This window comes from Pseudomonas sp. R19M (assembly GCF_050312585.1).
In the GTDB taxonomy this organism is placed as follows: domain Bacteria; phylum Pseudomonadota; class Gammaproteobacteria; order Pseudomonadales; family Pseudomonadaceae; genus Aquipseudomonas; species Aquipseudomonas palleroniana.
Genome location: NZ_JBNPJV010000062.1, coordinates 1 through 221,196, shown reverse-complemented (window position 1 = coordinate 221,196; position 221,196 = coordinate 1). Strand labels below are relative to the sequence as shown.

The following is a 221,196-nucleotide window of genomic DNA, read 5'->3' as shown; positions in this document are numbered from 1 at the left end:
TAAGTCGACTGAACCACCGCTATCGGGAGCAAGCCCCCTCCCACATGGATCTGCATCGCCCTTCAGCCTAGCTGTTCGGCGACGGATTCCGGGATGTCCGCGTTGGAATACACGTTCTGTACATCATCCAGGTCATCAAGCATATCCAGCATCTTCAGCACTTTCTGCGCGCCGTCCAGGTCCAGCTCGGCGCTGGTGGTCGGCAGCATCACGATTTCCGCGTCGGTGCCTTTGAAACCAGCGGCGTCCAAGGCGTTACGCACAGCGTAGAAACTGACGAACGAGGTGAACACGTCGATGGAGCCATCTTCGTTGGTCACCACATCGTCGGCGTCCGCCTCCATCGCGGCCTCCATCAGCGCATCTTCATCCGTTCCCGGTGCGAAGCTGATCTGCCCCTTGCGCTCGAACAGGTAAGCCACCGAACCGTCGGTACCGAGGTTGCCGCCGCACTTGCTGAATGCGTGGCGCACGGCCGCAGCGGTGCGGTTGCGGTTGTCGGTCATGCACTCGACCATTACCGCCACACCGCCTGGACCGTAGCCTTCGTAGCTCAGTTCGACCATGTCGTCGGTGTCGGCGGCGCCGGCGCCGCGGGCCACGGCACGGTCAATGATGTCACGGCTCATGTTCGCGCCAAGGGCCTTGTCGAGCGCCAGGCGCAAGCGCGGGTTGGAACCCGGATCACCACCGCCCTGACGGGCCGCGACGGTCAGCTCACGAATCCACTTGGTAAAGATCTTGCCCTTCTTGGCATCCTGACGCTCTTTGCGGTGCTTGATGTTCGCCCACTTGGAATGGCCAGCCATAACACAACTCCGAAATTCTGTAGAAACCTTATCAACCCCGCCCCAGGGCGGACTTTTCTTTTTAAAGTGCAGCCCTTGTAACGCAAAGGCGCATCCGAAGATGCGCCTTTTTAGACTGCGTAAACCTCAGTGCGCTTTCACGCAGCGGCCTTACTCAGCCTTCGGCGTCTCACGCAGGCGAATGTGCAGCTCGCGCAGTGCCTTGGCATCCACCACACCCGGCGCCTGGGTCATGACGTCCGCAGCACTCTGGGTTTTCGGGAAGGCAATCACTTCACGGATCGACTGGGCGCCGGTCATCAGCATCACCAGACGGTCCAGGCCGAACGCCAGGCCACCATGGGGCGGCGCGCCGTACTTCAGGGCGTCGAGCAGGAAGCCGAACTTCTCTTCCTGTTCCGCTTCGTTGATGCCCAACAGGCGGAACACCGCTTGCTGCATCTCTTTACGGTGGATACGGATCGAACCGCCGCCCAACTCCGTGCCGTTGAGCACCATGTCGTAGGCACGGGACAGAGCGCCCGCCGGGTTGGCTTCCAGCTCGGCCGGCGAGCACTTCGGCGCGGTGAACGGGTGGTGCAAGGCGCTGAAGCTGCCGTCGTCGTTCTCTTCGAACATCGGGAAGTCAACGACCCACATCGGGGCCCACTCACAGGTCAGCAGGTTCAGGTCATGACCGAGCTTGATACGCAGTGCGCCCAAGGCTTCGCTGACGATCTTGGCCTTGTCGGCCCCGAAGAACACGATGTCGCCGTCGACTGCACCGACGCGATCGAGGATCGCGTTCAGGTTCTCCAGCGGAATGTTTTTCACGATCGGCGATTGCAGGCCGTCAACACCGTTGGCGCGCTCGTTGACCTTGATGTAAGCAAGGCCCTTGGCACCGTAGATGCCGACGAACTTGGTGTAGTCGTCGATCTGCTTGCGCGGCATGCTCGCGCCGCCAGGCACGCGCAGGGCGGCAATACGGCATTTCGGATCGTTGGCCGGGCCACTGAACACCTTGAAATCAACTTCTTTGAGCTGATCGGCCACGTCCACCAGTTCCAGCGGGTTACGCAGGTCTGGCTTGTCGGAACCGTAGCGGCGCATGGCTTCTTCGAAGGTCATGTGCGGGAACTCGCCGAACTCCAGGCCCAGCACTTCCTTGAACAGGTTGCGGATCATTTGTTCGGTCAGGCCCATGATCTCTTTTTCATCGAGGAAGCTGGTCTCGATGTCGATCTGGGTGAATTCCGGCTGGCGGTCGGCGCGCAGGTCTTCGTCGCGGAAGCACTTGGCGATCTGGTAGTAACGGTCGAAGCCGGCCACCATCAGCAGTTGCTTGAACAACTGCGGCGATTGCGGCAGGGCGAAGAACGACCCCGCGTGGGTACGGCTAGGCACCAGGTAGTCACGTGCGCCTTCCGGCGTGGCACGGGTCAGGATCGGTGTTTCAACGTCGAGGAAGCCGTTCTCGTCGAGGAAGCGACGGATGCTGGTGGTCATGCGCGAACGCAGGCGCAGCTTCTCGGCCATTTCCGGGCGACGCAGGTCCAGGAAGCGGTAGCGCAGGCGGGTTTCTTCGCCCACGTCGGAGTATTCGTTGAGTGGGAACGGCGGAGTTTCGGCCTCGTTCAACACTTCCAGCTCATAGCCCAGCACTTCAATACCGCCGGACGCCATGTTCTTGTTCACGGCACCAGCCGGACGCAGGCGCACCTTGCCGGTGATCTTCACGACGTATTCGCTGCGCACACGGTCGGCGGCGGCGAAGCTCTCGGCGCGGTCCGGGTCGAACACCACCTGGGCCAGACCATCACGATCACGGATATCGAGGAAGATCACCCCGCCGTGGTCGCGACGACGGTGAACCCATCCGCAAAGGGTGATTTCCTGACCTTCCAGGGTCTCGTTCAGTTGGCCGCAATAGTGGCTGCGCATCATGGTAGTGGTTTCACTTCTCGTAATTCGAAATTCGGTGGAGGCCCGCCTCGTCACCGTACATTAAAGCAGGGGACGGATAATGCAGGAGCCTGCGCGTAGAGTTCAACTCAGTCTGCTTTGTCGCCGCCCGCCAGGTTCTTCTTCGAACCGGTCTTGAAGTCGGTTTCGTACCAGCCGCTGCCACTCAGGCGAAAGCCCGGCATCGACAACATCTTCTTCAGCTCAGGCGCCTGGCAGGCAGGGCAATCGACCAGCGGTGCTGCGCTGATCTTTTGAATGGCTTCCAACTGATGACCACAGGAAGCACATTGATAGTCGTACATGGGCATGGAGATGTCTCGGCGATCAGATCGTTACGGCGCCACGCCTGCTCATTGCTCCATGGAGCACGAAGAAAGCCGGCATGCGCGGCAAAGCGCGGGATTATATCTGGTAAATCGGCACAGCGCAGCCGCCTTTCTGCCCGAAGCCCGGCCCGCCTTGACAGTGGGCCGGCTTCGCTACCGCCAGGCTAATCGGGGGGCATGAGGGCAACGCGGCCTTTTAACAGGTGAACCACGCATACCACCCTGACCAGCCCGCTGAAGTTTTTCACCCCCCCATACCGCAAGTGCACTTCCCGATCGACATAGGACAACAATGCACTGACCGAGCAGGCATTGATCCTGGCTATTTCCGTGAGGATATTCCAATAGATCTGTTCAAGCCGCAGGCAGGTGGAAAACCCATTGAGCCTCACCGACCGCGACAGCGGTTTGGCCAGCCCCATGTCGAACCCCTTGGCGAAGGGGTCGACCTTTATCTTGTGAAAACCGCAGGTCTCCATCACTCCCTTACCCATTCCGCGTGACATACACCTGACACTCCATTGCCAAACAGCAGCCCATGGGCTTGTCCCATTGGGCAGTGGGCCTATAAAACAGCAGGACGCGAGGAGCAGCCAGAAGACACGGCGTTGATAATCGTAGGACAACGCCAGGAAGTGCACGGAAACAAGCGGGCAGCGCCAGGAAGGCGCCACCCGGGTTTAACCTTTACTGGTTTTCAAGCAGGGAGCGCAACATCCATGCGGTTTTTTCGTGGACCTGCATGCGCTGGGTCAACAAGTCCGCCGTCGGCTCGTCGCTGACCTTGTCGAGCAATGGGAAGATGCCCCGCGCGGTGCGCGTTACCGCTTCCTGGCCGGCGACCAGTTGCTTGATCATCTCTTCGGCGCTCGGCACACCCTCCTCCTCCTTGATGGAAGAAAGACGGGCGTAGATCGAATAAGCACCCGGTGCCGGGAACCCCAGGGCACGGATGCGCTCGGCAATGGAGTCCACCGCCAGCGCCAGTTCGTTGTACTGCTCTTCAAACATCAAGTGCAGCGTACGGAACATGGGGCCGGTGACGTTCCAATGGAAATTGTGGGTTTTCAGATACAACACATAGGTATCGGACAGCAGCCGTGAAAGTCCGTCGACGATGGATTTACGATCGTCTTCACTGATACCAATATCGATTGCCATGTTTTTCCCCTTCAATTGACGAGCATTCATTGATCAGGTGCAGGACCACTCTAGCAAGAGTGCCGGCGGCGTGCAGCCCGCCCTCCCGAGGTGGAGTGCGGCAAATCGTCCCTGTGCGGCTTGTCGGCCCGCGACCGGCAAGCCTTCAGGGAGTAGGAAAATGCCGAAAATGCCGCTCAAAAAACCCGCACCTGTCTAGGACAAGCGTTTGACGCAGAAATGCCCAAGCAGCCGCAACACCCCGAAATGCTTGATTTGAGTAGGCACAGCCTTTGCTGTTAAATAGGTGACGTGGGGCGGCCGTTCATTTCTGCGGCACATCCCATAGGCTGATACCCGCGCACGTGCTCAACGCCTCCCATTGTTCAGAAGCGAACCGTGCCGGTCAGCTCTTCCTTAGTGTTCCGTCTTAACGTGAGTTAATCAAAATGTTGAAAATCGTCCACCTGCTAACGGGCGTTGCAGCTTTGCTGCTGTCGTTTATCCCGAGCCTGCAGCCTGAAAGCCTGCCCTATCTGGAACAACACGATGCCCTGTACCTGGCCTTGTTCGGCCTTCTCAACCTGGCGCTCGCACCGGTAATTCCTTACTGGAACAAAGGCACGCGTCATCAACTGCAAAACCTGGTCAGCGCGCTGCTGGTACTGACCGTTGTCGTTCAAACCCTCACCCTCCTGGCACCGATGCCTGAAGTGGGCGGCCATCCGGCCATCCTGCTCAGCCTGGTGATTGCTGTGGTCGCCATCGTTCTTCACCTGGCCATCAGCTTCTACCGCTCGTCCCCTGCGGCCGCGTCGCAAAACTACGACATGACCAACCGGGATACCGGTACCGTCAAGTGGTTCAACACGTCCAAAGGCTTCGGCTTTATTTCCCGCGACTCGGGCGACGATATTTTCGTCCACTTCCGGGCTATCCGTGGCGAAGGCCATCGCGTCCTGGTCGAAGGCCAGCGCGTGGAGTTCTCTGTCATGAACCGTGACAAAGGCCTGCAAGCCGAAGATGTCATCGCTGCACTGCCGCGTCGCTGACCCCAGCCTGCGCAGCAAAAAAAACCGCGACCCAGCCTGCTGGATCGCGGTTTTTTTATTCGCGCCGATTGATCAATAGTGCGGCGGCGGCGCTTCTTCTTCAGACGTCTCGAACTGGCCACCCATTTCTTCCTGGCGCTTGAGCAGCGCGGTCATCTGCAGTTGCAGGCGCTCGACGGCCCGCTGCTGGGTAACCAGAATGTCATTGAGGGTTTCGATGGTGTCGTCCTGGAAGGCCAGGCGGCTTTCCAGGTCAGTGACGCGGTCTTGCAGGTCCATGGTTCAATCCTGGGTAAAAATGAAGCTGGCAGGCAATAGCTCGCGCAATCGACTACGGATAGCCGCCACTTGCTCTTCAGTGTAAGGCTGCGCCGGATGCTTGCCCCAGACCGGTGCAGGCCAGGCGGCGTCATCGTGTTTACGCACGATCACATGCACGTGCAACTGGCTGACCACATTGCCCAATGCACCAATGTTCATCTTATCGGCCGCCAGCCCTTCATTGAGCAGCTGCGCCAGGGCGGTGGTTTCCTGCCACAGGGTCTGCTGATCGGCAACATCCAGTTGAAACACTTCACTGATACCTTCAATACGCGGAACCAGGATGAACCAGGGGTAATGGGCATCGTTGGACAGCAGCAGGCGGCAAAGCGGGAAATCCCCTATGACCTTCGTGTCTTGTTGCAGGCGTTGATCCAAGGCGAACACGTGAGTACTCCGTTGCGCGGGTCGATTTCAGGCGCCCAGCATACCTTCGATTGCATGCAGCTTCACGGCGAATGCGCAGGGCCTTGAGTCAACCGACGAAAATTCATGCCCTGTTTCGATGCAGGCCAATAGTTGAGCTACGCTGATCCTGGTCGCTAGCAGTTGCACCAAAATGACCCACTTGTGCCTCAAAGAGATCCGCCGATTACCCACCAAGGAGTGTGAACCGGTAACGTTTTGCTCTGGCACAGGATTCATGGACCACCGAAGGGGTAAACGGCACGTGCGTCAAGCCCAAACCAAACGGCGTAAAAAGCCCGTGCTTATGCGGTTTTTACAGGGCCGTAATGTTTTTCACGAAAAAATGACATTCGGTTACCCCTTTGTGCACGCTTGTTGCATTCACACCCACATCGTCGGCAACGACACTCGCCTGGAAGCCGGTGTTTCGCGATAAAAAACAGCAGCGTTTCAATGCACGCCAAGGATGAGTTCAAACTTCGAAGGGTGGTTTGAAAGAGTATTGAAGTTGTCAGCCCAGTTACAGTCGGGCTGTGAATTTGCGACATGGAGCTAGCGATTTACGACAGCCTCGTAAAGAAGCTGAAAGGATAGATGGGTAAGTATCGTCAATAACGTCTGCGTGATATAACTTTGCGCCGACACAAAAAAGAAAGAGCCGCCCAGATAAAAATACAGGTGGGACGGCAGTACTCTTCCTAAAACCAAAGGAGCAAATCACGATGCGCGTGATGAAGTGGAGCATGATCGCCCTGGCTGTTTCAGCAGGCACCTCGCAGTTCGCAATGGCGTCCGCCCAGGACGACTCCAAGGGCTTTATCGAGGACAGTACAGCCAGCATTCTGACTCGTACTCTGTACTTCAGCCGTGACTTCCGTAACAACGCGCCAGGCACCCAGAGCCGCCGCGAAGAAACGGGTCTTGGCTTCCACGGTCTGTTCAGCTCGGGCTACACCCAAGGCACCATCGGGGTCGGTGTCGATGCCATCGGCTTGCTGGGCCTCAAACTCGACAGCGGCAAGGGCCGCGCCGGTACCGGCCTGTTCCCTAACGGCTCCGACGGCCGTGCGCAGGACGACTATTCCAAGGGTGGCGCAGCCATCAAGTTCCGTATTTCCGATACGGTCCTGAAAGTGGGCGACCAATACACCACCGCTCCGGTATTCGCATCCGACGACAGCCGCCTGCTGCCAGAGCTGCCGCAAGGTATCTCGATCACCAGCAACGAGATCAAGGGCCTGAAACTGGAAGCCGGTCACTTCACCTCGATCGTTGCCCAGGACCACACCTACAAGGACAGTATCGCCAGCGCCGAGCCAGGCACCGGTACCGGCCTGCGCGATGCCAACTTCGTCGGCGGCGTGTACTCCTGGACGCCTGAGTTCACCACCAGCCTCTACTACTCGAAAGTAGAAGACTACTGGAAGAAGCTCTACGCCAACGTGAACTGGACTCACGCGCTCGACAAAGATCAGTCGGTAGCCGTTGACTTCAACATCTACAGCACCAAAAGCGACGGTGCCGGCCTGCAACGCGCAGAAAAAGACGGCACCACCAAACTGGATAACCGTGCCTACAGCTTGCAAGGCGCGTATACCTACCAGGCTCACACATTTACCTTGGCCTACCAGAAGGTCAGCGGTGACGGTGACTACGGCTATGGCGTAGACGGTGGCGGCACGATTTTCCTGGCCAACTCCGTCGCCCGTTCCGACTTCAACGCTGAAGACGAGAAATCCTGGCAAGCTCGCTATGACCTGAATATGGCCACCTTCGGCGTGCCAGGCCTGAGCTTCATGACTCGTTACGTCAGCGGTAGCGGCGCCAACACCGGCACCACGTCGAACGGTAAAGAGTGGGAACGCGACATCGAAGCCAAATACGTGATCCAGAGCGGCCCGGCCAAAGACCTGAGCCTGCGCGTACGTCAAGCGACCTATCGTTCGTCTGACGGCGTGTACTACGGTTCGGCGTCCATCGACGAACTGCGTCTGATCGCGCAATACCCGCTGAACATCTTGTAATTAGCCGTTTGATTGCAATGATGATTTAAGGCATCCGCCTTAACTAAAAAGCCGCTCCCCTGTTCACAAGGGAGCGGCTTTTTTATTGCAGTTATATTTCACTGGAAAAATAGCAAGCTAACTAACCAGACAAAAACCCGCACACCTGACCTGACCGCTCAGCCAAGTTTTGCAGCATCACACTTAGTTACTTCGTAGCACTTTCCTGCATTACACGAATAACCCGCTGCGGAAACGGAATATCAATACCTGCCGCTTTCAAACGATCACGCGCCAGTTCATTGAGCATGAACATCACATCCCAATAATCCGCCGTCTTGGTCCAGCAGCGCAGCGAAACGGTGATCGAACTGTCGCCCAAGGTCGACACCACGGCTACCGCCGCCGGGTCGGCCAGTACGCGAGGGTCCTTGGCCAGTTCCAGCAGCACTTCACGGGCTTTCTGCAGATCAGCGTCATAGTCCACACCCACATCAAACACCACCTTGCGGGTCGGCTGACGGTTGGTGTTGGTGATGATGCCGTTGGACAGGCTGCCATTCGGGATGATCACCGTCTTGTTGTCGCCGGTGCGCAACACGGTGTGGAAGATCTGGATACTGTCGACGGTACCCGAGGTGCCCTGGGCTTCGATCCAGTCACCAATGCGGAACGGGCGGAACAACAGAATCAGCACGCCACCGGCAAAGTTCGCCAGGCTGCCTTGCAATGCCAAGCCAATGGCCAAGGTCGCGGCACCAATCGCAGCCACGAACGAGGTGGTTGCCACGCCGATCATCGAGGCCACGTTGACCACCAGCATCACCTTGAGCGCGATGTTCGCAAGGCTGGTGATGAAGTGCTGCAGCGCCAGGTCCGCATTGCGCAGCGCCAGCAAACGCCCGACCCGATGGGTCAAGACGTTGATCAGCCACCAGCCGATGGCCAGGGTGACCACCGCCAGTAAAAACCGGCTGCCGTATTCCATGATCATCGGGACCCACGACTGCGAGGTCTTGATCAACTGATCCACTTCTGCGTTTAAATCCATGTAGCTTCTCCTGTTGGGCGGTGTGCGGCTTTATCAACTGCCTGAAAACGCAAATGAGCCCCTTGGGGCTCAATGGCAGGCGCAGGTTCCGGGGCGTGGGACGTCAAAAACGCCGACGGGTTCCCCGCAGAGCCATCAGTCGCGGAAGTTATTGAACTGCAGCGGCATGTCGAAGGACTTGGCGCGCAGCGCTGCGATCGCTTCTTGCAGGTCATCACGTTTCTTGCCCGTGACCCGCACCTGCTCACCCTGGATGGCAGCCTGCACTTTGAGCTTGGCATCCTTGATGTGGGCGACGATTTTCTTGGCCAGCTCTTTGTCGATGCCTTCCTTGAGGACGGCTTCCTGCTTCATCAGCTTGCCCGAAGCGTAGGCATCCTTGATTTCAAGGCATTGCGCGTCGATCTTGCGTTTAACCAGGGACAGCTTGAGGATCTCGATCATCGCTTCCAGCTGGAAATCGGCTTCAGCGGTCAGGTTGACGGTCAGTTCCTTTTCCTTGAATTCGAAGCTGCCCTTGCCTTTCAAGTCATAGCGACGGTCCAGCTCCTTGACGGCGTTCTCGACGGCGTTGGTGACTTCGTGTTTGTCCAGTTCGGATACCACGTCGAACGAAGGCATGTCATTTCTCCAATATAAGGGGCGGGCTCAGTAGAGATGGAGCGCGCCCGAGCTAAAATGCCGGGGCATTATAGCGGTTCTTTCGCCGCGTTCACTGCGAGCAGCCCTACGGAGTAAAAACTGATGTCGACCACCTGGCACATTCTCGGCGCCGGCAGCCTGGGCACCCTCTGGGCTGCGCGCCTGGCACGCGCTGGCCTGCCCGTACGGCTGATCCTGCGTGATGATGCACGCCTGGCCAGCTATCGGGCGGGCCCGGGGTTGACGCTGGTCGAACAAGGCATAGCGCACACCTATCCGGTAATCGGCGAAACGCCTGACAGCCCGGAACCGATTCATCGCCTGCTGGTGGCGTGCAAAGCCTACGACGCGCAAAGCGCAGTAGCCCAGTTGCAACATCGATTGGTACCGGACGCCGAACTGGTCCTGCTGCAAAACGGCCTCGGCAGCCAGGACGCCGTCGCAGCCCAACTGCCCCAGGCCCGCTGCATCTTTGCCTCCAGCACCGAAGGCGCATTCCGCGACGGCGACTGGCGCGTGGTATTTGCCGGCCATGGCTATACGTGGCTGGGCGATGCCGCCCACCCCACGCCACCGCTATGGCTGGATGACCTGCACGCCGCGGGCATCCCCCACGAGTGGAGCACCGCGATTCTCACGCGCCTCTGGCGCAAGCTGGCCCTCAACTGTGCGATCAACCCTTTGACCGTGCTGTACCAGTGCCGCAACGGCGGCCTGCAAAGCCATCAATGTGAAGTGGCGACCCTGTGCGCCGAGCTGACCGAGTTACTCGAATGCAGCGGCCAGCCGGCCGCTGCCGAGCATTTGCACAGTGAAGTGGAACGGGTGATCCAGGCCACCGCCGCCAACTACTCGTCCATGTACCAGGATGTGGCCAACCGCCGCCGTACCGAAATCAGCTACCTGCTGGGCTACGCCTGCGAAGCCGCTGCCCGCCATCAATTGGCCCTGCCGCACCTGCAACAGGTACAGGCGCGCCTGGTCGAGCACTTGCGTGCACACGGATTGGCCAGCGACTGAGGCACGCGCTACCCTGCCTACCTGTCTATCACCTGGGAAAACCCTGATGCCACTGCGCCAGCGTCTTGAAAATCTACCGGTAGGGCAGAAACTGCTGGCCGCCTTGCTGGTGTTGTTGACCACCGTATTGTTGGTGGCCAACCTGACGTTCATCAGCGCGGCTTACTGGATCTCCCAGGAAAGCATGGCGCCCCAGGCGCTGCAGGCCATCGGGCGGTTGGTGTCCAACCCGTCACTGGCCGCTGAAGCCCTCGAATCGCCTACCAAGGCCGAAGCCCTGCTCAATGAACTGACCAGCTATTCACCGCTGCGCGCCGCTGCGTTGTATGACGGCGAAGGCACTCGCCTGGCGCAGATGCAGCACGCCAATCGCCTACACCTGCCAGATAATTACCGGCATATCGAGGCTTGGCGCCTCACTGAGTTTCGCAGCAACCAGGTCATCACCCTGCCCCGTCCCGGCCAGCCTCCCGGGCATCTGCTACTGGTGGCCAGCAGCGAACTGCCGATGGCCTTTTATACCGGCACGCTGACGGCTAGCCTGGGCATCCTGATTTTCAGCGTGCTGCTGTGGCTGGTCATTGCCCGACAGATCAAGCGCCTGATCACTCGCCCCATCCACGAACTGGAAGAGCTGTCGCGTCAGGTGACTCGCGAAGAGAACTATTCCTTGCGCGCCGGGCGCGGCAACCATGACGAGATCGGCAGCCTGGCGGAAGCCTTCAACACGATGCTGTCGCGCATCGAAGCCCGCGAGCAGCAGCTCAAACGCGCCCGTGATGACTCCCAAGCCGCTTACGACCAAGCCCAGGGCCTGGCCGAGGAAACCCGTCATACCAACCGCAAACTCGAGCTGGAAGTACAGGTTCGCAGCAAGATCGAGAAAAAACTCACCGGTTTCCAGAATTATCTGAACAGCATTATCGACTCGATGCCGTCGGCGCTGATCGCCTTGGACGAACAGCTCTACGTCACCCAGTGGAACCAGGAAGCCAGCGCTCTTTCCGGGACACGCCTGGATGAGGCGCTGAATCAACCGATCTTTCTCGCCTTCCAGCCGCTCAAACCCTACCTGAGGCAACTCAAGGCCGCGGTCGAGCAGCACAGCGTGGAACGCATCGAGCGCGTCACCTGGATCAAGGATGACGAGCCCAAGCATTACGCCCTGACGTTTTACCCGTTGATGGGCGGTGCCGGGCGCGGCGTGGTAATCCGGATCGACGACATCACCCAGCGCCTGTCGCTGGAGGAAATGATGGTGCAGTCGGAAAAAATGCTCTCCGTCGGCGGGCTTGCCGCAGGCATGGCCCATGAGATCAACAACCCGCTGGGAGCCATCCTGCACAACGTCCAGAACATTCGCCGCCGCCTGTCTCCCGACCTGCCCAAGAACCTGGAACACGCCGAACAGGCGGGCATCGAGCTGGACACCGTCAACCGCTACCTGCAAAGCCGCGAAGTGCCGCAGTTGCTCGACGGCATCCAACAAGCCGGCGCTCGGGCTGCGAAGATCGTCACCCACATGCTCAGTTTCAGCCGCCGCAGCAATCGGCAGATGGCGCCCTGCGATCTGCCGGCGCTGATCGACCAGGCAGTGGAAATTGCCGGTAACGACTTTGACCTGACCATCGGCTTCGACTTCAAGGGCCAGGCGATCATCCGCCAATTCGATCCACTGCTAGGCCCGGTACCGGGCACCGCCAACGAGCTGGAACAGGTGTTGCTCAACTTGCTGAAAAACGCCGCCCAGGCCATTCACCTGCGTGAAGACGACAGCGAGCCGGGGCGCATTATCTTGCGCACCCGCCTCAACCCGCCGTGGGCCGAAATCCAGGTGGAAGACAATGGCATCGGCATGAGCGAAAGCGTGCGCAAGCGCACCTTCGAACCGTTCTTCACCACCAAGGAAATCGGCCAGGGCACCGGGCTCGGGCTGTCGGTCTCGTACTTCATCATCACCAACAACCACAAGGGCCAGATGGAAGTACAGTCGACCCTCGGCCAAGGTACCTGCTTCACGCTGCGCCTGCCCTTGGCGGGCAGCCAATTGCCACCCTACGAACTCACCCAACTGGAGCAATGACCATGGGCTTTCGCCTGTCGAAGATCTACACCCGTACCGGCGACCAAGGCGAAACCGGCCTCGGCGATGGCCGGCGCGTACCCAAGGACCATCCGCGGGTGGAGGCTATTGGCGAGGTCGACACTTTGAACAGTCAATTGGGCCTGCTGCTGGCCAATCTTGAGGAACAGAGCGGCAAGCACCCTGAACTCAAGGATGTGATCGAGGTGCTGACGCCTTGTCAGCATCGGTTGTTCGACCTGGGCGGTGAACTGGCAATGCCGGTGTACAAAGCCTTGAATGCAGCGGAAGTGGATCGGCTGGAAGCGGCGATTGACCGCTGGAATGAAGAAGTCGGGCCGCTGGAGAACTTCATCCTGCCGGGTGGTTCGGCGCTGATCGCGCAAGCTCATGTATGTCGCAGCCTGGCGCGCAGTGCAGAACGGCGCTGTCAGCAGTTGAATGCGCTTGAGCCGCTGGAAGGCGTGGGGCTTGCGTATATCAATCGGTTATCGGATCTGTTGTTTGTGGCGGCGCGAGTGATTGCCAGGCGCCAGGGTATTTCGGAGGTTTTGTGGCAGGCGGCGGCTAAACCACACTGAGGGTTGTGTAGTGACTGATCGGGCCCTATCGGGAGCAAGCCCCCTCCCACAAAGGCAACTTGCTCAACTGTGGGAGGGGGCTTGCTCCCGATGAGGCCATCAACGGCTGATCAGACTTCCGGCCAGAACGCCCGGATCCCTGCCACACCCTGAGCCCCGGCTTCCCAGGCCTGCTCTCGCTCGGCGGGCCCAAGCCCACCCAACAGAAACACCGGCTTGCTGAACCCACTGATCAACTGCGCCGCCTGCTCCCAGCCCAACGGCTGTGCATCTGGATGGGTCAGGGTCGGCTGCACCGGCGACAGCGTGACGAAATCCACATCCATCATTTGCGCCAGAGCCAGTTCTTCGGCGTTGTGGCACGAGGCCGCCAGCCAGCGGTCCTTCGGCAACGGTCGCCCCTTACTCGCGTATTTACGCAGTTGCGCCGAAGTCATGTGCCAACCGGCCGAAGGAAAGTCCCCCAGCCACTCGAACGGCCCCTTGAGCATCAACTGGGCCTTGCCGGCACACAGGCCAACCGCATCCACCGCCAGGTCACGATACTTGGGGTCGTAACCGTTGGGCGCACGCAGTTGAACCAGCTTGATACCACCGGCAATGGCTTTCTGAAGGCCGCGCAGCAGCGTGGGAGTTTCCAGCTCACCCGGGGTGATCAGGTACTCGGCAGGCAAGCGCGCAGCGGCAACGATCGGTGCATTGGCCGCCGGGAACTCATAGTTGATCAAGTCCCGAGGCGCTACCCATTCCAGCGGTTGCCCTTCGGCACCATGAGGCTCGCCGGTAAACGCCGAGACCTCCCAGACATCCAGTAACACCTGCTTGTCCGGGTAGTCATGTTGCACCTTGATCAGCGGCCGCGCCGTGGTGACCCGGATGCCCAGCTCTTCGTGCAGCTCGCGCGACAAGGCGGTTGCCACCGACTCATCGGCCTCCACCTTGCCCCCAGGAAACTCCCAGAGGCCGCCCTGATGCTGGGTATCGGCACGGCGCGCCAGCAGAATCCTGCCGTCGGCACCGCGGATCACCGCTGCTGCTACATGCACTCGTTTCACCGCGTTTATCCTCTTGGCTATCAGGTACGGTATTCCGCGTTGATCTTCACGTACTCGTGGGACAGGTCGGTGGTCCAGATGGTTTCGCTGCACTCGCCACGACCCAGCTCGATACGGATGGTGATTTCTTCCTGCTGCATCACCGCCGAGCCCTGGGCTTCGGTGTAGGTTTCAGCACGGGCACCGCGGCTGGCAATGCACACATCGCCCAGGAACACGTCGATCTTGCTCACGTCCAGGTCCGGCACACCGGCACGGCCAACGGCCGCCAGGATGCGCCCCCAGTTCGGGTCAGAGGCGAACAGTGCGGTCTTGATCAGCGGCGAGTGGGCCACGGTATAGCCCACATCCAGGCATTCCTGGTGGTTGCCGCCGCCGTTGACTTCAACGGTGACGAACTTGGTAGCGCCCTCGCCGTCGCGCACGATGGCCTGGGCCACGTCCATGCACACTTCAAACACCGCCTTTTTCAGCGCGTCGAACAGGGGGCCTTCGGTGGTGGTGATTTCCGGCAGGTTGGCCTTGCCGGTTGCGATCAACATGCAGCAATCGTTGGTGGAGGTGTCACCGTCGATGGTGATGCGGTTGAACGACTTGTTGGCGCCATCCAGCATCAGCTTGTGCAGCACCTCGCGGGAAACCTTGGCATCGGTGGCGATGTAGCCGAGCATGGTGGCCATGTTCGGACGGATCATGCCGGCGCCCTTGCTGATGCCGGTCACCGTGACGGTCACGCCTTCGTGCACGAACTGACGGCTCGCGCCCTTGGGCAGAGTGTCGGTGGTCATGATGCCGGTGGCGGCGGCAGCCCAGTTATCCACAGACAGGTCGTCCAGGGCAGCTTGCAAGGCGCCTTCGATTTTTTCCACCGGCAGTGGCTCACCGATCACGCCGGTGGAGTACGGCAGCACTTGGCTGGCGTCTACGCCCGCCAATTGGGCCAGCTTGGCGCACGTGCGCGCAGCGGCAACCAGGCCTGGCTCGCCGGTACCGGCGTTGGCATTGCCGGTGTTGGTCAGCAGATAACGAATCGAACCGGCAACGCGCTGCTTGGCCAGGATCACCGGTGCCGCGCAGAACGCGTTGAGGGTGAACACGCCCGCGACGGTCGAGCCTTCGGCACAGCGCATCACCACCACATCCTTGCGCCCCGGACGCTTGATACCGGCCGAAGCGATACCGAGTTCGAAACCGGCAACCGGGTGCAATGTGGGCAAAGGACCAAGACCAACAGCCATGAATGCGCTCCTCAAAAATAGGGGGTGTCTGTGCCGTCGTAAGCGACGGTGAAATTAATGGCAAAACGCCGCGACGGCAAAAGCCGGTCGCGGCGCGGAGTATTGCAGCGTCGGGCGAAAATCTTATTCGATCTGGCCGTGGCAGTGTTTGAATTTCTTGCCCGAACCGCAGTAGCACAGTTCGTTGCGGCCCAGCTTCTGATCGTTGCGAACCGGCGTTTGAGCCAGCGCCACATCCACCTCTTCGCCCAAGACTTCAGGCGCTTCCAGGCCCGGTGCCTCGTCATGCTGGAACTGCATGCGGGCGGCCAGCGCTTCGGCTTCCTGACGCAGGCGAGCTTCTTCCTCGGCCGGATCTTCGCGACGCACCTGAACGTGGGACAGCACGCGAATCGAATCGCGCTTGATCGAGTCCAGCAGTTCGGAGAACAGCGTGAACGACTCGCGCTTGTACTCCTGCTTCGGGTTCTTCTGGGCGTAGCCACGCAAGTGGATGCCGTGACGCAGGTGATCCATGGTCGACAGGTGGTCTTTCCACAGGTCGTCCAGCACGCGCAGTACGATTTGTTTTTCGAAGGTGCGCAGTGCTTCGGCACTCGCCTGCTCTTCTTTTTCGTTGTACGCGGCCAGCAGCTCGGTCATCAGCTTCTCGCGCAGCGTCTCTTCGTACAGGTGATCGTCTTCGTCCAGCCACTGCTGAACCGGCAGGTCAACACCGAAGTCGCTCTTCAAGGCCGCTTCCAGGCCGGCGACATCCCACTGCTCAGGCAGGGACTGTGGCGGGATATGGGCGCTGACGGTGGCGTTGAGCACGTCCTGACGGAAATCGGCGATGGTCTCGCCAATGTTGTCGGCGGCCAGCAACGTGTTACGCATGTGATAGATCACTTTACGCTGTTCGTTGTTGACGTCGTCGAACTCGAGCAGTTGCTTACGAATGTCGAAGTTGCGGCCTTCGACCTTGCGCTGCGCCTTCTCGATGGCGTTGGTCACCATGCGGTGCTCGATCGCCTCGCCGGACTGCATCCCCAGGGCTTTCATGAAGTTCTTCACCCGGTCCGAGGCGAAGATACGCATCAGGCTATCTTCCAGGGACAGGTAGAAACGGCTGGAACCGGCGTCACCCTGGCGACCGGCACGGCCACGCAGCTGGTTGTCGATACGACGCGATTCATGACGCTCGGACGCAATCACCTGCAGGCCACCGGATTCCAGCACGGCCTGATGGCGTTTCTGCCAGTCGGCCTTGATCTGGGCGATCTGCTCGGGGCTCGGGTTTTCCAGTGCCGCGACTTCCACTTCCCAGTTACCGCCCAACAGGATGTCGGTACCACGACCGGCCATGTTGGTGGCAATGGTCAGCGCGCCTGGGCGACCGGCCTGGGCGATGATCTCGGCTTCTTTTTCGTGGAACTTGGCGTTGAGGACCTTGTGCTCGATACCTTCCTTGTTGAGCAGGTTGGACACGTGCTCGGAAGTCTCGATGGTAGCGGTACCCACCAGGATCGGGCGGCCTTTGGCCATGCCGTCCTTGATATCGTTGATGATTGCCGCGTATTTCTCTTCGGCAGTCAGGAATACCAGGTCGTTGAAATCCTTACGCGCCAGCGGCTTGTTCGGTGGAATCACCATCACGGCCAGGTTGTAGATCTGGTGGAATTCGAACGCTTCGGTATCGGCCGTACCGGTCATGCCGGACAGCTTGTTGTACAGACGGAAGTAGTTCTGGAAGGTCGTCGACGCCAACGTCTGGCTTTCAGCCTGGATGTTGAGGTTTTCCTTGGCTTCGATGGCCTGGTGCAGGCCTTCGGACAGACGGCGACCGGGCATGGTACGCCCGGTGTGTTCGTCGACCAGCACGACCTGGCCGTCCTGCACGATGTATTCAACGTTGCGATGGAACAGCTTGTGGGCACGCAGGCCGGCGTAGACGTGGGTCAACAGGCCCAGGTTGTGTGCCGAGTACAGGCTTTCGCCCTCGGCCAGCTCCCCGATCTGGGTCAGCATTTCTTCGACGAACTGGTGACCGGCTTCGTTGAGTTCGACCTGACGGGTCTTCTCGTCGATCGTGAAGTGACCTTCTTTGGTCACGACGCCTTCCACTTCTTCGATGTGCTGGGTCAGACGCGGAATCAGTTTGTTGATTTCGGTGTACAGGCGCGAGCTGTCTTCGGCCTGGCCGGAGATGATCAGCGGAGTACGGGCTTCGTCGATCAGGATGGAGTCGACTTCGTCGATCACGGCAAAGTTGAGTTCACGCTGGAATTTTTCCTCCATGCTGAACGCCATGTTGTCGCGCAGATAGTCGAAACCGAATTCGTTGTTGGTACCGTAGGTGATGTCGGCAGCGTAGGCGGCACGCTTCTCTTCCGGCGGCTGGAACGGCGTTACCACGCCGACGGTCAGGCCGAGGAATTCATAGAGCGGGCGCATCCAGTTGGCGTCCCGGCGAGCCAGGTAGTCGTTCACCGTCACCACGTGCACGCCCTTGCCGGACAGTGCGTTGAGGTAAACGCCCAGGGTTGCCACCAGGGTCTTGCCTTCACCGGTACGCATTTCGGCAATCATGCCTTCATGCAAGGTCATGCCGCCGATCAACTGAACGTCGAAGTGGCGCATGCCCATGACACGCTTACCGGCTTCACGGGCGACCGCAAAGGCTTCGGGAAGCAGTTTGTCGAGGGTTTCACCTTTGGCTATGCGGGCCTTGAACTCTTGGGTCTTGGCGCGCAATTGGTCGTCCGAAAGGGCAACCATCTGCTCTTCGAGGGCATTGACCAGTTGCACCGTCTTGAGCATGCGTTTGACTTCGCGCTCATTCTTGCTTCCAAAAAGTTTCTTTAACAAAGGCGCAAACATATCGGCAGGTTCTTCCACACATAGGGATGGAGGGCGCACCGTGAGTGGCCCGAGCAGCCCTCACGGCCGCATGCGAACGCGCATTCTACCCGGAATCGTGGGTGAGGAAAGTGGCGTTATTGCACGAGGCAGGCATGGCACTGTGAGAGGCCCTTTTTAAAATAAGGGCTTTTACTGGAACTTCAACCCATGGAAGGCAGAAGTTACCGATTGATTTTACGGGAAAACTACGCGGACGCATGGCCAGGGGGCTTATGGGCGCTTTCTGTTAAGATGACCACTCTGTTACTTCAGGTGTCTATATATGGCGTTACGCCATCAACCAGCCCGCGCGCCCGGCGCGTTGCTTCGCGAAGCCAAGCCGTTGAAAGCCATCTTTGGCCATGCACAACGCCTGGGCCTGCTGCAACGCCTGCTCGAAAGCCAGTTGCAACCGGCCGCGCGTGAACATTGTCATGTAGCGTCGTGGCGGGAAGGCCATTTGCTGCTGATTGTCACCGATGGCCATTGGGCCACCCGGTTGCGCTATCAACAAAAACGCCTGCAACGACAACTGATGGCCTTTGACGAGTTTGCCGGCCTGACGCGCATCCAGTTCAAAGTGCAGCCCCCAGCCGTGCAGCCACGCGCAGCGGGGCATACGGTGGACCTCTCGGAAAATGCGGCCGAAACCATTCAGGCTACGGCCGATGAGATCAGTGATCCGGGCCTGCGCGCGGCGCTGGAGCGGCTGGCCGCCCACGCCAGGCGCAAACCCTGACCGCTATTTGCGCTTGCCGCCGCCCAACAGCGACCCCAACAACCCACGCACCAACTGGCGGCCCATCTGATTGGCGGCCTGCTGCATCGCTGATTTCAGCGCCTTGCCTGCCGTCGTGCCCAGAAATGCGCCGGCCTTGTCGGTAAAGCTCGGCTCTTCGGCCGCCGGCTTGCTTGGTTCCTCGGGCCCCAGGTCCTTGCGAGCCATCAGCACTTCATAGGCCGACTCACGATCTATCGGTTTGTCGTAGCGCCCGAGCAAAGATGAACGGGCGATCAACGCAGCCCGTTCGGTCTCAGTGAGCGGCCCGATCCGCGATTGTGGTGGCGCGACCAGTACCCGCTGGACAACTTCCGGTGTGCCTTTTTCCTGCAAGGTGCCCACCAGCGCCTCGCCGGTGCCCAGTTCGGTCAGCACCGCCAAGGTATCGAACGCCGGGTTGGGGCGAAAACCCTCGGCCACCGCCCGCAGGGATTTCTGTTCCTTGGTGGTGAAGGCTCGCAAACCGTGTTGTATGCGCAGCCCCAGTTGCGCGAGCACCGTGTCAGGCAAGTCACCCGGGGATTGCGTGACAAAGTACACGCCCACCCCTTTGGAGCGAATCAGGCGCACCACTTGCTCCAAACGGTCCTGCAGGGCCTTGGGCGTGTCCGCGAACAACAAATGCGCTTCGTCGAAAAACAACGCCAAGAGCGGCTTGTCGGCATCGCCACGCTCAGGCAGTTGCTCGAACAACTCAGCCAGAAGCCACAACAGGAAGGTCGCGTAGACCTTCGGCGCCTCATGCACCAAGCGGCTGGCGTCCAGCAGGTGGATCCGCCCACGCCCGTCGCCGTCGGGCTGCAAAATATCTTCGAGCTGCAGGGCCGGCTCGCCAAACAAGGCTTCGGCACCCTGCTGCTCCAGCACCGCCAGGCGCCGCAACAGCGCCTGGCTGGAGCCGGTGGTCATCAACGCCGCATCGTCGCCCAGCAGTTCCGGGTGATAGCGCAGGTGGTTGAGCAGGGCCTTGAGGTCCTTGAGATCCAACAGCAGCAAGCCCTCACGATCCGCTACCTTGAAAGTGGCATAGAGCGCCGACTGTTGGCTGTCAGTGAGTTCCAGCAGGCTGCCGAGCAACAACGGTCCCATTTCGCTGATCGTCGTACGCAATGGATGGCCGGATTGTCCGTGGATATCCCACAGCGTGACCGGGTAAGCCTGCGCGGTGTAATTGAGGAAAGGCATGCCTGCAATGCGCTCGGCGACTTTACCCTGGGGGAAGGCTGCGGCACCCAGGCCGCAGAGATCCCCCTTGATGTCGGCGGCGAATACCGCCACGCCCGCATCGCTGAAGGCTTCCGCGAGGCGTTGCAGGGTGACGGTCTTGCCCGTACCTGTGGCACCGGCAATCAGGCCATGGCGGTTGGCCAGGCGCATGGCCTGAGCAATGGGCTGGCCGTCAGGGCCGGCACCGATAAGAAGTTGCGTGGAGTCAGGCATTTCGTCACCTATGGTTAATCTTTAGTGCAGCCAAGCCGATACAGGCCAATGTGAGACCCACAAAGTCTAAAAATAGGTCGGAGGGTTCCTACAAAAACCCACAGAGCTATCACCAGAAGTACCACACCTTTTTTGACGCTGCCATTTTGCGCCTCCCAAAAGGACGCGCTTTGGATATTTAAGACCTTAGCGGACCCTACAAGCCATGAATAAAAACCTGCGCTTCAGCCACAAAATCCTGCTTGCAGCCGCCCTTATCGTCATCGCCGCCTTCGCGTTGTTTACCCTCTATAACGACTATCTGCAACGCAACGCGATACGCGACGACCTGAATAACTACCTGCATGAAATGGGCGGTGTCACCGCCAGCAACATTCAAACCTGGCTTGCCGGGCGTATCGTGCTGGTGGAAAACGCCGCACAAAACATCGCCATCAATCCCGAACCGTCCGCCGTCGCCAACTTACTGGAACAGAAAGCGCTGACCTCTTCCTTTATGGCGACCTACGTCGGCGACAGTAAAGGGGCCTTTACCATCCGCCCCGATGCCAAGATGCCGGACGGTTTCGATCCGCGCGTCCGTCCCTGGTACAAAGGCGCCCAGAGCAGCAACGGTTCGACCCTGACCGAACCCTATATCGATGCGGCCACCGGGCAGTTGATCATTTCCATCGCCACCCCCAGCGCCAAGGGCGGCCAGAGTATTGGTGTGGTGGGCGGCGACCTGAGCCTGCAAACCCTGGTAGATAACATCAGCGCGCTGAACTTCGGCGGCATGGGCTACGCGTTCCTGGTCAGTGCCGACGGCAAAGTGCTGGTGCACCCGGACAAAAACCTGGTCATGAAGACTCTGGCAGAGGTGTACCCGAAGAACACCCCCAAGATCAGCGCCGACTTCAGCGAAGTCGAGGCCAACGGCAAAACCAATATCGTGACCTTTACACCGATCAAGGGTTTGCCATCGGTGAACTGGTACCTGGGCGTTTCGGTAGATAAAGACAAATCCTTCGCGATGCTCAGCCAGTTCCGCACGTCGGCGGTGATCGCCACGATCATCGCCGTGGTGATCATCATCGCCCTTCTGGGCATGCTGATCCGCGTCTTGCTGCAACCATTGAATTTGATGACCCGGGCCATGCAGGACATCGCGGATGGCGAGGGCGACCTGACCCGACGCCTGACCATCCAGAATCATGACGAATTCGGCACCCTGGGCGAGGCGTTCAACCGGTTCGTGGAGCGTATCCATACTTCGATTCGCGAAGTGTCCTCGGCCACCGAACAGGTCAACGAAGTGGCCTTGCGGGTGGTCAGCGCCTCCAACTCGTCGATGGTCAACTCGGACGAACAGGCTAATCGCACCAACAGCGTCGCCGCCGCCATCAACCAACTGGGCGCCGCCGCCCAGGAAATCGCGCGCAACGCGGCACAGGCTTCGCAGCAAGCCAGTGACGCGCGGAGTTTGGCCGAAGACGGTCAGCAAGTGGTGGAAAGCAACATCAAGGCGATGAACCAACTGTCCGAGATGATCAGCGCTTCCGGCAACAATATCGAAGCGCTCAACAGCAAGACGGTCAATATCGGCCAGATCCTCGAGGTGATCACCAGCATCTCCCAGCAGACCAACCTGTTGGCGCTCAACGCCGCCATCGAAGCTGCGCGGGCCGGGGAGGCCGGCCGAGGGTTTGCGGTCGTGGCCGACGAAGTGCGCAACCTGGCTCATCGCACCCAGGAATCGGCGCAACAAGTGCAGAAAATGATTGAGGAGCTTCAGGTCGGCGCTCGGGATTCCGTCAGCACCATGAGTGAAAGCCAGCGCCACAGCCAGGACAGCGTGGAGATCGCCAACCTGGCCGGCGAACGGTTGAGCAGCGTGACCCAGCGCATTGGCGAGATAGACGGTATGAACCAGTCAGTCGCTACCGCCACCGAAGAGCAGACCTCCGTGGTGGAGTCGATCAACATGGACATCACCGAAATCAACACCCTCAACCAGGAAGGTGTGGAAAACCTGCAATCAACCCTGCGCGCCTGTACCGACCTGGAGCAACAGGCATCGCGCTTGAAGCAACTGGTGGGCAGTTTCCGGATCTGACGCCCAGGCCCGTCGCTGATACAGCGGCGGGCCGCTATTTTGCCGGGGGCTCGTCTTTACGCCGCTCCTGCTCCCACAACTCGGCGGCGCCAGGAAACTCGGTGCCGTCTTCTGCGTCCAGCGCGTCCGGGTCATACCGGCTCAAACACCCCTCCCCCAATGTTGCCGGGGCTTTTGACGTGGCTTTATCCAGCGGGTCGCTCATCACTCAGTCCTGCGCAGATGTAAAAAGGGCCTGGGTCGATTTAACGCCCAAGCCCTTCTGACTTCAATCACAACGCTGGATCAGAACACGACGGTCTTGTTGCCGTGTACCAGTACGCGATCTTCCAGGTGATAACGCAGGCCACGCGCCAGCACCATCTTCTCGACGTCACGGCCGAAACGCACCATGTCTTCAATACTGTCACTGTGGCTGACACGCACCACGTCCTGCTCGATGATCGGACCTGCGTCTAGCTCTTCGGTAACGTAGTGGCAAGTTGCGCCAATCAACTTCACGCCGCGCAGGGATGCCTGGTGATACGGCTTGGCCCCGACGAACGACGGCAGGAAACTGTGGTGAATGTTGATCACCTTGCCGGCGTATTCGCGGCACAGTTCCGGCGGCAGGATCTGCATGTAGCGCGCCAGCACCACCACGTCGGCCTCGTGCTGCTTGACCAGACGCGAGACCTCGGCGAACGCGGGCTCCTTGTCCTGCGGATTGACCGGTACGTGGTAGTACGGGATGCCATGCCATTCGACCATGCTGCGCAGGTCGTCATGGTTGGAGATCACACAGGCGATCTCGCAATCGAGCTCATCGCTGTGCCAGCGGTGCAGCAGGTCGGCGAGGCAGTGGGACTCACGACTGGCCATCAGCACGACACGCTTTTTCTGTTCGGTGTCGGTGATGTGCCAGGTCATCGAGAACTCTTCGGCGATCGGCGCAAACGCCTCGCGGAAGGCCTCAAGACCAAAGGGCAGCGTGTCGGCACGGATTTCGTGCCGCATGAAAAACCAACCGCTGAGATCGTCCGAGTGATGGCTCGCTTCGGTGATCCAGCCATTATGGGAGGCCAGAAAGTTACTGACTTTGGCAACGATGCCAACCCGGTCCGGGCAAGCAATCACCAGCCGAAAAGTGCGCATTAGGGGGAAACTCCAGAACTTCGCAAAGGCCGCCATTCTAGCGATTGCGCAGAAAAACTGCAGTATTCCTTGCACCTTATTCTGAATCCAGACCGAGAGGACACCCCTTAATAGCGTAAGGTTTTACCTCGTCTATATGACCGTACAACGGCCAGCTCAAGGAATTATCAAAAAATAAACGGGATTATCTTTAGGCCGGCGACCGACTAATTAACTCGACTGCGCAGCTTTACCACAAACATTCAAAGTAATTCACATAAATGCCTGCTTAAATGTTTACTTGATGAAATTGCCTGACTATTATTAGCTCACTGTCCCTGTCAATCAGCGCTCTACATAAGGTAGTCCCCATGTCACTGATCAACGAATACCGCGCCACCGAAGAAGCTATCAAAGAGCTGCAAGCGCGTTTGAAAAACCTGTCCCAAGACGACAAGCTGAAAACCGAGCTGGAATTCGAAGGCAAACTGCGCACTCTGATGGGCGAATACTCCAAGTCCCTGCGCGACATCATCGCGCTGCTGGATCCAGAGTCGAAAGTTAAAGCACCGCGTGGCGCCGTGAAAACCACCGGCACCAAGCGTGCGCGCAAGGTCAAGCAATACAAGAACCCGCACAACGGCGAAGTGATTGAAACCAAAGGCGGCAACCACAAGACGCTGAAAGAGTGGAAAGCCAAGTGGGGCGGCGACGTGGTTGAAGGCTGGGCTACCCTGCTGGGCTAAGCCGAGTCGGGCTCTCGCCTGATACGCGATACATAAAAAACGCCAGCTTGCTGGCGTTTTTTTATGTCTGAATATTCTGCAATTTCTGACTACGAGTTCAAACGCGCTGCCAGCGAATCGGCATACTCCTGCCATTGGCCCAGTACCTGGCACTGAAACGGTGTAGCACTAACAGCCAACTCCTCGCACGCCTGTTTAAATGCCAGCAGAGTATTGGGTGCCCCCCATTGCGGATTTGACAAACGCTGCTGACAGAAAAGTTTCCAACGTTGTTGCTCGTCCCTGTCCAGGGTTTCAGGAAAGTTACGGGCACGGTAGCGAAATAATAATTCCGGCAAACGATGATCATCGAAAGGCCACTGCTGGCGTGCTAGTTGTGCAGGCTCTGCCGCGCGGACTTGTTCACATAAGCGGCGATCGCGGTCGCCAATAAAACCATCGTAGAGCTGCTGCTCCGGGTCGGCACTCGGTGCAAAATCCTCCTCGCTGTAAATGGCGGCCAACTTGTCACGCCAAACTTCCTGTGCGTCAGTTAGTCGCAGCGCCCGCGCCTGACAGGTGTCCATATCCAACTGAAGCCGCTCACGATCCTGCGCCCGCAATACATTCAGTGGAGCAACGACCGGGCAACGGTTGATATGCAACAACTTGAGAGGAACCGGTAGCTCACCTTCCTTCAAGTCATCACGGCGCGTATAGAGGCGCTGACGCAACACATCGGCATCCAGGTCCAGCAAGGCCTGGGGGTCGAGCCCAAGGTCACAGACGATCAATGCATTGCGATTGCGCGGGTGCCAGGCCAGCGGCAGCACCACCCCCACGTAGTGGCGCTCGGCGGAAAAGCGCCCGGAGATATGCACCATCGGTTGCAACAGACGCACCTGGTCCATCACCCGCTGCTTACTGCGCAGTTGAAACAGCCATTCGTACAGCTTGGGCTGTTTTTCTCGCACCAACCGCGCCAAGGCGATGGTCGCACGCACATCGGACAGCGCATCGTGGGCCTGCCCGTGATCGATACCGTTGGCCTGGGTCAGCCGCTCAAGCTTGAGGGTGACCCGCCCATCCTGCTCCGGCCAGACAATCCCATCGGGACGCAGGGCGTAGGCGGTGCGAACCACATCAATCAGATCCCAGCGACTGTTACCCCCCTGCCACTCGCGTGCGTAAGGGTCGAAAAAATTTCGATACAAGCTGTAGCGCGTCATTTCATCGTCGAACCGCAGGGTGTTATAGCCGGCACCGCACGTACCGGGCGCAGCCAGCTCGGTATGCACCCGTGTCATGAAATCGGCTTCGGCCAAGCCCTTCTCCGCCAGTACGCCCGGAGTAATACCCGTGATCGCGCATGCCGCCGGATGGGGCAGGATATCGTCGCTGGGCTGACAATAAAGATTGAGCGGCGGGCCGATCTCGTTGAGTTCGAGGTCGGTACGAATGCCGGCCACCTGGAGCGGACGATCGCTGCGCGGGTTGATGCCGGTGGTTTCATAGTCGTACCAGAAAATGGAGGTCACGGGCTATTCCTGTACTGAAGATCGACAAAGTCTAGGCGCAGCGAGGCGTCCGGGGCCAGCGCTACATGCACTGTACAAATATCCAGCAAAACCTTGAATGGTTGCTTCCGGCGTCGACACTGCTAGCATCCGTGTCTCTGAACCGCTCAGCACTGCCAAGGATCGCAATGTCATCAGCCCCGCTGGACACCCGCTACCAGATCGAGACCCCGGAGGGTATCGACCTGCCCCTGCGCCCCGCCGGCTTGCTGGTACGTGTATTAGCCTTTGCTTTTGACCTCGGTTTGCGTGGGCTGCTCATGGGCATCCTGCTCGTGCCCCTGGCGCTGCTCGGCAACATCGGCATCGGCCTGGGCTCGTTGCTCCTGTTCCTGGTCAGTTGGTGGTACATGGTGCTGTTTGAAGTCCTCAACCAAGGCAGCTCCCCAGGCAAGCAGGTCATGGGCCTGCGTGTCGTACAGGACGACGGTACTCCCATCGGCTGGTCGTCCTCCCTGATCCGCAACCTGTTGCGCTTTGTCGACATGCTGCCTTTCGGCTACTTCCTCGGCGCCATCAGTTGCCTGCAACATCCCCATTTCAAACGGCTCGGCGACCTGGCCGCCGGGACGCTGGTGGTCTATCGCGAGCAGCCGCTGGTTCGGCCCCGCATACCTCAAGCCGCCCCCCTGCGCCTGCCCTTTGCACTGGACCTGAACGAACAACGTGCAATCCTCGCTTTCGCCGAACGCCAGGGCGAACTGTCGGCCGAGCGCGTGCATGAACTGGCCGCAATCCTTGCCGTGCCCCTGCACGTGTCCCCGGCTCGTGCCGCCGAACAACTCAATGGCGTGGCCCGCGGCCTGTTGGGGCCGACATGAAGCAGAGCCAATTTGAAAGCCGCCACCAGCAGCAATGGCAAGCCTTCGCCAAACAACTGGAGCAGTTGGAACAAGGTAAAGCCAAGGCCGCTGATGTCACCGACTTCCCCTATCAGTACCGGCGGTTGTGCCAACACCTGGCCCTGGCCCAGGAGCGCGGCTATAGCAGTTACCTGGTGGACCCGCTGCAGCAACTTGCGCTGCGTGGCCACCAACAACTCTATCGTCATCGCAGCCAATTGGCGGCGAACGTACTGGCCTTCATCCTGGCCGACTTCCCCCGCCTGGTACGCGAACAGTGGCGTTTTGTGCTGATCGCCGGCCTGTTGTTCTTCGGCAGCCTGGTGGCTATAGCCCTGCTGGTCTATCTGTTCCCTGACCTGATCTACAGCATCGTCAGCCCCCAACAGGTCGCTGAAATGCAAGGCATGTACGACCCTGCTGCCAGCCACCTGGGCCGTGCGGCCGAACGGGCCTCCAGCGAAGACTGGATGATGTTCGGCTACTACGTGATGCACAACATCGGCATTGCCTTCCAGACGTTTGCCGCCGGCTTGCTGTTCGGCGTGGGCAGCGTGTTCTTCCTGATTTTCAACGGGCTGATCATCGGGGCGATATCCGGACACCTGACCGAAATCGGTTACGGCCAGACGTTCTGGTCATTTGTGATCGGTCACGGTGCATTCGAACTCAGTGGCATCGCCCTGGCCGGTGCGGCAGGCTTGCAACTGGGCTGGTCGTTGATAGCCCCCGGGCATTTGACGCGCAGCGAATCCCTGCGCCTGGCAGCGCGCAAAAGCGTGCAGATGCTCTGTGGCGTGATGATATTCCTGTTGATCGCGGCGTTCATCGAAGCGTACTGGTCATCCATCGCCACGATCGCCCCCTGGATCAAATACCTCGTGGGCGCCACATTCTGGTGTTTGGTGCTCGCTTATCTGAGCCTGGCTGGACGGACCCGTCATGCGCCTGACTGACGCCAGCGTGGCCATTCGCCCGCGTACCTCCTGGGAAGCCATGGACCTTGGTGGATTGATGGCCAGAGAACATCGTCGTCTGCTGATGAGCAGTTGGGCGATGGTCACTTTGCCGATATTTACCTTGCTCACGGTGTTGCTCTGGGAGTATCCGTCTTTCTCCCTGCTGCTGTTCTGGTGGCTCAAGCCGGCCTTCGACCGCCTCCCGCTGTACATCCTTTCCAAGGCGCTGTTTGGTGAAATACCAGGCATCAGGCAGGCCGTACGCCATTGGCCGCGCCTGCTCAAGGGCCAACTGCTGGCCAGCCTGACCTGGCGCCGACTGAGCCTGAGCCGCAGCTTTGTATTGCCGGTCAGCCAGCTTGAGGGCCTGGACGGCCCGGCACGTCAGAAGCGCCTGGGGGTATTGCTGCAACATAACGCTGGAGCCGCACGCTGGCTGACCCTCATAGGGATGCACCTGGAAATCGGCCTATGGCTGGGTTGCATGGCCCTGTTCTACCTGTTCATTCCAAAACAGATAGAAATGGATTGGGACTGGCAACGAATGGCATTGGCAGCAGACGCCAACGAACTGTGGCTGGACCATCTGGGCAACGCCTTCTACGCCCTGATCCTGGTGTTCTGGGAACCTATCTACGTCGCCTGCGGCTTCAGCCTGTACCTCAATCGCCGTACCGTCCTGGAAGCCTGGGACCTGGAGCTGATATTCCGCAACCTGCGCCAACGCCTGAGTAGCATCGTACCGCTACTGCTGCTGGTGGTCGGGTTGATGCTCACACCCTTCACTCCACCCGCCATGGCGAACGAACCGGTTGTTTCCAAACCGCTCAGCACTCACTCGGCCAGCCAATCCATTCAGTCGGTGCTGGAAAACCCTCCCTTCAAGAACCCTGAAACCGTCACCCGTTATCGCTTTGGTGAAGAAAAAACAGCCGTCAAAAGCAAAGCAAAAGGCGATGGTAAATTGCCAGCCTGGTTGCAGGCACTCTTGGATAACCTCAACAGCAATGCCTTCAAACACATTGCCCAAGGCTTGGAGATACTGCTGTGGAGCCTGGTGCTCGGCGCAGTCGCCCTGCTGCTGTGGCGCTACCGTGAATGGCTGCGCACATTCGTCAGCCGTGGCCGGCAGCCTTTACCCAAAACGCTCAAACCGGTTCCCGCTCAGTTGTTCGGGTTGGAACTGGGAGTTGAAACCTTGCCGGAAGACATCGCCGGCGCTGCCGAGCAGCTATGGGCCAGCCAACCACGGGAAGCACTGGGCTTGTTGTATCGCGGCCTGCTCAGCCGATTACTGCATGAATTCAATTTGCCGCTGAAAAGCGCCGATACCGAAGGCCAGGTACTGGAACACATTCATCATTTGAGGCAACCGCAATTGCTGGCCTTCAGTGATGAGCTGACGCGCCACTGGCAAAACCTTGCATACGGTCACCGCCTTCCTCCCGCCGCCACCCAACAACAGCTTTGCAACGATTGGCGCGCACTCTTCAGTTCGGGAGTGCGCCCATGAACAGGCCGTTACTGTGGGTCGCGCTGCTGCTGGCTGGGCTGCTGGGAGCCGGCGCTTTATACGCCTGGCACAAGGCGATCCCTTATGAAGAAGTGGTGGACCACGGTCCGTCTGCGCAAGCGCTGGCCAATCCCTACCTGGCAGCCGAGTACTTTCTACGCAGCCAAGGCCTGGCAGTGGAACATGCCTATGGCATCGAACGGCTAACCGATCGCCCAGCTAAAGGCCAAAGCCTGTTACTGCTGGGTGAGCGCAGCAACATGACCCCGCGCCAGGTTGAACAACTGCTGGATTGGGCAAAAGCCGGTGGCCACCTGCTGGTGGTGGCCGAGGCGTTATGGGATGAGGAAACGGGCAAAAGCGGCGACCTGCTGCTCGATCGCCTGAATATCCATCAGGCCCTGAGTGACACGTTCGACGAGCCGGCATCACCGCGTAAAAAGAAAGCACCGGACTTGACCAAGCTTTACGTCGACAACGAAACCGCCCCGGCTTATTTCAGTTTCGATACCGACTTCAACCTCACCGACCCGAGGCACCTTGCCCAGTTTTCAGCCAATAGCGCCAAGTCCAGCCACCTGATGCAACTTGACCTTGGGCAAGGCCATGTGACGGTGGTCACCGACAGCGACCTGTGGAAAACCCCGAATATCGGAAAGCACGATAACGCCTGGCTGCTGTGGTACCTCAACCAGAACACCGACGTCACCTTGCTGTTCAACAGCGACGTGGAAAACTTGCTGACCCTGTTGATGCGTTATTTCCCACAGGCATTGGTAGCGCTCGTCGCACTGATAAGCCTGGCGCTCTGGCACGTCGGCATGCGCCAAGGCCCGATACAGGCGCCCGTCCCCCGAGCGCGCCGGCAGTTGCAGGAACACTTGAAGGCCAGCGCCGATTTCCTGCTGCGTCGCGGTGGGCAGGCCGCACTGTTGCAAGCGCTCCAACGCGACATCCTGCGCACCGCCCGCAAGCGCCATCCAGGCTTTGAACACCTGGACACGGCAGCACAATGGCAGGTACTGGAAAACCTGACTCGACAACCCTCCGATGCCATCCGCCAGGCACTCGGCCCACTCCCGTTGAAACGGCTCTCCAGCGCCGATTTCAGCCGCCAGGTGACCAGCCTGCAAACTCTCAGGAATGCCTTATGAGCGAATACCCACCGTCCACCGTCCTGAACACCACAAGCCTGCAGCAGGCCAGCCAGCAAGCCCAGGCTTTGCGCATTGAATTGCGCAAAGCCGTGATCGGCCAGGATCAGGTCATTGATGACGTGCTCACGGCACTGATCGCGGGAGGCCATGTATTGCTCGAAGGGGTGCCTGGCCTGGGCAAGACCCTGCTGGTACGGGCCCTGGCCCGCTGCTTTGGTGGCGATTTCGCACGCATCCAGTTCACCCCCGACCTGATGCCCAGCGACGTCACCGGGCATGCCGTGTACGACCTGCAAAGCCAACAGTTCAAGTTGCGCAAGGGGCCGTTGTTTACGCACCTGCTACTGGCCGATGAAATCAACCGTGCTCCCGCCAAGACGCAAGCAGCGCTGCTTGAGGCCATGCAGGAGCGCCAAGTCACGCTTGAAGGGGAAGCCTTGCCCATCGGCCAACCGTTCATGGTGCTGGCGACCCAGAACCCCATCGAACAGGAAGGTACTTACCCGCTGCCGGAAGCCGAGCTGGATCGTTTCATGCTCAAGGTGCGCATGGATTATCCCGATGCTCGACAAGAGCTGGATATGGTGCGCGAAGTGACCCGGTCATCCAGGGCCGACATGCTGGACGTGCAACCATTACGCACTGTGCTGCAGGCTGACGATGTGGTGCAGCTGCAACAGATCGCCAGTGAGATGCCCCTGGATGAACAAGTCCTCGATTATGCGGTACGGATAGCGCGCGCCACTCGCAGCTGGCCAGGGCTGACCATCGGCGCCGGCCCACGGGCCTCGATCGCTCTGGTACGTGGAGCTCGTGCCCGGGCCCTGTTGCGCGGCGGGGAATTCGTCACGCCAGACGACATCAAGGGCTGCGCCCTGGCGGTACTGCGTCACCGGGTACGTATTGCGCCTGAGCTGGACATAGAAGGATTGGAAGTGGACCAGGTACTCAAGCAGTTGCTTGATCAGATTGCAGCACCAAGGCAATGACCCGGCAATGAAACCAACCCGTCTGCTTCTGACCTGGCTTGGCGTGCTGCTGGGCTTGAATATTGTGCTGGGTGCTGCGGCTGCCTTGCAGCTCAAGGTGCCCGACACGTTGCATTCGGTGGCCTGGGGCTTGTTGCTGGCGTTGCTGCTGCTCTCGCTGCTGGACGCTTTACGCCTGCGCCGCCGCCCTTCGCCGCGAATAGAACGGCAATTACCCGGCAGCCTGGCGTTGGGACGCTGGGGGGAAGTCAGGCTGGCAGTGCAGCACAGTTATCCACAACCCATCACCTTGACGGTGTTCGATCACGTACCGGATGGCTTGAGCCTGGAGAACCTGCCGCAGTCCATCGAGTTGCGACCTGGCGAGCGCTGCGAGCTGGGCTATCGCGTTCGCCCCTTGCGACGAGGGCATTTCAGCTTCAGTCGTTGCGAAATCCACCTGCCCAGCCACTTAGGGCTATGGTCGGCTCGACGCTTGATCGACGCTCGGGACGCTACCCGCGTTTACCCGGATTTCGCCCGATTGTACGGCGCACAGTTGCAGGGTGTGGATAACTGGCTGAGCCAACTCGGTGTACGTCAACGCCCGCGACGAGGGTTGGGGCTTGAGTTTCATCAGCTGCGCGAGTTTCGCGAGGGTGACAGCCTGCGCCAGATCGATTGGAAAGCGACGGCACGGCAACGCACGCCAATCGCCCGCGAATACCAGGATGAGCGCGACCAGCAAATCGTGTTCATGCTCGACTGCGGTCGACGCATGCGCAGCCAGGACGATGAGCTCTCCCATTTCGATCACGCCCTCAACGCCTGCCTGTTGCTCAGCTACGTCGCGTTGCGACAGGGCGATGCCGTGGGTCTGTGCACCTTTGCCAGTGACCAGCCGCGTTACCTGGCACCGGTCAAGGGTAGTGGCCAACTGAACGTATTGCTCAATACGGTTTACGACCTGGATACCACCCGTAAAACAGCCGACTATGAGGCCGCCGCAAGCCATCTGCTGGCTCGACAAAAGCGTCGAGCGCTGGTGATCGTGGTGACCAACCTAAGGGATGAAGACGATGAGGCACTCATGACTGCCGTCAACCGTATCAGTCGGCAGCACCGGGTGATGGTCGCCAGCCTGCGAGAACATGTCCTCGATGAACTGCGCCAAGTCCCCGTGCAGACCCTGTCGGAAGCATTGGCCTACAGTGGCGCGATTGATTACCTCAACACGCGCAATGAACTGCATGATCGTTTGAACGCCCATGGGCTATCGGTGCTCGATGCCCTGCCGTCCGAGTTGGGAGCCAAATTGGTCACGCGTTATCAGAGCTGGAAAAAAGCCGGGGCTTTCTAAAAAAAACGTACGGCCCGATCGAGGACAAGCGCCGACCGAGCCGACAACACGTCGTGTTCAAGCGGAGGCCTGCAGCGGATCGAAGCTGAAATAATGCAACAACGCAGTGATCAACTGCCGATACTCTTCGGATGCCTGACGTATGCAGAAGCCGGAATCATAATGCTGTGGGTTGATGTCCTCATAACTCCACAAACAGGTGGCCGTCAGGTCAACGTACTGAAACTCGCCGTCAGATCCGGGGATCTTCAAGCGCAACTCAAAATCCGCATCGACCATCATGGGTAATTGGCTGATCAACATCAGCCCTTCTTCAGAGAGATTGCCCAGAAAGCCGACAGGCTTGTCGGTCAGACGATTGAACACCTGCAAAAAACAAGATAACTGATGCCGTTCGATCCTTCGTTCGGTAATCATGATGAAATCGCCATCCAGTGGCCATGAATCTGGCCGTGCCAGTGATTCGGAACGAGCCCATTGCCCGCTCTGCCTGGATATCGGTGTGGCAACAGCTACTGCATTGCCACTAAACAACGGCCGAATCCGGGCGCCTCATCCGTTTGAATGGAAACTTGTACAAACGGACATTCAAAGGATAGCCCACGCCTGGCAACAGGCCAGCAATCAAATCACAAATATCATTACAAAGATGCGGGACGTGGCTGTGCCACGCTGGCACCCGAGTAGTGCCCCAACTGCTGCAAGGTATCGAGCCGGGCGCGGGCACGATAGGCGTACTCACTCGATGGGTATTGGCTGATGATGAACTGGTAGGTTTGCGCCGCATCGACGAACAGTTTCTGCCGCTCCAGGCATTGCCCGCGCAACATCGAGACCTCCGGTTGCACATAACGGCGGGTACGGCTTTCACGGTCGACCTGGGACAGCTCAAGGGTGACACGCTCGCAATCACCCACCCCGTAGGCACGGTAGGCATTGTTCAAATGATGGTCCATCGACCAGCGGGTACAGCCGACTACACTGACGGCCAAGGCGGCAACGAGCAAAATTCGCATGGGGGTTCTCCTGTCTTGTGCAGTGTATCGACCCCTTGTCGAAAATCTTCAAGGGCGTTCGCCTATTCAGCCGCAACGAAAACAAGTCAATCGCCGATAAGTAGTGCAAACGAACAATGACTACAACGAAAGAGCATAGTAGCCTTCCCCAGCGCTTGAACTCAGGAGTCTGTGCATGTCCGTCCGTCGTACCAAAATCGTCGCCACCCTTGGCCCGGCCAGCAACTCGCCGGAAGTCCTCGAACAGCTGATTCTGGCTGGTTTGGACGTCGCCCGTCTGAACTTCTCCCACGGCACCCCGGACGAGCACAAGGCTCGCGCCAAACTGGTGCGTGACCTGGCCGCCAAGCACGGTCGCTTCGTTGCATTGCTGGGTGACCTGCAAGGTCCGAAAATTCGTATCGCCAAATTCACCAATAAGCGTATCGAGCTGAAGATCGGTGACACCTTCACCTTTTCCACCAGCCATCCGCTGACCGAAGGCAACCAGCAAGTCGTGGGTATCGACTACCCGGACCTGGTCAAGGACTGCGGCGTCGGTGACGAGCTGCTGCTGGACGACGGTCGCGTAGTGATGCGCGTCGAAACCGCGACCCCGACTGAACTGCACTGCACCGTGATCATCGGCGGCCCGCTGTCGGACCACAAAGGCATCAACCGTCGCGGTGGTGGCCTGACGGCGCCGGCGCTGACTGACAAAGACAAGGCCGACATCAAGCTCGCCGCCGAAATGGAAGTGGACTACCTCGCCGTGTCCTTCCCGCGCGACGCCGCTGATATGGAATACGCGCGTAAACTGCGTGACGAAGCCGGCGGCACCGCCTGGCTGGTGGCGAAGATCGAACGCGCCGAAGCCGTGGCCGATGACGAAACCCTCGACGGCCTGATCAATGCCTCCGACGCCGTGATGGTTGCCCGTGGCGACCTGGGCGTGGAAATCGGCGACGCCGAGCTGATCGGTATCCAGAAGAAAATCATCCTGCACGCCCGTCGCCACAACAAAGCGGTGATCGTGGCGACCCAGATGATGGAGTCGATGATCCAGAACCCGATGCCGACCCGTGCCGAAGTGTCCGACGTGGCCAACGCCGTGCTCGACTACACCGACGCCGTGATGCTCTCGGCTGAAAGCGCCGCCGGCCCGTACCCGCTGGAAGCCGTTCAAGCCATGGCGCGTATCTGCGTCGGTGCCGAAAAGCACCCGACCAGCAAGACCTCCAGCCACCGTATCGGCAAAGTGTTCGAAAGCTGCGACCAGAGCATCGCCCTGGCCGCCATGTACACCGCCAACCACTTCCCGGGCGTGAAAGCGATCATCGCCTTGACCGAAAGTGGCTACACGCCGTTGATCATGTCGCGCATCCGCTCCTCGGTGCCGATCTACGCGTTCACCCCCCACCGCGAAGCCCAGGCCCGCGCGGCGATGTTCCGTGGCGTATACACCATTCCATTCGATCCGGCTTCGCTGGCACCTAACGAAGTCAGCCAGAAGGCGATCGACGAACTGGTCAAGCGCGGCGTCGTCGAGAAAGGCGACTGGGTCATCCTGACCAAGGGCGACAGCTACCACACCACCGGTGGCACGAATGGCATGAAGATCCTGCACGTGGGCGACCCACAGGTCTGAGTGACACGCTGAAAAACAAAAGCCCCGCCATGTGAATGGCGGGGCTTTTTGCTTTGCAGATCGGATTTTGTATTGGCTTCATAGCCCCATCGGGAGCAAGCCCCCTCCCACACTTGAATGTGTTCACAAATCACAATGTGGGAGGGGGCTTGCTCCCGATGAGGCCCACCCAGACAACACACCTTCACCGCAGCAGCGCAATTCAGCCCTCAACCACGGGGCACAAACACATCGGCCAGCAGTTGATTACGCGGCAAACCGGCCAGGAACAGGCGCTTGGAAAACGCCTCGACACTGGCAGGATGCCCGCAGAGTAGAGCCAGGGTTTGCCGCGAACCAAGCCGCAGTTGCGCCAATGCCTGGGCCAGCTCAGCCGCCGTCCATAGTTCCACAGTCAAGTGGGGATGCTGCGCGGCCAGCTCCGCCAGGGGACCGGCCAAGTAATGAGCCTGCGCATCATGGGCCAGGTGAATCACGCGGATGGCGCCTTGATGATCCTGGCGCAACGCCTCACGCAGCACACCCCACAAAGGCCCCAAGCCGGTGCCGGAAGCCAGCAGCCACAACGGCCGGGTGTGCCAGTCGGGATCGTATTGCAGTGCTCCCCCGCGCAACTCGCCCAATCGCAGCGCATCGCCCACCTGCAACTGCCGGGCAATATCGCTGAACTCACCCGGCTGGCGGCAATCGAGGTGAAACTCCAGGAACGGATCTTCCTGGGGCAAGCTGGCCAGGGAATAGGGGCGCGCTACCGGCCCCGCCCACAACACCAGATGTTGCCCGGCCCGATAACGCAGGCCATGTTCCGGTTGCAGGCGCAGGCGCAGCACGTTTGTGTTCAACCAGTCGGCACCGACCACCCGGGCCGCCAAACCGTCACGCAGCGGATCAAAGGTCTCAACCTCAAGATCGCCGATAACCTGGCACTGACACGCCAAACGCCAGCCGTCCTGGCGTTGCGCCGGGCTCAAGGCGTCTGGCTGCTGGTCGTCGACCTGTCCCAGGCATCGCACCAGGCACGCATGGCAACTGCCCGCCCGACAACTGTAGGGCACGCCCACACCCGCCTGGTTCAGGGCATCCAGCAGGTTGCTGCCGGTGGTGACCGACCAGTGGCGCTCACCGACGTACAGTTCAGGCATGGGAGGACTCAATCATAAGGGGCACACAGGGAATCACGCCTGCGACAGTTTGACCATAGTCGGGTGTATCGGCCACCGTGCCGGGTTATACTGCCGCGCCTTTTTAGCGTCGCGCCTGCACCACTTTGGCGTGCCTTGGAAAGGTGGTTTCAGCCGACCGATGCAACACTGAAGCCACCTTTATTGAATGTTCCCTTATAGAGGAGCGCGACTCATGACCGTGATCAAGCAAGACGACCTGATTCAGAGCGTTGCCGACGCCCTGCAATTCATTTCCTACTACCACCCCGTTGACTTCATCCAGGCCATGCACGAAGCCTACCTGCGCGAAGAATCGCCAGCGGCCCGTGACTCCATCGCCCAGATCCTGATCAACTCGCGCATGTGCGCCACCGGCCACCGCCCGATCTGCCAGGACACCGGTATCGTCACCGTGTTCGTGCGCGTGGGCATGGATGTACGTTGGGATGGCGCCACCATGGGCCTGGACGACATGATCAACGAAGGCGTGCGTCGCGCCTACAACCTGCCGGAAAACGTCCTGCGTGCATCAATCCTTGCCGACCCGGCAGGCGCGCGCAAGAACACCAAGGACAACACCCCGGCCGTGATCCACTACTCCATCGTCCCGGGTAACACCGTGGAAGTGGATGTGGCAGCCAAGGGCGGCGGTTCCGAGAACAAGTCGAAAATGGCGATGCTCAACCCGTCCGACTCGATCGTCGACTGGGTGCTGAAGACCGTTCCGACCATGGGCGCCGGCTGGTGCCCACCGGGCATGCTGGGCATTGGCATCGGCGGCACCGCCGAAAAAGCCGCCGTCATGGCCAAGGAAGTGTTGATGGAATCCATCGACATCCACGAGCTGAAAAAGCGCGGCCCGCAGAACCGTATCGAAGAGATGCGCCTGGAGCTGTTCGAGAAGGTCAACCAACTGGGCATCGGCGCCCAGGGCCTCGGCGGCCTGACCACCGTGCTCGACGTGAAGATCATGGACTACCCGACCCACGCCGCGTCCTTGCCGGTGTGCATGATCCCCAACTGCGCCGCCACCCGTCACGCCCACTTCGTGCTCGACGGTTCCGGCCCGGCATCGCTGGAAGCGCCACCGTTGGACGCCTACCCGGAGATCGTCTGGGAAGCCGGCCCGTCGGCCCGCCGCGTCAACCTCGACACCCTGACCCCGGAAGAAGTGCAGAGCTGGAAGCCGGGCGAAACCGTATTGCTCAACGGCAAGATGCTCACCGGTCGCGACGCGGCGCACAAGCGCATGGTCGAGATGCTGAATAAGGGCGAAACCCTGCCGGTGGACCTCAAGGGCCGCTTCATCTACTACGTCGGCCCGGTTGATCCGGTGCGCGAAGAAGTGGTTGGCCCGGCAGGCCCGACCACCGCGACGCGGATGGACAAGTTCACCCGTCAGATCCTCGAACAAACCGGCCTGCTGGGCATGATCGGCAAATCCGAGCGCGGCCCAACCGCCATCGAAGCGATCAAGGACCACAAAGCCGTGTACCTGATGGCCGTCGGCGGCGCCGCTTACCTGGTGGCCCAGGCCATCAAGAAGTCGCGCGTCGTGGCTTTCGCCGAACTGGGCATGGAAGCGATCTACGAGTTCGAGGTCAAAGACATGCCGGTCACCGTCGCGGTGGACAGCAAGGGCGAGTCCGTCCACATCACCGGTCCTGCCATCTGGCAGAAAAAGATCAGTGACAGCCTGGCGGTAGAAGTCCAGTAAGCCCGTAGTGAGCGGGCTTGCCCCGCGCTGGGTGGCGCAGCCGCCCTAAACCCAGGCGCCTCGGTCTTTCTGATACACCGTGGTGTCCTGATTGGGGCGGCTTTGCCACCCAGCGCGGGGCAAGCCCGCTCACTACACTCGATGGCGCATGGTATGGTGCTCACCCCTTACCGTGCCTGCCCATCACCGTATGATCGCGATCCCTCGCCCCCTTCGCCTGACTTTCTACTGCCTGTTGATCATCGCCGGTGCGCTGCTCGCCGCGACCTTCGCCACCCGCCATGCCGAACGCCAGGCCCTGGTGGACGACGCTTCACGCGCCAAACAACAGCTCACGCTGTATGGCAATTCCCTGCACACGCTGATCGAACGTTACCGTGCCCTGCCTGCCGTGCTGGCGCTGGACTCGGAAATGATCAACGCGTTGAAGGGCCCGCTGGATGCCACCACCCAGGCTGTGCTCAACCGCAAGCTGGAACGCATCAACAGTGCGGCGCAGTCCTCTACCCTGGAACTGATGGACCGCACCGGCCTTGCTGTCGCTGCCAGTAACTGGAACCTGCCCAGCAGCTATGTCGGGCATAACTACGCATTTCGTCCCTATTTCAGCCAGACCCTGAGCCAGGGCGCCGGGCGCTTTTATGCGGTGGGCGTGACCACCGGTATTCCCGGCTATTTTCTCTCCAGCGCGGTAGTGGACGAACACGAGCAGTTTCTCGGTGCCATGGTGGTGAAGCTGGAGTTCCCCGAGCTTGAGCGCGAATGGGCCCAGGGCAATGACCTGCTGCTGGTCAGCGACGCGCGCGGCATCGTATTTATCGCCAACCAGCCTGGCTGGCGTTATCGCAACCTGCGCCCGTTGTCGGACGGCGACCTCGCCGAGCTCCAGGCCACACGCCAATACGACAAAAAGCGCTTGCAGCCGCTGGAGACCCAAACCCTGCAGCGTTTCGATGACAACAGCCATCTGATGCGCGTCAATGGCCCCGACGGCAGCGCCGATTACATCTGGGAATCGCTGCCGCTCAAGGCCGAAGGCTGGACGCTGCACCTGCTGCGCAAGCCCCAGCCCGCCCTTGAAGACCAGCGTAATGCCGGCCTCGCCGCTGCCGGCTCCTGGCTGGCATTGGTGTTCCTGACGCTGTTTCTGACCCAGCGCTGGCGCCTGGCCCGTTTGCGCCAGCGCAGCCGTGAAGAACTCGAACAGCTTGTGGCGCAACGCACCCAAGCCTTGCGCATGGCCCAGGACGGCTTGGTGCAGTCGGCCAAGCTGGCGGCATTGGGCCAGATGTCCGCCGCCCTCGCCCATGAAATCAACCAGCCTCTAACCGCCCAGCGCATGCAATTGGCAACCCTGCGCCTGCTGCTGGATCATGGCCGCGTGGACGATGCCTACCAAGCGCTCACCCCACTGGACGACATGCTCACACGCATGGCTGCGCTGACCGGCCACCTCAAGACGTTCGCCCGTAAAAGCCCCAGTGGCCTGCGTGAACGCCTGGACCTGGCCACGGTGGTTGACCAGTCCCTGCACCTGCTCGATGCGCGCCTGCGTAATGAGGCCATCGGCGTGGTGCTGGACCTGACCCGCCCCGCCTGGGTACGCGGCGATGCGATCCGCCTGGAACAGGTCCTGATCAACCTGTTGCGCAACGCCCTTGACGCCATGGCCGATAAACCGCGCAAACGCCTGGAAATCCGCCTGCAGGCCGATCAGCAACTGTGGCAACTGACCGTCAGCGACAGTGGCGGCGGGATTGACGATGAGCATTTGAGCTGCGTGTTCGACCCCTTCTTCACCACCAAGCCGGTAGGTGACGGGCTGGGCCTGGGGCTGGCGGTGTCTTACGCTATCGTGCACGAACTGGGCGGGCGCCTGATCGCCGGCAACCGTGGCGACGGCGCGGTGTTCACCCTGACCTTGCCTATCGCACTGGAGACACCCGACCTATGTTGAACGCGGTGATTGTGGTCGATGACGAAGCCAGCATCCGCACGGCCGTCGAGCAATGGCTGAGCCTGTCGGGGTTTGACGTGCAGTTGTTCAGCCGCGCCGAGGCCTGCCTGGCGCAACTGCCCAGGGACTTTCCCGGTGTCATCTTGAGCGACGTGCGCATGCCCGGGCTCAGCGGCCTGGAGCTGCTGGCCGAAGTGCAGCGCCGCGATGCCGACCTGCCGGTGATCCTGCTGACGGGCCACGGCGACGTGCCGATGGCGGTAGAAGCCATGCGTGACGGTGCCTACGATTTCCTCGAGAAACCCTTCAGCCCCGATACCCTGCTCAATAGCCTGCGTCGCGCCCTGGACAAACGCGGGCTGATCCTGGAGAACCGCCGCCTGCACCAGCAGGCCGATCACCGGGCACAGCTTGAATCCAGCCTGCTCGGCGTATCCCGGGGCTTGCAGACGTTGCGCCGGCAGGTGCTGGACCTGGCGAGCTTGCCGGTCAATGTGCTGATTCGTGGCGAGACCGGCAGCGGCAAGGAGCTGGTTGCCCGTTGCCTGCATGATTTCGGCCCGCGGGCGAAGAAGCCATTTGTGGCGCTCAACTGTGCAGCGATCCCCGAGCAGCTGTTTGAAGCCGAGCTGTTCGGCCACGAAAGCGGCGCCTTCACCGGCGCCCAGGGCAAGCGTATCGGCAAGTTGGAATACGCTCACGGCGGCACACTGTTCCTGGATGAAATCGAAAGCATGCCCCTGGCCCAGCAGGTGAAACTGCTGCGTGTGTTGCAGGAGCAGAAACTGGAGCGGCTGGGCTCCAACCAGAGCATCCACGTCGACCTGCGCATCATTGCCGCCACCAAACCCGACCTGCTGGAAGAGGCCCGCGCCGGGCGCTTTCGCGAAGACTTGGCTTATCGCCTGAACATCGCACAGTTGCGCCTGCCGCCCTTGCGTGAGCGCCGTGAAGATATTCCATTGTTGTTCGATCACTTTGCCCAAAATGCCGCCGAGCGCCTTGGCCGCAGCGCCGAACCGCTCGGCGGCGCGCAATTGGGACGCCTGCTCAGCCATGACTGGCCGGGCAACGTGCGCGAACTGGCCAACGTTGCCGAACGCCAGGTGCTGGGGCTTGGCGAACCTGAGCCTGAGGGTATCGAGGCCGGGCAATCGCTGGCCGCGCAGCAAGAAGCCTTCGAGGCTCATTGCCTGAAGGCCGCATTGACCCGGCACAAGGGCGATATCAAGGCGGTCCTGGCGGAACTGCAACTGCCGCGCCGGACTTTCAATGAAAAGATGCAGCGTCATGGGTTGGTGCGGGAGATGTTTCTCTAAGCCAGGCTTTGCGGTGCCTTTCAGGCCGTCATCGGGGGCAAGCCCCCTCCCACACTTGAATGTGTTCACAAATCACAATGTGGGAGGAGCTTGCTCCCGATGAGGCCTGCCGCCTTAAGCGGATTTCCGCTCAACCATCAAGAATCATCGGCGACTTTCCGCTCAAAATAATCCTGCAACCCTTCTAGACCGGGCCTTCATCCCCTTGGCACAGCTCCTGCTATAGCCGAACCAGGCTGCGCACGCGCTGCTCCATAAAAACAACTAGATGAAGGATCCTTCAATGGATAACTCCAACACCCTGCCTCTGGGGTCGGCGGCCGTGCCGGCAAAAGAGCGCACCACCTCCAGCCGGATCAAATCGATTTTCAGCGGCTCCGTCGGCAACATGGTCGAGTGGTACGACTGGTACGTCTACGCCGCCTTCTCGCTGTACTTCGCCAAGACCTTCTTCCCGGCAGGCTCCTCTACCGCGCAATTGATGAACACCGCTGCGATCTTCGCCGTGGGCTTCCTGATGCGTCCTATCGGCGGCTGGCTGATGGGCATGTACGCCGACTACAAGGGCCGCAAGGCTGCACTGATGGCCTCGGTATTGCTGATGTGCTTCGGCTCGCTGCTGATCGCCCTGAGCCCTGGCTACGACACCATCGGCATCGGCGCGCCGATCCTGCTGGTCTTCGCCCGCCTGCTGCAAGGTTTGTCGGTCGGTGGCGAATACGGCACTTCGGCCACTTACCTGAGTGAAATGGCGACCAAGGAGCGTCGCGGTTTCTTCTCCAGCTTCCAGTACGTGACCCTGATCTCCGGCCAGCTCATCGCGCTGGCGGTATTGATCGTGCTGCAACAAGTACTGACCACCGAGCAACTGTATGCCTGGGGCTGGCGCATCCCGTTCGCCATCGGCGCCCTGTGCGCGGTTGTCGCGCTGTACCTGCGTCGTGGCATGGAAGAAACCGAGTCGTTCACCAAGAAGGAGAAAGCCAAGGAAAGCGCGATGCGCACGTTGCTGCGCCATCCCAAGGAACTGATGACCGTCGTCGGCCTGACCATGGGCGGCACCCTGGCGTTCTACACCTACACCACCTACATGCAGAAATACCTGGTGAACACCGTCGGCATGAGCATCTCCGACTCCACCACCATCTCGGCGGCGACGCTGTTCCTGTTCATGTGCCTGCAACCCCTGGTCGGCGGGCTGTCGGACAAGGTTGGCCGTCGGCCGATCCTGATTGCCTTCGGCATCCTCGGCACGCTCTGCACCGTACCGATCCTCACCACCTTGCACACCATCCAGACCTGGTGGGGTGCGTTCTTCCTGATCATGGCGGCGTTGATCATCGTCAGCGGCTACACCTCGATCAATGCCGTGGTGAAAGCCGAGCTGTTCCCCACCGAGATTCGTGCCTTGGGCGTGGGCCTGCCGTATGCGTTGACCGTGTCGATCTTCGGCGGTACCGCTGAATACATCGCGCTGTGGTTCAAGAGTATCGGTATGGAAACCGGCTACTACTGGTACGTGACTGCGTGTATCGCGGTGTCGTTGTTGGTCTATGTGACCATGAAAGACACCCGCAAGCACTCGCGCATCACCACCGACTAAAACGGTGCGAGGGGGCTTGCTGCCGAAGGCGGTGTGTCAGCCATAAATCGGTTGACTGAACCACTGCTATCGGGAGCAAGCCCCCTCCCACATTGAGTTCTATCTTGCCAGGATAGTCGGATCAGGACAGCTCTGCTGCCGGCTGACGCCCATATCGCCGCTGCGCATACGACGCCCCGGCAATCATCACCACCAGTACACCCGCCAATACCGCCGACGAACCGATGGTGCCGAAATCCAGCCCACCCTTTTCATAGGGTTTGGTAAGGAAGTCACCCAGCGTCGCACCAAACGGCCGGGTCAAGACAAACGCCACCCAGAACAACAGCACCGACGAGATCCGGGTGAAGTACTTGAGCGCCACTACCCCGGCAATCGCCGAGCCGATCAACAAGGCGCCACCGGCAAAGCCGAGCCCCGAGTCATCGGCCAGGAAGTCGCCCAGCGCGGTACCCAAGGTGTTGGAGAACAGGATGGCCATCCAGTAGAACAACTCGCCCCGGAAGGTTTGCACTTTGTTCACGTTCAGCGAGTCGCCGCTGACATGCCACAACGCGAAGATGATCATCAGGATCGCGATCAGGATCATGGAGCCCGTGGCGTAGCCCAGCCCCAGGGTGCGGTCCATGAAGTCAGACATGGTGGTGCCCGCGGTGCTGGTGGACAAAATCACGATCCAGTACAGAACAGGGTTGTAGGTTTTCGACCAGAGTTGCGTCAGCAAGGTGACCAGGAACACGCTGATCAAGATCATCGAGCTGATGGCGTAACCAACGTTGAGGGTCATCGACAACAAATCCCCGGCGGTTTCGCCCAGGGTGGTTGCGCAGATTTTCATGACCCAGAACGCCAGGGTGATCTGAGGAAGTTTGTTCATGGTACAGAAGGCTCCGAAGCTCAGTCTTTCAACGCGCCGACTTAGAGGGGTGTCGGCCTGGCGCGCAGACTGAATGCAGAGCTGTGAAAATTCGGTGGGCAATCAATGAAAATTCCATACGGCTGATGGAAATTCAGCGCCATGCCTTGCAGTATGGCCTCCATCCCGAAGCCAATAGCAGGAACCCCCGGTCATGTCTGACGATATTCATTTCTACGAGCCTGCCAACGGTCACGGCCTGCCCCATGACCCGTTCAATGCCATCGTCGGGCCAAGGCCGATCGGCTGGATTTCTTCCCACGATCGCGAAGGTCGCCTGAACCTGGCGCCCTACAGCTTCTTCAATGCGTTCAACTACATTCCGCCGATCATTGGGTTTTCCAGCGTCGGGCGTAAAGACAGCCTTAACAACATCGAACAGACCGGCGAGTTTGTCTGGAACCTGGCCACCCGCCCGTTGGCCGAGCAGATGAACCAGAGTTGCGCCGCCGTATCGCCGGAGGTGAACGAATTCGAGTTATCCGGCCTGACGCCGGTGGCCTCGAAAATCGTTGGCGTACCCCGGGTGGGCGAGAGCCCGGTCTCGTTTGAATGCAAGGTGACCCAGATCATTCAACTGCAGCGCGCCGACAAGCAGCTGGTGCCGAGCTGGCTGGTACTGGGCGAAGTGGTCGCGGTGCACATCGCCAAGTGGTTGCTCAAGGATGGCATCTACGACACCGCCGCCGCCGAACCGATCCTGCGCGGTGGCGGCCCGGCGGATTACTTCCAGTTGGGGCCAGAGGCGCTGTTCAAGATGTATCGCCCTGGTGCCAATAGCCGCTGATGGCATGCAATAAAACCTGTGGGAGGGGGCTTGCTCCCGATAGCGTTGGTGAAGTCAACACAGCATCGACTGACTCTCTGCTATCAGGAGCCCCCTCCCTGATCGACGGCGCTTTCTAGTTTGCGGCAGTGGCCCAAGCCAGTTGGCCGTCTTCGTCTACGTCGACCAGGTATTCAAGTTGCAGCGCGGCTGCATCGTCGGCGTCGGAGGCGGTCTTGAACTTCTGGCCATCAAGGATCTTGTGAAACCTGGGTGCGCCCATGCCATCGAGTGCCTTGACGGCGACGGCTGCGCTGTAGCCCCCTTCCCCCGGTACTACGGCGGAAACGGCTTCGTGGTGGGCAAATTGTTTACGTGCCATGTTGCAGGTCCTGGCCAATGGAAAGTCGGCCATTCTAACCCTCAACCGGCGAGTTGCAGGTACTCGCCGTAGGCATGCACGGCAGATGCGTCGGTGAAGGTCTGGAAGTCCATGCTGCGCACTACCATGTCGTTCAACAACTCGGTAAAGATCATCAGGGCCGGCGAGTTGAAGTAGGCGCTCATCGCCTGTTCGCTACTCCAGAAACCCGAGATCAGCCACACATCGGGGTCGACCTGGGAATGCTGCAACGAAAACTGCAGGCAACCCTGAGCCTGACGGCCCGGTTCGATCAAACTGCTCAAGCGTGCACCGAGTTCGGTGCTGCACCCGGTACGGGCACGGATAAAGGCCATATGGCTCGCGGGAATGGGGGTGGACATGTTCGACTCTCCCGTTGAGAAGTGATACTCGGCAAACACGCTGAGGGCGGGTTGCCACAGGATCAAAGATAACGGCGCGGGTGCAAACGCGGTTAGTCAATTCCTGCAGGCTTATTGCACAATCCTGCGAGAAGCGTAGATAAGCCACTCGGCCCGCAGGTGGTGTTCCAGGCACACACTCAGTGTTTCAGGGAGATGACGGGCCTTGCGCTTGCCTGATTCACGCCATATCGCAGGATCAGGCAAGGATTGTGCAGAATCGACGTAACACTTTTTGAAAAGCGCCCACTAAGCTGAGCCCATCGAAGAAGCGTGTAGAGGTCACTCCATGTCGTCGCCTGAACATCCGCTGATTCCCCTCGATGCCGAGATGGAAAAGCAGCGCGCCGAACTGGCCAGCATCGTGCAACGCCATACCTGGGAAGACGGTTCCTATGGCACAGCTATCACCTCGCTGTACCTGAACCGCCACAACACACCGCGCGATTTCATGCCGGTGCTGGTGGAGCCGGCCTTGTGCATCCTCGCCAGTGGCAGCAAGGAAGTTCGCCTGGCCGACGAAATCTTTGCCTACGACCCACTCAACTACTTGGTGTTCTCGGTTGCTATGCCCGTGGCGGGACGGATCATCGACGCCACGCCGCACGATCCCAACCTGTCAGTACGCATCAATATCGACCCGGCGCAGCTCACCGCCCTGATCGCCGAGGCCGGGCCGATGGGCGTGCCCTCGCGTCCCACCTCCCGTGGCATGTACGTCGACCGCATCGACAGCCAACTGCTCGACGCGGTGCTGCGCTTGACGCGCCTGCTGGACTCGCCCAAAGACATCGCCATGCTCGCGCCATTGATCAACCGCGAGATCCTCTATCGGCTATTGCGTGGCCCGCAGGGCTATCGGCTGTATGAGATCGCCGTCGCCAACAGCCAAAGCCATCGGGTCAGCCAGGCGATCACCTGGTTGAACGGCAACTACGAACAGCCGCTGCGTATCGATGACCTGGCCAAGGAAGTGAACCTGAGCGTTTCGACCTTGCACCATCGCTTCAAGGCGATCACCGCAATGAGCCCGCTGCAATATCAGAAGCAGTTGCGTTTGCAGGAAGCGCGGCGGCTGATGATCGCCGAGGGGCTGGAAGCGTCGGCGGCAGGGTATCGAGTCGGATATGAAAGCCCGTCGCAGTTCAGCCGCGAGTACAGCCGGTTGTTTGGGGCACCGCCGTTAAGAGACCTGGCCCGATTGCGCCAGAGCATCTGAGCCCATGCAGATCAAAAATGTGGGAGGGGGCTTACTCCCTCCCACATTTTGACCTCATGTATTCAGTCTAATCCACGAGGCAGTTGCAAGGTCACCCGCAGGCCCCCCTCACGCAGGTTCTGCAGGCTCACTTCCCCGCCATGGCTGTGCGCGATGTTGCGCGCAATCCCCAGGCCCAGGCCGTAGCCCTGTTGCTGCCCGGCCAGGCGGAAATGCGGTTCGAAGACTTGTTCCAGGCGCTGCTCCGGTACGCCGGGGCCTTCGTCGTCGACGTGCAGGATAAAGTCCACGCCATCGTCCTCGATATGCAAGTGAGCTTTCTGCCCGTACTTCAAGGCGTTGTCGATCAGGTTGCCGATGCAGCGCTTGAGCGCCAGCGGCTTACCCGGATAAGGCGCCAGGGCACGGCCGTCCTGGGTGATGCGGCCATTGCCATTGGGCGCCAGGTACGGCTCCACCAGGCAATCGAGCACGTGATTCAAATCCACCGGTTCGATGTTTTCGTGGATGTCAGTGTCTTTCACACATTGCAGCGCGCCCTTTACCAGCAGCTCCAACTCATCCAGGTCGCGGCCGAATTTGGTTTGCAGGTTCTCGTCTTCCAGCAGCTCCACGCGCAGGCGCAAGCGGGTAATCGGCGTGCGCAGGTCATGGGAGATCGCGCTGAACAATTGGCTGCGTTCGGTCAAGTAACGGCTGATGCGCTCACGCATGGCGTTGAAGGCGCGTCCGACTTCCACCACTTCGCTGCCGCCGCCTTCGGCTACCGGCTCGACATCGGCGCCCAGGGACATGTCCCGCGCCGCCCGCGCCAGGCGCTTGAGCGGCCGGCTCTGCCAGTGCACCAGCAGGCCGATGAACAGCAACAGCAAGCCGCTGGTCAGCACGATAAACCACACCTGCTGGGCCGGCAGGCCCTGCTCCTCCAGGCTGGTGTAAGGCTCGGGCAGCAACGAGGCGATGTACAGCCACTCACCGGGCGCAAGCTGGATCTGGGTCACCAGCACTGGCGGGTTCACCGGTTCCAGGGTCAGTGCGTAATGCGCCCAGGAGCGCGGCAGTTCATCGAGCTTCAAACCGGCGTTGAAAATCCGCAGGTCTTCGGCACTGACGAACTCCACCGAGATATGCACATCGGCGCCCAGGGTCTGGCGCAGCACTTCATCCACCGCCTCAAGCACGGCCTGCTTGCGCGGCGTCTGCGGCAATATCGCCATGTCCAGCGGCCGGTCATTGAGGGTCACCACGAAACGGGTGCCGCCCATGCTGCGCAGTTGGTCGAGCACCAAAGGGCGATAGGCCACGGGCAACGAGCGGAAGTAACTGACGCTGGCGGTCATCGAATGCGCCAGGCTACGGGCACTGGTGACCAGGCCTTCAAGCTGGGTAGCGCGCAATTGCGAGACCCAGATCACGCTGGACAGTGCCTGGGCAAACAGCACCACGAGCAGCGTCAGCAGCAACATGCGCCCCAGCAGCGAACGGGGTACGGGAAAGCGGACGCGGCGCTCGGTCAGACGCTCAGTGGGCATTGCCGGCAACCACGCTGGCTGCCAGTTGATAACCGCTGCCACGCACGGTGCGGATCAGCCGCGGGGGTTTTTCGGTATCGCGCAGGCGCTGGCGCAAGCGGCTGACCGCCATGTCGACGATACGGTCCAGCGGCATCAGGTCGCGGCCACGGGTGGCGTTGCCGATGGTGTCGCGGTCGAGAATCTGTTGGGGGTGGTCAAGGAACAGCTTGAGCAGGGCAAAGTCGGCGCCGGAGAGGATCACCTCCTCGCCATCCACATGAAACAGGCGGTGGCTGATCATGTCCAGCCGCCACTCGTCAAACGCCAGCACGTCACCCGCGCCGCTGCGCTCCTGGCCAAACTGGGCACGACGCAACAGGGCCTTGATCCGCGCTTGCAACTCGCGGGGGCTGAAGGGCTTGCCGATGTAATCGTCGGCGCCCAGCTCCAGGCCGATCACCCGGTCGGCTTCGTCGGAACTGGCGGTCAGCATGATGATCGGCACCTGGGCCTGACGTGGGTGCTGACGAACCCAACGACACAGGCTGAAACCGTCTTCGTCGGGCAGCATCACATCAAGAATCACCAGGTCGCATGGTGCCTCGCTCATGGCCTGGCGGAACCCCGCACCATCCGACACGCCACGGACTTGGAACCCGGCGCGGCTGAGGTAGGTTTGCAGCAATTCGCGGATTTCCTGGTCGTCGTCGACGAGGAGAATCGATTTACTGATTACGCTCACGGGGTCCTCCTTGTAGTTATGGCCAAGCTTGAGTCATGTGTTGCTTAGGGCCACCATCGGGAGCAAGCCCCCTCCCACATTTTGAATGTATTCACACATCGAAGTGTGGGAGGGGCTTGCCCCCGATGAGGCCATCAAGGTCTATGCAAAAGCCTGCTCAAGCGCCACACCCGCCCCGGTCAACCCGGAATACGGCGCGGTCACCAACCACACCGGAATACCTTTGAAGTAGTCGCTCATGCAGCCTTTGTCACTGAAGCTCTTGGTAAAACCACTGTTGATGAAGAAGTCGGCAAACCTCGGGATCACCCCGCCCACGATATACACACCGCCGCGCGCGCCGGTGGTCAGCACGTTGTTGCCCGCTACGCGGCCCAACCAGATGCTGAACTGGTTCAAGACTTCCACGGCCACCGGGTCACCGGCCAACCCCGCCGCCGTAATGGCTTCGGGCGTGTCCAGCACCGGCGTATGGCCATCCACCGCACAGATTGCGCGATAGACACGCGGCAGGCCAGCACCGCTCAGGGCGGTCTCGGCGCTGACGTGGCCGATCTCATTGTGGATGTGCTGCCACAGCTGGGTTTCACGCGGGCTGCTCAGGGGCAGGTCGACATGGCCGCCCTCCCCCGGCAACGCCGCCCAACGGCCGCCACCCAGATCCAGCAACGTACCGACGCCAAGGCCAGTGCCCGGGCCGATCACTACCGCAGGGCGAAACGCTTCCGGCGTGCCTTCGCAGACCACGCGAAATTCGTCGGGCTTGAGCCGTGTCATGCCCAGGGCCATGGCCGTGAAATCATTGACCAGCAGCAGGTTATCCACCTGCAGGGTTTTACAGAATGCAGTCTTGCTCAGGCGCCAGTGATTGTTGGTGAATTTAAATTCATCACCGCTCACCGGCCCGGCGACCGACAGGCACACCGCGCCGATGTCGCCGATTTGCAGGCCCTCTTCCTTGAGGTAGACCATGATGGCCGCCTCAGGGCTTGAGTGATCCGCCGTGGCGTGCACCCGGATCGAATGCAGCTCCTGATCCTGCCACAACGCAAAACGGGCGTTGGTTCCCCCGATGTCACCGACCAGCGCAAGCTTCACTTAAGCGTCTCCAAGGCAGAGGTAAAGGCGCTGGCGCCCTGCTCTGCGGAGCTTGCGGCCAAGCGCATAAATGCAAACAGTTCGCGACCAGCCCCCACGTTGTTGCCCAACAGGCCCGTGGCAGGCGTGCGCGCTGCGAATTCTTCGGCGTCCACCTTAAGCTCCAAGGTGCCCTTCACGCCATCCACGCGAATGATATCGCCATTCTGCACCCGCGCCAGCGGCCCGCCGCTCTGTGCTTCGGGGTTGACGTGGATCGCGGCGGGGATCTTACCCGAGGCGCCGGACATACGCCCGTCCGTAACCAATGCCACTTTGAAGCCTCGGTCCTGCAGCACGCCGAGGAACGGGGTCATTTTATGCAATTCCGGCATGCCGTTGGAGCGCGGGCCCTGGAATCGCATCACCGCGACAAAGTCCTTTTCCAACTCGCCGGCCTTGAATGCGTCGGCCAGGTCCTGTTGGTCCTGGAACACCACGGCCGGCGCTTCGACGATTTGATGCTCCACGGCCACGGCCGAGACTTTCATCACCCCACGACCGAGGTTGCCTTCCATCACGCGCAAACCGCCCTCGGCCGAGAACGCACGGGCCACGGGGCGCAGGATGGTTTCATCGAGGCTCTCGATCGGGCCGTCGCGCCAGATCAACTCGCCGTCGACCAGGAACGGCTCCTGGGTGTAGCGGCTCAAGCCCTTGCCGGCCACGGTGTTGACGTCTTCGTGGAGCAGGCCGGCCTCAAGCAGTTCGCGAATCAGGAACGACATGCCACCCGCCGCCTGGAAGTGGTTGATATCGGCCTTGCCGTTTGGATACACGTGGGACAGGGTCGGCACCACCTCGGAGAGATCGGCCATGTCCTGCCAGGTGAGGATGATGCCCGCCGACATGGCGATGGCCGGCATGTGCAAGGTGTGGTTGGTAGAACCGCCGGTCGCGTTGAGGGCAACGATGGAGTTGACGATCGACTTCTCATCGACGATCTCGCCGATCGGCATGAAATTGCCGTTGGCCTTGGTCAGGCGCGTGACTTGATGCGCCGCTTCACGGGTCAGTGCGTCACGCAGCGGCGTGTACGGGTTGACGAACGAAGCGCCCGGCAAGTGCAGGCCCATCACTTCCATCAGCAACTGGTTGGTATTGGCGGTGCCGTAGAAAGTGCAGGTGCCGGGGCTGTGGTAGGACTTCATCTCCGATTCCAGCAGCTCTTCGCGGGTGGCCTTGCCTTCGGCATAGCGCTGGCGCACATCGGCCTTCTGTTTGTTGGAAATGCCCGACGGCATCGGCCCGCCCGGGACGAAGATCATCGGCAGGTGACCATAGCGCAGCGCGCCCATCATCAGGCCTGGGACGATCTTGTCGCAGATGCCCAGCATCAAGGCGGCGTCGAACATGTTGTGGGACAGCGCTACCGCCGTGGACATGGCAATCACTTCGCGGCTGAGCAGGCTCAGCTCCATGCCCGGCTCACCCTGGGTCACACCGTCGCACATGGCGGGGGTGCCGCCGGCGAACTGGCCGACCGAGCCGACTTCACGCAGGGCTTGCTTGATCTGTTCAGGGAAATGTTCGTACGGCTGGTGTGCCGAGAGCATGTCGTTATATGAGGAAACAATTGCCACGTTGGCGGCATTCATCATACGCAGACTATTTTTATCTTCAGCACCGCAGCCGGCCACGCCATGGGCAAAGTTGGCGCATTGCAGCTTACCGCGCATCGGACCGTCGCTGGCGGCGCCGCGAATGAGCGCAAGGTAGGCCTCGCGGGTGGCGCGGCTGCGGGCGATAAGCCGTTCGGTGACCTCAAGAACGCGGGGATGCATGTGTAGAACTCCAGGCTAACGGATGTGGCGACCCTCGTTCCTATGTTGACCAAACGCCCGCAGCTCATGGGATGGCAGGGTGTCGTTCGGATCATCGGACCAGTTGATTCAGGTCACTCGTTGTAGATTGAACAAAATATTGCCACTAAAAAGGCTTGTTTTCTATTTTTATGCGAATAATCTTGTAATTCTTACAACAAATCGACGACAGGCACTTTCCAATGACTCTTCGCATCGCAATCAATGGTTTTGGCCGCATCGGCCGTAATGTCCTGCGCGCACTGTATACCCAAGGCTATCGCCAGGATTTGCAGATCGTCGCCATCAATGATCTGGGCGACAGCTCGATCAATGCCCACCTGCTCAAATACGACACCGTGCATGGCACTTTTGAAGCAGAGGTCGCCCACGATCAGGAAAGCCTGACCGTCAACGGCGACCGGATTGCCGTCAGTGCCATTCGCAACCCGGCCGAACTGCCATGGGCCGCGCTGAAAATCGATGTGGTGTTCGAATGCACCGGCCTGTTCACCGACCGTGCCAAGGCTGCCGCCCATGTTACCGCCGGTGCACGCAAGGTGATCATCTCCGCACCGGCCAAAGGCGCGGACGCCACCGTGGTCTACGGTGTGAACCACGACATTTTGCGTCAATCCCACCAGATCATCTCCAACGCCTCGTGCACTACCAACTGCCTGGCACCAGTCGCCCAGGTGCTGCATCGCGAGCTGGGGATCGAAAGCGGCTTGATGACCACCATTCATGCCTACACCAACGACCAGAACCTGACCGATGTCTACCATACCGACCCGTATCGCGCGCGTTCGGCCACCCAGAACATGATTCCGAGCAAGACCGGTGCGGCCGAAGCCGTCGGCCTGGTACTGCCGGAACTGGCAGGCAAGCTGACCGGCATGGCGGTCCGTGTACCGGTGATCAATGTGTCGCTGGTCGACCTCACCGTGCAGTTGAAGAAAGAAGCCACCGCCGAGGAAGTCAACGCACTGCTCAAAGAAGCCAGCCAACACTCGAAAATCCTCGGCTACAACACCTTGCCGCTGGTTTCCAGCGACTTCAACCACAACCCGTTGTCGTCGATTTTCGATGCCAATCACACCAAGGTCAGCGGCAAGTTGCTGAAGGTGCTGGCGTGGTATGACAACGAATGGGGTTTCTCCAACCGTATGCTGGATAACTGCCTGGCGCTGTGTAACGCCGAATAAGGCGACCTGCAGGTTCCCACGCTTTGCGTCCCGGTCCCAAGGTCGTGACGCGGAGCGTCACAGGATGAATTCCCACGCAGAGCGTGGGAACGATCAAATACCGCACTTGCCATTTCAGTTGATGATAAGCATTATCATTAACTGCAAATCGGTCTGGTATCACTGTGAGCCAATCTCGCTTCAACCAAGTCTTTCTCACCCAACGGGTGATTCTGCTACGCACTTTGCAGCGGATGGTGAATAACCACAGCACCGCCGAAGACCTGTTGCAGGAAACCTACCTGCGCGTCACCCGTGCCCTCAGCGAGCGGCCGATCGACCACCTCGAACCCTTCGTCTATCAGACGGCGCGCAATCTGGCGCTGGATCATCTGCGTGCGCGCAGGATTCAAGCCCGTACGCTGCAGGAAGATGTCCCACTGGATATCCTGCAAAGCGTTGCCGCCCCCATCAGCACCCCGGAAGATGCAACCCAGGCCGAGCAACTGCTTGAACACCTGAGCGTCAGCCTCGGCCAGTTGAGCGCCCGCCAGCAGCAGATCTTTATCCTCAGTCGCCTGCACGGTTGCAGCTATCAAGAGATTGCCGACCAACTCCACGTGTCCTTGAGCACCGTGCAAAAGGAACTGAAATTGATCATGGCCATCTGTGTAGGTGTGGCCGACCGGCTGGATCAGCCTTAAGCTGCATCCGACAGAAATGTTGATCCAGGCTGTAGGAAAGACCAATAAAACGTGGCGAAGCCCCGAGGAACACCGTGACGGACCCGAATAAACTGCGCCCTCATGAGCTGGCTCATGAGGTGCTGCAAGATGCGGCCATGAACCAGGCGCTCGATTGGCTGGTCGCCTTGCAGTGCCCACATCCCGGGCAACAGGCCGAGTTCGACGCCTGGTTGGCCAGCGACCCGGCGCACCCGCACGCCTTCGCCAAAGCCGAGGCGGCGTGGGGTAGCGCGCCGGTGCACAGCGCCGCCGTAGCCCTGGCCGCACCTCGCAAGCCGAGTGCGTGGCGCCGCCTCAAGCCGCATTGGAAACCCTTGGCCACCGCCGCCGTGCTGCTGCTCGGACTGTTCAGCTTCAGCAATTTGCCCATGCGCCTGCAAGCCGACCACCTGACCGTCGTGGGCGAACGCCAGCGCCTGCAATTGGACGATGGCTCGAAGGTATTGCTGAATACCAATTCGGCGCTTTCCAGCAGCATCAAGGATCACCAGCGCGTCGCACGCCTGTATCAAGGCGAGGCGTTTTTCGAAGTCGTACCCAGCCGCGGCCTGCCCCTGGAGATTGATGCCGGCCCGGTGCGCGCCAGCGTGCGCGACACCGACTTCGCCGTGCGTTACCTCAATGGCGAAGCGCAGGTGCAGGTGCAACGCGGCGATGTCGACCTGAGCACCACCGCAAACGATGCCCGGGTGCGCCTGAGCGCCGGTGAAAGCATCCGCATCGGCCCCCAGGGCTTTGGCCAACCGGCCAAACTAGATGCCAGCAAGGACCTGGCCTGGGTCCAGGGCCGACTGGTGTTTGAAAACTGCCCGATGGGCGAAGTACTGGCTGAACTGCGCCGCTATTACCCAGGCTGGATCGTCAACAACAACGACAAGCTCGCCAGCGTCGCCGTCACCGGCAATTACCGGCTTGACCAGCCCTTGGACGTGGTGCGCTCCCTGGCGCACATCACCTCGGCCAAGCTTTCGGAGTACCCGGCACTGGTCATTCTGAACTAAATGAGAATTAATTTTACTCGATAGCCCGCAGTGGTACGTCTCGTCTTAGCCAATGCAACTGATTCCTATTTGGTTCAGTGCGCAACTATAAGATTCGTACCTCCGGAGCGCTCTCGATGTCCTCTCGTTTCAACCGCCGGTCTTCCTCGCCCGTCCTGTCCTTGCTGACCGCCGCCATCCTGCTGGCGGGCGCGCCCATGACGGTCGCCATGGCTGCCGAGCCCATCGCCCGCAGCCATGGCAATTACACTTTCAGTATCGAGCAGCAACCCCTGGTCTCGGCGCTGAATGCCTTTAGCGCGGTGACCGGCTGGCAGGTCGGCCTGCCGGCGGAACTGGGCCAGGGCGTATCGTCCCCCGGTGTACGCGGCCCGCTGTCAGCGGAAAAAGCCCTGGACCGGCTGTTGGTGGGGACCAACCTGAGCTACCGCAAACTGGGCAATAACACCATCGTCCTGGAAAAACGCGCAGCTGGCAGCACGCTAAATTTGCAACAGGTGACCATCAGCGCCACCCGTAATGAACAGGACGTCAACAGTGTGCCGAGCACCGTCACGGTGCATGACCGCGAGGAACTGGACCGCCAGAACGTCAGCACCATTCGCGAACTGGTGCGTTACGAACCTGGCGTCTCCGTCGGCGGCGCCGGCACCCGCTCCGGCAATGCCGGCTACAACATTCGTGGTATCGACGGTGACCGCATCCTCACCCAGGTGGACGGTGTCGAAGTCCCTGACAACTTCTTCAACGGCCCCTACGCCAAGACGCGACGCAATTATGTCGACCCGGAAATCGTCAAGCGTGTGGAAATCCTCCGCGGCCCGGCCTCGGCCCTGTACGGCAGCAGTGCGATTGGCGGCGCGGTGAGCTATTTCACCCTCGACCCGGACGACATCATCAAGCCCGGCCAGGATGTCGGTGCCCGCCTGAAAACCGGCTACAGCTCCGCCGACGATAGCTGGCTGACCTCAGGCACCGTCGCCGGCCGCATGCAGGACTTCGACGGCTTGCTGCACCTGAGCCAGCGCAATGGGCATGAAATGGAGTCCTACGACGGCAACAACGCCACCGGCCTGGCCCGCACCGGCGCCAACCCGGAAGAGGCGCGCACCACCAATGTCCTCGCCAAGCTGGGCTGGAACTATGGCGATGACAACCGCCTGGGCCTGACCTACGAGAAGTTCAAGGATGACCGCGACGTCAACCTGAAAAATGCCGTAGGCGGCCCCTTCATCGGCGGACGAGGGTTCAATCTGTACCGTGACCGGCGGGGCAACGATACCATCACCCGTGAACGCTTCGGCCTGGAAAACAGCTTGGCCCTGCAATCGCCGATTGCCGACCGCATCAAGACCAGCCTCAATTACCAGATCGCCAAGACCGACCAGACCACGGCTGAGATCTATCAGTCCGGCCGTCGCGTCCTGCGTACCCGCGATACCCTTTACGAAGAACGCCAGTGGGTGTTCGACGCCCAGTTGGACAAGGCTTTCAGCCTCGGCGAGACCGATCACCAGGTGACCTACGGCACCACGCTCAAGCAGCAGAAAGTCACCGGCTCGCGCGAAGGCTCGGCGACCTGCCTGGCCGTCGGCTCCGGCTGCACCGCCATCGGTGCGCCCAGCCCTTCCGCCGGCGACAGCGTGAAAAAGTCCAGTGACTTCCCGGACCCGACCATCAACACCTATTCGCTGTTCGCCCAGGACCAGATCTCCTGGGACAAATGGACCTTCCTGCCGGCCTTGCGCTACGACTACACCCAGCTCAAGCCCAAGCTGACCCAGGAATTCCTCAACACCGTCAACCCGACCGGCCAGGATACGGTCAACGACAAGGACAAAACCTGGCACCGCGTGACGCCCAAGTTCGGCCTGACTTACGCCCTCACCGATCAATACACCTTGTTCGGCCAGTACGCCGAGGGCTTCCGCACGCCATCGGCCAAGGCGCTGTACGGCCGCTTTGAAAACCTCAACCTGGGTTACACCGTGGAGCCCAACCCAGACCTCAAGCCGGAAACCAGCAAAGGCATTGAAACCGGGATTCGTGGCAAGTTCGACGCAGGTTCCTTCGACATCGCGGTGTTCTACAACAAGTACCGCAACTTCATCGACGAAGACAACGCCGTGGTCGGCGGCACCGTCGAACAGTTCCAGGCCGTCAATATCAAGCGTGCCACCATCAAGGGCGCGGAAGCCAAGGGTCGCCTGAACCTGGATGCTTTCGGCGCGCCTCACGGTCTGTACACCCAAGGTTCGGTGTCCTATGCCTACGGTCGTAACGACGAAACCGGCGAGCCGCTCAACAGTGTCAACCCGCTCAAGGGCGTGTTCGGCCTGGGCTACGACCAGGACAATTACGGTGGCCTGCTGAGCTGGACCCTGGTCAAACGCCAGAACCGCGTCGACAGCAGCACCTTCCACGCACCGGATGGCAACGGCCCGTTCAAGACTCCAGGCTTCGGTGTGCTCGACCTGACCGGCTACTACAAAGTCACCCGCGATGTGACCCTCAACGCCGGCCTCTACAACCTGACCGACAAGAAGTACTGGAACTGGGATGACGTACGCAGCTACGACAGCGTCGGCGAAGCCGCGGTGACCGGCCCGGCCAACCTGGACCGCCTGACGCAGCCTGGCCGCAACTTTGCGATCAACGTGATCTGGGACATCTGAGCGAAGCACCTCACCTCGCCGGCCTCAGTCGCCGGCAGGTGAGGATTTTTTACTGTGCCGCGTCTTCCTGTTCGTCTAGTTGATAACCGCTCTCTTTAGAGCCACAAGGCGCTCCCCCTCTCAAGGACTTTTTCGATGACCGCTTCCCCTACCGCAGAACGCCCAAGCCTGCGCTCCCAGCGCCTGAACCAGATCACCCACGCCCCACACGCCCAGCTCGACGCGCTGGTCAAAGCCCACGCGCCATTCGAAACCCAGGCCAACTTCGCCCGTTTCGTAGTGGCGCAATACCTGTTCCAGTCGGAATTGGTGGCCCTGTACAACGACCCGCAACTGATCGAGATCTTCCCGGACCTGGCCGAGCGCTGCCGTGCCGAAGCCGCCAGGCTGGACTTGGGCGACCTGGACACCGACGTGCCGGCACCGGTCGCAGGCGCAGTGAAGAACCCCAGCAAAGCCCAAGCCCTGGGCTGGCTGTTCGTGTCGGAAGGCTCCAAGCTGGGAGCCGCGTTCCTGATCAAGCGCGCCGTGGGCCTGGGCCTGAGTGAAACCTTCGGTGCCCGTCACCTGGGTGAACCGGCCGGTGGCCGCGCCGAAGGCTGGAAGCGCTTTACCCGCACCCTCGACGGCCTGGAATTGAACGCCGAAGAAGAGGCTGCGGCAGAAAAAGGTGCAATCGATGCATTCGTGCGCTTCACCGTGCTGCTGGAACAGGCGTACGCTAGCGCCCCCGAACTGGCCTGACGCCTGAATTGAAATGCCATCAACCTGTGGGAGGGGCTTGCTCCCTCCCACAGCTAGATCTCATTGCTCCCTGATTTTCTGTGACCCTCCCATCTATGACCGGCAAAACCCAATCCCCCTCGAAAATCGCCCGGATCCTGTTCGGCCTGCTGGCCTACGTCAGCCTGGGCATCGGGTTGGTGGCGATTGTCATACCGGGTTTGCCCACCACCGAATTCATCCTGCTCGCCGCCTGGGCCGCCACCAAAAGCTCGCCACGCCTCAGCGCCTGGCTGGAAAACCACCGGCTGTTCGGGCCGATCCTGTTCAACTGGCGCAATGGCAAGATCATCGCGCGTCGCGCCAAAGTCAGCGCCACGGTGAGCATGCTGTTGTGTGCGGGCCTGATGCTGGTGATGCTCGATCACGGCTGGCCGATCTACCTGGCGATTGCCGGAATGAGCCTGGGCAACTTGTGGATCTGGTCGCGTCCGGAACGCCTCGCAACCCCCGTCTAACGCTGCGTGTAGGGTTTTTCCTACCACTCATCGCCTCCTCCTCATGAATCACCCGACTGCGCCGATGCTCCGGATATAGCGCCGAATGGATTTGGCTTGCCTTGCTTGCATTCCAACACATTCATTCACGAGTGAACCTATGTTCGACACCCTCTCCATTCGCTTGAAAATCGTGCTGCTGTCCGGCCTGTGTCTGTTGGGGGTGATCGCGCTGGTCGTGAGCCTCAACCTCTATAACACCCATCAAAACGACCAATTAGTCAGCGACTCAAGCTCGCGCATGCTCACCTCCAGCGTGGAGCAGTTGCTGCAAGCCAAGGCCGGCGAACAAGCCGCACAATTGCAGAAAACCTTCAGCGACAGCCTGGTGGCCATTACCGCACTGGCTGACCAGATCAAGGACCTGCGCAACACCGGCGCCAAGCGCGGGCTGGAGGCTGGGGCATTGCGTGAAGAACTCAATCAGAGCCTGAAGACGGCCTTTGAACGCAACCGTGGCGTGTTGGGTGTCTGGCTCTCGTTCGAACCCAATGCCCTGGATGGCAAAGACAGCGAGTTCATCGATGACAAGGCGCGGGTGTCCAACGAAAAAGGGCGTTTCTCCAGCTATTGGAGCCGCGCCGGCGGTGAAGGCTTGAACACCATCATGGTCGAAGAGGATCTGACCAAGACCACCCTCAACCTCAGTGGCATCCCCTACAACAGCTGGTACACCTGCCCACGAGACAGCCGCAACACCTGCCTGCTTGACCCCTACGAGGACACCGTGGCCGGTAAGCCGGTGCTGATGACCACCATTTCCCTGCCGCTGATCGTGGACGGCAAAGTCATCGGCGTGATCGGCGTCGACATCGCCCTCAACGCCTTGCAAGCCAACACCGACGCCGCGCAGAAAAGCCTGTTCAACGGCGCGGCGCACCTGGAATACCTCTCCAGCACCGGTTTGATCGCAGCCTACAGCGGTGAACCCGCCAAGGTCGGCAAGAACCTGATCGATACCCTGGGTGCAGAAGGCAAAGAGATCGTGCAACTGCTGGCCACCGGCAGCCCGATGATCCGCGAACAGGACGACACGATTCGCGCCGTCTATCCGTTCAAACCGATTGCCGACGCCAAGAACTGGGGCGTACTCATCAAACTGCCCAAGAGCGTGATGCTCGCCGATAACATCAAACTGCAAGCGGTACTCGACGAAGCCCAGGCCAGCAGCCTGATCAAGACCTTGCTGATCGCCGCCGCCGCCGCGCTGCTGGGCTTGCTGCTGATCTGGCTGACCGCCACCGGCGTCACCCGCCCGATCAACAACGTGGCGGCCATGCTCAAGGATATCGCCAGCGGCGAGGGTGACCTGACCCAGCGCCTGGCGTACGCCAAGAAAGATGAACTGGGCGAACTGGCGAACTGGTTCAACCGCTTCCTCGACAAGCTGCAACCGACCATCGCGCAGATCAAGCAAAGCATCGCCGAAGCCCGTGGTACGGCAGATCAGTCATCCGAGATTGCCCGCCAGACCAGCGAAGGCATGCAAGTGCAGTTCCGCGAAATCGACCAGGTGGCCACGGCGTCCAACGAAATGAGCGCCACCGCCCACGATGTAGCCAACAGTGCCTCCAGTGCCGCCAATGCCGCACGCGGGGCTGACCAGTCGGCGCGTGAAGGCATGTCGATCATCGAGCAGAGCACCCGCGACATCACCACACTCGCCGAAGAGGTCAGCAAGGCGGTGTCTGAAGTGGAAGCCCTGGCGGTGAACAGCGAGCAGATCGGTTCGGTGCTCGAAGTGATCCGCAGCATCGCCGAACAGACCAATCTGCTGGCGCTCAACGCCGCCATCGAAGCGGCGCGGGCCGGGGAAAGCGGCCGTGGTTTTGCGGTGGTGGCCGACGAAGTGCGCAACCTGGCTAAACGCACCCAAGACTCGGTAGAGGAAATCCGCCAGGTGATCGAGCGCATCCAGAGTGGCACCCGTGGCGTGGTGGCGACCATGCATTCCAGCCAGCACCAGGCCCAGAGCAACGCCGGGCAGATCCATCAAGCCGTGCAGGCACTGGGCAAGATCAGCGATGCGGTGACGGTGATCAGCGACATGAACCTGCAGATCGCCAGCGCCGCCGAAGAGCAGAGCGCGGTGGCCGAAGAGGTCAATCGCAACGTCTCGGCGATCCGCACCGTGACTGAAGCCCTCACCGGCCAGGCGACCGAATCGGCGGCCATCAGCAGCCAGCTCAATGCGCTGGCCGGTCAACAGATGAAGTTGATGGATCAGTTCAAGGTCTGACCCCATGTGAGAGGGAGCAAGCCCCCTCCCACACTGGGATCACTTCAGACTTGGGGTCCCAGCCACGCCTGGACAAACGGCGCCACATCTTCTTTCGGCGCCGTACGCGGCGGGTTCTGCGGGGTGCCCAGGTAGAGGAAGCCAATCACTTGCTCATCCGCCGTCAGCCCCAGGCCTTTGGCGACGTGGGCCGAGTAGGACAATTCGCCGGTGCGCCACACGGCGCCAATCCCTTGGGCGTAGGCCGCCAACAGAATGCCATGGGCCGCACAGGCGGCTGCCAGCAACTGTTCTGACTTCGGCACCTTGAAGTGTTCCTGCAAGCGGGCAATCACCACCACGACCAACGGGGCACGCAACGGGCCGTTCTGGGCTTTGTCGATGACGGCTTGCGGAGCATCGGCATCTTGCAGGCGGGCGGCTTCGGCCAACAACGTGCCCATTTGCTCACGGGCGGCGCCTTCCACGGTGAGGAAACGCCATGGGCGCAACTGGCCATGGTCCGGCGCGCGCATGGCGGCGGCGAACAGCACATCGCGCTGCTCCTGGGTCGGTGCCGGCTCAAGCAAACGCGGCACGGAAACACGGTTGAGCAAAGCGTCGAGAGCCTGCATTGGCCACCTCCAGAAATAAATGTGCGGCCATTCTAGCGGGAATGAATCGGGTTCCACCAAACGATAATTGCTCTTATTCAATCTGCCCTGCCCTGTTAGACTTTGCGGCCTCATTTTCCGCCTTGTTCCAGGAAACTCGATGTTCCGTTCGTTTTTTCGCCTGTCGGCAGCGTTGATGGCCTTGAGCCTGAGCGCCTGCGATGCCCCTCCCAGGTTTACCCAGGCAGAGCCGGGGGAATCGCGGGCCGGCGGCGCGACGACGGTGAACAAGCGCGACCAGAATGCGTTTTCCCTGCCCTCAGCCAACCTGGCGCCGAGCCGTCGTCTGGATTTCAGCGTCGGTAACAGTTTTTTCCGCAGCCCATGGGTGATCGCACCGTCCACCACCACCGCGCGTGATGGCCTGGGGCCTTTGTTCAACACCAACGCCTGCCAGAACTGCCATATCAAGGACGGGCGCGGGCACCCACCGCTGCCCGACGCGCCGAATGCGGTGTCGATGCTGGTGCGCCTGTCGATTGCGCCTACGCCGATCGATGCCAAGCTTATCGAGCAACTCGGCGTGGTGCCCGAGCCTGTCTACGGCGGGCAGTTGCAAGACATGGCCGTGCCGGGCGTGGCCCCCGAAGGCAAGGTGCGAGTGGACTACACGCCGGTCAACGTCAGCTTCAAGGACGGCACGGTGGTTGAGTTGCGTAAGCCCACCTTGCAAATCACCCAGCTCGGCTACGGACCGATGCATCCAGATACACTTTTTTCAGCGCGAATCGCACCGCCGATGATCGGCCTGGGCCTGCTCGAAGCCATCAGTGACGCCGACATCCTGCGCAACACCGACGCGAAAACCGCCGACCAGGAAGCCCTCGTCGGCCGCGCCAACTGGGTGTGGGACGACGCCCAGCGCAAGACCGTCCTCGGGCGTTTCGGCTGGAAAGCCGGGCAACCCAACCTTAATCAACAAAATGTTCACGCGTTCTCTGGTGACATGGGCCTCACCACTTCCCTGAGACCCTTTGATGATTGCACGGATGCCCAGATTGCCTGCAAACAGGCCCCCAACGGCAATGGCCCCGATGGCGAGCCGGAAGTCAGCGATAACATCCTGCGCCTGGTGCTGTTTTACACGCGCAACCTTGCGGTCCCCGCACGCCGTGACGTCAATACGCCACAGGTGCTGGCCGGCAAAAACCTGTTCTACCAGGCCGGTTGCCAGGGGTGCCATAAACCGACGTTCACCACGTCCGCCTCTGCGTCCGAACCCGAACTGGCCAACCAGACGATCCGCCCCTACAGCGACCTGCTGCTGCACGACATGGGCGAAGGTCTGGCTGACCAGCGTAGCGAATTCAAGGCCGGGGGCCGCGACTGGCGCACACCCCCGTTGTGGGGCATTGGCCTGACGCAAACCGTGAGTGGCCACACCCAGTTTTTACATGACGGCCGCGCCCGCAACCTGCTCGAAGCCGTGCTGTGGCATGGCGGTGAAGCACAGGCGGCGCAACAACAGGTGTTGTCTTTCAACGCCGAGCAGCGCGCCGCGTTGCTGGCGTTCCTGAATTCTCTATAAGCTTCGCCCCAATTACAGAAGGGAGCTCTACATGTTCCGTCCCAAGTTGTTGTTCACCAGCCTGGCCGCACTCGCTCTCGGCGCCTGCTCGCCCCAGGACCCGCAAGCAGTGACCTCGGCGGCCATCGCCAAGCAAGTCATCCTGCCGACCTACAGCCGCTGGGTTGAAGCCGACCGCCAACTGGCCGTCAGCGCCCTCGCCTATTGCCAGGGCAAGGAAAGCCTGGACACCGCCCGCGCCGACTTCCTCCACGCACAAAAAGCCTGGGCCGAGTTGCAACCGCTGCTGGTCGGCCCGCTGGCCGAGGGCAACCGTTCGTGGCAGGTGCAGTTCTGGCCGGACAAGAAAAACCTGGTGGGCCGCCAGGTCGAACAACTGGTCAGCGCCCAGCCGCAGATCGACGCCGCTGCCCTGGCCAAGTCCAGCGTCGTGGTACAGGGCCTATCGGCCTACGAATACATCCTCTACGACGCCAAGACCGACGTCGCCGATCCAGCGCAAAAGGCGCGCTACTGCCCACTGCTGGTGGCGATCGGCGAGCGCCAGAAAAGCCTCGCCGAAGAGATTCTCGCCAGCTGGAACAGCACCGACGGCATGCTCGCGCAGATGACCAAGTTTCCCAACCAGCGCTACGCCGATTCCCACGAAGCCATCGCTGACCTGCTGCGTGCCCAGGTGACCGCGCTGGACACCCTGAAAAAGAAACTCGGCACGCCGATGGGCCGCCAGGCCAAGGGTATCCCGCAACCGTTCCAGGCTGACGCATGGCGCAGCCAGTCGTCCCTGCAAAGCCTGGAAACCAGCCTTGCCGCCGCGCAAACCGTCTGGGTGGGGGTCGACAACAAGGGCCTGCGCAACCTGCTGCCGTCGGAGCAAAAGCCGCTGGCCGACAAGATCGACGCCGCCTATGCCGCCGCCCTGAAACTGTTCGCCAGCAACCAGCGCACCCTCAGCGAGTTGTTGAACGATGACGCCGGGCGCCAGCAGCTCAATGACCTCTACGACAGCCTCAACGTGGTCCATCGCCTGCACGAAGGTGAGCTGGCCAAGGCGCTGGGCATCCAGCTGGGCTTCAACGCCAACGACGGTGACTGATGATGCTCAGGCGACAGGCTTTGGCGATTGGCAGCGTGCTGCTCAGCGCGCTCACGTTGGGTGGCTGGACGCTATTCAAGCAAAAGGACAAAAGCCCACTGCTGCTCTCGGCACGCGATGATGCCGAGGGCAAGCACTACGCGGTGGGTTTCCGCCTGGATGGCAAGCAGGTGTTTGCCACCCAGGTCGGCCAACGCTGCCACGACATCATCAACCACCCGGCGCTGCCGATTGCGCTGTTTGTGGCCCGCCGCCCGGGCACCGAGAGTTATCTGATCGACCTGCGTGATGGCGCGTTGCTGCAAACCATCACCTCGAACGCCAGCCGCCACTTCTATGGCCACGCGGTGATTCACCGGAGCGGCGAATGGCTGTATGCCACCGAGAACGACACCTCCGATCCCGGCCGCGGCCTGCTCGGCGTCTACCGGTTCGAAGGTGAGCGCCTGGTGCACAGCGGCGAGATCTCCACCCACGGCATTGGCCCGCACCAGGTGTCGTGGATGCCCGACGGCGAAACCCTGGTGGTGGCCAACGGCGGTATTCGCACCGAAGCCGAAAGCCGGGTGGAGATGAACCTCAACGCCATGGAGCCGAGCCTGGTGCTGATGCACCGCGATGGCACGCTGATCAGCAAGGAAACCCTCGGCCAGCAGATGAACAGCGTGCGCCATATGGGCATCGCCAACGATGGCACTGTCCTCACCGGGCAACAATTCATGGGGCCTTCCCACGAACGCTCGGAACTGCTGGCGATCAAGCGGCCGGGGCAACCGTTCGTGGCGTTCCCGGTGGCCGATGAGCAATTGCAGGCCATGGGGCACTACACCGCCAGCGTCGCGGTGCACAGCCAATTGCGCCTGGTGGCGCTGACTGCGCCACGGGGCAATCGGTTTTTTATCTGGGATATCGACAGCGGTGAGCTGCGCCTGGACGGCCCTTTGCCCGACTGTGCCGGCGTGGGGGCAGTGGCGGATGGCTTTGTCGTCACCTCAGGCCAGGGACGCTGCCGGTTCTACGATTGCCGTCAGAAACCATTGGTCGCCACACCCTTGGAGTTACCGGCGGGGCTTTGGGATAACCACCTGCATCTGATTTGAAGGCAAAAAAAAGGGCCTCGCATCGCAAGGCCCTGTTTCGGGGGGGTGAATTTTTTAAGGTTCATCTCAACTCTGTGGCCTCATCCCTTGAGACATCCCGAACATGAACAACAGCAGATCATGATCGGGCCTTGCCTTTACGTTCGCCTTGGCGACACGCGGTAACAGGCATTGCCCGTTACCGTCCACCGCACTGAGCACTTGTGTACGAGGTTGCTCCCACGCAGCCAGGGCCAGGGCTGCAACACCCAACGCACCGACCAGAAACAAACCTCGTGCTATTTCTAGCTTCATCTGGTTAAACCCTTGATAGCGCTGCCAAACGCCGTCTCGTAAAAGTAGCTGAGTTTTTTCCAGTCGGCATCGCTCCACGACGAATGGCGACGCAGTTGCAGCATGTCGTGGGAAGCGGCCCGATAGGCGGTCAAACGCTGGCGACACTTCTCGAAGTCCAGCAGCGCAACTTCCACATTGGCCGAATCACCTTCACCCGTTACCCGCACAAAGATGTGCTTGATATACAGGCAACCGTGCTGCCAACGGCCCTTGTGCATGCGCGCCAGGGTGCCGGCCAGTTCCTTGAGCAGGCGCTCATGGACAAGCTCGCCGTACTGTTCGCGGCCACCGGCGGCATACCAGTTTTCAATCTCGTCGAAACCGTCCAGCGACGCCGTGACCAGCAGTGCTTTCCATCGGTGTTCCGGGTCGCGACGGGCTTCGCAAAACACCAGCTCCGGTACGCGTACATCGAGTAAACGCAAACCCTTGAGGGCGTCACGCTCACGTAGCACGGTCGGGCGTCCGAACGGGTGGAACCAACTGCGGTAGATGTGCCCGGTCTGGCGTTTGCTGTAGAGCAAGCGCCCATTGGGGCTGATGACCCGCTGCACACCACTTTCACCGCCACGCCGACGATTGGGTTCCTCGACCCATTCCCCTTTAAGGCGCCAGAAATAATCAAACCGCTCCTCGGGAGCTACATGACTACCTGCTACGCACTCAACTGCCATCCTGTCACCTCTTACGCAATACATAGACTCGCCACATGGCGTAGAGCGGCATGAAGTCCAGGGATTCCTGAACACGGAAACCGGCCTGCTCAAATTCTGCCTCGACAGTAGCCGCCGGTAACACAAACCGATTTTGGTAACCTTCCTGCTCACCTCTTTCGCGACGCCGGGACTCGGCGCGCTTGCGTCTCCAGGCCTTGAAATTGCCATCGACCCACAGCGAGAGGATCACGCTGTCGCGCGTCACACGCTGAAACTCCTGCAATATCGCCAGCCTATGCTCCGGATCACCAATGTGGTGCATCAAGCGCATGCAGAAAATGCTGTCGACCGAGTTGTCCGGCAAATCGATATCAAAGGCCGATGTCTGCAAAGTGCGTACCCGTTTCACCACATCCGCCGGTTGGGCGACTGTGGCGACCTTCAACATCGATGCCGAATTATCAGCGCCGATAATCACACGGTTGGGTTTTTCGGCCAGTAATGGCCAGAAGCGCCCGGCACCGCAGGGCAGGTCCAGGACCAGCCCAGGCTCACCGGCCATGGCCAGCGCACCACGCGCCAATTGCTCGTCGCGTTTGTGGGACAACCGGCGAGCCAGATTGTCCTGATGCTTGAGCAAATAATTCTGCGCGTGTTGGTCGTCGTACTTTTCGGAAAATTCGAGCTTGATCGGGGAAGGCATCTAAACATCTCCAGTTGCTGATGCCTACAACCTTAAGCAGCAAACTGTGATCGACAGGTCAACTGGTTGTGAAAAACTTGTCCTGTCCAACCCCATACATTTCAAGACTTTACAGACACAAACGGTGGCATGGGGCCATCTTCGCCGAAAAGCACGTTAACTGCCGCAGCATAGCGGCAGGCTGGCGAATCAGGGTTTGACCTGGCTCAACTCGACATGAAAGCGGCAGCCGTTGGGCTCCATGGTGCTCAGGCTGACGCTCCAGCCCTGGCTCTCGCAGATGCGTTGCACCAGCGACAAACCCAATCCAAGGCCCTCACCGCGCTTCTCGCTGCCACGCACAAAAGGCTCGAACATCGCTTCACGTTTTTCTTCCGGTATACCGACGCCGGAGTCTTCAACGATAAAACCGCTCGGCTCCAGGGTGAGGCGGATAAACCCTTGCTCGGTGTAATGCAGCGCGTTGCGCAGCAAGTTACCCATCACCGCATGCAAGAACGTGGTGTTGTAGCGGGTCGCCAAGGGGTTGCCAGGAATGTAGATCAACTCAAGCCCTTTTTGCTCGATGGGCTCGCGCCAGATACCGAGCAAGTCATCGGCCACCTGTTTGAGATTGACCTGCGGCGACATGGCAGCATCATCATGTTTGGCACGGGCGAGCATCAGGAAGGTTTGCACCAGCTCGCGCATTTCCTCACTGGCGCGGGCGATGCGCTCGACCTGGGCACGGCCGCGCTGATCAATCGCCGGGTTCTCCAGCAACAGTTCGCAGGAAGTCGCCAACACCATCAAGGGTGTGCGCAATTCATGGCTCACGTCGCTGGTAAACAACTGCTCACGGGACAACGCCTGACGCAAGCGGCCGAGCGTGGCATCGAAAGCCACCGCCAGTTCACCCACTTCATCGGCCGCATAATCCGGGGCCAACGGCGGCGCCAGGCCAAGCAACTGGTCACGATGGCGTACCTGGCGGGCCAGGCGTACCACCGGTGCCATCACCTTGCGGGCCAACACCCAACCCAGGAACACCGCCAGCGCCAGGCTGAGCACGAACCCCACCAGCACCACCGCAAACAACACGCGCTCACGCTCTTCAAAGTCGCTCTGGTCTTGCAGCAGGACATAACGCCGACCGTCGACCACTTCGACCATGGCGTGGTACGACAGCGCTTCGCGAAACACCTCATGAAAGCCTGGGTCCAGGTGTCGCAAATCCTTGGGCAGTTCGAAATCGCCGCGCCCACCGCTGAAATAGAACAACTGGTCCGGCTCCGGCCGGTGGCTCCAGTCTTCGACGCTGTCCATCAATAGCAACCGTTGCAGGTCGCCACCCAGGCCCGCCGAGATCAATTTTTCTTCCACCAGGTGCACCGTCGCAACAATGCCCATGGCGAAAGCACCCGCCACCAGCGCGCTCATCAAGGCAAAGGCGATGATGATCCGCTGGGCAAGGCTTTGCTTAAACTCCATCACGCCCCTCGGCCAGGCGGTAACCGACGCCGTGCACCGTCTGCAGCAATGGCTTGGCGAAAGGTTTATCGATCACCTGGCGCAACTGGTGAACGTGGCTGCGCAGGCTGTCGCTGTCCGGGCAGTCATCGCCCCACAGGGCTTCTTCGAGCACTTCGCGGCGCAACACATGCGGACTCTTCTGCATCAGCACCGCCAGCAACTTCAGGCCCACCGGGTTGAGCTTGAGCAGGCGCCCTTCGCGGGTGACTTCCAGGGTATCAAGATCGTAGAACAACTCGCCCACCTGCAAGGCGCGACGACCACCGCCCTGGGCACGGCGCAGCACAGCTTCAATGCGCGCAGCCAATTCGGACAAGGCGAACGGCTTGAGCAGGTAATCATCGGCACCCGACTTGAAGCCCTGCAACCGGTCATCCAACTGATCTCGGGCAGTGAGCATGATCACCGGTGTGTCACGGCGCGCGTCTTCGCGCAGGCGTTTGCACAAGGTGTAGCCATCAATGCCTGGCAGCATGATGTCGAGCACGATCAGATCGTAATGCTCGGTGGCCGCCAGGTGCAGGCCCGATAAACCGTCCTGCGCGCAGTCAACGGTATAGCCCTTGAGCCCCAGGTAGTCCGCCAGGTTGGCCAGAATATCGCGGTTGTCTTCAACCAATAGAATTCGCATGAGCAGTGTCTCCGTACTGTCGTGCCAGCCGTGCTGGCTCGCGCAGCTTAAGGCCTGGCGTGGCTCAGGGATAGACCTGTCGGACTTATCGATTAATCTTCTCAACCAACTTTATGATCTAATGAGTTTTTCACTATAGATTCACAGGTCGCCAACAAGGCCTGGCCGAAGATCATCGCCCATTAATAGAAGGATTATGCTGGACATGGGGTTTCTCAAAACCGCGCCTATGCGCTACCTGCTGCTCGTCACCGGCGCATGGTTGGTTATTTTCCTGCTCACCCGCAGCGTCCTGCTACTGACTCACCTGAGTGAAGTCGGAGGCAACGTACTGCCGGTGTTTGGCGTGGGCTTGCTGTACGACTTGGGCTTCCTGACCTATGCAGCCTTGCCGCTGGGCCTGTATTTGCTGCTTTGCCCACCGGGGCTGTGGCGCCGTCGCGGCCATCGCTGGTTCCTGCAAGCGGTGTTGACGGTCAGCCTGTTCGCCATGCTGTTTACCTCGGTGGCCGAATGGCTGTTCTGGGACGAGTTCGGCGTGCGCTTCAACTTTATCGCCGTGGATTACCTGGTGTATTCCGACGAGGTGCTGAACAACCTGCTGGAGTCTTATCCGATCGGCAAGTTGCTCAGCCTGTTGGCGATGCTGGCGGTGGTGCTGAGCGTGGCACTGCGCAAACCCTTCAACGCCGCCTTGAATGCACCGCTGCCGCCGATGCGCGGCCGCTTGCTGAGCGCCTTGAGCCTGTTGATCGCCGCCGGCCTCAGCCTGCAACTGATCAGCCAGGACAGCCCGCGTACCCAAGGCGGCAACGCCTACAAGAACGAACTGGCGAGCAATGGCCCGTATCAGTTTTTCGCGGCATTTCGCAATAACGAGCTGGACTACACGCAGTTCTACAAGAGCCTGCCAACCGAGGTGGTCGCCCAGCAGCTACGCACCGAACTCAGCGAGCCCAACGCGCGCTTTATCGGCAAAGACCCGCTGGATATCCGCCGTGCCATCGAGAACCCCGGCACCTTGCGCAAGCCCAATATCGTGCTGGTGACCATCGAAAGCTTCAGCGCCAAATACATGGGCAGCAACGGTGATGGGCGCAACCTTACGCCCAACCTCGATGCGCTGCGCAAGCAAAGCCTGTACTTCAATAACTTCTATGCCACCGGTACGCGTACCGACCGTGGCCTGGAAGCCATCACCCTGGCCATTCCGCCAACGCCAGGGCGCTCGATCGTCAAGCGCATAGGGCGCGAAAGCGGCTTTGCCAGCCTGGGTCAACAACTCAGCGCCATCGGCTACGACAGTGTGTTTGTCTATGGCGGGCGTGGTTACTTCGACAACATGAACGCGTTCTTCAGCGGCAATGGCTATCGGGTCGTGGACCAGAGCAGCGTGGCCGAATCGGATATCTCGTTTAAAAATGCCTGGGGCATGGCCGACGAAGACCTCTACCGGCAGACCCTGAAACTGGCCGATGCCGACTACGCCAAGCAGCAGCCGTTTCTGCTGCAATTGATGACCACGTCCAACCATCGCCCCTACACCTACCCGGACGGGCGTATTGATATCAAGTCCGGCAAGGGCCGAGACGGTGCGGTCAAATACACCGACTACGCCATCGGCCAGTTCCTTGAGGCCGCACGCCAGAAGCCCTGGTTCGATAACACGATCTTCGTGTTCGTCGCAGACCATACGGCCGGCAGCGCGGGCAAGGAAGACTTGCCGATCACCAACTACCAGATCCCCCTGTTCATCTACGCCCCGAAATTGATCGAGGCCCGGGAAACCGCGCAACTGGCCAGCCAGATCGACTTGGCGCCCACTTTGCTGGCCCTGCTCAACCTGAGCTACGAGTCCACCTTCTTTGGTCGCAACCTATTGCAAGACAGCCCATTGCCACCGCGTGTGGTGGTCGGCAACTACCAGCACCTGGGGTTGTTCGACGGCAAGGACCTGGCGATCCTCAGCCCGCGCCAAGGGTTGCGTCGCCATGATCAGGCGCTGGGTGAAAGCCAGGAGTTACGCGTGGGCAGCGATGATCCGTTGATCCAGCGGGCGATCACCTACTATCAAGCTGCCAGCTACGGTTACACACAACAACTGCTCGGCTGGAAAGCCCCCAAGAACGCGGCACCGGCGCTCACCGCCGACTGATAAACCCACGAAGTGCGCGTCCCGCCCTTGCCTCCTCCCAGGCAAGGGCGTAACACTTGCGGCCTTGCTCCGGCGACGGCCCCCTTTTTCATGTCCGACACCCTCCTGCTGATTGAAGACGACCGCCCACTGGCCGCGCTGACGGCCGAGTTCCTGCGCGCCGAAGGTTTTACCGTTGCGGTGGAGCACCGTGGCGATCATGCAGCCCAGCGCATTCTCGATGAACAGCCGGCGCTGTTGATCCTGGACGTGATGTTGCCGGGTATCGACGGCTTCACTCTGTGTCGACAGATTCGTGATCACTACCCCGGGCTGATCCTGATGATGACGGCATTGGATGAAAACGCCGAACAATTGACCGGCTTCGATGTGGGGGCGGACGACTATGTGGTCAAGCCCGTCGACCCGCTGCTGTTGCTGGCGCGTATCCGCTCACTGCTGCGCCGCCGTGCGCAAACGCCCCGCGCCACTTACCAATGGGGTAGTTTCCGATTGGACTTGAACAGCCATTTCGCTTGGCTCAAAGAAACCCCTTTGCAGTTTTCGGTGGCCGAGTTCGAATTGCTGGCGATTTTCGCCCGCCATTGCGGCGTGTTGCTGACCCGCGAAAAACTCCTCCAGAGCCTGCGGGGCCTGGAGTACGACGGGGTCAACCGCTCCATCGATATGCGCGTGTCGCGCCTGCGTAAAAAGCTGATGAACCTGGCTTGCCCGGTGACCATCCAGACGATCACGGCCCAAGGCTATCTCTTTGTCGAAATCCCACAGGACGGCCAAGATGCTGTCTAAAGTGCGCCCTTGGATGGCGGTCGTGGCGGGCACCGCTTGGGCGGCCTTGACGTGTTATCTGTTGTGGCTGTGCGCCAACGCTTCGGTGTTTGTCGGTGAAGACAGTTTTCTACGCTTGATGGCCGGGCCGGGCTACCTGGTGGCCGAGCAGCTCAAAGCCTTGCCGGCCGACCAACGCGAATCGCACATGGACACTTTGCGCGCACATTTCCAGTACCCGGTGGCACTGGTCGCGCTGGATGACGTCGAGCTGCCGCCGGAAGCCTTGGTGATGCTGGAACATCAACAGCCGGCGCTCAATAGCGACGAAGACATCACCTACTTCCCGCTGGACGATGACACCGTGATCCAGTTCGGCCCCATGTGGGGCACGGCTGAGGTCGATGACCTGCTGAAATTTCCGATTTACTGGATAACAGCAGGCGTCGCCGGCCTGCCGGTGTTACTGCTGCTCTGGCTCGGCTTACGCGCACACAGCCGGCGCACCAGCGAACTGGGCAAGCTCAATGCCTGTCTCGGTACACTGGCGCACACGCCGAATGTGATGTTGCCCGCGATGGGCAAGGAATGGGCGCCGTTGCTGCAGACGCTGCAACAACATGCCCAGGCCATCAGCGCCATGGGCGAACGCCACCGCGAAGTCTCCCAAGCGGTATCGCATGAACTGCGCACGCCCCTGGCACGCATGCGCTTTGCCCTGACCCTGCTGGGCAAAAGTGACGACCCGCCGACACGCACCCGACTTCAGGAGCGCTTGCTCACCGACGTCGAAGAACTGGAAGCCTTGGTGCGGGCCAGCCTGGCTTTCGCACGAATGGCCGGTTCTGCATCAGACCTGCACTACGAGCCCATCCGCATTCGCGAGTGGCTGCATCAGGAATTTGCCTTGCTGGACGGACATCAGCGCCACCTGAGCCTGGAGACCGACCCACCGGAGCTGGAGCTGATCGGCGACCGTGCGCTGTTGCACCTGATCGTGCGCAACCTGCTGAGCAACGCCATCACCTATGCCCGCGACCAGGTGTGTGTCAGCGCGGCCTACCATGGCCAACACCACCTGATACTGCACGTCGACGATGACGGCCCTGGCGTCGTGGCGGAAAACCGTGAAAAAATCTTCGAGCCTTTCGTACGGCTGGCCATGGGCGGTGACGCTCCAGGCGGCTTCGGCCTTGGCCTGGCGCTGGCCAAACGGGCGACGCAGTGGCACCGCGGTGAACTCTCGGTGGCCCGCAGCCCGCGGGGTGGCGCACGCCTGAGCCTGGTCCTGCCGCTGCGCCCACCTCAGTAGCGCAGCGCGTGTTACAGCCTGTGACAGCGAACAGTTCGTATCGCCCGTAACCTCGCCACCTGAATTCCAGGTTGGAGAGCCCGCCCATGCGTCCCCCGAAAAAGCACCTGCACCGGCTGATGGGGTCATTGTGCATTGCCGCCAGCTCATTGTTCGTCAGCGATGCCTGGGCTTTTGCCCAAGCGGCGCCTTACCACGCCGGCTCGATCAAGCCAAACCACCTGCCCCAGGCGGTCATGGATCAGCAACTGACCCGGTTCTACACAGAATGGAAGGCGCTTTATCTATCCGCCGAATGCGGCAACGGGCGCTATTTCATCAAGGTCAATGCCGACGGCAAGCCGGTGGGCGGCGGCACCGCCCCGCACACCATTACCGTATCCGAAGCCCACGGCTATGGCATGCTGCTCAGCGTGATGATGGCCGAGCAGGACCCGGACGCGCAGCAGATCTTTGACGGCATGGTGCGCTATTTCAAAGACCACCCAGCCAAATCCGATCCCGGGTTGATGGCCTGGAACCAGGTCGAAGGCTGCGGCAACTCCACTGGCCGGTTCCGCGGCAACGCCAGCGCCACCGACGGTGACCTGGATATCGCCTACGCCCTGCTGCTGGCTGACCAGGCGTGGGGCAGCCAAGGTGCGATTGACTACCGCAGCCAAGCCAACCAAGTGCTGGCGGCGATCATGCACCATGAGGTACACCTGCGAACCCATCATCTGCTGCTCGGCGACTGGGCCGGCACCGATGGCGATTCCGAGCTTGAATACGCCACCCGCAGCTCGGATTTCATGCAGTCGCACCTCAACAGTTTTTTTGCGATGACCGGTGACAGGCGTTGGCTGGCTGTTCGTGACAAAACCTACTCGATCATCCACACCTTCACCGAGCGCTACAGCGCGAGCAGCGCCCTGCTGCCGGACTTCATCAGCCACCTCGACACCTCGATCACACCCGCCCGCGCCGACCTGCTGGAAGGCAAGCACGACGGCGATTACGCGTGGAATGCGGCCCGCTACCCGTGGCGGGTCGGCCTGGACTACCTGATGTACGGCGACGTGCGTGCGCTGGAGGCCCTGACTCCGTTCAACCACTGGGCGCGCACAATCACCGGCGATCAGCCCGCGGCGTTCAACAACGGTTACCGGGTCGATGGCAGCGTATTCGACGAAGACCAGGATGACCCGGTGTTTATTTCCGCCTTGGGGGTCAGCGCCATGATCAGCCCCGGCAACCAGCCATGGCTCAATAACATCTGGGACAACCTGCAACACCGTCCACTCAAGGCCCATGACTACTACGCCAATACCCTCAAGTTGCTGGGGATGGTGGTCATGTCCGGCCACTGGGAACGGCCCAGGCCTGCGCCCCCTGAAAGAACCGCGCACCTGCCTGTTCATCAGCCGCTCGACCAAGCTCTATCGCAACCCATGGCCCTCATGTCGAGTACCCGACTGACCTTGGCACGGGGGTTCACGTTCAAGAAACTGCTGAGGCGCCGCTCAATAGGCTGAGCGCTGGCGCTGCATAAAAAAACCCCGCCTGCATCACTGCAGACGGGGTTTTTCAGGTGCCGGGTAAGGCTGGCTTACATCATGCCGCCCATGCCACCCATGCCGCCCATGTCTGGCATACCGCCGCCAGCTGCGCCTTCTTTCTTCGGTGCATCAGCGATAGCCGCTTCGGTAGTCAGGATCAGACCGCCGATGGAGGATGCCGCTTGCAGCGCGGAACGGGTTACCTTGGTTGGGTCCAGGATGCCCATTTCGATCATGTCGCCGTATTCGCCAGTAGCAGCGTTGTAACCGTAGTTACCTTTGCCGTTCTTGACTTCGTTGACCACAACGCTCGGCTCGTCGCCGGAGTTGGCAGCGATCTGACGCATCGGAGCTTCAACAGCGCGACGCAGAACAGCGATACCGACGTTCTGGTCAGCATTGTCGCCGGTCAGGCCAGTCAGGGCTTCCAGAGCACGGATCAGCGCAACGCCACCGCCAGGTACCACGCCTTCTTCGACGGCTGCGCGGGTTGCGTGCAGGGCGTCTTCAACGCGGGCTTTCTTCTCTTTCATTTCAACTTCGGAACCAGCGCCAACCTTGATCACTGCAACGCCGCCGGACAGCTTGGCCAGACGCTCTTGCAGTTTTTCACGGTCGTAGTCCGAGGAAGTTTCAGCAACCTGGGCACGGATCTGAGCGATACGGGACTCGATGTCGCCGTCAACGCCAGCACCGTCAACGATGATGGTGTTTTCCTTGGAGATGGTCACGCGCTTGGCGCTACCCAGGTTTTCCAGGGTGGCGCTTTCCAGGCTCAGGCCGATCTCTTCGGAGATAACGGTACCGCCGGTCAGGACGGCGATGTCCTGCAGCATGGCCTTGCGACGGTCGCCGAAGCCCGGTGCCTTGACGGCTGCGACTTTGACGATGCCACGCATGTTGTTCACAACCAGCGTCGCCAGGGCTTCGCCTTCAACGTCTTCGGAAATGATCAGCAGTGGGCGGCCGGCTTTGGCAACGGCTTCCAGCACTGGCAGCATTTCGCGGATGTTGGAGATCTTCTTGTCGACCAGCAGGATCAGCGGGCTGTCCAGCTCGGCAACCATGGTGTCCGGCTTGTTGACGAAGTACGGGGACAGGTAGCCACGGTCGAACTGCATGCCTTCTACAACCGACAGTTCGTTTTCCAGGCCGGTGCCTTCTTCAACGGTGATCACGCCTTCTTTACCGACTTTTTCCATGGCTTCGGCAATGATGTCGCCGATGGAGCTGTCGGAGTTGGCGGAGATGGTACCTACCTGAGCGATAGCCTTGGAGTCAGCGCAAGGCTTGGACAGGTTCTTCAGCTCTTTGACGATGGCGATGGTCGCCTTGTCGATACCGCGCTTCAGGTCCATCGGGTTCATGCCGGCAGCGACGGCTTTCAGGCCTTCGTTGACGATCGACTGAGCCAGAACGGTGGCGGTGGTGGTGCCGTCGCCTGCGTCATCGTTGGCACGGGAGGCAACGTCTTTGACCAGCTGCGCGCCCATGTTTTCGAAACGGTCTTCCAGTTCGATTTCTTTGGCGACGGAAACGCCGTCCTTGGTGATGGTCGGAGCGCCGAAGCTCTTCTCGATGATCACGTTACGGCCTTTCGGGCCCAGGGTCGCTTTTACCGCGTCAGCCAGGACGTTGACACCGGTGAGCATTTTCTTGCGGGCGGAATCGCCGAATTTAACTTCTTTAGCAGCCATGATCGATATTCCTTAAATTCTTTGGAGTAACGGAAAAATGAGCGGGGAAATCAGGCTTCCAGTACGGCGAGAATCTCGTTCTCAGCCATTACCAGGAGGTCTTCGCCGTCAACTTTCACAGTGTTGCTACCGGAGTAAGGGCCGAAAACAACCTTGTCACCGACTTTAACGGCCAGCGCACGTACCTCACCGTTTTCCAGAGTCTTGCCTGGGCCCGCAGCGACGATCACACCGTGGTTGGCTTTTTCAGCAGCCGAACCTGGCAGAACGATACCGCCAGCGGTTTTCTTTTCTTCTTCGCTGCGACGGATTACGACGCGGTCGTGCAGAGGACGAAGCTTCATTGTCGATCTCTCCTAATTGTGTTTTTCATCGGCCGGTATCAATTCCGGCGGGTTAAATTCCGGCGGGGCCGGTCGCGGTTCGCAAAGCAAACCGCTGAAGTCTGTCTGGTGTCGCCACCAGAAACCTTGCGGTGACCGTTACATAAGGGCGCCTGGGCTTATTACAAGGGGCCATGAATGAAATTTTTTGTGTCTACGGTCGGGTAAAAGCAACACGGCACCCGAAGGTGCCGTGCCGATAAAGCGCTTATTTGGAGTCGCGGTGTTCGAACTCGCCTTCGATCACGTCACCTTCACGCCCCAGGGGCTGGCGCGGAGCCGGACCGCCACGGGGTTGCAGGTCATCGGCGAAGGCACGCTGGCGAATCGCAGCCTCTTCGGCGCGCTGGCGCATCTTGCCGGCCAGCAGCTTGCGGGTGAACGGCAGCAGCATGACCAGGCCGACCACGTCACTGACAAAGCCCGGCAGGATCAACAGGCCACCGGCCAGGGCCATCATCAAGCCTTCGAGCATGGTCTGGGCCGGCAACTCGCCGCGATTCAGGCTTTCACGGGCACGCAGGGCCGTAGCCAGGCCTGCGACGCGCAGTACCAGGACGCCGAGCATCGAGCCGGCAATAATCAGCAACAACGCCGGGAAAAACCCGATTGCGCTGCTGACTTGAACGAATACGAACAGCTCCAGCACCGGGAACAGCAGAAAGAGCAATAAAAAAGGGCGCATCAAATGGTTCCTCAACGCAAGAATGCCTTGCTAGTCCACCTTAGATGACGTCGCCATTTCGTGAATTCAAGCGCCGGCCGCTGCTTTTTTCGGCCAGACCTCGGCGTGAGCCAATGAAACCAAGGCCTCGCGCACTTGTGTCGGAGTATTACAAGACTCGGCAAACGGCAACCAATGCAACGCTTGGCCGATGCGCAAGTGCATGCCTTGACTGTCGATACCGACCAATTGCGCAGGCTCGGACGTCGGCAAACCGGCCAGGTCGACGTAATGGGCAATCGCCTTGGTGTGATCGCTGTTCATGTGCTCGATCATGCTGCGCTCAGCCTTGCCCGCGAAGGGGTTGGCCAGGGTCAACTGGTCGACCCAGTGAATCGCGCCAAAACCACCGATATAACGGTGGCGTACCGGCTTGAGTACCCAGAAATCAAAATCATGGGCCTTGTGGTAGTTGGCCGATTCGGGGAAGTAGCGGTAATAACGTTCGGCCGCCGCGTCGATCGCCGCCTGATCGTCCAGTTGCTCGGCAACTGCCAGGTAGGTCAGGCGCCCGACGGCCTGCACATCATCGGCCTCGCGCTCCCCCACCAGCAGCGAGCATTTCGGGTCCTTTTGCAGGTTATGGGTGTGCTGGGCGATGCGGCTGATCAGGATCAGCGGGCGGCCCTGCTCGTCCAGGCAATAAGGCACGACCGAACCGAAAGGGAAGCCAGGCATGGCTTTGGACAGTGTGGAGAGAGCCCCACGGTATTCCTTGAGCAACAGCTCTCGGGCGTTCTTGGCAACGTGCGCGCTCAACGTATGACTCCTCGGGTATTCGGTCGCCCATGGCACATGGGAATGGATCTCAACACAAGGTAATCAATATCCGCGCAGGTTGCCAGCGCCGCCCCGGCAGCTTTTGCCGTGTGGGTTACCAGGCCACGCCAAAGCCCGCGGTGTAGCGCGTCTTGCTCAAGCTGCTTTCCGAATCGCCACTGATAATGTCGCGCTCGGCCTTGAGATTGAGCGAAGCCCACTCAGTGACTTTGTAACGCAGGCCCATTTGCGCATCCACGGAGTATTCGGACGGCCCGGCCAGCGGTTTGCCCAGCTCACCACTGGTGAAGAACTCAACGGTCTTGCCCACCAGGTAGCGGTTGTAGTTCCACTTCATGGCCAGGGAGTAGAAGTTGTCCTTGCCACCGTCGGCATATTCGTAATCGGTGCGGTTGACCAGGGAGCCGAGGGAGAATGCGCCCAGCTCATCATCCCAGAACTGGTAGCCGGGGCCGGTACCCACGGTGCGTTGCCGCGCCAGGTCTTCCACTTTGTCGCGCTTGTAGGTCAGGCGACCCTGCCAGAACCAATGTTCGGTGATGAAGCGGTCCAGGTCATATTCCAGGGCCCAGTTGTCGGTGGTGGTGACGTCGTCCTGGAACTCGCGGTTGTACTCACCCTTCCCGGTATGGCGCCACTGGCCGTGACGGGCGGTGGTCTTGAAGTCGATGTCGTAATCGTTGGTGTCTTTGTCGGCACGCTTGTAGTCCAGCGCCAGGTCGACATTGCCCTTCCACACCAGGTCCTCGATCACCGGCTTGGGCTTGATGATCTGCTGGATGCTCGCCAGGTCCACGGTCTTGGGCGCTTCACCGTTGGCCAGGACCACCTTTCCATCGTCTGCGGCCTTCAGCGACTTGGCTTTCTCACCGGTATAGGCGTCCTGCTTGACCAGCAACTCCTGGTCGCTCTCCAGGGTTTTCACCTGCTTCCAGTCCACCGGGATCGAGCCGGCGTAGTCTGTCTGGATCAGCAGTTTGCCGCCGTCAAAGACTTTGATCTTGCCGGTCAGCCGGTCGCCGTTCTTCAACCACACGGTGTCGGCGAGCAAAGGGGTGGAGGCGCTTAAAACAGCAAGGCACAGCAGGGTTCTGGACAACATAAGCAGATTCGGGGCTCGAGGTTGGCGAAAAAAGGGCGCTATCGTGTTAGATAGCTACGACTGACTCAAGGATTTATATTGAGTTCAATTCTCATCGCCATGTTTACAGACGTTTCTTACAAATACGCGAAGATCTCAACGGATATATCCACAGTGAATCCACCTGCCGATACGCCGCAAAACCCCGCCGAGATGCGCCGTACCGCGCTGTACCTGACGCTGGCGCAAGTCCCGCAAGGTTGTGTCGTGAGTTACGGCGAATTGGCGCGCCTGGCCGGCCTGGGTCGGGCGGCACGCTGGGTGGGGCGCACCCTCAGCCAACTGCCCGAAGACACTCGACTGCCCTGGCATCGCGTGCTGGGCGCCGGTGGTCGGATAAGTCTGCCGGTGGGCAGTGCTTCAGGTGACGAACAACGTGCGCGTTTACGCAGCGAAGGTGTCAGCATCCTGAACAATCGCGTTGATATTCAGCGTCATGGCTGGCGCCCGGTAGAGCACAGCGGTTAGAGTGCGCGCTTTGTTTCCGCAAATCTGAGGCAGATTCCAGCCCATGCCCCGTAAAACCTGGCGCGCCGCGCTCGCCGCCTATGCCAGCCCTTCGACGTTGGTGCTGTTGTTGCTCGGCTTCGCCGCCGGCTTGCCTTACATGTTGGTGTTCTCGACGCTTTCCGTATGGCTGCGCGAGGCCGGTGTGGCCCGCGAGACCATCGGTTATGCGAGCCTGATCGGCCTGGCCTATGCCTTTAAATGGGTCTGGTCACCGCTGCTCGACCAATGGCGCCTGCCGCTCCTCGGAAAACTGGGGCGCCGCCGTTCGTGGCTGGTGCTTGCCCAGTCGCTGGTGATCCTCGGATTGATCGGCATGGGGTTCTGCGACCCGCAAAAACACCTGTCCTGGTTGATCGCCATTGCGGTGATCGTGGCCTTCGCCTCGGCCACCCAGGACATCGCCGTAGATGCCTATCGCCTGGAAATCGCCGACGACAGCCGCCAGGCCGCACTGGCCGCCAGCTACATGTCCGGTTATCGCATTGCGGCGTTGCTGGCCACAGCCGGCGCGCTGTTCTTTGCCGAAGGTTTCGGCTCTACCGGCTTCAACTATAAGCATTCGGCCTGGACCGGCACCTATGTCATGTTCGGCGTGCTGATGATCCCGGCACTCCTGACCACCTTGTTCATGCGCGAACCCGATGTGCCACTGCGTACCCAACTGCAGGCCGGCCGCTACAGCTTCTCGCACCAACTGGTCTCGGTATTCGTCTTGATCGTGCTGCTGGTGTCGGTCCCGGCGATGTTCACCCAGCTGTACAACACCGATTTCGCCAGCGTGCTGTTCCACGGCGTCACCCTGTGGGAGCTGTTGATGGAAGATCGCGCCTTCCTGCGTGCCATCCTCTATATCCTGCTCACCACCCTGTGCCTGTCGACCATGGGCCGCCGCGGCCTGGCGCCGGTGCTGACACCGGTCAACGACTTTATCCTGCGCTACCGTTGGCAGGCGTTGCTGCTGCTCGGGCTGATCGCGACCTATCGCATGTCCGACACCGTAATGGGCGTGATGGCCAACGTGTTCTATATCGACCAGGGCTTTACCAAGGACCAGATTGCCGGGGTCAGCAAGATCTTCGGCCTGATCATGACCCTGCTCGGCGCCGGCATGGGCGGCCTGCTGATCGTGCGCTTCGGTATCTTGCCGATCCTGTTTATCGGCGGCGCGGCCTCGGCCGCGACCAACCTGCTGTTCGTGATGCTGGCCGATATGGGCCCGGACCTGCAGATGCTGATCTTCACCATTTCCCTGGATAACTTCAGCTCGGGCCTGGCCACTTCGGCGTTTGTCGCCTATCTGTCGAGCCTGACCAACCTCAAGTTCTCCGCCACCCAATATGCGCTGCTCAGTTCGATCATGCTGTTGCTGCCGCGCCTGATTGGCGGGTACTCCGGCGTGATGGTGGAGAAGTTCGGTTATCACAACTTCTTTATCATCACCTGCCTGCTGGGCGTACCGACGTTGTTCCTGATTGCGTTGCACTGGTTTCAGGAAAGTCGACGGGCGCGGTTGAGTCCTCCAGTAGAAGACTGACAAGCACTCCGTGGCGAGGGCGCTTGCCCCCGGTGGGGTGCGCAGCGCCCTCAAAAAAAAGCGGGCGACTGCTGCGCAGTCGAACGGGAGCAAGCTCCCTCACTACAGACAGCCCTTTATTCTGATACCTGTACGGCGGCGGCTCACGCCCGTACAATCCCAAGTCATTTCAAGTCCAAGCAACCGACAACGGCCTACCATGCGTACCAGTCAATATTTGCTCGCCACACAGAAAGAAACGCCTTCCGACGCGGTTGTGATCAGCCATCAGTTGATGCTGCGCGCCGGCATGATCCGCAAACTGGCCTCCGGCCTGTACACCTGGCTGCCCATGGGCTTGAAGGTGATGCGCAAGGTCGAAGCCATCGTTCGTGAAGAAATGAACGCCGCCGGGTCTCTGGAAGTGTTGATGCCGAGCACCCAACCGGCTGAGCTGTGGCAGGAATCCGGGCGCTGGGAAGAGTATGGCCCTGAGTTGCTGCGCTTCAAGGATCGCCATGGTCGCGACTTCTGCGCCGGCCCGACCCACGAAGAAGTGATCACCGACCTGATGCGCAACGAGCTGAGCAGCTACAAGCAGCTGCCGCTGAACCTGTATCAGATCCAGACCAAATTCCGTGACGAAATCCGCCCACGCTTCGGTTTGATGCGCGGCCGCGAATTCATCATGAAGGACGCCTATTCGTTCCACGCCGACCAGGCGTCCCTGCAGGTCACTTACGACCGCATGCACACCGCTTACTGCAACGTGTTCACGCGTCTGGGCCTGAAATTCCGCCCGGTTGAAGCCGACAACGGCTCCATCGGCGGTGCCGGCTCCCATGAGTTCCATGTGCTGGCCGAGTCCGGCGAAGACGATATCGTATTCAGCAACGGTTCGGACTACGCGGCAAACATCGAGAAAGCCGAAGCCGTGCCACGCGAAACCTCGCGCCCGGCACCGACTGAAGAACTGCGCCTGGTGGACACCCCGGACACCAAGACCATCGCGGCCCTGGTGGAAAAATTCAATCTGCCGATTGAAAAGACCATCAAGACCCTGATCGTGCGCGCCGAAGAAGAAGGCAAGCTGATTGCGCTGGTGATCCGTGGCGACCACGAACTCAACGAAATCAAGGCGGCCCAGCAACCTGGCGTCGCCAGCCCACTGGTCATGGCCACCGATGCCGAACTGCGCGACGCGATTGGCGCCGGCGCCGGCTCGCTCGGCCCACTGAACCTGCCGCTGCCGATCATCATCGACCGCTCGGTCGAGCTGATGAGCGACTTCGGTATTGGCGCGAACATCGACGACAAGCACTACTTTGGCGTGAACTGGGAACGTGACCTGCCGGTTCCGACCGTGGCTGACCTGCGCAACGTTGTTGCCGGCGACCCAAGCCCGGACGGCAAGGGCACCCTGGAAATCAAGCGCGGCATCGAAGTCGGGCACATCTTCCAGCTGGGCAACAAGTACAGCAAGGCGATGAAGTGCGAAGTGCTGGGCGAGAACGGTAAGCCGATCACCCTGGAAATGGGCTGCTACGGCATTGGCGTGTCGCGCGTGGTGGCCGCTGCCATCGAGCAGAACAACGACGACAAAGGCATCATCTGGAGTGACGCCCTTGCGCCGTTCCAGATCGCCCTGGTGCCGCTGCGTTATGAAACCGAGCAAGTACGCGAAGCCACCGACAAGCTGTACGCCGAACTGACGGCGGCCGGCTTCGAAGTGCTGCTGGATGACCGGGACAAGAAGACCAGCCCGGGCATCAAGTTCGCCGACATGGAGCTGATTGGCATCCCGCACCGGATCGTGGTCAGTGACCGCGGCCTGGCTGATGGCAATCTGGAATACAAGAGCCGGACCGAAGCCGAAGCCCAACCGTTGCCGGTGGCTGACGTGCTGTCTTTCCTTCAGGCGCGTATTCGTCGCTGAAAACCAGATCAAGAGAAGTCATGTTCAAGCGAAACACCAGAGCCCTGGGGGGCGCCGCCTTGTGCGGCGCCCTGCTGGTCAGCGGCTGTGCCAACCATATGTCACAGCGCAGTGAGCACGAGGAGCGGATCGAGCGCAAGTTGCTCGACCACAGCCTGCAGATCGATGTAGGCGAGCCCAAAGTGCTGGAACTGCCGCAACGCCGGGTTCGGATTCACGAGCAAAAGACCTTTGAGGTCACCGAATTCGAAGTGACCCGCCGTTACGATCGCTATACCCCCTATCAACCCTGGCGCAAGGTCTACGAGATGCCTTTGGGCGCGGTAGCCCTGGTGGCGGGCGCGGGAGCCAACGTGGCGAACATCTTCGCCCTCGGCAACCTGCCCACCAGCATGACCCGTGACTGGCTGAGCTACGGCGTGGACGGCATCAACCCGTTCATGAACGTGCAATCCCATGGCCGTGCGCAACAGAACCTGGCGGGTATCGATGAAGTCCAGCGCGACAAGCGCCTGGAGTATTCGAGCCTGCCTTGGAGCGAACGCCCGGTACAAGTCACCGCCGGCAAGCAAACCCATGAACTGACCACCGACCGCAACGGCGTCTTGCGCCTGAACCTGTTGGACAGTCCGTTTGCCGAGCAAGACCTGAACCGGATCAGCACCCTGAAAATCAGCGTCGAAGATGGCCAGGACGACGTGCACTCAGACTCCACCTTGGCGATCAGCAGCACTCTGCGCAGCAAGTTGCTCGAAGCCCATGGCCTGATCTACGACGACCTTGAAGACGACGAAGTCAACCAGTGGGTGCATCGCGTCAAGCGTCTGTCAGAACTGGGCCTGGAAGAAGAAGCCAGTGAGCTGGAGCAAAGCCTGATCGAGCTGACCCGCAATGATCCTGAATTGCAGCAGGAATTCCTGCAGGCACTGACCAAGGATGCGGGGCGACTTGTCGCAGATCCTGGGACTCGCTGATATTCCTGGGCCAATGTAGATCCAAATGTGGGAGGGGGCTTGCTCCCGATAGCAGTGTGTCAGCTATGCATAAGCTAACTGATAGACCGCAATCGGGAGCAAGCCCCCTTCCACATGTTGCTCCCGGTGTTTACCAGGAGAACTCTAATTGCTCGTTGCCACCACTCAAGTCCAGTAAGCGCACACCTATACCGAGCAAGCGCACCGGTTTCCCACCCCGATTGAACGCCTGCGTCAGCAGCTGTTGATAACTCTCCAAATCCCGCCCTGCCCCCGCCTGCTCCAAGGTCGTCTGGGTAAAGTCATGAAATTTCACCTTAACGAACGGCTTGCCCGCACGGTAGCTGCTGTCGATGCGCGCCATGCGCCCGGCCAGGGTTTCCATCAGCTCAGGGAGTTTTGCCAGACAACTTGAGAGATCCGGCAGGTCCACATCGTAGGTATTTTCCACACTGATGGATTGCCGACGGCTGTCGTTGTGTACCACGCGGTCATCGATCCCACGCGCAAGGCTCCAAAGCCGCTCACCAAAACTGCCGAATTCGCGCACCAGCGCCAGCTTGTTCCACTCACGTAGTTGCAGGCAGTCCTCAATGCCCAGGCGCGCCAATTTGTCGGCCGTCACCTTGCCCACACCATGCAACTTGTTCACCCGCAACTGGGAAACAAAGTCTTCGACCTGGTCTGGGGTGATCACAAACAGACCGTTGGGCTTCTTCCAATCGCTGGCGATCTTCGCCAGAAACTTGTTCGGCGCTACGCCGGCCGACACCGTGATGTGCAATTGGTTGGAGACGCGGCGACGAATGTCCTGGGCTATACGTGTGGCGCTGCCGCCAAAATGCTGGCTATCGGAGACGTCCAGGTAGGCTTCGTCCAGCGACAGCGGTTCGATCAGGTCGGTGTAGTCACGAAAGATCGCCTGGATTTCCTTCGACGCTTCCTTATAGGCATCCATACGCGGCTTGACGATGGTCAGGTCGGGGCACAATTTCAGGGCGTGGCGTGACGACATCGCGGAACGCACCCCGTACGCCCGAGCTTCATAGTTACAGGTAGCGATCACGCCCCGGCGATCGGCGGAGCCACCCACGGCCAGGGGCTTTTGCGCCAGGCTCGGGTCGTCACGCATCTCAATGGCGGCGTAGAAGCAATCACAGTCGATGTGGATGATTTTGCGCTGCGTCATATAAACGGGGGTGTGGCCCAACGGGTGGTCAGTATCGCATTCGTTACTGTATATAGCACCAGTAGTTTGAAACTTCCGTTTGAGCGGTAGGAAATCTCACAAAGGAATTTATTTTCTCAATCGAATCCAGCGCCCCAATAGAGCTGAAAGCCTCGGCCAGACTGGCCCCGCGCCCATCCATAGCTGACTTTTCAGAGCTAACCGATTGAACCACAAGCGCTTTTTTTAGAATCACGGGTTGACACGGTGACATTCCTCTGTAGAATGCCGACCCACAGACGCGGGATGGAGCAGTCTGGTAGCTCGTCGGGCTCATAACCCGAAGGTCGTCGGTTCAAATCCGGCTCCCGCAACCAAACATCAAAAAAGGCTACTCGAAAGAGTGGCCTTTTTTGTATCCTGTGAAAAAGTTCTTCTGAAACAATGGCATGGCATCTTTCATGAAACCGTACACGGTTTGCAGAGTCCATGTCATTGCAAGCTATGCTCAGTACTCAAGCAAGACCCTCTACGACCAATGGCCGCAGTCGCCGCTCCCGGCGATACGCGTTAATATTTGTAATTATTTTGTCCATAGGGATTGGTAACTTGGCTCGATACCTCCATCCTGTCGCGCACGATCCACGAGGTGATTGATGCGCGCCAACTCGTCTGAACCACAAGACACCGTCACAGCAGAACAACCGATCCCACCCACCCGCTTGCGCTGGATAGATCTGTTGAGCAAGTACCGCCAACCCATCGGGCTGGCCGTCACCCTGTTGCTGTTCGCAATCGCCCTGATCGCCTGCCGACACCTGTTGCTGGAACTGGACCTGTACGCCCTCCACGACTCGATCCTGGAAGTGCCCAAGCCGGCGCTGCTGGGTGCGTTTGCCGCAGCGGTCGCCGGCTTTATTATTCTATTGGGCTATGAATTTTCCGGCGCACGCTATGCCGGCGTGACACTGCCCGCCAAAACCCTGGCCATGGGCGGTTTCACTGCCTTTGCGATCGGCAATGCCATTGGCCTGTCGATGCTCTCGGGCGGTTCGGTGCGCTATCGTTTATATGCCCGCCACGGTATCGGGGCCTCTGAAGTCGCCCACATGACCGTGTTCGCCAGCCTGGCCCTGGGCACCGCCTTGCCGCCGCTGGCCGCATTGGCCACGCTGAGCAACCTGCCGGCGGCGTCCACCTACCTGCATTTGCCGCAAAGCTTGCTGGGCGGTATTGCCGGCGCGGTGCTGGTGCTGTCGGCGGTGCTGTGCATCGGCATTTATCGCCGCCGCCTGCCCGAACAGCCTTACCCGGACAATCTGCTGGTCAAGGCCGGGCGTCGTACTTTGCGCCTGCCAGGCCGTCGCCTGACCTTCCTGCAATTGATTATTACCGCATTGGACGTCGCCGCTGCCGCGACCGTCCTTTATATGCTGTTGCCGGAAGCCCCGCCGTTTGGCCCGTTCCTGCTGGTGTACCTGCTGGCCCTGGCCGCAGGCGTGCTCAGCCATGTACCAGGCGGTGTCGGCGTGTTCGAAGCCATCCTGCTCGCCGCGTTCGCCGACAAACTCGGCGCGGCACCGCTGGCGGCAGCCTTGCTCTTGTACCGCATGATCTACGTGGTACTGCCGCTGTTGATCGCCTGTATCTTCCTGCTGGTCAACGAAGCCCAACGCCTGTTCCAGACCCAGCAGAGCCTGCGGGTGGCATCCGGTCTCGCGGCGCCCGTACTGGCCGTACTGGTTTTTTTGTCCGGCGTGGTCCTGCTGTTTTCCGGCGCAACCCCGGAAATCGACTCACGCCTGGAAAACATCGGTTTCCTGATTCCCCACCGCCTGATTGACGCCTCGCACTTTGGTGCCAGCCTGATCGGCGTACTGTGCCTGCTGCTCGCCCAGGGCTTGCGTCGACGCTTGTCCGCCGCCTGGATGCTGACCATGGTGCTGCTGTTGACCGGCGCCCTGCTCTCCCTGCTCAAAGGCTTCGACTGGGAAGAAGCCAGCCTGATGATCATGACCGCCGTGCTGCTGGCGATCTTCCGTCGTTCGTTCTACCGCGCCAGCCGCTTGACCGAACTGCCGTTCTCGCCGTTGTACCTGGTGGCCAGCGTGTGCGTGCTGGGGGCCTCGATCTGGCTGCTGCTGTTTGCCTATCAAGACGTGCCTTACAGCCACCAGCTGTGGTGGCAATTCACCCTGGACGCCAACGCCCCACGCGGCCTGCGCTCGCTGCTGGGCGCGGCGGTGCTGCTGGTGATCGTCTCACTGACCTGGTTGCTGCGTACCGCACGCCCGGTCATTCATTTGCCGACACCGGATGAACTGGAACGCGCCACCAGGATCCTGATGGCCTCCTCCCAGCCCGACGGCGGCCTGGCGCTGACCGGCGACAAGGCGTTGCTGTTCCACCCCAACGACGAAGCCTTCCTGATGTACGCCCGTCGTGGGCGCAGCCTGGTGGCCTTGTATGACCCGATCGGGCCGACCCAGCCGCGCGCCGAAATGATCTGGCAGTTCCGCGACCTGTGCGACATCCATCATGCCCGCCCGGTGTTCTATCAGGTACGTGCCGAGAACCTGCCGTACTACATGGATATCGGCCTCACCGCCATCAAGCTGGGCGAAGAGGCCCGCGTCGACCTGAAACGCTTTGACCTGGAAGCCAAGGGCAAAGAGATGAAGGACCTGCGCTACACCTGGAACCGTGGCACCCGGGACGGTCTGTCCCTGGAGATCTTCGATCAGGGCCAGGCCCCGATGGATGAACTCAAAGTCATCTCCGATGCCTGGCTGACCGGCAAGAACGTACGGGAAAAAGGCTTCTCCCTGGGACGCTTCAGCGACGACTACCTCAAGCACTTCAGAATTGCGATCGTTCGCTTCGAAGGGCGCCCGGTGGCCTTCGCCAACCTGCTCGAGACTTACAACCACGACCTGGCCAGCCTCGACCTGATGCGCGCCCACCCCGACGCGCCCAAGCTGACCATGGAATTCATGATGGTTGGCCTGATTCAACACTATAAGAACCATGACTACGCCCGCTTCAGCCTCGGCATGGTGCCCTTGTCAGGCTTGCAGCCACGCCGCGGTGCCCCGCTGACCCAGCGTCTGGGTTCGATGGTGTTCCGTCGTGGCGAGCAACTGTATAACTTCCAAGGTTTGCGCCGCTTCAAAGACAAGTTCCAGCCCGACTGGGAACCCCGTTACATGGCCGTGCCCGCAGGACTTGATCCGCTGGTGGCACTGGCCGATACCGCCGCCCTGATTGCAGGCGGCTTGACTGGATTGGTGAAACGCTGATGATTCGACGCTCCTGGCGGTATGTATTGGCCATCGTAGTGCTGCTCGTCCTGATTGCAGGCGGTGGCTATTGGTACTGGAACCGCCCTGCCCCGCAACCGATCCTGGAACAATTGCCTCAGGCCGATGGTTCGGTGATGACCCGCGTAACCCCCAACGGCACACCGAAAGCCCGCGTGGCGGTAGCCGTGCTGGCCGATGAAGTCCTGAGCGACAGCCAGCTGATTGCCCTGAGCCAGGGCGGCAAGGCACAAATCGTTCAGGTCATCCTGCCAAAGGGTGACTGCACGTTGCAGGAACAAGCGCTGCAAAGCGCTCTGGGCCAGCTTAAAGGCCCGGCGACCCTGGTCAGCGGTATCGGCCCGGGTGCGGCACTGGCATGGCGCTGGCTCGCCACACAGAACGATGACAAGGCCAACGCTATCTCCGTCGGTTTCGCTTTAGTGCAGGAAGGTTGCAAGGACCCGCTGCCGAAAACCGCCGCCCATGGCAACTGGCTGGTGGCCTGGAACGACAACCCCGACGACGAGAGCGCCAGTTTCGTACGTGATACCCCGCGCGCGACCACCAGCATCAGCGACTACGACATTCACTACCCACAAGTGCTGAACAACGAACTGCGCAAGCAACTGGTGGGTTCGGACAACGGCGGCCTGGCGATTCCCGTGGTTGAAGTGCCGGCCGGCCAAGCCAAGGACACCGTCACCCTGTTCCTCTCCGGTGATGGCGGCTGGCGCGACCTGGACCGCGACGTAGCCGGTGAAATGGCCAAGATCGGCTACCCGGTCGTCGGTATCGACACCCTGCGCTACTACTGGCAGCACAAGACCCCTGAGCAAAGCGCCAAGGACCTCACCGAACTGATGCAACACTACCGGCAGAAGTGGGGCACCAAGCGCTTCGTACTGACCGGCTACTCGTTCGGCGCCGATGTGCTGCCTGCCATCTACAACCGCATGCCGGAAAACGAACAGCAACGGGTTGACGCGATCATCCTGCTGGCCTTCGCACGTACCGGCAGCTTTGAAATCGAAGTGGAAGGCTGGCTGGGCAACGCGGGCAAAGAAGCCGCTACCGGCCCGGAAATGGCCAAGCTGCCGGCTGACAAAGTGGTGTGCATCTACGGCGCCGAAGAAGTCGACGAGAGCGGCTGCACCGACAAGACTGCCGTGGGCGAAGCCGTGAAGCTGCCAGGCGGGCATCACTTCGATGAGAACTACCCGGCACTGGCCAAGCGCCTGGTGGATATCATCGTGAAGCACCAGGCCAAGGACAAAACCGAGTAATTCCTTTACACCCAACAAACTGTGGGAGGGGGCTTGCTCCCGATAGCGGCAAGTCAGTCACATCATCGTTGACTGACACACCGTAATCGGGAGCAAGCCCCCTCCCACTGTTGTTTTGGGGGTGTTGCTCAGATCTAGCGCGGTTCTATGTGCGCAATCATCAACTGCACTGTTTCATTGCCTCGAAACTCGTTCACATCCAGCTTGTAGGCCAACTCAACCCAACGCACGCTCGGGTTCGGCCAGACCTCTCGGTCCACACCAAACGCAATGCCATCAAGCTTCACCGACCCGCATTCGCTCTTGAGCACTACTTTCAGGTGCCGCTCACCGACCACGCGCTGCTCCACCAACTGGAACACCCCGTGAAACAACGGCTCCGGGAAGTGTTGCCCCCAAGGCCCGGCATGTCGCAGTGCGCGTGCCAGCTCCAGATGAAATTCTTCCACCGCCAGCGTGCCGTCAGACAGCAGGCGCCCCGTAAGGTCTTCCTCACGCAGTTGGCGACGTACTTCAGCATCAAACGCTTGGGCAAACAGTGGGAAATTCGCCTCGGGCAACGTCAGGCCAGCCGCCATCGCGTGGCCGCCGTATTTGGTGATCAGGTTGGGATGCTGGCTCGCCACGACGGCCAGGGCATCACGGATATGAAAACCCTGTACGGAGCGCCCAGAGCCCTTGAGCAGCCCATCACCGGCATCGGCAAAAGCGATGGTCGGGCGGAAATAGCGTTCTTTCATGCGTGACGCCAGAATGCCGATGACCCCCTGGTGCCACTCCGGGTCGAACAGACACAAGCCATAAGGCATCGACTCCACCGGCAAGTCCTTGAGCTGAGCCAGCGCCTCGCGCTGCATGCCTTGCTCAATGGATTTGCGGTCCTGGTTCATGCCATCGAGTTGCGCAGCCATTTCCCTTGCCGCGGCAAAGTCGCTCGTGAGCAGGCACTCAATGCCCAGGCTCATGTCATCCAGGCGCCCGGCAGCGTTGAGCCGTGGCCCCAGGATAAAACCGAGGTCGGTGGACGTAATGCGCGCGTGATCACGCTTGGCGACTTCGAGGATCGCCTTGATCCCCGGCCGGGCGCGACCGGCACGGATACGCTCCAGCCCCTGATGCACCAGGATGCGATTATTGGCATCCAACGGCACCACGTCGGCGACACTGCCCAAGGCCACCAGGTCGAGCAATTCACCGATATTCGGTTGCGGCTGGCTGTCGTACCAGCCCAGGCTGCGCAAACGGGCGCGCAGGGCCATCAATACGTAAAAGATCACCCCTACGCCGGCCAGCGCCTTGCTGGGAAACTCGCAGCCCGGCTGGTTCGGGTTGACGATGGCATCCGCCGCCGGCAACTCATCCCCGGGCAAGTGGTGGTCAGTGACCAGCACCTTCAAACCCGCCGCCTTCGCCGCCGCCACGCCTTCGACGCTGGAAATGCCGTTGTCCACGGTAATCAGCAACTGCGGCTGACGCTGCAGCGCCACTTGGACAATTTCCGGGGTCAAACCGTACCCGTACTCGAATCGGTTCGGCACCAGGTAATCCACATGGGCCGCCCCCAGCAGACGCAGGCCCAGGGTGCCCACGGTGCTGGCCGTGGCGCCGTCGGCATCGAAGTCACCGACGATCAGGATGCGCTGGCGCTGCTCCAGGGCCGTCACCAACAGGTCTACCGCCGCGTCGATGCCCTTGAGCTGCTGGTAGGGAATCAACCGCGCCAGGCTCTTGTCCAGCTCGGCTTGCGACTGCACCCCGCGTGCGGCGTACAGACGGGTCAACAACGGTGGCAAGTCACCGAGAAACGGCAGGACAGCAGGCAACGGGCGAGGATCGATACGCATGGGACGCTTGGGAAATCTCTTTGGGTAAATGAGGAACTGGCTGGCTTGTTTTCAACCGCGCTCGCCGGCCAGCCATTGCAATTGCACTTCGTGCTGCCCACGGTCGTCGGTGACGAACATCGTGCCTTCGCTGATCATCACATCCCACTTGATAACGCGGGGCATGTCCTTGGCCAGGGTCTCGAGGACGTCCTGCGGCACGGCCGCGATATTTACGTTCTTCAGGTTGTTCGCCACCGGGACCACCTTGCCTTCCCACACACGCAGGCTGCCATAGGCCAAAAGGCTGGTGCGCTCGGTACGGCGTGAACACCAGGTCAGGCGGTCGGCGTCAGGTTGGCCGACTTCTATCCAGTGCAGAACACGGTCATCCAGACTTTTTTCCCACAGGGCCGGCTCGTCTACATCTGACAGACCGCGGCCAAACGTCAACTGCTCGTTGTACCAGAGGGCATAGGCCAGCAGGCGTACAGTCATGCGTTCTTCGGTTTCCGAAGGGTGGCGGGCAATGGTCTGCTTGACGTTTTCGTACACCGAACGGTCAAGGTCGGTGAGGTTGAGTTCGAATTTGTAGGTCGTGGACGGCTGGGCCATGAACGGGCTTCTAGTAGACTGGGAAAGGTTGCCAGTCTACCCGATGCGAGGGCCATTCAACGAATACTGCGCTGCATCATCCTTATCCGTGCGCCGCTCGCCTATGTTAAAAGGCATCACACCACCGTCCTGAGCAGACAAGGAACCTCATGTCGTTTAATGCCAAACCACTCGCCGGCCTGAAAGTCATCGAATTGGGCACCCTGATCGCCGGCCCGTTTGCGTCGCGTATCTGCGCCGAATTTGGCGCAGAGGTCATCAAGGTCGAATCTCCGGACGGCGGCGACCCGCTGCGCAAATGGCGCAAGCTGTATGAAGGCACCTCGTTGTGGTGGTTTGTGCAGGCGCGCAACAAGCAGTCACTGACGCTGAACCTCAAGCATCCGGACGGCCTGGCGATCCTCAAGCAGCTGTTGGCGGACGCCGACATCCTGATCGAAAACTTCCGCCCCGGCGTCCTGGAGAAACTCGGCCTCAATTGGGAAACCCTGCACGCACTGAACCCAAAACTGGTGATGGTGCGTCTGTCCGGCTTCGGCCAGACGGGGCCGATGAAGGACCAGCCGGGGTTCGGCGCGGTGGGTGAGTCCATGGGCGGCTTGCGCTACATCACCGGCTTCGAAGATCGTCCGCCGGTGCGTACCGGGATTTCCATCGGTGATTCGATTGCCGCGTTGTGGGCGGTCATCGGCGCGTTGATGGCGTTGCGTCATCGGGAGGTCAACGGTGGCCTGGGGCAGGTGGTGGACGTGGCGTTGTATGAAGCCATTTTCGCGATGATGGAAAGCATGATTCCGGAGTTCGACGTGTTCGGGTTCATCCGCGAGCGCACCGGCAACATCATGCCGGGCATCACACCCTCCTCGATCCATACCAGTGCCGATGGCAAGCACGTGCAGATCGGCGCCAATGGCGATGCGATCTTTAAACGCTTCATGGCCGCCATTGGCCGTGAGGACTTGGCCAACGATCCGCAACTGGCCGGCAACGATGGGCGCGACAGCCGTCGTGATGAGCTCTACGGCGTGATTGATCGCTGGGTCAATTCGCTGCCGCTGGCTCAAGTGATAGAAGTCCTGAACCAAGCCGAGGTGCCCGCCAGTCGCATCTACAGCGCTGAAGACATGCTGGGCGACCCACAATTTCTGGCCCGCGAGATGTTCCTCAAGGCACAGCTGCCGGATGGCAAGGACTTCAAGATGCCGGGGATCGTGCCCAAGCTCTCGGACACACCGGGCAGTTGTGAATGGGTCGGGCCGCAGTTGGGCGAACACAACAACAAGGTTCTCAATGAGCTGGGCTACGACGCCGCCGCCATTACCCGTCTGCGTGAGGATGGCGCGATCTGATGACTCGCCGCGCCCTGCGCAGGTTCATGCACGCGTGCCTGGCCAGCGTGATAACCCTCGGCTGGCCCCCGTCGGCCAGCGCCGAAGACACACTGACTTGGCTGCTGCGCGACCTGCCACCACTGACTATCTTCGAAGGACCGCAAAAAGATCATGGGGCACTGGACCACCTGATACCGATGCTTGAAGCGCAGCTGCCGGAATATCACCATCAGGTGCTGCACGTGAATCGTGCCCGCGGCATGCAGATGCTGCGCAACCCATCATTGACCTGCGACCCCTCAGTGCTGTGGACCCAGGAGCGAGCAGCGTACGTGGCCTTTTCCGAACAGGCATTCGTGGTACTCAGCAATGGGGTGATGATCCGTCGCAGCCAGCGGGAAGCGATGGCACCGTTTATCGTCGATGGGAAGTTTGACCTGCAGGCATTCCTGCAAACCCCCGACGCCCGCCTTGGGGCCATCGCTGAGCGCAGCTACGGACCGGCGATCGATGAGCGTCTCAAGCAGACCGATTCGCACAAGCTCGCCCTGCATTACGGTAATGACGCCCTGGGCAGCCTGCTGCAAATGCAACGCCTGGGTCGGTTGGAAGCCGTGCTTGGTTACTGGACGGAAATCCGCTACCAGGCCACACGACAGGGCATAGCCCCTGATGACCTGATGTTCCTTGCGATAAAAGGCGCTGCGCCTTACCAACGCATCTACATCGGGTGTTCGGACACCGTCGAGGGGCGCCGGGCCATCGCGCGGATCAATCAGGCACTGGAAGGCCTGCCACAGGCCGATGTGCAGAACGCTTATGCGCTATGGCTCGACCCGCACATGCGCGAGCGGTATTTGAAGGACAACCCGCACTTTTTCCAGGTTTCGCCGCTGCCCTGACAAATTTCAGGCAAAAAGAAACCCCGAGCAGTGGGGAGACAACTCGGGGTTAAACGTGGCCTACAAAGACCAGTACAGCAAGCCACAAACACCGGAGCACAATGTTTGCTCTTGCTGTTAAAAAATCTGACCGAGCTTGCTGTGGGAAGTTTCCACAGATGAACAATTCTTCATGCGCAGGCGGTGCTGCGGGTCTGGGCGGCGTTGCGCAAAGCCGCGATCACCGACGGCTCCAGGCGCCCCTCAGCAATCTTCAGGTCACGCAGCAGGCAATCCACCACGTCCACCAGGACGCGCTTATCGGTCAATTGTGCGCGATCGACTTCACGCTCCACCACGATGGCGCCGGCAGGGTTCTTCACAGTGACCAGGCACTCGTCCTGCACACCCGCGGTGGTCAACGTAACCTGATAAGGGCTCAGTGCTTCTTCGAGCAATAGGCTGATACTTTCCATCTCGATCACCACTCAATAGTTCGGGAACAATCGTTTCAACGGGAGCTGCATCTATCCTAAGTGACTGGTTGTGACGTAGGAAAGTTCGCTTTTTCGTCTTTATGGGGCCGTTAGGGTGTGACTTGGACCAGCATGCGCTTGCAACATGACAACGAAAAAACGGCCGCACCTAAGTGCTTACGCACGGGGGACTGTTTTTCGGGGTGTCCGAGGACGCCAGAAACAAAAAACGCCGCTGACCCAGGGAAGGGAAAGCGGCGTTTTTGCCTACGTGGTTTGCCTTACAGCGGCTTACCGCGGTTGCCATGCTGGCTGACAAACGCCTGCACAGCCTTCAGGTCATTGGCCAACACCGTGCAACGCTCTTCACGCTCGAACAGGTCAGTCAGGTGCGCCGGCAGTTCCAGCGCCTTGCCCACCCCGGCCTTCTCCACCGCTTCCGGGAATTTTACCGGGTGAGCAGTGCCGAGGATCACCATCGGGATATCCAGACTGCGACGGCATTCACGGGCGGCCTTCACGCCGATGGCAGTATGCGGGTCAAGCAGTTCGCCAGTCTGGGCATAGACTTCAGCGATGGTTTCGCAGGTCTGCGCATCGTCCACGGCCAGGGAGTCAAACAGTTTGCGGGTCTCGGTCCAGCGCTCTTGCTCAACGCTGAAACCACCACCGCTTTTGAAGTTGTCCATCAAGCCCGCAATGGCTGCGCCGTTGCGCCCGTGCATGTCGAACAGCAGGCGTTCGAAGTTCGACGACACCATGATGTCCATGGAAGGCGACAAGGTGGCGTGCAGGGTTTCCTTGACGTACTGGTTGCCGCTCATGAAGCGGTGCAGGATGTCGTTGCGATTGGTGGCGACGATCAACTGGTTGATCGGCAAGCCCATATTGCGCGCCAGGTAACCGGCGAAGATGTCGCCGAAGTTGCCGGTTGGCACTGAGAACGACACCGAACGCGCCGGCCCGCCCAACTGCAGCGAGGCGTGGAAGTAGTAGACGATCTGGGCCATGATGCGCGCCCAGTTGATCGAGTTCACTGCCACCAGGCGGGTGCCTTTCAGGAAGCTCTGGTCGGCGAAGCTGTTCTTGACCATTTCCTGGCAGTCATCGAAATTGCCTTCGATGGCGATGTTATGGATGTTGTCACCCAAAATACTGGTCATCTGGCGACGCTGCACCTCTGACACACGCTTGTGCGGGTGCAGGATGAAGATGTCGACGTTTTCGCAGTGCTTGCAGCCCTCGATAGCCGCCGAGCCGGTATCACCGGAGGTCGCGCCGATAATCACCACGCGCTCGCCGCGCTTCTCCAGCACGTAGTCGAGCAAGCGGCCCAGCAGTTGCAGGGCGAAGTCCTTGAACGCCAGGGTCGGGCCGTGGAACAGCTCGAGTACCCACTCGTTGCCGTTCAGTTGACGCAATGGCGCGATGGCGTTGTGGGAAAACACACCGTACGTCTCTTCCAGGATCTTCTTGAAATCCGCGTCCGGAATGCTGCCGGTAACGAACGGGCGCATCACCCGGAACGCGAGTTCGTGGTACGGCAGGCCGGCCCACGAAGCGATTTCTTCCTGGGTGAAACGTGGCAGGTTTTCCGGCACGTACAGGCCGCCGTCAGTGGCAAGGCCCGCCAGCAAAACGTCTTCGAAATTCAGGGCCGGTGCCTGGCCGCGGGTACTGATATAACGCATGACTGGCTCCTCTAAAACATTCTCGAACAGAGGCCGCCGCACACACGGGGCCTCTGGATCAAATCGGTTAGCTCAAGTGTTCGACACGAATGCGTACCACCGGGCCGACCACGCCCTGCAGGGCTTCCAGCGCGGTGATGGCGTCGTTGATATGCTGCTCGAGCACGCGATGGGTCAGCAGGATCATCGGCACCTGGCCGTTCTGTTCCTCGACTTCCTTCTGCATGATCGACTCGATGTTGATACCGCGCTCCGACAGGATGCTTGCCACCTGGGCCAATACGCCCGGGTGATCCTTGGCCTGGATGCGCAGGTAGTAGGCACTTTCGCAAGCCTCGATCGGCAGGATCGGATGGGCCGACAGCGAATCCGGCTGGAAGGCCAGGTGCGGTACACGGTTTTCCGGGTCGCTGGTCATGGCGCGAACCACGTCCACCAGGTCGGCGATCACCGACGAAGCGGTCGGCTCCATGCCGGCGCCAGCGCCGTAGAACAGGGTCGAGCCCGCCGCGTCACCGTTGACCATCACCGCGTTCATCACGCCATTGACGTTGGCGATCAGGCGATCAGCCGGGATCAGGGTCGGGTGTACACGCAACTCGATACCGGCCGCAGTGCTGCGCGCCACGCCCAGATGCTTGATGCGGTAGCCCAGGGCTTCGGCGTAGTTCACGTCGGCGGTGGTCAGCTTGGTGATCCCCTCGGTGTAGGCTTTGTCGAACTGCAGCGGGATACCAAAGGCGATGGACGCCAGGATGGTCAGCTTGTGGGCGGCGTCGATGCCTTCGACGTCGAACGTCGGGTCGGCTTCGGCATAACCCAGGGCCTGGGCTTCGGCCAGCACGTCTTCGAAGGTACGGCCCTTCTCGCGCATTTCGGTGAGGATGAAGTTGCCGGTGCCGTTGATGATGCCGGCCACCCAGTTGATACGGTTGGCGGAAAGGCCCTCACGGATCGCCTTGATCACCGGTATGCCGCCCGCCACGGCGGCTTCGAACGCAACGATCACGCCCTTCTCGCGGGCCTTGGCGAAGATTTCGTTGCCGTGTACGGCGATCAGCGCCTTGTTGGCGGTGACCACGTGCTTGCCATTCTCGATGGCCTTGAGCACCAGCTCACGCGCCACGGTGTAGCCGCCGACCAGTTCGATGACGATATCGATTTCAGGGTTGGTGGCCACTTCGAAGACATCGTTGGTAATCGCGATACCGGTCGTTTGGAACTGAGGCTTTGGCGAACGCGTGGCAATTTGCGCCACTTCAATCCCACGCCCTGCGCGGCGGGAAATTTCTTCGGCGTTACGCTGAAGTACGTTGAAGGTACCGCCACCGACGGTCCCTAACCCACAGATGCCTACTTTGACCGGTTTCACTGAAGAACTCCCCATGAAACGGCCGACGCTAGGTCGGCCGTGGAAAACAGCCGCACGACTGCGGCTTTCAATTTGATGGCCCGTCGATCTGTCGGCGGGCCATGGTCGTCAAAGGTTCGACGACGCTGATTTACTTGGCGCTCAGAGCCAGTTTGGCAACTTGTGGTGCCGGCTGGTAGCCCGGAATTACCTGACCGTCAGCCAAAACGATGGCCGGTGTACCGTTCACGCCGATTGACTGGCCCAGTGCGAACTGCTTGGAAACCGGATTGGCACATTTGGCCGCCTTGATTTCCTTGCCATCGACCATCTTGTCCATGGCCGCCTTCTTGTCGGTCGAGCACCACACCGCCTGCAATTGCTCGTCACCCGGCGAGCCCAGGCCCTGGCGCGGGAACGCGACGTAGCGGACTTCCACGCCGAGCTTGTTCAGCGCAGGCACTTCGGCATGCAGCTTGTGGCAGTACGGGCAGGTGGTGTCGGTGAATACGGTGATGTGGGTCTTGGTCTCGCCAATGGCCGGGTAGACCACGGTTTCAGCCACCGGGATACCGTTGATCAGCTTGGACACACCCAGGCGCTCGGCTTTTTCGGTCAGGTTGACCGGCTTGCCGTCCTTGAGCTGGAACAGGTAGCCCTGGACGATGTACTGGCCATCGGCACTGGCATACAGCACACGGCTGCCCTTGAGCTTGACTTCATACAGGCCGGCCATGGGGCTGGCGCTGATGCTTTCGATCGGGGTGTCGAGTTGCAGGTTGGCCAGGCTTTTGCGGATGGTCTGCTCGGCGGCGTCATCGGCGAATGCGAAGGTGGAAACCAACGCAATGGCTGCGGCGGCAATAATCTGGGTCAAGCGCATGGGAACTCCTGAAGGCAGATGCAGGGACGGGTGCGGAGCACCGCTTGAAGACACCGGGCTATAAACACAGGCGCCGTCCCCCTTACTAACCGGCAAAGCCTACCACAGTTGGGCCGCAGGGCAGCCCGTAGCCGGATAAATTGGCGGTTTTCAGCCACGCGGGTGATGTTTGGCATGCATGTCCTGCAAACGCGCACGCGCGACGTGGGTGTAGATCTGGGTTGTGGATAAGTCGCTGTGGCCCAGCAACATTTGCACGACCCGCAAATCCGCCCCATGGTTGAGCAAATGGGTGGCAAAGGCGTGACGCAATGTATGGGGTGACAACGCTTTGCCAATCCCGGCCACTTTGGCCTGGTACTTGATGCGGTGCCAGAAGGTCTGGCGGGTCATCTGCTCGCCGCGCAGGCTGGGAAACAGTACATCACTGGGCCGCCCACCGAGCAGTTCGCTGCGGGCATCGCGCATATAGCGCTCGACCCACACAATCGCTTCCTCGCCCATCGGCACCAAGCGCTCCTTGCTCCCCTTGCCCATCACCCGCAATACCCCCTGGCGCAGATTGACCTGCTCCAGGGTCAGGCTGATCAGTTCAGTCACCCGCAGGCCGCAGGCATACAGCACTTCGAGCATGGCACGATCACGCTGGCCGATGGCCTCGCTGAGATCGGGCGCGGCGAGCAAGGCATCCACATCGGCTTCCGACAAGGATTTGGGAAGAGGCCTACCGAGTTGCGGCATGTCAACCTGCAGGGTCGGGTCGACAGCGATCAGCTTTTCCCGCAGCAAGTAGCGATAAAAACCACGCACGCCAGAGAGAAATCGTGCAGTGGAACGCGGCTTGTAGTTTTGCTCCAGGCGCCAGGCCAGATGATCCAGGATCAACTCGCGACCGGCATTGATCAGTTCGAGATTTTTCTCCTGCAACCAGCCATTGAACAGGGCCAAATCGCTGCGGTAGGCCTGGCGGGTGTTGTCCGACAAGCCTTTCTCCAGCCATAAAGCGTCAAGGAAGCGGTCGATCAGCGGGTGGTCAATGGCAGGCATGGGCACTCAAGCGGCGCAGCACAGGGCTTTGCGCGAATTATTTAGTGAACTGTGACAAGGCCCACTAGTCTTTCATAGCCCGCTATTTCAAGGAACAGGGAGCTTCAATGAACGAACAACAGATCCTGCTGGCACTGGGCGGCATTGGTGTAGCCGCACTGGCCTGCCAATGGCTGGCATGGCGCCTGAAACTTCCAGCCATCCTGTTTCTGTTGTTGAGCGGCATCCTGGCGGGCCCGGTGCTGGGCTGGCTCAATCCCCAGGAAATGTTCGGCCCGCTGCTGATGCCCCTGGTATCCCTGGCCGTGGCACTGATTCTGTTTGAAGGCAGCCTCACCCTGCACCTCTCGGAATGGAAGGAAATCGGCAGCGTCGTCCATCGCCTGGTCACGCTCGGCGCCCTGTCGACATGGGCGGTGATTACCGTTGCCACCCATTGGCTGCTGGGGTTCGACTGGCTGCTCGCCCTCTTGTTCGGCACCCTGACCCTGGTCACCGGGCCCACCGTGATTGTGCCCATGCTGCGGGTGGTGCGCCCCAAGGCGTCCATCGCCAATATCCTGCGCTGGGAGGGCATTGTCATTGACCCGATCGGCGCGCTGCTGGCCGTGGTGGTCTACAGCTTCATCATCGCCCGCGCATCGGGCGACGGCCTCAGCCACAGCCTGCTGACCTTCGGTGGGGTCATCCTGTGCGGCAGCCTGTTCGGTATTGCCGGCGGCTGGATGCTGGGGCAGATCATGCGTCGGCAATGGCTGCCCGAATACCTGCACAACCTGGCCACACTGGCGGGGGTGTTGGGGATATTCATCGCCTCCAACCTGGTGATGCATGAGTCCGGCCTGCTGGCGGTGACCCTCATGGGCATGTGGATGGCCAATATGAAAGGCGTGGATGTACGGCACATCCTGCACTTCAAGGAGAACCTCAGTGTGCTGCTGATCTCCGGGCTATTCATTCTGCTGGCAGCGCGCCTGGACCTGAATGCCTTGATCGCCTTGGGGCCGCTGGTGCTGATTCTGTTGCTGGTCATTCAATTTATCGCACGCCCCTTGAACGTCGTGCTTTCAACCTGGGGTTCCGGGCTGAATTGGCGCGAGCGTGCGCTGCTGTCATGGATCGCCCCACGCGGGATCGTGGCCGCGGCAGTGTCAGCGATCTTCGCCATTCGCCTGGATGAGGCGGGCCATGAAGGCGCACTACTCCTGGTTCCACTGACGTTCGCCGTGATCATCGGCACCGTGGTCCTGCAAAGCGCCACGGCACGCCCACTGGCCCGCCTGCTGAAAGTCGCCGAGCCTGCGCCCAGCGGTTTTCTGATCGTCGGTGCGAATGGCCCGGCGCGCATCCTGGGCAAGGCCCTGCAGCAACTGGGCAGCCGCGTGTTGCTGACCGACTCAAGCTGGGAAAACATCCGCGCCAGCCGCATGGAAGGACTGCCCACTTACTTCGGCAATCCTGCTTCACAACACGCCGAATCGCATCTGGATCTGGTTGGGCTGGGCCACCTGTTGGCACTCTCCCCCTCCGGCGAGCTGAATACCCTGGCCGCCATGCGTTTTCGCCACGACTTCGGCCATCGCCTGTTCGCCCTGGCCAGCAGCCAGGAAAGCCGCCGCACCGATAAACACAAGGCCAGCCACGAGCACCGCGGGCACCTACTGGGCAGCCAACCCTTGAGCTATACCAAACTCGCCAGCCTGTTGGGCCAGGGCGCCGAGCTATACAGCACGCATCTCACGGAGGGGTTTGGGCTGGAGCAGTACCAGGCACTGCATGGTGATCGCGCGACACTGCTGTTTGCCCGCGATACCAGCGGCTGGGTGCACGTCATCACCCCGGACAGCAGCTTGAAGCCCACCGCCGGCTGGACCTTGCTGGCAGTGATCCAACCGCAAACCTGCGCAGCCGGATAAATCAGTCAACAAACCCAGGCAACACCGGCACCGGGCGTTTGTCGGCATCGATCGCTACAAAGCTGAATACGCCCTGGATCGCCTTCTCGCGGCCATCGGCGCTCATGCTCTCGACGAAGACTTCCACTTCGACCTTGAGACTGGTATTGCCCACTTTGATCACGCGGCCGATCAACTCGACGATGGAGCCGGCCGGTATCGCATGGTTGAAGTCAATCCGATCAGTGGAAACCGTCACCAACGGCAGGCGGCAAAAACGCGTGGCGGTGATGAACGACACTTCGTCCATCCAGGCCAAGGCAGTGCCGCCGAACAAGGTGTTGTGGTGATTGGTGGTCGGCGGGAACACCGCCTTGGTGACGTGAGTGACGGACAGGTCGGTGCGGCGTTGGATTTCTTCGAGGCGGGTGGTCATGGACAATACCGGCAAATAGACAAATTTCAGGCACAAAAAAGCAGCCCGTAGGCTGCTTTTTTCTGCATCGGGAAGCTGGACTTAAGCCAGTTTTTCCTTGATGCGAGCTGCTTTACCGGACAGGTCACGCAGGTAGTACAGCTTGGCTTTACGTACGTCACCGCGACGCTTGACGGCCATGCTGTCGATTTGCGGGCTGTAGGTCTGGAAAGTACGCTCTACGCCAACACCGTTGGAGATTTTACGAACAGTGAAAGCACTGTTCACACCACGGTTACGCTTGGCGATTACCACGCCTTCGAACGCTTGCAGACGCGAACGGTCGCCTTCCTTCACTTTCACCTGAACGACAATGGTGTCGCCCGGGGCAAAGGTAGGGATCTCTTTGGTCATCTGCTCTGCTTCGAGTGCAAGGATGATTTTGTTAGTCATGCTGTGCTCCTAAGGTAAGTCAATGGACCTACCATCGATACGTTGTTAACTATCGTCCCGCGCGAGGATGTATTCCTCGAGCAGCTTCTTCTCTTCTCCAGAAAGCGAGCGGCTTTCCAGAAGATCGGCGCGTCGTTCATAGGTCCGACCAAGGGACTGCTGTAAACGCCAACGCCGGATGTGTGCGTGATTGCCACTTAGCAATACGTCGGGAACACGCTGATCCGCATACACCTCCGGTCGGGTGTAGTGCGGGCAATCCAGCAAACCATCCGTGAAGGAATCTTCCTCCGCAGAGTCCACATGCCCTAAAGCTCCAGGCAGCAGTCGTGTAACCGCATCTATCAGGACCATCGCCGGCAGCTCGCCACCAGACAGGACATAGTCCCCAATCGACCACTCTTCATCGACATGAGCTTCAATAAAACGCTCGTCAATGCCTTCATAGCGACCGGCAATCAGGATCAATGCTTCCTCATTCGCCAGTTCGCGTACCGCAGCCTGTTTCAGCTGACGGCCTTGAGGGGACAGGTAAATTACCTTCGCCTTCTCCCCGGCTGCTGCCTTGGCCTGAACCAACGCGTCTTCCAGGGGCTTGATCTTCATCACCATGCCCGGGCCACCGCCAAATGGGCGATCGTCCACAGTGTGATGTCGATCCGTCGTGTAGTCTCGCGGGTTCCAACAGGTAAGCTGCAACAGCCCCTGTTTCACCGCCCGACTGGTGATGCCGTACTCGCTGATGGCGGAAAACATCTCGGGAAACAAACTGATCACTTCAATGCGCAAATTAGCCACGCTTAGAAGTCCGCGTCCCATTCCACCTTCATCTCGCCTGCGACCAGGTCGACGGCCAACACGCATTGCTCCGTATAGGGCAACAGACGTTCGCGATCATCCAGGCTGCCAGCGCAAGGCTTGACCACCATTACATCATTGGCGCCGGTTTCCAGAAGATGATCGATTTTCCCGAGCAGTTGCCCAAGTTGATCAATAACCTTCAGACCTTCCAGCTGGTACCAGTAGTACTCGCCGTCGGTCAATTCAGGGAACAGGTTGCGCGGCACGCAGATCTCATAACCGGCCAGAAGACGAGCTTCTTCACGATCATCAAGACCCTTGAGCTTTGCGACCAGGAACTTATCGCTCCCGCGTCCACTGACCAGCTCGACCTGTTTCACACTCCCTTCGCGCTTGAGCGTCCAGGTTTTGTACTGCAACAGGTTTTCAGTCGGATCAGTAAAGGAATACACCTTCACTTCGCCGCGAACGCCATGAACAGAATAAATCTTGCCGATAACGATCAAATCATCAGCAACAGCTGGCGTCGCGCTCATATTGCTCAGGCCGCGGCCTTAGCCGAGTCCTTCAACAGCTGAGCAACACGCTCAGATGGTTGTGCACCAACGCTCAGCCAGTAGGCTACGCGCTCTTGGTTCACGGACAGACGAACTTCTTGACCACGAGCGATCGGGTTGAAGAAGCCAACTTGTTCCTTGTGAGAGCCGTCACGTGGGTTGCGGCTGTCAGTTACGGTCAAGTGGTAAAACGGGCGCTTTTTGGAGCCGCCAAGGGCAAGACGGATTGTTAGCATGTGAACATCGTTCCTGTAGTCGGTGCTGCAAATCTAAATGCACAGCGGGCATAGGTGCCCGAAAGGCCGCATATTCTAAGGAATATCCGGACTTTTGCAAATGTCTTTTTCTGGCGCCTATCGGCGTGCCATTCAGATCTGCTATAGAGCCGTCGGTTAAAACGGCGAGTCAGCCCCCGCCGATGGCGGGTTTGCTGGAGATCCCACGTCCCTGTGGGTCGGAGCAGGAGCACGCTCCCGCTCGAAACTTTTACATTTTTGGCATGCCGCCGCCGGGCAACATACCGCCCATGCCGCGCATCATCTTGGCCATGCCGCCTTTGGCGGAGAACTTCTTCATCATCTTCTGCATCTGCTTGTGCTGCTTGATCAAGCGACCGATGTCCTGCACCTGGGTGCCGGAACCCATGGCGATCCGGCGCTTGCGCGAACCGCTGATCAGCTCAGGGTCGCGGCGCTCGGCCGGGGTCATGGAGTTGATGATGGCTTCCATCTGCTTGAACTGCTTCTCTGCCGCACCCTGGGCATTGCCCATCTGCGCCAGGTTCACACCGCCGATGTTCGGCAGCTTGTCCATCAGGCCGCCAAGGCCGCCCATGTTCTTCATCTGTTGCAGCTGGTCGCGGAAGTCTTCGAGATCGAAGCCCTTGCCCTTCTTCAGCTTCTTGGCCAGCTTGTCGGCCTTGTCTTTGTCGAGGGTCGCTTCGGCCTGTTCGATCAGGCTGAGTACGTCGCCCATGCCGAGGATGCGCGAAGCAATACGCTCAGGGTGGAACGGTTCGAGCGCTTCGCTCTTTTCGCCCATACCGATGAACTTGATCGGCTTGCCGGTAATGGCACGCACCGACAGCGCGGCACCGCCACGGGCATCACCATCGACCTTGGTCAGGATCACACCGGTCAGCGGCAGCGCGTCACCGAAGGCCTTGGCCGTATTGGCCGCATCCTGGCCGGTCATGGCGTCGACCACGAACAGGGTCTCGACCGGGTTGATCGCGGCATGCAGCGCCTTGATCTCGCCCATCATCTCTTCGTCGACGTGCAGGCGACCGGCGGTATCGACGATGACCACGTCGATGAATTTGAGTTTTGCTTCTTTAATAGCAGCGTTAGCAATGTCGACCGGCTTCTGGCTCAGGTCGGACGGGAAGAAGGTCACGCCCACTTCGCCCGCCAGCATTTCCAACTGCTTGATTGCCGCCGGACGGTATACGTCGGCCGACACCACCATGACCGACTTCTTCTTGCGCTCTTTAAGGAAGCGCGCCAGCTTGCCGGCGGTGGTGGTCTTGCCCGCACCTTGCAGACCGGCCATCAGCACAACGGCCGGAGGCACGGCGCTGAGGTTCAGATCTTCGTTGGCCGCGCCCATCAGGCTTTCGAGTTCAGCCTGGACGATCTTCACAAAAGCCTGGCCCGGCGTCAGGCTGCGCGACACTTCGGTGCCGACCGCGCGCTCCTTGACCGAGTTGACGAAGTCCTTGACCACAGGCAAGGCCACGTCGGCTTCCAGCAACGCCATGCGTACTTCACGCAAGGTGTCTTTAATATTGTCCTCGGTCAGCTTGGCCTTGCCGGTAACGTGGCGCAGCGTCTGCGAGAGACGGTCAGTCAAGTTTTCAAACATGCGCGATCCTTTCAGGCCCTATTCATCGAAGTGCAATGGTAGACCGAGGTAATGGCAGCCCAGGCTGTGATAAATCGCTATTAAAAACAGCGCTCGGCGAGCCTGCGGCGTGGGCAGATCGCGGATTATAGCGAAGACTGCGCCCATGCACACCCGCTGTCTGGCCCGGGAGTCTTTCGTGGAACGCGGGGGTATGCCAAACTCAACGCCTTTCGGGCTTGTCTATCAGGATTTATGCTCCCTTTGTCACCCAGCTTGCTACCCAGCCTCGCCGCCGCCATCTTGTACGCCGCTGCGACCCTCTATCAGGGCACTCGTCTGGCCCAAGGCACTAAAGCGGACAAACGTCTGCTCGTCGGCCTTGGCGTCCTGGCCCTGCTGGCCCATGCCACGAGCCTGTTCATCCACCTGATGACACCGGTCGGCCTGGGCCTGGACTTTTTCAGCGCCGCCAGCCTGATCGCCGCCGCCGTCATCGCGCTGACCCTGCTGGCGTGCTACCGCATTCCCGTCGAGAACCTGCTGGTCCTGCTATTCCCGCTGGGAACATTGACGGTACTGCTGGCGCACTTCACGCCGACCGGCACCGTGCAGGTCATTGATGAAGGGCCCGGCATCCTGACTCACATCCTGTTGTCGGTCCTGGCCTACGGCATGTTCACCATTGCAGTGTTCCAGGCTCTGCTCCTGCTGTTGCAGGACCACCAGCTGAAAAACAAACATCCGTCCGGGCTGATCAAGAACTTCCCACCGCTGCAAACCATGGAAAGCCTGTTGTTCGGCTTCCTGTGGGCCGGCTGGACGCTGCTGTCGCTGTCACTGATCTCCGGCTGGCTGTTCGTCGAAAACCTGTTCGCCCAGCACCTGGTGCACAAAACCCTGCTGGCGTGCCTGGCCTGGGTGGTGTTCAGCGTGCTGCTGTGGGGGCGCAACCGCCTTGGCTGGCGCGGGCACAAGGCGATCCGCTGGACCCTGGCCGGGTTCTGCCTGCTGATGCTGGCCTATTTCGGCAGCAAGCTGGTTCGCGAATACATCCTGCATATCTGACGGGCAGCAAAAATGGACAACTTGCCCCTGGGGCCGATGCTCGCGGTAATCGCCCTGCTGATTTTATGGGCGGCGCTGTTTACCGCCATCGAAGCCGCACAACAGCACCTGCTGGCCCTGCGCCCCGGTACACGCCAGGGCGACAAGGCCGCCGCCCGCCTGAGCTTCCCGCGTAACAGCCTGATCCTGTGCAACAGCCTGTGCCGCGCTGGCGTGGTGATTCTCTGCACCTTGCTGGCCATCTACGCCTGGGCGCAGAACGGCCCCTGGCTCGGCTGGCTGATTGCCTGCGCGCTGTTGCTGATACTCGCCGACTACCTGCCCCGCGCCCTGGCCACCCGCCAGCCACAGGCCGTATTGGGGTTTGGCAATGCGCTGCTGGGCATCCCCCTGAAAATCCTCTACCCCCTGGCCTGGCTGCTCAATGGCATCAGCCTGTTGCTGCTGCGCCCGTTCGCGCGTAAATCCGGCGTGGTAAAAAACAGCGACCAGCCGTTGCCCGAGCATGACGATGAGCCGCAACCAGACTCGGACGAAGGCCGAACGCCTGGCTTGCCGGGTATCCACGCGCTGGACAACATCACGGTCAACGACATCCTGGTGCCTCGCAGCGAGGTGGACGGGATCAACCTGGACGACTCGACCGAAGAGATCATTGAACAACTGCGCACCTCCCAGCACACCCGCCTGCCGGTGTTCCACAGCGACATCAACCAGGTCGAAGCCGTGCTCAACACGCGGCAGATCCAGCACTTGTTGCCCGATGCCAGCCTGACCAAGGAAGCGTTGCTCGCCGCCTGCCATGAGCCTTACTTCGTACCGGAAAGCACGCCCCTGCAGCTGCAACTGCTGAACTTCCACAAACAGCAACGCCGCCTGGGCATGGTGGTGGACGAATACGGCGAAGTGCTGGGCATCGTCACCCTGGAAGATATCCTCGAAGAAATCGTCGGCGAATTCGAAAGCGAGCAAAGTTCGGACAACCCGCATATCGAAGCCCAGACAGACGGCCGCTACATCATCGACGGCGCCGCCTCGATCCGCGAGCTGAACAAGAGCCTGGGCTGGCACCTGCCCAGCGACGGCCCCAAGACCCTCAACGGCCTGGTGACCGAAGCGCTGGAGACCATTCCCGACTGCGCGGTGTGCCTGAAAATCGGCCGTTATCGCCTGGAAATCCTCGAGACCGAGGACAACCGCGTCAGCAAAGTGCTGATCTGGCACACCAGCCGGGTGCCGGTCGCCGCCTGACCCTCTTGTTGGAACTGCAACCCCCTTCCTATAATCGGGCGGCTTATCCAAGCACCGCCCGACCGCGTGCTACCCGCACTGAGCGCGTCCAGGCACCGCACCATCCTGTCTGACCGGTGTTTGCTCCCATCCCGAGCCACTCCGCGCACTGCCCTGAACCCTGGGTGTTCGACCAATAAAAATCCGCGTCCAAACGCGCAATGACTGTCAGGGATACTGCCATGAGCACCACCTACAACGAGGCCGCGAGCGCCGCCCCGAGCAACTCGACCGCACGGGTCGCCACGGCGAGCATCGTCGGCACTGCCATCGAATTCTACGATTTCTACATCTATGCCACCGCTGCGGCGCTGGTGATCGGCCCGGTGTTCTTCCCACAGACCTCCGGCACCGCACAGATGCTGGCGTCGTTCCTGACCTTCGGTATCGCTTTTATCGCCCGCCCGCTGGGTTCGGCGCTGTTTGGCCACTTTGGCGACCGCATCGGCCGCAAATCCACGCTGGTCGCGTCCTTGTTGCTGATGGGGGTGTGTACCACGCTGATTGGCTTGCTGCCCGGCTATGACAGCATCGGAGCGTGGGCGCCGATCCTGTTGTGCGTGCTGCGTTTCGGCCAGGGCCTTGGCCTTGGCGGGGAATGGGGTGGCGCAGCGTTGCTGGCCACCGAGAACGCGCCGAAAGGCAAACGCGCCTGGTTCGGCATGTTTCCGCAACTGGGGCCTTCGATTGGGTTCCTGGCCGCCAACGGCTTATTCCTGATTTTGGCCATGAGCCTGAGCGACGAGCAATTTCGCAGTTGGGGCTGGCGCATCCCGTTCATCCTCAGCGCCGCGCTGGTGATGGTCGGCCTGTATGCACGCCTGAAGCTGCACGAAACCCCGGTGTTCGCCAACGCCGTGGCCAAAGAGGCCCCGGTGAAAGTGCCGCTGGTGGAATTGTTCAGCCAGCATTGGGCGCCAGTACTGCTGGGGGCCGCGTCGATGGTGGTGTGTTATGCCCTGTTCTATATCACCACCGCATTTTCCCTGAGCTATGGCGTGTCGACACTGGGCTACAGCCGCGAGACATTTCTCGCCCTGTTGTGCTTTGCCGTGCTGTTCATGGGGTTGGCGACGCCACTGGCGGCCCTGGCCAGTGACCGCTATGGGCGCAAGCCGGTACTGATTGCCGGGGCGATCCTGGCGATTTTGTCGGGTTTCACCATGGAGCCGCTGCTGACCCACGGCTCAACCTGGGCCGTGGCGCTGTTCCTGGCGCTGGAGCTGTTCCTGATGGGCGTGACCTTCGCCCCCATGGGCGCACTGTTGCCGGAATTGTTTCCGACCCGCGTGCGTTATACCGGCGCTTCGGCGGCGTATAACCTGGGTGGGATTGTCGGCGCATCGGCCGCCCCCTTCTTCGCGACCAAGCTGGTGGCGATGGGCGGGCTGAGTTATGTCGGCGGGTATGTCTCGGCGGCGGCGCTGCTCAGCTTGATTGCGGTGCTGTGCCTGAAAGAGACGCGGGATAACGACTTGAACAAGGTCGCCTGATGATCGTTCCCACGCTCCGCGTGGGAATGCAGACCGGGACGCTCTGCGTCCCAAAGCGTGACGCAGAGCGTCACAAGAGGCATTCCCACGCAGAGCGTGGGAACGATCTGTACCCGATTACAGCTCTACAACGACAGCCTGGGAAGCACGGGTCGCCTTGGCCCGAGCGGCTTCGATCGACTCATCCCGCGCCAACGCCACACCCATGCGGCGCTGCCCATTCACTTCTGGCTTGCCGAACAGTCGCAACGCCGTGTCTGGCTCGCTCAGCGCGGCGCCCAGGTTGGCGAATGCGGTCGATGATCGTTCCCACGCTCCGCGTGGGAATGCAGACCGGGACGCTCCGCGTCCCAAAGCGTGACGCAGAGCGTCACAAAAGGCATTCCCACGCAGAGCGTGGGAACGATCTGTACGTGATTACAGCTCTACAACGACAGCCTGGGAAGCACGGGTCGCCTTGGCCCGTGCCGCCTCAATCGACTCATCCCGCGCCAACGCCACACCCATGCGGCGCTGACCATTCACTTCTGGCTTGCCGAACAGTCGCAACGCCGTGTCCGGCTCGCTCAGTGCGGCGCCCAGGTTGGCGAATGCGGTCTGGGTCGACTGCCCTTCCACCAGGATGACCGCCGAAGCCGAAGGCCCGAACTGACGGATCAACGGGATCGGCAGGCCCAGAATGGCGCGCGCGTGCAGGGCGAACTGCGACAGGTCCTGGGAGATCAGGGTCACCAGGCCAGTGTCATGGGGGCGTGGCGACACTTCGCTGAACCACACCTGATCACCCTTGATGAACAACTCCACGCCAAACAGGCCACGCCCACCCAGCGCCTCGGTGACCGCCTTGGCGACACGCTCGGACTCCGCCAGGGCAATCGGGCTCATCGCTTGCGGCTGCCAGGATTCCTGGTAATCGCCCTTCTCCTGGCGATGGCCAACCGGCGCGCAGAAGGTCGTGCCGCCGATGTGGCGCACGGTCAGCAAGGTGATTTCGTAGTCGAAGTCGATAAAACCCTCGATGATCACGCGGCCTTTGCCGGCGCGCCCGCCCTCTTGCGCGTAATCCCAGGCTTTCTGCACGTCGTCAGCGCTGCGCAGCAGGCTCTGGCCCTTGCCCGACGAACTCATTACCGGCTTGACCACGCAGGGGAAACCCAGGTCCTGAACGGCCTTGCTGTAGTCTTCGAAGGTATCGGCGAAGTGGTACGGCGAGGTCGGCAGGTCCAGCTCTTCGGCGGCCAGGCGACGGATGCCTTCGCGGTTCATGGTCAGCGAGGTGGCACGCGCGGTAGGGATCACGGTGAAGCCTTCGGCCTCCAGTTCCACCAGGGTGGCGGTGGCGATGGCTTCGATTTCCGGCACGATGAAGTGCGGTTTCTCCGCCTCGATCACTGCGCGCAGGGCCGCGCCGTCGAGCATGTTGATCACATGGCTGCGATGGGCGACCTGCATGGCCGGCGCGTTGGCGTAGCGATCCACGGCAATCACTTCAACGCCCAGGCGTTGCAGCTCGATCACCACTTCCTTGCCCAGCTCACCGCAGCCACACAGCAAAACGCGGGTCGCGGTTGGCGACAATGGAGTTCCGATTCGGGTCATCTCAGGTCCTCAGGGGAGCGGATCATGGGGAGAAAGGCCGGCATTTTACATGAACTGTAAAAATTGGCCTCAGTTGGCGACGGCACGCTTGCGCAGGCGCCACGCCATGACCAGCCACACCACCGTGACCCCGGCAAATTTCGACACCAATGCCGTCCCCACCACTGCCGGTGTGAGCGCACCAATCAGGCCGAAGAAAATAAAGGTATCGAGCGGAATGCTCAGCGCCGAACTTATCCACAGGCGATCGTGGAGTGGGCGCTTGGTGATGGTGAACACTAGCCAGTCAATACACTCGGACACCGCGAACGCCGTGGCACTGGCCAGGGCAATCGCCGGGTCGGACGTCACATATGACAGCACCAGCGCCGCCAGCATGGCGACGATCGCGCCATGGCCAAAGCGCGTCTGCACCATGTCGCGCAGGATAAACACCAGGCCACCCCAGGCGGACCAGATGACATCCAGGTGCGGGGCGGTGGAAAAGGCGAAGTTGATCAGCACGACACTGCTGATGTAGGCGATCAGGAAAAGCATGGGAAGTCAGCCTATGAACAAGGCGCACAGGGTACTTCACAGTACCCCTCGTGGCGAGCGGGCTACAAATGCTACTTGCCGGGCATCATCCACACCAACCCACTCGCTTTCGCCCGCTCATGGCACAGCCCGAGCACCACCCGCCGCTCGGCATTGTCCATGCGGCTCCAGCGGGTGATTTCATCCACGGTGCGCTGGCAGCCGGTGCAAATGTCATCATCATCCAACGCACAAATGCTCACGCACGGTGAGGCGACGGGGCGTTCAACGGGGTTCATTCTTCTTGCTCGACCAGGTCACGCGCATAGCGTTGCGCGTTATGCACATAGTGCGCGGCACTGGCTTCGAGCATGCGTTTCTGCGCTTCGGTCAGCTCACGCACCACTTTGCCCGGCGAGCCCATCACCAGCGAGCCGTCAGGAATTTCCTTGCCTTCGCCGATCAGCGAGTTGGCCCCGATGATGCAATGCTTGCCGATTTTGGCGCCATTGAGGATCACCGCGTTGATGCCGATCAGGCTGTAGTCGTCGACGGTGCAGCCATGCAGCATAGCGTTGTGGCCGATGGTCACGCCGGTGCCCAGGGTCAGCGGGTAGCCCATGTCGGTGTGCATCACACTGCCGTCCTGCACATTGCTGTTCTTGCCGATCAGGATCAGTTCGTTGTCGCCACGCAATACCGCGTTGAACCACACGTTCGCGCCCTCCTCCAGCTTGACCTTGCCCACCAGCGTGGCATTGGGCGCCACCCAGCTGTGGGGATGTGTCTCGACGCGGGCTTCGCCCAGGCGGTATTTCATGGTGTGTCCTCACGGCGTTGCCACTCAAGCGGTGGCTCAGGTGTTGATGAAACTCTTGGGGGGTTGGTGCAGGCTGATCTGGGCGTCGTCGTACAGCAGGTTGATCAGTTCGACAATCATGATCGCCGTCAGGCCCCAGATCTTGTATTCGCCAAACCGGTAACTGGGCACGTACCAACTGCGTCCCTGGTAATCGATTCGGTGGGTGTGTTCGCGCGGGTCCTGGCGGAAAAACTCCAGGGGCACGCTGAAGACTGCGGCGATCTCGGCATCGTTGGCCAGGTATTCGACGTAATCCGGGATCACCCCGACGTAGGGCGTGACCCGAATGCCATGCAGGGAAATCAATGGACTCAACGGCCCGATCACCTCCACCAGACCAGGTGGCAGGCCGATTTCTTCTTCGGCTTCGCGCAACGCGGTAAAGATCAGGTCGGGGTCTTCCGGATCGCGGCGCCCACCGGGAAAAGCCACTTCACCGCCGTGGGTCGACAGGCCGCTGGCGCGCAAGGTCAGGATCAGCTCCGGTTCGTCACTGCGGGTAATCGGCACCAGCACGGCGGCCTCGGGGAAACGCCCGTCAGTCTCAAGCGTGTGGGGAGTGTGATTGCTTACCCGGCGAAGTAGCTCGTCCAGCATGAGTCATCTCGGTCTGTTGGCTACCTTGCATCATGCACCAAAGCGGGCAGGCACCCAACCCCAAAACCCGGTGCATGTCGCGAAACGACAACTTGCAGGGCTCTGCCCGCCAAGCCAAGATAGGCCCACTCTCCAGGAACCCCAGCATGAACTTCTGCAGCCAGTGCGGTAAACCGGTCACCCAGCGCATTCCCGAAGGCGACAGCCGCCTGCGCTATGTATGCGACCACTGCTCGACCATTCACTACCAGAACCCTAATATCGTCGCCGGCACGGTGCCGGTGTGGGGCGACAAAGTGCTGCTGTGCCGCCGCGCCATCGAGCCGCGCCTGGGCTACTGGACGCTGCCCGCAGGCTTCATGGAGAACGGCGAGACCGTGGAGCAGGCGGCCATGCGTGAAACCCTCGAGGAGGCCTGCGCTCGCGTACGCAACCTGTGCATCTATACCCTGATCGATGTGCCGCACATCAGCCAGGTGCATATCTTCTACCGCGCCGAACTGCTCGACCTGGATTTTGCCGCAGGCCCCGAAAGCCTTGAAGTGAAGCTGTTCGATGAAGCCGAGATCCCTTGGTCAGAGCTGGCTTTCCGCACGGTCGGGCGTACCTTAGAATGCTTCTTCGCTGACCGCCGCCAACACGTATTCCCGGTGCGCAGCGAGTCGGTGCCGCCCATGAAGCCACCGGCCAAATAACACTCAAGGCGGCATCGTCCACAATGGAAACCGTTTCAATGCGTTGGTTGCTCGCTGTTATCTGCCTGTCATTCGCTACGTTGTCTTCGGCCTCCACGGTGGAAATCATCGGCGGCAAGCCGGTCGAAAAAATCCTGGTGCTCAAGTCTGCCCGTCAGTTGCAGTTGATCAACGACGGCAAGCCTCTCAAGACCTACCGCATTTCCCTGGGCCGCAACCCCAAGGGCGCCAAGCTGATCGAGGGCGACCGCCGCACGCCGGAGGGCCTCTACTGGATCGACTGGCGCAAGACCAGCGACAAGTTCAACCTGTCGATGCACATTTCCTACCCCAACATCAGCGACGCCGCCCGCGCCCGCCGTGAAGGGGTGAAACCGGGCAGCATGATCATGATCCATGGCACTCCCGACAGCGAGGACTACCCGGAGCAGTTGTTCCACACGCTGGACTGGACCGACGGTTGTATCGGCATGCGCAACGTAGACATGCGCGAAGTCTGGAACCTGGTCAAAGATGGCACCCTGATCGAGATTCGTCCGTAATCTCGCACCGTTCGTAAAATAATTCGAAAAAAATCCTGCCCCCCTACAGCGCCTGCCGGTGAATACCAGTTCACCGCGCCGCGCTGCGCCGTTCTGCACGTGGCAAAGACCTCTCTAATACCACTTCATACAAAGCCCCATTACATGGCCTTAAAACCGTGGTTTGCACTGTTTTTGACGCATTGACATGGTATTTAAGTGGTATTAATTTCCGGCCGATACCGGGCGACAACACTCCAATAACCGCATCGGACACCTGACAGATGAATGCCATCCAGACCCTGCGCCCCGACGACAAACAATCCACGCCGCTGTACCTGCAACTGGCGCGTAACCTGGAAGCGGCGATCCATGCCGGCCAGTGGAAATCCGAGCAGGCGTTGCCATCGGAACGCGTCCTCAGCGAGCAATTGGGCCTCTCACGGGTCACCGCCCGCAAAGCGCTGGAGGTGCTGCTGGCCCAGGGCCTGATCCGCCGTAGCCAGGGCTCCGGCACCTTTATTACCCCGCGCCTGGAGCAGCCGCTGTCACGCCTGTCGGGCTTCAGCGAAATGTTAAGGCTCAAGGGCTTTGTGCCCAGCTCCCAATGGCTGGAACGCGAAATCACCCCGCCGACCCACGAAGAGCTGATCCGCCTGGGCCTGTCGCCCACCGACAAAGTGGCGCGCCTCAAGCGTTTGCGCAAAGCCGATGACACCGTAATGGCAATTGAAATGACCGCGATGCCCGCCTCGGTGCTGCCGCAACCGCAGGCCATCGGCAATTCGCTGTACGAATACCTCGAAGGCATCGGCAAACCCATCGTGCGTGCTCTGCAACATATCCAGGCGATCAACGCATCGGACGAGTTCGCCAGGCTGGTGGGCATTGCCCCCGGCACCGCCATGCTGCTGATGACTCGGGTCGGCTACACCGCCGATAACACGCCGATTGAAATCACCGACACCTACTGCCGCAACGACTACTACGACTTCGTAGCCGAGCTGCGCAGGTATGACTTTGCCGCCGAGTTGCGGCCTTAGAGAACTGCCCATGTCCGAAGACAATATCCTCACGCCCGGCGGCTGGATTCGCGGCCGCCTGGTGCACGCACACGGCAAGGTGATCGCCGTCGAAGGCACGCCGTGCGACCCGGCGCAAAACGATTTGCCGTACCTGCTACCAGGCTTTATCGACCTGCACGTACACGGCGGTGGCGGCGCGGACATCATGGAAGGCAGCTATGCCTTCGAGACCATCACCCGCACCCACGTGCGATTTGGGACGACATCCCTGCTGGCCACCACCATGACTGCGCCGGTAGACGAAATCTCCCGCGTGCTTGGCCAGCTCGGCACGTTCTGTGAGCAGCGCCCGACAGGCGCCGCCCGAGTGCTGGGCGTACATCTGGAAGGCCCCTACATCAATCCAGGAAAACTCGGCGCCCAACCCAATTTCGCCCACACCGCGCTGATGGCCGAAGTGGAAGGCTACCTGCGCCTGGCGCCGATCCGCGTGATCACCATCGCCCCGGAAATCGCCGGGCATGACGCGCTGATCCGCGCACTCAGCGAGCGCGGCGTACGCATGCAGATCGGCCACACCCTGGGCAGCTACGAAGAAGGCGTCGCCGCCCTCGCCGCCGGGGCCACCAGCTTCACCCATTTGTACAACGCCATGAGCCCGCTGCATCACCGCGAGCCGGGCATCGTCGGCGCGGCGCTGGCCCACGCCAAGTACGCCGAATTGATCCCGGACCTGCTGCATGTCCACCCCGGCGCCATGCACGTGGCCCTGCGCGCGATCCCCTGCCTGTACTGCGTCACCGACTCCACCGCCGCCGCCGGCATGCCCGATGGCGAATACAAGCTGGGCAGCCACACCGTGACCAAATGCCTGGGCGGTGTGCGCCTGCCCGACGGAACCCTCGCCGGCAGCACCCTGACCATGGATCAGGCACTGCGCAACCTGGTGAAAATCGGCCTGCCGATCAGCGAAGCCTCACAACGCCTGTCGCAGTTTCCCGCGGACTACCTGGGCCTGGAAGAACGCGGTCGCCTGCAACCCGGCAGTTTTGCCGACTGCGTGCGCCTGGACCGCTCCCTGCATCTGACCGACGTAATGGTCGAAGGAGAAACCATTGACTTCAAAAATGCTTGAAGAGGCCCTGGCCTCATGTGACGCCGTCGCGGCGCAACTGCAGCGCCTGGATCCGCTGCTGGAAGAAATCGCCGGCCGCCTGCGCCGCCAGCCGCCGCAAGTGGCGATGACTATCGCCCGCGGCAGCTCGGACCACGCCGCCAGTTACTTTGCCTACCTGGCCATGCAGCACGTGGGTATCCCGGTGGCGTCGTTGCCGATGTCGGTGGTGACCTTGTTGCAGGCGCCATTGAAGGTCAGCGGCCAGGTGGCGTTCGGTTTTTCCCAGTCGGGGCAAAGCCCGGACCTGGTCAACAGCCTGCGCCTGTTGCGCAAACGCGGCGCCCTGAGCATCTCGCTGGTCAACGCCGAGGGCTCGCCACTGGAGGCCGCCTGCGAATTCCACGTGCCGCTGTGCGCGGGGCCGGAACAAAGCGTTGCCGCGACTAAAAGCTTTATCGCCACCTTGAGCGCCAGCGCGCTGCTGATCGGCCACTGGAACCAGGAAGAGGCTTTGCTGCAAGCCTGCCGCGCCTTGCCGGACGAGCTGCGTACCGCCGCCCAGCAGGATTGGAGCCTGGCGATAGACGCCCTGCGCGACTGCCGGCAACTGATGGTGATCGGCCGTGGTGCCGGGTTTGCCATCGCCCAGGAAGCCGCGCTCAAGCTCAAGGAAACCTCGGCGATCCAGGCCGAAGCCTTCAGCAGCGCCGAAGTGCGCCACGGGCCGATGGCGTTGATCGACAAGAACTACCCCTTGCTGGTGTTTGCCCCCCGCGGCGCCGAACAGGCCGGCCTGCTGAGCCTGGCCGCCGATATGCGCCAGCGCGGCGCCCGCGTGTTGCTGGCCGCGCCGGATGATATCGGCGAACGCGACCTGACCCTGAGTCGCGCCGAACACCCGAGCCTGGACCCGATCCTGGCGATCCAGAGCTTTTACGTGATGGCCGCCGGCCTGGCGGTGGCGCGGGGCATGGACCCGGACCAACCGCGTCACCTGAGCAAAGTTACCCGCACCCACTGAGTGGTGTGCACCGTTTTCCTGATGAGTACCGTGTCCATGTCCAACAACAATAATGCATTGACCCTCAGCGCCCCCTTAAGCGGACCGGTGCTGAGCCTGGGCAACGTTCCCGACGAAGTGTTCGCCAGCCACGCCATGGGCGATGGGATTGCCATCGACCCGCTGAATGATCGCCTGCACGCGCCGTGTGACGGGGTGATCATCCACGTGGCCCGCACCGGGCATGCACTGACGATCCGTGCCGAGAACGGCGCCGAAATCTTGATGCATGTGGGCATCGACACGGTAGAACTCAATGGCGAAGGCTTTGCGCTGTTGGTTGAAAACGGCGCACGGGTGAAACTGGGCCAGGCGCTGGTGCAGTTTGATCTGGACCGCATCGCGCGCCAGTGCAAAAGCCTGGTCAGCCTGATCATTCTGACCAATGGCGAGCGTTTTGAACTACGCGCGCTCGCAGGGCAAACCGTTGCGGTCGGCCAGCCGTTGCTGCAGATCACCGCGCGCTCGACGTCAGCGCTTGAAACGGCTGTGGATAACTGCGCCTTGGAGGCCAGCGCCAGCGTACGCATTACCCACCGTGGCGGTTTGCATGCCCGCCCTGCTGCGTTGATCCGCAAGACCGCGCAGGGCTTCAGCAGCACCGCCCATCTGCGCTTCGGCGAGAAATACGCCGCGTGTGACAGCCTGATCGGCTTGTTGGGGCTGGGCATCGGCGAAGGCGATGAGGTGCAGGTGACCTGTCGTGGCAAGGACGCCGAGGCGGCTGTGCAAGCGTTGGTCGCCGCCCTGTCCGTCAGCATTAAAGAGGAGCACCACGCGCCAGCCGTCGCCGCGCCGCGTCGGGCCAACACCGAAGCCGGCGTACTGCAAGGCGTGTGCGCCGCGCCGGGGCTGGTCTGCGGGCCGTTGTTCCGCCTGGCCGGCATCGAACTGCCGCACGATAGCGGCAATCACATCGTCGATGAACAACTGCGCCGGCTGGACACTGCGCTGGAGCAGGTACGCGGTGAAATCCGCAGTACGCTGGACCACGCCCGCCAGCGCAAGAGCATCGAAGAAGAAGACATCTTCGCCGCCCACCTCGCCCTGCTCGAAGACCCGGCCCTGCTGGAAGCCGCCACTGCCGCCATCGAACAGGGCAGCGCCGCCACCCACGCCTGGCGCGACGCAATCCAGGCGCAATGTGCCGTACTGCTGGCCCTGGGCAAGCCGCTGTTTGCCGAGCGCGCCAACGACCTGCGCGATTTGCAGCAACGTGTGCTGCGTGCGCTGCTGGGCGAAGCCTGGCATTTCGAACTGCCCGCCGGCGCGATTGTCAGCGCCCATGAGCTGACGCCATCCGACCTGCTGCAACTGACTGCGCAGAACGCCGCCGGCATTTGCATGGCTGAAGGCGGCGCCACCTCCCACGTCGCCATTCTGGCCCGTGGCAAGGGGCTGCCGTGTGTGGTCGCGCTGGGCAGTGAAGTCCTCGACGTGCCGCAAGGCCAACGCGTCGTGCTCGACGCCGCCAACGGCCGCCTGGAACTGGCGCCCAGCGAAGCGCGCCACGCCGAAGTGCACCAGATTCGCGACGCACAAAAACGCCGCCGCCAGCAACAACAGGCACAGGCCCGGGAACCGGCATGCACCACCGATGGCGTACGCATTGAAATTGCCGCCAATGTCGCCTCCAGCGCCGATGCCCAGGTGGCGTTTGACAACGGCGCCGACGGCGTCGGCCTGCTGCGCACCGAATTCCTCTTCGTCGACCGCCGTACCGCGCCGGATGAGCAGGAACAACGCCAAGCCTATCAAGCCGTACTGGACGCGATGGGCGATAAGTCCGTGATTATCCGCACCATCGATGTGGGCGGCGACAAGCAGCTCGACTATTTACCGCTGCCTGTGGAAGCCAACCCGGTGTTGGGCCTGCGCGGCATCCGCATGGCGCAGGCGCGCCCCGAATTGCTCGACCAGCAATTGCGCGCCCTGCTGCAAGTCAACCCGTTGGGGCGCTGCCGCATCCTGTTGCCGATGGTCAGCGAAGTCGACGAACTGCTGCAAATTCGCCAGCGCCTCGATGAGTTATGCACAACGTTGGAACTGACCACGCGCCCGGAACTGGGGGTGATGATCGAAGTGCCGGCCGCTGCGCTGATGGCCGAACAACTGGCCGAGCACGCGGACTTCCTGTCCATCGGCACCAACGACCTGTCCCAATACACCCTGGCCATGGACCGCGACCACGCCGGCCTCGCCGCCCGGGTCGATGCCTTGCACCCGGCCCTGCTGCGATTGATCGCCCAGACCTGTGCCGGCGCGGCCCGGCATGGGCGTTGGGTGGGCGTATGTGGCGCCCTCGCTTCCGACCCGCTGGCCACGCCAGTATTGGTCGGCCTGGGGGTCAGCGAGCTGTCGGTGAGCCCGCTGCAGATCGGCGAAATCAAGGACCGCGTCCGGCACCTGGACGCAGCGCAATGCCGGCAACTGAGCCAGGGCCTGCTTGACCTGAGCAGCGCCAGGGCGGTTCGCCAAGCCTGTCAACACCACTGGCCGCTGAGCTGACAACAACAAGAAAAAAGGAGACACGCCATGTACCAACACTTTATCGAAGGTCTGCAACGCCTGGGCCGTGCCCTGATGCTGCCGATTGCGATCTTGCCGATCGCCGGCCTCTTGCTGCGCCTGGGCGACACCGATCTTTTGAATATCGCGGTGATGCACGACGCCGGTCAGGCGATCTTCGCCAACCTGGCGCTGATCTTCGCCATCGGCATCGCGGTAGGCTTTGCCCGTGACAACAACGGCACCGCGGGCCTGGCCGGCGCGATTGGTTACCTGGTGATGATCTCCACCCTCAAGGTGATGGACACCAGCATCAACATGGGCATGCTCGCCGGGATCGCCAGCGGCTTGATGGCCGGCGGGCTGTACAACCGCTTCAAGGACATCAAGCTGCCGGAGTACCTCGCGTTCTTCGGTGGACGACGGTTCGTACCGATTGTGACCGGGTTCAGTGCGGTCGGCCTGGGCGTGATCTTTGGCTTGATCTGGCCGCCCATCCAGCATGGCATCAACAGTTTTGGCGTGCTGCTGATGGAAAGCGGTAGCCTCGGCGCGTTTGTGTTCGGCGTGTTCAACCGCCTGCTGATCGTCACCGGCCTGCACCACATCCTCAACAATATGGCGTGGTTTGTGTTCGGCAGCTTTACCGACCCGGCCACCGGTGCGGTCGTGACCGGCGACCTTACCCGCTATTTCGCCGGCGACCCCAAAGGTGGCCAGTTCATGACCGGCATGTTCCCGGTGATGCTGTTCGGCCTGCCTGCCGCCTGCCTGGCGATGTACCGCAATGCACTGCCGGAGCGCCGTAAAGTCATGGGCGGGATTTTCCTGTCGATGGCACTGACCTCGTTCTTGACCGGGGTGACCGAGCCGATTGAATTCGCGTTCATGTTCCTGGCGCCGTTCCTGTACCTGATCCATGCGGTGCTGACCGGCCTGTCGATGGCGGTCACCAATCTGCTGAATATCCACCTCGGGTTTACCTTCTCCGGTGGGTTTATCGACATGGTACTGGGCTGGGGCAAGTCCACCAACGGCTGGTTGGTGTTCCCGGTGGGCCTGGCCTACGCGCTGATCTATTACAGCGTGTTCAATTACTGCATTCGTCGGTTCAACCTGAAGACGCCAGGGCGTGAAGATATCCAGGTGGCGCAGGCAGAGGTCATGAGCGACAACCAACGTGCTACGGCTTACATCCAGGCCTTGGGCGGTGCAGAGAACCTGCTGAGCGTCGGCGCCTGCACCACGCGCCTGCGGTTGGACATGGTGGATCGCAACAAGGCGGTGGATGCGCAACTCAAAGCGCTGGGCGCAATGGCTGTCGTGCGGCCGGGCAACGGTGGGAGTTTGCAGGTGGTGGTCGGGCCGATGGCCGACAGCATCGCCGATGAGATTCGCCTGGCCATGCCGTCGTTTGTGCCCAATACGCCGGTGAGCGTTGTGCCTGTGGATAAGCCGATGACGGTGAATGTGCAGGAAGCCGAGAAATGGTTGAATGCGCTGGGTGGTCGGGCCAATGTGCGGCAGTTGGAAACGGTGGCGATGACGCGGTTGCGGGTGGAGTTGGGGGATGATTCAGTGTTATCGGAAACGGACCTGACTGCGCTGGGTTGCCAAGGCGTGAGCCAACTCGATAGCGGTATCTGGCACTTGCTGATTGGTGACAAAGCTTCAGGATTGGGTGAGGCACTGGAACGCTTGGTCAGTGGCCGTGTAGTCAACGCAAGAGCTTAGCTTCTCAGGCGACAGCTGATCATTCCCACCCACACGGGTAGGAATGATCAGTGGTCGTGGCTACGTTACTGTCACCACCCATGGCGCCGAATGATGTGTATCACCTCGCGTCGAAGCCACGAAATTGTAAGTCATTGCCTTCAGGTTAGAGACTTCGAGAGAAAAATCACCATTCACAGGTTCCTTGGAAATCACTAGAACGGGCCCGCCAACGCCATCAGTGATCTTGATGTATTGATTGGCCACCGTTGACTCTCCGACAATTCTGAGCGTTCTAGCAGGCGTCGTGCCGGGGTTCGGGATGGCTGTTCCCCCATCGGCGACTCTGATGATAGAAACTGACATGTCACTTCTCCTTTCCATTAGATGAAAAGCTAGTAAACATGACTGGAACTCCTACCGTAACTGTCAAAGTTAACAGGTGCGCGAGGTATTCCGACAAGTGGAAAAAGGTGTGAACCGTCGATGTCAAAAGCCAGATTAAGCACCGGCGATGGGATTTCACCGTCAACAAAAAACCCGCTGACCAAACTGGCCCAGCGGGTTTCTTGTTTATGCAGCGTGCGAATCAAAAATCCGCTAACTGCCACACCTCATACGCCGGCGTTTCGTACGGATGGCTGAGTTTGAGCGCAGCCACGACAGCCACGATCAACTCATCCGCCACCACCAGCTCAACCTTCCACTCTTCAACCACTTCAACCTGGCCCACCTGCCCGATAAACGGCTGACTGCCGTCCAACGCGCGGAATTGGCCCTGGCCCGGCACTTGCCAGGCGCAGCTGTCGTAGTTGCCGATGCGGCCGCCACCTGCGGCGAAGACGGCGCTTTTTACCGTCTCCACGTGGCTGGCGGGCACAAAGAAGGCGAGCTTGTACACAGCCTTAGTTCACCCACACGCGAGCGTTGCGGAACATGCGCATCCAGGCGCCGTCTTCGTTCCACTCTTCCGGACGCCACGAGTTCTGCACGGCGCGGAACACACGCTCCGGGTGCGGCATCATGATGGTGACGCGACCGTCGCGGCTGGTGAGGCCGGTGATCCCGCGCGGCGAGCCGTTCGGGTTGGCCGGGTAGGCCTCGGTGACCTTACCGTGGTTGTCGACGAAACGCATGGCCACGCAACCGGACAGGTCGGCTTCAAGCAAGGCTTCTTCGCTGACGAACTCGGCATGGCCTTCACCGTGAGCGATGGCGATCGGCATACGCGAACCGGCCATGCCTTGCAGGAAGATCGAGTTGGATTCCTGCACCTGCACCATGGCGACACGGGCTTCGAACTGCTCGGAACGGTTGCGCACGAAGTGCGGCCAGAACTCGCTGCCCGGGATCAGCTCGTGAAGGTTGGACATCATCTGGCAACCGTTGCACACACCCAGGGTGAAGCTGTCGTTGCGTTCGAAGAAGCCCTGGAACGCATCGCGGGCACGGCTGTTGAACAAGGCCGACTTGGCCCAGCCTTCACCGGCACCCAACACGTCGCCGTAGGAGAAACCGCCGCAGGCGACCAGGCCCTTGAACTCATTGAGGTCAACGCGACCGGCGAGGATGTCGCTCATGTGCACGTCGATCGCATTGAAGCCGGCACGGTCGAACGCAGCCGCCATTTCCACCTGGCCGTTGACGCCTTGCTCACGCAGTACGGCAACTTGTGGGCGGATGCCTTTCTTGATGTAAGGCGCGGCGATGTCCTGGTTGACGTCGAAGCTGAGCTTGGTGCTCAGGCCCGGGTTGTCTTCTTCCAGGATCACGTCGAATTCCTGCTGGGCGCAGTCGGCGTTATCACGCAGGCGCTGGATCTGGTAGCTGGTCTCGGCCCACTGGCGCTGCAGCAAGCGGCGCTGACCCGAGAACACCGTATCGCCATCGAAGGAGATATTGATTTCGCCGTTGTTGACCGGCTGGCCAATCACCGCCACGCAGTCGTCCAGGCCGGCGGCGCTGAACTGTGCGAGGACATCCGGGGTAGCGTCCTGGCGAACCTGGATCACCGCGCCCAATTCTTCGTTGAACAGGATGCCGTTGATTTCAGCCGCCGCCTCGGCAACGCTGTCGAGCACGATGTTCAGGCCGCAGTGGCCGGCGAAGGCCATCTCGACAACGCTGGTCAGCAGGCCACCGTCGGAACGGTCGTGGTAAGCCAGCAAGTGGCCGTCGGCGTTGAGGCCCTGGATCACGGCGAAGAAGGCTTTCAGGTCTTCAGCGTCATCGACGTCCGGGGCCTGCTTGCCGAGTTTGCCATGGGTTTGTGCCAGGATGGAGGCACCCATGCGGTTCTGGCCACGGCCCAGGTCGATCAGGATCAGATCGGTGGTGCCCTTGTCCATGCGCAGTTGCGGGGTCAGGGTCTGGCGGATGTCGGTCACGGGTGCGAAACCGGTGACAATCAGCGACAACGGCGAGGTGACGCTCTTGTCCGTACCGTTCTCGTTCCAGCGGGTGGCCATGGACATGGAGTCCTTGCCCACCGGGATGGTGATGCCCAGCTCAGGGCACAGTTCCATGCCGACCGCTTTAACCGTGTCGTACAGACGTGCATCTTCACCCGGGTGACCGGCAGCGGACATCCAGTTGGCCGACAATTTGATGTCGGACAGCTTGCCGATGCGCGACGCGGCAAGGTTGGTCAGGGTTTCGCCAATGGCCATGCGCCCCGACGCCGGAGCGTCCAGCAGGGCCAGCGGGGTACGCTCGCCCATGGCCATGGCTTCACCGGTGTAGACGTCGAAGCTGGTGGCAGTGACGGCAACGTCGGCCACCGGAACTTGCCAAGGGCCGACCATCTGGTCACGCGCAACCAGGCCGGTGATGGTGCGGTCGCCGATGGTGATCAGGAAGCTTTTGCTTGCCACGGACGGATGGTGCAGCACGCGTTCGATGCTGTCGGCCAGGTCCAGGGGGCTTGGGTCGAAATCGTCGCCCAGCTCGGTTTCACGCACGGCCGAACGGTGCATGCGCGGGGCCTTGCCCAGCAGCACTTCCAGCGGCATGTCCACCGGGCTGTTGCCGAAGTGGCTATCAGTCACGGTCAACTGCGGTTCGGCAGTGGCTTCACCGACCACGGCAAACGGGCAACGCTCGCGTTCGCAGATGGCCTGGAAGCGCGCGAAGTCTTCGGCGCCAACGGCCAGCACGTAACGTTCCTGGGATTCGTTGCTCCAGATTTCGTGCGGGGCCATGCCCGGCTCGTCGTTTGGAATATTGCGCAATTCGAAACGGCCACCCCGGTCGCCGTCGTTGACCAGTTCCGGGAAGGCGTTGGACAGACCACCCGCGCCGACGTCGTGGATGAAGCTGATCGGGTTCTTGTCGCCCAACTGCCAGCAACGGTCGATGACTTCCTGGCAACGGCGCTCCATCTCCGGGTTTTCGCGCTGTACGGAAGCGAAGTCCAGGTCCGCCGAGCTGGTGCCGGTGGCCATGGAGGAAGCGGCGCCGCCGCCCAGGCCGATCAGCATCGCCGGGCCACCGAGCACGATCAGCTTGGAGCCGACCAGGATCTCGCCTTTCTTGACGTGTTCTTCACGGATGTTGCCCATGCCGCCGGCCAACATGATCGGCTTGTGGTAACCGCGCACTTCATCGCCACGCGGGGTGGTGATGGATTGTTCGAAGGTACGGAAATAGCCGGTCAGCGCCGGACGCCCGAACTCGTTGTTGAACGCCGCGCCGCCCAGCGGGCCTTCGATCATGATGTCCAGTGCGTTGACGATGCGCTCAGGCTTGCCGTACGGCACTTCCCACGGCTGTTCGAAGCCCGGGATCTGCAGGTTCGACACGGTGAAACCGGTGAGGCCCGCCTTTGGCTTGGCGCCACGGCCGGTGGCGCCTTCGTCGCGGATCTCGCCGCCGGAACCGGTGGCTGCGCCCGGGAACGGGGCAATCGCGGTCGGGTGGTTGTGGGTTTCAACCTTCATCAGGATGTGCACCGGCTCCTGCACCGCGCCGTACTGGCGGGTTTCAGGGTCCGGGAAGAACCGGCCGGCGACGGAGCCGACGATCACCGAGGCGTTGTCCTTGTAAGCCGACAGAACGCCTTCGCTGTGCATCACGTAGGTGTTCTTGATCATGCCGAACAGGCTTTTTTCCTGGCTTTCGCCGTCGATGTCCCAACTGGCGTTGAAGATCTTGTGACGGCAGTGCTCGGAGTTGGCCTGGGCAAACATCATCAGTTCGATGTCGTGCGGGTTGCGCTTCAAGCCGTTGAAGGCGTTGACCAGGTAGTCGATCTCGTCTTCGGCCAGGGCCAGGCCCAGTTCGGTGTTGGCCTTCTCGAGGGCGGCACGGCCACCGCCGAGCACGTCGATCGCGGTCAGCGGCTTGGGTTCGGCATGGCTGAACAGGCCGGCAGCCTGTTCCAGCTGGCTGACGATGATCTGGGTCATGCGGTCGTGCAGGCTGCTGGCGATCAGCTCGGCTTCGGCCTCGCTGAACTGGCCGGCGACGTAGAAAGCGATACCGCGTTCCAGGCGCTGGATGTTCGAAAGGCCGCAGTTGCGGGCGATATCGCTGGCCTTGCTCGACCAGGGCGAGATGGTGCCGAACCGTGGCAGAACCAGGAACAAGCGGCCGGTCGGCTCTTGAACGGGAACGCTGGGGCCGTACTTCAGAAGGCGTGCGAGCACTTGCTGTTCGTCGGCGGTCAAGACGCCGGTAACGTCGGCGAAGTGAGCAAATTCAGCATACAGGCCTGTAACAGCTGGAACCTTCTGGCTCAGTTGCTCAAGGAGTTTGCTGTGGCGAAAGGCAGAAAGGGCAGGAGCGCCGCGCAGGATCAACATCTTCGGGACAGCCTCGGGAAGGGGGTGTGCTTTGAGGCCGTGCATTCTAGCGTAAACCGCCGCCAACGGCACCCGAAACGCTACGGCCGGCCGCTGCCGAACGTCAGTTGGCAGGTAATGCACGCTCCCGGGGCGTTTTGCCGGGCCGCGCATGCAGTTATTTTAACCGTCATAAATCTTTGCCAACCCGCGTTTCTGCGGGCTGCAGCCCGGTTTTACGGGCGCTAGCAGACAAGTCCCCTGCTGTCGAGATATGGCGCCGAGGGCCGTTTGCGTATACTGCGCCAATGTTCTCCCCAACTGCTTTGCGCCAGCGATGCGCCAAATGGCTCTTCGTCACCGGACTCTTCCTGCTGCTCAGCGCCTGTGTTGATAAACCCAGCACGCTCGAGCGAATCAAGGAGGATGGTGTGTTGCGGGTGGTTACCCGAAACAGTCCGGCGACTTATTTCCAGGATCGCAACGGTGAAACCGGTTTCGAGTACGAACTGGTCAAGCGCTTTGCCGACGAACTGGGGGTGAAGCTGGAAATCGAGACCGCCGACAATCTCGACGACCTGTTCGGCCAGCTGGGCAAACCCAAAGGCCCGGTGCTCGCCGCCGCCGGCCTGGTCAGCAGTGAACAGCGCCAGCGACAGGTGCGGTTCTCCCATCCTTATCTCGAAGTGACCCCGCAGATCATCTACCGCAACGGCCAGTCGCGCCCGACCAACGCGGCGGACCTGGTCGGCAAGAAGATCATGGTGCTCAAGGGCAGCACCCACGCCGAACAACTGGCGGCGCTTAAAAAGCAAAATCCTGCAATCGAATACGAAGAATCCGACGCCGTTGAAGTGGTCGACCTGCTGCGCATGGTGGACGAGGGTCAGATCGACCTGACCCTCGTGGACTCCAACGAAGTGGCGATGAACCAGGTGTATTTCCCCAATGTGCGCGTGGCGTTTGACCTGGGCAACGCCAGCAACCAGAGCTGGGCCGTGGCGGCGGGTGATGACAACAGCCTGCTCAACGAGATCAACAGCTACCTGGACAAGGTCGAGAAGAACGGCACCCTGCAGCGCCTGAAAGACCGCTACTACGGGCATGTCGATGTGCTCGGCTATGTCGGCGCCTACACCTTCGCGCAGCATCTGCAGCAGCGCCTGCCCAAGTACGAAAAACACTTTCGCACCTACGCCAAGGAAGAAAAAGTCGATTGGCGCCTGTTGGCGGCCATCGGCTATCAGGAATCCCTGTGGCAACCGGCCGTCACCTCCAAGACCGGCGTGCGCGGCCTGATGATGCTGACCCAGAACACCGCCCAGGCCATGGGCGTGTCCAACCGGCTGGACGCCAAGCAAAGCATCATGGGCGGTGCCAAGTACCTGGCGAGAATCAAGGATGAATTGGACGACAGCATCGCCGAGCCCGATCGCACCTGGTTCGCCCTCGCCGCCTACAACGTCGGCACCGGCCACCTGGAAGATGCGCGCACCCTGGCCAAGCGCGACGGCCTGAACCCGAACAAGTGGCTGGATGTGAAAAAGATGCTGCCGCGCCTCTCGCAGAAGCAGTGGTACAGCAAGACCCGCTACGGCTATGCCCGCGGCGGTGAGCCCGTGCATTTTGTGGCGAACATCCGCCGTTACTACGACATCCTGACCTGGGTAACCCAGCCGCAGCTGGAGGGCAACCAGGTGGTCGAGGGCAACCTGCACGTGCCGGGTATCGACAAGACCAAGCCGCCGGAAGACACCCCGCAGTTATAAGAATGTTGCAACTGCCATGTGGGAGGGGGCTTGCTCCCGATGGCGGTGAATCAGCTTTGAATAGGCTGGCTGACACACCGCTATCGGGAGCAAGCCCCCTCCCACACTTGGATCTTCACTTGGCTATAAGCCGGTGAGCAGATGCACCACCCCACCCGCCAACACCATCACGGCGGGCACACCCGCCGCCTTCAACCTCATCTCATCCAGACGTCCCACATCCTGCAACTGTACCCGCACCCGCGTCAGCGCCACACGCTGCTGCGACTTGAGGTTATCGGCCCCACCCAATGCGCTCAGCACTTCGGCCGACAACAGACTCTGCGTCGGCGCAGTGGCCGTCTCGGCAATCAGATCCGGGGTCAGGGCTTTCCAGAACGCCCGCTGTATTTTCTCGAACATGCTCAGTGCTCCACAACAGGTGAGGTTTCAACGGTAGCCGTGTGGTACAGGCGCAGGGCTTCACGCACTTGGGCGGCTTCTTCCAGGCCCAGTACCTGGCGGGCGATAAGCTGGCAGTCAGCCAGGTCCAGATCGCGCACAGTGGCCTTGATGGTCGGGATCAACGGCACGCTGACCGACAGCTCATCCACCCCCAGGCCAATCAACACCGGCACCGCCAGCGCCTCGGACGCCAACGCGCCGCACACCCCTACCCACTTGCCGTGGGCGTGGGCGGCCTTGACGGTGGTGGCGATCAAACGCAATACCGCTGGGTGAAAGCTGTCGGCCTGGCTGGCCAGGCGCGGGTGGTCACGGTCCATGGCCAGGGTGTATTGGGTCAAGTCGTTGGTGCCGATGGAGAAGAAATCCACATGCGGCGCAAACACATCAGCCATCAAGGCGGCAGACGGCACTTCGATCATGATGCCCAGCTTCGGCAGCTCGGTGAGCCCGAGCGCCAGCGCTTCTTCCTGAAGCATCGTGCGGGCCAGGTGCAACTCCGACAGCAGGCTGACCATCGGCAACATGATGTGCAGGCGTGCGAAACCGGCACTGGCAAGGATCGCGCGCAACTGTTCACGCAACAACTGCGGGCGCTCCAGGCATAGGCGAATACCGCGCAAGCCGAGAAAGGGGTTGGCCTCGCTGTCCATCGGTACATAGGCCAATGGTTTGTCGCCGCCCACATCCAGAGTGCGGACCACCAGATTGCGCTCGGTGCCCAAGGCACAGGCAATGGCGGCGTAGGTGCCGGCTTGTTCGTGCGGGCTAGGTGCACGGTTGCGGTCCAGGTACAGAAACTCCGAACGCAGCAGCCCGACGCCCTCACCACCGAGGGCCAGGGATTGTTCTACCTCCTGCAACGAGGCGACGTTAGCCGTGACTTCGACGTGATGGCCGTCGCGGGTAGTGGCCGGCAAAGCCGCCTGCGCCACGTCACGCTGACGCCTGAGCACTTGCTGCTGGCGCGCCGCTTCCAACTGTTCGATTTCAGCCAGGTTCGGCTCCAGGTGCAGTTCGCCTTGGTCGGCGTCGAGCAGCACCTGCTTGCCGTTGGCCAGCGCCAGTGCCTGCACCGGCACGCCGCAGATCGCCGGCAACCCCAACGCCCGCGCAAGAATTGCGACGTGGCTGGTCGCGCCACCGCCGACGGTGACAAAGCCGAGCACCTTGTGCGTGTCCAGGCTGGCGGTTTGCGAGGGGGTCAGTTGTTCGGCGATCAGGATCGTGCGCTCGGGTAAATCCCAGGCGCGGTCCTGAATGCCGAGGATCAACTTCAAGACGCGCTGGCCGACATCGGCCAGGTCAGCCGCACGTTCGGCGAGCAATGTACTGCCCAGGCCCTGGAATAATTTGCCGGTGGTCACCGTGGCACTGTGCCAGGCAAACGCAGCGCTCTTGCCTTGCGCCAGCAGGTCGTGGGCTTGTTCCAGCAAGCTCGGGTCTTCGAGCAACTCCTGGTGGGCGCGAAAAATCTCGGCCTGGGCACTGCCTGTCGCGTTGTCTTGCAACCTTTGCAGGGCGACGGTCGCCGCCAGCAGGCCACGGTCCAGGGCCGCGCGCTCGAGCGCTTCGCCAGCGCCGGCTTCGGTGATCGTCAGTTCAGGCTCGGCCACCTGCACCACTTGGCCAAACGCCGACCCTGGCGAGGCACAAACGCCGCGCAGCACTGTCGATGACGCCGCAGGCGCCGACGGTTCAGCCACCTCGACCGTCGCCACGCCCGCCTCACCACAGCCCTCATTCAACAACGTCACCAGCGCCTTGATCGCTGCCTCGGCATCTTCGCCAGCAGCGCTCACCTGCAAGGTATCGCCCTGTACGGTTTGCAGCGCCATGATCGCCACCAATGACTTGGCATTGGCGCTCTGGGTTTGCTTGTGCAAGTAAATGCTCGCCTTAAACCCTTTCGCCGCCTGGGCCAACACCGCCGCAGGGCGGGCGTGCAGGCCGTTGGCATTGGGCAAGGTCAACGGCTTGGAGAACAGCGCCTCGCCCTCCTCTTCAACCTCCTCATCAGCGGGTTGAGAGGCTGAAACCCGCAGCAGCGGCTGGCCCACCTCCACTCGCCCATTGGCCAGGAGCGTGAAGGGTTCGCCGCTGACCACCAACATCAAGGTCAGCAAACTACGCGCGTTGAGCGCCAGGTAGTCAGCATCGAATTCGATCAGCGGCTGCCCCGGCAGCACCCGCTGGCCTTCCTGCACCAGTCGGTTGAAGCCCTGCCCCGCCAGGTTTACGGTGTCCAGGCCGATATGCAGCAGCACCTGGACGCCATTGTCGTCGGTCACGCTGACGGCATGCCCACTGTCCTGGATATTGCTGATCACCCCGGCCAACGGCGCGCAGAGGGTCTGCGAGGTCGGGTCGATGCACAGGCCGTCGCCGATCAGGCGACTGGCAAACACCGGATCGGGCACCTGATCCAGCGCCAGCAGGACACCGGACAAGGGCGCCAGCAGTTCCAGGGGTTGAGTTGTGGTCATGACTTCACCTGCTGTCTGGTTCTTTAAAAATCATTGGGTGGGAGCTAATCCCATCAGTGGCAGGAATCAAATGTGGGAGGGGGCTTGCCCCCGATGGCAGTGGTTCAGCCTGCACATTTGCCACTCGATATACCGCTATCGGGAGCAAGCCCCCTCTCACATGGGGCCACGCTATTTCCACCAGTATTCGACTTGCACACCCACATTCGAGCCATGCCGTGCCGTGCCGTAGGCGCCGGTGTCGGACAACGCCGAACCCGCCGCCAGTTCATTCGCCGCACGCTTGGCCGCCTCGTTCCAGCTTGCATAGGTGTAGTACAAGCGCACCTCCGGTCGCGCCCAGAAGTCCGGGCCTTTAGGCGACCAGGTCGGGGCAAACGTGAATTTGCTCAGTTTGCGCGTGCCACCACTGGCCTCGACCTGATCATGGCCAAGCTCGGTGACCAGTTTGAATTGTTCGCTGAGCGCATACGCCGGGCGCACGCCGATGGACATCCAGGTCTGGTCCTGGCTGCCGGGACGGATGTCTTTCTGGTACACCGCTTCGACCTGCCCGCCGAAGCGCGGGGTCACCTGCCAATCGAAAAACTCCACGGCACGGTAGCTCTTGCTGCTTTTGTCCAGCGCCGTATCGCCGGTATAACCGAGGCCGGTGCCGGGGCCTTCACCGTATTGCAGGGCGAATTTGTTCTTGCCACCCAGGAAAGGTTTTTGCACATGCTGCGCCGTGATCGCCCATCCGCTGTGAGCGTCGCGGCCGCCCGCTTTGTCGATGTAGCTCAAGCCGAACTCCAGCTCACCGCCCGGGTTGGTCTTGAAGCCCGCCACGTTGAAGTCGTGACGGGTGGCGTATTCCTTCTGGTACAGATTGTCCTTGCGGGAAATCGCGTAGCTGTATTTGAGGTCGCCGATCAATACGTCCTCGACGCCACCGCCCGTGGCGCTCTGGTTCCAGTAGTAGAAATCGGAGATATGGATATCGTTACGCTTGTAGTAACGCCGCCCCGCCCACAGCGAACCACCATTGAGGCTGGGCAGGTTGGACCACTGCGCATACATCTGCGGCATACGTGCCGAGCCGTTATCCTCGCCCTGGAACTTCAGGGCACGGTCGTACCGGTTGTAGAGGGACGCCATGGCATCGATGCTCAACACCGAACCGTCATCCAGGGTGAGCAGGTCCTGGCGCAATTCCAACTCGGCGTACTGCTCACATTCATTCCCCAAACGATATTTCGTTTGCGCCCCCGGTAATTGAAAGCACTGCTGTTTGCCACTGCCGGTCGAAGTGCCCGCGCCGCTGCGCAGGTAACCGGCGAACTCCAGGGCCTGAGCGGCAAAGGGGGCAGTGAGACACGACGCAATGAGGCCCAGCTTGATTGTTGTTTTCATGAAGCACTCCACTTTTTTTATTATGTTTTTTGAAGCGCCCCTGCACTCCCATACAGGGGTTCCAGCTGGTCTCAATCCTTGAGGTGCAGCACGAACGATTCATAGGGGCGTAACACCACCTCGTTCGAACGACGCGGGCAGTCGGGGTAGTTGCTGATCAGCAGGCGTTGCTCAGTCGCCGCGGTGATGAGCGTTTCCGGCAACTGGATTTCGCAGTGCTCGCCGTAGAAGTTGTTAAGCACCAGCAAGCGCTCGCCATGGCCTTCGCGCACATAGGCCCAGACTTGCGGATGGTCTTGCAGCAGTTGGCGGTAAACGCCTTGCTGAATCAGCGGCTCGTGGCGCCGCAGAGCGATCAGCGCGCGGTAGTGATGCAGCACCGAATCCGGATCATCCAGTTGGTTGGCAACGTTGATGTGCGCCGCGTTGGCCGGAATGCCGATCCACGGCTCACCCGTGCTGAAACCGGCATTCGCTTCGTTGCTCCACTGCATCGGTGTGCGGCTGTTATCGCGGGACTTCTGCATGATCGCCGCCATGCTCGAGGTCTCGGACTCTCCGGCATCGCGCTTGAGACGGAAGATGTTCAGGGTCTCCACATCGCGGTACTGCAAGATGCTGTCGAAGCCCGGATTGGTCATGCCCAGCTCTTCACCCTGGTACACAAACGGCGTGCCCTGCAGGAAGTGCAACGCAGTGCCGAGCATCTTGGCCGAGACCACGCGGTGCTCGCCGTCATCGCCAAAGCGCGAGACCACACGCGGCTGGTCGTGGTTACACCAGAACAATGCGTTCCAGCCACCACCGGCCTGCATGCCCAGTTGCCAGTCGGAAAAGATCTGCTTGAGTTGCAGGAAATCGAAGTCGGCCTTCACCCACTTCTGCAAGTTCGGATAATCGACTTTCAGGTGATGAAAGTTGAAGGTCATCGACAGCTCTTTCGACTCCGGCCGTGAGTAGCGCACGCAGTGCTCCAGGCTGGTGGAGGACATCTCGCCGACATTGATCAGGTCGTGCCCTTCGAAGACTTCGCGGTGCATTTCCTGCAGGTATTCGTGCACGTTCGGGCCGTCGGTGTAGAAGCGCCGGCCATCGCTGTTGTCTTCGGGAAAATCGGCAGGCTTGGAGATCAGGTTGATCACGTCCAGGCGGAAACCGCCCACGCCCTTGTCGCGCCAGAAGCGCATCAACTTGAACACCTCGGCGCGCACCTGCGGGTTATCCCAATTGAGATCGGCCTGGGTGTGGTCGAACAGGTGCAGGAAGTACTGCCCGGTTTGCGCTTCGTATTCCCAGGCCGAGCCGCCGAACTTGGACTCCCAGTTGTTCGGCTGGTCGCGCCAGATGTAGAAGTCGCGGTACGGATTGTCGAGGCTGCTGCGCGCTTGCTGGAACCACTCATGTTCGATGGAAGTGTGGTTGACCACAATATCCAGCATCAGCTTGATGCCGCGCTTGGCCGCTTCGCTGATCAGCAGGTCGCAGTCGGCCATGGTGCCGTAGCTGGGGTCGATGGCGTAGTAGTCGCTGATGTCGTAGCCGTTGTCGCGTTGCGGCGAACGCAGGAACGGAGTGATCCACAGGCAATCCACGCCCAGCCATTGGAGGTAGTCGAGTTTGTCCACGATGCCCAGCAGGTCACCGGTGGCGTTACCCGCGTGGCTGTGGAAGCTTTTGGGGTAGACCTGGTAGATCACCGAGTGTTGCCAGTCTTGCATGGTGGGTTCCTTCAGTTGAATTGGGGGCTGGCCTCTCGGGCCTCATCGGGGGCAAGCCCCCTCCCACACTTGAATGCATTCACACATCAAAAAGTGAGAGGGGCTTGCCCCGATAGCGGTTGATCAGGCGACGCGATACCCGGGCCGAACAATCTTCATGCTCAACGCACAGGTCAAAACAAACGGCACCACGATCGCGACGACCATCCCGATCACAAACATCGGAATGGCGCTCGGCACGATCGAGATAAAACCAGGCAATCCCCCTACCCCAATGGCCGACGCCTGCACCTTGTTCAGCGATAGGAAAATGCTGCCCAGCGCCGAGCCCACAAGGGCGGCATAGAACGGAAACTTGAAGCGCAGGTTGACCCCGAACATCGCCGGCTCGGTGATGCCGAAGTACGCGGAGATCGCCGAGGTCGACGCCATGCTTTTGTCCCGCGCATTGCGGGTGGTGTAGAACACCGCGAGTGCGGCGCTGCCCTGGGCCAGGTTGGACATGACGATCATCGGCCAGATAAAGGTGCCGCCCTGGGTGGCGATCAGTTGCAAGTCCACGGCGAGAAACATGTGATGCATGCCGGTGATGACCAACGGCGCATACAACAGGCCGAAAATCGCCCCGCCGATCATCGGTGCCAGATCAAACAGCGTCACCACGCCTTCAGTGATCAGGATGCCCAGGTGACGGGTCACCGGGCCGATGATCGCCATCGCCAGCACACCGGTCACGACGATGGTGGTGATCGGCACCACGAGCAGTTGAATCGCATTCGGCACCCGCGCCCGCAGCCATTTCTCGATGACGCTCATCACATACGCCGCCATCAGGATCGGCAGGATCTGCCCCTGGTAGCCCACCTTCTCAATCTTGAACCAGCCGAAAATATCGAAGTACGGCAGGCTCTGGCCGTCGAGCCCGGCCACTGCCTTGCCGTAGTTCCAGGCATTGAGCAGGTCCGGGTGTACCAGCATCAGGCCGAGCACGATGCCGAGGATTTCACTGCCGCCAAAGCGCTTGGCCGCTGACCAGCCCACCAGCGCCGGCAGGAACACGAACGAGGTGTTGGCCATCAGGTTGATCAGGCTCCACAAGCCATCCAGGTTCGGATAGGCCTCCAGCAGCGTCTTGCCCTCGATGAACATGCCCTTGGCGCCCATCAGGTTGTTCACGCCCATCAACAGGCCGGCGATGATCAACGCGGGCAGGATCGGCATGAACACGTCGGAGAACACCCGCACCAGGCGCTGCATGGCGTTGGTCTTGTCGGCGCCCTTCTTCTTCACGTCGGCGATGGTGGCGGCCGCAAGACCGGTTTGCTCGCGCAAGGCGGCGTAGACCTTTTCCACTTCACCGGGGCCGATCACCACCTGGAACAGACCGCCGGTGAAGAACGAGCCCTTGACCAGATCGACCTGGTTCAACGCGCTGCTCTTGACCAGGCTTGGGTCCTTGAGCGCCAGGCGCAGGCGGGTCACGCAGTGGGCAGCTTGCTCAAGGTTTTCGCTGCCCCCGAGGTTTTCGAGAATCTCGCGGGCAATCGTCGAATAGTCGTGGCTCATGCTTGGTTTCCACTTTGATTTTTTTATTGGAGGGCAGTCATTGGCAGCACGCCGAGGGCAAAAGTACTCGTCTGTACGAGTTAAAGCAACAACTCGTACAGACGAGTTACAAATTGTTTACTTTTCCGAACCTTGAGTCAGACATTTCAGCTCTTACGCCGGCCTGCAATGGACAAACCCCACCTCTGCCACTAAGGTTCCTGCCTGAACGCGCAGTCACCTTCATCAGTCGGGCACAGAGCCATCTCCATGAGCAAATACAACCAGATCTATACGGATCTGCTTGCCAGCATCACCACTGAACGCCTGCAACGCGGCACGCGCCTTCCCTCCGAAACCGAATTGATGGACAGCTACCAGGCCAGCCGAGGCACCGTGCGCCGGGCCATCGAACAGTTGCAGGAACGTGGTTTTGCACAAAAGATCCACGGCAAGGGCACCTTCGTGCTGTCGCCCAACCCGATCGAGTTCCAACTGGGCGGTATCGTCAGCTTCCACGAAACCCACGCCGACCTGGGCGATGACGTACGCACCGAAGTCGTCGAGTTCACCCAGTTCCCATTGGAAGGCACACTGCTGCAACACATCGAAGCAGAGCCCGGCACCCTGATCACCCGCATCAAACGGGTACGGCGCATCGGCGGCAAACGCGTGATCCTGGACATCAACCACTTCGTCGCGGACGTGATCCCGGGGCTGGATCGCGACATTGCCGAACAATCAATCTACGCGTTTATCGAACAGACCCTGCAGTTGCAGATTGCCTACGCCCAACGCACCATCGAAGCCCTGCCGCGCGGCAAAGACGACCAGACTCACCTCGACCTCGAAGGCCAGAGCCATGTGATCGTGGTGAGTAACCAGACGTTTTTGCAGGACGGGCGGCAGTTCGAGTACACCGAGTCGCGGCATACGTTGGATAAGTTTTATTTTTCGGATATTGCACGTCGATAAGCCGGAAACAAACATGAAAATCCCAAGCAAATGGCATAGACAATACCCCCATGCACTCATCGAGCAGCAAGCCATCGGCGAGTCGCGGGCAGACGTCTTTCGCCTGCGCCAGGATGGCCGCACGGATCTGTTCCTGAAATCAGAGCGGCTCGATGAACACAGCGAGCTGGCAGACGAAATCGAACGGCTTCGCTGGCTGCGGCAAATGGATCTGCCTGCACCTGTGGTCCTGGATGAAGTGCAAGACGACCATCGCCATTGGCTGCTGATGACCGCCGTGCCGGGACAGGACCTGGCCAGTGCCAGCGGGCTTTCTGCCGCGCAGGTCATCAACATACTGGCGACGGCGCTGCGGACTTTGCATCAAGTCCCCGTCGCGCTTTGCCCCTTCGACCATTCAGTTGAGCAACGTATCGCACGCGCCCAGAAGCATGTCAGCGCCGGGCTCGTGGACGAAGCGGACTTCGACGATGAGCGACTGGGACGAAGTGCTGAGGACGTGTTTGCCGAACTGCTGTCGACTCGGCCAAAGATCCAAGATCAGGTTGTCACCCATGGCGATGCCTGCCTGCCGAACTTCATGACGGCAGACGCTCGCTTCAGCGGCTTCATCGACTGCGGCCGCCTGGGAATCAGTGACCGTTATCAAGACCTGGCCCTGGCAGCGCGAAGTATTGAACGCAACCTGGGGCAGGCATGGGTGAAAGCCTTTTTTGAGCTTTATGGTGTTGAGCCCGATGAACAGCGCATGAAGTTCTATTGTTTGCTGGACGAGTTTTTCTGACCTCGCCTGCCACCTGAAACACAAAACCCCGGCATATGGCCGGGGTTTTGTTATTCAGCACTCACCTGCTATTGCAGGATCATTCCCACTCAATCGTCGCCGGCGGCTTGCTCGACACGTCATACGTCACGCGCGAGATGCCTTCGATCTCATTGATGATACGGCCGCTGACAGTTTCCAACAGTTCGTATGGCAGGTGTGCCCAACGGGCGGTCATGAAGTCGATGGTTTCTACGGCACGCAGGGCCACGACCCACGCGTAACGGCGGCCATCGCCTACAACACCCACCGATTTCACCGGCTGGAATACTACGAACGCCTGGCTGACTTTGTGGTACCAGTCGGCCTTGCGCAGTTCTTCGATGAAGATGTGGTCGGCGCGACGCAGCAGGTCGGCGTATTCCTTCTTCACTTCACCCAGGATGCGCACGCCCAGGCCCGGGCCCGGGAATGGATGGCGGTAGACCATGTCGTACGGCAGGCCCAGCTCCAGGCCCAGACGGCGGACTTCGTCCTTGAACAGTTCGCGCAGCGGTTCTACCAGCTTGAGGTTCATTTCCTCAGGCAGGCCACCCACGTTGTGGTGGGACTTGATCACGTGGGCCTTGCCGCTCTTGGCGCCGGCCGACTCGATCACGTCGGGGTAGATGGTGCCCTGGGCGAGGTACTTGATGTTGTCCAGTTTGTTGGACTCGGCATCAAACACGTCGATGAAGGTGCGACCGATGATCTTGCGCTTCTTCTCCGGGTCGGACTCGCCGGCCAGGTTGTTCAGGAACTGCTCTTCGGCGTTGGCGCGGATCACCTTGACGCCCATGTTCTCGGCGAACATGGCCATCACTTGCTCGCCTTCATGCAAGCGCAGCAGGCCGTTGTCGACGAACACGCAGGTCAGTTGGTCGCCGATGGCCTTGTGCAGCAGCGCTGCAACCACGGAGGAGTCTACGCCGCCGGACAGGCCGAGCAGCACGTTGTCGGTGCCGACCTGGGCGCGAACCTGGGCGATGGCGTCTTCAGCGATCTTCGACGGCGTCCACAGGGCTTCACACCCGCAGATGTCGAGAATGAAGCGCGAAAGGATGCGACCGCCCTGCTTGGTGTGGGTCACTTCCGGGTGGAACTGCACGCCGTAGTAACGACGCTCGTCGTTGAACATGCCGGCGATCGGGCAGCTCGGGGTGCTGGCCAGGATGTGGAAGTCTTCCGGCATCTTGGTGACCTTGTCACCGTGGCTCATCCACACATCGAGGCCGAACAGGCCGTCGGCGTCGATGTGATCTTCGATGCCGTCCAGCAGGCGGCTCTTGCCGACCACGTCCACACGGGCATAACCGAATTCACGCAGCTCGGAACCTTCAACCTTGCCGCCCAGTTGCTCGGCCATGGTCTGCATGCCGTAGCAGATACCGAAGACCGGCACGCCCAGGTCGAATACCGCTTGCGGGCAGCGCGGGCTGTTGGCTTCGTGCACGGACTCGGGGCCGCCGGCGAGGATGACACCCTTGGGGGCGAATTCGCGGATCGCTGCGTCGTCCATGTCGAACGGATGCAGTTCGCAGTACACGCCGATTTCACGCACGCGGCGGGCGATCAGCTGAGTGTACTGGGAACCGAAGTCGAGGATCAGGATGCGGTGGGCGTGAATGTCGAGGGCCATGAAGTCAGTCTCGTCTAATGAATCAGAAACAACTCGGGGCTGAAGAACAGCCCCGGTTACTTAACGTTTTGCTGGAAGCCTCAACCTACGCGGTAGTTTGGCGCTTCCTTGGTGATCTGCACGTCGTGGACATGGGATTCAGCCATGCCGGCGCCGGTGATCCTTACGAACTCTGGCTTGGTGCGCATCTCTTCGATGTTGGCGCTACCGGTGTAGCCCATCGAGGAACGCAGGCCGCCCATCAGTTGATGGATGATGGCGCTCAGCGGGCCTTTGTACGGTACACGGCCTTCGATCCCTTCCGGTACGAGCTTCTCGGCGCCTGCCGAGGAGTCCTGGAAGTAACGGTCGGAAGAACCTTGTGCCTGGGACATGGCGCCCAGCGAACCCATGCCACGGTAAGCCTTGTACGAACGGCCCTGGAACAGTTCGACTTCACCCGGGGCTTCTTCGGTACCGGCGAACATCGAGCCCATCATCACGCAGGAGGCACCGGCAACGATGGCCTTGGACAGGTCACCGGAGAAGCGGATGCCGCCGTCGGCGATCAACGGCACGCCAGTGCCTTCAAGGGCGGCGGCGACGTTGGCGATGGCGCTGATTTGCGGCACGCCGACACCGGCGACGATACGGGTGGTGCAGATCGAGCCAGGGCCGATACCGACCTTGACGGCGTCGGCGCCCGCTTCGGCCAGGGCCTTGGCGGCTGCGCCGGTAGCGATGTTGCCACCGATCACCTGCACTTCCGGGAAGTTCTCTTTGACCCAGCGGACGCGGTCGATCACACCTTTGGAGTGACCGTGGGCAGTGTCGACCACCACCACGTCAACACCGGCGGCGACCAGGGCCGAAACGCGGTCGCCGGTATCTTTACCGGTACCGACGGCGGCGCCCACGCGCAGACGACCTTGGTCATCCTTGCTGGCCAGCGGGTAAGCCTTGGCTTTTTCGATGTCGTTGACGGTCATCATGCCTTTGAGGGCGAACTTGTCGTCGACGATCAGCACGCGCTCGATGCGGTGCTTGTGCAGCAGTTCGCGCACATCGTTCTTGTCGGCGCCTTCCTTGACGGTGACCAGACGCTCTTTAGGCGTCATCACTTCGCGGACGGTGACTTCAAGACGGTTCTCGAAACGCACGTCACGGGAAGTGACGATGCCGACCAGGTCGCCATCGTGCAGCACCGGAACACCGGAGATGTTGTGCGTGCGAGTGAGGTCGAACAAGTCACGCACGGTGGCGTCGGCTTCGATGGTGATGGGATCTTTCACCACACCGGCTTCGTAACGCTTGACCTTGCGCACTTCGGCAGCTTGCTGCTCGATGGTCATGTTCTTGTGGATGATGCCAATGCCGCCTTCCTGAGCCATGGCGATGGCCAGACGGGCTTCAGTGACGGTGTCCATGGCAGCGGAAATCAGAGGAATATTCAGCTCGATGCCACGGGTTAGGCGGGTCTTGAGACTGACTTCGTTAGGAAGCACCTCGGAATAACCAGGCACTAGGAGAATGTCGTCGAATGTCAGAGCTTCTTGGCTGATACGCAGCATCGCGGGGGCTCCCGAGCGGGAAAATGGAAGCGCGCCATTATATACACGCACCCTGCTGGGCTCAATGTAAAACTCTGACAAACTTGGTAATACTGATAGATGGAGAAAACCTGTAGCTTTTCAGGTGGGTTACAGCTCGACTTTGACCCAACTGATCTCCTGGTCCAGCCAGTCGGCAAATTCGTCGATAAAGCTTTGCTTGAACCCGGCCTCCGCCCAATTGTTGAAAATGAATCCCAGGTTGGAAAACCCGCATTCCTGCAGGAACAGAAAACCGTTGATGTCATCCTCATGCCCACACAGCGGGCAAGTGAAGTTGTCAGTGTGGCCAGGCATCCAGTCTTCCAGGCTTTCGAACAATGCCTCGCCGACCTCCTTAAGGCATTCCGGGCAGCCGGCTTCTTCGAGAAAACCTTTGGCTGGCGTATAGATGCAACGCTTGTAGATGATCTCCAGGCCGTTGACCGGCTCGTTGAACGGCAGCGCTTCGGGGTGCAGCACCACGGCGCGGGCGCCATCAGCCAGCGCGTAAGCCATGCGGTTGCCGGTACGCCCGCAGGTGCTCAGCTCTTCCTTGATGATGTTCTTACGCACCAGCCAGCGCACGATCGCGCGGGCGCGGGGTTCGTGGACGGGCAAGGTGGAGATTTTCGGGACAAGGATGCTTTGGGAGTTCATGGGAGTCCTGCGGTATGGCCACTGGCCTCAACGGGGGCGAGCCCCCTCCCACCTTTGAAGGTATTCACAATTCAAAATGTGCGAGGGGGCTTGCCCCCGATGAGGCTCTAAAGGCAGGCAGCTTAATCCCTGCCTCACACAGGTCAAGTACTCAAATACCGCCCGATCAAGGCAATACCACTGGCCAGCACCAGCCAAGTCACCAAACGCACAAAAGCCTCACGGGACATGCGCATCGTCAGCCTGCGCCCACACCACAGCCCGAGGGCCATCGCCGGCAACAAGCACAGCGCCAGCATCAGCAACGGCCCGTCGGCGTACACCCCGGCGATCAGGAACAGGCTCAGGCGCACCACCGTGCTGCAACTGATCAACGCGCTTTGTGTGGCGCGCGCCGCGTCCTTGGGCAAACGACTGTTCAAGTAGATCGCGTATAAAAAGCCGCCACTGCCGAACAGCGCGCCAAACAGACCGCCGACAGTGCCCATGGGCACCGACCAACCCGCCGCCAACTGAGTGGGCCGGGCCTTCACGGCCAGGCTGTAGATCGCATAGGCGCTGATGAACAGCCCCATCAACAGCAGCAACAGATCCGAATGCAGATTGAGCAGAAACACCACCCCGAGTGTGCAGCCCACGGCCATGCACGGCAGCAAGCGCAACAGCTCCGGCGGGTTCACATCACGCCGCGACTGCAGCAGATTGCCAAACGCCGCGACGAAATCCAGCAGCACCAGCAGCGGGATGATCTTCGACAGCGGCATAAACACAATCAGGATCGGCCCCGCCACCAGCGCCGTACCGAAACCGGCAATACCGAACACGACATAGGCCACGACCACGCCCAGGCCGATCACCGCCCAATCGATCCCACCAAACGACCACTGGCTCATCAACTCGACAGGGCTCATGGGTTATTCCTTTAAAGAGAAGGTCATCACTTTAGCCATCGGTGAGAGATGCGACTAATATCTTCAAAGCCCTTCACCTATCTCTAAAAGGCATGACGTGTGATCTCCACCCGCCAACTGCGCTACTTCGTCGAAATCGCCGACAGCGGCAGCTTCAGCGCCGCTGCCGAACGCCTGTTTGTAGCGCAATCGGCCCTGAGCCGACAGATCAAGGAGCTGGAAACCCAGCTGCAAACCCCACTGTTCGAACGCACTGCACGCCAACCTCGACTCACCGCCGCCGGCGAAGCGTTCTATCCACGGGCGCGCAACCTGCTGAGTGAGCTACTCAAGGCCAGCGAAATGGCGACACAAGTGGGTCACGGTCAACTTGGCACGTTGCGCCTGAGCCACTCAAGTACCGTGCCGATGAGCGGCCCATTGTTACAGGGCATCAGCACCTGGCTGGAGCGCTGCCCCGGCGTGTCGGTGGATATCGCCAAACTCTCCTCCGAAGCGCAACTGGAGGAAATCGCCAACGGCCGCCTGGACGTTGGCCTGTTACGCCTGCCGGTGCTGCGCCAACGTGAAGGCGTGCAGGTGGAGCCTTTATATAGTGAGCAACTGCTGCTGGCGGTGCCGCCGAACCATCCACTCGCCCGCACAGACGGGCCGATCGAATGGGCGCAGCTCAAAGATGAAGCGTTTATCTCGATCCCCCATCCCCAGCGTGGCGGCCTGAGTTACCTGTCGGCGGAACTGTGCATGCGTGCTGGTTTTTTCCCCAGGGCGGCGCGGGTGATGTCGCGCAAGACCACCCAACTGCAACTGATCCAGGCCGGTTTCGGTATTGCCTTGTTACCAAAATCCATGCAGGACATTGCGCCTCCCAACCTGCACTTTTTGCCCCTCGCCGAACCGGATTGCCTGAGCACCGTGGCCCTGGCCCGCGCACAGACGCCCAGCGCGCTGGTGGAGCAATTCTGCCAAACCCTGCACGAATGCCTATAAACTGCCGCCATGATTAAAGATCCCTTTGCCCGTCTGGGCCTGGACCGCGAAGTCCTGACTGTCAGCCAGCTCAACGGCCGCGCGCGGGTGTTGCTGGAAGACGTGTTCACCAATATCTGGGTGGAAGGCGAGATCTCCAACCTCGCCCGCCCAGCCTCCGGCCACGTGTACTTCACCCTCAAGGACAGTGGCGCCCAGGTGCGTTGCGCACTGTTTCGCAACAATGCCGCACGGGTGCGCCAGGCGTTGAAGGATGGCTTGGCGGTCAAGGTGCGTGGCAAGGTCTCACTGTTCGAGGGCCGCGGTGACTATCAGTTGATCCTCGACACGGTGGAGCCGGCCGGTGATGGTGCGCTGCGCCTGGCTTTCGATGCCCTGAAGGAAAAACTCAGCGCCGAAGGCCTGTTCAGTGCCGAACGCAAAGTACCGCTGCCGGCGCACCCTCGGCGTATTGGCATTATCAGCTCACCAACCGGTGCGGTGATCCGCGACATCATCAGCGTGTTCCGCCGCCGTGCACCACAGGTGCAATTGACGTTGATCCCCACTGCCGTACAAGGCCGCGAAGCGATCCCGCAGATCGTGCGGGCGCTGAAACTGGCCGACGCCCGCGGCTTTGATGCGTTGATCCTGGCCCGTGGCGGCGGCTCACTGGAAGACCTCTGGTGCTTCAACGAAGAAGCGGTGGCCCGGGCGGTGGATGCCTGCGTCACACCGATCGTCAGTGCCGTCGGCCATGAAACCGATGTATCGATCAGCGATTTTGTCGCGGACGTTCGCGCCCCAACGCCCTCGGCCGCTGCTGAATTGCTGGCCCCGGATGCCAGCCACCTGGTGCGCCAGGTCGAAAGCCTGCACCGAAGGCTGGTGATGCTGATGCGCAACCGCCTCACCCACGACCGCCTGCGCCTGGAAGGCATGGCCCGCCGCCTGCGCCACCCCGGCGAACGCCTGCGCCAGCAAGCCCAGCGCCTGGATGACCTGGACATGCGCCTGCGCCGTGCGTTCGAACGCAGCCTCAATACCCGCCGCGAACGCCTGATTCGCCTGGAAACCCGCCTTGCCGGCCAACACCCGGGGCGCCAACTGGCCTTGTTGCGCCAGCGCCTGGACAGCCTCGCCGAACGCCTGCCCCGCGCCATGCGCGAAGGTCTCAAGGCCCGCCGCCTGCAACTGCAAAGCCAGGTGCAGACGCTGCAGGTCGTCAGCCCGCTGGCGACCCTGGGCCGGGGTTACAGCATTCTGCTGGACGAACGCGGCCAGGCCATCCGCAACGCCGCACAGACCCACACCGGCCAGCGGCTGACCGCGCGTCTTGGTGAAGGCCAATTGCAGGTGCGGGTGGAAGACAACCACCTGACACCCGTCACCCTTTCGTTATTGGATTGATCGATGCCACGTTTACTCAGCCTGTTAATGCTGCTGTGCCTTGCCTTTAATGCCCATGCCGACAGCTACATCACCCGCACCCTGAACAAACCGGTGCCCGGCGGCGTTGCGGTGGTCGATCTCGGCCCTTCGGCGACGGCGCCCAAAGCCACTTACCAAGGCAAACCGGTGCTGGTGGTCAAGGAGCAGGACAACTGGCTGGCGATTGTGGGTATCCCGCTGACCGTCAAGCCGGGCAACGAGCGCATCATCAGCGGCGGGCGCAACCTGCCATTTATCGTCGGTTACAAGAAATACCCGGAACAACGCATCACCTTGAAAAACAAAAGCCAGGTCAACCCCGACCCGGCCCAGCTCAAGCGCATCGAGGGCGAACTGGCGGTGCAGATCAAGGCCTACCGCACCTTCAGCCCCAACCTGCCGAGCAACCTCGTACTGGATAAACCGGTGAATGGGCCGCTGTCGAGCAAGTTCGGCGTGCGCCGCTTCTTCAATGGCGAGGAACGCAACCCGCATTCCGGCCTGGACTTCGCCGTCGGTGCCGGCACCCCGATCAAAACCCCGGCAGCGGGTAAAGTGATCCTGACCGGCAACTACTTCTTCAACGGCAACACTGTGTTCGTTGACCATGGCCAGGGCTTTATCAGCATGTTCTGCCATATGTCGAAGATCGACGTGAAAACCGGCGATCAACTGGCACGCGGCGCCGTGGTCGGCAAGGTCGGCTCGACAGGCCGCGCGACCGGGCCGCATATGCATTGGAACGTCAGCCTCAATGATGCGCGAGTGGACCCGGCGATCTTTATCGGCGCCTTCCAACCTTGATCGGCTCGATTGCGCGCTCGCCAAAGGGCGCGCAATAAATACCAGTGCGTAGATAATTACCCACTATAAAATCTCGTTTTCTGCAGCAATAGCAGAACTTCTCTCAATTTTTCTCGACTGCTTGCCATCTTTCACCTCGGCGGTTAGGGTTGAGCTTATGAAAACCTCTCACACCCTCATTCAGCTCCGCCAGCACCGCAGCCTGTGCCTCGTCAGCGCACGACTGCCAGGCTGAATCGATCTGTCTCGTCCCCGGTTTTATCCCTAATAAACGCTTTCCGGCAGGCCGCCTCTTCTCGGCCCTACAACAAGGATTTTTCTGATGAGCATGCTCAAAGACCCGTCTTCCAAGTACCGTGCGTTCCCGACTATCGATATCCCGGACCGCACCTGGCCTTCGAAAACCATCACCAGCGCGCCGATCTGGTGCAGTTCCGACCTGCGTGATGGCAACCAGTCGCTGATCGAGCCAATGGACGCGGTTAAAAAGCTGCGTTTCTGGAAGACCCTGGTGGCGGTCGGCGTGAAGGAAATCGAGGCTTCGTTCCCGGCGGCCTCGCAAACCGACTTCGACTTTGTACGCACCCTGATCGAAGACAACCACATCCCCGAGGACACCACCATCCAGGTGCTGACCCAGGGTCGTGAAGACCTGATTGCGCGTACCTTCGAATCCCTGCGCGGTGCCAAGAAGGCCATCGTGCACCTGTATAACGCCACGTCGCCGTCGTTCCGTCGCATCGTGTTCAACCAGGATAAGGAAGGCATCAAGGCCATCGCGGTCAACGCCGCCAAGCTGTTCGTCAAATACGCCGCCCAGCAGCCTGAAACCCATTGGACCTTCGAATACTCGCCGGAGACCTTCAGCGCCACCGAGCTGGAGTTCGCCAAGGAAGTGTGTGATGCAGTGATCGAGGTGTGGAACCCGACACCTGAGCACAAGATGATCCTCAACCTGCCGGCCACCGTTGAATGCGCGACGCCGAACATCTATGCCGACCAGATCGAGTGGTTCGGTCGCCATATCAACCGTCGTGACAGCGTGATCATCAGCCTGCACACCCACAACGACCGTGGCACGGGCGTTGCCGCCACCGAGCTGGGCCTGATGGCCGGCGCCGACCGTGTCGAAGGCTGCCTGTTCGGCAACGGCGAGCGTACCGGTAACGTCGACCTGGTCACCGTGGCACTGAACATGTACACCCAGGGCCTCGACCCACAGCTGGACTTCTCCGACATCGACGGCGTGCGTAAAGTCGTCGAGGAGTGCAACCAGATCCAGGTGCACCCACGTCACCCCTACGTCGGCGACCTGGTGCACACCGCCTTCTCCGGCTCCCACCAGGACGCAATCCGCAAGGGTTTCGCCCAGCAGAAGGACGATGCGCTGTGGGAAGTGCCGTACTTGCCGATCGACCCGGCCGACATCGGCCGCAGCTACGAGGCCGTGATTCGGGTGAACAGCCAGTCGGGCAAAGGTGGTATCGCCTACCTGCTGGAGCAGGAATACGACATCAGCTTGCCGCGCCGCATGCAGATCGAATTCAGCCAGGTGGTGCAGGCCGAAACCGACCGCATCGGCCTGGAGATGACCGCACAGCAGATCTACGCCTTGCTGCAACGTGAGTACCTGCAAGCCAACACCCCGTACGCGCTGGTCAGCCACCGCCTGCAGGAAGAGAACGGCAACAGTTCGGTAGAAGTCGAAGTCTCGGGCAAGGGCCAGGGTGAAACCAACCTGCGCTGGCACGGCAAGGGCTACGGTACCCTGGAAGCCCTGGTCGCCGCCCTGCCGATCAAGGTGGAGATCATGGACTACAACGAACACGCCATCGGTGCAGGTACCAATGCCAAGGCGGCGGCCTACATTGAACTGCGTGTGAATGGCGAGCGCCCGGTGCACGGCGTGGGCATTGACGAAAACATCACTACGGCGAGCTTCAAGGCGGTGTTCAGTGCGCTGAACCGCTCGTTGAGCCAGCTGGAAGCGAAAGCGGCGTAAGCCCTACCGCTGAAATGCAAAAGGCCCCTGGGTGAGAATCCAGGGGCCTTTTTTGTTTGAGATATCAGGGCGTTCGGTCTGGCCTCATCGGGAGCAAGCCCCCTCCCACACTTGGAATGCATTCCAAATGGTGGGAGGGGGCTTGCTCCCGATGGCGAAATGACAAACAGCGAGAACCGATCAGACAAACTGAAAACTATCGGCATCCAGGTTCGCTGGAAACCGGGTGCGATAATCCGCCAGCTCCGCCGCGACCAGGCACACCTGGAACACCCCATCCGCCTCGCCGGCACTCAGCAAGGTCTCGCCCTGGAAATCCAGCACCTGGCTGTCACCGGTATAGGCAAAGCCTTTGCCATCGGTTCCCACCCGGTTCACTGCAGCCACGTAACACAGGTTTTCGATGGCTCGCGCCGGCAGCAGGCGGTTCCAATGCAGACGGCGGGCACCCGGCCAGTTGGCGGTGTACAGCAGCAGATCGGTGTCCTGGGCGTCGCGGCTCCACACCGGGAAGCGCAGGTCGTAGCAAATCAGCGGGCGAATACGCCAGCCTTTCAATTCAAACTGTACCTGGCGCTCGCCCGGCGTGTAATGGTCATGCTCGCCCGCCATACGGAACAGGTGGCGTTTATCGTAATGCAGCACCTCGCCATCCGGGCGCGCCCACAGCAGGCGGTTGCGGTGGCTGCCGTCCGCCGCCTGGATGATGACGCTGCCGGTGATTACCGCGTTGTGCTTCGCTGCCTGGGCCTGGAGCCATTGATGGGTAGGCCCCTGTTCCGGCTCGGCGAGCGTGGCCGACTCCATCGAAAAACCGGTGGTGAACATTTCCGGCAACACGATCAGATCAGCCCCTGTCGCCTGCTCCAGCAACAGCTCGAAGTGTTCAAGGTTGGCCTGGCGGTCATGCCAGGCCAAGTGGGTCTGGACCAGGGCAATATTCAGATTCGGCAATGTACTCAGATCACGCATAGTTTTTCGGCCGCTTGTCGCAGCGTCTCCTCGCGTTTGGCAAAGCACAGGCGCACCAGGCGCTGGCCTTGGGGTGGGTGCTGATAGAACACCGAGACCGGGATGGTCGCCACACCGTGTTCGCGGGTCATCCACAGTGACATGGCGACGTCATCCAGGTCCGGGCGAATCTGCGAGTAATCCACCAGTTGAAAGTAAGTACCGCTTACCCGGGTAAAGCTCAAGCGCGACGGGGCCAGCAGGTCGCAGAACAGATCACGCTTGGCTTGATAGAACGCCGGCAGTTCGTCGACGTGCTCCGGATGTTCGGCCATGAAGTCGGCCAAAGCATACTGCAGCGGGGTCACTCCGCAGAAGTTGACATATTGATGCACCTTGCGCAGTTCGGCCGTCAGGGCCGGTGGCGCGACGACGTAGCCGGTTTTCCAGCCGGTGACGTGGTAGGTCTTGCCAAAAGAACTGACCACGAACGCACGCGAGTACAGCTCTGCATAGGCCAATACGCTGACGTGGGGCACGCCATCGAATACCAGGTGTTCGTAAACCTCATCACTGACCAGATAAATATCACGGTCGCGGATCAGTTCGGCCAACTGGTCCAGTTCGGCACGGCTGATCAGTGCGCCAGTAGGGTTGTGCGGGGTGTTGAGGATAATCATGCGCGTGCGCGGCGAAAGTGCAGCCTTGATCTTTTCAAAGTCCAAGGCAAAACCTTGCAGGCTCAACTGCACATGGATGCACCGACCGCCGGCCAGTTCGACGGAGGGCTCGTAGCTGTCGTAGCAAGGGTCGAACACGATGACTTCATCACCTTGGCGAATCACCGCCTGAATCGCGCAGAAGATCGCCTCGGTGGCGCCGGGCGTGATGGTCACCTCAGTGTCAGCATTGACCGTGGCGCCATAACTGCGGGCGATCTTGGCGGCCACCTGCTGACGCAGCACCGGCAGGCCGGTCATTGGCGCATATTGGTTGTGACCCAGGGCGATGTGCTTGCCCACCGCGTCGAGCAAACCCTGGGGGCCGTTGAAGTCCGGAAACCCTTGGGACAGGTTGAGCGCGCCGGTTTCGGCAGCGAGTTGCGACATGGTGGTGAAAATGGTCGTGCCGACATTCGGCAGCTTGCTGGTGATCATCGAAAGGCCCCTGCAGGTAAGCCTCAAGTTTTAAGCTGCTGGTTGCATCGGGTCAAGGCACAAACCACCGCGCACAAAAAAGGGCTCATCAAGAGCCCTTTCTGTGTGGTCGAAATCAGCGCTTATCGCGGCGCTTCTTGTCGGCCTTCTTATGGTGGCTCATCAAACGACGCTTCTTGTTCACCTGACGGTCAGTCAAGGTGTTCTTGTTGCCTTCGTATGGGTTCTCGCCACCTTTGAACTCGATACGGATCGGCGTACCGACCAGCTTCAAGACACGACGGTAGGTGTTTTCCAGGTAACGCACATAGGATTTCGGCACCTTCTCGATCTGGTTACCGTGGATCACGATAATCGGCGGGTTGGCACCGCCCAAGTGGGCGTAACGCAGTTTGATCCGGCGGTTGTTGACCATCGGCGGCGCGTGCTCGCCAACGGCGTCTTCCAGGATCTGGGTCAGGCGGCTTGTGGGCCAGCGGGTGACCGCAGACCTGAACGAGTTCTGTACGGACGCATAGAGGTTGCCCACGCCAGTGCCGTGCAGTGCCGAGATAAAGTGGATATCGGCGAACTCGACGAAGAACAGGCGACGCTGCAGCTCGGTTTTGACGAAATCGCGCTCGCTCGGCGTCATGCCGTCCCACTTGTTGATCGCGATGACCAGTGCGCGACCGGCCTCCAGGGCAAAGCCCAGCAGGTTGAGGTCGTGGTCTACCACGCCTTCACGGGCGTCCATCACAAAGATCACCACGTTGGCGTCCTTGATGGCCTGCAGGGTTTTCACCACGGAGAACTTTTCAACTTCCTCGTGGATCTTGCCGCGCTTGCGCACACCGGCGGTGTCGATCAGCGTGTACTTTTCCTCGTTACGTTCGAACGGGATGTAGATGCTGTCGCGGGTGGTGCCGGGTTGGTCGTACACGATAACCCGGTCTTCACCGAGCATGCGGTTGACCAGCGTCGACTTGCCGACGTTCGGGCGGCCGATGATGGCGATCTTGATACCGTCTTTCTCGCTCGGGCCTGGAATGCGCTTGGCTTCCTCACCTTCGGCGACGATCTCTTCCTCACCCTCTTCTTCCTCGACATCATCCTTGGGGAAACTGCTCAGGGCAATTTCCAGCATCTGGCTGATGCCGCGACCGTGGGCACCGGCGATCGGGATCGCATCACCCAGGCCCATCGGGCTGAATTCGGCACGGGCCAACTCAGGATCGATGTTGTCGATCTTGTTGGCAACCACATAGGAACGCTTGTTGCGCTTGCGCAGGTGCTCGCCAATCATCTGGTCGGCAGCGGTATAGCCCGCACGGGCATCCACCAGGAACAACACGACATCGGCTTCTTCGATGGCCAGCAGCGACTGCTCGGCCATTTTTTCGTCCATGCCATGCTCGTCACCGGAAATACCACCGGTGTCGACAATAATGTAGGAGCGCCCTTGCCACTTTGCCTCACCGTATTGGCGATCACGGGTCAGACCGGACAAGTCGCCGACGATGGCGTCGCGAGTCCTGGTCAGGCGGTTGAACAAGGTGGACTTGCCGACGTTAGGTCGGCCCACCAGGGCGATTACGGGAACCATGCGGCTCTCCACTTCGTTATTTCAGAAAATACAAAAGCCGCTGCAAGGCAGCGGCTGGTGCTCGACTGTAGGGGCGAGCTTGCTAGCTCCTACAGGTGAAGCTGCTTGAGGGGCTAGCCCCAAGCATAGTTCTTACTTGATGGTCAGGGCTTCCAGCTTGCCGCTGTTGCCGAACACATAAAGCATGTTACCCACGACCAGCGGACGAACACGCAGGCCGTCGCTGTCGATACGCTCGCGACCGACAAAACGACCATCCACCTGGCTCAGCAGATGCAGGTAACCTTCGAAGTCACCTACCGCCACGTAGCTGGAGAACACTTCCGGCGCCGACAGTTGACGGCGAGCCAGCGAGTCATTGCTCCAAAGTGCAGTAGTGGAACGCTCGTCGACACTTTCAACGGTGCCGGACGCCAGGCTTACATAGACGCTGCCAAAACCTTGGGCGACACCGGCGTAGCTGGAAGCATCACGCTGCCAGTTGATCCGGCCGCTTTGCAGGTCCAGCGCAGCAACGCGCCCCTGATAAGTGGCCACGTAGATCGTCTCGCCCGACAGCAGCAAGCCGCCGTCGATGTCGACCACGCGATCCAGCTCGGAGCGACCTTGCGGGATGGCAACACGGGTTTCCCAGGCCGGCACGCCGTTCTGGGTATCCAGGGCGACCACTTTACCGGTGGACAGCCCCGCAACGGCCAGGTTATTGGTCACAATCGGACCACTGGTACCGCGCAAGGTCAACACCGCCGGGGTGCTGTCATACAACCAGCGCTGGTTGCCGGTCGCGGCATCCAGGCCGATCAGACGGTCATCCTGGGTCTGCACCACGACGATATCGCCGTTGGTGGCAGGCGCGGCGAGGACTTCACTGGTCACGCGAGCGCGCCATTTCTCTTCACCGTTGCTCGAGTCCAGGGCGACCACTTCGCCTTTGAGCGTACCGATCAACACCATGCCGTAGCCGACGCCCACACCACCGGAAATCGGCAGGTCGAGGTCTTTCTTCCATTTGACGTCGCCGTTCATGCGGTCCATGGACATAACGACGCCAGTGGAGTCAGTGGCCACAATGTTGTCGCCGTCGATTGCCGGCTGCAACAGGTTGTAGAGATCACCCTGGCCGTCACCGACGGAGCGGCTCCACTGCTTTTGCAGGACCACTTCTTCCTTGAAGCTGGTCAGCTCGGCCGGAGGCAGTTCTTTTTTGCTGTTGCTGCTGCAACCCGCGGCCAGAACGGCCAGAGCCAGCAATGCTGCATGTTTCCAACGGATCACGTCACGCATCCCCTTTGGCCAAGTCGTCCAGCTTGATTTGTAAGCCACCGACCGCCGCTTCATCAGACAGCGCCGCCTTGGCTTTTTGGTACGCAGCATGGGCTTCGTCGGTACGACCCAATTGGACCAACAGGTCGCCCTTGAGCTCTTCACGAGTGGCCACAAATGCCTTGTCAGCATCGCCGTCGAGCAGTTTGAGTGCTTCGTCAGCCTTGTTCTGTGCCGCCAATACCTGTGCCAGGCGCTGACGTGCGATCTCACCCAGGGTCGGGTTGGTCGGCTTGTCGGCGATAGCCTTCAGCTCAACGGCTGCATCATCCAGCTTGCCGGTGTCGACCGCGACTTTCGCGACGAACAGGCTACCGTACTGGGCGTAGGTGCTACCGCCAAATTCGCTTTTCAGCTTGCCGGCCAGGTCGGCAACCTGCGCCGGGTCAGGCTTGCCATTCGGGGTCAGCGTGGTTTCCAGCAATTGCTGATAGAGGATCGAGGCGCCTTGGGACTGGTTAGCCTGATACTTGTGCCAGGCTTGCCAGCCGAACACCACCACTAACGCCAGCAGACCGCCAGTAACCAGGGGCTTGCCGTTACGCTGCCACCAGTCCTTGAACTCGGCCAGTTGCTCATCATCAGTACTCGACACCCCAATACTCCTTAATCGCTAAATTCGGCTGTTCGACAGCTCAACCCTGCACGACGCAGGTGGCCAAGTGCGCGGCGAGCGCATCAAAGGCAATGTTTTGTTGTTCGCCCTGGCCACGCAGAGGTTTGAAACCTATCACTTGCTGGGCCAGCTCGTCATCGCCGAGGATCAGCGCATACAGTGCACCGCTCTTGTCAGCCTTCTTGAACTGGCTCTTGAAGCTGCCGGCACCCGCATTGATCTGCAGGCGCAGGTTCGGCAGTTGGTCGCGTACTTTTTCGCTCAAGGCCAGGGCCGCCAGTTCGGCGGCCTCGCCAAAGGCGCACAGGTACACGTCCACCTGACGGGAAATCTCTTCAGGGATCTGCTCCAGGGTTTCCAGCAGCAGGATCAGTCGCTCGATACCCATGGCGAAACCCACGCCCGTAGTCGGCTTGCCGCCCATCTGCTCAACCAGGCCGTCGTAGCGACCACCGGCACAAACGGTACCTTGGGCGCCAAGCTTGTCGGTGACCCACTCGAACACGGTCTTGCTGTAGTAATCGAGGCCGCGAACCAGTTTCGGGTTGATCACGTAGGGAATACCGGCGGCATCCAGGCGAGCCTTGAGGCCCTCGAAGTGCGCACGGGACTCGTCGTCCAGGTAGTCGGCCATTTTCGGCGCGTCGACCAGTACGGCCTGGGTGTCGGCGTTCTTGGTATCCAGTACGCGCAACGGGTTGGTTTTCAGACGGCGCTGGCTGTCTTCATCCAACTTGTCCAGGTGGGCGGACAGGTACTCGACCAGGGCTTCGCGATAGCGGCCCCGGGATTCGCTGGTGCCCAGGCTGTTGAGTTCGAGCTTGACCGCATCGCGGATGCCCAACTGCCCCCACAGGCGCCAGGTCAGCACGATCAGCTCGGCGTCGATGTCCGGGCCGTCCAGGTTGAAGACTTCGCAACCGATCTGGTGGAACTGGCGATAACGCCCTTTCTGTGGACGCTCGTGGCGGAACATCGGGCCGATGTACCAGAGCTTCTGGGTCTGGCCACCACCGGTGATGCCATGTTCGAGCACGGCGCGCACGCACGCGGCGGTACCTTCCGGACGCAGGGTCAGGGAGTCGCCATTGCGGTCTTCAAAGGTGTACATCTCTTTTTCAACGATGTCGGTTACTTCACCGATGGAGCGCTTGAACAGCTCGGTGAACTCGACGATCGGCATGCGGATCTGCTTGTAACCGTAGTTATCCAACAGACGCGCGACCGTGCTCTCGAAGTAACGCCACAGTGGCGTCTGCTCCGGCAGGATGTCGTTCATGCCACGGATGGCTTGCAGAGACTTGCTCACATCTAATCCTTAAATTCGTTCTTAGCCGCGCGCGATCAGCGCTGCGTCAGCCGCGACCTTCTCGGCCGCTTTCTCGCGGATCAGCCTTTCAAGCTCATCCACCAGATTGTCATTCGTCAACTTCTGCGCCGGCTTTCCGTCGATGTAGATCAGGTTCGGTGTGCCACCGGTCAAACCGATGTGCGCCTCTTTGGCTTCACCGGGGCCGTTGACCACACAACCGATCACCGCAACATCCAGCGGCACCAGCAGGTCTTCGAGGCGTCCTTCAAGATCGTTCATGGTTTTCACCACGTCGAAGTTCTGCCGCGAGCAGCTCGGGCAGGCAATGAAGTTGATGCCACGGGAACGCAAATGCAGGGATTTGAGAATGTCGTAACCGACCTTCACTTCCTCTACCGGGTCTGCCGCCAGGGAGATGCGGATAGTATCGCCAATCCCTTCGGCGAGCAGCATACCGAGACCTACCGCAGATTTCACTGTGCCTGAACGCAAACCGCCCGCTTCAGTGATACCCAGGTGCAGCGGCTGCACGATTTCCTTGGCCAGCAAACGGTAGGCTTCGACCGCCATGAACACGTCGGAGGCCTTTACGCTGACCTTGAAGTCCTGGAAATTCAGGCGCTCAAGGTGTTCAACGTGGCGCAACGCCGATTCAACCAGCGCCGCCGGGGTAGGCTCGCCGTATTTCTTTTGCAGGTCTTTTTCCAGCGAACCGGCGTTGACGCCGATACGGATCGGGATGCCACGGTCACGGGCCGCATCCACTACCGCACGCACCCGGTCTTCGCGACCGATGTTGCCCGGGTTGATGCGCAGGCAATCCACGCCCAGCTCGGCGACACGCAAGGCGATCCTGTAGTCGAAGTGAATGTCGGCGACCAAGGGCACCTTGACCAACTGCTTGATGCGGCCGAATGCTTCGGCAGCGTCCATATCCGGCACGGAAACCCGCACGATGTCGACGCCGGCGGCTTCCAGACGGTTGATCTGGGCAACGGTGGCAGCCACATCGTTGGTGTCGCTGTTGGTCATGCTTTGTACCGCGATGGGGGCATCACCACCCACCGGCACCGAGCCGACCCAGATCTTGCGCGATACGCGACGTTTGATTGGAGATTCGCCGTGCATGACTATTGTCCCAACTTGAGGCGAGCAGTCTCGCCACTGGTGAACGGCGCCACGTCCACAGGCTGGCCGTTGTAGGCCACTTGCGCGCCACGGGCATAGCCCAGACGCAGCGTCAAAGGAGGCTTGCCGCCTTGGTCGAGCGTATCTCCCTTACGCTTCAGACCGCTAAACAGCACTTTGCCATTGCCATCGGTGACTTGTGTCCAGCAGTCAGCGATGAACGTGATCTGAATGTGGCCATCACCGGCGATCAATGCAGGCGTGGTCGGCGCGGAAACCGCCGGAGCAGACGGGGTAGCCGGCACGGCCGCGGCTTGCGCCGGCACCGGTGCGACCGGCACATGAGCCTGGGCAGCTGGAGCGGCAGGCGCAGCAGGTACGGCTGGCGTCGGTACGGCCGCCGTCGCAGCAGGCGGGGTTTGCTCTTGCTGGGCCGGCTGATCGGCGACGGCCGGCGCTTGTGGCGCAGCCTGGGCTTCGGTAACAGCCTGGTCTTCCGGCTCATCCAACGGATGAATCTGGGTGGTGCCGTCGGCACTTTCGACTTCGACGTGCTCCAGGGCGTTACTGGTCAAATCCTTGTTGCGCTGGGAGGTCTGGTCCTGCCACCAGACGAAACCACCGCCGATCACGGCGACCAGCAGCAACAGGCTGACAATACGCAAAATGGTGTGGGATACACGCACGGGCTCTTCGATACGCCCCAGGCCATGGACATTGCTGCCCTGGGAGTCGGTACCGGTGAACTGGTCGAATTCCTGAACCAGCACGGCCTGGTCGATGCCCAGCAACTTGGCGTAGGCGCGGATATAGCCGCGGGCGAAGGTATGCCCCGGCAACTTGTCGAACGCGCCGGCCTCCAGATTGGCCAGGGACGTGCTGGTCAAATTGAGCTTGAGGGCCACTTCTGCCAGCGACCAGCCATTGCTTTCGCGGGCCTGACGCAAGGTCTCGCCTGGGTTTACGCGATTAGCTGCTACAACTTCCGGGGGCGCCGCTTTCATCATTACTCCGACAGGTATTGCTGATATTCCGGCGTACCGGGATAGAGTCGTTCGAGTTGCTGGCCAAAACGTGCGGCGGTATCAGGTTCGTCATGAACCGTCGCCAAGCGCACACCGAGCAATAGACTACGTGCATTTTGCCCGCTGAGCAGGCTAAAGCGCTCGTAATAGTCACGTGCCGGCACATAATGCCTGTCTTCGTAAGACAACTCAGCCATTTCGAGCAAGGCCCGTGGCTGGCGACTATTCAAATGCAGGGCTTTTTCCAGTTGCTGGCGGGCATTGTCGCGCTGACCGAGACGCACCGAAGTGACGCCCAGGTTCTCGAATACCCGCGACCGCTCCGGGTAAAGGGTATCGGCGGATGCCTGCTGGAAATAACTTGCGGCCTGGTCATAGCGTTTCTGCTCGAACAGGAAGCTGCCGTAATTGTTCAGCAACCGTGGGTCAGCAGGTCGGGAGGCCAGGGCCTTGAGAAAATACTGCTCGGCCAATTCAGGCTCGGCCTGGGCCTGGAACACCAAGGCGAGGGCGGCATTCGCGTCGGCATCGCCACCGTCCAGTTCAAGGGCCTTTTTCAAGGGCACCTTGGCCTGCTCGCTCATGCCTTGGCGCAGGTAACCCAAGCCCAGTTGCACATAGGCAACACGCGCCTCATCACGGCCTTTACCGGTCTGCAACAGGCGCTCATGGCCCGATGAAACACAACCGGCCGCAAGGCCGGCAACAAGCAAGAGCAGCGCAAGGCGCAAGGGCATAGAGATCCTCTCTCAGATTCGATTCACAGCAATTTGCGGCAAATCGTCGGCGGCGTTCAATTCACGCACCGCGATGTAGCGCTCGCTGCGGCGGGTGCGGTCCATCACCTGCCCTACCAATTGGCCACAGGCGGCGTCGATGTCTTCGCCACGCGTGGTGCGTACGGTGACGTTGTAACCGGCCTGGTGCAGTTGATCCTGGAAACGACGGATGGCGTTGTTGCTCGGCCGTTCGTAGCCAGAATGAGGAAACGGGTTAAACGGAATCAGGTTGATCTTGCACGGGATGTTCTTGAGCAACTCGATCATCTCGACCGCGTGTTCAACCTTGTCGTTGATGTCTTTGAGCAAGGTGTACTCGATGGTCAGCACGCGCTTTTCGCCCAGGGACGACATGTAGCGCTGGCAAGATTCGAGCAGCATCTTAAGCGGATACTTCTTGTTGATCGGCACCAATTGGTTACGCAATGCGTCATTGGGTGCGTGCAGCGACAACGCCAGGGAGACGTCGATGTGCTTGGACAGCTCATCGATCATCGGTACCACGCCGGAGGTCGACAGGGTCACACGGCGCTTGGAGATGCCGTAGCCCAGGTCGTCCATCATCAGGTGCATGGCCGAAACAACGTTGTCGAAGTTCAGCAGCGGCTCACCCATGCCCATCATCACCACGTTGGTGATGGCACGGTCGACGGTCGCCGGGACGCTGCCAAAGGATTTGTTGGCAATCCACACCTGGCCGATGACTTCGGCGGCGGTGAGGTTGCTATTGAAGCCTTGCTTGCCGGTGGAGCAGAAACTGCAGTCCAGGGCACAGCCTGCCTGGGACGAAACGCACAAGGTGCCGCGTTTGCCCTGGGGAATGTATACGGTCTCGACGCAGCTGCCGGACGCCACGCGCACCACCCACTTACGGGTGCCGTCGCTGGAGATGTCCTCGCTGACCACTTCAGGACCACGGACTTCGGCAATGGCCTTGAGCTTGTCGCGCAGGGCCTTGCTGACGTTCGTCATGGCATCGAAATCGTCGACGCCAAAGTGGTGAATCCACTTCATTACCTGACCGGCACGGAAACGCTTCTCCCCGATTGAGTCGAAGAATTTTTCCATTTCCTGTTGAGTCAGCCCCAGCAGGTTGGTTTTAACAGTCGATGTAGTCATGGATTCACCCTCACTCTTTAAGCCGATGCTTAGCGAGCGGTTACTTCAGTAGCAGCGAAAAAGTAAGCGATTTCGCGAGCAGCAGCGGCTTCGGAGTCCGAACCGTGAACGGCGTTGGCGTCGATGGACTCGGCGAAGTCAGCACGGATGGTGCCGGCAGCGGCTTCTTTAGGGTTGGTAGCGCCCATCAGCTCACGGTTCAGAGCGATAGCGTTTTCACCTTCCAGAACCTGAACAACAACAGGACCGGAGATCATGAAGGCAACCAGGTCGCCGAAGAAACCACGAGCGCTGTGCTCAGCGTAGAAGCCTTCAGCTTCAGCCTTGGACAGTTGCTTGAGTTTCGAAGCTACAACCTTCAGGCCGGCTTTTTCGAAACGAGTGGTGATCTCGCCGATGACGTTTTTTGCAACAGCGTCAGGCTTGATGATGGAGAAAGTACGTTGAACAGCCATGGTGTAACTCCAGAAACGGTAATTTACGAAAAATTAAACCCGCGAATTATACGCGGGTTATTGGGTATTGCCTAACTGCGTGAGGAAGGCGTCAGTCCTGTTCTTCTTTCCAGGCGGTCTGGATAGCTTCCAGGACCTTTTCGCCGCCACGGTCCCGCTCATCCTCAAACCCCGGCAAAGCCATGACCATGTCACGCAACGCGACAAAGTTCAGCGAATAAGGGTCCAGATCCGGATGACCATCAGCCAGCAGAATGGCGATTTCTTGTACATCAACCCATTTCAGGCTCATGACATTTCCTTGAATCAATGCGGCGCTTCGGCCGCATGGTTGAGCGAATACTTCGGAATTTCGACAGTGATGTCTTCAGTCCCGACCTTTGCCTGACAGCTTAGGCGCGATTGCGCCTCAAGGCCCCACGCACGATCAAGAAAGTCCTCTTCCAGCTCATCGGCTTCTTCAAGGGAGTTGAAACCCTCGCGGATGATGCAGTGGCAGGTGGTGCAGGCGCAGACACCGCCACAGGCACTCTCGATCTCGATGTGGTTGTCATGGGCAACTTCGAGGATGGACTTGCCGGTCTCAGCCTCCACGACCATACCGTCCGGGCAATGCTCGGCGTGTGGCAGAAAAATGACCTGCGGCATTAATTATTCCTCGATTTCATTCAGGTTGCGCCCGGCCAGTGCGGCTTTCACCGTCTGATCCATGCGGCGGGCGGCAAAAGCATCGGTCACTTGCGACAGGCGCTTGGTCTGTTGCTCGATGGCGTACCCATCGGTGCCTTTCATCAGTTCGGCCAATTCCTGCATCTGCAGGTCGATGACCATGCGCTCTTCGGCATCCAGCAGGCGTTCGCCATCCGCATCGAGGGCACCCTGCACCGCTTCGAGCAGACGTTGGGCATCCACCTGCTGCTCACGCAAGACACGGGCGACCTTGTCATCACCGGCGTACTGGAACGAATCCTTGAGCATCTTGGCGATTTCGCCGTCAGTCAGGCCGTAGGACGGCTTGACCTGGATACTGGCTTCAACCCCCGACCCCAGCTCACGCGCAGCCACATTCAGCAAGCCGTCGGCGTCGACCTGGAAGGTCACGCGAATCTTCGCCGCACCCGCCACCATCGCCGGAATACCGCGCAATTCAAAGCGCGCCAGGGAGCGGCAGTCGCTGATCAGCTCGCGCTCGCCTTGCAGCACATGAATCATCATGGCCGTCTGGCCATCCTTGTAAGTGGTGAAGTCTTGAGCGCGGGCGACCGGGATGGTGGTGTTGCGTGGAATCACCTTCTCCATCAGGCCACCCATGGTTTCCAGCCCCAGGGACAGCGGAATCACGTCAAGCAGCAGCAGTTCGCCGCCGTCACGCTTGTTACCCGCCAACGTGTCGGCCTGGATCGCTGCGCCGATAGCGACGACCTGGTCCGGGTCGATTTCAGTCAACGGCTGACGACCAAAAGCTTCGGCCACCGCCTCGCGGACACGCGGCACGCGGGTGGAACCGCCGACCATCACCACCGCACCGACGTCTTCCAGCTCGACACCGGAGTCACGCACCGCACGACGGCAGGCTTTCAAGCTACGGGCCACCATCGGCTCGATCAACGCATCGAAGGCTTCGCGAGTCAGCTCGGCCGACCAGTCGCCGTAGGACACTTGCACAGAGGCCACATCCGTCAGCGCTTCCTTGGCCGCGCAGGCAGCTTGCAGCAGGTTGCGCTGGGCGCCCGGGTCCAGATCGGCGGACAAACCGGCATTGGTGATGATCCAGCCAGCGATAGCGTGATCGAAGTCATCGCCGCCCAGGGCGCTGTCGCCACCGGTGGCCAACACTTCGAAGACACCGCCGGTCAGGCGCAGGATCGAGATATCAAAGGTGCCGCCGCCCAGGTCATAGATTGCAACCAGGCCCTCGGCGTGCTGGTCCAGGCCATAGGCCACAGCCGCAGCGGTCGGTTCGTTGAGCAGGCGCAGCACGTTCAGGCCGGCGAGCTTGGCCGCATCCTTGGTGGCCTGGCGCTGGGCGTCATCGAAATAAGCGGGAACCGTGATCACCGCACCGACCAGTTCGCCGCCCAAGGTGTGTTCCGCACGCTGGCGCAGCACCTTGAGGATATCGGCCGACACTTCCACAGGACTTTTCGGGCCCTGCACGGTGTCGATGAACGGCATGTGCGACTCGCCGCCGACGAAGCGGTAAGGCAGCTGGTCGCCCAATTGCTTGACGTCGGACAGACCACGACCCATCAAGCGCTTGACCGACAGCACGGTATTCAAAGGATCGGTAGACGCCGCCCGCTTGGCCGACTCACCGACTTCGGTGCGATCGGCGTGGTAGCGCACGGCGGACGGCAGGATAACCTGGCCGTCAGCGTCGGGCAGCGGCTCGGACAGGCCGCTGCGCAAGGCAGCAACCAGGGAATTGGTGGTGCCCAGGTCAATCCCGACCGCCAGGCGACGCTGGTGCGGTTGAGGGCTTTGGCCGGGTTCGGCGATCTGCAGTAGAGCCATGGTAATCAGGTCTTATCTGTCTATCAGGCGTGCGACACGGGCAGCACTGGGTTAATCGTCGAGGCGCTCTTCTAGCTGGCGCACTTCGTAGGTGAGCTTGTCGAGGAACTGCATGCGCCGCATCAGGCGTTCGGCCTGCTCACGTTGCGCTGCATCATCCCAACAGGCTGCGAAGCTTTCGTTGAGCTCATCCTGGGCCGCTTTCAGACGACGCTTGAAGACCGCAACACCGGCCAGATCGGCTTCGTCCTGCAAGTCTTCAAGCTCTTCGCGCCACTGCATCTGCTGCATCAGGAAGTCCGGATCGTGCACCGTCACTTCCAGCGGCAACTCGCCACCCTTCATCGCGAGCAGGTAACGCGCGCGCTTGGGCGGGCTCTTGAGCGTCTGATAGGCTTCATTGAGGCTGGCAGACTGCTCCAGCGCCAGGCGTTGCTCACGCTCGGAAGCGTCAGCGAAGCGGTCCGGATGTACGCCGCGCGCCAATTCTCGGTAGCGCGTGGCAAGCTGCTCAAGGTCCAGCCGAAAGCTCGGCTGCAGCTCGAATAAAGCGAAATGACAAGGAGTACCCACGAATAGCCTCAGATGTTGAAGCTTTCGCCGCAGCCACACTCACCGCGCACGTTGGGGTTGTTGAACTTGAAGCCTTCGTTCAACCCTTCCTTGACGAAGTCGAGTTCGGTGCCGTCCAGGTAGGTCAGGCTTTTAGGGTCGATGATCACTTTCTCGCCGTGACTTTCGAACACCTGGTCTTCCGCAACCACCTCGTCGACAAACTCCAGCACATAGGCAAGGCCGGAACAGCCCGTGGTGCGCACACCCAGACGAATCCCCTCACCTTTACCGCGCCCATCCAGGGAGCGTCGCACGTGCCGTGCAGCCGCTTCTGTCATGCTGATAGCCATCGTTGACTCCTTACTCGTCGCCAAATGCTTAGATCAAGCCTTTCTTCTGCTTGTAGTCGCGAACGGCCGCCTTGATGGCGTCTTCCGCGAGTACCGAGCAGTGGATTTTCACGGGCGGCAGGGCCAGTTCTTCGGCCAGCTGAGTGTTCTTGATGGTCTCTGCTTCATCCAGAGTCTTGCCTTTCATCCACTCGGTCGCCAGGGAGCTGGAAGCGATGGCCGAACCGCAGCCATAAGTCTTGAACTTGGCATCTTCGATGATGCCCTGCTCGTTGACCTTGATCTGCAGGCGCATCACGTCGCCGCACGCCGGAGCGCCGACCATGCCGGTGCCGACATCAGGGTCTTCCGCGTTCATCTTGCCGACGTTGCGCGGGTTTTCGTAGTGGTCGATGACCTTTTCGCTGTAAGCCATGGTACTGAATCCTCACTCATCAGGGCCGCTCTGGAACCCTGTAGAAACGCCTGCGTTTTCCGCCACGTTCCTACAGAGCTTGGGTGGCGGCTTCTATATTTAGTGTGCCGCCCACTCGATCTTGGAGATATCGACACCGTCTTTGAACATGTCCCACAGCGGCGACAGGGTGCGCAGCTTGTTGACGGCTTCGCAGACTTTCTGCGCGGCGTAGTCGACTTGTTCTTCAGTGGTGAAGCGGCCGAAGGTAAAGCGGATCGAGCTATGTGCCAGTTCGTCGTTGCGGCCCAGGGCGCGCAGCACGTAGGACGGCTCAAGGGAGGCCGAGGTGCAGGCCGAACCGGACGAAACCGCCAAGTCCTTGAGCGCCATGATCAGCGACTCGCCTTCGACGTAGTTGAAGCTCAAATTCAGGTTGTGCGGTACACGAGCGGTCATGCTGCCGTTGATGTACAGCTCTTCAAGGTTTTCGACCTGCTTGTAGAAGCGATCGCTCAAAGCCTTGATGCGCACGTTTTCGGCAGCCATGTCTTCCTTGGCCACACGGAACGCTTCGCCCATGCCGACGATCTGATGGGTCGCCAGGGTACCGGAACGCATGCCGCGCTCGTGACCGCCACCGTGCATGGTGGCTTCGATGCGCACGCGAGGCTTGCGGCTCACGTACAGCGCGCCGATGCCTTTAGGGCCGTAGGTCTTGTGGGCAGAGAACGACATCAGGTCGACTTTCAGTTTCGACAGGTCGATATCGACCTTGCCGGTGGACTGGGCAGCGTCGACGTGCAGCAGGATACCTTTGGAGCGGGTCAGCTCGCCGATGGCCGCGATGTCGTTGATGGTGCCGATTTCGTTGTTCACGTGGATCACGGAAACCAGGATGGTGTCTTCACGCAGCGCGGCTTCGATCATGGCCGGGGTGACGATACCGTCGGTGGTTGGCTCAAGGTAGGTAACCTCGAAACCTTCACGCTCCAGTTGGCGCATGGTGTCCAGGACAGCCTTGTGCTCAATCTTGGTGGTGATCAGGTGCTTGCCTTTGGTCGCGTAGAAATGCGCGGCGCCCTTGATTGCCAGGTTGTCGGACTCGGTAGCACCGGAAGTCCAGACGATTTCACGAGGGTCGGCGCCAACCAGGTCCGCGACCTGACGACGAGCGTTCTCGACCGCTTCCTCGGCTTTCCAGCCGAAAACGTGGGAACGGGAGGCTGGGTTGCCGAAGTTTCCGTCAACCAGCAGGCATTCGCTCATCTTTTGCGCGACACGCGGATCAACCGGGGTGGTCGCTGAGTAATCAAGGTAAATCGGCAATTTCATGGACTTTCTCCTAAATCAGGCTGGCTGGCGCACCGTTAGCTCTTCGGCTGTCACTCGACGGCGGACGCTTCAATCTTGTCCAGACGCGGCGCCTTGGTGTTGCAACGGCGCTGGTCCTGACGCTGGGCTACTTCTTGCACCTCACGGCGAGTCACAAGATCAGCCAAGCTGATACCACTCAAAAACTCATGGATCTGCAGGCTCAAGTCGCACCACAGGTGGTGCGTCAGGCAGGTGTCGCCGGCATGGCAATCACCCAGGCCCTGGCATTTGGTTGCGTCGACGGATTCGTTGACCGCATCGATAACCTGGGCTACCTGGATGCCCTGCATATCGCGGGACAGTTGGTAGCCGCCACCCGGCCCACGCACGCTGGAAACCAAGTTACTCCGACGCAATTTGGCGAACAGTTGCTCGAGGTAGGACAGGGAAATGCCTTGGCGCTCGGAGATATCGGCCAGGGACACCGGCCCAGTTTGCGCGTGCAAGGCCAAGTCGAGCATGGCGGTCACCGCGTATCGGCCTTTTGTAGTCAGTCTCATGGACAAGTACCAAGGTGTTTCAGAATGGGAGCAAGTATGCGATTCCCGAGTATTTAAGTCAACTATAAGACCTAGTACTTTAGTCAGGATTACCCGTAAAAAGGGCGCGCGAATCATAGCAGGATGGGCTGGGGACGAACAGCGCGAACAAGGCCGCGTAGAAACCCAGGGACCAATGGAGATCAATATGTGGGAGGGGGCTTGCTCCCGATAGCAATGCATCAGTCATAAATGTAGTGACTGACACTCCGCTATCGGGAGCAAGCCCCCTCCCACACTGGATTTTTGGGGCTCATCGAGCCTCAGCTGGCCTTGGTAGCAGCTTCGCTCTTGATCTCGGCGAAGTCTTCTTCGCGCAACTCAGGAAGATCTTTCGCACAGTAGCTGCTACCCAGCTCCTTCAGCGCGCCACACATGCCATCCAACTTGCCATCGACCGCCTGCAGGTGGTCGAGCAACTGACCAATGGCACGCGCCACCGGGTCAGGCATGTCTTCGCTGACGCCGTAGGCATCGAAGCCGATCTTCTCGGCCATGGCCTTGCGCTTGGCTTCCTGCTCGTCGTCGGCCTGCGGCTTGACGATGATTCGGCCCGGGATGCCGACAACGGTAGCCCCCGGTGGGACAGCCTTGGTCACCACCGCGTTGGAGCCAACCTTGGCGCCGGCACCGACGGTAAACGGCCCGAGCACCTTGGCCCCCGCCCCTACCACCACGCCATCACCCAGCGTCGGGTGGCGCTTGCCTTTATTCCAACTGGTACCGCCGAGCGTCACGCCCTGATAGAGGGTGACGTCGTCACCAATCTCGGCCGTCTCGCCAATCACGATACCCATGCCATGGTCGATGAAGAAGCGGCGCCCTACCTTGGCCCCCGGGTGAATCTCGATACCGGTCAACCAGCGCCCGAAGTTCGAGACCAGCCGCGCCAGCCACTTCCAGCCCGCGCCCCACAAGGCGCCGGACAGGCGGTGAAGCCAGATCGCGTGCATGCCCGGATAGCAGGTCAGCACTTCAAAGGCGTTGCGCGCCGCCGGGTCACGGTGGAAAACACTCTGGATATCTTCTCGCAAACGCTCGAACATTTTTAATCCTTCCGCTTGATAAGCTCACCACGGGCCGCTTTCTGGGTTTCCGTGAGGATGCCACGCAATATATTCATTTCTGCCCGGCTCACCGAGCTACGCCCGTACAGGCGGCGCAGGCGCGCCATCAAGTGCCGTGGTTTTTCAGGATCGAGGAACTCGATGGCTACCAGGGTTTGCTCCAGGTGCTCATAGAATCGTTCCAGCTCGTCCATGGTGGCCAGTTCACCACTTTTGGTCGAGGCAACCTCTTCCTTTTCCACTTTGCTCGGCTGGCCGGCAGCCGCCAGCCAGGCCATGCGCACTTCATAGGTCAACACCTGCACGGCCGCCCCAAGGTTCAGCGAACTGAACCCGGGGTCTGATGGAATGTGCACGTGGTAATGACATCGCTGCAGCTCTTCATTGGTCAGGCCGGAGTCTTCACGGCCGAACACCAAGGCGATTTCAGCGCCGCCAGCCGCCTCCTCCACCACTTTGGTGCCGCATTCACGCGGGTCCAGCAGTGGCCAAGGGATACGACGGTCACGCGCACTGGTGCCGAGCACCAGGTTGCAGCCGACCAAGGCGTCTTCCAAGGTGGCAACAACCTGGGCCTTCTCAAGAATGTCATTGGCGCCCGAAGCGCGAGCATCGGCCTCGTGGTGCGGGAACACACGCGGTTCGACCAGCACCAGGCGCGTCAGCCCCATGTTTTTCATGGCTCGCGCCACCCCGCCGATGTTGCCGGGATGACTGGTATTGACCAAGACGACACGAATGTTTTGCAGCAAGGGAGGCGCTCTCGGACACAGGAAAGGGGAGCAAATCTTACAGAACAGCCTAAGGTTATGCCACGAAAGCGAACGTCGTCCTTCACCTGAAGAAAGTTTCTGCTAGAATGCGCGGCTTTCTTTAACAACCTTAGGTGACACATCCATGCAGCCCATGCTGAATATCGCGCTGCGCGCCGCCCGCAGCGCCAGTGAATTGATCTTCCGCTCCATCGAGCGCCTGGATACCATCAAGGTCGACGAAAAAGACGCCAAGGATTATGTATCCGAGGTGGATCGCGCCGCCGAACAGAAAATCATCGACGCGCTGCGCAAGGCCTACCCTACCCACGGCATCCTCGGCGAAGAAACCGGCCTGCACAAAGGTAGCGGCGAAGGTGAAGACTACCTGTGGATCATCGACCCACTGGACGGCACCACCAACTTCCTGCGCGGCATCCCGCACTTTGCCGTGAGCATTGCCTGCAAATACCGTGGCCGCCTGGAACACGCCGTTGTGCTGGACCCAGTGCGCCAGGAAGAATTCACCGCCAGCCGTGGCCGTGGCGCCCAACTGAACGGTCGTCGCCTGCGCGTCAGCGGCCGCACCAGCCTGGAAGGCGCTCTGCTGGGCACCGGCTTCCCGTTCCGCGATGACCAGATGGACAACCTGGAAAACTACCTGGGCATGTTCCGCGCCCTGGTTGGCCAGACCGCCGGCATCCGCCGCGCCGGCGCCGCCAGCCTGGACCTGGCTTACGTCGCAGCCGGTCGTTTTGATGCATTCTGGGAGTCGGGCCTGTCCGAGTGGGACATGGCCGCAGGCGCCCTGCTGATCCAAGAGGCCGGCGGCCTGGTGAGCGACTTCACCGGCGGTCACGACTTCCTGGAAAAAGGCCACGTCGTTGCCGGCAACACCAAATGCTTCAAGGCAGTACTGACGGCGATCCAGCCGCACCTGCCGGCTTCGCTGAAGCGCTAAGCGAGCGAGCACAAAAAAAGCACCCCTCGGGGTGCTTTTTTTGTGCACTGCGTTTGACCCACACCTGATGACCGGCAACAGCAAATACCCAATGCGAGAGGGGGCTTGCTCCCGATGGCGATGGTCAGTCACTTATGTATTAACTGACCTACCGCTATCGGGAGCAAGCCCCCTCCCACACTGGAACTGAACCAGGCTTGGAATTACTGCTGGTTCTGACCCAGGATCAGGCGACCTTCTTTGTCGACCGGAATCTGGCCACCTGGATCGCGATCCATACGCACGGTGCCTTCCTTGCCATCCAGGTTGTAACGCACGTCATACCCGACAACCTTGTCGCTGATGTCGTTGACGGTGTTACAGCGAGTCTGCGTAGTCGTGTAGGTATCACGGTTCTGCATGCCTTCCTGAACCTTGTTACCGGCATAACCGCCACCGACCGCACCGGCCACGGTGGCCAGCTTCTTACCATTACCGCCACCGACCTGGTTACCCAACAGGCCACCGGCCAAGGCACCGACCACGGTACCGACGATCTGGTGCTGATCCTGTACCGGCCGCTGCCGAGTAACTGCAACGTCCTTGCACACTTCGCGAGGCGTTTTGATCTGGGTTTTGACCGGCTGCACCGCCAACACTTGCGCATACTCAGGGCCGCTTTTAACCAGGCTGTAGGTGGCAACAGCGCCCCCGGCAGTCACACCGACAGCACCCAGTACCGCACCAACCAGCAACGACTTGTTCACGTTGAACCTCCTGACCATCACAAGCGGACCGAAACGTCCGCGCTATACCCAGCCTTGGAGCAAAAAAAAAGGCGCGAGTTCAATACTCACGCCTTCTTTGTAACAGCAGATCAACGAATACCCATCAAGGGCGGTCGTCGACCTCCTTGCCGGTAGCGGCCGGAGGGATCAAGTCTTCGCTGTTGAGGTTCAGCCAGATCAACACCACGTTGGCGATGTAGATCGACGAGTAGGTACCCGCCAGGACGCCGATGAACAGCGCCAGGGAGAAGCCCCACAGGTTGTCGCCACCGAAGATCATCAGCGCAGCGATCGCCAGCAAGGTGGAGATCGATGTCGCCATGGTCCGCAGCAGCGTCTGGGTGGTGGAGACGTTGATGTTCTCGATCAACGACGCCTTGCGCAGTACGCGGAAGTTCTCACGAACCCGGTCGAATACCACGATGGTGTCGTTGAGCGAGTAGCCGATGATCGCCAGTACGGCGGCCAGTACGGTCAGGTCGAAGGTCACCTGGAAGTACGCCAGGATACCCACGGTCACGATCACGTCGTGGATCAGCGACACAATGGCGCCGACACCGAACTTCCACTGAAAGCGGAAGGCCAGGTAGATCATGATGCCGACCAGCGCCATCAGCATGCCGAGGCCGCCCTGGTCGCGCAGCTCTTCACCCACCTGCGGGCCTACGAACTCGACGCGCTTGACCGAAGCCGGGTTGTCGCCACCGACTTTCTGCAAGGCATCGGCAACCTGGTGACCCAGTTGCGGGTCTTCGCCCGGCATACGCACCAGCAGGTCGGTCGTAGCACCGAAGCTCTGCACGATGGCTTCGTGATAGCCGGCCTTGACCAGCTCGTTGCGCACCAGGGTGACGTCAGCCGGCTTCTCGTAGGTCAGCTCGATGAGCGTACCGCCGGTGAAGTCCAGACCGTAGTTCAGGCCCTTATGGAACCAGCTGAACAACGCCAGAACGGTAAGGAGCATGGTGAAGCCGAACGCAACGTTGCGAACGCCCATGAAGTTGATTGTACGTAACATGGCAGCCCCTTAAATCCACAACTTCTTGAAGTCACGCCCGCCAAAGATCAGGTTGACCATTGCGCGGGTCACCATGATGGCCGTGAACATCGAGGTAAAGATACCGAGGGACATGGTGACCGCAAAACCCTTGACCGGGCCGGTGCCCATGGCAAAGAGAATCCCGCCGACCAGCAAGGTGGTCAGGTTGGAGTCGAGAATCGCGGTAAATGCCCGGCCGAAGCCTTCGTTGATTGCACGCTGTACGCTCATGCCCGCCGCGATCTCTTCACGAATCCGCGAGAAGATCAGCACGTTGGCGTCTACCGCCATACCCATGGTGAGCACGATACCGGCGATACCCGGCAGGGTCAGCGTAGCGCCCAGCAACGACATCAGCGCCAGCAGCATCACCATGTTGCCCGCCAGGGCCACGGTGGCGATGATGCCGAAGAAGCGGTAGATGGCGATGATGAACAGCGACACGAACAGCATGCCCCACAAGGCGGCGTCGATACCCTTGGTGATGTTGTCGGCACCCAGGCTCGGGCCGATGGTGCGTTCTTCAGCGAAGTACATCGGTGCAGCCAGGCCACCGGCACGCAGCAGCAGTGCCAGTTCGGACGACTCGCCCTGGCCGTTCAGGCCGGTGATGCGGAATTGAGCACCCAGTGGCGACTGGATGGTCGCCAGGCTGATGATCTTCTTCTCTTCCTTGAAGCTCTGCACCGGTACGTCTTTCTCGACACCGTTGACCACTTGCTTGGTGTAGGTGGTCACCGGGCGCTGCTCGATGAAGATCACCGCCATGCTGCGACCGACGTTGCTGCGCGTGGCGCGGCTCATCAGTTCGCCGCCGTGGCCATCCAGGCGGATGTTCACTTCAGGGGTACCGTGCTCGCCGAAACCGGCCTTGGCGTCAGTCACCTGGTCACCGGTGATGATCAGGCTACGCTCGATCAGGGCTGGAGGACGGTTGCCTTCACGGAACTCGAATTCCTCGGCAGTGGCGCGGGAAGCTCCCGGCTCAGCGGCCAGACGGAATTCCAGGTTGGCGGTTTTACCCAGGATACGCTTGGCTTCAGCGGTGTCCTGTACGCCCGGCAGCTCAACCACGATGCGGTTGGCGCCCTGGCGCTGAACGATCGGCTCGGCCACACCCAGCTCGTTGACGCGGTTACGCACCGTGGTCAAGTTCTGCTTGATGGAGTATTCGCGGATTTCCGCCAGCTTGGCCGGGGTCATCGCCAGACGCAGTACAGGTTGACCGTTCAGGTCGGCCGGTACGATGTCGAAATCGTTGAAGTTCTTGCGGATCAGCGCACGGGCCTGTTCGCGGGAAGCTTCGTCAGAGAAGCCCAGCTGGATGGCACCGTTGAGCTGCGGCAGGCTGCGATAACGCAACTTCTCTTTGCGCAGCAGGCTCTTCACGTCGCCTTCGTAGACTTTCAGGCGAGCGTCGAGGGCTTTGTCCATGTCGACTTCCAGCAGGAAGTGCACACCACCGGACAAGTCCAGGCCCAGCTTCATCGGGTGCGCGCCGATCTTGCGCAGCCAGGTAGGTGTGGTCTGTGCCAGGTTGAGCGCGACAACGTAGTCGTCACCCATGGCCTTGCGCACCACGTCTTTGGCCGGCAATTGGTCTTCGGCCTTGGTCAGGCGCAGCAAGCCGCCCTTCGCATCAGCCGACAGTGTTGCCGCCTTGACCTGGATACCAGCGTCGGTGAGCGCTTTGCTCGCGCGTTCCAGGTCAGCCTGATTGACTTGCAGCGAAGTGCTGGCACCGGTGATCTGGATCGCCGGGTCATCAGGATAGAGATTGGGAGCGGAATAAATAAAACCGATCGCCAGCACCGCCAGGATCAGTACGTATTTCCACAGAGGGTATTTGTTCAGCATCACGCCGCCCGCTTATAACGCGGGGCGCCTTGCGCGCCCCGTCGATTGGTAAAGGTTGTTACTTAGATCGCTTTGAGCGTGCCTTTTGGCAGCGTGGCGGCGATAGCGCCCTTCTGGAACTTCATTTCTACGGTGTCGGAGACTTCCAGTACCACGAAAGCATCGGAAACCTTGGTGATCTTGCCGGCGATACCGCCAGTGGTCACCACTTCGTCACCTTTCTGCAGGCTGCCCAGCAGGTTCTTCTGCTCTTTGGCACGCTTGGCCTGTGGACGCCAGATCATCAGGTAGAAGATGACCAGGAAGCCGACCAGGAAAATCCACTCGAAACCACCGCCCATAGGGCCGGCAGCGGCAGGCGCAGCGGCGTCAGCCATGGCGTTAGAGATAAAAAAGCTCATTTAGCACTCCAGTTGCAAATAGTGAATCTTAGGGTCGGAAAACTCAGTCCAAGGGCGGCACAGGCAGCCCGCGCTTGGCATAGAAGGCATCGACGAAGGCGGCCAATGTACCCTGTTGAATAGCCTCGCGCAAACCAGCCATCAGGACTTGGTAATGACGCAAATTGTGGATGGTATTCAACATGCTACCCAGCATTTCTCCGCACTTGTCCAGATGGTGCAGATAAGCACGGGAGAAGTTCTGGCAGGTGTAGCAATCACAGGTGGGATCCAGCGGCGAATCATCATGGCGATGGAACGCGTTACGGATCTTCAGCACGCCGGTGTCGATGAACAGATGCCCATTGCGGGCATTACGGGTTGGCATCACGCAATCGAACATGTCCACCCCGCGGCGCACACCCTCTACGAGATCCTCCGGTTTGCCAACGCCCATAAGGTAACGAGGTTTGTCAGCCGGCATCAGGCCCGGCAGGTAATCCAGCACCTTGATCATCTCGTGCTTGGGCTCGCCCACCGACAGACCGCCGATGGCCAGGCCGTCAAAACCGATCTTGTCCAGGCCTTCCAGCGAGCGTTTGCGCAGGTTTTCATGCATGCCGCCCTGCACGATACCGAACAGTGCCGCAGTGTTGTCGCCATGGGCATTCTTCGAACGCTGGGCCCAACGCAACGACAGCTCCATGGACACCCGCGCCACGTCTTCGTCGGCCGGGTACGGCGTGCATTCGTCGAAAATCATCACGATGTCGGAGCCCAGGTCACGCTGCACCTGCATCGACTCTTCCGGCCCCATGAACACCTTGGAGCCATCCACCGGCGAGGCGAAGGTCACGCCCTCCTCCTTGATCTTGCGCATGGCACCCAGACTGAACACCTGGAAACCACCGGAGTCGGTGAGGATCGGGCCTTGCCACTTCATGAAATCGTGCAGGTCGCCATGCTTCTTGATCACTTCCGTGCCCGGGCGCAGCCACAGGTGGAAAGTGTTGCCCAGGATAATCTCGGCGCCGGTGGCGACGATATCGCGCGGCAGCATGCCCTTGACGGTGCCGTAGGTGCCGACCGGCATGAAAGCCGGGGTCTCCACCGTGCCACGCGGGAAGGTCAGGCGCCCGCGACGGGCCTTGCCGTCGGTGGCGAGCAATTCAAACGACATACGACTCATGGCTGTTCCTCAGGGCCGGCTTCTCCAGGAGCAGTCGGCGCCGGGTTGCGGGTGATGAACATCGCATCACCGTAGCTGAAAAAACGGTACTCGTTGGCGATGGCGGCTTGATAAGCGGCCATGGTTTCCGGGTAACCGGCAAATGCCGACACCAGCATCAACAGCGTGGATTCCGGCAAATGAAAGTTGGTGACCAGGCAATCGACCACATGGAACGGCCGGCCTGGGTAGATAAAGATATCGGTGTCGCCGCTGAACGGCTTGAGCACGCCATCACGTGCCGCGCTCTCCAGCGACCGCACACTGGTGGTGCCCACCGCCACGACGCGCCCGCCACGGGCCTTGCAGGCGTTGACCGCATCCACCACATCCTGGCCGACTTCCAGCCACTCGCTGTGCATATGATGGTCTTCGATGTTATCCACACGCACCGGCTGAAACGTGCCGGCCCCCACGTGCAGGGTCACATAGGCGGTCTCGACGCCCTTGGCGGCAATCGCCTCCAGCAGCGGCTGGTCGAAATGCAGCCCGGCCGTGGGCGCGGCAACCGCACCCGGGCGCTGGGAGTAAACCGTCTGATAGCGCTCGCGGTCCGCGTCTTCGTCGGGGCGGTCTATATAAGGAGGCAGCGGCATGTGGCCCACGCGTTCCAGCAACGGCAACACTTCCTCGGCGAACTTGAGTTCGAACAGCGCATCATGACGCGCCACCATCTCGGCTTCGCCACCGCCATCAATCAAGATGGCCGAGCCCGGTTTCGGCGACTTGCTGGAGCGCACATGGGCCAGCACGCGATGGCTGTCCAGCACCCGCTCCACCAGAATTTCCAGCTTGCCGCCGGAAGCTTTCTGGCCAAACAGCCGCGCCGGAATCACCCGGGTATTGTTGAACACCATCAGATCGCCTGGGCGCAAATGCTCAAGCAAATCAGTGAATTGACGGTGTGCGAGGGCACCACTGACCCCGTCCAGGGTCAGCAGTCGACTGGCGCGACGCTCGGCCAAAGGGTGGCGAGCAATCAGCGAATCCGGGAGTTCAAAAGTAAAGTCAGCAACGCGCATGATGGGGTTCGTCTAGCAGGGCCGGGAAGTCTAGCGGAAATAGTGAAAATAGACCATGAAACGTGATTGACCAACGGTAATCTCATCTCTATACTTCGCCGCCATTGAGCCCTGATGGCGGAATTGGTAGACGCGGCGGATTCAAAATCCGTTTTCGAAAGGAGTGGGAGTTCGAGTCTCCCTCGGGGCACCATCTTAAAAAAAGACCTTGAAATTCAAGGTCTTTTTTTTCGTCTGCAGAAAAGTGCGCGGCCAACAAAATTGCCTTCGCCCCCCTAATCCCTCCCCACTCGCCCAGTCACCCACCACCGCTGTCACCACCTCCCTGAAATTTCGCATCCTTCGGCAAATGCCCCCCTCGATGACCACGCTCACCCCCATCCTTATTCTGCTGATGCCAGCGCGCCAACGCCTCGGCACCGCCTTCGGCCTGCGCGATCAGCGGAGCTGACACCATCAATACAAGCCCCATGCATAAAGTCAGTTTTCTCATCTCATGTCACCTACGTGGGTTGAAACGCAAATGCGGGCACCACGAACCCCATGCTTGCGCCCCTGAAGCCAGCTGCGATTGCGGGGCGCTCCGCTGGGATTGGTAGTGTTCGCGTATCGCTCTAACAACCAGGCCAGGTCCTGGTAGCACGCCGCCAAGTGATGGGCGCCGAGTCTCGTCATCGACTTCGACGCTCGTCGTGCCTGGGCCGCACCGATCGACGGGGCATGGGCGTAGCGAGAGATCCGTCGTATTCCTGCTTGTGCGCACTTGGCGATGGGGGATGCGGGGTCCACGCGGCTTGCCTTGCGCTGTAGCCGCCCCAGTTCACGGCTCAGTTGAAGCGACAGGTAACCCACCTGGTAGTCGTGCTGATTGTCCGGGCCGAGCAGATTCTTCAGGGACACCATGCGGTGCTGCTGCTTCGCCTGCCATTTACCCTGATCGATACGCTGCCCATAGCGAAGCAACAGACGCGTTTCTTTATGCAACGCGCCTTTGAGCGCCAGGATCTGTTTGTTGGCATCCTTGGGCAGGATTTGAAAGGCTAATAAGGAAATGAGCATCGCGGCGAACCAGGCGAGCGCCTGATTGGCAAATTCGGCGAAGTCGTAGTTGGCGGTCCCACCGGTGCTGACCAGCGTATTGAACGCAATCAGGTAGGCGATACCTTGAAGCGTTTGGCGAGGTTGAGTCGTGGCATGAATGCCGAACGACCAGAACATGGCAAGCGTCATGAACAGAAGCGGAAAGCCGTTGATATGCGGCAACAACAGAAACTTGCACACCGCGGCCGCCAGCACGGCATAGAGCGTGCCCCGGATGAAACCGGAGATGCCCTCGATGGGGGCTGCGGCGACGGCCAGCAAGGTGCAACACGGCCCCAGCACAGCCAGAAGCGTCGGGCCCTGGTCCCAGGCGGTCAGGTACCAGAGCCCGCCGACGGCCAGCGTGGCAAACAGCGCACGCAGGCCGTTGCGTGCCGCGTCCGGATAGTTGCGATGAAAGCCTACGTTGCGCACAGCTACATAAGCCTTGCGGTCGAGGCTTGAAAAACTTTCCAAGGCGCATGCGAAGTCCGCCAGCTGTTCCTGCGAGCGTTCCCTGTGCAACATCGAGTTGGGGTTTAGGTTACTGCCCAAGTCACCATCGCGGCCTATACGTATGCGACCTGCCTGATCCGCCGCCGTCGCGAACCCATAGGATGTGTTTGCGATGCCTTCGCCTAAATGCTGCAACGCCCTACCTGCATCGGCGAGGGCCGGCTGGATTTCCAGTTCGGGTTTGCTCAGAGGCGCATTCAGAATCGCGGCTTGAAGTTGCGCGAGGCCGACCTGAATCGCCAGCATCCTGCTGCGAATGAGCGACGACTCTCCCCAGGCTATTCCGAGCAGGTCATCGACCTTGCCGATGTCAATGGCAAGCTGACGTTGCTCCCCAGCCAATTGCGGCGATGGTTCGCCCGAGAACTGCGCCGCGAGCAGCCGGGCAGTGCGGGCGCACACGTCGGACAAGGCACGGCGGACTGTCTGCTCCGAGGTCTTGCGACTGAACAACGTGGCGATCAGGCTCAGGCTGAACACGCCCAGCACCACCGCCGTGCCGCGGGTGATGACGTGGTCAAACCCTTGCTCAGGCGCGACGAGCGCGGGCCCCAACGCCAGGCAGACGGTGTAACCAGCCACCACCGCGGCCGTGGCCCGGTAGTGTCTCAGCAGGGTCATGGCACCGACGCACAGGCCCAACCATAGGCCGATGCCGAGGATGTACAGCAACATCTGCTGGGCGAATAAACCTGTCAGCACTAGGGCGGCGATCATGCCCACCAGCGTACCAATGGCCCGGTTCAAGCCCTTGCCTACTACCGCACCCTGAGTGGGGTGCACCAACAGCAAGACAGTCGATGCGCCAGAGAACGGCGAATCCAGGTGCAAATAGAAGCCGAGCCATAGGGCCAGCCCCGCCGCCGTGATGCTGCGCAGCACGTAGCCGAAGCTAGCGGACGTATAAGGGCGGGGGATCGCGCCCATCAGTCGTATCAGGTGACGGGTCATCACATGAACGCCTGCAACCAGCGAGTGAGCCGCCAGCGAGGTTCGGTCTCCATCACCTCGACACTGGCCGTCATGCCTGCGGCCAGTTCGACGCCGTCGGGCACTTTGTCCAACTCAATACGCACCGGCACGCGTTGCGCCAGCCGTATCCAACTGAAGGTTGGACTCACCTGCGGCAGGCCGCTGTCGCTGCGCAGCTCATTGCCATCGGCGATGCCTCGGCCCATGCTCGCCACGTGCCCGTCGAGCAGCGGGGCGAACCCCATCAACTTGATCGAAACCGGCGCCCCCAGGTGGATGCCCGGCAGTTTGGTCTCTTCAAAATAGCCGGTGACCCAGAAACTACGGCTGTCGACCACAAAAACGTTGGTGTTGCCGGCCACCGCATAATCACCGGGTTGCAGGCGAAGCTGGGTCACGTAGCCATTCACCGGGGAGCGGATGACAGTGCGCTCAAGGTCGAGCCGGGCCTGGGCTAACTGGCTGTGTGCTACATCCAAGCGCGCCTTGGCTACCGCCATAGCCCGCGCCGCGTTGTCGATCTCTTCACGGGCAATCGCATCAGCCAGACGTGTCCGCCGCTTGAACTGGTCGCTGCGTTGTTCGAAGACGCTGCGGGCCTCCGCCAGCTCAGCCGTGCGTTGCTGCTCCGCCAAACGGTAGGCACGCGAGTCTATGCGGTACAACAGGTCACCTGCGCTGACCCATTGGTTGTCGCCCACCAGCAACTGCTCGACCTGGCCGGACACCTCCGGCGCGATGCGGATCACTTGGGCGCTGACCCGTCCATCCCGGGTCCAGGGTGCCAGGACGTAAGCTCGCCAAAGCTGCATGCAAAACAGCAGCGCCAGTACGCCGAGCGACAGGGTTAACACGGTCTTTAAAATCTTGACGATAGACATACATGGCCTCCCTCAGCAGTTCACGATCAAGGCCGAAACGACGATGAGTGAGACGAAAAAACGCGCCAGCGTCGGATGCCAGGCCCAATCCAGCCAGCGCCGGAAAACCCGCTCGAGAAGTCGGTAAGCAAGGGTCGATACGCCCAGGTAGATCAAGAAGGGAGGGACATAGAGATTGGCGATGGAAACTTCGCTAAGCATGCGTGCACCGGCAGTCGGAGGGTCGTCGCGTTTAGGGGCCGTCTCGCTCTGGCCTTGTTGAAAGCATAAGCAACGAGCATTTGTGCCGATATTGATTACACTGCCAAAATATAATCAAATCCAGCCAAACCTCGGACACCTCTCATGGCCGACATCCATCGCTATCACGTTGACCATTTTGAACTTGACGCGCTCTCACAACCTGCCGTGGCGTTGATGCTGGAAACCCAACGTAACGACAGCGAATCCGTCGAGCATAAACACCGCAAAGGCCAACTGGTGGTGGCGTACCATGGCGGTATCGTGTGCACCGTGGAGGACGGTGTGTGGATGGTGCCCTCCGGGTTCGGCGTATGGATTCCCGGCGGTGTCGCCCACAGCAACCGGGTGACCGCGAATGGGCAGGTATGCTTTCTATTTGTGGAGCCGGGCGCCGCCTCTATGCCGGAACACTGTTGCACGCTCGCGCTATCGTCGCTGATCCTGGAACTGATTCGCCACCTGAGTGGCCTGGTGCAGAACTACCAAGGCCACTGCGCCACCGCCCGTCTGGCCGGTGTGCTGCTCGAACAACTGGAGCAGGCCCCTTCGGAACAGCTCTACTTACCCCTACCTGCTTCCCACCAATTACGTGCGATCGCTCGTGGCCTGGCGCAAGATCCTTCAAACCGCGCCACCGTGGCCGAGTGGGCACGACATGTGGCAATGAGCGAACGCTCGCTGGCACGCTTGATCAAGGGTGAAACTGGTCTGACCTTCGGTCAATGGCGCAAGCAATGGCAGATCATCGTCGCACTGCAGAGCCTGGCAGAAGGACAATCGGTGCAACAAACCGCCGAAACGCTGGGTTATGAATCGGTGAGCTCGTTCATCGCGATGTTCCGCAAGACACTAGGTAACCCGCCGGCGCGGTACGTGCGCGGTACGGCGGCGCGCAAATATTGATTTGAGTGCTCTTTAGCGTGATCTCCCCCCGCCCTCCCCAACTTGCAGGATCGTTCAAGCCCTCCTGCCCCCTCCCTCGCTAACCTGACAGTCCTCACCCACCCGAGCACCCGTCATGGCCCACCCACACCATCCCACACACCCCATAAACCTCACCCAAAAAGCCTCCCTCATCGACCAACAATGGAGCCCCCGCGTCGTCGCCGAGATGAACGACTACCAATTCAAAGTCGTACGCATCGAAGGCGAATTCATCTGGCACTCCCACCCCGAAACCGACGAGGCTTTCCTGGTGCTGGAAGGTACGCTGCGTATCGACCTGCCAGACGGCCCGGTGTATGTGGCGCCGGGCGAGTTGTATGTGGTGCCGCGTGGCGTCGAGCATCGGACGGCTGCCGAAGGGGAAGCCAAGCTGATGATGATCGAGCCACGGGGGATCTTGAATACCGGGCATGAGGGGGGTGACCGTACCGCGGTGAATGATCTGTGGATCTGAGGGTCGGCATTTGTCTTGAGGTCGCAGGCCGTCTCAAACCGTTGATCTTGCGTCTGCCCGAAGCGAACAGATGCAGGTCTTCAATGGTTTACGGGTGCGCGAGCCAGGCGGTTCGCGGCATTGGGGTCTTTTTTTTCCGGTGCGGAACAGTGATCATCGCCCTCCCCCAAAGCCCTAGGAACCAAGACCATGGAGTTGACGCTGGAAGCGGTTGCGCTGTTTGCACTGAAGCTGGTGCACGAGACGGACGGCGGCAGCCCGCTTCTGCGGGATGACCCAGCGATGGGCGGGTATGAGCGGGAGGTGTTTGGGTTGCTGGTGCGGCAGGGGAACCTGGCGGCTATTCAATCCAAAATAGCGGAGTGTATCGATCAGGCACTTGAGGCATTGGGCGGTGCCGACACGGTTATGGGCCGCGAATTGCAGCGGTTAGCGGCGGATGTGCAAAACGTAGATCGGCTGGATGAACTGCGCGAGCCGCTAACGACCCTCAAGCATTACTTGAAAGATATCCAGTGAATCGCTTACCAGCATTGCGGCGAGATACACCATCAACACCGCCACCCCTGCATCCAGCCAGCGCCATACCACCGGCGCCCGAAATAGTTTGGTTAACCGCTGACATCCCAACGCCAAGAGTACAAACCACAACAACGAAGCGGTCATGGCGCCCATTGCAAAGAATGCTTGTTGGTTCGTGGGCTTGGCTGCGCCGATGGAGCCGATCAACACGACTGTATCGAGCCACGCGTAGGGGTTGGCGAAACCCAGAACGACTGCTGTGCCCAATAGACCGCCTTGCGAGTAGTCGCCCTGGGTGTTTGGCATGGATTGATCACGCAGGCACGCCAACAGGCGCTGGCCGCCGAACCAAAGTAGGTAAGCGGCGCCGCAGAGCAGCAACAGCACTACCAGTGCTGGCCGACTTTGCAAAAGCGAACCTAACCCAGTGATGCCCAGAGCGATCAGCAGAATATCGGCCAATACGCAAATTGCGACCACGCCCCAGACAGGACCACGGCTGACACCTTGGCGGATGACCAAGGTGTCTTTGGGGCCGGGGGCAGCGAACAAACCGATCCCCAAGAGTAGGCCTTCAAGGTAGAGAGCATTGAAATAGGGAACCATGAAGTGTCCGTGCCCTTGAGGAGTTTAAAGGAGCTGAATAGGCTGATTACCGAAACCCATGTGCCGAGCGTTTAAGGCACGACTCAAGTCGATTGGCTGCCTGCGGAAAAAACTGGTTAACACCTGCTCCGGGGTCGGGTTGGCAAAGTAAATCAAAGAGCTTCTGGCCACCGGCCTCTCAGGTGCCAGGACCGCGTGATAGGCCGCAGGAATTGCGTGATCAGAAAGCTCAGTCAATAAAGACCCCGCCAGCACAGCAATCTCATTTTCCAAAAGACGCACGGGTTCAAGCGAGCCCCCTTTCACCAAGACCAGCCCTTCACGGCTGGGCTTGATAAACGACAGCATATGACCATCTTCATGGGGGTCCTGGGCAAATCGACGTTCAATGTTTGCAGACTGAGCGGTGTAAACACATAACTGCACATAAGACGCCGCACGAAATGGGGCGAGTGGTGGCACTCCAAACTCACTGCAGATGCCGTCCATCAACTCTTGAGCCAGCTCACTGATCTGGCGTTCAAAAACATCCACAGCCGCAAAAAATCCGCTCCGGGTGAATTCAAAACCTAAGCGTTTCGACGCATGTGCAGGCCAATAACAGAATCGCTCACAGAGGTCAGGATGGTCCTCGACACTTGAATACTCAGCACCGAATGGAAAAAAGCCATCCGTATCCTGACCGAAGGAAAATGATGCTTTGGTGGCTTGGGATATTGCTGAATATCCATCAACGATTTGTTTGTAGTCCTGCAGCATGGCTTCAGGTATTTGCAAGGTGCCGAAGCCTGATCGAGCAATGGAAGCGCAGCACGTTTTTATTTGAGTCATCGCTATATCCAAAGGTAGATGTAAAGGAATGCAACAAACACTAGGTTCGCAAGCATGCGAGAAACCACGACACTGGATATAACGAACCAAAAAGGGACCCATCCATGTCCTTCCCAACGCCAGCAGGCCGTAAGTGTGCATTGCGCACTACCTGCCATGGCGATCAGGTTGTCTTTTTTGGCGAACAACGTGACGGCCTTTCCAAGGGCTAGGGACTAGCAATCGAATATGAGCATACGAACGCGCGATACCCTTCGATCTCTCGTTGTACGGCGCAGCCGAGAGTTGGGTAAATCAATGACGATATTGGCCAAGGAAGCGGGCATTTCCCGAACCTATCTGTATGGCTTGGCCGGCGGCGCCTCTCAGGATCCTTCGGTACGCACCCTGATCAAACTCGCCAAAGCGCTCAGGGTGTCACCGCTGCTGCTGTTCCGTTACTTCGCCGACCTGGCAGGCGCGCCCGTCGATACTTATTCAATGGCGAGCACCAACCGCGCCATCGGCCTGCACGACCCCAGCGATATAGCCGTCTTCAATGCAGACGTCAGCACACCCGACCAAGCCGTGGTGCTGCCCGGCGAGATCTTTCAGAAAACCTGGGAAATCCAGAACCTCGGCACCCGCCCCTGGCGCGACCGGCGATTGGTACGAGTGGACGGCGAATACGTCATCGCTCGGCGCACCGCCACGGGTACGCCATTGGAAGTGGTGATGGACACACACCTGCGCAGCCTGAACAACGAAATCCCCATCGCCGAGACACTCCCCGGGCAGCCGGTGCACCTCACCGTGGAGTTCGCCGCGCCCAAGGAGACCTGCACGGTCACGTCCATCTGGCGGATCGAAGATGAACAGGGGAAGCCCTGCTATGGTCCGGCGTTCATCCTGCATGTGATCGTCAACGTCATGGCGCGCTGACCTGCGACCTACCGCCGCCCTTCCACCGCCATCCGCACTGCCAGCCCCATCAACACTGAGCCCATCATCCAGCGCTGCACCACCTGCCATCCCGGCCGGGTGACGAAAAACACCGCGATGGAACCCGCCATGGTGGCAATCACGGCGTTGACGCTCACGCTGATCATGATTTGCGTAAAGCCCAGCACCAGTGATTGCATCAGCACACTGCCGTGGCCGTTCGGGTCGATGAACTGCGGCAGCAGCGACAGATACATCACCGCCACCTTGGGATTCAACAGGTTGGTCACCAGGCCCATGGTGAACAGCTTGCGCGGGCTGTCCTGGGGCAAGTCGCGCACCTGGAACGGCGAGCGCCCACCGGGCCTGACCGCTTGCCAGGCCATATAAGCCAGATACAACGCACCGCCGAAACGCAGCGCGTCATAAGCAAACGGCACCGCCATGACCAACGCCGTGATCCCCAACGCCGCGCACACCATATAAACCAGAAAACCCAACGCCACGCCGCCCAGGGAAATCAACCCGGCGGTGCGGCCCTGGCAGATCGAGCGGGAAATGAGGTAAATCATATTCGGACCGGGCGTGAGCACCATACCGAGTGAGATCAGCGCATAGGCCAGCCAGTTGGACATTTCAGGCATTGTTGGGCTCCTGGATTGTTATTCGGCCGGCGTAAAATTCTTGGCCTACGGTGCGGTGTTGGCCACCATGGTAGGGCGTCCAAAAGCAGGCTGTTAGATACAGATCTGCGAGCAAAACGTCATACAGGCGCGGGTGTTTGTTGCAGTACCCGCTCAAGCATCAGTCCACTTTTCCCACATCAACCACCGGATTAAGCCGACATCAGCCTCTGAGCTCCCCCTCTTAGGCTCACTCCCTCGCACAAGGAAGTGAGCCGGTCATGTCAGAGCGCTTTTACCCACCCACCGAAGAACAGCTACTCAAACATCGGATTTTGATCCCGCAGCCATCGCGTGTGCCGTACTCGCCGGCTGTTGATTTTTTCGCGCCGCCCCCTGCCCCGGCTCCCACGCTAGCCAAGCTTCCTGGCTGCGTTTTCATCAAGCCTTGCCAACTGCCTGCGGCGTCACCCATTACTTCAACCCCACGGGTTACATCCCGTTGGAGCTGATTAAGGATGTAGATGCGTTCAGCCACGTAACCGGCGAGCAGCTAAAAGGGCCGAAGAAAAAACGAAACATCAAAAAATACCTATGAGGGCTACATGGGACTGAAAGTGAGATTGGAATGGTTCGACAGAACCACAGAGTTGCTGCGCGGAACGCAGAATTCGGCGGATTTGGGAGATGACTACTCCGTGATTTCCAAGCAGGGGCTGTCGGCAGTCGAAGACGTTAATAACGGAATGTTTGAACTACGCAGCGAGTGGCAATCAGTGATACAGGCTCACTTCGCTCATGAAATTGCCCTGTCAGAAAGCGATTACTTCATCGCTTTTGATTACGAAGATGCGAACGAATAACACACATCTGGAGAATTCAGCTTCATGCGCAGGCTGTCACTGACAAACAAAAAACTTCGCAACATCCCCCGGCACCTCAGAGCCCTGACGCGCTGGGCAGACGGCTACGAAGGCTGCTTTTACGACCCCTTACCGTCGCCCCCCGACTACGTGGACCTGAAAATTCCCGTTATCGAAAACCTTGTTGAAGGTCATCAAACCACGCCGGAGATTCTGACGCATTGCGCTCAACAGTTGATCAAGGTTGCAGGCCACTTGATCGAAGCACGGTCAGACGATGACCCTGAGTGCTGGATCGTCGCCTGCATCATGGTCCCGGACATGTTCTCAAGCCGAGTCTGTGTCTACACCGATAAAGCCCGCTATCTCGGCCACACCCAACCTTTCGATTACGAGTACTTCCGTCAAACCCGCATCACGGACCGAAGCCTTGCCCGCGAATGGGGATTGGTCGTTCCGCCAGGGCTCCACGAAGTTGGCTTTCACTTTACCCACGAGAACGAAAACGCAGAGGTTTTCGAGTCAGAGCATTGGTACTTCGGCGAAGTCAGCACGACCGATGAAGACCCTGGCGCAGAGCGCTGGAAGTATCAAACCTTCAGATCCTTCCAAGCGCAGCATCCGCATTTGTTCGCTCCGTTCAAACTGGCGTAATTAGCGGCAGAGAGCTTTCCAAATGACGATGAAAATCAGATTGCGTTGGTACGAAAAGCACAGCAATGACTTGAAGGTGGATGAGTACTCAGCGGAAATTGCAGATCCAGACAGTGTCTTTGAAGCGTTGGATCTAGCCGAAAAAACCGCGATATATGCCGACGTATTCAACGTTCTGCCTAGCTGGATAATGATTATTCAGCCGCATTTCCAGCACATGATTGAACCCGACCGACTCGACTACCAAATCTCCTTCCGCTACCAAGGCGCCTGGCCACCGCCGCCAAAGCAACCCAAGAAGGTGTCTTGATGCAATGAAACCCACACCGCAAAAGCCCGCCTTCTAGCGCTCACCGGACTCTTAATATCAAACGCCAGTTGCACACTCCATGAAGGACAGCGATACGAGCATCGGGGCCTGCCAGGCATACCGAGGTGATCCCATCGCAGCCTCGCTGGGGCTCGGCAGCTCCCACAGGGGATCGGAGGTGCGGCCGCTTCAGGTGTTCTCAAATACCAACCGCGCGCACAACCCGCCCCGCTCGCGGTTATGCAGCGCCAGCCGGCAGCCGATCTTGCCGACGATCATCTGCACAATCGCCAACCCCAACCCCGCGCCATTGGCATTGCCTCGGCTGTAAAACCGCTCGAAAAGGCGCTCCATCTGCGCCTCGTCAATCCCCGGGCCCTGGTCTTTCACGCTCAGGCAATGGCTGCCGATCACGACTTTCACTTCGCTGCCCGCCGGGGAGAAGTTGAGGGCGTTGGTGACCAGGTTCTGGAACGCAATGGCCAGCGCCACCGGCTCGGTGGCGACCCAGCAAGCCTCATTGCCTTCGAGCACCAGGTCCACGCCTTTTTCCAGGGCCAGCGGGGTCAACTCGGCGAGTTCTTCGCGTACCAGTTCGGTCAGTTGCACCCGTTCACATACGGGGTTGTTCAGTTGCGGTTCGATGCGTGCCATGGTCAGCAGCTGGCTACCGATGCGGGTGGCGCGGTCGACGCCGTTGACCAGAAACTCCAATGCCTCGCGCCGTTGTTCTTCAGTGACGGCGCTCTGCGCGTTCTGGGCGTGAATGCGCAGGATCGCCAGCGGCGTGCGCAGTTCGTGGGCGGCGTCGGCGATGAAACGGCGTTCACGGTCCAGCAGTTCATCCACTTGGACCAACAGGCGGTTGAGCGCGGTTTGCATGGGTTCCAGGTCGCCAGGCAAGGGCTTGAGGTGCAAGGGTTGCAAGGTCTCGGCGGTTCGCCCACGGATGGACAGGGCCATGCGGCGCAATGGTTTGAAGCCCCAGCCAATCACCAGCCAGATCAACAGCGCCAGCAGCGGTACGCCGATCAGCGTGGGCCAGAGGGTGTGGCGCACAATGCGCTGGATCAGGTCCTGGCGGACGTCATCGCGCTCGCCCACCCAGATCAACAGGCCCTGCTGCGGGTCGGCCAGGAGGAAGGCGCACCAGTCGTTGCCGCTGTCCATCAGGTCGTGGGAACCGAGGGTCGCGGGCGGCGCCGCCAGCACGGGGGCTTCGGCGGAGCGCACGAGCAATTCACCCGCGCTGTTCCAGACCTGGAACGTCAGACGGGTTTCATAGGGGTGGGCCACGCCATCCTCGCCTACTCGGCTCATGGCCTGGTCAAACGCCTGGTACAGCCGGTCCCAATCCGCTTCGCCGGGGTCACGCTGGCGCAACACGCCTTGCAGCAGGCGCGCACTCTGGGCGAGTTGAGCGTCGTAGACTTCTTCGATTTCGTGGTGGCTGTCACGCAGCACCAACCAGCTGATCAGGGCGTCACCCGCCAGGATCAGTAGCAACACAGGGACGAGGATGCGCGCGCGCAGCGAGGTCATGGTTTGAGCGCCAGTACATAGCCAACACCGCGCACGGTGCGGATCAGCTCGGTGGATAACTTTTTGCGCAGGTTGTGGATCAACACTTCCAAGGTATTGCTCTCGACCCGATCCTGCCAGCCATACAGCGCACGGGACAGGCGTTCGCGAGTCACCACCTTGCCGGGGCGCACCATCAGTTGGTGCAGCAGTTGGTATTCCATCGGGGTGACGATGATGTCGGCGTCCTGGTAGCGCACCTGCTGGGTCGCCGGGTCGAGGCTGATGCCCGCGTGCTCGAGCATCGGTTGCGCACGCCCCTGGCTGCGGCGCAACAGAGCGCGCACGCGGGCTTTGAGTTCTTCGACATCGAAGGGTTTGATCAGGTAGTCATCCGCGCCGGCATCCAGCCCGGCGATGCGCTCGGCGGTGCCGTCGCGGGCGGTGAGGATCAGCACCGGGATATCGTGCTGCGCGGCACGCAATTGCTGCAACAGGTCGAGACCATCGAGGCGCGGCAAGCCGAGGTCGAGCAGCAACAGGTCGAAGCTCTCCGTGCGCAGGGCATGCAGGGCCGCGAGGCCATCGTGCAGCCAATCGAGGGTGTAGCCTTCGGCGCCCAACGCCACGCGAATGCCCTGGCCGAGGGCACGATCATCTTCGACGAGAAGTAGGCGCATAGCGAAATCTCTGTAGGAAACGGCCGCATCATGCCGGGTTCTGGCCCTGGCTATTTCGGCAAAGATGTTACGGCGCATTGCCAACTAAGGTTGCGCTAAGGTTGGTTTTGCACTGTGAGACCTCCCACATTTGCTGAGAGCTTTTCCATGCGCAAAATTCTCCTGCTGTCCCTGATTCTTGCCAGCCCGCTGGCCGTCGCCGGCCCGCAGTGCACCACCGCCGAGCGTTCACAGTGGCAAGACGAAAAAGCCTTCCAGGACAAGCTCAAGGCCGACGGCTACACGATCAGCAAATTCAAAGTCACCGACGGCAATTGCTACGAGATCTACGGCTTCGACAAGGACAAGCGCAAGGTCGAGATCTACCACGACCCGGTCACCGGCAAAGCCGTGAAGACTGAGATCAAGGGCTGATATGCCGGGCGACTCCCTGCGTCTGTGGGACCCGCTGGTCAGGCTGTTTCATCTGTCGATCGCCGGGGTCTTCATCGCCAACTACGCCTTGAATGAGGCGGGCGATACCTGGCATGTCTGGCTGGGCTACTACGCCATGGCCTGGCTGCTGGTGCGCACCGTGTGGGGGTTCGTCGGGCCGCGCAGCGCACGCTGGGCAGACTTCTGGCCCACGCCAAAACGGCTGAAGGCCCACGTGCGCTCCCTGCTTGACCGCAACCCGCAACATCGCTTGGGCCATTCGCCGCTGGGTGCGCTGGTGATGGTGTTGATGCTGACGGCCCTGCTGACACTGGGTGTCAGCGGTTTCCTGATGCAGGAAGTGGACGCGCTATGGGGCGCCGACTGGCCGCTGCAAGTCCACGCGAGCGCCGCCAATGTGCTGCTGGCGCTGGTGTGCGTGCATGTGCTGGCCGCCGTATTTGAAAGTATCCAGGTGAAGGACAACCTGCCGTTATCCATGCTCACCGGCCGCAGGAAGCGCTTGCCGGATGAACGTGCGCAGTAATCTTTTCCGACAGGTTCTCTATGCGCTCCGCCTTAATCATCTGCAGCCTGCTCGCGGTATTTTTCGCCGCTTGGCAAAGCCATCCGCCGCATACCCTGGCGCCATTTGCCCAAGCCGGCCCGAGCGATACGCCAGCCGCCACGACGCCGCACTACACCAGCCGTTTTGTGTCCTCGCAGCTCACCGACTTTGTGCACTCCTCTTCCGTGACGGCCCTGCCCGGCGGTGATCTGATGGCGGTGTGGTTTGCCGGCTCTCGCGAAGGCGCCGCCGATGTGCAGGTGCGCACTGCGCGGTTTGATGCGCGTAGCGGCGAATGGGGCGCCGAGCAGGTATTGGCCACGCGTGAAAGCACCCGCGATGGCACCCAGCGCTACATTCGCAAGTTGGGCAACCCGGTGATCGCGCTGGGTCCGGATCAACGCCTGTGGATGTTTTATGTGTCGGTGTCGGTCGGTGGTTGGGCCACCAGCGCGATCAACGTGATGGTCTCGCAGGATCTGGGCGCGAACTGGTCGGCGCCTCGCCAACTGGTAACCTCGCCCTTCTTCAACATCAGCACGCTGGTGCGTGCCGCACCGGTGTTTCACGCCGACGGCTCCATCGGCCTGCCGGTTTACCACGAGTTCATGGGCAAGTTTGCCGAGTACTTGTACTTGAGCGCCGACGGTGCAGTGATCGATAAATTCCGCATCAGTCGCGGCAAGCACTCCCTGCAACCGACCATCGTGCCGCAGGATGGCCAACGCGCCGTGGCGATGCTGCGTTATGCCGGTGACACCCATCACCGGGTCCTGGCCAGCCGCACCGAAGATGCCGGGCAAACCTGGAGCGAACCCTACCCACTGACCCCCGCCAACCCCAATTCGTCGCTGGCAGCCGTCGCCACCCAGGACGAGGGCCTGCTGGTGGCCCTCAACGACCTGCAAGACGGTCGCTTCAAACTCAGCCTCTACGGCACCGACGCCCGCCTCAGCCAGTGGCGCAGCGTGATCGAGTTGGACCAGTCGCCTGACCCGCAGGGCCAACCGTTCGCCCCCGAGGTGTACAAAGAAATCATCGGCGAAGGCTTTCGCGCCTCCAGCGGGGCCCGGCGCCTGCCGCTGGCACAACGTTTCCTGAGCAACCTGGACTACCGCGTGTGCAAGCCGCGTGGCTGTGAATTCGAATATGAATACCCCTACTTCAGCCGCAGCCCGGACGGCATGTACCACTTGGTGTACTCCTGGAATAACACCTTTATCAAACACGTCAGCTTCAACGAAGCCTGGCTCGCGGAGCGTCTGTGATGATGTCGTTGTGGCAAGCCCATTTGAGTTTTGTGCTGCTGGGCTTTGTGCTCTCCAGCACGCTGGGATTCACCCGGCGATGGAGGCCATGGTTGTTGCCGATGTGGGCAGGGCTCAGCTTCATTCCCGTGCATGAACTGCCGCTGGCTGCCTACGTGCGCAGCTTCACCGATGACTTGGCCATCAGCACCCTGGTGTTGCTGGCGTGGGTCGCGCTCTGCCGTTTGGGGCTGCTGCAAGCGCTTGAGCCCAGGCATCAACTGCAACTGCTGATGCTGTTCGGTGGGCTGAGCCTGCTGCTGTATCCGGCCACGCTGGGGCTGACGTATGTCGACCCTTACCGTTGGGGTTTCAACCCGCGCCCGATGATCGTGATGGTGGCAGCTGCCGCGTTGTTACTGGTGTGGCTACGCAATGCCCTTTGCGTCTGGATGCTGGCGCTGGGCACCCTGGCATTCGCCTTGCGGCTCAAGGCTTCGGAGAACTACTGGGATTATCTGGTCGATCCGCTGTTGGCGGGTTACTGCCTGGTCGCGGGTCTATCGCAACTCAAACTGTGGGAGCGGGCTTGCTCGCGATGGCGTCGGCACGGCCAGAGCCGCTTTGGCTGATACACGCTGCATCGATTCAAAAAATGAGGACGAAACATGGGTGCGTTGCAATCACGCCGCCTGCGCTACGGCGTGGGTGCGATCGGGTTGGTGTTTGTGTTGCTGGCGGCACTGCGACTGGTGTTTGTGGTGGGCTTTTCGGGCCTGGATGTCAACACGCCAGGGCTGCTGGAAACCCTGGGCATCGGCCTGCGGTTCGACCTGCGCCTGGCGGTGTTGATCCTGTTGCCACTGGCCGTGCTGGCCTGGCTGCCACGCTGGAACCTCACCACGCTGCCGGCCCTGCGCTGGCTGGCACGCGGCTATCTGGTGCTGGTATTGGCGGTGGTCGGCCTGGTGTACATCATCGATTTCGGCCACTACGCCTACTTGGGGACACGCATCAACGCGACCGTGCTTCGTTACCTGCAAGACGCGCAGATTTCTCAACAGATGGTGTGGGAAACCTACCCGGTGCTGTGGATAACGGCCTGTTGGCTGAGCGCCGTGGGGCTGTGGGTGTGGGCGCTGGTCTGCCTGGAACGACTGACCCTGGACCGCAAAGCCCAGCCCATCGGCAAACTGGCGCTGGCCCCTGTCTCAGTGACCGGCGTCATCGCGGTACTGCTGGCCCTGCTCGGCCGCGTGGCTAACCTCAACCTGGAAAACCCGGTGCCCCTGCGCTGGAGCGACGCCTTCTTTTCCGGCAACAGCCAGGTGGCTGCGGTGGGCCTGAACCCGGTGCTGTTTTTGTACGACACGCTCAAGGTCGGCCAGGCGCAATTCGACGAGGCCAAGGTGCGCGAGCTGTACCCGCAAGTCGCCCACTACCTGGGCGTAGACCAACCCAATGCCGAGCGCTTGAACTTTACCCGCGAACAGGCCGTACAGCCCTATCGCCTGGCCGGCGAGCGGGCGCCCAACGTGATCTTTGTGATGCTCGAATCCCTCGGCACCAGCGCCGTGGGTGCCTACGGTAACCCGCTGAACCCCACGCCGAACCTGGACAAACTGGCGACGCAAAGCTGGTTGTTCAAACACTTCTATGTGCCCGTCACCGGCACGGCGAAAACCGTTTGGGCGAGCATCACAGGCGTGCCCGACGTAACCCGCCGGGAGACCGCCACCCGCAACCCGTTGATCACTCGCCAACACACGTTGATCAACGCGTTCGAGGGTTACCAGAAGTTCTACATGATCGGCGGCAACGCCGGTTGGGCGAATATCAACGCCCTGATCCGCCAGAGCATCGACGGCGTGCAACTGTTTGAGGAAAGCCACTGGCGCTCGCCACGCGTGGACGTGTGGGGTATTTCCGACCTGGATTTGTTCAAGGAAAGCGATCGGCTGCTAAGCGCTGTTCCCAAGAACCAGGCGTTCTTCGCCTACCTGCAAACCTCCGGCAACCACCGTCCCTTCACCATTCCTGAGCAAAACGATGGTTTCCAGGTAAACGATGTCACGCTGGAGCAAGCCCAGGCGGCCGGTTCACGCAGCGTCGAGCAATACCAGGCGGTGCGGCTGCTGGACTACAACATCGGCCGCCTGATGGAAATCGCCAAGGCCGGCGGCTGGTACGACAACAGTATTTTTGTGTTCTTCGGCGACCACAACACGCGCATCAGCCAGATCCCGCATATGGCCCCGGCTTTCGAGCAATTGGGCCTGGAAAGCAACAACGTGCCGTTGCTGATCCACGCGCCCGGCCTTGCGCCTCGCGTGATCGAAGAAGCGGTGGGCCTGGCCGACCTGCTGCCCAGCGTGGCCGGCCTGGCGGGCGTGCCGTTTACCAATGGCGCAATGGGCCGAGATATCCAGCAACCGGCGCCGGAAGGCGAACGCATGGTGCCGTTGGTACTGCAGGAAGGTACATTCCCGATTATTGGCGGGGTCACCCAGCGCTTCCTCCTGCAAATGCAGCACGACGGTAGTTCACCCACCTTGCATGACTTGGCCTCGCCGACGCCTCGCGAAGACGTCGCCCAGCAACATCCCGAAGCGTTCCAGCGTTTACAGGCGCTGACACGGGGGCTGCATGAAAGTGCGCGGCTGATGCTGTTCAGGAATGTGCGCGAGTAATCACTTGGGCTGGAAGGTTTCCAGGTACGCCAGGATGTCCTGGATTTTTTGCGGGTCACTGATACCCCAGAAAATCATGCGCGTACCACTGACCACTTTCTTCGGCGCCTCGATATAGGCGGCGAGTTTGTCGCGGGTCCAGACCACGCCGGAGTTTTTCATCGCATCGGAGTACTGATAGTCCGTAGTGGTGCCGGCGGGCCTGTCGATGATGCCGTTGAGCTGCGGGCCGAAACCACCCCGCGCGCCCTCGCCGATGCTGTGGCAGCCGCCGCAGGTCTTGGTGAAGAGCTTGCCGCCCGCCTCGGCATCCCCGGCAGCGAAGGCCGGGCCGGTGGTGAGCATCAGGGCACAGGTCAATAAGGCGTACTTCATGGGCGACTCCACATCAGGTGTAGCGGGCGATTATGCCTGTTTGTCAGTGGGCCATGCCTTGAGGCGTGCGCGCCGATGACCACTCATCGTTTTGGATAGCCTGGATCGAACCTATTCGAGCCGGTCCCACTCCATCTAGTTGTTATCAGCGGGTGAAGTAAAAATCATGGCTCAGCCAGCAATTTTAGTGTTGGAAGACGACGAAATCATTCGGGCGTTGATGGTGGATGTACTGGAAGATTTCGGTGCACAGGTGACGTCGTTTCCGTCGGCTGATGAAGGCATGATTTATCTGGAACGCGGCGATGCCCCGGTCGACCTGATTGTCAGCGATATCCAGATGCCGGGTTTACTCAACGGGTACGACTTGAGCAAAGTCGTGGCCCATCGCTGGCCCTATGTGCCGGTGGTGCTGACCTCCGGCAATACTCGGTTGGCGGCTGAGTTGGGCAAGTCGGTGAGGTTCCTGCCTAAACCGTGGAGCGTCGAGCATTTGCTTGATTGCGTGCAAACGGAGCTGACGCGGCAAGGTTTTTCGATGCATTAATAGCACCACGCTATCATTTTCAGTGAACTTCACGGTACGTGCCAAGGTCGTTAGTGAAGCTAGGAGCGATTTTTCTGATCCGCCGGTCAGTGTTTTCGCCTTTCGCGCAGAACCCGGCCATGAGTTGTGTAGAATCGTCGCCCATTTCCACGCGTCATTCATGGCCGACAGGCCCACAGTTCGAGCTTATTGAATGCATTCACAGGCCCATGACGTCAGTGCGCCCTCGTTGCTGGAAGCGTTGCGCACAGGCACCGGCTTGTTGCATGTCGCGTTGGAAAAGCGCTTGCCGTTTTTTTCCGAACACTTGGACGCGCAGTGGTATCAGCGCTTGCTCCAGGCGTATTACGGATTTTATGCACCTATGGAAGTCAGCCTGTACGCAAGCGGCCTGATCCCCGCAGGCTTTGACCCGGCACAGCGTGTGAAAACCCCGACACTGGTGAACGACCTGAAAGCCCTCGGCCTGGATGACGAAGCCATAGCGGCCTTGCCCTACTGCCGCCAACTGCCGACCTTCGACACACCCGCCGCGTGCCTGGGCGCCCTCTACGTGCTGGAAGGCGCGACGCTCGGAGGCCAGGTATTGCGCCGGGAAATGGCCCAGCGCCTGGCGGTGAATGCCGACAACGGTGGCGCATTTCTTAACGTCTACGGCGCCGAAACCGGTCGACGCTGGAAAGACTTTCTCGATTACCTGGGTTGCCTGCCACTGGACGCTGACGCCAAAGCGCGCGCGGTCATTGCTGCCCGCTCGACATTCAGCGGCTTTGAGCAATGGCTCGAACGCCAGGAGGTACTGCTATGAAACCCGATGATTTTGAAGAACTGCTGGCCAACTGCGCAGACGAACCGATCCGCTTCCCCGGCGCCATCCAGCCCCACGGCGTACTGCTGACCCTGTCGGAGCCGGGCCTGGATATCATCCAGGTCAGTGCCAACGTCAGCAGCCTGTTTGGTCACGCGCCGGAGTCACTGCTGGGCCAGCCGTTGCACACATTGATCGGGATGGACCACGCCCAGGCCGTGCAATCGATAGCCGAGCACAATACGTTTTTCGACGCGCCGACGCTGCACGTCACCTTCAATGGCGAGCCCTTCGAAGGGTTGCTGCATCGCCACCAGAATGTACTGGTGCTGGAATTCGAACCGCGGCTGGAGCACTTCAAGCCGCGCGCGCTGAATGGCCGCACCAGTGACCTGGGCAAGATGCTCAAACGCCTGCAATCGGCGAAAACCCTGCAGGCGCTGTACGAAATCAGCGTGGCCGAAATCCAGGCCATGACCGGTTACGACCGCGTACTGATCTATCGTTTCGAAGAAGAAGGCCATGGCCAGGTGATCGCCGAAGCCTCGGCACCGTCGATGGAGCTGTTCAACGGGCTGTTCTTCCCGGCGTCCGACATTCCGGAACAGGCCCGCGAACTGTACCGCACCAACTGGCTGCGTATTATCCCGAATGCGGCCTACGAGCCAGTGCCCTTGGTGCCCAAGTTGCGCCCGGACACCGGCCAGCCGCTGGATTTGAGTTTCGCCACCCTGCGCAGCGTGTCGCCGATTCATTGCCAGTACATGCAAAACATGGGCGTGCTGTCGTCCATGAGCATTTCGCTGATGAAGGGCGACAAGCTTTGGGGGCTGATCAGTTGCGGCAATCGCGAGCCGTTGCTGGTGCCCAACGAACTGCGTAGCGCCTGCCAGACCATCGGCCAGGTGTTGTCACTGCAGATCAGCGCGATGGAAGCGTTGGAACTGAACCGGCAGCGCGAAGAAAAAATCGACGCCTTGGCCACCCTCGACAAAGCCATGAAAGCCTGCGACGGCAACGTGTTCGACGGCCTGGCCCAGCAAGGCCAAGTGCTGATGGACCTGACGCTGTCCGGTGGTGTGGCGATCATCGAAGACAGGCAACTGCACCGTTTCGGCAATTGCCCGGAACCGGCGCAGATCCGAGCGCTGCATAAATGGCTGCAAGACAGCGGCGAAGCGGTTTTCTCCAGCCATAACCTGGTGTCGGTCTACCCTCCAGCCGCAGCGTTTCAACAGGTCGCCAGTGGGGTATTGGCCATGAGCCTGCCGAAGCCTGTGGATAACGGCGTGTTGTGGTTCCGCCCGGAGGTCATCGAGAACGTCAACTGGAGCGGCGATCCGAACAAGCCCCTCGACCTGGAAAGCTCTGACGCCGGCTTGCGCCTTCGCCCGCGTACGTCCTTTGAAATCTGGAAGGTGGAAATGGCCGGTATCTCCACCAAATGGAGCCATGGCGACCACTTTGCCGCCAATGACCTGCGCCGCTCGGCCCTGGAAAACGACCTGGCCCGCCAGGTTTTGCGTGAACAACAGGCCGTACGCGCGCGTGATGAGCTGGTGGCGGTGGTCTCCCACGACCTGCGTAACCCGATGACCGTCATCTCGATGCTCTGCGGCATCATGCAAAACGCCTTCAGCTCCGATGGCCCGCACACGTCACGGCGGATTTCGTCGGCCATCGACACCATGCAACAAGCCGCCGGACGTATGAATACGTTGCTGGATGACCTGCTCGACACCTCGAAAATCGAGGCGGGGCGTTACGTGGTCAAGCCGGTGGCGCTGGATGTCAGCCAGATGTTCGAGGAAGCCTATGCCCTGCTGTCCCCACTGGCGATGGAGAAAGGTATCGACCTGTCGTTCAACGCCGAGCCGGGACTTCGGATCAACGCTGACCCGGAGCGGCTGTTCCAGGTCCTGTCGAACCTGATCGGCAACGCCATCAAGTTCACCCCGCGCCAGGGCAATATCGGTATCAGCGCCATGAGCCATGGCGAAGAGATCGTGTTTTCGGTACGCGACTCCGGCGAGGGCATCGAACCCGAGCAATTGCCTCACGTCTTCGACCGTTACTGGACCAAGACCGAAAACAACCCCACCGGCACTGGCCTGGGGCTGTATATCAGCCAAGGGATCGTGCAGGCTCACGGCGGCAAGATCGTTGCTGAAAGTGAGGTGGGGCGTGGCAGTGAGTTCCGCTTTACGGTGCCACGCCTCCACGACAACGCTCAGGCCTGACCCAAGCGGTCGGGCGACGCTTGTGCCCGCCCGCTCTTGTTAAGGATGCCGAACGCATTACGCGTGAGCCGGGCCAGCGCATGTTCGCCACGCGCGGCCAGGGAGAAGTGTTCCAACTCTCCCCACAGCTCAATGTCACCCACCAGGTAGACCCGATGCCTGGCGCGGGTCAGCGCCACATTCAGCAGGTTGGGTTTGGAGGCGGCCCATTGCGCGCCTCCCGCGTGGTCCCTGTCCGCGCCCAGGATCATGAACACCGTGTCCTGCTCTTTGCCCTGAAACGTATGCACCGTGCCGACGTTACGCTTGAGCCACTCTTTAAGGTCCGTGCGCCGGGGCTCGGCCCCCGCCCATTTGACTTGCATCAGGTGCTGGCGCAACGCCTGGCGCACGGCCTTGAAGGGCGACACCACATACAATCCGGGCAACGCCTGGTCACGCTGGAACAGGCACACGATCACCTTCGCCATGAATTCAACCTGCTCGTACACCACTTGTTTGCGGGTCACGTTGCCGCGGATGTCGACCCAGCCGCTGGGCAGGTCGATCAGCGGCGCGTCCGGAGCGTTTCGCTGAGCATGGCCCAAGACCATTTTGTCGTCATAAGCCATGCGATTGGCCAGGGAAAACATCGGGTCATAGCAACGCCGGTGCACGCGCAACGGGCTGCCAATCCAGAGACGCTGCCCCATCATCGGCGCATAGGTGCCAAAACGGCTGGCTTGATCCGCCAGGCGTTGCACCGACACCTGATGGGGCGCATAGCTGTCGTCCTGGGTAAACGGTGACAGTTGCCCCAAGGCCGTGATCAGTTGCCGTGGCAGGGTAAACACCGGTTCAATTTGCAGCGGGTCGCCTACCACCACACAACGTCGGGCTCGCCATAGCGCACCGACCGCCGCCTGGGGCACCGCCTGCCCGGCTTCGTCGATAAACACCCACCCCAGCGCGTCGCTTTGCAAGCCTCGAAACTGATTGGCAAAGGAGGCAAACGTGGTGGACACCACCGGCACAATCATGAACAGGTTTTGCCAGATAGGCAGTACGTGGCCGGCGTCTTCCGGCTGCTTGTTGTTCAGCAGGTTGGAGATGGCCCATAGATTGGAGCGCATGCGGTTTTTGGGCTGCCCGGCCTCATGCAACCAGGCTTGCTGCAATTGCAGGGCAGCCGCGAACAACGCCGAGCGCAGTCGAGCGAACTGAGCGTCATGCCACAGACCGTTGATCTGAAACTGCGGCAACTCCAAGTCAGCCAGGGCGGCAGGCAGCACAGGAACACCCAGGCGTTGCTCAAGTACCGCACGCTCTGCGGTTTTGGTTTCCCAGTCGCGAGACCTTTGCGCCAGGCTGCGCTCACCGGCTTGCCGTTGAGCGTCAAGCTTCGCGAGCTGGCTGGAAAGGCTCACCGCTTCGCTTTTGAGCGCTCTGAGACGAGCATGCGATTCGAGCTGCAACTTGGCATTTTCAGCGCATTGGCCCATGTAGGTCTTGGCAGACTGGGTGCGCCACAACCGCGCCCACCAACCAGGCGAGGTGCGATCGATCAGTCGTTGCTGTTCGACGAGCAACAGGCACTCCTGCCCCTCCACGTGCTGCAGGCGCAGATTCTCGCGTACAGCCGCGTCAGCAGCCTCCACGCCCGCTCGCAATTGCGTATGAGCTTGCTGCGCCTGCGCCACGTAGCTGGCCTGGGTACCATCGCCCAGCTCTTCGAGCAATTGCGCCAGGCGCTCGCGCTCAGCCAGTGCGGCGCTGACGGCCTTGTCGGCCAGGCTGAAAGCGGCGCGAGCCTCAGCAAAACGGGTCGGCTGCGCCTGATCGAACCACTTCCAGAGGGTCTGCGGCCGCTCGGTTTTATCGGACTCGAATTCGTTGAAAAACAGCCCTTCGCGAAAGCGTCGCCGATTACCGGCGTTGCCCAATGCACAGCTGACAAGGCCCCAGGGAACGTCCCGGCCCTTGGGGAAAACCGGGCCGGATTTTTTGACTTTCACGGCCAGGTTATGGGCCACCGGTTGCAGGTAACCGACCGATTGCCAGGCAGCGTCCAGGGCGCTGCGCTTGGTCAAGTCCACCGAGATGTTTTCCACCGCGGCATTATTCGACGATGCCACGACCATCTCGAAACCGGTCAGGGCCTCGATCAAGGGCCACACCTTGCGCTGTTCATCCATGAAACGAACAGTCAGCGGCTGCGTACTGAACGCATCATTGACGCTCGACAGGCCCGACAGCACCCGCGCACGGCGCACGATGTTGTCGGCAAACAGATCTCGCAACAGTGTCGTCTTGCCGGTACCCGGCGGCCCGTTGACCGCAAACAAGCCGCTGTACTGCAAGTCTGCGCCGGCTTGATTGAGCGCGAACTGTTGCATCAGGCTCATCGGGTGTTCGGCGTTGCCCAACCAGTGGCCGATGCTCAAATGGCGCGGCCGCAGCCGTTGGTACAACAGCTCGCGCCCGGCGTTGGAATACAGGTCCAGGCGTTGATCGTCGGCAAGCGGGGTCAGGTACTGCCGCAGGGCGGCGGGCACGTTGCCTGTCCGCACACTGTGCATCGCCCGCTCGAGATCGCCGATGTAAAAGCTGTTGAGGATGTCGAGGTCGTCGACAGGGTCATCCTCATCCTCCTCCTCTTCTTCCTGGAGTGTTGCGGGCTCCTGATCGCTTGCATCATCAGGCGCCTGGGTGGTCCTGGCCTTGGTCTTGACCTCAAGTACGGCCAGCGGCTGGTCAGCCCCTGGGTAAAAACCCGCCCACTGGCACAGGGTCTGGTGCAGCGAAAGCACTTCACTCGCCGTCAGCGGGCCGCTGGCATTATCCACACGGGTGGCGAAGAAGTTGTTGAACCGGTTGACCAAGTCGTCGCGGGCAGACTCGAACTCGGCGGCTCCCAGCGCTCCCAACCCGTGGGACAACGCCTGGCCCAAGGCCCAAGGTGCGGTAGAAATGGAGATGGAGCCGGCGAGGGGGCAACCGGACTTATCCAGGCTGATCCTGGCAAAACAGGTCTGCCCCTCAAGGTCGGCACGCGCCTCTTCCTCGAAGCGCGCGGCGGCACTCAACGGTGCGGGAACCGGTACTAACTTCTCACACAGCGAGAGCACTGCAGACTTGTCGAACACGCCCAGGAAGAGGCTGTAGCTGATGATCTCCTGATCAACAGGGACATCCATGCGATTCCACTGGGTAGAGCCGGCGTCGAGACAGGCTTGCGGCAAGATCACCTTAGATTGCCAGTCCTCCAACTCATCCAGGCGCTGATCCAGGCCATAGGGCACAAAAAATTCGACCTTGTGCCAATAATCCAATATGGCTAAAAGTCTTTGCTGATCAAAGGGTGCCAACGTCCTGTATCCCGAATATCCATAATCGAAGGGTGAGTGTACACGCCCCCTCTTCGCAGCGGAGCAGCGCCATCGCCACGCTCGGTCATCTTTTGACGCGAGACGTTTATGGTCCAGTCGCCCAGTGCTCTGTAGGTTGGGTAAGCGTCGACCCGCTCGACACGTTCCCACCAACGGAGATCGCCATGATCGATTTGTTTTTCAGCATTCCGCCCAGCTATGCCTCCCTGCATCCGGATCGCAGTGTCACGCCTGACCGGCCCCCAACCGTAAAACCCAAGCCTGCGCCCGAGCCTGGCCCCGCCATCGATTTCAGCGGGCGCCGAAACAAAGCGGCTCGCCCAGGCAATCTGGATAGCCTTGGAGGCGGAAGCGTTCTTTAAACGCTGCTTGAGATTTTTGGCAGGAGCGAGCTTGCTCGCGAAAAACTCACAGGCGCCGCGCTCATTCAGGCAACCCGCGTTATCGTTGACGTTTTTCGCGAGCAAGCTCGCTCCTACATCGGCATGAGTGATGGCTCATAGCCACAACTCTAAAGCAGTATTCTCGCCCTATTCAAAGCCCACGGCCCACGAGGTAAAGTAGCGCCAGCCACGGAGTATCGGCGTCAACCATGATTGGCCCTCAGAGCCAATCCAAGCAGGGAGCGCGCATATGGACGATACCTCCGACAACCCGCCGCTGAGGAACGATTTTTCCGACCTCAACAGCGAACTGCTTCACGCGGTCATGGAGTTGGTCAGCGATGGGATCTGGGATTGGAATGCCAATACCGGCTTCGTCTACCGCAACCCCGGCTGGTACGACATGCTCGGCTACCCCCGCCACTCCATGGAGAACAGCGTATTCACCTGGGAGAACGTGATCCACCCGGATGATTACCCGCAAGTCATGACACTGTTCGATGACTACATTCATCATCGTGCGCCCTTTTACCGAACCGAATACCGCTGCCGCAAGGCCGATGGCACTTACCTGTGGATCGAAGACCGTGGCTACATCATCGCGCGCAATGACGACGGCTCGGTGGCGCGCATGGTCGGTGCCCATCGCGATATCCAGATACGCAAATCCTCGATCGAACAGCTTGAGCGACGTAACCAGTCCCTGGAAGCCCTGGTGGCCGAGCGCACCCGCGAGCTCTCGCGGGTCAACCAGCAACTGCAATTGCAACTGGAAGAAAACCGTTCCCTGGCTGAACGCGACGCCCTGACCCACGTGGCTAACCGCTACTGCCTGGAGAAAGTGCTGCTGGAAGAATGCGAGCGCGCCGAACGCTTTCGTTCGCCGCTGGCGCTGGTGGCCATGGATATCGATGACTTCAAGCCGATCAATGATCAGCACGGCCACGCCGTCGGTGACCAGACCCTGGTGCGTGTGGTGGAGAGCCTGTCGGCCTGCGTACGCGAGGGCGACCTGCTGGCGCGCTGGGGCGGCGACGAGTTCATGTGGGTCTTGCCCAAAAGCTCGCTGGCGGTTGCCAGGGCGCTGGCCGAAGAGGCCCGCCGCGCCATGCACGAGGCTCCGGCGGTAGGTGCGTTCGCCCTCACGTTGAGCATGGGGGTGGTGGAACGTCGGCCGGGTGAGTCTCCCGCCGCCCTGGTGGCAAGGGCCGATCAAGCGTTGTATCGGTCCAAGGCGGCGGGAAAGGACAGGGTGTCGGAATAACGATCAGCGCACCGGCGGCGCGTACTGGATGCCGCCTTCACTCCACAATGCATTCAGCCCGCGCTTGATCTTCAATACGCTGCCCTGGCCGATGTTGCGCTCGAACACTTCGCCATAGTTGCCCACCTGCTTGACGATCTGCACCACCCAGTCCTTGCGCAGTTTCAGGTCCTTGCCATATTCACCGTCGGCGCCGAGCAGACGGGCGACGTCGGGATTGCGGGTGGTCTTGGCTTGCTCTTCGACGTTCTGCGAGGTGATGCCCATTTCCTCGGCATTGAGCATGGCGAACAGCGTCCACTTGACGATGCTGAACCACTCATCGTCGCCCTTGCGCACCAGCGGCCCCAACGGCTCCTTAGAGATCACTTGCGGCAGCACGACGAATTCGTCCGGGTGGGCCATCTTGATGCGCTGGGCGTACAGGCCCGACTGATCGGTGGTCAACACATCGCAACGCCCGGATTCCAGGCCCTTGGCGCTTTCATCGGCGGTATCGAAGGTGATCGGCGTGTACTTCATGCCGTTGGTACGAAAGTAATCGGAGACGTTGAGTTCGGTCGTTGTGCCGGCCTGGAGGCAAATGGTCGCACCGCCCAGTTGCTTGGCGTCGGTCACGCCCAACTTGTGGTTCACCAGAAAGCCGATCCCGTCGTAGTAGGTCACGCCGGTGAACACCAGGCCCATGCCCGAATCACGCGAACTGGTCCAGGTGGTATTGCGTGAAATCACATCGACTTCACCCGATTGCAGCGCGGTGAAACGCTCCTTGGCGGTCAGCTGGCTGAACTTCACTTTCGAGGCATCGCCAAATACCGCTGCGGCGACGGCATGGCACACATCGACGTCGATCCCGGTCATCTTGCCCTGGCTGTCCGGTACGCCGAAACCCGGCAGGCCGTCGCTGACCCCACACTGGATAAAACCCTTCTTCTGAATCGCGTCCAGTGTTGCGCCCGCGTGCGCAGTACCGGCCAAGGCCAAGGCTGCAGTGGTGCCGATCACGGCCAAGGTGGTTTTGAATGGGTTCATGCAAGGCGCTCCCTGTCATTCCTTTTTATTCGGCGCTGCACAGCCCGCGCCGGTTTATAGTGATGCCAGGCAGTATCGGCGGGTTTCCCGCCTGCCACAAACGACCTTTCGGCAAAGGCTCCTTCCGATTTGGAATGAACTGCATGATTTCAAAACGCTTGACCCCTTCGATGACCGCCTTGCAATGCTTCGAAGCGGCCGCCCGCCACCTGAGTTTCACCCGTGCCGCTGAAGAACTGCACCTGACCCAAAGCGCAGTGAGCAAGCAGGTGGCGCAACTGGAGGAGATGCTGTGCCACAACCTGTTCGAACGGGTGCGCCAGCGCTTGTACCTGTCACCGGCAGGTTCGCTGTACCTGGCCGAAGTGCACAAGATCTTGACCCAGGTGGATATCTCCAGCCGCTATATCCTCACCTACGGCGGCGAGACCGAAGTACTGCGCATCGCGACCCAGCCAACGTTCGGTGACCGTTGGCTGGTGCCCAAGCTCAAGGATTTCGCGGCCAAACATCCCAATATCCACTTGGACGTACGCAACGAGCTGGAGCCTTTTGACGTGCTGCAGGCCAAGGCGGATATCGCGTTTTTCTTCGGCCAGGGCTCATGGCCGGGGGCGACCTGCATCGAGTTGTTTCACGAGGCGGTGGTGCCGGTCTGCGCACCGGGGTTCGTCGCCGAGGGCAGCGATGCCTCTTCGCGCCATACCCTTCTGCAGTGCACCTCGCGCCCGGAAGCCTGGCACGAGTGGTTTCTGGAGCAGGGCCTGCACTCGCAGAACAGCTACCACGGGCCGCGTTTCGATACGTTCTACATGTGTATCCGTGCGGCGCAGTCGGGTTATGGCGTGGCGTTGGTGCCGCAGTATCTGGTGGCCGAGGAGTTGGCCAGCGGCAGCTTGATGATCCCGTGGAACTACGCAATGCCCAGCGCTGGCGCGCATTTTATTGCCCATGCCGAACATGCCGGCGATATCCCCAAAGTGAAGGCCTTCCTGAACTGGATAGTCGACTACGTCGGCGCACATCCTGACTTTTAATAATGACCCGGCGACTTTATTTCGTTTGCGACAGGGCCGGGCGTGCGGCTTAGATAAAAAACGCCCGCCACTGCCGAGTCCGAGAGTCATGAGCCACGCCACCATCAGCCAGTCGATTTCCATCGTTCACCCGATCAGCCTCAGCCACGGCAAGAACGCCGAGGTGTGGGACACCACGGGCAAACGCTATATCGACTTTGTCGGCGGCATTGGTGTGCTCAACCTCGGCCATTGCCACCCAGGCGTGGTCGAGGCCATTCGGGAACAGGCCACGAAGCTGACGCACTACGCGTTCAACGCCGTGCCCCACGCGCCCTACCTCCAATTGATGGAACGCCTCAGCGCGTTCATTCCGGTGGGTTACCCAGTGAGCGGCATGCTCACCAACAGCGGCGCGGAAGCCGCTGAAAATGCCTTGAAGATCGTGCGCGGCGCCACCGGGCGCACGGTGGTCATCGCCTTTGACGGCGCCTTCCATGGCCGTACCCTGGCCACCCTCAACCTCAACGGCAAGGTCGCGCCCTACAAGCAAAAGGTCGGCGTACTGCCAGGCCCCGTGTATCACCTGCCCTACCCCAGCGCCGACAACGGCGTCACTTGCGCCGAAGCGCTGAAGGCCATGGACCGCTTGTTCAGCGTGGAAATCGATGTCAGTGACGTCGCCTGTTTCATCATCGAACCGGTGCAGGGCGAAGGCGGCTTCCTGGCCCTGGATATCGAGTTTGCCCAAGCCTTGCGGCGCTTCTGCGATACGAACCACATCCTGCTGATTGCCGATGAAATCCAGTCCGGCTTTGGTCGCACCGGCCAACGCTTTGCGTTCTCGCGACTGGGCATCGAACCGGACCTGATCCTGCTCGGCAAAAGCATCGCCGGCGGCGTGCCCTTGGGCGCCGTAGTCGGCCGTAAACCTTTGCTCGACAACCTGCCCAAGGGCGGTCTGGGCGGCACCTATTCCGGCAACCCCATCGCCTGCGCAGGCGCATTGGCTACCCTCGATGCAATGACGGATGCCCACCTGAAAACCTGGGGTTCACAGCAGGAAGAAGCCATCACCCGCCGTTATCACGCCTGGCGCACACAAGGCGTGTGCGCGTACCTGGGCCGCATGACCGGCGTGGGGGCCATGCGCGGCATCGAGCTGGTCAATGCCGACGGCACGCCGGCCTCCAAACAACTGACCCAACTGCTGGAACTGGCGCGGGACGCAGGCTTGCTGCTGATGCCCAGCGGCAAGTCGCGGCACATCATCCGCCTGTTGGCACCACTGACCATCGAGCCTGCGGTGCTGGAGGAAGGGCTGGATATCCTGGAGGCGTGTCTGCGGCAGTTGGCTTAAAGTGATACAAGGAGCACTCTGAAGGCTTCGGAAAACCTGAACCGCTTCAGCGCTACCTGAGCCTTCTGAGAATAAAACCCACACATTTCTGCAAGGACGCACACCATGCTCGACATCCTTCAAGGCACGCCCCTGTGGGTGTACGCCGTTTATGCGTGGATTTGTTACTACGGCATCAAAGCCTGTATGGGTGGCCGTGAGAATCGTCGCTCGCTGATGATTCTGCCGGTGGTTTTGGTGGTGTGGTCACTGACGTCATTGGCGCCGTCAATACTCTCGAGCAGCGCCTGGGCGGGCGGCGCTGTGGTGGGGAGCCTGCTGGGGATGTCGTTGTTCAACGCCAATGGCGCCCGACTGGATGCCAAGGGTGAAACCCTGGTGCTGGCAGGCACATGGAAAACCTTGCTGGTCTCACAGCTGTTTTTTGCAGTGAAGTACTATTTCGGCTACCAGCAGGCGGTGCACCCGCTACTGTTGAGCACGCCACAGATGCTGGCGGTGGTCGGTGGCGTCTCGGGGCTTACCGTTGGTCTGTTCTGCGGACGGGCCGTACGGCTGCAGCGGGCGCTGAACGCTTTGCGTCGCGATAAGGGCATTGTGCTGCCTTGACCTGACTCCCCTGCCCCTTGAAAATGCGCGACGCTTTTTTGTCCCGCTTACTGAAGTAGTGAAATTTCAATGTCCGATTCGCACACCGAAGAATCCGTAGTCGCCTTGCACTCCAAAGCTGAATACGAAAACGCCATCAATCTTTCACAGCATGTGCCTGCCGCCAAGATCATCAGCGAGATGGTGTTGGACGCGTTCCACACCTCCAAGGAAAGCGACCAGATCCGCGAACTGCGCGTCGCTATCCGCCAGGCCCACGATGCCTTCGACGATGACAAAGCCTACGACCTGATGGGCCAGCTCAAGCAACTCAAGGACGCCGAAGCCGCCGACAACGCTGCGCTGGAAAACCTCAGCAGCCAGTTTTCGATCAGCCGCATCCTGTCCAGCTTCAAGGACGACCCCGAGTTTCAGGAACTGGTCTACGGCCTGGCCCTCAAGGTGCTGAACCAGAGCCACCAGGCCATCAGCAACCCAAGCGCCGGCAAGGGCAAGGCGGCCCGCGCCAAGAAAGAAGCCGAAGTGTTTGTGATCAGCAAAGACGGCATCAGCGTCACCCTGCCGCTGCGCACGCCACGCTCCAAACTGAACGTGGACCGTGAGGCGCTTGAGTTCCTTGGTTTTGCGTTTGTGGGTGAAGGCAGCGAAGCCGAACTGGAAAGCGAAACCTTCATCGATAACAGCGGCGTGGAGCAGCCGGTCACGCGCAAAAGCATCGTGACAGCCCTGCAACAGCAGAGCGCCTTTGACGGCTACGCCATCGCCGCGCAATAAGGGCGTTCATGCCTGTGGTGAGGGAGCTTGCTCCCGCTGGGCCGCGCAGCGGCCCCAGCTTTGGGTTTGAAAAGACTGGGCCTGCTTCGCAGTCCAACGGGAGCAAGCTCCCTCGCCACAGTCGCAGCGTTGCGCCTTTGGCCGACTAAGCGTTCATCACCTGCCCCGCGAACACTTCACGAAAGCGTTCCATCTCCTGCTGGGTGCCGACTGTCACCCGCACCCACTGCGGCCAGTTTTTCCAGACCCGCCCCACCATCACGCTCTGTGCCGCAAGCCGCTCGATGACGTGCTCGGCGGGCTGTTTCACGTCGATCATGAAGCAGTTGCTCTGCGAGAGCGTGCAGGTGAAGCCGCGGGACTTGAGCCAGGCCAGCGTTTTTTCGCGCACCCGGGCATTGAGCGCCTTGCGCTGCGGCAGCAGCGTGACATCTTCCAGGCTCGCCCGGGCGCCGAGCAAGGAGGACGCGGCCGGTACGTTATCGCCACCGAACACTGCCAGCCGCTCCAGCAACGTCGGGTGGCCGATTGCCAAGCCCAGCCGCGCGCCGGCCATGCCATAGATTTTTGAGAATGTGCGCAGCACCAGCAAATCGTCATGGTCCTTGACCCAGCTCACGCAACTGGGGGCATCGGAGAAATCGATATAAGCCTCATCCACCACCAGCACGCAGCCTTCGGGTTTGTTTGCCAGCGCTTGGCGGATCGTCGCGCTGGGCGTCAGGGTGCCGGTCGGGTTGTTGGGGTTGCACAGGTAAAGCAGGCCCGCCTGGGGATCAGCGGCGAGCATGGCGGGCACATCATGGGCGTGCCTGGCATCGAGGTTCACTTCGTGCACCGGCGCCTTGTGCGACTCGGCAGCCTGGCGCGGCAGTTCGTAGGACGGCGTGGCCATCACCAGGCTGCGGGCTTCGCTGGTGAACGCCACCAAGGCGTAGCGCAGTGCGGCCATGGAGCCGGCAAGCACGGCCACGTGGTCTTCCGGGATGGCCTGCTGCTGGGCGAATAAAGCGGCCAACGCGTACATGTCCGGGTAGGGATAACGCCCGGACGTCGCGATCCCACGCTGCATCGCCTCACGAGCAGCGCCCGAGGGGCCGTAGGGGCTTTCGTTGTAGTTGAGCAATACCTTGTCAGACGCTGCCGCCGCCGGGCTGGCGAGCGCCCAATCCAGACGCCCGAGTATCGGCAGGGCCGCGCCGACGGCAAGAAGGGAACGACGACTCACGCTGACCATGGTAACGACTCCTCGTAGGCGGGGATGGATTCGCACAGCTCATACAGAGGAGTATGACGAGGAGAACACCGGCTGATTTAACCGGGCACTGGGCGATCAGCGCTCCAGGTAGTCGATGATGGGGTAGCTCGCACACAACGCCTGCACCTGCGAACGCAGCTGTTCGCGTACCGCAGGGTCCTGCCGGTAATCCTCCTCGCCCAGCGGTGTCACGCTGTCCAGCACCTGGCAAATCAGCGCGACAACCTGCCGGCAGCCCGGCGGGTCGATCATGCGTTGCGCCATGGAACCGGTTCCGATACACACGCCGCTGGTGACCCATGACGAGCGCGTCTCACCCGGTACGCGATGCTTGTTCACCAGCAGGCCGCAGCCCTCCAGCGCCGACTCCGCGATGGCGCCGTTCATGGCGCCGCGCAACCGGATCAGCACCGTGTGGTTTTCGCTTCGCCCACCCACGACGTCATAGTCATGCGCCTGAAAAGCGCGGGCCATTTCATCGGCAAGTGTACGAACCCGCTCCATGCAGGCGTCGAATGCCGGCGACTTGGCGTACCCCAGGGCAGCCGCTTTAGCCGCGATCATATTGACTGCCGGTGCCCCCTGCATGCGAGGAAAGACGGCCTGGTCGAGGACGCGGCTGAAGGTCGACTTCAAGCCGGGCACCTTGGTATTCGCATCGCGCCCGGACAGGATCAGCCCACCACGAGGGCCGCCCAATTGCTTGTGCGTGCAGGTAATGGTGACATGGGCTGCGTTGATCGGGTTGGGATGACGTCCGGTCACGACCAGCCCGGCAATGTAGGAAATGTCAGCGAGCAAGATGGCGCCGGCCTCATCGGCAATCTCGCGAAACCGCTCGAAATCCACCACCCGCGAGTAAGCCTGCGCCCCGCAGATGATAATGCGCGGACGATGCGCGAGGGCCAGGCTGCGCACCTGCGCGTAATCGATGAGGCCGTCGGCGGTGGTACCGTAACGGATGGCTTTGTAATAGGCGCCCGTGAGTACAGCCGGGCTGCCGAGGGCGAGATCGCCGTCATGGTCGTGGGCCATGCCCAGCAAGGTATCGCCCGGTTCAAGCAGCGCTGAGAGGACTTGGGAGATCGCACTGGAGGCCGAGTGCGACTGCACGCTTGCGTAGTGGGCATCGAACAGTTCCCGCGCCCGGCGAATGGCCAGGGCTTCGACTCGGTCGACGTTCTCGCAGCCCGTACGATGACGCCTGCCCGGCATGCCTTCCGCCGTGACATTGACCAAGGCCGAGGCACTGGCCACCAGCGTATGCGGTTTAACGGCGCAGGATGAAGAGACCAGCGATAAGGTGCGGTGCTGTCGCGTGACTTCCGCATCGAGGATGCTCGCCAGCTCAAGGTCTTCAGCGTGCAGATCCGCCAGGCCACGACGCAGCAGGTCGGCCTGGTCTTTCAGTGGTGCGGTATTGAGTGCCATCAGTGCGGTTCCCTTCCAGGGTGTTGCGAGCCGATTCGTCCTGAACCGAGGCATTCAATTAAACAGAAATTTAAACATTTTCCCAATTAAATGTTCATTTCTGCGCGCACAGATGACGGCAAAGCAGCGAGGCAGAGCATGCGGGACTTTATTGTTGTGGCCGACGCGTGCAACACTCGCGACGCCGTGCAACTGGCGGTGTGGAAAACGGACGTTTATACCTAAAGGGAAGTGGTGAGCACGTGATACACAAACGGGAAAAAACCGAGCACTTGAAGAGCAACATCAAGTACTTGATCAAAAGCCGTGGCGAAACCCAGCTTTCGCTAAGCAGTGCCGCCGGCCTGACCAGGACCACCATCTACAACATCCTGGAAGGCAAGGTCGTCAACGTACAGCAGTCGACCATTCGCAAGATCTCCGACTTCTTCGGTATCTCCTACGACGAGATCGAGACCGTCGATTTCGAAGCCAAGGAAATCCTCGAGAGCAGTGTCTCCCCTCTGGGCAACATGAATCCCGCAGCCGTGCCGGTGCTCAAGGAAAGCCAGGTGATGCAGAACCTGGACAAGCGTATTGGCGAACTGGCCACGCGGTATCCGTTGACCTACTACTTCGGCACCTGCTGCAACCTGATCGGCGTGCGCCTGGAGCGCGGCATTCCCGGCATCAACGAAGCGGGTGATTTATTGATCGTGCAAAAAGGCACGTCGAGCCCCGGCAAGGAAAAGTTGGTGTACGACAGGGCCATCCGCAAGCTGTTCATCACCCTTGACGCCTGTAGCGCTTCGGAACGCCTGTGCGTGATCGGCGACATCATCGAGGAGCGCTTCAATGACAACGTATGAAGCGAGCGTTGAAAACAGCAACTACAAGCTGCTGGGGTTTGAGAATGACAAGAGCCTGGCGATCATCATGGTGATTGCCACCGGCAAGGTCATCAAAATGAAACTGAGCGAAGTCATCAACAGCGAAATAATGGACAACCTGAACAAAATGGAAGTCAAGAACCTGTACAAGAAGTTCTATTCGCAGGGAGGCACGCTGACCGCCTATGACTTGAACGATCGTAACGAGAACTCCTGGATGATCTACATCATCCTCAACCTGCTGTTGTTCACCTTCTATATTTTTACCAGCATCGCCGCGACCAAACCCATTTACCTGGAGTCGCTGGGCATCATCGTCACGCCGGGCACCTTCCTGTATCCGCTGACCTTCCTGATCGTGGACCTGCTCAACGAGCAGTTCGGCCTGCGCCTGGCCAGAAGGGCCATTCTGTTTGCGTTTGCCAGTAACGCGATGATCATCATCCTGCTCTATGGCTCGACCTTCCTGCCGGGGCTGCCGGGCTGGAAGCTGGATGGGCCGTACAACGACGTGATCATCCAAGTGTCCTCGGTACTGGTCGCCTCCTCGGTGTCGTTCCTGGTGTCCGAGAATATAAACTCGTACTTGCTGTGCAAGATCAAAGAGCTGACCAACTCCCAGTACCTGTACCTGCGCATCTTCCTCAGCACATTCTTCGCGGTCATCATCGACAGCTTCCTGTTTTGCTTCATCGCCTTCTACGGCGCGATGCAAACCAGCGATATCCTGAGCATGATCTACGTGCAGATCGCGATCAAAGTCGGCTTTGCCTTCTTCAATATCCTGCCTGCCTACGGTGCGCGCGCATTGTTCAAGCGCTGGATCACCGGCACTACGGCAACACTGTAACCTGTGGCGAGGGAGCTTGCTCCCGCTGGGTCGCGTAGCGGCCCCAGCTTTTGGTTTGAAAAGACTGGGCCTGCTACGCAGTCCAGCGGGAGCAAGCTCCCTCGCCACAGGTGAGCGGTTGCTCGCGGGAATTACTTAATTCAGCTGCAACTTCTGCTTCAGGCTCTGCATGACTTCAGCCTTGTTCTGCAGGTAGTCATTCAAGCCCCGTGCACGCAGGTTGCACGCGTCGCAGTTACCGCACCCCGTACCGATGATGCCGTTGTAGCAGGTCAGGGTCTGATGGCGCACTAGCTCCAACTGGTTGTGATAGTCGGCCAGTGCCCAGGTCTCGGCCTTGTTCAGCCACATCAACGGGGTGTCCAGGTGCAGCTTGTATTCCATGCCCAGTTCCAGCGCCTTGTTCAGCGCCTTGACGAACTCATCGCGGCAATCGGGGTAACCCGAGAAGTCGGTTTCGCAGACGCCGGTAATCACGGTTTCAGCCTTCACCTGGTAGGCGTAGATCGACGCCAGGGTCAGGAACAGAATATTGCGCCCCGGCACAAACGTGCTCGGCAGGCTTTCGCCCGAGCTGTTCACGGTCGGCACTGGGATGTTGTCGCGGGTCAGGCTGCTGATGGCCAGTTCGCCGAGCAAAGACACATCCATCACTTTGTGAACGGTGGCGCCCAACTGCTTCGCAAGCTGCTGGGCGACTTCAATTTCCGCCACATGGCGCTGGCCATAATCGAAGGTAATGCAGTGCACTTCGTCATACCGCGTCAAGGCCTGGATCAGACAGGTCGTCGAATCCTGCCCGCCACTGAAGACCACAACGGCTTTTTTACTCATCTCTGCGCTTCCTGCATTTGTAGAATGTGGGTGTAAGAGCGAGCTTGCTCGCGAAAAACGATAACGATAACGCAGCGAGTCCGGTTTGGCACGACGCCCTCAGGTTTTTCGCAGGCAAGCCAAAATATAAAAAACCCCGCGCTTCTTTCGAAGGCGGGGTTTTTCATTGCTCCAAGACTCAGTGTGCGTAGGTCAGCAACAGCTCTTTCGGTACTTGGAAATCCAGGGACATCATCACGCTCAGCGCGGTGATGGTGAAGATCGAGAACACGAACAGCTTGCGCGCCCAGACGGTGTCATCCACCGCCTTGTAACCGGTCCAGGCCATGTACAACCAGTACATGCCCATGGCGGCCGCAACGGCGAGGTAGCTCATGCCGGCGTAGCCACTGAAGGTCAACATCAAGGTCGCCAGGAGGAAGGCCAGGATGTAGAGCAGGATGTGTTTCTTGGCCACCTGGATGCCACGCTTGACCGGCAGAACCGGAATCGAGGCAGCCAGGTAGTCATTGAAGCGGAAAATCGCGATGGCGTAGGAATGCGGCATCTGCCACAGGCTGAACATCACCAGTAGCGTCAGCGCGGCCATGTCGAAGCTATTGGTCACAGCCACATAACCAATCACCGGCGGCATCGCCCCCGACAGACTGCCCACCAGCGTGCCGTGAACCGACTTGCGCTTGAGGTACAGGCTGTAGAGGCCGACGTAGATGACAAAGCCGATCACGGCAAACAGCGCCGCCAACGGGTTGGCCACCTTGTACAACAGGGCCACACCGGCAACACCCAGGACGGTCGCATAGACCAGTGCCAGTTTCAGGGAAATAAGCCCCTGCACCAGCACGCGGTTCTTGGTGCGTTCCATCTTGATATCGATGTCACGGTCGATGCAGTTGTTGAAGACACAACCGGAAGCTACCACCAGGGACGTGCCGATCATTGCAGCCAGGAAGATGGCCAGATCGACATGTCCCTTGGAGGCCAGGAAGAAACCGCCCGCCACAGAAAGCACGTTACCGAAAATGATCCCCGGTTTGGTGATTTGGATAAAGTGCTTAAGCGACATCGGGTCTTACCTCACTTCGCCATCATGTAGGTGTGGATGCTGAACATGATCCACAGCGACAGACCAACCAACAGAACGATCACCAGGCCTGCGAACACGAATGCAATCACGTTCTCACGCTGGGCCGCAGAGCGGTCCAGGTGCAGGAAGTACACCAGGTGAACCAGAACCTGAATCACCGCGAACGCCAGGACGATCATCAAGGTGATCGACTTCGGCAAGGTTGGGTACATCACCAGGCCGAACGGGATCAGGGTCAGGATGACCGACAGGATGAAGCCGATAGCGTAAGACTTGACGCTGCCGTGGCTTGCATCGTGGCTGTCATGGGAGTGTGCATTAGCCATTACAGAGTCCCCATCAGGTAGACAACGGTGAATACGCAGATCCAGACCACGTCCAGGAAGTGCCAGAACAGGCTCAGGCAGCTCAGGCGAGTCTTGTTGGTGTTGGTCAGGCCGTGCTTATTGACCTGATACATCATCACCGCCATCCACAGCAGACCTGCCGACACGTGCAGACCGTGGGTACCTACCAGCGTGAAGAACGCGGACAGGAAGCCGGAACGGTGCGGGCCGTAGCCTTCGGAGATCAGCAGGTGGAACTCGTTGATCTCCATGCCGATGAAGCCCAGGCCGAACAGGAAGGTCAGTGCCAACCAGCTCAGTACGCCTTTCTTGTTGCCCTTGTAGAAGGCCAACATGGCGAAGCCGTAGGTGATCGAACTGAACAACAGCAAGGCGGTTTCGCCGAGCACGTAAGGCAGTTCGAAGATGTCGTGGCCCGACGGGCCACCGGCAGTGTTGTTTACCAGTACCGCGTACACCGCGAAGATCGACGCAAACAAGATGCAGTCGGTCATCAGGTAGAGCCAGAAACCGAAAACGGTCATCGGCCCCGAGTCGTGGTGATGGTCATCGTGCCCATGGTCATCGACATGGGCGTGTCCAGCATTGGTCACTAAGTTCGACATGGTTTAAGCCTGTTCCAACGAGGTTTCTACACGGTTGGCCGGAATCTTCTTCTCGGCTACCAGGCGAGCGTGCTGCTCGGCTTCGATGCGCTCGATCGTCTCGACCGGCACCATGTAGCCTTGATCATCACGGGCAGCGTGAATGATGAAGTAACCGATAGTGCCGACCAGGCTCACGATTGCCAGCCACCAGATGTGCCAGATCATCGCGAAACCGAATACGGTCAACAGGCCGCCCATCACCACGCCAGTGGCGGTGTTGCTTGGCATGTGGATCGGTTCGTAGTGCTTAGGCTTCTGGTACGCAGTACCGTTTTCCTTGGCTTCGGTGAACGCATCAATGGTGTTCGCAGTAGGGATCACGGCGAAGTTGTAGAACGGAGGTGGCGACGAGGTCGACCATTCCAGGGTGTGGCCGTTCCATGGGTCACCGGATTCGCACATGTTCTGCTTGCGATCACGCACGCTGACGTACAGCTGGATCAGCTGGCAGGCGATACCCACGGCGATCATTACCGCACCGAACATGGCGACGTACAGGTACGGCACCCACTCAGGGTTGGTAGTGGCGTTCAGACGACGGGTCATGCCCATGAAGCCCAGAGCATAGAGCGGCATGAATGCAACGAAGAAGCCCGAGATCCAGAACCAGAACGCAGCCTTGCCCCAGCCTTCGTGCAGCTTGAAGCCGAACGCTTTCGGGAAGTAGAAGGCGAAACCAGCGATGTAGCCGAATACCGCACCACCGATGATCACGTTGTGGAAGTGAGCGATCACGAACAGGCTGTTGTGCAGTACGAAGTCAGCACCCGGAATGGCCAGCAGTACGCCGGTCATGCCGCCGATGGCGAAGGTCACCATGAAGCCCAGGGTCCACAGAACCTGGCTGGTCATGCGCAGACGACCGTGATAGATGGTGAACAGCCAGTTGAACAGCTTCACCCCCGTCGGGATGGAAATCAGCATCGTTGCCAGGCCGAAGAAGGCGTTGACGCTGGCACCCGAACCCATGGTGAAGAAGTGGTGCAGCCAAACCATGAAGCCCAGGATCGAGATCGCGCCGGAAGCGTAGACCATCGAGTGGTGACCGAACAGGCGCTTGCCGGTAAAGGTCGAGATCACTTCGGAGAAGATACCGAACGCCGGCAGGATCAGGATGTACACCTCAGGGTGACCCCATGCCCAGAACAGGTTCACGTACATCATTGGATTGCCACCAAGTTCGTTGGTGAAAATGTGGAAATCCAGGTAACGGTCAAGCGACAGCAGCGCCATGGTAGCGGCCAGGATCGGGAACGAAGCCACGATCAGGACGTTTGCCCAGGTGCAGGTCCAGGTGAAGATCGGCATGTCCATCAGTTTCATGCCAGGGGCGCGCATTTTCAGGACGGTGGCCAGGAAGTTGACCCCCGTCAGCGTCGTCCCGAGCCCTGATAGCTGTAGCGCCCAGATGTAGTAGTCCACACCCACGCCCGGACTGTACTGAATGCCCGACAATGGCGGATACGCAACCCAACCGGTCTTGGCGAATTCGCCGACGCCCAGGGAAACGTTGATCAGCACCACGCCGGAAACCAGCAGCCAGAAGCTCAGGGAGTTCAGGAACGGGTAGGCAACGTCACGCGCACCGATCTGCAGCGGCAAGGCAAGGTTCATCAAGCCGGTGAAGAATGGCATCGCCATGAAGATGATCATGATCACACCGTGAGCGGTGAAGATCTGGTCATAGTGTTCAGGTGGCAGGTAGCCAGGCGAACCCTCGGTGGCCATGGCCAACTGGGTACGCATCATGATGGCGTCGGCAAAACCACGCAGCAGCATGACCATGGCAACGATGACGTACATGACGCCGATTTTCTTGTGGTCGACCGAAGTCAGCCATTCGGTCCACAGGTAGGACCACTTCTTGAAGTACGTGATACCTGCAACCAGTGCCAGACCGCCCAGCGCGATCATGGCGATGGTCACCATCACGATCGGCTCGTGGAACGGGACCGCATCCCAACTTAATTTACCAAACATCGTTTACTCCTCTGCCCCAGCAGTTGAATGCGAGCCCGTGTCAGCACCTTCAACCACGGCCACTTCTTTCTTCTCGTGCTTGACCGGCTTGCCTGGCTTCATACCTTCGTACTTGTCGACGATTTTCTGAAACAGGTTCGGCTCATACGCGGAGTACAGAGCGACTGGGTTGTTCTGGCTTGGTTTGGCCAGGGCGTCGTATTCAGCTTGATCAAGCTGTTTAGGTGCGGCCTTGACTTCGGCTACCCAGGCGTTGAAATCTTCCTGGCTCGTCGAGATCGCTTTGAATTTCATGCCGGTGAAGCCAGCGCCGCTGTAGTTGGCGGAGATGCCTTCCATTTCAGCTTTCTGGTTGGCGATCAGGTGCAGCTTGGTCTGCATGCCTGCCATCGCGTAGATCTGACCGCCCAGGGCTGGGATGAAGAACGAGTTCATCACGGCGTCGGAGGTGATCTTGAAGTTAACCGGGGTGTGCTCCGGGAATACGATCTTGTTGACGGTGGCGATACCCAGGTCCGGGTAGATGAACAGCCACTTCCAGTCCAGCGCGACCACTTCGATGTTGATCGGCTTGGCGTCGGATTCCAGCGGACGGTATGGGTCCAGTGCGTGGGTGGACTTGTAGGTCACATAACCCAGGGCAATGATGATGAGGATCGGGACCAGCCACACCGCGATTTCGATCTTGGTGGAGTGCGACCACTTCGGCGCGTAGGTGGCGCTGGTGTTCGACGCGCGGTATTTCCAGGCGAAGGCGAAGGTCATGATGATCACAGGAACCACGACCAGCAGCATCAGCAGGGTGGCGGTGATGATCAGGTTTCGTTCATCCAGACCGACCTGTCCTTTTGGGTCGAGCAAGGTCCACTTGCAGCCTCCCAGCATTAACAACATGCCAAGCAGCGGCAAAAAGCCTAGTAATCGGGGGTACCTGTTTTTACTCATCTCACGACCTCTAAAGCAGCTTGCGCAATGCAGTTGGGTTTTGATCGCCAACACTTCACCCTGCCAAGGGTTGGCATTTCTCTTCGATTGAATAAGAGCCTGCCCATCACGTCATATATGTACGTTTCACGGACCTGCAGTGAGTTCTTATTCGATTTCGTGGTTAAAGGCCTTGTTACAGACCAATTCCATTTGGTGCGGATAGTTGAAAGGCTGCCGGAACCTGGGGTCGCACAGAGCCTTCCATCTGCTCCTCGACCGCTCCAATGCTCAAATATTGAACAGCACCGGACATTCAGTGCGGGCGATTGTAGTTAGCTAGCGATGTATAAACCATGTCTTATAAAGAAATAATTTTTATCGATTACAGCAATAATCCTTCACCATTCTTGCAACGGTTCGCGATCTTATCGCGTTCGATTCTCAACAAAAACCACAAAAATTGCCGTGTTATTGGGCAAAGGGCCACATCCCTTACAGCCTGTAAGGGCATGCCAAACGCGGGCAAGTGCCCATAAAACAAGGCATTCGCAGACCGCTCCGACACTCGAACGCTGCACGCTTTGCGCGGTCTTACACGCCACGAATTGACAGCACAATTTGCGCGTTTGGCGCAAATTTAATGGCCTGTGGCACGGCTCGGAAACGTCCTGCGACAGCCTCCGTGTGACAACATGTCGCACACTGCGCGCACCTGAAATTGCTCCTTGTCACGGCAGTTTCACAAAATCCCTACAAAGCAAAACGCCCCGGCCTTCCTTCAAGAAGGACCGGGGCGTTTTCGTCAGCGACTCAGTGGTTGCGTTGACGGTTACGGTAAATGCCCAGAGGCACCAGGATCACCGTAAGCACGAACGCCACCAGTGCCCATTGCGCCAGGGACAGGCCGAGGATCGGCGGGTACGGCGTGCTGCAAAAGCCATCGACCTGGAAACCCAGCGGGAACACCTTGGCCAGCGGCAGTTCATCGACAATCGGCTGCAATACATCCACACCGCAGCTGACCTCGGGGAACAACTGGGTGTACACATGATGCCCCGCGGCGGCGACGCCACCCAGCGCACTGAGTACGACCAACCCTTCGAAGAACGTGAGCGCGCCCTTGGTACGCATGGCTGCACCGATGAACGCGAACACCGCGATCAACAGCAAGGCATAGCGTTGCAGGATGCACAGCGGGCACGGCGCCTCGCCCAGCACCACTTGCATGTACAGCGCCCCGCCGATCAGCGCCAGGCAGATGATGCCCAGCAACACCAGAAAGCGTCGCTCCCTGCCTAAACGCAATTCGTCACTCATCCCCGTTTCCCTTTGTCGTTGTGCCAATGGCCGCAAGTTTACACACAGGGAGTGGTTTAAACAGACAAGGGTTAACAGCAGATTAATCTGGGCAAATAGAGATCCAAATGTGGGAGGGGCTTGCCCCCTCCCACACATTGAACAGCGTTGTTCCCGCGAAATTACTCCAGCGCCGCCGCCGGGCCGAAGAATTCATAGCGGCTTTGCTTCTCCGGCACACCCAATGCCTTGAGGTGACGCTTGATCGCCGCCATGAAACCTTTAGGCCCCAGGAAGTAGGCATCCACATCACGCTGCTCAGGCAACCACGCCGCCAGTTGCTCGCGGGTCAGCATGCCGACTTTGTCCGCCGCCGCGCTCACGCCGTCATCCTCGGCATAGCAGTAAAAGCGCTTGAGCTGGGGATGTTGGGCAGCCAGGCCATCCACCCAGTCGCGAAACGCATGCACCCCGCCGTTACGCGCACAGTGAATAAAATGCACCGGCCGCGCTGTCGCCAGGGCCGCTTCGAGCATCGGTAAGGTCGGCGTGATACCCACCCCGCCGCTGATCAGCACCAGCGGCTTGTCGCTGGCCGCCAGGGTGAACTCACCCGCCGGCGGGAACAGCTCGATAGTCGCGCCGACGTGCATCTGGTCATGCAGGTAATTGGAGACCCGCCCATTGGCTTCACGCTTGACGCTGATGCGGTACAGGCCCTTATCGGTCAGGGCCGACAGGGAGTAGTTGCGGCGCACTTCCTCGCCGTCGAGCAACAGCTTCATGCCGATGTATTGCCCAGGTGCGGCCGCCAGGATCGGGCCGTTATCCGCCGGGGCGAAATAGAAGGAGCTGATCTCATCGCTCTCCTCCACCCGTTTGACCAGGATAAACGGCCGCGCACCGCGCCAGCCGCCCGGGGCCTGGGCTTTCTCGTCGTAGATGGCGGCTTCGGCGCCGATCAGGATGTCCGCCAACTGGCCATAAGCCGCCCCCCAGGCACTGAGCACTTCAGGGGTGGCGATCTCGCTGCCCAGCACCTCGGCGATGGCGCGCAGCAAGCAGCCACCGACGATCGGGTAGTGTTCCGGCAGGATCTGCAAGGCCACATGCTTGTTGATGATCTTCGCCACCAGGTCGCCCAGTTGGTCCAACTGGTCGATATGCCGTGCGTACATCAACACGCCGTTGGCCAAAGCCCGAGGTTGGTCGCCGCTGGCTTGGTGGGCCTGGTTGAACAATGGGCGAACCTGCGGGTATTCGCTGAGCATCATGCGATAGAAATGCGTGATCAGGGCTTCGCCGCCGCTTTCCAGCAGGGGCACAGTGGATTTGACGATGGCACGGTCTTGGGCACTAAGCATGGCTGACTCCTGGGTCTTCTTACTGATTGCCCTTACCTACTCAGCATTCGTGCCAACTTTTTATCGGTTATTTTTCAATGAGTTAAATATTTTGTAGTCAGTATGACCTCCTACAACTTATAGTCATAAGGACTACAAGGAGTCATTATGACTGCGCAATCGTTGCTCACGACCCTGCTGCCTCTGGTCGCCGACTTGTCCCGCGAGCTGCCTGAGGGCGAGCGCTACCGCCGCTTGCTACAAGCCATGCGCGCCCTGCTGCCGTGCGATGCCGCCGCGTTGCTGCGCCTGGACGGCGAATGGCTGGTGCCCTTGGCGGTCGACGGCTTGAGCCCCGATACCCTCGGGCGGCGTTTCAAGGTCAGCGAACACCCGCGCTTTGCCGTGCTGTTGAGCAGCCCCGGCCCGACCCGCTTCGACAGCGACAGCGAACTGCCCGACCCTTACGACGGCCTGGTCGATGGCGTGCATGGGCATCTGCAAGTGCACGACTGCATGGGATGCCCGCTGTTTGTCGACGATCACCCCTGGGGCCTGCTGACCCTCGACGCCCTGGATACCGAGCGCTTCGAGCGCGTCGAACTGGATGCCCTGCAAGCCTTCGCCAGCCTCGCGGCCGCCACCGTCAACGTCGCCGCACGTATCGAACACCTGGCCCTGCGTGCCGAAGATGAGCACCAGCGCGCCGAGATTTATCGTCAGGCCAGCGGCCAGCAGCACAAGGAAATGATCGGCCAGAGCAAGGCCCACAAGCGCCTGGAGGAGGAAATCAAGCTGGTGGGCAGCAGCGACCTGACCGTGCTGATCACCGGCGAAACCGGGGTGGGCAAGGAATTGGTCGCGCAAGCCCTCCACGCCGCTTCGCACCGCGCCGAAAAACCACTGATAAGCCTCAACTGCGCGGCGCTGCCGGAGACGCTGGTGGAGAGCGAACTGTTCGGCCATGTGCGCGGTGCCTTCACCGGCGCGTTGAACGAGCGCCGGGGCAAGTTCGAGCTGGCCAATGGCGGCACCTTGTTTCTGGACGAAGTGGGCGAATTGTCGCTGAGCGTACAAGCCAAACTGCTGCGCGTACTGCAAAGCGGCCAGTTGCAGCGCCTGGGCTCGGACAAAGAGCACCAGGTGGATGTGCGCCTCATCGCCGCCACCAACCGCGACCTGGCCGAAGAAGTGCGCAATGGCCGTTACCGCGCCGACTTTTACCACCGTCTGAGCGTGTACCCGCTACAAGTGCCGGCGTTGCGCGAACGTGGCCGCGATGTGCTGCTGTTGGCGGGGTTCTTCCTGGAGCAGAACCGCTCGCGCATGGGCTTGGGCAGCCTGCGCCTGAGCAGCGACGCGCAAGCGGCGCTGCTGGCCTACAACTGGCCGGGCAATGTACGCGAGCTGGAGCATTTGATCGGACGCAGCGCCCTGAAGGCCCTGGGCAACTGTCGCGAACGCCCGAAGATCCTGAGCCTGAGTGCCCAGGACCTGGATCTGCCCGACATCAGCACGCCGCCGGCGATCGAAACGCAGCCCGAATCAGCCCCCGTAGTCGCTGGCGACCTGCGCCAGGCCACCGAGCACTACCAGCGCCAGCTCATCAGCGCCTGCCTGGAACGCCACCAGCACAACTGGGCCGGCGCCGCCCGCGAACTGGGCCTGGACCGCGCCAACCTGGGCCGCATGGCCAAGCGCCTGGGCCTCAAACCGTAGTGAGCGGGCTTGCCCCGCGCTGGGGGGCGAAGCCGCCCCAACAAAGACGCCGCGGTATTTCAGGAGGACCGAGGTGCCTGGGTTTGGGGCGGCTTCGCCCCCCAGC

203 protein-coding genes, 2 tRNA genes and 3 pseudogenes are annotated in these 221,196 nt (G+C 60.4%); 89 read left to right on the top strand and 119 right to left on the bottom strand.

Annotation, left to right across the window (positions count from 1 at the left end; translation table 11 throughout):
• Positions 1-62 precede the first annotated feature (62 nt).
• The 5 genes from ACQRBT_RS13480 to ACQRBT_RS13460 form a co-directional block, all read right to left on the bottom strand.
• The gene (locus ACQRBT_RS13480) at positions 63-809 is read right to left on the bottom strand and encodes a YebC/PmpR family DNA-binding transcriptional regulator (RefSeq protein ID WP_412046771.1); all 747 of its coding nucleotides are present in this window, start codon (positions 807-809) and stop codon (positions 63-65) included.
• Positions 810-959: 150 nt separating this feature from the next.
• On the bottom strand, positions 960-2,735 hold the full coding sequence (aspS, locus tag ACQRBT_RS13475; RefSeq protein WP_060754192.1) for an aspartate--tRNA ligase: 1,776 nt from the start codon (positions 2,733-2,735) through the stop codon (positions 960-962).
• Between the two features lie 107 nt (positions 2,736-2,842).
• Entirely contained in the window at positions 2,843-3,064 is a 222-nt protein-coding gene (locus ACQRBT_RS13470; RefSeq protein ID WP_010208103.1) for an FmdB family zinc ribbon protein, read from the bottom strand.
• A gap of 182 nt (positions 3,065-3,246) precedes the next feature.
• Positions 3,247-3,588, bottom strand: coding sequence for a ribbon-helix-helix domain-containing protein (locus tag ACQRBT_RS13465; protein WP_060754193.1), 342 nt, complete (start codon positions 3,586-3,588; stop codon positions 3,247-3,249).
• 181 nt (positions 3,589-3,769) lie between these two features.
• Positions 3,770-4,243 (bottom strand): Dps family protein, encoded by a 474-nt coding sequence (locus ACQRBT_RS13460; RefSeq protein ID WP_090368861.1) that lies wholly within the window; start codon positions 4,241-4,243, stop codon positions 3,770-3,772.
• 428 nt (positions 4,244-4,671) lie between these two features.
• Here ACQRBT_RS13460 and ACQRBT_RS13455 point away from each other — a divergent pair, with 428 nt between their 5' ends.
• A complete protein-coding gene (locus ACQRBT_RS13455) occupies positions 4,672-5,274 on the top strand; it encodes a cold-shock protein (RefSeq protein WP_090368859.1) in 603 nt (200 codons plus the stop codon).
• Positions 5,275-5,346: 72 nt separating this feature from the next.
• Here ACQRBT_RS13455 and ACQRBT_RS13450 read toward each other — a convergent pair whose 3' ends face one another.
• On the bottom strand, positions 5,347-5,553 hold the full coding sequence (locus tag ACQRBT_RS13450; protein ID WP_015885618.1) for a SlyX family protein: 207 nt from the start codon (positions 5,551-5,553) through the stop codon (positions 5,347-5,349).
• A 3-nt stretch (positions 5,554-5,556) separates the two neighbouring features.
• The gene (locus ACQRBT_RS13445; RefSeq protein ID WP_244385169.1) at positions 5,557-5,982 is read right to left on the bottom strand and encodes an HIT domain-containing protein; all 426 of its coding nucleotides are present in this window, start codon (positions 5,980-5,982) and stop codon (positions 5,557-5,559) included.
• 743 nt (positions 5,983-6,725) lie between these two features.
• Between ACQRBT_RS13445 and ACQRBT_RS13440 the strand changes: the two genes are divergently transcribed.
• A complete protein-coding gene (locus ACQRBT_RS13440) occupies positions 6,726-8,027 on the top strand; it encodes an OprD family porin (protein ID WP_244385168.1) in 1,302 nt (433 codons plus the stop codon).
• A 187-nt stretch (positions 8,028-8,214) separates the two neighbouring features.
• On the opposite strand, the gene ACQRBT_RS13435 is transcribed toward ACQRBT_RS13440, so the two are convergent.
• Positions 8,215-9,057, bottom strand: a complete 843-nt coding sequence (locus ACQRBT_RS13435; RefSeq protein WP_060754198.1) for a mechanosensitive ion channel family protein — start codon at positions 9,055-9,057, stop codon at positions 8,215-8,217.
• Between the two features lie 135 nt (positions 9,058-9,192).
• A complete protein-coding gene (locus ACQRBT_RS13430; protein WP_060754199.1) occupies positions 9,193-9,678 on the bottom strand; it encodes a YajQ family cyclic di-GMP-binding protein in 486 nt (161 codons plus the stop codon).
• Between the two features lie 123 nt (positions 9,679-9,801).
• Between ACQRBT_RS13430 and ACQRBT_RS13425 the strand changes: the two genes are divergently transcribed.
• From ACQRBT_RS13425 to ACQRBT_RS13415, 3 genes are read left to right on the top strand one after another with little or no spacing between them, the layout of a single operon-like run.
• Positions 9,802-10,719, top strand: a complete 918-nt coding sequence (locus tag ACQRBT_RS13425) for a putative 2-dehydropantoate 2-reductase (RefSeq protein ID WP_205344702.1) — start codon at positions 9,802-9,804, stop codon at positions 10,717-10,719.
• 46 nt (positions 10,720-10,765) lie between these two features.
• Complete coding sequence (locus ACQRBT_RS13420; protein ID WP_412046770.1) at positions 10,766-12,802, top strand: sensor histidine kinase; 2,037 nt, start codon at positions 10,766-10,768, stop codon at positions 12,800-12,802.
• A gap of 2 nt (positions 12,803-12,804) precedes the next feature.
• Complete coding sequence (locus tag ACQRBT_RS13415; protein WP_244385165.1) at positions 12,805-13,383, top strand: cob(I)yrinic acid a,c-diamide adenosyltransferase; 579 nt, start codon at positions 12,805-12,807, stop codon at positions 13,381-13,383.
• 110 nt (positions 13,384-13,493) lie between these two features.
• Here the strand turns inward: ACQRBT_RS13415 and ACQRBT_RS13410 are convergent, their stop codons facing one another.
• From ACQRBT_RS13410 to secA, 3 genes are all read right to left on the bottom strand, one after another.
• Positions 13,494-14,438 (bottom strand): Nudix family hydrolase, encoded by a 945-nt coding sequence (locus ACQRBT_RS13410; protein ID WP_060754203.1) that lies wholly within the window; start codon positions 14,436-14,438, stop codon positions 13,494-13,496.
• Positions 14,439-14,458: 20 nt separating this feature from the next.
• Positions 14,459-15,676 carry a bifunctional glutamate N-acetyltransferase/amino-acid acetyltransferase ArgJ gene (argJ, locus tag ACQRBT_RS13405; RefSeq protein WP_060754204.1) on the bottom strand — a complete coding sequence of 406 codons (1,218 nt, stop codon included), beginning with the start codon at positions 15,674-15,676 and terminating at the stop codon, positions 14,459-14,461.
• A 123-nt stretch (positions 15,677-15,799) separates the two neighbouring features.
• A complete protein-coding gene (gene secA, locus ACQRBT_RS13400) occupies positions 15,800-18,535 on the bottom strand; it encodes a preprotein translocase subunit SecA (RefSeq protein WP_090368847.1) in 2,736 nt (911 codons plus the stop codon).
• Positions 18,536-18,839: 304 nt separating this feature from the next.
• Between secA and ACQRBT_RS13395 the strand changes: the two genes are divergently transcribed.
• The gene (locus tag ACQRBT_RS13395; RefSeq protein WP_412046769.1) at positions 18,840-19,295 is read left to right on the top strand and encodes a DUF721 domain-containing protein; all 456 of its coding nucleotides are present in this window, start codon (positions 18,840-18,842) and stop codon (positions 19,293-19,295) included.
• Between the two features lie 3 nt (positions 19,296-19,298).
• Here ACQRBT_RS13395 and ACQRBT_RS13390 read toward each other — a convergent pair whose 3' ends face one another.
• Complete coding sequence (locus ACQRBT_RS13390) at positions 19,299-20,777, bottom strand: helicase HerA-like domain-containing protein (RefSeq protein ID WP_060754207.1); 1,479 nt, start codon at positions 20,775-20,777, stop codon at positions 19,299-19,301.
• A gap of 205 nt (positions 20,778-20,982) precedes the next feature.
• Here ACQRBT_RS13390 and ACQRBT_RS13385 point away from each other — a divergent pair.
• Positions 20,983-22,014, top strand: a pseudogene (locus ACQRBT_RS13385) (HAMP domain-containing protein); the annotation flags it as partial.
• A gap of 93 nt (positions 22,015-22,107) precedes the next feature.
• Complete coding sequence (locus ACQRBT_RS13380) at positions 22,108-22,872, top strand: methyl-accepting chemotaxis protein (protein ID WP_372241681.1); 765 nt, start codon at positions 22,108-22,110, stop codon at positions 22,870-22,872.
• A 34-nt stretch (positions 22,873-22,906) separates the two neighbouring features.
• Here the strand turns inward: ACQRBT_RS13380 and ACQRBT_RS13375 are convergent, their stop codons facing one another.
• On the bottom strand, positions 22,907-23,077 hold the full coding sequence (locus ACQRBT_RS13375; RefSeq protein WP_178126881.1) for a hypothetical protein: 171 nt from the start codon (positions 23,075-23,077) through the stop codon (positions 22,907-22,909).
• An 80-nt stretch (positions 23,078-23,157) separates the two neighbouring features.
• Positions 23,158-24,006 (bottom strand): formyltetrahydrofolate deformylase, encoded by an 849-nt coding sequence (purU, locus tag ACQRBT_RS13370; RefSeq protein ID WP_005790961.1) that lies wholly within the window; start codon positions 24,004-24,006, stop codon positions 23,158-23,160.
• Positions 24,007-24,356: 350 nt separating this feature from the next.
• On the opposite strand from purU, the gene mvaT reads away from it, so the two are divergent.
• A complete protein-coding gene (gene mvaT, locus ACQRBT_RS13365) occupies positions 24,357-24,731 on the top strand; it encodes a histone-like nucleoid-structuring protein MvaT (protein ID WP_003175830.1) in 375 nt (124 codons plus the stop codon).
• An 89-nt stretch (positions 24,732-24,820) separates the two neighbouring features.
• On the opposite strand, the gene sbcB is transcribed toward mvaT, so the two are convergent.
• The gene (gene sbcB / locus ACQRBT_RS13360; RefSeq protein WP_412046768.1) at positions 24,821-26,248 is read right to left on the bottom strand and encodes an exodeoxyribonuclease I; all 1,428 of its coding nucleotides are present in this window, start codon (positions 26,246-26,248) and stop codon (positions 24,821-24,823) included.
• A gap of 167 nt (positions 26,249-26,415) precedes the next feature.
• On the opposite strand from sbcB, the gene ACQRBT_RS13355 reads away from it, so the two are divergent.
• The 6 genes from ACQRBT_RS13355 to ACQRBT_RS13330 are packed head-to-tail and all read left to right on the top strand — an operon-like array spanning position 26,416 to position 33,086.
• Positions 26,416-27,108: an RDD family protein gene (locus tag ACQRBT_RS13355; RefSeq protein WP_161549385.1), complete on the top strand. Its 693-nt coding sequence runs from the start codon at positions 26,416-26,418 to the stop codon at positions 27,106-27,108.
• A complete protein-coding gene (locus ACQRBT_RS13350) occupies positions 27,105-28,085 on the top strand; it encodes a stage II sporulation protein M (protein WP_412046767.1) in 981 nt (326 codons plus the stop codon). The genes ACQRBT_RS13355 and ACQRBT_RS13350 overlap by 4 nt, the downstream gene beginning before the upstream one ends.
• The gene (locus tag ACQRBT_RS13345) at positions 28,072-29,601 is read left to right on the top strand and encodes a DUF4129 domain-containing protein (protein WP_412046766.1); all 1,530 of its coding nucleotides are present in this window, start codon (positions 28,072-28,074) and stop codon (positions 29,599-29,601) included. Before ACQRBT_RS13350 ends, ACQRBT_RS13345 begins: the two co-directional genes overlap by 14 nt.
• Complete coding sequence (locus ACQRBT_RS13340; protein ID WP_412046765.1) at positions 29,598-30,755, top strand: DUF4350 domain-containing protein; 1,158 nt, start codon at positions 29,598-29,600, stop codon at positions 30,753-30,755. Before ACQRBT_RS13345 ends, ACQRBT_RS13340 begins: the two co-directional genes overlap by 4 nt.
• On the top strand, positions 30,752-31,747 hold the full coding sequence (locus tag ACQRBT_RS13335; RefSeq protein ID WP_411984795.1) for an AAA family ATPase: 996 nt from the start codon (positions 30,752-30,754) through the stop codon (positions 31,745-31,747). The genes ACQRBT_RS13340 and ACQRBT_RS13335 overlap by 4 nt, the downstream gene beginning before the upstream one ends.
• 7 nt (positions 31,748-31,754) lie before the next feature.
• Positions 31,755-33,086 carry a DUF58 domain-containing protein gene (locus ACQRBT_RS13330; RefSeq protein ID WP_060754215.1) on the top strand — a complete coding sequence of 444 codons (1,332 nt, stop codon included), beginning with the start codon at positions 31,755-31,757 and terminating at the stop codon, positions 33,084-33,086.
• Positions 33,087-33,143: 57 nt separating this feature from the next.
• On the opposite strand, the gene ACQRBT_RS13325 is transcribed toward ACQRBT_RS13330, so the two are convergent.
• Together ACQRBT_RS13325 and ACQRBT_RS13320 are read right to left on the bottom strand one after the other, a co-directional pair.
• Positions 33,144-33,503, bottom strand: a complete 360-nt coding sequence (locus ACQRBT_RS13325; RefSeq protein WP_060754216.1) for a PilZ domain-containing protein — start codon at positions 33,501-33,503, stop codon at positions 33,144-33,146.
• Positions 33,504-33,727: 224 nt separating this feature from the next.
• Entirely contained in the window at positions 33,728-34,102 is a 375-nt protein-coding gene (locus tag ACQRBT_RS13320; protein ID WP_060754217.1) for a tetratricopeptide repeat protein, read from the bottom strand.
• A gap of 175 nt (positions 34,103-34,277) precedes the next feature.
• On the opposite strand from ACQRBT_RS13320, the gene pyk reads away from it, so the two are divergent.
• On the top strand, positions 34,278-35,729 hold the full coding sequence (gene pyk, locus ACQRBT_RS13315) for a pyruvate kinase (RefSeq protein ID WP_060754218.1): 1,452 nt from the start codon (positions 34,278-34,280) through the stop codon (positions 35,727-35,729).
• Between the two features lie 209 nt (positions 35,730-35,938).
• Here pyk and ACQRBT_RS13310 read toward each other — a convergent pair whose 3' ends face one another.
• Positions 35,939-36,871 carry an iron-sulfur-binding ferredoxin reductase gene (locus ACQRBT_RS13310; RefSeq protein WP_412046764.1) on the bottom strand — a complete coding sequence of 311 codons (933 nt, stop codon included), beginning with the start codon at positions 36,869-36,871 and terminating at the stop codon, positions 35,939-35,941.
• A gap of 214 nt (positions 36,872-37,085) precedes the next feature.
• Between ACQRBT_RS13310 and ACQRBT_RS13305 the strand changes: the two genes are divergently transcribed.
• The 4 genes from ACQRBT_RS13305 to ACQRBT_RS13290 all read left to right on the top strand — a co-directional run bounded on the left by ACQRBT_RS13305 (position 37,086) and on the right by ACQRBT_RS13290 (position 43,488).
• On the top strand, positions 37,086-38,609 hold the full coding sequence (locus tag ACQRBT_RS13305; protein WP_104994706.1) for a fumarate hydratase: 1,524 nt from the start codon (positions 37,086-37,088) through the stop codon (positions 38,607-38,609).
• A 190-nt stretch (positions 38,610-38,799) separates the two neighbouring features.
• Positions 38,800-40,566 carry an ATP-binding protein gene (locus ACQRBT_RS13300; protein ID WP_411984796.1) on the top strand — a complete coding sequence of 589 codons (1,767 nt, stop codon included), beginning with the start codon at positions 38,800-38,802 and terminating at the stop codon, positions 40,564-40,566.
• A complete protein-coding gene (locus tag ACQRBT_RS13295; protein ID WP_412046763.1) occupies positions 40,560-41,885 on the top strand; it encodes a sigma-54-dependent transcriptional regulator in 1,326 nt (441 codons plus the stop codon). The genes ACQRBT_RS13300 and ACQRBT_RS13295 overlap by 7 nt, the downstream gene beginning before the upstream one ends.
• A 283-nt stretch (positions 41,886-42,168) precedes the next feature.
• Positions 42,169-43,488, top strand: coding sequence for an MFS transporter (locus ACQRBT_RS13290; protein WP_060754223.1), 1,320 nt, complete (start codon positions 42,169-42,171; stop codon positions 43,486-43,488).
• Between the two features lie 121 nt (positions 43,489-43,609).
• On the opposite strand, the gene ACQRBT_RS13285 is transcribed toward ACQRBT_RS13290, so the two are convergent.
• On the bottom strand, positions 43,610-44,365 hold the full coding sequence (locus ACQRBT_RS13285; protein ID WP_060754224.1) for a COG4705 family protein: 756 nt from the start codon (positions 44,363-44,365) through the stop codon (positions 43,610-43,612).
• 193 nt (positions 44,366-44,558) lie between these two features.
• On the opposite strand from ACQRBT_RS13285, the gene ACQRBT_RS13280 reads away from it, so the two are divergent.
• A complete protein-coding gene (locus ACQRBT_RS13280) occupies positions 44,559-45,191 on the top strand; it encodes a flavin reductase family protein (RefSeq protein WP_060754225.1) in 633 nt (210 codons plus the stop codon).
• A 115-nt stretch (positions 45,192-45,306) separates the two neighbouring features.
• Here the strand turns inward: ACQRBT_RS13280 and ACQRBT_RS13275 are convergent, their stop codons facing one another.
• On the bottom strand, positions 45,307-45,585 hold the full coding sequence (locus ACQRBT_RS13275; RefSeq protein ID WP_060754226.1) for a hypothetical protein: 279 nt from the start codon (positions 45,583-45,585) through the stop codon (positions 45,307-45,309).
• A gap of 8 nt (positions 45,586-45,593) precedes the next feature.
• Positions 45,594-45,935 (bottom strand): antibiotic biosynthesis monooxygenase family protein, encoded by a 342-nt coding sequence (locus ACQRBT_RS13270; protein WP_060754227.1) that lies wholly within the window; start codon positions 45,933-45,935, stop codon positions 45,594-45,596.
• A gap of 328 nt (positions 45,936-46,263) precedes the next feature.
• Here ACQRBT_RS13270 and ACQRBT_RS13265 point away from each other — a divergent pair, with 328 nt between their 5' ends.
• On the top strand, positions 46,264-47,193 hold the full coding sequence (locus ACQRBT_RS13265) for an AraC family transcriptional regulator (protein WP_060754228.1): 930 nt from the start codon (positions 46,264-46,266) through the stop codon (positions 47,191-47,193).
• 62 nt (positions 47,194-47,255) lie between these two features.
• On the opposite strand, the gene ACQRBT_RS13260 is transcribed toward ACQRBT_RS13265, so the two are convergent.
• From ACQRBT_RS13260 to edd, 4 genes are all read right to left on the bottom strand, one after another.
• Complete coding sequence (locus ACQRBT_RS13260; RefSeq protein WP_198760556.1) at positions 47,256-48,725, bottom strand: ATP-binding protein; 1,470 nt, start codon at positions 48,723-48,725, stop codon at positions 47,256-47,258.
• Positions 48,715-49,449: a response regulator gene (locus tag ACQRBT_RS13255; RefSeq protein ID WP_060754230.1), complete on the bottom strand. Its 735-nt coding sequence runs from the start codon at positions 49,447-49,449 to the stop codon at positions 48,715-48,717. Before ACQRBT_RS13255 ends, ACQRBT_RS13260 begins: the two co-directional genes overlap by 11 nt.
• Positions 49,450-49,590: 141 nt before the next feature.
• Positions 49,591-50,547 carry a glucokinase gene (locus ACQRBT_RS13250; protein WP_060754231.1) on the bottom strand — a complete coding sequence of 319 codons (957 nt, stop codon included), beginning with the start codon at positions 50,545-50,547 and terminating at the stop codon, positions 49,591-49,593.
• Positions 50,544-52,370: a phosphogluconate dehydratase gene (gene edd, locus ACQRBT_RS13245; RefSeq protein ID WP_060754232.1), complete on the bottom strand. Its 1,827-nt coding sequence runs from the start codon at positions 52,368-52,370 to the stop codon at positions 50,544-50,546. Before edd ends, ACQRBT_RS13250 begins: the two co-directional genes overlap by 4 nt.
• Positions 52,371-52,591: 221 nt before the next feature.
• Here edd and gap point away from each other — a divergent pair, with 221 nt between their 5' ends.
• From gap to ACQRBT_RS13210, 7 genes are all read left to right on the top strand, one after another.
• Positions 52,592-53,593 (top strand): type I glyceraldehyde-3-phosphate dehydrogenase, encoded by a 1,002-nt coding sequence (gap, locus tag ACQRBT_RS13240; RefSeq protein WP_412046762.1) that lies wholly within the window; start codon positions 52,592-52,594, stop codon positions 53,591-53,593.
• A gap of 164 nt (positions 53,594-53,757) precedes the next feature.
• The gene (locus ACQRBT_RS13235) at positions 53,758-54,276 is read left to right on the top strand and encodes an RNA polymerase sigma factor (protein WP_060754234.1); all 519 of its coding nucleotides are present in this window, start codon (positions 53,758-53,760) and stop codon (positions 54,274-54,276) included.
• A 74-nt stretch (positions 54,277-54,350) separates the two neighbouring features.
• Complete coding sequence (locus ACQRBT_RS13230) at positions 54,351-55,319, top strand: FecR family protein (protein WP_090368814.1); 969 nt, start codon at positions 54,351-54,353, stop codon at positions 55,317-55,319.
• Positions 55,320-55,435: 116 nt separating this feature from the next.
• On the top strand, positions 55,436-57,994 hold the full coding sequence (locus ACQRBT_RS13225; RefSeq protein WP_412046761.1) for a TonB-dependent receptor: 2,559 nt from the start codon (positions 55,436-55,438) through the stop codon (positions 57,992-57,994).
• Positions 57,995-58,129: 135 nt separating this feature from the next.
• Positions 58,130-58,738 carry a biliverdin-producing heme oxygenase gene (locus ACQRBT_RS13220; RefSeq protein WP_060754237.1) on the top strand — a complete coding sequence of 203 codons (609 nt, stop codon included), beginning with the start codon at positions 58,130-58,132 and terminating at the stop codon, positions 58,736-58,738.
• Between the two features lie 95 nt (positions 58,739-58,833).
• Entirely contained in the window at positions 58,834-59,235 is a 402-nt protein-coding gene (locus tag ACQRBT_RS13215) for a YbaN family protein (protein WP_060754238.1), read from the top strand.
• Positions 59,236-59,374: 139 nt separating this feature from the next.
• Positions 59,375-61,513 (top strand): methyl-accepting chemotaxis protein, encoded by a 2,139-nt coding sequence (locus ACQRBT_RS13210; protein ID WP_412046760.1) that lies wholly within the window; start codon positions 59,375-59,377, stop codon positions 61,511-61,513.
• 44 nt (positions 61,514-61,557) lie between these two features.
• Here ACQRBT_RS13210 and ACQRBT_RS13205 read toward each other — a convergent pair whose 3' ends face one another.
• Positions 61,558-62,127 carry an NAD(P)H nitroreductase gene (locus ACQRBT_RS13205; protein ID WP_060754240.1) on the bottom strand — a complete coding sequence of 190 codons (570 nt, stop codon included), beginning with the start codon at positions 62,125-62,127 and terminating at the stop codon, positions 61,558-61,560.
• A gap of 139 nt (positions 62,128-62,266) precedes the next feature.
• Between ACQRBT_RS13205 and ACQRBT_RS13200 the strand changes: the two genes are divergently transcribed.
• From ACQRBT_RS13200 to ACQRBT_RS13190, 3 genes are read left to right on the top strand one after another with little or no spacing between them, the layout of a single operon-like run.
• Positions 62,267-63,694 (top strand): di-heme oxidoredictase family protein, encoded by a 1,428-nt coding sequence (locus tag ACQRBT_RS13200; protein ID WP_412046759.1) that lies wholly within the window; start codon positions 62,267-62,269, stop codon positions 63,692-63,694.
• 31 nt (positions 63,695-63,725) lie between these two features.
• A complete protein-coding gene (locus ACQRBT_RS13195) occupies positions 63,726-64,790 on the top strand; it encodes an imelysin family protein (RefSeq protein WP_060754242.1) in 1,065 nt (354 codons plus the stop codon).
• Positions 64,791-64,792: 2 nt separating this feature from the next.
• A complete protein-coding gene (locus ACQRBT_RS13190) occupies positions 64,793-65,890 on the top strand; it encodes a DUF1513 domain-containing protein (RefSeq protein WP_412046773.1) in 1,098 nt (365 codons plus the stop codon).
• Between the two features lie 66 nt (positions 65,891-65,956).
• Here ACQRBT_RS13190 and ACQRBT_RS13185 read toward each other — a convergent pair whose 3' ends face one another.
• From ACQRBT_RS13185 to colR, 5 genes are all read right to left on the bottom strand, one after another.
• Positions 65,957-66,184, bottom strand: coding sequence for a hypothetical protein (locus tag ACQRBT_RS13185; RefSeq protein ID WP_090368801.1), 228 nt, complete (start codon positions 66,182-66,184; stop codon positions 65,957-65,959).
• On the bottom strand, positions 66,181-66,900 hold the full coding sequence (locus ACQRBT_RS13180) for a lipopolysaccharide kinase InaA family protein (protein WP_244385148.1): 720 nt from the start codon (positions 66,898-66,900) through the stop codon (positions 66,181-66,183). The genes ACQRBT_RS13185 and ACQRBT_RS13180 overlap by 4 nt, the downstream gene beginning before the upstream one ends.
• 4 nt (positions 66,901-66,904) lie before the next feature.
• Entirely contained in the window at positions 66,905-67,585 is a 681-nt protein-coding gene (locus ACQRBT_RS13175; RefSeq protein ID WP_060754246.1) for a class I SAM-dependent methyltransferase, read from the bottom strand.
• Positions 67,586-67,774: 189 nt separating this feature from the next.
• Positions 67,775-69,055 carry a sensor histidine kinase gene (locus ACQRBT_RS13170; RefSeq protein ID WP_060754247.1) on the bottom strand — a complete coding sequence of 427 codons (1,281 nt, stop codon included), beginning with the start codon at positions 69,053-69,055 and terminating at the stop codon, positions 67,775-67,777.
• Positions 69,045-69,728, bottom strand: a complete 684-nt coding sequence (colR, locus tag ACQRBT_RS13165; protein ID WP_198760547.1) for a two-component system response regulator ColR — start codon at positions 69,726-69,728, stop codon at positions 69,045-69,047. The genes ACQRBT_RS13170 and colR overlap by 11 nt, the downstream gene beginning before the upstream one ends.
• A 205-nt stretch (positions 69,729-69,933) precedes the next feature.
• Here colR and ACQRBT_RS13160 point away from each other — a divergent pair, with 205 nt between their 5' ends.
• The 4 genes from ACQRBT_RS13160 to ACQRBT_RS13145 all read left to right on the top strand — a co-directional run bounded on the left by ACQRBT_RS13160 (position 69,934) and on the right by ACQRBT_RS13145 (position 75,477).
• Positions 69,934-71,883: an LTA synthase family protein gene (locus tag ACQRBT_RS13160; protein ID WP_244700414.1), complete on the top strand. Its 1,950-nt coding sequence runs from the start codon at positions 69,934-69,936 to the stop codon at positions 71,881-71,883.
• 90 nt (positions 71,884-71,973) lie between these two features.
• Positions 71,974-72,672, top strand: coding sequence for a response regulator transcription factor (locus ACQRBT_RS13155; protein ID WP_060754249.1), 699 nt, complete (start codon positions 71,974-71,976; stop codon positions 72,670-72,672).
• Complete coding sequence (locus tag ACQRBT_RS13150) at positions 72,662-73,963, top strand: sensor histidine kinase (RefSeq protein ID WP_090368797.1); 1,302 nt, start codon at positions 72,662-72,664, stop codon at positions 73,961-73,963. The genes ACQRBT_RS13155 and ACQRBT_RS13150 overlap by 11 nt, the downstream gene beginning before the upstream one ends.
• An 86-nt stretch (positions 73,964-74,049) precedes the next feature.
• Positions 74,050-75,477, top strand: a complete 1,428-nt coding sequence (locus ACQRBT_RS13145; protein ID WP_412046758.1) for a glycosyl hydrolase family 8 — start codon at positions 74,050-74,052, stop codon at positions 75,475-75,477.
• 74 nt (positions 75,478-75,551) lie between these two features.
• On the opposite strand, the gene groL is transcribed toward ACQRBT_RS13145, so the two are convergent.
• The 5 genes from groL to ACQRBT_RS13120 all read right to left on the bottom strand — a co-directional run bounded on the left by groL (position 75,552) and on the right by ACQRBT_RS13120 (position 80,187).
• Positions 75,552-77,198, bottom strand: coding sequence for a chaperonin GroEL (gene groL, locus ACQRBT_RS13140; RefSeq protein WP_060754252.1), 1,647 nt, complete (start codon positions 77,196-77,198; stop codon positions 75,552-75,554).
• Between the two features lie 50 nt (positions 77,199-77,248).
• The gene (locus tag ACQRBT_RS13135; RefSeq protein WP_060754253.1) at positions 77,249-77,542 is read right to left on the bottom strand and encodes a co-chaperone GroES; all 294 of its coding nucleotides are present in this window, start codon (positions 77,540-77,542) and stop codon (positions 77,249-77,251) included.
• A gap of 247 nt (positions 77,543-77,789) precedes the next feature.
• The gene (locus ACQRBT_RS13130) at positions 77,790-78,266 is read right to left on the bottom strand and encodes an FxsA family protein (protein WP_060754254.1); all 477 of its coding nucleotides are present in this window, start codon (positions 78,264-78,266) and stop codon (positions 77,790-77,792) included.
• Between the two features lie 66 nt (positions 78,267-78,332).
• Positions 78,333-79,064, bottom strand: coding sequence for a HugZ family protein (locus ACQRBT_RS13125; protein ID WP_412046757.1), 732 nt, complete (start codon positions 79,062-79,064; stop codon positions 78,333-78,335).
• A gap of 115 nt (positions 79,065-79,179) precedes the next feature.
• Positions 79,180-80,187 (bottom strand): DUF481 domain-containing protein, encoded by a 1,008-nt coding sequence (locus ACQRBT_RS13120; protein ID WP_090368791.1) that lies wholly within the window; start codon positions 80,185-80,187, stop codon positions 79,180-79,182.
• Between the two features lie 192 nt (positions 80,188-80,379).
• Between ACQRBT_RS13120 and ACQRBT_RS13115 the strand changes: the two genes are divergently transcribed.
• The 4 genes from ACQRBT_RS13115 to ACQRBT_RS13100 all read left to right on the top strand — a co-directional run bounded on the left by ACQRBT_RS13115 (position 80,380) and on the right by ACQRBT_RS13100 (position 85,159).
• A complete protein-coding gene (locus ACQRBT_RS13115; RefSeq protein ID WP_232965689.1) occupies positions 80,380-80,694 on the top strand; it encodes an MGMT family protein in 315 nt (104 codons plus the stop codon).
• A gap of 43 nt (positions 80,695-80,737) precedes the next feature.
• Positions 80,738-82,270, top strand: a complete 1,533-nt coding sequence (locus tag ACQRBT_RS13110) for an AmpG family muropeptide MFS transporter (protein WP_060754258.1) — start codon at positions 80,738-80,740, stop codon at positions 82,268-82,270.
• Between the two features lie 199 nt (positions 82,271-82,469).
• The gene (locus ACQRBT_RS13105) at positions 82,470-84,185 is read left to right on the top strand and encodes a proline--tRNA ligase (RefSeq protein ID WP_060754259.1); all 1,716 of its coding nucleotides are present in this window, start codon (positions 82,470-82,472) and stop codon (positions 84,183-84,185) included.
• 20 nt (positions 84,186-84,205) lie between these two features.
• Positions 84,206-85,159, top strand: a complete 954-nt coding sequence (locus ACQRBT_RS13100) for a hypothetical protein (protein WP_060754260.1) — start codon at positions 84,206-84,208, stop codon at positions 85,157-85,159.
• Positions 85,160-85,289: 130 nt separating this feature from the next.
• On the opposite strand, the gene dinB is transcribed toward ACQRBT_RS13100, so the two are convergent.
• Complete coding sequence (dinB, locus tag ACQRBT_RS13095; RefSeq protein WP_060754261.1) at positions 85,290-86,348, bottom strand: DNA polymerase IV; 1,059 nt, start codon at positions 86,346-86,348, stop codon at positions 85,290-85,292.
• Between the two features lie 279 nt (positions 86,349-86,627).
• Between dinB and ACQRBT_RS13090 the strand changes: the two genes are divergently transcribed.
• The 3 genes from ACQRBT_RS13090 (at position 86,628) to ACQRBT_RS13080 (ending at position 90,912) form a co-directional block, all read left to right on the top strand.
• Positions 86,628-86,704, top strand: a tRNA-Met gene (locus ACQRBT_RS13090).
• Positions 86,705-86,983: 279 nt separating this feature from the next.
• On the top strand, positions 86,984-89,626 hold the full coding sequence (mprF, locus tag ACQRBT_RS13085; protein WP_244385143.1) for a bifunctional lysylphosphatidylglycerol flippase/synthetase MprF: 2,643 nt from the start codon (positions 86,984-86,986) through the stop codon (positions 89,624-89,626).
• Positions 89,626-90,912, top strand: a complete 1,287-nt coding sequence (locus ACQRBT_RS13080) for a virulence factor family protein (RefSeq protein WP_060754263.1) — start codon at positions 89,626-89,628, stop codon at positions 90,910-90,912. Before mprF ends, ACQRBT_RS13080 begins: the two co-directional genes overlap by 1 nt.
• Positions 90,913-91,046: 134 nt before the next feature.
• Here the strand turns inward: ACQRBT_RS13080 and recJ are convergent, their stop codons facing one another.
• Complete coding sequence (gene recJ / locus ACQRBT_RS13075; protein WP_060754264.1) at positions 91,047-92,756, bottom strand: single-stranded-DNA-specific exonuclease RecJ; 1,710 nt, start codon at positions 92,754-92,756, stop codon at positions 91,047-91,049.
• 51 nt (positions 92,757-92,807) lie between these two features.
• A complete protein-coding gene (locus ACQRBT_RS13070; protein ID WP_090368781.1) occupies positions 92,808-93,350 on the bottom strand; it encodes a YaeQ family protein in 543 nt (180 codons plus the stop codon).
• Positions 93,351-93,499: 149 nt separating this feature from the next.
• On the opposite strand from ACQRBT_RS13070, the gene ACQRBT_RS13065 reads away from it, so the two are divergent.
• Complete coding sequence (locus tag ACQRBT_RS13065) at positions 93,500-94,699, top strand: CaiB/BaiF CoA transferase family protein (protein ID WP_060754266.1); 1,200 nt, start codon at positions 93,500-93,502, stop codon at positions 94,697-94,699.
• Positions 94,699-95,583 (top strand): TIGR02285 family protein, encoded by an 885-nt coding sequence (locus ACQRBT_RS13060; protein WP_412046756.1) that lies wholly within the window; start codon positions 94,699-94,701, stop codon positions 95,581-95,583. Before ACQRBT_RS13065 ends, ACQRBT_RS13060 begins: the two co-directional genes overlap by 1 nt.
• Before the next feature lie 170 nt (positions 95,584-95,753).
• Here ACQRBT_RS13060 and ACQRBT_RS13055 read toward each other — a convergent pair whose 3' ends face one another.
• The 5 genes from ACQRBT_RS13055 to xerD form a co-directional block, all read right to left on the bottom strand.
• Positions 95,754-96,038: a DUF3509 domain-containing protein gene (locus ACQRBT_RS13055; protein ID WP_060754268.1), complete on the bottom strand. Its 285-nt coding sequence runs from the start codon at positions 96,036-96,038 to the stop codon at positions 95,754-95,756.
• A gap of 281 nt (positions 96,039-96,319) precedes the next feature.
• Positions 96,320-97,729 carry a threonine synthase gene (gene thrC, locus ACQRBT_RS13050; protein ID WP_090368774.1) on the bottom strand — a complete coding sequence of 470 codons (1,410 nt, stop codon included), beginning with the start codon at positions 97,727-97,729 and terminating at the stop codon, positions 96,320-96,322.
• A 67-nt stretch (positions 97,730-97,796) separates the two neighbouring features.
• Positions 97,797-99,101 carry a homoserine dehydrogenase gene (locus ACQRBT_RS13045; protein ID WP_060754270.1) on the bottom strand — a complete coding sequence of 435 codons (1,305 nt, stop codon included), beginning with the start codon at positions 99,099-99,101 and terminating at the stop codon, positions 97,797-97,799.
• Positions 99,102-99,231: 130 nt separating this feature from the next.
• Positions 99,232-99,963, bottom strand: coding sequence for a thioredoxin fold domain-containing protein (locus ACQRBT_RS13040; RefSeq protein WP_060754271.1), 732 nt, complete (start codon positions 99,961-99,963; stop codon positions 99,232-99,234).
• A gap of 150 nt (positions 99,964-100,113) precedes the next feature.
• On the bottom strand, positions 100,114-101,010 hold the full coding sequence (gene xerD / locus ACQRBT_RS13035; protein WP_090368769.1) for a site-specific tyrosine recombinase XerD: 897 nt from the start codon (positions 101,008-101,010) through the stop codon (positions 100,114-100,116).
• A gap of 107 nt (positions 101,011-101,117) precedes the next feature.
• Between xerD and ACQRBT_RS13030 the strand changes: the two genes are divergently transcribed.
• Positions 101,118-102,926 (top strand): cation:proton antiporter, encoded by a 1,809-nt coding sequence (locus ACQRBT_RS13030; RefSeq protein WP_412046755.1) that lies wholly within the window; start codon positions 101,118-101,120, stop codon positions 102,924-102,926.
• 1 nt (position 102,927) lies between these two features.
• Here the strand turns inward: ACQRBT_RS13030 and ACQRBT_RS13025 are convergent, their stop codons facing one another.
• The 6 genes from ACQRBT_RS13025 to ffh form a co-directional block, all read right to left on the bottom strand.
• A complete protein-coding gene (locus ACQRBT_RS13025; protein ID WP_003193963.1) occupies positions 102,928-103,341 on the bottom strand; it encodes an acyl-CoA thioesterase in 414 nt (137 codons plus the stop codon).
• Positions 103,342-103,422: 81 nt separating this feature from the next.
• Positions 103,423-103,773 (bottom strand): 50S ribosomal protein L19, encoded by a 351-nt coding sequence (gene rplS / locus ACQRBT_RS13020; RefSeq protein WP_003175895.1) that lies wholly within the window; start codon positions 103,771-103,773, stop codon positions 103,423-103,425.
• 45 nt (positions 103,774-103,818) lie between these two features.
• Positions 103,819-104,592, bottom strand: coding sequence for a tRNA (guanosine(37)-N1)-methyltransferase TrmD (gene trmD / locus ACQRBT_RS13015; RefSeq protein WP_174554031.1), 774 nt, complete (start codon positions 104,590-104,592; stop codon positions 103,819-103,821).
• Entirely contained in the window at positions 104,574-105,110 is a 537-nt protein-coding gene (rimM, locus tag ACQRBT_RS13010) for a ribosome maturation factor RimM (RefSeq protein WP_060754274.1), read from the bottom strand. The genes trmD and rimM overlap by 19 nt, the downstream gene beginning before the upstream one ends.
• 5 nt (positions 105,111-105,115) lie before the next feature.
• A complete protein-coding gene (gene rpsP / locus ACQRBT_RS13005; RefSeq protein ID WP_025854836.1) occupies positions 105,116-105,367 on the bottom strand; it encodes a 30S ribosomal protein S16 in 252 nt (83 codons plus the stop codon).
• A gap of 250 nt (positions 105,368-105,617) precedes the next feature.
• Positions 105,618-106,994: a signal recognition particle protein gene (gene ffh / locus ACQRBT_RS13000; protein ID WP_060754275.1), complete on the bottom strand. Its 1,377-nt coding sequence runs from the start codon at positions 106,992-106,994 to the stop codon at positions 105,618-105,620.
• Positions 106,995-107,228: 234 nt separating this feature from the next.
• On the opposite strand from ffh, the gene ACQRBT_RS12995 reads away from it, so the two are divergent.
• The 3 genes from ACQRBT_RS12995 to ACQRBT_RS12985 all read left to right on the top strand — a co-directional run bounded on the left by ACQRBT_RS12995 (position 107,229) and on the right by ACQRBT_RS12985 (position 110,824).
• Positions 107,229-108,041, top strand: coding sequence for a cytochrome C assembly family protein (locus ACQRBT_RS12995; protein ID WP_060754276.1), 813 nt, complete (start codon positions 107,229-107,231; stop codon positions 108,039-108,041).
• A 12-nt stretch (positions 108,042-108,053) separates the two neighbouring features.
• Positions 108,054-109,292: a transporter associated domain-containing protein gene (locus ACQRBT_RS12990; RefSeq protein WP_060754277.1), complete on the top strand. Its 1,239-nt coding sequence runs from the start codon at positions 108,054-108,056 to the stop codon at positions 109,290-109,292.
• A 221-nt stretch (positions 109,293-109,513) separates the two neighbouring features.
• A complete protein-coding gene (locus tag ACQRBT_RS12985; RefSeq protein WP_060754278.1) occupies positions 109,514-110,824 on the top strand; it encodes an MFS transporter in 1,311 nt (436 codons plus the stop codon).
• A 117-nt stretch (positions 110,825-110,941) separates the two neighbouring features.
• On the opposite strand, the pseudogene purT (ACQRBT_RS12980) reads toward ACQRBT_RS12985, so the two are convergent.
• From purT (ACQRBT_RS12980) to ACQRBT_RS12955, 6 genes and pseudogenes are all read right to left on the bottom strand, one after another.
• Positions 110,942-111,121 (bottom strand): annotated as a pseudogene (gene purT, locus ACQRBT_RS12980) (phosphoribosylglycinamide formyltransferase 2); the annotation flags it as partial.
• 120 nt (positions 111,122-111,241) lie between these two features.
• Positions 111,242-112,423 (bottom strand): formate-dependent phosphoribosylglycinamide formyltransferase, encoded by a 1,182-nt coding sequence (gene purT, locus ACQRBT_RS12975; RefSeq protein WP_054918313.1) that lies wholly within the window; start codon positions 112,421-112,423, stop codon positions 111,242-111,244.
• Between the two features lie 69 nt (positions 112,424-112,492).
• Positions 112,493-112,960, bottom strand: a complete 468-nt coding sequence (locus tag ACQRBT_RS12970) for a VUT family protein (protein WP_090368762.1) — start codon at positions 112,958-112,960, stop codon at positions 112,493-112,495.
• A 71-nt stretch (positions 112,961-113,031) separates the two neighbouring features.
• Positions 113,032-113,238, bottom strand: coding sequence for a DUF1289 domain-containing protein (locus tag ACQRBT_RS12965; RefSeq protein ID WP_412046754.1), 207 nt, complete (start codon positions 113,236-113,238; stop codon positions 113,032-113,034).
• Positions 113,235-113,759 (bottom strand): gamma carbonic anhydrase family protein, encoded by a 525-nt coding sequence (locus tag ACQRBT_RS12960; protein WP_412046753.1) that lies wholly within the window; start codon positions 113,757-113,759, stop codon positions 113,235-113,237. The genes ACQRBT_RS12965 and ACQRBT_RS12960 overlap by 4 nt, the downstream gene beginning before the upstream one ends.
• Positions 113,760-113,795: 36 nt before the next feature.
• Positions 113,796-114,398, bottom strand: a complete 603-nt coding sequence (locus ACQRBT_RS12955; protein WP_060754282.1) for a CoA pyrophosphatase — start codon at positions 114,396-114,398, stop codon at positions 113,796-113,798.
• Between the two features lie 146 nt (positions 114,399-114,544).
• Here ACQRBT_RS12955 and ACQRBT_RS12950 point away from each other — a divergent pair, with 146 nt between their 5' ends.
• The 7 genes from ACQRBT_RS12950 (at position 114,545) to nagE (ending at position 123,058) form a co-directional block, all read left to right on the top strand.
• A complete protein-coding gene (locus tag ACQRBT_RS12950) occupies positions 114,545-115,093 on the top strand; it encodes an NUDIX hydrolase (protein WP_060754283.1) in 549 nt (182 codons plus the stop codon).
• 38 nt (positions 115,094-115,131) lie between these two features.
• Positions 115,132-115,635: a L,D-transpeptidase family protein gene (locus ACQRBT_RS12945; protein ID WP_060754284.1), complete on the top strand. Its 504-nt coding sequence runs from the start codon at positions 115,132-115,134 to the stop codon at positions 115,633-115,635.
• Positions 115,636-115,898: 263 nt separating this feature from the next.
• Positions 115,899-116,657, top strand: coding sequence for a GntR family transcriptional regulator (locus tag ACQRBT_RS12940; protein WP_060754285.1), 759 nt, complete (start codon positions 115,899-115,901; stop codon positions 116,655-116,657).
• Positions 116,658-116,667: 10 nt separating this feature from the next.
• On the top strand, positions 116,668-117,774 hold the full coding sequence (nagA, locus tag ACQRBT_RS12935; RefSeq protein ID WP_412046752.1) for an N-acetylglucosamine-6-phosphate deacetylase: 1,107 nt from the start codon (positions 116,668-116,670) through the stop codon (positions 117,772-117,774).
• Positions 117,755-118,777: an SIS domain-containing protein gene (locus ACQRBT_RS12930; protein ID WP_104994728.1), complete on the top strand. Its 1,023-nt coding sequence runs from the start codon at positions 117,755-117,757 to the stop codon at positions 118,775-118,777. The genes nagA and ACQRBT_RS12930 overlap by 20 nt, the downstream gene beginning before the upstream one ends.
• Before the next feature lie 36 nt (positions 118,778-118,813).
• Positions 118,814-121,324 (top strand): phosphoenolpyruvate--protein phosphotransferase, encoded by a 2,511-nt coding sequence (gene ptsP / locus ACQRBT_RS12925; protein ID WP_412046751.1) that lies wholly within the window; start codon positions 118,814-118,816, stop codon positions 121,322-121,324.
• Between the two features lie 27 nt (positions 121,325-121,351).
• Complete coding sequence (gene nagE, locus ACQRBT_RS12920) at positions 121,352-123,058, top strand: N-acetylglucosamine-specific PTS transporter subunit IIBC (protein ID WP_104994730.1); 1,707 nt, start codon at positions 121,352-121,354, stop codon at positions 123,056-123,058.
• A gap of 60 nt (positions 123,059-123,118) precedes the next feature.
• On the opposite strand, the gene ACQRBT_RS12915 is transcribed toward nagE, so the two are convergent.
• The 3 genes from ACQRBT_RS12915 to purL all read right to left on the bottom strand — a co-directional run bounded on the left by ACQRBT_RS12915 (position 123,119) and on the right by purL (position 127,839).
• Positions 123,119-123,403 carry a hypothetical protein gene (locus ACQRBT_RS12915; RefSeq protein ID WP_060754290.1) on the bottom strand — a complete coding sequence of 95 codons (285 nt, stop codon included), beginning with the start codon at positions 123,401-123,403 and terminating at the stop codon, positions 123,119-123,121.
• Positions 123,404-123,626: 223 nt separating this feature from the next.
• Positions 123,627-123,938, bottom strand: coding sequence for an NGG1p interacting factor NIF3 (locus ACQRBT_RS12910; RefSeq protein WP_244700454.1), 312 nt, complete (start codon positions 123,936-123,938; stop codon positions 123,627-123,629).
• A gap of 4 nt (positions 123,939-123,942) precedes the next feature.
• On the bottom strand, positions 123,943-127,839 hold the full coding sequence (gene purL, locus ACQRBT_RS12905) for a phosphoribosylformylglycinamidine synthase (protein ID WP_412046750.1): 3,897 nt from the start codon (positions 127,837-127,839) through the stop codon (positions 123,943-123,945).
• 287 nt (positions 127,840-128,126) lie between these two features.
• Here purL and mltF point away from each other — a divergent pair, with 287 nt between their 5' ends.
• Positions 128,127-129,587 carry a membrane-bound lytic murein transglycosylase MltF gene (gene mltF / locus ACQRBT_RS12900; protein ID WP_060754293.1) on the top strand — a complete coding sequence of 487 codons (1,461 nt, stop codon included), beginning with the start codon at positions 128,127-128,129 and terminating at the stop codon, positions 129,585-129,587.
• 123 nt (positions 129,588-129,710) lie between these two features.
• Here mltF and ACQRBT_RS12895 read toward each other — a convergent pair whose 3' ends face one another.
• The 5 genes from ACQRBT_RS12895 to treP all read right to left on the bottom strand — a co-directional run bounded on the left by ACQRBT_RS12895 (position 129,711) and on the right by treP (position 137,193).
• Positions 129,711-129,989 (bottom strand): PTS glucose transporter subunit IIB, encoded by a 279-nt coding sequence (locus tag ACQRBT_RS12895; protein WP_412046749.1) that lies wholly within the window; start codon positions 129,987-129,989, stop codon positions 129,711-129,713.
• Between the two features lie 2 nt (positions 129,990-129,991).
• Positions 129,992-132,517, bottom strand: a complete 2,526-nt coding sequence (gene ptsP, locus ACQRBT_RS12890; protein ID WP_412046748.1) for a phosphoenolpyruvate--protein phosphotransferase — start codon at positions 132,515-132,517, stop codon at positions 129,992-129,994.
• A gap of 171 nt (positions 132,518-132,688) precedes the next feature.
• On the bottom strand, positions 132,689-133,909 hold the full coding sequence (locus tag ACQRBT_RS12885) for a maltoporin (protein ID WP_412046747.1): 1,221 nt from the start codon (positions 133,907-133,909) through the stop codon (positions 132,689-132,691).
• A 71-nt stretch (positions 133,910-133,980) separates the two neighbouring features.
• Positions 133,981-135,627: an alpha,alpha-phosphotrehalase gene (gene treC, locus ACQRBT_RS12880; RefSeq protein ID WP_412046746.1), complete on the bottom strand. Its 1,647-nt coding sequence runs from the start codon at positions 135,625-135,627 to the stop codon at positions 133,981-133,983.
• Between the two features lie 123 nt (positions 135,628-135,750).
• Positions 135,751-137,193: a PTS system trehalose-specific EIIBC component gene (treP, locus tag ACQRBT_RS12875; RefSeq protein ID WP_412046745.1), complete on the bottom strand. Its 1,443-nt coding sequence runs from the start codon at positions 137,191-137,193 to the stop codon at positions 135,751-135,753.
• Positions 137,194-137,442: 249 nt separating this feature from the next.
• On the opposite strand from treP, the gene treR reads away from it, so the two are divergent.
• Entirely contained in the window at positions 137,443-138,147 is a 705-nt protein-coding gene (gene treR, locus ACQRBT_RS12870; protein ID WP_060754299.1) for a trehalose operon repressor, read from the top strand.
• Between the two features lie 13 nt (positions 138,148-138,160).
• Positions 138,161-138,931, top strand: coding sequence for an APH(3')-II family aminoglycoside O-phosphotransferase (locus ACQRBT_RS12865; RefSeq protein ID WP_244700465.1), 771 nt, complete (start codon positions 138,161-138,163; stop codon positions 138,929-138,931).
• Positions 138,932-139,010: 79 nt separating this feature from the next.
• Here ACQRBT_RS12865 and guaA read toward each other — a convergent pair whose 3' ends face one another.
• From guaA to ACQRBT_RS12845, 4 genes are all read right to left on the bottom strand, one after another.
• Positions 139,011-140,588, bottom strand: a complete 1,578-nt coding sequence (gene guaA, locus ACQRBT_RS12860) for a glutamine-hydrolyzing GMP synthase (RefSeq protein WP_060754301.1) — start codon at positions 140,586-140,588, stop codon at positions 139,011-139,013.
• Positions 140,589-140,668: 80 nt separating this feature from the next.
• Positions 140,669-142,138: an IMP dehydrogenase gene (gene guaB / locus ACQRBT_RS12855; RefSeq protein WP_060754302.1), complete on the bottom strand. Its 1,470-nt coding sequence runs from the start codon at positions 142,136-142,138 to the stop codon at positions 140,669-140,671.
• Positions 142,139-142,267: 129 nt separating this feature from the next.
• The gene (locus ACQRBT_RS12850; protein ID WP_412046744.1) at positions 142,268-142,816 is read right to left on the bottom strand and encodes a sugar ABC transporter ATPase; all 549 of its coding nucleotides are present in this window, start codon (positions 142,814-142,816) and stop codon (positions 142,268-142,270) included.
• A gap of 143 nt (positions 142,817-142,959) precedes the next feature.
• Positions 142,960-143,727 (bottom strand): sulfite exporter TauE/SafE family protein, encoded by a 768-nt coding sequence (locus ACQRBT_RS12845; RefSeq protein ID WP_060754304.1) that lies wholly within the window; start codon positions 143,725-143,727, stop codon positions 142,960-142,962.
• A 99-nt stretch (positions 143,728-143,826) separates the two neighbouring features.
• Between ACQRBT_RS12845 and ACQRBT_RS12840 the strand changes: the two genes are divergently transcribed.
• From ACQRBT_RS12840 to leuA, 4 genes are all read left to right on the top strand, one after another.
• Entirely contained in the window at positions 143,827-144,717 is an 891-nt protein-coding gene (locus tag ACQRBT_RS12840) for a LysR family transcriptional regulator (protein ID WP_412046743.1), read from the top strand.
• Positions 144,718-144,726: 9 nt separating this feature from the next.
• Positions 144,727-146,106 (top strand): exodeoxyribonuclease VII large subunit, encoded by a 1,380-nt coding sequence (xseA, locus tag ACQRBT_RS12835; protein WP_060754306.1) that lies wholly within the window; start codon positions 144,727-144,729, stop codon positions 146,104-146,106.
• Positions 146,107-146,109: 3 nt separating this feature from the next.
• The gene (locus ACQRBT_RS12830) at positions 146,110-146,931 is read left to right on the top strand and encodes a M23 family metallopeptidase (protein ID WP_104994742.1); all 822 of its coding nucleotides are present in this window, start codon (positions 146,110-146,112) and stop codon (positions 146,929-146,931) included.
• Between the two features lie 322 nt (positions 146,932-147,253).
• Positions 147,254-148,933, top strand: a complete 1,680-nt coding sequence (gene leuA, locus ACQRBT_RS12825; RefSeq protein WP_090368728.1) for a 2-isopropylmalate synthase — start codon at positions 147,254-147,256, stop codon at positions 148,931-148,933.
• A gap of 180 nt (positions 148,934-149,113) precedes the next feature.
• Here leuA and ACQRBT_RS12820 read toward each other — a convergent pair whose 3' ends face one another.
• From ACQRBT_RS12820 to trmJ, 21 genes are all read right to left on the bottom strand, one after another.
• Entirely contained in the window at positions 149,114-149,905 is a 792-nt protein-coding gene (locus ACQRBT_RS12820; protein ID WP_060754309.1) for an amidohydrolase, read from the bottom strand.
• Positions 149,893-151,041 carry a pyridoxal phosphate-dependent aminotransferase gene (locus ACQRBT_RS12815; RefSeq protein WP_412046742.1) on the bottom strand — a complete coding sequence of 383 codons (1,149 nt, stop codon included), beginning with the start codon at positions 151,039-151,041 and terminating at the stop codon, positions 149,893-149,895. Before ACQRBT_RS12815 ends, ACQRBT_RS12820 begins: the two co-directional genes overlap by 13 nt.
• A gap of 115 nt (positions 151,042-151,156) precedes the next feature.
• Complete coding sequence (gene der / locus ACQRBT_RS12810) at positions 151,157-152,626, bottom strand: ribosome biogenesis GTPase Der (RefSeq protein ID WP_090368723.1); 1,470 nt, start codon at positions 152,624-152,626, stop codon at positions 151,157-151,159.
• A 132-nt stretch (positions 152,627-152,758) separates the two neighbouring features.
• Positions 152,759-153,910 (bottom strand): outer membrane protein assembly factor BamB, encoded by a 1,152-nt coding sequence (gene bamB / locus ACQRBT_RS12805; RefSeq protein ID WP_412046741.1) that lies wholly within the window; start codon positions 153,908-153,910, stop codon positions 152,759-152,761.
• On the bottom strand, positions 153,903-154,544 hold the full coding sequence (locus ACQRBT_RS12800; protein ID WP_060754313.1) for a YfgM family protein: 642 nt from the start codon (positions 154,542-154,544) through the stop codon (positions 153,903-153,905). Before ACQRBT_RS12800 ends, bamB begins: the two co-directional genes overlap by 8 nt.
• Before the next feature lie 40 nt (positions 154,545-154,584).
• A complete protein-coding gene (gene hisS, locus ACQRBT_RS12795; RefSeq protein WP_090368718.1) occupies positions 154,585-155,874 on the bottom strand; it encodes a histidine--tRNA ligase in 1,290 nt (429 codons plus the stop codon).
• A gap of 21 nt (positions 155,875-155,895) precedes the next feature.
• Complete coding sequence (gene ispG, locus ACQRBT_RS12790; RefSeq protein WP_060754315.1) at positions 155,896-157,005, bottom strand: flavodoxin-dependent (E)-4-hydroxy-3-methylbut-2-enyl-diphosphate synthase; 1,110 nt, start codon at positions 157,003-157,005, stop codon at positions 155,896-155,898.
• 2 nt (positions 157,006-157,007) lie between these two features.
• Positions 157,008-158,009 (bottom strand): RodZ domain-containing protein, encoded by a 1,002-nt coding sequence (locus ACQRBT_RS12785; protein WP_060754316.1) that lies wholly within the window; start codon positions 158,007-158,009, stop codon positions 157,008-157,010.
• 2 nt (positions 158,010-158,011) lie between these two features.
• Entirely contained in the window at positions 158,012-158,767 is a 756-nt protein-coding gene (gene pilW / locus ACQRBT_RS12780; protein WP_412046740.1) for a type IV pilus biogenesis/stability protein PilW, read from the bottom strand.
• 12 nt (positions 158,768-158,779) lie between these two features.
• The gene (gene rlmN, locus ACQRBT_RS12775; protein ID WP_060754318.1) at positions 158,780-159,928 is read right to left on the bottom strand and encodes a 23S rRNA (adenine(2503)-C(2))-methyltransferase RlmN; all 1,149 of its coding nucleotides are present in this window, start codon (positions 159,926-159,928) and stop codon (positions 158,780-158,782) included.
• A 29-nt stretch (positions 159,929-159,957) separates the two neighbouring features.
• On the bottom strand, positions 159,958-160,383 hold the full coding sequence (gene ndk / locus ACQRBT_RS12770) for a nucleoside-diphosphate kinase (RefSeq protein ID WP_060754319.1): 426 nt from the start codon (positions 160,381-160,383) through the stop codon (positions 159,958-159,960).
• 91 nt (positions 160,384-160,474) lie between these two features.
• Complete coding sequence (iscX, locus tag ACQRBT_RS12765) at positions 160,475-160,675, bottom strand: Fe-S cluster assembly protein IscX (RefSeq protein ID WP_123715338.1); 201 nt, start codon at positions 160,673-160,675, stop codon at positions 160,475-160,477.
• A gap of 14 nt (positions 160,676-160,689) precedes the next feature.
• Positions 160,690-161,031, bottom strand: a complete 342-nt coding sequence (gene fdx / locus ACQRBT_RS12760; RefSeq protein WP_032890689.1) for an ISC system 2Fe-2S type ferredoxin — start codon at positions 161,029-161,031, stop codon at positions 160,690-160,692.
• A 3-nt stretch (positions 161,032-161,034) separates the two neighbouring features.
• Positions 161,035-162,897 (bottom strand): Fe-S protein assembly chaperone HscA, encoded by a 1,863-nt coding sequence (gene hscA / locus ACQRBT_RS12755; protein ID WP_412046739.1) that lies wholly within the window; start codon positions 162,895-162,897, stop codon positions 161,035-161,037.
• A 51-nt stretch (positions 162,898-162,948) separates the two neighbouring features.
• Positions 162,949-163,470, bottom strand: coding sequence for a co-chaperone HscB (hscB, locus tag ACQRBT_RS12750; RefSeq protein WP_060754322.1), 522 nt, complete (start codon positions 163,468-163,470; stop codon positions 162,949-162,951).
• Positions 163,471-163,478: 8 nt separating this feature from the next.
• Entirely contained in the window at positions 163,479-163,802 is a 324-nt protein-coding gene (gene iscA, locus ACQRBT_RS12745) for an iron-sulfur cluster assembly protein IscA (protein WP_010565230.1), read from the bottom strand.
• Between the two features lie 28 nt (positions 163,803-163,830).
• The gene (gene iscU, locus ACQRBT_RS12740) at positions 163,831-164,217 is read right to left on the bottom strand and encodes a Fe-S cluster assembly scaffold IscU (RefSeq protein WP_007929523.1); all 387 of its coding nucleotides are present in this window, start codon (positions 164,215-164,217) and stop codon (positions 163,831-163,833) included.
• Positions 164,218-164,316: 99 nt separating this feature from the next.
• Positions 164,317-165,531, bottom strand: coding sequence for an IscS subfamily cysteine desulfurase (locus ACQRBT_RS12735; RefSeq protein ID WP_060754323.1), 1,215 nt, complete (start codon positions 165,529-165,531; stop codon positions 164,317-164,319).
• A 50-nt stretch (positions 165,532-165,581) separates the two neighbouring features.
• Positions 165,582-166,073, bottom strand: coding sequence for a Fe-S cluster assembly transcriptional regulator IscR (gene iscR, locus ACQRBT_RS12730; RefSeq protein WP_003194020.1), 492 nt, complete (start codon positions 166,071-166,073; stop codon positions 165,582-165,584).
• A 302-nt stretch (positions 166,074-166,375) separates the two neighbouring features.
• The gene (gene cysE / locus ACQRBT_RS12725; protein ID WP_060754324.1) at positions 166,376-167,158 is read right to left on the bottom strand and encodes a serine O-acetyltransferase; all 783 of its coding nucleotides are present in this window, start codon (positions 167,156-167,158) and stop codon (positions 166,376-166,378) included.
• A gap of 2 nt (positions 167,159-167,160) precedes the next feature.
• Positions 167,161-167,931 (bottom strand): tRNA (cytosine(32)/uridine(32)-2'-O)-methyltransferase TrmJ, encoded by a 771-nt coding sequence (trmJ, locus tag ACQRBT_RS12720; RefSeq protein WP_060754325.1) that lies wholly within the window; start codon positions 167,929-167,931, stop codon positions 167,161-167,163.
• Positions 167,932-168,076: 145 nt separating this feature from the next.
• On the opposite strand from trmJ, the gene suhB reads away from it, so the two are divergent.
• Entirely contained in the window at positions 168,077-168,892 is an 816-nt protein-coding gene (gene suhB, locus ACQRBT_RS12715; RefSeq protein WP_005791195.1) for an inositol-phosphate phosphatase, read from the top strand.
• A 203-nt stretch (positions 168,893-169,095) separates the two neighbouring features.
• Here suhB and ACQRBT_RS12710 read toward each other — a convergent pair whose 3' ends face one another.
• From ACQRBT_RS12710 to queA, 6 genes are all read right to left on the bottom strand, one after another.
• Positions 169,096-169,638 carry a glycine zipper 2TM domain-containing protein gene (locus ACQRBT_RS12710; RefSeq protein WP_090368706.1) on the bottom strand — a complete coding sequence of 181 codons (543 nt, stop codon included), beginning with the start codon at positions 169,636-169,638 and terminating at the stop codon, positions 169,096-169,098.
• A 124-nt stretch (positions 169,639-169,762) separates the two neighbouring features.
• Complete coding sequence (gene secF / locus ACQRBT_RS12705; protein ID WP_090368705.1) at positions 169,763-170,677, bottom strand: protein translocase subunit SecF; 915 nt, start codon at positions 170,675-170,677, stop codon at positions 169,763-169,765.
• A 9-nt stretch (positions 170,678-170,686) separates the two neighbouring features.
• Complete coding sequence (gene secD / locus ACQRBT_RS12700) at positions 170,687-172,555, bottom strand: protein translocase subunit SecD (protein ID WP_090368703.1); 1,869 nt, start codon at positions 172,553-172,555, stop codon at positions 170,687-170,689.
• A 62-nt stretch (positions 172,556-172,617) separates the two neighbouring features.
• Positions 172,618-172,956, bottom strand: coding sequence for a preprotein translocase subunit YajC (gene yajC / locus ACQRBT_RS12695; protein WP_003175975.1), 339 nt, complete (start codon positions 172,954-172,956; stop codon positions 172,618-172,620).
• A gap of 43 nt (positions 172,957-172,999) precedes the next feature.
• Positions 173,000-174,115, bottom strand: a complete 1,116-nt coding sequence (gene tgt / locus ACQRBT_RS12690) for a tRNA guanosine(34) transglycosylase Tgt (protein ID WP_199777945.1) — start codon at positions 174,113-174,115, stop codon at positions 173,000-173,002.
• A gap of 5 nt (positions 174,116-174,120) precedes the next feature.
• Positions 174,121-175,185 carry a tRNA preQ1(34) S-adenosylmethionine ribosyltransferase-isomerase QueA gene (queA, locus tag ACQRBT_RS12685; protein WP_060754329.1) on the bottom strand — a complete coding sequence of 355 codons (1,065 nt, stop codon included), beginning with the start codon at positions 175,183-175,185 and terminating at the stop codon, positions 174,121-174,123.
• A gap of 108 nt (positions 175,186-175,293) precedes the next feature.
• Here queA and ACQRBT_RS12680 point away from each other — a divergent pair.
• Positions 175,294-175,378 (top strand) — tRNA-Leu (locus tag ACQRBT_RS12680).
• Positions 175,379-175,483: 105 nt separating this feature from the next.
• On the opposite strand, the gene ACQRBT_RS12675 is transcribed toward ACQRBT_RS12680, so the two are convergent.
• From ACQRBT_RS12675 to ACQRBT_RS12660, 4 genes are read right to left on the bottom strand one after another with little or no spacing between them, the layout of a single operon-like run.
• Positions 175,484-175,678: a hypothetical protein gene (locus ACQRBT_RS12675; protein WP_412046738.1), complete on the bottom strand. Its 195-nt coding sequence runs from the start codon at positions 175,676-175,678 to the stop codon at positions 175,484-175,486.
• On the bottom strand, positions 175,675-177,732 hold the full coding sequence (locus ACQRBT_RS12670) for an FUSC family protein (RefSeq protein ID WP_412046737.1): 2,058 nt from the start codon (positions 177,730-177,732) through the stop codon (positions 175,675-175,677). The genes ACQRBT_RS12675 and ACQRBT_RS12670 overlap by 4 nt, the downstream gene beginning before the upstream one ends.
• A complete protein-coding gene (locus ACQRBT_RS12665) occupies positions 177,732-178,634 on the bottom strand; it encodes an efflux RND transporter periplasmic adaptor subunit (protein ID WP_412046736.1) in 903 nt (300 codons plus the stop codon). Before ACQRBT_RS12665 ends, ACQRBT_RS12670 begins: the two co-directional genes overlap by 1 nt.
• A gap of 12 nt (positions 178,635-178,646) precedes the next feature.
• Positions 178,647-178,835: a DUF1656 domain-containing protein gene (locus ACQRBT_RS12660; protein WP_060754331.1), complete on the bottom strand. Its 189-nt coding sequence runs from the start codon at positions 178,833-178,835 to the stop codon at positions 178,647-178,649.
• Between the two features lie 144 nt (positions 178,836-178,979).
• Between ACQRBT_RS12660 and ACQRBT_RS12655 the strand changes: the two genes are divergently transcribed.
• From ACQRBT_RS12655 to ACQRBT_RS12645, 3 genes are all read left to right on the top strand, one after another.
• On the top strand, positions 178,980-179,780 hold the full coding sequence (locus ACQRBT_RS12655; protein ID WP_060754332.1) for an AraC family transcriptional regulator: 801 nt from the start codon (positions 178,980-178,982) through the stop codon (positions 179,778-179,780).
• A 115-nt stretch (positions 179,781-179,895) separates the two neighbouring features.
• Positions 179,896-180,276 carry a cupin domain-containing protein gene (locus tag ACQRBT_RS12650; protein WP_161550070.1) on the top strand — a complete coding sequence of 127 codons (381 nt, stop codon included), beginning with the start codon at positions 179,896-179,898 and terminating at the stop codon, positions 180,274-180,276.
• A gap of 189 nt (positions 180,277-180,465) precedes the next feature.
• Positions 180,466-180,795, top strand: coding sequence for a hypothetical protein (locus tag ACQRBT_RS12645; protein ID WP_412046735.1), 330 nt, complete (start codon positions 180,466-180,468; stop codon positions 180,793-180,795).
• Here the strand turns inward: ACQRBT_RS12645 and ACQRBT_RS12640 are convergent.
• Positions 180,757-181,404 carry a LysE/ArgO family amino acid transporter gene (locus ACQRBT_RS12640; RefSeq protein ID WP_412046734.1) on the bottom strand — a complete coding sequence of 216 codons (648 nt, stop codon included), beginning with the start codon at positions 181,402-181,404 and terminating at the stop codon, positions 180,757-180,759. The genes ACQRBT_RS12645 and ACQRBT_RS12640 overlap by 39 nt on opposite strands.
• 24 nt (positions 181,405-181,428) lie before the next feature.
• Entirely contained in the window at positions 181,429-182,235 is an 807-nt protein-coding gene (locus ACQRBT_RS12635; protein ID WP_427851676.1) for a 2OG-Fe(II) oxygenase family protein, read from the bottom strand.
• A 228-nt stretch (positions 182,236-182,463) separates the two neighbouring features.
• On the opposite strand from ACQRBT_RS12635, the gene ACQRBT_RS12630 reads away from it, so the two are divergent.
• Entirely contained in the window at positions 182,464-183,156 is a 693-nt protein-coding gene (locus tag ACQRBT_RS12630; protein WP_412046732.1) for an NBR1-Ig-like domain-containing protein, read from the top strand.
• A gap of 8 nt (positions 183,157-183,164) precedes the next feature.
• On the opposite strand, the gene ACQRBT_RS12625 is transcribed toward ACQRBT_RS12630, so the two are convergent.
• Positions 183,165-183,800 (bottom strand): LysE family translocator, encoded by a 636-nt coding sequence (locus tag ACQRBT_RS12625; protein WP_198763055.1) that lies wholly within the window; start codon positions 183,798-183,800, stop codon positions 183,165-183,167.
• 260 nt (positions 183,801-184,060) lie between these two features.
• Here ACQRBT_RS12625 and ACQRBT_RS12620 point away from each other — a divergent pair.
• From ACQRBT_RS12620 to ACQRBT_RS12605, 4 genes and pseudogenes are all read left to right on the top strand, one after another.
• Positions 184,061-184,335, top strand: a pseudogene (locus ACQRBT_RS12620) (detoxification); the annotation flags it as partial.
• 49 nt (positions 184,336-184,384) lie between these two features.
• Complete coding sequence (locus ACQRBT_RS12615; protein ID WP_412046731.1) at positions 184,385-184,642, top strand: colicin E3-like toxin immunity protein; 258 nt, start codon at positions 184,385-184,387, stop codon at positions 184,640-184,642.
• A gap of 24 nt (positions 184,643-184,666) precedes the next feature.
• A complete protein-coding gene (locus ACQRBT_RS12610) occupies positions 184,667-185,296 on the top strand; it encodes a DUF3916 domain-containing protein (RefSeq protein ID WP_412046730.1) in 630 nt (209 codons plus the stop codon).
• A gap of 22 nt (positions 185,297-185,318) precedes the next feature.
• Entirely contained in the window at positions 185,319-185,606 is a 288-nt protein-coding gene (locus ACQRBT_RS12605) for a colicin E3-like toxin immunity protein (RefSeq protein WP_412046729.1), read from the top strand.
• A gap of 189 nt (positions 185,607-185,795) precedes the next feature.
• Here ACQRBT_RS12605 and ACQRBT_RS12600 read toward each other — a convergent pair whose 3' ends face one another.
• Both ACQRBT_RS12600 and ACQRBT_RS12595 read right to left on the bottom strand, forming a co-directional pair.
• A complete protein-coding gene (locus ACQRBT_RS12600; RefSeq protein WP_412046728.1) occupies positions 185,796-187,148 on the bottom strand; it encodes a sensor histidine kinase in 1,353 nt (450 codons plus the stop codon).
• Positions 187,145-187,807, bottom strand: coding sequence for a response regulator (locus ACQRBT_RS12595; RefSeq protein ID WP_060754342.1), 663 nt, complete (start codon positions 187,805-187,807; stop codon positions 187,145-187,147). The genes ACQRBT_RS12600 and ACQRBT_RS12595 overlap by 4 nt, the downstream gene beginning before the upstream one ends.
• 147 nt (positions 187,808-187,954) lie before the next feature.
• On the opposite strand from ACQRBT_RS12595, the gene ACQRBT_RS12590 reads away from it, so the two are divergent.
• The 5 genes from ACQRBT_RS12590 to ACQRBT_RS12570 are packed head-to-tail and all read left to right on the top strand — an operon-like array spanning position 187,955 to position 192,726.
• Positions 187,955-188,221 (top strand): PepSY domain-containing protein, encoded by a 267-nt coding sequence (locus tag ACQRBT_RS12590; protein ID WP_060754343.1) that lies wholly within the window; start codon positions 187,955-187,957, stop codon positions 188,219-188,221.
• Between the two features lies 1 nt (position 188,222).
• Positions 188,223-188,768: a cytochrome b/b6 domain-containing protein gene (locus ACQRBT_RS12585; RefSeq protein WP_412046727.1), complete on the top strand. Its 546-nt coding sequence runs from the start codon at positions 188,223-188,225 to the stop codon at positions 188,766-188,768.
• 20 nt (positions 188,769-188,788) lie between these two features.
• Positions 188,789-190,057 (top strand): sialidase family protein, encoded by a 1,269-nt coding sequence (locus tag ACQRBT_RS12580; RefSeq protein WP_412046726.1) that lies wholly within the window; start codon positions 188,789-188,791, stop codon positions 190,055-190,057.
• Complete coding sequence (locus ACQRBT_RS12575) at positions 190,057-190,668, top strand: hypothetical protein (RefSeq protein WP_412046725.1); 612 nt, start codon at positions 190,057-190,059, stop codon at positions 190,666-190,668. The genes ACQRBT_RS12580 and ACQRBT_RS12575 overlap by 1 nt, the downstream gene beginning before the upstream one ends.
• A gap of 36 nt (positions 190,669-190,704) precedes the next feature.
• Positions 190,705-192,726, top strand: coding sequence for an LTA synthase family protein (locus ACQRBT_RS12570; protein ID WP_412046724.1), 2,022 nt, complete (start codon positions 190,705-190,707; stop codon positions 192,724-192,726).
• On the opposite strand, the gene ACQRBT_RS12565 is transcribed toward ACQRBT_RS12570, so the two are convergent.
• Positions 192,727-193,101 (bottom strand): c-type cytochrome, encoded by a 375-nt coding sequence (locus tag ACQRBT_RS12565; RefSeq protein ID WP_060754348.1) that lies wholly within the window; start codon positions 193,099-193,101, stop codon positions 192,727-192,729.
• Positions 193,102-193,267: 166 nt separating this feature from the next.
• Between ACQRBT_RS12565 and ACQRBT_RS12560 the strand changes: the two genes are divergently transcribed.
• The 3 genes from ACQRBT_RS12560 (at position 193,268) to ACQRBT_RS12550 (ending at position 196,696) form a co-directional block, all read left to right on the top strand.
• Positions 193,268-193,648 carry a response regulator gene (locus ACQRBT_RS12560; protein WP_060754349.1) on the top strand — a complete coding sequence of 127 codons (381 nt, stop codon included), beginning with the start codon at positions 193,268-193,270 and terminating at the stop codon, positions 193,646-193,648.
• 193 nt (positions 193,649-193,841) lie between these two features.
• Entirely contained in the window at positions 193,842-194,456 is a 615-nt protein-coding gene (locus tag ACQRBT_RS12555) for a biliverdin-producing heme oxygenase (RefSeq protein WP_060754350.1), read from the top strand.
• On the top strand, positions 194,453-196,696 hold the full coding sequence (locus ACQRBT_RS12550) for an ATP-binding protein (protein ID WP_412046723.1): 2,244 nt from the start codon (positions 194,453-194,455) through the stop codon (positions 196,694-196,696). The genes ACQRBT_RS12555 and ACQRBT_RS12550 overlap by 4 nt, the downstream gene beginning before the upstream one ends.
• Here the strand turns inward: ACQRBT_RS12550 and ACQRBT_RS12545 are convergent.
• Both ACQRBT_RS12545 and ACQRBT_RS12540 read right to left on the bottom strand, forming a co-directional pair.
• Complete coding sequence (locus ACQRBT_RS12545; protein ID WP_412046722.1) at positions 196,687-200,007, bottom strand: DEAD/DEAH box helicase; 3,321 nt, start codon at positions 200,005-200,007, stop codon at positions 196,687-196,689. The genes ACQRBT_RS12550 and ACQRBT_RS12545 overlap by 10 nt on opposite strands.
• A gap of 5 nt (positions 200,008-200,012) precedes the next feature.
• On the bottom strand, positions 200,013-200,531 hold the full coding sequence (locus ACQRBT_RS12540) for a hypothetical protein (RefSeq protein ID WP_198762574.1): 519 nt from the start codon (positions 200,529-200,531) through the stop codon (positions 200,013-200,015).
• Between the two features lie 166 nt (positions 200,532-200,697).
• Here ACQRBT_RS12540 and ACQRBT_RS12535 point away from each other — a divergent pair, with 166 nt between their 5' ends.
• Complete coding sequence (locus tag ACQRBT_RS12535; RefSeq protein WP_090368645.1) at positions 200,698-201,711, top strand: sensor domain-containing diguanylate cyclase; 1,014 nt, start codon at positions 200,698-200,700, stop codon at positions 201,709-201,711.
• Positions 201,712-201,714: 3 nt separating this feature from the next.
• On the opposite strand, the gene ACQRBT_RS12530 is transcribed toward ACQRBT_RS12535, so the two are convergent.
• Positions 201,715-202,743 carry an amino acid ABC transporter substrate-binding protein gene (locus ACQRBT_RS12530; protein WP_412046721.1) on the bottom strand — a complete coding sequence of 343 codons (1,029 nt, stop codon included), beginning with the start codon at positions 202,741-202,743 and terminating at the stop codon, positions 201,715-201,717.
• A gap of 143 nt (positions 202,744-202,886) precedes the next feature.
• Here ACQRBT_RS12530 and ACQRBT_RS12525 point away from each other — a divergent pair, with 143 nt between their 5' ends.
• The 4 genes from ACQRBT_RS12525 to ACQRBT_RS12510 all read left to right on the top strand — a co-directional run bounded on the left by ACQRBT_RS12525 (position 202,887) and on the right by ACQRBT_RS12510 (position 206,502).
• Entirely contained in the window at positions 202,887-203,780 is an 894-nt protein-coding gene (locus ACQRBT_RS12525) for a LysR substrate-binding domain-containing protein (RefSeq protein WP_104994771.1), read from the top strand.
• An 88-nt stretch (positions 203,781-203,868) separates the two neighbouring features.
• A complete protein-coding gene (locus tag ACQRBT_RS12520; protein ID WP_161550051.1) occupies positions 203,869-205,119 on the top strand; it encodes a 2-aminoadipate transaminase in 1,251 nt (416 codons plus the stop codon).
• A gap of 105 nt (positions 205,120-205,224) precedes the next feature.
• On the top strand, positions 205,225-205,728 hold the full coding sequence (locus ACQRBT_RS12515) for a DUF6622 family protein (protein ID WP_244385108.1): 504 nt from the start codon (positions 205,225-205,227) through the stop codon (positions 205,726-205,728).
• 69 nt (positions 205,729-205,797) lie between these two features.
• A complete protein-coding gene (locus tag ACQRBT_RS12510; protein ID WP_060754358.1) occupies positions 205,798-206,502 on the top strand; it encodes a hypothetical protein in 705 nt (234 codons plus the stop codon).
• Between the two features lie 145 nt (positions 206,503-206,647).
• Here ACQRBT_RS12510 and ACQRBT_RS12505 read toward each other — a convergent pair whose 3' ends face one another.
• Positions 206,648-207,739: a pyridoxal phosphate-dependent aminotransferase gene (locus tag ACQRBT_RS12505; RefSeq protein WP_412046720.1), complete on the bottom strand. Its 1,092-nt coding sequence runs from the start codon at positions 207,737-207,739 to the stop codon at positions 206,648-206,650.
• 96 nt (positions 207,740-207,835) lie between these two features.
• On the bottom strand, positions 207,836-209,191 hold the full coding sequence (gene glyA, locus ACQRBT_RS12500) for a serine hydroxymethyltransferase (RefSeq protein ID WP_412046719.1): 1,356 nt from the start codon (positions 209,189-209,191) through the stop codon (positions 207,836-207,838).
• Between the two features lie 242 nt (positions 209,192-209,433).
• Between glyA and ACQRBT_RS12495 the strand changes: the two genes are divergently transcribed.
• Positions 209,434-210,039: a helix-turn-helix transcriptional regulator gene (locus tag ACQRBT_RS12495; protein ID WP_081087003.1), complete on the top strand. Its 606-nt coding sequence runs from the start codon at positions 209,434-209,436 to the stop codon at positions 210,037-210,039.
• Positions 210,026-210,910, top strand: coding sequence for a queuosine precursor transporter (locus ACQRBT_RS12490; RefSeq protein WP_060754361.1), 885 nt, complete (start codon positions 210,026-210,028; stop codon positions 210,908-210,910). The genes ACQRBT_RS12495 and ACQRBT_RS12490 overlap by 14 nt, the downstream gene beginning before the upstream one ends.
• Positions 210,911-211,045: 135 nt before the next feature.
• Here the strand turns inward: ACQRBT_RS12490 and queC are convergent, their stop codons facing one another.
• The 8 genes from queC to hmpA all read right to left on the bottom strand — a co-directional run bounded on the left by queC (position 211,046) and on the right by hmpA (position 219,392).
• Positions 211,046-211,744, bottom strand: coding sequence for a 7-cyano-7-deazaguanine synthase QueC (queC, locus tag ACQRBT_RS12485; protein WP_090368631.1), 699 nt, complete (start codon positions 211,742-211,744; stop codon positions 211,046-211,048).
• A 178-nt stretch (positions 211,745-211,922) separates the two neighbouring features.
• Entirely contained in the window at positions 211,923-212,810 is an 888-nt protein-coding gene (gene cyoE / locus ACQRBT_RS12480) for a heme o synthase (RefSeq protein WP_060754363.1), read from the bottom strand.
• Positions 212,811-212,821: 11 nt separating this feature from the next.
• On the bottom strand, positions 212,822-213,157 hold the full coding sequence (gene cyoD / locus ACQRBT_RS12475; protein WP_060754364.1) for a cytochrome o ubiquinol oxidase subunit IV: 336 nt from the start codon (positions 213,155-213,157) through the stop codon (positions 212,822-212,824).
• Positions 213,157-213,783 (bottom strand): cytochrome o ubiquinol oxidase subunit III, encoded by a 627-nt coding sequence (locus ACQRBT_RS12470; protein WP_060754365.1) that lies wholly within the window; start codon positions 213,781-213,783, stop codon positions 213,157-213,159. Before ACQRBT_RS12470 ends, cyoD begins: the two co-directional genes overlap by 1 nt.
• A 3-nt stretch (positions 213,784-213,786) precedes the next feature.
• Positions 213,787-215,805, bottom strand: coding sequence for a cytochrome o ubiquinol oxidase subunit I (gene cyoB / locus ACQRBT_RS12465; protein WP_060754366.1), 2,019 nt, complete (start codon positions 215,803-215,805; stop codon positions 213,787-213,789).
• 3 nt (positions 215,806-215,808) lie between these two features.
• On the bottom strand, positions 215,809-216,750 hold the full coding sequence (gene cyoA / locus ACQRBT_RS12460; RefSeq protein ID WP_090368627.1) for a ubiquinol oxidase subunit II: 942 nt from the start codon (positions 216,748-216,750) through the stop codon (positions 215,809-215,811).
• Between the two features lie 792 nt (positions 216,751-217,542).
• On the bottom strand, positions 217,543-218,049 hold the full coding sequence (locus ACQRBT_RS12455; RefSeq protein ID WP_060754368.1) for a disulfide bond formation protein B: 507 nt from the start codon (positions 218,047-218,049) through the stop codon (positions 217,543-217,545).
• A gap of 161 nt (positions 218,050-218,210) precedes the next feature.
• Positions 218,211-219,392 (bottom strand): NO-inducible flavohemoprotein, encoded by a 1,182-nt coding sequence (hmpA, locus tag ACQRBT_RS12450; RefSeq protein ID WP_060754369.1) that lies wholly within the window; start codon positions 219,390-219,392, stop codon positions 218,211-218,213.
• A 147-nt stretch (positions 219,393-219,539) separates the two neighbouring features.
• Between hmpA and norR the strand changes: the two genes are divergently transcribed.
• Positions 219,540-221,090: a nitric oxide reductase transcriptional regulator NorR gene (gene norR, locus ACQRBT_RS12445; RefSeq protein WP_104994777.1), complete on the top strand. Its 1,551-nt coding sequence runs from the start codon at positions 219,540-219,542 to the stop codon at positions 221,088-221,090.
• Positions 221,091-221,196 lie beyond the last annotated feature (106 nt).

Coding starts and splice junctions, on each gene's coding strand:
- ACQRBT_RS13480 (WP_412046771.1), bottom strand. CDS start 809: ATGGCTGGCCATTCCAAGTGGGCGAACATCAAGCACCGCAAAGAGCGT.
- aspS (WP_060754192.1), bottom strand. CDS start 2,735: ATGATGCGCAGCCACTATTGCGGCCAACTGAACGAGACCCTGGAAGGT.
- ACQRBT_RS13470 (WP_010208103.1), bottom strand. CDS start 3,064: ATGCCCATGTACGACTATCAATGTGCTTCCTGTGGTCATCAGTTGGAA.
- ACQRBT_RS13465 (WP_060754193.1), bottom strand. CDS start 3,588: ATGTCACGCGGAATGGGTAAGGGAGTGATGGAGACCTGCGGTTTTCAC.
- ACQRBT_RS13460 (WP_090368861.1), bottom strand. CDS start 4,243: ATGGCAATCGATATTGGTATCAGTGAAGACGATCGTAAATCCATCGTC.
- ACQRBT_RS13455 (WP_090368859.1), top strand. CDS start 4,672: ATGTTGAAAATCGTCCACCTGCTAACGGGCGTTGCAGCTTTGCTGCTG.
- ACQRBT_RS13450 (WP_015885618.1), bottom strand. CDS start 5,553: ATGGACCTGCAAGACCGCGTCACTGACCTGGAAAGCCGCCTGGCCTTC.
- ACQRBT_RS13440 (WP_244385168.1), top strand. CDS start 6,726: ATGCGCGTGATGAAGTGGAGCATGATCGCCCTGGCTGTTTCAGCAGGC.
- ACQRBT_RS13435 (WP_060754198.1), bottom strand. CDS start 9,057: ATGGATTTAAACGCAGAAGTGGATCAGTTGATCAAGACCTCGCAGTCG.
- ACQRBT_RS13430 (WP_060754199.1), bottom strand. CDS start 9,678: ATGCCTTCGTTCGACGTGGTATCCGAACTGGACAAACACGAAGTCACC.
- ACQRBT_RS13425 (WP_205344702.1), top strand. CDS start 9,802: ATGTCGACCACCTGGCACATTCTCGGCGCCGGCAGCCTGGGCACCCTC.
- ACQRBT_RS13420 (WP_412046770.1), top strand. CDS start 10,766: ATGCCACTGCGCCAGCGTCTTGAAAATCTACCGGTAGGGCAGAAACTG.
- ACQRBT_RS13415 (WP_244385165.1), top strand. CDS start 12,805: ATGGGCTTTCGCCTGTCGAAGATCTACACCCGTACCGGCGACCAAGGC.
- argJ (WP_060754204.1), bottom strand. CDS start 15,676: ATGGCTGTTGGTCTTGGTCCTTTGCCCACATTGCACCCGGTTGCCGGT.
- secA (WP_090368847.1), bottom strand. CDS start 18,535: ATGTTTGCGCCTTTGTTAAAGAAACTTTTTGGAAGCAAGAATGAGCGC.
- ACQRBT_RS13395 (WP_412046769.1), top strand. CDS start 18,840: ATGGCGTTACGCCATCAACCAGCCCGCGCGCCCGGCGCGTTGCTTCGC.
- ACQRBT_RS13390 (WP_060754207.1), bottom strand. CDS start 20,777: ATGCCTGACTCCACGCAACTTCTTATCGGTGCCGGCCCTGACGGCCAG.
- ACQRBT_RS13380 (WP_372241681.1), top strand. CDS start 22,108: ATGGTCAACTCGGACGAACAGGCTAATCGCACCAACAGCGTCGCCGCC.
- ACQRBT_RS13375 (WP_178126881.1), bottom strand. CDS start 23,077: ATGAGCGACCCGCTGGATAAAGCCACGTCAAAAGCCCCGGCAACATTG.
- purU (WP_005790961.1), bottom strand. CDS start 24,006: ATGCGCACTTTTCGGCTGGTGATTGCTTGCCCGGACCGGGTTGGCATC.
- mvaT (WP_003175830.1), top strand. CDS start 24,357: ATGTCACTGATCAACGAATACCGCGCCACCGAAGAAGCTATCAAAGAG.
- ACQRBT_RS13355 (WP_161549385.1), top strand. CDS start 26,416: ATGTCATCAGCCCCGCTGGACACCCGCTACCAGATCGAGACCCCGGAG.
- ACQRBT_RS13350 (WP_412046767.1), top strand. CDS start 27,105: ATGAAGCAGAGCCAATTTGAAAGCCGCCACCAGCAGCAATGGCAAGCC.
- ACQRBT_RS13345 (WP_412046766.1), top strand. CDS start 28,072: ATGCGCCTGACTGACGCCAGCGTGGCCATTCGCCCGCGTACCTCCTGG.
- ACQRBT_RS13340 (WP_412046765.1), top strand. CDS start 29,598: ATGAACAGGCCGTTACTGTGGGTCGCGCTGCTGCTGGCTGGGCTGCTG.
- ACQRBT_RS13335 (WP_411984795.1), top strand. CDS start 30,752: ATGAGCGAATACCCACCGTCCACCGTCCTGAACACCACAAGCCTGCAG.
- ACQRBT_RS13330 (WP_060754215.1), top strand. CDS start 31,755: ATGAAACCAACCCGTCTGCTTCTGACCTGGCTTGGCGTGCTGCTGGGC.
- ACQRBT_RS13325 (WP_060754216.1), bottom strand. CDS start 33,503: ATGATTACCGAACGAAGGATCGAACGGCATCAGTTATCTTGTTTTTTG.
- ACQRBT_RS13320 (WP_060754217.1), bottom strand. CDS start 34,102: ATGCGAATTTTGCTCGTTGCCGCCTTGGCCGTCAGTGTAGTCGGCTGT.
- pyk (WP_060754218.1), top strand. CDS start 34,278: ATGTCCGTCCGTCGTACCAAAATCGTCGCCACCCTTGGCCCGGCCAGC.
- ACQRBT_RS13310 (WP_412046764.1), bottom strand. CDS start 36,871: ATGCCTGAACTGTACGTCGGTGAGCGCCACTGGTCGGTCACCACCGGC.
- ACQRBT_RS13305 (WP_104994706.1), top strand. CDS start 37,086: ATGACCGTGATCAAGCAAGACGACCTGATTCAGAGCGTTGCCGACGCC.
- ACQRBT_RS13300 (WP_411984796.1), top strand. CDS start 38,800: ATGATCGCGATCCCTCGCCCCCTTCGCCTGACTTTCTACTGCCTGTTG.
- ACQRBT_RS13295 (WP_412046763.1), top strand. CDS start 40,560: ATGTTGAACGCGGTGATTGTGGTCGATGACGAAGCCAGCATCCGCACG.
- ACQRBT_RS13290 (WP_060754223.1), top strand. CDS start 42,169: ATGGATAACTCCAACACCCTGCCTCTGGGGTCGGCGGCCGTGCCGGCA.
- ACQRBT_RS13285 (WP_060754224.1), bottom strand. CDS start 44,365: ATGAACAAACTTCCTCAGATCACCCTGGCGTTCTGGGTCATGAAAATC.
- ACQRBT_RS13280 (WP_060754225.1), top strand. CDS start 44,559: ATGTCTGACGATATTCATTTCTACGAGCCTGCCAACGGTCACGGCCTG.
- ACQRBT_RS13275 (WP_060754226.1), bottom strand. CDS start 45,585: ATGGCCGACTTTCCATTGGCCAGGACCTGCAACATGGCACGTAAACAA.
- ACQRBT_RS13270 (WP_060754227.1), bottom strand. CDS start 45,935: ATGTCCACCCCCATTCCCGCGAGCCATATGGCCTTTATCCGTGCCCGT.
- ACQRBT_RS13265 (WP_060754228.1), top strand. CDS start 46,264: ATGTCGTCGCCTGAACATCCGCTGATTCCCCTCGATGCCGAGATGGAA.
- ACQRBT_RS13260 (WP_198760556.1), bottom strand. CDS start 48,725: ATGCCCACTGAGCGTCTGACCGAGCGCCGCGTCCGCTTTCCCGTACCC.
- edd (WP_060754232.1), bottom strand. CDS start 52,370: ATGCATCCCCGCGTTCTTGAGGTCACCGAACGGCTTATCGCCCGCAGC.
- gap (WP_412046762.1), top strand. CDS start 52,592: ATGACTCTTCGCATCGCAATCAATGGTTTTGGCCGCATCGGCCGTAAT.
- ACQRBT_RS13225 (WP_412046761.1), top strand. CDS start 55,436: ATGTCCTCTCGTTTCAACCGCCGGTCTTCCTCGCCCGTCCTGTCCTTG.
- ACQRBT_RS13220 (WP_060754237.1), top strand. CDS start 58,130: ATGACCGCTTCCCCTACCGCAGAACGCCCAAGCCTGCGCTCCCAGCGC.
- ACQRBT_RS13215 (WP_060754238.1), top strand. CDS start 58,834: ATGACCGGCAAAACCCAATCCCCCTCGAAAATCGCCCGGATCCTGTTC.
- ACQRBT_RS13210 (WP_412046760.1), top strand. CDS start 59,375: ATGTTCGACACCCTCTCCATTCGCTTGAAAATCGTGCTGCTGTCCGGC.
- ACQRBT_RS13205 (WP_060754240.1), bottom strand. CDS start 62,127: ATGCAGGCTCTCGACGCTTTGCTCAACCGTGTTTCCGTGCCGCGTTTG.
- ACQRBT_RS13200 (WP_412046759.1), top strand. CDS start 62,267: ATGTTCCGTTCGTTTTTTCGCCTGTCGGCAGCGTTGATGGCCTTGAGC.
- ACQRBT_RS13195 (WP_060754242.1), top strand. CDS start 63,726: ATGTTCCGTCCCAAGTTGTTGTTCACCAGCCTGGCCGCACTCGCTCTC.
- ACQRBT_RS13190 (WP_412046773.1), top strand. CDS start 64,793: ATGCTCAGGCGACAGGCTTTGGCGATTGGCAGCGTGCTGCTCAGCGCG.
- ACQRBT_RS13185 (WP_090368801.1), bottom strand. CDS start 66,184: ATGAAGCTAGAAATAGCACGAGGTTTGTTTCTGGTCGGTGCGTTGGGT.
- ACQRBT_RS13180 (WP_244385148.1), bottom strand. CDS start 66,900: ATGGCAGTTGAGTGCGTAGCAGGTAGTCATGTAGCTCCCGAGGAGCGG.
- ACQRBT_RS13175 (WP_060754246.1), bottom strand. CDS start 67,585: ATGCCTTCCCCGATCAAGCTCGAATTTTCCGAAAAGTACGACGACCAA.
- ACQRBT_RS13170 (WP_060754247.1), bottom strand. CDS start 69,055: ATGGAGTTTAAGCAAAGCCTTGCCCAGCGGATCATCATCGCCTTTGCC.
- colR (WP_198760547.1), bottom strand. CDS start 69,728: ATGCGAATTCTATTGGTTGAAGACAACCGCGATATTCTGGCCAACCTG.
- ACQRBT_RS13160 (WP_244700414.1), top strand. CDS start 69,934: ATGGGGTTTCTCAAAACCGCGCCTATGCGCTACCTGCTGCTCGTCACC.
- ACQRBT_RS13155 (WP_060754249.1), top strand. CDS start 71,974: ATGTCCGACACCCTCCTGCTGATTGAAGACGACCGCCCACTGGCCGCG.
- ACQRBT_RS13150 (WP_090368797.1), top strand. CDS start 72,662: ATGCTGTCTAAAGTGCGCCCTTGGATGGCGGTCGTGGCGGGCACCGCT.
- ACQRBT_RS13145 (WP_412046758.1), top strand. CDS start 74,050: ATGCGTCCCCCGAAAAAGCACCTGCACCGGCTGATGGGGTCATTGTGC.
- groL (WP_060754252.1), bottom strand. CDS start 77,198: ATGGCTGCTAAAGAAGTTAAATTCGGCGATTCCGCCCGCAAGAAAATG.
- ACQRBT_RS13135 (WP_060754253.1), bottom strand. CDS start 77,542: ATGAAGCTTCGTCCTCTGCACGACCGCGTCGTAATCCGTCGCAGCGAA.
- ACQRBT_RS13130 (WP_060754254.1), bottom strand. CDS start 78,266: ATGCGCCCTTTTTTATTGCTCTTTCTGCTGTTCCCGGTGCTGGAGCTG.
- ACQRBT_RS13120 (WP_090368791.1), bottom strand. CDS start 80,187: ATGTTGTCCAGAACCCTGCTGTGCCTTGCTGTTTTAAGCGCCTCCACC.
- ACQRBT_RS13115 (WP_232965689.1), top strand. CDS start 80,380: ATGCGCCGTACCGCGCTGTACCTGACGCTGGCGCAAGTCCCGCAAGGT.
- ACQRBT_RS13110 (WP_060754258.1), top strand. CDS start 80,738: ATGCCCCGTAAAACCTGGCGCGCCGCGCTCGCCGCCTATGCCAGCCCT.
- ACQRBT_RS13105 (WP_060754259.1), top strand. CDS start 82,470: ATGCGTACCAGTCAATATTTGCTCGCCACACAGAAAGAAACGCCTTCC.
- ACQRBT_RS13100 (WP_060754260.1), top strand. CDS start 84,206: ATGTTCAAGCGAAACACCAGAGCCCTGGGGGGCGCCGCCTTGTGCGGC.
- dinB (WP_060754261.1), bottom strand. CDS start 86,348: ATGACGCAGCGCAAAATCATCCACATCGACTGTGATTGCTTCTACGCC.
- mprF (WP_244385143.1), top strand. CDS start 86,984: ATGCGCGCCAACTCGTCTGAACCACAAGACACCGTCACAGCAGAACAA.
- ACQRBT_RS13080 (WP_060754263.1), top strand. CDS start 89,626: ATGATTCGACGCTCCTGGCGGTATGTATTGGCCATCGTAGTGCTGCTC.
- recJ (WP_060754264.1), bottom strand. CDS start 92,756: ATGCGTATCGATCCTCGCCCGTTGCCTGCTGTCCTGCCGTTTCTCGGT.
- ACQRBT_RS13070 (WP_090368781.1), bottom strand. CDS start 93,350: ATGGCCCAGCCGTCCACGACCTACAAATTCGAACTCAACCTCACCGAC.
- ACQRBT_RS13065 (WP_060754266.1), top strand. CDS start 93,500: ATGTCGTTTAATGCCAAACCACTCGCCGGCCTGAAAGTCATCGAATTG.
- ACQRBT_RS13060 (WP_412046756.1), top strand. CDS start 94,699: ATGACTCGCCGCGCCCTGCGCAGGTTCATGCACGCGTGCCTGGCCAGC.
- ACQRBT_RS13055 (WP_060754268.1), bottom strand. CDS start 96,038: ATGGAAAGTATCAGCCTATTGCTCGAAGAAGCACTGAGCCCTTATCAG.
- thrC (WP_090368774.1), bottom strand. CDS start 97,729: ATGCGTTATATCAGTACCCGCGGCCAGGCACCGGCCCTGAATTTCGAA.
- ACQRBT_RS13040 (WP_060754271.1), bottom strand. CDS start 99,963: ATGCGCTTGACCCAGATTATTGCCGCCGCAGCCATTGCGTTGGTTTCC.
- xerD (WP_090368769.1), bottom strand. CDS start 101,010: ATGCCTGCCATTGACCACCCGCTGATCGACCGCTTCCTTGACGCTTTA.
- ACQRBT_RS13030 (WP_412046755.1), top strand. CDS start 101,118: ATGAACGAACAACAGATCCTGCTGGCACTGGGCGGCATTGGTGTAGCC.
- ACQRBT_RS13025 (WP_003193963.1), bottom strand. CDS start 103,341: ATGACCACCCGCCTCGAAGAAATCCAACGCCGCACCGACCTGTCCGTC.
- rplS (WP_003175895.1), bottom strand. CDS start 103,773: ATGACTAACAAAATCATCCTTGCACTCGAAGCAGAGCAGATGACCAAA.
- trmD (WP_174554031.1), bottom strand. CDS start 104,592: ATGGGACGCGGACTTCTAAGCGTGGCTAATTTGCGCATTGAAGTGATC.
- rimM (WP_060754274.1), bottom strand. CDS start 105,110: ATGAGCGCGACGCCAGCTGTTGCTGATGATTTGATCGTTATCGGCAAG.
- rpsP (WP_025854836.1), bottom strand. CDS start 105,367: ATGCTAACAATCCGTCTTGCCCTTGGCGGCTCCAAAAAGCGCCCGTTT.
- ffh (WP_060754275.1), bottom strand. CDS start 106,994: ATGTTTGAAAACTTGACTGACCGTCTCTCGCAGACGCTGCGCCACGTT.
- ACQRBT_RS12995 (WP_060754276.1), top strand. CDS start 107,229: ATGCTCCCTTTGTCACCCAGCTTGCTACCCAGCCTCGCCGCCGCCATC.
- ACQRBT_RS12990 (WP_060754277.1), top strand. CDS start 108,054: ATGGACAACTTGCCCCTGGGGCCGATGCTCGCGGTAATCGCCCTGCTG.
- ACQRBT_RS12985 (WP_060754278.1), top strand. CDS start 109,514: ATGAGCACCACCTACAACGAGGCCGCGAGCGCCGCCCCGAGCAACTCG.
- purT (WP_054918313.1), bottom strand. CDS start 112,423: ATGACCCGAATCGGAACTCCATTGTCGCCAACCGCGACCCGCGTTTTG.
- ACQRBT_RS12970 (WP_090368762.1), bottom strand. CDS start 112,960: ATGCTTTTCCTGATCGCCTACATCAGCAGTGTCGTGCTGATCAACTTC.
- ACQRBT_RS12965 (WP_412046754.1), bottom strand. CDS start 113,238: ATGAACCCCGTTGAACGCCCCGTCGCCTCACCGTGCGTGAGCATTTGT.
- ACQRBT_RS12960 (WP_412046753.1), bottom strand. CDS start 113,759: ATGAAATACCGCCTGGGCGAAGCCCGCGTCGAGACACATCCCCACAGC.
- ACQRBT_RS12955 (WP_060754282.1), bottom strand. CDS start 114,398: ATGCTGGACGAGCTACTTCGCCGGGTAAGCAATCACACTCCCCACACG.
- ACQRBT_RS12950 (WP_060754283.1), top strand. CDS start 114,545: ATGAACTTCTGCAGCCAGTGCGGTAAACCGGTCACCCAGCGCATTCCC.
- ACQRBT_RS12945 (WP_060754284.1), top strand. CDS start 115,132: ATGCGTTGGTTGCTCGCTGTTATCTGCCTGTCATTCGCTACGTTGTCT.
- ACQRBT_RS12940 (WP_060754285.1), top strand. CDS start 115,899: ATGAATGCCATCCAGACCCTGCGCCCCGACGACAAACAATCCACGCCG.
- nagA (WP_412046752.1), top strand. CDS start 116,668: ATGTCCGAAGACAATATCCTCACGCCCGGCGGCTGGATTCGCGGCCGC.
- ptsP (WP_412046751.1), top strand. CDS start 118,814: ATGTCCAACAACAATAATGCATTGACCCTCAGCGCCCCCTTAAGCGGA.
- nagE (WP_104994730.1), top strand. CDS start 121,352: ATGTACCAACACTTTATCGAAGGTCTGCAACGCCTGGGCCGTGCCCTG.
- ACQRBT_RS12915 (WP_060754290.1), bottom strand. CDS start 123,403: ATGTCAGTTTCTATCATCAGAGTCGCCGATGGGGGAACAGCCATCCCG.
- purL (WP_412046750.1), bottom strand. CDS start 127,839: ATGTTGATCCTGCGCGGCGCTCCTGCCCTTTCTGCCTTTCGCCACAGC.
- mltF (WP_060754293.1), top strand. CDS start 128,127: ATGTTCTCCCCAACTGCTTTGCGCCAGCGATGCGCCAAATGGCTCTTC.
- ACQRBT_RS12895 (WP_412046749.1), bottom strand. CDS start 129,989: ATGTTCGAGAAAATACAGCGGGCGTTCTGGAAAGCCCTGACCCCGGAT.
- ptsP (WP_412046748.1), bottom strand. CDS start 132,517: ATGACCACAACTCAACCCCTGGAACTGCTGGCGCCCTTGTCCGGTGTC.
- ACQRBT_RS12885 (WP_412046747.1), bottom strand. CDS start 133,909: ATGAAAACAACAATCAAGCTGGGCCTCATTGCGTCGTGTCTCACTGCC.
- treC (WP_412046746.1), bottom strand. CDS start 135,627: ATGCAAGACTGGCAACACTCGGTGATCTACCAGGTCTACCCCAAAAGC.
- treP (WP_412046745.1), bottom strand. CDS start 137,193: ATGAGCCACGACTATTCGACGATTGCCCGCGAGATTCTCGAAAACCTC.
- treR (WP_060754299.1), top strand. CDS start 137,443: ATGAGCAAATACAACCAGATCTATACGGATCTGCTTGCCAGCATCACC.
- ACQRBT_RS12865 (WP_244700465.1), top strand. CDS start 138,161: ATGAAAATCCCAAGCAAATGGCATAGACAATACCCCCATGCACTCATC.
- guaA (WP_060754301.1), bottom strand. CDS start 140,588: ATGGCCCTCGACATTCACGCCCACCGCATCCTGATCCTCGACTTCGGT.
- guaB (WP_060754302.1), bottom strand. CDS start 142,138: ATGCTGCGTATCAGCCAAGAAGCTCTGACATTCGACGACATTCTCCTA.
- ACQRBT_RS12850 (WP_412046744.1), bottom strand. CDS start 142,816: ATGAACTCCCAAAGCATCCTTGTCCCGAAAATCTCCACCTTGCCCGTC.
- ACQRBT_RS12845 (WP_060754304.1), bottom strand. CDS start 143,727: ATGAGCCCTGTCGAGTTGATGAGCCAGTGGTCGTTTGGTGGGATCGAT.
- xseA (WP_060754306.1), top strand. CDS start 144,727: ATGATTAAAGATCCCTTTGCCCGTCTGGGCCTGGACCGCGAAGTCCTG.
- ACQRBT_RS12830 (WP_104994742.1), top strand. CDS start 146,110: ATGCCACGTTTACTCAGCCTGTTAATGCTGCTGTGCCTTGCCTTTAAT.
- leuA (WP_090368728.1), top strand. CDS start 147,254: ATGAGCATGCTCAAAGACCCGTCTTCCAAGTACCGTGCGTTCCCGACT.
- ACQRBT_RS12820 (WP_060754309.1), bottom strand. CDS start 149,905: ATGCGTGATCTGAGTACATTGCCGAATCTGAATATTGCCCTGGTCCAG.
- ACQRBT_RS12815 (WP_412046742.1), bottom strand. CDS start 151,041: ATGATCACCAGCAAGCTGCCGAATGTCGGCACGACCATTTTCACCACC.
- der (WP_090368723.1), bottom strand. CDS start 152,626: ATGGTTCCCGTAATCGCCCTGGTGGGCCGACCTAACGTCGGCAAGTCC.
- bamB (WP_412046741.1), bottom strand. CDS start 153,910: ATGCGTGACGTGATCCGTTGGAAACATGCAGCATTGCTGGCTCTGGCC.
- ispG (WP_060754315.1), bottom strand. CDS start 157,005: ATGCACGGCGAATCTCCAATCAAACGTCGCGTATCGCGCAAGATCTGG.
- ACQRBT_RS12785 (WP_060754316.1), bottom strand. CDS start 158,009: ATGAAAGCGGCGCCCCCGGAAGTTGTAGCAGCTAATCGCGTAAACCCA.
- pilW (WP_412046740.1), bottom strand. CDS start 158,767: ATGCCCTTGCGCCTTGCGCTGCTCTTGCTTGTTGCCGGCCTTGCGGCC.
- rlmN (WP_060754318.1), bottom strand. CDS start 159,928: ATGACTACATCGACTGTTAAAACCAACCTGCTGGGGCTGACTCAACAG.
- ndk (WP_060754319.1), bottom strand. CDS start 160,383: ATGGCTGTTCAACGTACTTTCTCCATCATCAAGCCTGACGCTGTTGCA.
- iscX (WP_123715338.1), bottom strand. CDS start 160,675: ATGAGCCTGAAATGGGTTGATGTACAAGAAATCGCCATTCTGCTGGCT.
- fdx (WP_032890689.1), bottom strand. CDS start 161,031: ATGCCGCAGGTCATTTTTCTGCCACACGCCGAGCATTGCCCGGACGGT.
- hscA (WP_412046739.1), bottom strand. CDS start 162,897: ATGGCTCTACTGCAGATCGCCGAACCCGGCCAAAGCCCTCAACCGCAC.
- iscA (WP_010565230.1), bottom strand. CDS start 163,802: ATGGCTATCAGCATGACAGAAGCGGCTGCACGGCACGTGCGACGCTCC.
- iscU (WP_007929523.1), bottom strand. CDS start 164,217: ATGGCTTACAGCGAAAAGGTCATCGACCACTACGAAAACCCGCGCAAC.
- ACQRBT_RS12735 (WP_060754323.1), bottom strand. CDS start 165,531: ATGAAATTGCCGATTTACCTTGATTACTCAGCGACCACCCCGGTTGAT.
- iscR (WP_003194020.1), bottom strand. CDS start 166,073: ATGAGACTGACTACAAAAGGCCGATACGCGGTGACCGCCATGCTCGAC.
- cysE (WP_060754324.1), bottom strand. CDS start 167,158: ATGTTCGAGCGTTTGCGAGAAGATATCCAGAGTGTTTTCCACCGTGAC.
- suhB (WP_005791195.1), top strand. CDS start 168,077: ATGCAGCCCATGCTGAATATCGCGCTGCGCGCCGCCCGCAGCGCCAGT.
- secF (WP_090368705.1), bottom strand. CDS start 170,677: ATGTTACGTACAATCAACTTCATGGGCGTTCGCAACGTTGCGTTCGGC.
- secD (WP_090368703.1), bottom strand. CDS start 172,555: ATGCTGAACAAATACCCTCTGTGGAAATACGTACTGATCCTGGCGGTG.
- yajC (WP_003175975.1), bottom strand. CDS start 172,956: ATGAGCTTTTTTATCTCTAACGCCATGGCTGACGCCGCTGCGCCTGCC.
- tgt (WP_199777945.1), bottom strand. CDS start 174,115: ATGTCGTTTGAATTGCTCGCCACCGACGGCAAGGCCCGTCGCGGGCGC.
- queA (WP_060754329.1), bottom strand. CDS start 175,185: ATGCGCGTTGCTGACTTTACTTTTGAACTCCCGGATTCGCTGATTGCT.
- ACQRBT_RS12675 (WP_412046738.1), bottom strand. CDS start 175,678: ATGAGAAAACTGACTTTATGCATGGGGCTTGTATTGATGGTGTCAGCT.
- ACQRBT_RS12670 (WP_412046737.1), bottom strand. CDS start 177,732: ATGACCCGTCACCTGATACGACTGATGGGCGCGATCCCCCGCCCTTAT.
- ACQRBT_RS12665 (WP_412046736.1), bottom strand. CDS start 178,634: ATGTCTATCGTCAAGATTTTAAAGACCGTGTTAACCCTGTCGCTCGGC.
- ACQRBT_RS12660 (WP_060754331.1), bottom strand. CDS start 178,835: ATGCTTAGCGAAGTTTCCATCGCCAATCTCTATGTCCCTCCCTTCTTG.
- ACQRBT_RS12655 (WP_060754332.1), top strand. CDS start 178,980: ATGGCCGACATCCATCGCTATCACGTTGACCATTTTGAACTTGACGCG.
- ACQRBT_RS12650 (WP_161550070.1), top strand. CDS start 179,896: ATGGCCCACCCACACCATCCCACACACCCCATAAACCTCACCCAAAAA.
- ACQRBT_RS12645 (WP_412046735.1), top strand. CDS start 180,466: ATGGAGTTGACGCTGGAAGCGGTTGCGCTGTTTGCACTGAAGCTGGTG.
- ACQRBT_RS12640 (WP_412046734.1), bottom strand. CDS start 181,404: ATGGTTCCCTATTTCAATGCTCTCTACCTTGAAGGCCTACTCTTGGGG.
- ACQRBT_RS12635 (WP_427851676.1), bottom strand. CDS start 182,235: ATGACTCAAATAAAAACGTGCTGCGCTTCCATTGCTCGATCAGGCTTC.
- ACQRBT_RS12630 (WP_412046732.1), top strand. CDS start 182,464: ATGAGCATACGAACGCGCGATACCCTTCGATCTCTCGTTGTACGGCGC.
- ACQRBT_RS12625 (WP_198763055.1), bottom strand. CDS start 183,800: ATGCCTGAAATGTCCAACTGGCTGGCCTATGCGCTGATCTCACTCGGT.
- ACQRBT_RS12615 (WP_412046731.1), top strand. CDS start 184,385: ATGGGACTGAAAGTGAGATTGGAATGGTTCGACAGAACCACAGAGTTG.
- ACQRBT_RS12610 (WP_412046730.1), top strand. CDS start 184,667: ATGCGCAGGCTGTCACTGACAAACAAAAAACTTCGCAACATCCCCCGG.
- ACQRBT_RS12605 (WP_412046729.1), top strand. CDS start 185,319: ATGACGATGAAAATCAGATTGCGTTGGTACGAAAAGCACAGCAATGAC.
- ACQRBT_RS12600 (WP_412046728.1), bottom strand. CDS start 187,148: ATGACCTCGCTGCGCGCGCGCATCCTCGTCCCTGTGTTGCTACTGATC.
- ACQRBT_RS12595 (WP_060754342.1), bottom strand. CDS start 187,807: ATGCGCCTACTTCTCGTCGAAGATGATCGTGCCCTCGGCCAGGGCATT.
- ACQRBT_RS12590 (WP_060754343.1), top strand. CDS start 187,955: ATGCGCAAAATTCTCCTGCTGTCCCTGATTCTTGCCAGCCCGCTGGCC.
- ACQRBT_RS12585 (WP_412046727.1), top strand. CDS start 188,223: ATGCCGGGCGACTCCCTGCGTCTGTGGGACCCGCTGGTCAGGCTGTTT.
- ACQRBT_RS12580 (WP_412046726.1), top strand. CDS start 188,789: ATGCGCTCCGCCTTAATCATCTGCAGCCTGCTCGCGGTATTTTTCGCC.
- ACQRBT_RS12575 (WP_412046725.1), top strand. CDS start 190,057: ATGATGTCGTTGTGGCAAGCCCATTTGAGTTTTGTGCTGCTGGGCTTT.
- ACQRBT_RS12570 (WP_412046724.1), top strand. CDS start 190,705: ATGGGTGCGTTGCAATCACGCCGCCTGCGCTACGGCGTGGGTGCGATC.
- ACQRBT_RS12565 (WP_060754348.1), bottom strand. CDS start 193,101: ATGAAGTACGCCTTATTGACCTGTGCCCTGATGCTCACCACCGGCCCG.
- ACQRBT_RS12560 (WP_060754349.1), top strand. CDS start 193,268: ATGGCTCAGCCAGCAATTTTAGTGTTGGAAGACGACGAAATCATTCGG.
- ACQRBT_RS12555 (WP_060754350.1), top strand. CDS start 193,842: ATGCATTCACAGGCCCATGACGTCAGTGCGCCCTCGTTGCTGGAAGCG.
- ACQRBT_RS12550 (WP_412046723.1), top strand. CDS start 194,453: ATGAAACCCGATGATTTTGAAGAACTGCTGGCCAACTGCGCAGACGAA.
- ACQRBT_RS12535 (WP_090368645.1), top strand. CDS start 200,698: ATGGACGATACCTCCGACAACCCGCCGCTGAGGAACGATTTTTCCGAC.
- ACQRBT_RS12530 (WP_412046721.1), bottom strand. CDS start 202,743: ATGAACCCATTCAAAACCACCTTGGCCGTGATCGGCACCACTGCAGCC.
- ACQRBT_RS12525 (WP_104994771.1), top strand. CDS start 202,887: ATGATTTCAAAACGCTTGACCCCTTCGATGACCGCCTTGCAATGCTTC.
- ACQRBT_RS12520 (WP_161550051.1), top strand. CDS start 203,869: ATGAGCCACGCCACCATCAGCCAGTCGATTTCCATCGTTCACCCGATC.
- ACQRBT_RS12515 (WP_244385108.1), top strand. CDS start 205,225: ATGCTCGACATCCTTCAAGGCACGCCCCTGTGGGTGTACGCCGTTTAT.
- ACQRBT_RS12510 (WP_060754358.1), top strand. CDS start 205,798: ATGTCCGATTCGCACACCGAAGAATCCGTAGTCGCCTTGCACTCCAAA.
- ACQRBT_RS12505 (WP_412046720.1), bottom strand. CDS start 207,739: ATGGTCAGCGTGAGTCGTCGTTCCCTTCTTGCCGTCGGCGCGGCCCTG.
- glyA (WP_412046719.1), bottom strand. CDS start 209,191: ATGGCACTCAATACCGCACCACTGAAAGACCAGGCCGACCTGCTGCGT.
- ACQRBT_RS12490 (WP_060754361.1), top strand. CDS start 210,026: ATGACAACGTATGAAGCGAGCGTTGAAAACAGCAACTACAAGCTGCTG.
- queC (WP_090368631.1), bottom strand. CDS start 211,744: ATGAGTAAAAAAGCCGTTGTGGTCTTCAGTGGCGGGCAGGATTCGACG.
- cyoE (WP_060754363.1), bottom strand. CDS start 212,810: ATGTCGCTTAAGCACTTTATCCAAATCACCAAACCGGGGATCATTTTC.
- cyoD (WP_060754364.1), bottom strand. CDS start 213,157: ATGGCTAATGCACACTCCCATGACAGCCACGATGCAAGCCACGGCAGC.
- ACQRBT_RS12470 (WP_060754365.1), bottom strand. CDS start 213,783: ATGTCGAACTTAGTGACCAATGCTGGACACGCCCATGTCGATGACCAT.
- cyoB (WP_060754366.1), bottom strand. CDS start 215,805: ATGTTTGGTAAATTAAGTTGGGATGCGGTCCCGTTCCACGAGCCGATC.
- cyoA (WP_090368627.1), bottom strand. CDS start 216,750: ATGAGTAAAAACAGGTACCCCCGATTACTAGGCTTTTTGCCGCTGCTT.
- ACQRBT_RS12455 (WP_060754368.1), bottom strand. CDS start 218,049: ATGAGTGACGAATTGCGTTTAGGCAGGGAGCGACGCTTTCTGGTGTTG.
- hmpA (WP_060754369.1), bottom strand. CDS start 219,392: ATGCTTAGTGCCCAAGACCGTGCCATCGTCAAATCCACTGTGCCCCTG.
- norR (WP_104994777.1), top strand. CDS start 219,540: ATGACTGCGCAATCGTTGCTCACGACCCTGCTGCCTCTGGTCGCCGAC.